The organism is Candidatus Bathyarchaeia archaeon (assembly GCA_041447175.1).
GTDB lineage: Archaea > Thermoproteota > Bathyarchaeia > Bathyarchaeales > Bathycorpusculaceae > JADGNF01.
The window spans coordinates 53,528-284,213 of the sequence record CP166960.1; the positions used below are offsets into that span (position 1 = coordinate 53,528).

The following is a 230,686-nucleotide window of genomic DNA, read 5'->3' on the forward strand; positions in this document are numbered from 1 at the left end:
TATGCGTATGGTTCTGGTTTCTTTCAGTTTATCAAGCGATATTTTGAAGATGTTGTCGGGGTCATCTATTTCTCCAAACATTCTGGCGGTGTCTTCTAAAAGCACCATCCTTTGCCAGTCGCTCTTGGGCAATGGAAGCTCGATTATGATTTCCTTCTCCAAGGGCTTAATTGTTTGTTCTCCCGTTTTTGCGAACCACTTCCCGTCATGGCTCTCGATTTTTCCCATCAGTTGCAAACTGGTAAGATATTTGTGAACGGTTGACCTGTGCTTGTCCAGTTTCTTCCCGATTTCAATGGCGCTTATTCCTCCTTTCGCGCTACTTTGTTGCACCAAACTGAAGCATTTGTCTAAGTTGTCCATTCTTTCATGGTCTTTTTTCATTGACATTGTCGCGACACAACCGCAAAATGGTGTTGTAGCTACTTATCTTTTGTGTTACAAATGCAAACGGTAGAAAATCAAGGCAGTTACCGAGAAACGCTTGGAGATTATGACTTTAGTTCGGATGATGGAGTTCACGAAATTGACCTTCACAACGAGTTCTGGAGTCATGGCGAGTTTGAGCTTGTAGGGCATGGCGAGCGAACTAACAACCAATGCGGCAAGTTCAAGAAGTTTATGGGCTGCCTAAACATTGAGGGGCATAATCAAGCTAGGCATTTTCTGGGTAACTTGCCTAAAGACTCAGTTTTCGTTAAGCCAATTTATCACTCGTGCGATAAGCCAACTTGCCCAATCTGCTTCAAATTTGGATGGGCGGTCAGAGAAGCCACGCGGATGGAGGCACGTTTACGGGAATCCTCCCATAGATACGGCTTAATCGAACATATTGTGGCGTCAGTTCCAGCGAAGCTATACGGACTGAACCTTGACCAGTTGCGGAAGGCAGCCGTCAAGGTCTTAGATAGTCGCGGAATCATCGGTGGTTCCATGATATTTCATGGCTTCAGATATGCCAACCGTAGGGAAGCTAAACGCAAAGGCGTTCCTTTCGGTTGGCGCTGGAACCCGCACTTTCACGTCTTGGGCTTTGTTGGCGGGGAAGGCTATGGTAAATGCCGAAAATGTAAAGGTGCAGATTGCTACACTTGCAAAGGTTTCGAAGGAATCACCAGAATTGAGAACAAGAAAGACGGGTGGGTCGTCAAAGTTTTAGAAAAACGCAAAACTGTGGGTGGAACATGCTGGTACCAGCTTAACCACTGCTCAATCCGTCGAGGTAAAAAGAAGTCTCATGCGGCAACTTGGTTTGGCGTTTGTAGCTACGGCAAACTCAAGCCGATTAACACTGAGGATGTTGGTATCCATACGTGTCCAATTTGCAACTCTAAGCTCGTTCAAATTCGATACTTGGGCAACTTTGCCGAGTTAGGACCAGTTTCTCGACGCGGCGAGGTGCTGAGCATGTTTGGCGCTGATGGCAAGCCCCTATGGGAGGTTGTGAAGGAAACAAAGTTTAGGAGGTATAGCGGAAGCTATGAATCGCCAATTTAGACGCAGAGTTGAGCGGGAATGGAACAAAATTAAACTGGGTGCTTCCTGTACAAAATTCATTGAGCAAAATAACCTGTTCACTATTCCCTACGTGATTTACTTTCAAGTGGTCAAAGTCAGTGACGATTTGATGTGCGTTTACAACGTGGGGTTGTTTCAGTTTAGAGACGGTTCCGGTTTTGCTAAACGTGTTACCATTTGTCACTACGTTAATAATCTCTTTAGAAGTTTGGGTTCTGTCGAACTTGGTTTTACTCCTGAAAATGAGCTTGAAGAAGGGGACGAACTTGACGCTTAGTTTGTGCATCGTTTGGCTCTTGCGGAACATTCGGCAAACAAGGGAGCGACACGCGAGGCGGAAGCGAAGCGACGCCGAGCGTTTGCGAGGAATTACTGGGCTGAACGTTGGCTTGTGAAACTTGATAAAGCCAGCTCAAATATTATTAGGTGAAGGAGGGAAGGGTTTTCCATTCTAAAGGAGAGTCGATGTACAGCAAACTGTTAAAAGAGTATGGGGTTAGCAAGCGTGTAAGTGACGTTTTGTTTTTTGTTTTTCTTGATGATGAATTAGAAAAGTACCTTCCGCTCTTCAGACAAGCTGTTAAACAACCTATTAGCTTGAAGCCGTTTATTTCCGAGTTGCAGAAAGAACTTAACACTGGTGCCTTTAGTCACACGACAAGTGCAATGTACCATTTCCTTGCAACCGATGACAATTTTGGAATTTTTACAAGAGACTACGTGAGGCGCTGCTGTGACATGGTGGAATATATTACTAAGCGTAAAGTTGCGCCTAAGTTACGGCTTGAGTCTGAGGTTGAAAAAAAGCCTCTTGGACGCGTCATTGGCTTATTTAATAGACAAAACGCTAGACACTTTCCTAATGGCTTGCTTGAAGCACTGGCTCAATTCAACGAAGTGATTTACTGTCCAGCTAAGCATGAACATGTTACTAGCGAGGAGAGTCGAATGTTTAGCGTTGCCGATGCGATTGCTGTTACTTTTATAACCGTGCGTTTATGCCAACAGTTAGACGATTTTCAACGGAAGTATTGAAGTTGATACCAGAAAAATCGCTGAAAGTGTGGGGGTTATGCTGGTTTTTTGAAGTATGTTATTCCATCTGCTTGGCACACGAGTATGCAGTCGTCTTTGATGGCTTGTTCAATTTCTTCTTTCGTTCTGCAAACAACTGGAATCCATGTGCTTGATGCTTCATCAAATAGGCTGATGTAGTGTTCGGTCTGGTTGGCATGTTTGTGCCCTAGCATTTGCTTAACAAATAGTAGGCTCTTTGTTTGGTGGTAAGCCTTAGAACCACTAAACCGTCTAAAGTCGTACAATTGAATCTGCTTCAGTTCTGGTTTATCGTACTTTTTAGCTATGAGGTTTCTGCAATGGCGATAATTATTTCCAAAGTTCTCGCTTGTTGTCTTAAAGAGGCTGTCATTAGCGCCTAGACGCTTGTTAATGATGTAGGTTTTTAAAAGCTCTAACGATTTAGTTCTAAGCTTTCCTTCACGCCCGATTGTATGTTTCGCGCCTGTGATTGATACAATTCCTGTTGCTAAATCGATGTCTCTAAGCTTTAGCCACGTTAGCTCAATTGGTCGTGTTCCTAAATCCTTACTCATCGAAAGTTTAACACTCATTTCAATTCTTGCATGATTAATCAAAAAATCAACTAATTCTTCTTTGGGGGCTTTACGTTTCTTGCTGTAGCGTGGATAAAATGGCTGTTGCCATTTTGCGTCAACTGATTTGACAAAGCAAGTATAAGCTTCGATAAGGTTCTGTTTGTGACCGTTGGAGACTTTGCGTTTTCCTATGTGAAGTTTTACTGCTTCGGGGTCTGAAGTGTCACAGCTTCTTTCCAAATTTCTCAGGAGCTTGGCTACTTTTCTAACTGTGGTTTCCTCGTAGCCATTTTTTGTCATCCATAACATGACGTTTGTTATGTTCATCTTTCCGAGTTGAGTAGGGCTTTTTTGGGTTTGTTCAAGTTTTTGTTTCATTGTTTTATTTCCTCCTTTTTCGCAGAGCCCTTTTATTCAACTGGGACGACTGTTACCCTTGGGGGATGATGTTGCCGTCCCAGTCTGATTGGGAAAGATGACGAACAACAGGCGCAGACCCCAAATATTAAATTTAAAACACTTCCCATTATTTGGAATTAATGGGAGGACGCGTATCTGGGACCCAGTAGCGAATACCAATGTGAAAAATGCCGCAAAGTATTCTCAAGTACCGATTTGGGGTCAAACAAATTTTGTCCTACTTGTAAAAGTAATCTTACACCGCATCTTCCATCGAAATACTGGATGTTCCAATTCAACCCTGAAACTTACGATTGGTTTGGCTGGATTCGCTCAAAGCCAGAAACCGAGCAGTGGTTAACAAGTCGGTATATTAGATTTATCTGCAAAGATGACAAGGCAGTTATTTGGTGCTCAGGTGAAAATGGGGGAATACTTGCGATGGGTCTGGTAACAACATATCCACAAAAGAGCGCTCTTGCTCCAGAACAAGCATTACATTACCGAAAAAAAGATGATGTGATGAAATTTTTGAAAAAGCCCAGTGTCATCATAAAATACACAAAATTATTCGTTGACAGACCAATTCTTCAAGATAAATGTCGAAAGGACAAAATTCTTTCATCTATGGATGTATTCAAGAATCCTGAAGGAACTAACTTTAAAATAGCAAAAAAACATTGGAATAGAATTATAGATTTAAATGATGTTTGATGCCTACTTAACGTTCGTTAAAACCCTAAATACACCAGTGTGATGTAAGCCTTGATGGAAAGCCAGAGCAAAAAGTTCCATTTTCAAGAACTCAACTGGGTCATCAGTTTCCCCGCCAGCGGTAACTGCGGCAAGTACCGAGACTATGCTGTTGTGCTTTTGGAGCAGCAAAACGGCAGCCCCCAAAGCGTGCAGCGCCTTACGTTGGGTGAAGTTTTGGACCGTGTCGAACTTGACCTGCATTACCCTCACACCGTTGGCTACTACAAAACCTGCATTGGGCAAGACGCTGATTTTAAGCCCGACTACCTTGAGCTCCGCGAAATCCGCACGGTCGAGGAGTTTTGGGCGTTTCTTAACGCCGCCAACCTCTAACATCTGGCTGCACGGCGGTTTTGGGGCAAAAAGAAAAATAGGCAGGAACGCACAGTTAAACTGAAGGAATGTTGATTATGAAGCAATGCAGTTTTTGTGGCTGCGACCTTACAGATGAGGAAGCCATAGAGTCCGGCGGCAAAATCCTATGCGAGGAATGCTACATGGAGGCATCCAACCCGCCCAAAGCCTGCGACCCCCTCGCTGTTGCCTCAGCAGTTTCGCTACGCAAGCAAATGGGGCAAAAAGGCGCTGAAGGGTTAACTGAGCAGCAGAAAAAAATCTACCTTCTCATCATGGAACGACGCCAAATCACCCGCGACGAAATCCAGCAAACCATCAACCTCACACCTGACGTTCTCGAATCCGAATTTGCCACCCTACGCCACTGTGAACTCATACGCGCCCACAAAGAAGGCAGCAACGTCTATCTTACCCTCTGGTAAACCCGCGGAGTAGCCATGAGCAGCCAAAGTCAAACTTTCACCCTGCCCGACGGCAGACAACTTGGATACGCCCAAGAAGGCACAGGTACCCCAGTCATCTACTTTCACGGCACCGCAAGCAGCCGCCTAGAAATCCAGCTCCTCAAACAACTCACAACCCACGGCAACCTACGCCTAATCGGCATCGACCGACCCGGATACGGCTTATCCACGTTCAACGACCGCACCCAACTCCGAGACTTCTGCCCCGACGTTACCGCCCTTGCAGACCACCTTGGCATAGACGAGTTTGCGGTGCTCAGCTGGTCAGGAGGCGGACCCTTCGCCCTCACCTACACAGCACTAAACCCGCAGCGGGTAACACGCCTCGTAGCCGTCGGCTGCCCCTCACTACCATTTGACCCCGCAACAGCCCACAACGGAAACCCACTGGTAAAATTCGCCATGAAAAGCCCCTTGATTGCAAAATTCGGGTTAAGCATGTTTCGGCGGTCAGTTTTTAATGCTAACCACGACCTCGAAGGCTACTTGGCTTCACGCAGTGGAAAAAACATGGTTGCCGACTGGCCGAAACCTGACGCCTGCTTTTTTTCAGACTTGGCATGGCTCAAAGTTATGTACGGTGCAATGGAGGAAGGGTTTAGGCAAGACGGCTGCAGCGTAAAAGCGGTTTACCAGGAGCATATGCTTTTCATGAAACCCTGGAATGAACCCCTCAAACAGATTCCCAACGGCAAAGTGACGCTTTGGCAGGGCGCCCAAGACAAAACCTGCCCCGTGGACAACGCCCAAAAAATCGCCGAAATCCTCCAAGGCGCCAAAGTGGAGGTTTTCCCCGACGAAGGTCACTGCCTCATGTTTGCCAAACCCGCCCAGCTTAGCAAAGCCTTGGTTTCATAGCAAAAATTCACGCGCACCACGCACGGTTTAATCCCCTTAATTTTTGGGTATAACTTTTTCTGTACTCTAAACTTGCTTGTTTTCAGGAAAACTTGCTCATAAAGGAACTGTTGGGGAACATTTGAGAAGAGCGGAACGGAACATCATGGCTTCTTTGATGATGTCATAGAAAATCAGCTATCAAACATGTAGTAACCTCAGAGCCCCAGTAAAAATGAACGTGCAATAGTTGTAAATAAGGGTTAACTGCATATTTTGCTGTATTTGAAATGCATTTCACGTAACCCATTAGGGTTGTTTCAGGTATTGTGAGCTTACCGAAAAAATTGGTGAAGAAAAATGGAAAAAACAAAAAGGTTAGCTCTGTTGGGTCTCCTGCTCTTGGTGTCCATTGGCTCTGCTGTTGTAGCGCAGGCAACACATGTTTTTCAGAGTTTTGGCGCCGTTGACGAGGCCGAAATCAGTATCCAAACTGCATCAGTTACTCTTATCCTCTCTGCCGAGGAACGTCAAGCGGCTATTAACCTTGCATTGGCAGTTCCCCAGATACAGCAACTGATAAACGCCACCACCAACTACACCGCCACCGCCTCCGAAATCTTTGACATACACGAAGTCAACGGCGACATCACACTTACCCCCAAAGAAGGCTTTGCAGTAGTCACTATACAACTTACCACGGACTACGGCGACGAGTTTGGCGTCCAAACAGCCAAAGCCACCGTGGACCTAACCCACAACCAAGTCACCAACACCGACATCCAACCCGAGGCTCGCAAACCAAAAATCCAAACCAACACGATGCTTCCCCAAGAACTCATCCAAAACGCCTCCGAATACGACGGCGTAGTCGTAACGGTCACGGGTAAAGTAAGTGTTTTGGGCGAAGTTTTCGGCTCCCTGTTCGTGCTGGACAACACCGTAACCGTATTCTACAGCCACCAAGACGCAACCGTTGACGTATCCAACATCAGCAACGGCGACACAGTCACTGTCACAGGAAAATTCACCGCACCTGACACCCTCTACGCCCTATCAATCGAGAAAACCTAAGAGGGAAAAAGACGTGAAAACCAACCGCAACCTAAACCTCCCTTTCTTTCTAAACCGGAGGCGCCGCAAATGAAAACGATGCAAAAAACCGTGCTCATGGCGGTGTTGTTTGCAGTTTCAGCCTTCACTTTCGCCCTCAAAGTCCTCATGCCTACCTCCACCCGCATAATCATACCCGGAGAAGACCCCATAATCGTTGGCGAAATCCTCCGATACACCCAGCTTGACGTAGCCATAATCAGCGTCGCAACCATAATCCTAGCCGCAAGCAGCTTCTATCTCCTGTTCGCAAACTCCTTTGACACAAAACACACCACCCTCTCATCTAACCCGAACCCCGAAGCCTCAGAAATTGACTTAGCCTTTGCCCTCCACCTGCTAGACGGCGACCGACGCAAAGTCCTCAACGAAATAGTCCAAGCTAACGGCGAAATTCTGCAAAGCGACCTACACATAAAAACGGGGTTCCCCAAAACGAAGATAACCCGAATCCTCGATTACCTTGAACTTAAAGGGCTGATAACCCGGAAAAGCTACGGTATGACCAACAAAATAATCCTGAACAGGGAAAAACCTGCCACCTTAAAACAGACCCAATGACGACGTTGACCACAGAAACCCGTTTCCTTCTTTGATGGTGTGTGGTGGGCCGTACCGGATTTGAACCGGTGATCTTCGCCGCGTGAGGGCGACGTCCTAGCCAACTAGACTAACGGCCCAATTGCCCAGCGGTAGATGAAAACTACATATTCGCCCTTCATAAAACCTTTCCCCTCCAACGCCCACACCAAAGGCAGGTGCAACACAGAAATGAAGAAACCCAGCTTCGAATTAGCAAAAGACCATGAGCAATTCCTGATTTTTCTCTGCTTTACCGCCAGCGGACTGGCAGGCTACATCCTAACCCACTTGGTGTACCTCTAAAACCCACGAACATGAACACTGCAGATTCGGGGCGGGCAGAAAACTTTAAAACGGTTCTCCTCATTCTTGGATGTGGTCACTCCCAATGCTGCGTGCCGAGGTAGCTCAGCCTGGGAGAGCGCTCGGCTGAAGACCGAGTTGTCGCATGTTCAAACCCTGCCCTCGGCACCAACAAATTCTCCAAAAATCTTTTTTCTCAAAATATGCGCTTGTAACTTTTGAATTAAACCGCCCGCCAATCTGTATATTCAATCTTGGTATTCAAATCAAACACATGTTGTTTCCTGCACAAAATATGTATGGGTATTTTTCAGAAGCACTTAAACGCATCTATAATTGAGGAGAATATGTATGAGGGCTGAGAAATTTAATAAACTTTTGTTTGTTACAGCAGCTTTTGTAATACTTCTTGGAACTACAGGTTTGGCGAGTTGCCAAAGCTACCCTGTAGATGTCAGTGATGGTGAATTCACTGGATACCCTGGGGTCAATGAATGGGCTGGCTATGAATACAGCAGGGCCAACCCCACTGATTTGGGTTCTTATGGATATTACATTTACCAAAACGACTACATTTATATGATGCATGACATCGCTATCGATGTTTCACCTAACGCGGGCGACTTCAACTACTTTAAGATAACATTTGCAGATGGTGCCGTTATGATAATTACGGTCAATGTTGATGGAACAGCATCCCTGCTTCTTGATGGCTCTGATGTGACAACTGACCCCGAATATGACTTCGCGGCTGGTTCCTCTTTTGGTCCTTCACCTAACTCTGATATCCCACATCGAATGTATGAAATCCGTGTACGTTACACTTCTGCACCCGTAAACCTAATTGGAGTATTTGACAAGATTGAGGACGATGGCGATGTCCTTGACTTTTTTTGAACTTCCCGAGTCGCCTTCTGGAACGTTGGCAGCTTTTTCAGCGGGCATCGTAGCGCTCGCCTCGTTGAAGATTGTGTCAAAACGAAAACAAAGCAAACCCGCCAAACTGTAACAGGCTAACAAGCAGCTAAGAACTGCTTGCACGCATCCTTTTTTTGTTGACGCTTTTCAAATGTAGTTGTCAGTTTCTCTAATCTCCCTGCCGTTAGCACCTGCAAATCAACTTTGTGTACTCGCTGACTTCTCTTTTCCGTTGACACGAACCGAGAACCGTGTTCATGTTGCTTTGGGGGCGTTTGGGTGTTCTGTGGGTTTTATTTGCCCTGCCCACGTTTTAGGGAGACGGCTTTAGGCATTCGGGTTTCGTTTTTCATAAGCCATCAAAAGCGTATCTGCCTCCTCATATTGCCTTGGTAGACTTTTCCGAGGCACCTTCACTTCAGTTAAATCAAACATTTATTTGGCTTTCTTTAAGCTACCTTTTCTTTGGAACCAAACCTCTTCAACGGATAATCAAGTAGCAGGAATTGAGAAGACCCTTTCTATGTGCACCAAACGGTGTGTACGAAATTAGCATCAACCTGTCAATCATGTAACAACGGTTCAAGGACGGCTTATGCTATCCCTTGGCATCACACAACTTTTCAAAATCCACAATATCCCACACGCTGCCTCCCCAAACAAAAATCAGCGGTTGAACTTTTTCCCAAAAAACTCTAATTAAACGAGCACGTAATAACGCCATTATGAACGACTGCGATGGCAAAGGCTTCGTTTGCTGGTTGGCTCTAGATATACTTCTTCGGGGATGCTTGTGACTCAAGTCTCTAACGAATATATTGATGCCGCCATCGAAGAACTGACCGCTTTGCTTGGAGTTAAAGAAAGTATTTCTCCAAAAGCAATGCTGGAACCTTTGCATGCAGGAAAAATCCAAGAATGCATAACCGCAATCGCGAATTACCTTGGGTTGCCGGTTTCAATAATTCTAACCGTGACTCCACAGAACTTGTACGGCGACAAAAATAGGGTGAACGGGGTTCCAACTTATTCCTCGCAGCCAACCCAAACTGTGGCTGCCCAAGTCTTCCTTCCCGACCGTCTCCCCCTTTATGGCTCGTCTGCCTTAACTGGGCTCCCCATCAAAGTGCAAGTAAGTGAGGAATGCACAAAAAACCCTGACACCTTCGTGGCAGTTATGGCACATGAACTCTCCCATGTGGTTATGCATTCACTTTGGCATCCTCAAAAACACAACGAAATTTACACTGACCTTGCTGCTATGCTCTTAGGTTTCTCTGAAATCGTCCAGATAGGACGCAAAACAACAGACGCTACACAACACTACTCCACAACAACCACAACGACCACAACCTACGGCTATTTATCAGACGAATCATTCGCCTATGCCTTCCACAAGGTTCAACAATCCCTCACAGAAAAAAGAAATCTTGAAAATGACCTGCGAAACCAGATCATGCAACAGCTTAGCTCTTACCAGGAACAAATTCGTGATTTCAAAGAAAAAATCGTTGAACTGGAAAAGTTAGCTGACTACTTGGATAAACATCCAAACAAGAGACTCGCAGAAAAAGATGCCCAAACAATTGTAGAACTGCACCGAGTAGACCGAATGGACCTTTTGGAAGCAGTCAAAAATAAGAACCTATCCAAAATGGAAGAAATGACTGAAGCGTCTGTAATTTGGCTCCGCGTAACAGGGCATTACACTGCCCAAAACGCAGACCGCTTACGTGATGCCCTTAGAAACATAGAGTACTTGATTTGGGCTTTAGACAAAGATTTGGAAAAAGTAGAAACCGAAATTGGCCTTCTGAAGAAGTATGTCGGGTTTTGGGGTAGGTTCGGGGTAAATCGGTAACTGAAAAGCAATTAGCTTTTTTTTGAACCATCACCCTTTTTCCACAAGTTTATACTCTTTGGCGCAATTTTTGGTCAGAGAACAATTTGTATTGACAAGCACAACCAAAAAATATATGAACCCCCGAAAAATCTAGTGCCCTTTATGGATGAAAGGCAAGGGCATGCTTTAGTTCTCTTATCAATTTTAGCCCTGTCCTTTTTCGGCATTTCTTCTTTTAGCTTCCCAGTAACTGCTCAAACTCAACCCTTCACAGTTTCTGATGCTGTCTCAGCGGGGCATGTTGACTACTGGTGGATTTCAGACGTTTCCAAAGGCGATTTAGTATTGTTAACAATTGTTGGGGACGTTGAATTCCAACTTTCGTACCCAAATTTCACTGTCATTGACCTATCCGACAAAGCCGTTCAGTTCATTGCTAACACAACCTCTGACCTCCTGTTGAGAATCACAGCAAATCCTGGAAAAAGTTACACAGTTCAGAGTACCCACCAACTTTCTAGGCAACCGATGCCATACGCGGGAAGTGGTCTTGTTAAAAATGGGGGATTTGATTACTGGACGATTTCCAATGTTCACGCTGGCGATTTGTTTTTGTTGGTTGTTTCTGGTGAAGATTTCTGGGATTGGGAAAGTCAACTTATGTATACAGATTTGTCAGTCATTGATACGATTGGGGGAACGACTACGGATACACCCAGAAATCCGAATCACATCTTCCAGTTTTACGCCAAAACTACAAACGATTTGTTGTTGAGAATTTCGCCCCCCTGGCATGGTGATATGACTTACACTGTTCAGTGTACTCATCCAATTCCCATGCATAATGTTGCAGTCACAGCGGTTTCCCCAGATAAAACTTCAGCCTTTCCCGGAGATGTCCTCAATATCTCCGCTGAAGTATCTAACCTTGGAGACTACGCTGAAACGTTTAATGTAACTGCCTCTTACGGTTCAAACCTAATAGATACAATTGTTGTCAACAATCTTACCTCTCAGGAAAAAAAGAACTTGAATTTTCAATGGGACACCACAAAAATTGCTTTCGGCAAATATACCATCTCTGTAACGGCAAAAGCGGTTCCATTCGAAGCAATGACGACAGATAACAAAATGACCAGTACTGAGATAACAATTAGAGACCCCACCGCCACGCCGTCACCTACACCTACACCAACGCCTGGACCCACATCAACACCAACTCCGACGCCCACTCCCACATCAGAACCTACGCCTACACCCACCCTTCCGCCTTCAGCCGATTTCATGGTCACAGCGTCTGCGGGACCCGGAGGCACAATTGACCCGTCGGGCGCTATGTTCACAACCTTTGGTGAATCCTTCACGTTTACTATAACCCCTGACTTTGGGTACCACATCTTGGACGTTACGGTAGATGGCGTGTCACAAGGGAACCTGTCAACTTACAAGTTAACCGATATCCGAAACAACCACGAAATATCCGTGACCTTTTCCCCAACACAAACTCCTCCACCTACGTCTACTTCCTCAGCTAGCCCAAAAGTCACCCCTACCCAGTCCGCAGTGGTTTCTCCTACGGTGCCAACGAATTCGCCTTCCCCCTCCCCTGCGCCTTCCCTCTTCAACAGCCCCTTAGTCTTGGGGGTAATAGCCTTGATAGTTCCCATTGGTGCTGTCGCAGCAGTCGCAACGGTCCTGCAGCAGAGAAAGAAAAAACATAACGGAAGCAAAAGACAAACTGAGGAAGCGTTTGCACGCGGCGAGCGTGAAAAAGCTGAACGAGAAAGAAACGAACGCGCAAGAGCCCAACGTGAGAAGGCGGAGCAGGAAAAGGCCCAGCGTGAAAGAAGCGAAAGACAAAGAGCGGAGCGAGAAAGCCGGCAAGGTAGCGCAAATTTGAATGGTTACTTCGCAACGTTGGGAGTGCCAAAGAATGCAACAAAAGAGCAGGTTAAGAAAGCATATTATGATCTTGTGCAGATTTGGCATCCTGACAAAGTTGCTCACGTTAAAAATCCCGAGTTTACTAAAATGGCTCATGACCGCTTCATCAAAATTCAACAGGCATATGAGGAAATCATGAAAGCAAAAGGCTGGACTTGAATTCTAGAATCGTAGCTTCAAGAGGGCAACTAGCCTTTTGTGCAACCTTGCTCTCGCCGTTGTTCTTTCAAGTTTTGCTATCTCTGTTTTAGTATCCGCAGATTTCTTTTGGCGGGTCCTTTGTGAAAAGCAAGTAAATAACGGCTGATACCGCACAGATTCCTCCAAACGCCCAGCCCACCGCTTGATACGAAAACAGCACCAGCAGTGTTCCTCCTACGGCGGCGCCTATGGCGCTTCCTATGCTTCCGCTGACGCTTTTGAGCGACAACATTGTGCCCCGTGACTGCGGGACCTGGTCTAAAACCAAACAGCTAAACGCTGTCCCGGCAAAGGAGAAAAACCATGCTTGGAACATGTTAAACGTCAGAGCCGTTTCAAGGGTGGGCGCCAAGAAAAAGGCTATCCCAAAAACGCTCGTTAGTAGCATGCCTATGACGCTTATTTTTTTGGCTCCAATTCTGTTAACGATGTGGCCTACAAACAAGGCTGAAACTATGAATAAACCTGAAACCGCCAGCATGATAAGGACCGTGGCGTCTCTGGAAACCAAAAAATATTCTCTATAGTATGCTATGGCGAACACTCCAAAGCTTCCGTTTCCTGCTGCTGCAAAGATGAAGCCTAGTAGGCAGGCTGATGCTGAACGGTTTGAGAGTACTTGTTTGAAGCTTTTTATGTAGTCTACTGGTTGGATAGAGCCTTTGTTTTTTGTGATAAATGATGGGAGGCTTATTATTGACAAGAGGAGCCCTATCGTTGAGATTGGGAGGACCAGAAACATGAATACTGACCTCCAGCCGCCAACGTTGGTTACGCCTACAATTAGTGGGTTGCCCACTAGTGCCGCTAAGTTTATGATTGCCATGATGTAGCTTACGGCTTTTGCTTTTCTTTGTGCAGGCATAAACTCTCCAATGAGTGTAAATGACATCACGTTCACCATCACTGTTCCGCCTCCTTCCAATGCAAACGCAAGCTGAAGGATCGTTAGTGTAGGTGCAAAAAATCCAACAATGGCGGAAACAATCACTAAAAGCGTTCCGATTAGCAAGAGTGATTTGTGTCTAAACCGTATGGTTAAGGCGCCCATCAAAAGAGCGAAAATTACTTCAGCGGCGTTGTTGACGGTGCTGAGTTGTGCAGCGACGCCGACGGGAACGTTAAAGGAGGCTGCAATGTCAACGGTTAGCAGCGACAGCATGGGTGCAGAAATGGCCACTGCAAACCCTGCCACTGCTAAGGACGGAATAACCATTCGATTATCCTCGGCTTTTTCGGACGCGTTAGCCGAAATGCCATCGTCCTGCGTAGCCATGTCTACTTTCTCTCCCCGGACATCATCTTGCTCTTTTAACGCGTTAATGGAACTTGTTCTGTTAAAAACGTTTGCTAAGTACGCATCATTTTCCGCTTCTGTGGGCAGTTACATCGTTAAAATAAACTAGAAACGTGTATTGTTGGAGAAGTAGCTCATTCGGCGGGTGACTCAGGTTCAGGCTGTGTTGAGGGCAGCTGTTCCTCTTCATCGGTTTCGCTTCTGGCATTGCGCATAGTGACTGCTGCTACTACAAATGAGAGAACTGCAAAAAGTAAAAATGGCAACATTGAGTCCAAGACGTAAACTTGAAGGTAATCTGATGGAAGGATGGAGCGCTGAATTTCTGCTTGGATGTTGATGGCTTGGAAGTTTATGAATGCAGTGAGTGCCGCGAAGGCAACAAAGACTATTCCGAACCCCGACGCAATTTGGCTGACGATTTTCCAGTTATTCATCTTTTTCTCACAGTGACTGTTGTTATGCAGCGGTTACCTTTTAAAGCATTGCCCAAATTCTTCATTTGATGACCCGAAAAGCATTAACGTAAAGAAACAAATGTTACAAAAGGAAGTGCTGTTTTGTCTACCTCTCCAAAAAACAACACCACTTGGGTTTACCGAATTTTTGACCGCCGAACTGTTTCCGTTAAAGCCAAAAACGATGGCGTCCGCAAAATTGCCGCTGTCGACCTGCAAACAAATTTTCCAATAGCCATAGACGTTCCTGAAGCCGTTTCCTTGCAGAGCATTGAGTTGGGTAACGCGTATGTTGCATCGTTAAAGGTGTACACTGCCCGAGACGTGGAGGGTGTTCCTCCAGAAAACGTGGCGTTCTTTAAGGTTTTGGACGTAGACCAATCAATCGAGGACTTCATCAAGGCATATTGGATTTACCCAAAACTGATAAAGTTTGAACTCGTGGAAGTAGAATCCATGTAGCTGAAGTATTGGGAAAAGAAGATTTATTGGATTTTGGCTAGAATTTGGGCTATTTCGTCGTAGTTGGGCTCCACTGTTGGGTCTTCTGTTGTCCATTTATAACGCACTATGCCTTCCCTGTCAAGAACAAAAATGCTGCGTTTCGCCGCGACGTAGCCTTTGAGCCCTGCGAAGTCGGGCATTTGTAGGTTGTAGGCTTGTATGGTGGCTCGGTTGTAGTCGCTTAAAATCGGAAAGGCGAGAAGGTTTTTTTCTGCAAAGCCTTTGTTTGAAAAGGGGTCATTGACGCTGATGCCTAGCACCTGTGCTTTTAGGTCAATTAAACGTGCCATGCTGTCTCGAAAAGTGCACATTTCTTTAGTGCAGACGCTGGTGAAGGCACTTACAAAAAATGCGAGAACCACTTTTTGCCCCTTAAATTCGCTTAGGCTTCGTGGTTTCATGTCTGTGTCTGGTAAGGTGAAGTCGGGGGCTTTTTCGCCCACTTGTGGCGTTTTCCCTAATTGGGCTGTGTTGGACATTAAGAAACCTCTCAGGTACATAGGGGGATGGTTGATGTATAAATCCGTTGTTATAGTTAGCCAAATGTGAAGGCGGAGGGGCAAATCTTGTTGAGTACGCACCCTGTGCAGTTGGGTTTTTTGGCGTCACATACGCGTCTGCCGTGGAATATCAGCAGGTCTGTTAAGTGCATCCACTGCTCTTTGGGCAGCAACTGCATGAGGTCTTGCTCGATTTTGTCTTGGTCCTTTTTGTCGGACAGTCCTAAACGTTGGGCAAGCCTGCGTACATGGGTATCCACTGCGATTCCCGCCGTGATGTCGTAAGCGTTGAAAAGAACGATGTTGGCTGTTTTTCTTGCTACGCCTGGGAGCTCCAGCATTTCTTCCATGGTTTTAGGGATTTGGCTGTGAAATTTCTCAACTAAGAGTTGCCCAGTTTTTTGCAGGTTCTTGGCTTTGTTGTGGTAGAATCCTGTGGAGCGTATGTCTTCTTCAAGTTCCGAAAGGCGGGCGTTGGCGTAGTCTTCGGGTTTGGTGTATTTTTTGAATAAGGCTTTAGTGACGAGGTTGACCCGCACGTCGGTGGTTTGGGCTGAGAGCATGGTTGCTACTAGCAGTTCAAGGGGGTTGGAGAAGTTTAGGGCGATTTTGGCGTCGGGGTGTTCTTTTTCGAGGAGTTGGATTATTTTTGTGGTTCGCGCTTTGGGTTCAAGGTCTTCTTCGGGTTTTTTCAAAATTGGTCCCTTCCGGTGGGTGCTGCTTTTGCGTGGTTGTTGTTGCGGAGTTATGGTTGTGCCACTATTTAAGTTGTGTATGCTTGCATAGAATGGTGTTGCTGTTGTGCAGTGAATTCCTGTTTTGATGAAAACCTATCCAGTGTTTCATAAAAGTTATGAATAAATCTCAAATTGGTTTATATTATTCCAAACATATGTGTGTGTATGGAAGCAAGGTGAAAAAAATGAAAAATAACTTAAATAAACATCTCGAAGAAAACGCCGCAAGGTACCTCACAACCCCCGCTCACTTAAGCCTTAAGGCTTGCACGTAGCCAAAAACAACAATGAGGTGACACATGAAAACAAACAAACCCAAAAGCAACGACTCAAACTTCCCCTTTTTTAGTTATAAGAACCCCCTTTTTCCACAGCCAACCACAAACATCTCAGCTTAATGTTTGAATGTTCGCAACCTCCCCCGTGTCAGCCCAAATTCCAACCGCAATTCGGTTAACCTGCTCTGGGTAAACCTTGTCCAGCGGCAACGTCACATACCAGTAAGGAATTAACTCCAGTGAGGCTTCGTCTCGGGGGTGGGGAACAAACTGTGCGGACGCTTCTGACTGAAGGATGGTGAAATTGGTGATTTCTGTTCCATTCACTGTCCAAGAATATTTTTCTGCGTAGTCTAAGGCAATTTGGATAGCTTGTTGCTGGTTGATGTTTATTTGGGTGCTTCCTACCGAAAGCAGAAACCAGCCGTCAGTGAACTCCGTTAAAAAGCCGTTTTGGTAGACGGCACGCAGGCTTTTAGCTGAGAAGTCAACCCCATCCTGCGAGTACATAAGCAAAACTTCTTGATTGTTAGGAAAACCCGAAATTCGCAGTTTAGTGTGGTCTAAGACTGTGCCATTGCTCTCCAACGTTGCCGACGCCATCAAGCTGCGCATATCTTGCAAGTACGCCTCGTTAGTGTAGTTCATGTATCTTTCAAGGAGTGCTTGTGTGGCGGCTATGGGGTTGTTGGGTTGAGGCTGAGAATAAATTGGTGAGCCTTCCTCAAGGTAGAGTTGGTAGCGGGAGAAGTGGTTGTTTCGGTAACGTAAAACAATGTCGATGCGGCTTTGGCTGCTGATGAGTGAATACTTGAGAACCTCCTCTAAAACTCCCCCTAAATCCGTGCGATATTGTACTGTATCGCTCAAGAGGGTTGCTTGGTATTTGGTTATGTCAATTTGAGCCACATCTTTCATGAAAACGACGGCTTTGTCGGTGCCTGACCCCCACGAGAGCAACTGCTGATTCTCCAAGTTTACTTGGTCCAAGCTGGCTTGCAGGTTGTTTTGGGTTTTGGACATTTCAGCCAACGAGGCATACTGTATGGCTGATAAGCTTGCTAAAAGCAATACGCAGATGGCGAGAATTGTGAACAGAGATTTCCATCGAAGAGGCAACGCTGACAAGCTTTTGGGCTGAGTTGCAGGGGCTTCCTCCACTTTCCGCATTGTGTTCACGGACACTTCGCCAAAGCTGGTCAGTCGGTATTTTCCATCCTCAGTTTTGGATACGAGTTCCCCTAAACTTTCCAGATGGTAAGTCAAATGCGAGCTGGATACGTCTAAGGCTTCAAGCATTTGTGAGAATGTGAGAGGTTTCTCAGAGAGCATGCGCAGAATTTTGCGGCGGGCAGGATGCTTAAGTGAACTGAACATAGTGGAGTAGATTTCATCCTCTGAAGACATTCTGCGCCCCAAGTGTTCTACGCTGTTTCCTTAGAAAAATCTTTGCCAAGCATTCTGTTCCAGAAACGAAACAGTTGGTCAAGAAACCTTGACTATCTTGTTCTGGTTTGTGAACAGCTTGAACGTTTTTTTTGTCAAGAAAACCTAACAAAAACCCATTTATCCAAACTTTTCCCTCCCACTTGTGGAGCATTTACGATGGGAGGACTTGACAACACTTGCCAGCTTCGCTCTAACCACGTTTCCTTGGTCATTGCTGTTGGCATTAACGCCACGGGTGGTTTTGGGCATGAGTGAAAAAGGCTACGAAAACGGATACGTGAAGTGTAGCGAATGCCGCAATTTAGAGAGTTATTGGAAAAACGGTGCACTGGTCTTTTACATGTGCCGCCTTAGACCGGTAGCGATGAAGAAACAGGATAACAGTTGGAGACGCTGCCGCTTCTTTATACACACCAACGATTCGCCGATTGAACGCCAAAACCAAATCAAATAGCGCCTAAAGAGTGTCCAAAAAACTTTTACACTTAAACGGGGCTCTCATCTTTTGAGGTGAAACTGTTGGGTTTAAAGTTAAAGGTGGATGGCAAAGATATTCCCCTTAACGAGTTTGTTTCCCGCTTCATTCAAGGAACCGTCGTGGGCGGCGTGTCCTCACTAAAGGGCATCCGAGATAACTGGGAAAAAATCGAAATCGAAGTCACAAAAGAGTAAAAGCCGCCGGGTTATCCGGTGAACTCAACTTTTACTTTTATCTCCGCAAACATTTCCCGTTTTGCTTTGCATATGGGGCACACGTAGGGTGGCTCTTCGCGGTAAACCACGTAGCCGCATTGTTTGCAGTACCATAGTTTGGGCATGATTTGAACGAATTCTTCAGTTTCTTCTTTGGTTTGTGTGGCTTGTGGTTGTTTGGGCATGCTGGCGGCTTGGAAGGCTTTTGCCTGTTTATCGATGGGGCGGCGTTCGGGTACACTGGGTAGTTCCTTTTTGCCTTCGTAAACTTCTTTGTTAACATAGAGGCGGCAGTAGCAGGAGCCGTATTGGGCGACGTCGGGGTCGCGGTAGTCACAGGGGCAGATGATGTCGCGGTCTAAGTCCAGGTTGCCTGAGGCGAGGCGGCAGGGGCAGCTGGGGTAGCTGTAGCGTTCCTCGTTGGTTTTAAGACCTTCCAGAAGTCCTTGCAGAAGTTGCGGGTCGTTGATTAGGTAGTACCCGAAGGTTTTGGCGTCGGATTCGGCGCGTTTGCGTGTTTGCTCCATGGTTATTGGGGTCATAGTTCCAGCGCCTCTTTAAGGAGGTCTTTGCGAAAGCCCGTGACGACTTTGTTGTCGTCGATGATGGTGGTTGGGTAGCTGAGGGCTCCACCGCGGTTTTGGATGTCTTGGCGGATTTTGGCTTTGTCATCTTCAGTGCATAAGTCCACATCAACGTATTGGTAGTCAATGTTGTTGTCTTTGAGGTACTGTTTGGTCATTTTGCACCAGACGCAGGTACTCAGAGCGTAAACGAAAACCTTGTGCTTACTATTACTTCCAGTAACTTTAACAACATCCATAATAAATCACACAACATCTAGAACTGTTGTTTGCAGGCGCATATAACTTTTTAGCTGACCCCCTATCAAGTTTGCAAGTATGCCCGACGCAAACTGTTGCTTCAGTTTTTGTCTGTTTTCCCAAAGCCAACCTTAATATTCCACGCTGAAACACAACCCAACGTGGCTTTCAGAAACAAAAAACGTCCATCCGGCTGCACTCTTGTAGTTTTTACAGTTGTCGCTTTGCTTCTTCTCTGCCCACTTTCCATCGTTGTTTACGCTGACTCTGCATCCCAAAACTGGACAATGTACCGCTTCAACGCTGCCCACACAGGATACACACCAGACCAAGCCCCAATCGCTGTCCCTTCCCAACTCTGGAACTTCACCATAAACCCTGACTCGTCATTTGTGCCTTCACCCGTTGTACTGGTTAATGACCGATTGTTTGTTGGTTCAGCAAACGGCGTTTACTGCTTCGACGCTGCCACAGGCGCGCAAAAGTGGCGCTCACTAAGTAGCGACTTTGCTGCTTCAACCCCCGCCGTTTCCAACTGGCGCATCTTTGCAGCAGCCACAGACGGTTACCTGTACTGTTTTGGTGCTGACAGCGGCGCAGAGCTTTGGCGCTTCTCAACCACCCCCCAGAGTGCGCCTGCTTCCTCCCCGACCGTTGTGGGCGACCACGTTTACATCCAATCTGGAAACGGCATCGTTTACTGTATTGATGTGGCAGACGGCGCCGAAGTCTGGCGTTTCTCCACAGGCTCAGCGGCGTTGGATTCTTCGCCTACAGTAGACGACGGCTTTGTCTATGTGGGCAGCGACGAGGGTATGGTCTACTGCCTGGCCGCTTCCGATGGCACCGAGGTGTGGACTTTTGCGACGGGTGGGCGGGTGCGTTCTCCCGCGGTCGAGGCGGGCTTTGTTTATGTTGGTTCCGCGGACGGCAACGCCTACTGCCTACGGGCATCAGACGGCGTGAAAGTGTGGAATTACACCACCCCATACAACAGTGCTGGCCCAGCCCACGGCTATCACTGGGGCAACACAGTTTCAGAACCCGCCGTCGCGGAAGGCACGGTCTACGTGGGCTCCTCCAACTTCCAAATCTACTGCTTAGACGCGGCGGACGGCGCCAAAATCTGGAACTACACCACAAACGCATCCGTCTACTCGGCACCCGCAGTCGCAGGCAGCGCGGTCTTGGTGGGCTCATACGACGGCAACCTTCACTGCCTCAACGCATCGGATGGCTCAGAAATGTGGCGTTACCCCGCGGGCGTCTTCTCCCCTGTTAACGCAGGCGGTAGCGCAGGCTCCCCCGCGGTTGCAGATGGCGTCGTTTACGTAGTCGGTAACGGTGTACTCTACGCTTTAGGCTCCCAGACGGTTCAGTCATCTTCAGTCCCCTTTGAACTCATTGTAGCCATTTTGGTGATAGCTGCAGTTATTGTGGCTGGCGCTTTGGTTTTTCTGCGTCGACGAAAAAAAGCGCCTAACAAAGAAAGCTGTTTAGGCGGGTTGTAGGTTTCCGAATGCGTTTTGCATTACTTCGTTCATGGCGGGGTGGATGTGCATGGACTGAATGATGGGTGCGTAGGTGCGGTCGGCGGTGTTCATGGCGTTAATGACTTCTTGAATCAGCACTGACGCTTCGGGTCCGATGATGTGGGCACCTAAGATTCTGCCCGTTTTCTGCTCCACAATTACCTTCACAAACCCATTTGGCTCACCCATCGCGGCGCCCATGGCTGTGTCCTTGTAGAGTGCGGTTCCCACCAAAATTTTGAATCCCTGCTGTTTGGCTTCGGCTTCTTTTAGCCCAACCGACGCCACTTGCGGCTCGCAGAAAACCGCATGCGGCACTGCCGAGTAATCAACTGCTGCCCTGTGACCGTGAACCGAGTTGTGCCACGCGATGCCCGCCTCGTAGTTGGCGACGTGCTTAAACATGTACTTGCCGATGGCGTCGCCTAACGCCCAAATGTTCTTCTTTCCCGTCTCAAGGTACTCGTTGACTTTGATAAAGCCCCGCTCATCCACTTTTACGCCCGTCCGTTCAGGTTTAAGCAGGTCCGAGTTGGGTGCCCTGCCAGTCGCAACCATCAACGCATCCGCCCTGAACTCTTTTTGGGAGCCGTCGGCGAGGTTCTTTGCCACCACGACCTTCTGGTCTGCTTCCTGCTTAACCTCCACAGCCTCGTGTCCTGTGTATATGTCGATGCGTTTTTGCAGTTCCAGTTTTAGCAGGTCGCTGACTTCGGGCTCCTCAGTTTTCAGCAGCGTTTGGGGGCGTTGGATGAGGGTGGTTTTGACGCCTATGCCTGAAAAGAAGTGCCCGTATTCGGCGCCGATGTAGCCTCCGCCCAGAATAATGATGCTTCTCGGGGGCTGCTTTAGCTCCAGCACGGTGTCGCTTGTGAGGTAGTCTACGGTGTCTAAGCCTTTGATGGGGGGGATTTTGACGCGGGTGCCGCTGACAATGAAGATCTTGTCGGCTCGTAGGTTTTCGCCGTTGACTTGGAACGTGTAGTCCCCTGTGAATTCGCCTGTTCCCTTGTACCATTTCATTTCGGGTGTAGCTTCCACAGCTTGGGCTTGCATGCCTGTGTCTTCTTTGACGAGTTTGTGCATGCGGCTCATGATGTTGCCAAAATCGATGCTGTTTATGGTGGCGTTTACGCCGATTTTGTTTGCTTGCCGAATTGTGGTTGCGACGTCGGCGGGGTAGATGAGCATTTTTGAGGGGACGCAGCCGCGGTTTATGCAGGTGCCTCCCATGGGACCGTTGTCGACGACGGCGACGCGAAAACCACTTTCTACCGCCACTGACGCGATGAGCATGCCACTGCCCGTGCCAACTACAAGTACATCAAAACGTTCCAATAACAACCCTCACAATGTTAATGATGCACCTTTGGGGTCAAATAAACCTTTCAACGCCGACTCATTCTTTGGCGATTTAATGCCCGTCATGGTGCGCATCAGTTTATGGGTTGACTTTCGAGAACCCAGCACTGCGGGGTATCTGCCTTCTTGTGGTTTCAGAAACCTTTTAATCCGCAACCCCAAAATCCTATTCTGTGGACAAAATGAACACACTGCTTAAAGCCCTCAGCATCGGAGCCATAGCCGCGGTAGCAACTTTTTTCGCCTTGCTTTTGTCGGGTCTGGGCACAACGGGGCTCGCAGACTCGCAGGGCAACTGGGTAAGCCTAACCACCGTTAACCTTGGCGTGCACGAGTTTGGAGTACTCATGATTGTGGTTGTTTTCGCTGTGGTTGCCGTCGCGGGCTACGCGTTAAATGCGGTAGACAAAAAATAACTCCCTGCAACGACCCCTTTTTCTCAGACCAATTTCTGTTTGCCGCCAAGCAGAAAGGCTTAATATGCTTCGGCTTCCAACTATGTGTGGTGAATTTTTTGCCGATAGATCCTGATTTTCAAACCAAACGCAAAGTTATAGGCGAACACAATGGGCATCAAGTTTGGAGCCCCAGCGAATCGGGTAAACTGGGTATCCACGGGACCAACGTGGCGGTGGATTGGGATGTCTGTGTCGGCGACGGCGTATGCGTCGATGTCTGCCCCGTATCCCTCTACGACTGGGCTCAAACTCCTGACGGACAGAAACGCTCCGACCCCGTAAGGCAACCTGACTGCATCCAATGCTTAGCCTGCGAAACCCAGTGTCCCACGCAAGCCATCAAAATAACGCCCCCATAAACCCCTGTTTTTGCACTCCTGCTCCTTTTTTCAATAACACCATAAAAGTAGCTGTCACAAACGCAATAAAAAATGGGAAAAGTGGAAATTATTTTATTAACGCGCAGATTTTGTTGGCGTAGTCCCAGTTAACAACATTCCAAAAGCCGTCAACGAATCGGGCGCGGTCGTTTTTGTAGTCCAAGTAGTAGGCGTGTTCCCAAACATCTAACGCCAACACAATACGGAACCCCGGGTACACATTGACATTGTGCTTCTCAACCTGCATAATTAGGGGCCTAGCGACGCATTCCTGCATGGCTAAAACTGCCCAGCCTGAACCCTCCACGCCGTTGGCTGCCTTTGAAAACTCCCTTTTGAAGCGCTCAAAGCCGCCAAACTCCTTGTCAATAAGGTCCGCGATTGTGCCGTTGGGTCTGCCGCCGCCTCTCCCAGCAGGCGCCATGCAATCCCAAAACGTGCTGTGCAGCATATGCCCGCCGATGTGGAACGAAAGCTCCTTGAGGGCGGCTTTTAAGTCAATTTCCACGTTGTCTTCTCGGGCTTCATCCAGCTTCTCAAAAAGAGCGTTGGCGCCGTTCACGTATGCTTGATGGTGTTTGCTGTGGTGAAGCTTCAGCTGCTCCTCGGACAGAAAAGGCGAGAGGGCGTTGTAGTCGTATTGCAGTTTGGGTAAACTAAACGACCTGACTCCTTCGGCTTTACTCATTAAAACGTGCTCCATGTTGCTCACCTGACTATTTTTCAAACGGTTTTGGGCTAATATTGCTTTGTTGTCTCACTCTGTTCAGCGTGCACCGTTTGGGAAGGTTCATTTTTGATTTTTGGGGGCTCAGTAGGCTTATAACTGAGCTTGAGGCTTACTATTTTCAGGAGACTTTTGTCATGACTAAAACAAACGAAAACCTCAAGTCTGCCTTCGCAGGCGAATCACAAGCCAACCGACGGTACTTAGCGTTTGCCCAGAAAGCTGAAGAAGAAGGTTTCGCGCAGGCAGCCAAGCTTTTCCGAGCCGCAGCTGAGGCAGAAACTATTCACGCACTTAATCACCTACGCATAACAGACGAAGTGCAGTCTACGCTGGACAACCTGAACGCGGCGGTGAGCGGCGAAACATTCGAGTTTACCAAAATGTACCCACAATACATTGAGGAAGCAAAGCGGGAGGAGAACAAGCAGGCCGCTTGGAGCTTTGACGTAGCCAACAAGGTGGAGCAGGTGCATGCTATGCTGTATCAGAAAGCAATTGATGCGTTGAAGGCGAAGCAGGAAATGCCCAAAGTCGACTACTATGTCTGTAGCGTTTGCGGAAACACTGTTGAAGGCGAAGCACCCGAAGTATGTCCTATCTGTGGGGCCCCGAAGTCAAAATTCTTCAAGACCGCCTAAACAGCGATTTCCTTTATTATTTCTCCTTTTTCGTTAATCGACGAAACTCTACTCTATTTGCTGCCTATTTGGATGCTATTAGAAATTCATTGCAGAAACTATAGAGGGAGGTAGCCGCCAACAAATCATGCGGTAAATAGTCGGTGGCGTATAACAAGGGTTTAGCAATTGATTTTTAATGAGTGTTTTTGACACAAGCACAAAATGAAGGCAATTAGTTTAATTCAATCATTGTTAAGTATGAGTGGGAAAATTTTGTAAATGAATTGTAACTCACCTTGTTATTCGTATTTAAAGATAAATCTAATAAGTGAAACGGTTTGATATTAACATAAGTTTGTTTGCCTGTTGGTGTACCTAAATGAGGGGATTGATGGTAGTAGTGGGCGTACTACTTTTAGTTATGTTGCTTACTTCAACGTTTGTAACTTCAATTCCTGCGCAAATTGGTGATGAGGAAAAAGTATCAATAACAGGAAATAAAATCTATTTGGATAGTGCTGATGTCTACTTTTCTGCGATGCCGCACACGCTTAAGGCTGATGGTTACTTGTACTTAAATTTCACCAGTAAAACATTCAGTGGCTCTGTTGATTTCTGTTTAGGGTTTGATGGTGACTCATCTATTCCAAGTTGCATAGAGGTTTATGACCCGTATAATGTGACAACTCAGCATGAGTTGAACTTGTCTTCATACTGGGAGAATCCTGCTTACAATGTTGCGTTTAACTACACTAAAAAAGCTGCCAATACGGTATATGATGGCGTTGTGTATGTTTGCCTTAATCAAAGTGCTTTGCCTTTTATTAATCAAACTAGTAATCAAACTTCAGTTAATGGGACTCAGAATATGGTTAACCAGAATACGCTTATAGATGCCGACAATGAGACATCAAGCAAAGTTTTGGATAGTGTTATGTTGCAACAGCATTTTGATTTTGCAGATTTAGATAGCAAGATGTTTTATTGGAACACCACTGAGACACTATACTGGCGAAGTATTTGTGGAAACTTGAGTAACACTGAACAAAACGTTAAAGTTTTAGACATGACTGCTTGGTACTTTGAATGTCTTCCTGTTGAAGAGGGTGGACAATGCTATCTTCGGATCTGGTTAACTTTTCCTGCTTGTCAGGCTTGCGAGCTTTTGGTCGGTTTTAAGTTGCACAATGAAAGCTTAGAGCACTCAAATCATGAACGGGGCTTTTCAGTATCTAACTGTAGAGTATGATCCTGCTTGGCAGGTAGATGGTGGGCGGTCATCGTCTTCTTGGGCGCCTTACAATTGGCTTTTTAGGAAGAGCCATGCGATATTAAACTTGACAAATGCTCAAAACGGTTATAGTACTAATTATCCTGTAAAGTTGAATGTATATTATTATGGCGGGACGGTACTGGAGACCAGGTTTACCTAGATGGTGAATGTAGGGGGGATTTTGGGGACATACGGTTTACAGGTGACGATGGTGTGACCTTACTGAACTATTGGGTGGATTCTGTCAGTGTTGGAAGTTTTGCTACTTTCTGGGTTAAGATTGCTGGTGACTTATCTTTGGCTAATCAAACGATATACATCTACTATGGCAACCCAAATGCTCTAACTACTAGTAATCAGTTTACTGCAGACGTCATGCAATTGCGAGAGCAGCAAGTTAATCCTAGTTATGCTCCTGACCTTTGGTTTTATGGTGGCACCACTGCATATCTGTTTTCGACTACTGAAGGTCTTGGTTTTGGGTGGGCATTCTTTTCAGTTCCTAAGTCATGGATTAACGGCAAGTATCTGCGTTGGTGCTGGGAGGGTTATTGGGATTATACAGATTATCAGTATGAGTGGTCGGTTAGAATTTATGATGGTGCTTACAAGAGAACTTCGTCGGCGGATTTTCCGGTTCAAGATAGTCCCGCCTTAAAGGGTGCGGGGCTTTTGCAGCATTATGACCGGACGGCTAACCGTTCTTTTGGTCCAGAGACTGCTGAGTTTTTGGTTAATGTGGACTCTGCTCAGTGTGATAGCGTTACGGTTTTCTTGTTGTTGCGAGATGGTTGGATTGCGCATTGGATGGTTGGTATGTGGGATTTTGTGGAGATTAATTCGGGGAGTGGGGGCTCTGGAAACATTGCCAGGGTAGATTTTACACAGTCTTTAGGATTGATAGAGTATTGGGGTTATGGCGATTATGGGTTAATGAGAAAATACGTATCTCCTGAACCTATCCATGGCAGTTGGGGTGCTGAGGAGAGAATGGTTGCGGCTGCTCCTGTGTATGTTTCTACTTATGATCAGGGCTATGAGTCGAATCTTGCTTCCGCAATAGCTGCTTCTAGCATTGCTGGTTCTTTCGGGCAGCAATCAACTGTATATGCCTATGCGCCAAACGAGTATGGAGGGAGCACCGCAAAGGCACGTGTTTATCAAAATGCCAGTTTTTATGAGGCAACTTGTGCCTATGTAACAGTATTCCATTATGGGCATTATAACTTCACTAGTTTACCTGACGTGCCTGGGGTGCCTCAAACAAAGCACTGGGGCTACTACGATAGTCTCGGTGACTCTGTTTGGGATACTGAGTTGTTTTGTTCGACTTCTTTAGGAAAGCATTATTTTGTTTTTCTTTGGACTTGTGTGTTGGCAGAAGAGTTGGGTTATTGGGATTCAGTTAGTGGTACTGGTGCGGTTGGGCTGCCTTATGCTTGGACGCATCATGGTGAAGAATATGGGTGGACCATTGATGGCTATGCCAATGATTCACCGAATGACTATTGTTTCATAAGCTTCCTCAACCACTCAAGATGGCTAAACGGAACAATCCCGGGAACAGCCTACACCTATACTGACTTCCTCATGAAATTCTACCAAGAAGCCCTACAAGAGGGCAGTTCAATAAATGATGCGCTTAACTTGGCATCAGCATATGTTTTAGGAAACCCAACGAAGAAATTCAGCGATATGGACCTCTATACAGGGTATGAAGTTTATGATCCTGAGCATCCACTTGAAGGTGGAGAGCTCTGGAAGTGTAAAATGCTTGTTTTAGGTAATGGAGATATGGTTTTGCCCCAAGGAGGATGAAAATATGAAATTTGAAACCAAAAAATTGTTTGTTTATGTACTTATGATCAGCATTGTTGCTTCTACTATTGTGATGACTCCCGAAATAAATGCTAAAGACTGGGATGCCCAACAAAATGCGTTAGTTTTCATGACGGATGTTATTGGTCTCGACTTATCAAAATATGATACAGATCTGATATCTAATCATGTTGAATACCCATCACAATGGGGGGGTCTAGCCGAAGAACGTGTTAGGTATAGCCTAACTTGCGGGAGTTTAAGTACCCTTGATATACTATTTACCTTTGTAAACAAAACATTGTATGGTGTTAATGTTTGGGTAGATGAAGGGGAGCCTATTCTGACTGATGAACCTCCACAAAGTGTAGTTTCACTGGCTGGAAACACTCTTCAGCGAAGCCAGAACTTCCTAACAAGTTCACTTACTCAGAGGATGCACGCCTTACTAGATGAAGCTAGTGACTCTTCATCTGTGGAGATAGTAAGTGAGGACATGAAGCTGGTAACTTCAGTTGATGGTAATCAAACAAGATTCGATTGGATTGAATCAGTAAATGGCATTGATTTCTCTAGAAAGTTTATTAGTTTCACTTTTACCGATGGGCTTTTAGATGGTTTTGGTAATAGTTGGGGTTTGTATTCGGTTGGTTGTTCTGATGTGAATGTTTCTAGGGAGGATGCGGTTGAGATTGCTAGAAAGCAGGCTGGTGAGTATGTGTTGCGGATTTTTCAGGGTGGTGAGTATGTGGCTATGAATTTTTCGTTGCGGGAGGAGCTGGTGGGTGTTGAGTTTTTTGATTTTGTGAGGGAGCCTTTGGTGTTGTATCCGTTTTGGAAGGTGCAGCTTTATTTTGATAGGCTTTATGGCACGGCAGACGGTATTGAAGTGGGTATTTGGGCGGATACTGGTGAGGTTAGTTTCTGTCAGGCAACGGGTTTCTCTGGAGTTCCTGATTATGAATCAAACTCTTCAAGTGCATTGACTCCACAACCATCAACTTCCGTGCACCCCTCCCAGACGCCGGCACCCGTTCCCTCTCAGACAACTCCTTCATTTTCTGCTTCGCCCTCCTTGTCTTCACAATCGCCTTTAACCGAACCGACTGCTACTGTCACACCTGAGCCTAAATCAAGCACCTCTTCCACAATTGAACCTTCTTTGTCGCCCTCTTTGCAGCCTCAAGACGAAAATTTGCCCTCTGTTGATGTTTTTACCCTTGGCTTATTGGCTGTTTTTGCGGCGGGCATTGTGGTTACTATTTGCTTTGTACATTTTATGCGCAAGAACTCTGTTTCAAAGAAAAGCTTGTAGTTTGAACTCACGGTCTTGTCTCAGAAACAGAAGTTAAAGCTGCAACATTTTACGCGCTTTGGTGTTGTGCAGTTTCTATATATAGAGGGAGGGGTAGGTCAGAGGTAGTCAAGCTATAGTGAAGCAACAAACAAAAATAACCATGGCTGAGGATTGATGTGCTGGAAAGGTTTATGTTTGGGCTTGAAGTTTTTACTTTCCGATTTGACGGACCGCAGTGTCCGTTGGGATGTGGTCCCCAAGTGGGACTGAACCGCAAACCGCAACATACCAAGGTGAAATCAGAATGTCCTACAAGTACATAGCCGAAGAATGGGCAAAACCCGAAAAAAGCTTCGTTGAAGAACTCATGCGCCAACGCCTCATCCAATGGCGCAAAGAACCCACCGTAAACCGCGTGGAACACCCCCTTAGACTGGACCGAGCACGTAAACTCGGCTACAAAGCCAAACAAGGCTTCATAGTGGCACGCGTCAAAGTCCGCAGAGGTAACCTGCGCAAACTCCGCCCAGTCAGCGGACGCAGACCCAAACGCATGGGTGTTAAACAATTCAAACCCGCCAAAAGCCTCCGCTTAATCGCCGAGGAACGTGCAGGAAGAAAATTCCCCAACACCGAAGTTCTTAACAGTTACTGGGTTGGCGAAGACGGACGCCACAAATGGTTCGAAGTCATCCTCGTTGATGTTAGCCACCCCGCCATCAAATCCGACAAAGACATAAAATGGATAACCGAAAACCAACACACCCGCCGCGCCTTCCGAGGTTTAACCAGCGCTGGCAAAAACGTCCGTGGACTGCACCACAAGGGCATAGGCTCTGAGAAGGCACGTCCAAGCCGCAGATACGGACACAAAGGAGTGCACCAGTAATGCACCACATCAAACCTATGGTTACCTGCCAAACAGGCAAAGAACGGCTTGGCAAAGGCTTTAGCCCCGACGAAGTGCGAGACGCAGGCTTAAACCCTGCCAGCGCACGCAAACTCGGCATACCCATCGATTGGAAACGCAAAAGCATCCACGAAGAAAACATCACTTGTCTCAAAGCCCACGCCGACAAACTGCCCGCAAAAACGCAAAAATCTAAAAACTAGAAGCCGCCATTAACCAATGTGCGGTGTTCCCCTTTTGTCTTCCTCTTCTTCTAAGTACCCTATCGCTTACGTGGAAATTCGAGTTTTCAGCCACGCCACCGAAGACCTTAAAAAAGTGGAAACTGCCGTGCGCAACACCCTGCCCGAAGCGTTGGCTGAAGCGGCTGTCTTGAATAAGACTAACTGTGTTGGGCACCATGGAAACCCCATTGTGATGGTGGAAACCAAACTTTCCAACCGGGAACTGCTCTTCTCCGCGATTCAAAAACTGGGCGCGTCGCTTTCTGCGCTGGACAAGGAACAGTTGGATGAGGAACTGAAAAGCCACATCGATAAACACAACCTTTTCTTGCGTTTAGATAAGCAAAACGCAGCTTTAGGCACCGTGAAGCTTTCCCCTAACGACCCTATTCATTTCAAGATTCACTTCAAAAACCGCACTCCAGACGAAATCACCAAAATCTGCCGCCAAGCAGGACTCCTGCCATGAGACGCGTCTTCTCTGACCTGCATCTGCGCATCAACTGCCGCGACGGCACCCAAACCCTTAAAGTTGCCCAAAAAGCCGCAGAGTTAGGATACAAACAAATCGCAACACCGCTTGCGCCTGAAACTCGACCGGAACAAATCCGCCAACTCCAAGCCACATTCGGTGAGACGGGTGTGGATTTTGTTTCACGAGTAGATTTGCGTCCACGGTCGCAAGCTGACTTGTTGAGTGCGTTGCGGAAGCTGCGGCGAAAATTCGAAGTTATCTGCGTTTTGTGCGAAAACAAGGAAGTGGCACGGCAAGCCGCCAAAGACCGCAGAGTGGACTTGCTGAATTTTCCGCTGTTAGATTTTAAGCGACGGTTCTTTGACTTTGCCGAAGCAGAACTGGCTAGCTCAGCACAGGCGGGGTTTGAGGTGGATGTGAAACCGCTGTTGGTTTTGGAAGGGCCAGCGCGCGTGCGGTTGTTGTCGTCTTTGCGCAGGGAAGTTGCAGTGGCATTAGAGTACCACGTGCCTGTTGTGGCTTGTAGTGGAGTTTCGGAGTTGCTGCTTATGCGTCGACCCCGCGAAGTGGCCTTGCTTTTGTCGCTGTTTGGCTTGCAAGGTGAACCGGCACTGAATACTGTTTCAGTGAATCCTGCCGCGTTAGTTTGTCGAAACCGCGAAAAACTTGCCGAGGGGTTTGTGGCTCCGGGCATTCGGGTGGTTAAGCAGGGGGCTGATTGTTGAAGCGGTTTAAGCGGCGTTACCTGGCATTGAAGTTGGAGGTGGATTCGATGCCCAGCGAACGAGAGTTTATGGATGCAGTTTGGGGCGCAGTAACAAGGCTATATGGAGAGTATGGCGCGAGCCTTGCAAATTTGGTGCTGATACATCTGGATTGCGAGGACAAGTTTGTGGTTTTGCGCGCGAACTTGAGCGCATTGGATAGTGTGCGGGCAGCATTGGCTACGGTGACGTCAATTTGTGGGCAGGATGCTGCGGTTCATGTTTTGGCGGTTTCGGGCACAATTAAGGCGCTGTGTTCAAATTTGAGGCAGTAAGATTTTTTGTTTTGTTGGATGCTTGTGGGTTTACGTTTGTCTTCTCTCTGCAGTTATGTAAAGTTTTTATTTACTTAATGTAAACTTTGCTTCATTGTATATCCAAGTGTTCTTGGACAAATTTATAGTAAAGTTGCAGAAACATTTATCAATGATTAGAATGCAGTAAAATTGCGATACAAAACAACAATCAAACCAAGTCTCAAAGTGGTCTACCCATGAAATTGACCGATTTTTTCTTCAAAATGCCCCAACTAAAAACAGAACCCATAATCGATGATACCACCCTACGAGACGGCATCCAAATGCCTGGCCTAGCCACCTCACCCAAAGACGCCGCAAAAATAGCCCAAATGCTCTGCGAAATCGGAGTGGAACGTCTCGAAGTTTTCCACTATCAACAACCCGACAAAGAAGCAGCCAAACTCATCCACAACCTAAACCTGCCCTGCCGCGTTGCCGCATGGTGCCGAGCAGTCCGCGAAGACATCGACAGCGCATTAGACCTTGGGTTTAGCGAAGTGGGCATTTCACATCCAGTTTCCCACATCCATTTCGCCGCAAAATGGCCCGACAAAACCGCCGACCAGCTTTTGGCAAATGTGGTGGATGTGGTGGAGTACGCAGCAAAAGACCATGGACTGCGAGTTTTCGTGCATGGAGAAGACAGTACACGTGCGGATTGGGCGTTTGAGAAAAAATGGGTTAACGCAGTTGCAGATGCTGGCGCGGAATGTTACCGAATTTGTGACACGGTGGGTATTGGGCTTTCTGACCCTGAAGCGCCCGTGATGAACGGGATTCCTGCCAAAGTGAAGGCACTCAAAAAAGAAACCCGTATCAAAGCATTGGAGATTCATGCACATGACGACTTTGGGAACGCAGTGGAAAACACGATGGCAGCGATTCGTGCAGCGTCAGGGGTGTGGGACAAAATCTACGCCAGCACAACCTACCTTGGCATTGGGGAACGCGCAGGAAACGCCGAAACCGAAAAAGTTCTACTCAACCTCTACCTGCAGAACGGCATACAAAAATACGCGGGAAAAACCGGGCTGTTTAAGCAAGCAGCGGATTTCATCGGCAAAGCCACAGGGTTTGTGATTCCACCCAACAAAGCCATCGTGGGAGACTACGGGTTTGCACACGAATCCGGCATACACATGCACGGTGTTCTGAACAACAGCTGGACCTATGAGCCTTATCCGCCTGAATTGGTCGGCAACACCCGACGCTTAACCATCGGCAAACAGTCAGGCAAAAGCGGCATAAAACACAAAATCGTCGAACTAACCGGCAATGAACCATCGGATGAGCAAGTGGCTACGGTTGTGGAGAAGGTGAAAGAGATTTACGCCAATGGCAGACGGGCATCACTCAACGAAAGCGAATTCAAGAAAATCCTCAAAGTGCAGAAGTTGATGCCCGAAAACGGAAACTGCAACCACCTCCATTAACCCCATTTTTCGTTTTCCTGGAGCTTTCTTCGGTACGCCTCGTTTTTAATGCGCCTCTTTTGGCTGCTTTTGTTACTTTTGCGTTGGGTTTATGCTGCCCCTTAAGTGGCTAGAACAGTTGAGCTTTGTCTTTAACTGGCTTGAGAGGCTGGTTGAGCTTTAAAGGTAGGATGTGAAGGACCGTGAACGTTGCGGCGTATGCGATTGCGGTGCTTATCCATCCTGCATAAGGAAATGCGTAAGTGACTTCGAGGGGTAGCGCCACGCTTAGAATGTTGCCGACTGCATGGAACGTGAATACGCTCCAAATGTCCCCTTTAGTCCTGTAGTATAAGTAGCCCATAAACAAGCCGCCTATTAGCGCGATGAAAAATTGTCCTTCAAAAAAGTTCTCAATCCAGGGCAACTGGAAAACGTGAATGTGTTGTAGAGCAAAAAAGACGGCTGACACGACTATACCAGCAAAAACTCCATACGTGGCTTGGATTCGAGACTGAATGTATCCTCTGTATGCAACTTCTTCGGCGAAGGCTCCGAATACGGAAAAAATAAGGTAGACGGCAAACGCAAGCGGCAAAAAGTAGTAACTGTAAAGTTCATATCCTCTCAACGAGGGAAATGTGATGAACCTTATCGATGCACCCAACGCCAGCGTGATGCTGTACCACAAAACTTGAAACAGACCCGCTAAAAATAAACTAACCAGAATTAGCCGTGAACCCTGAAAGCGGAAAAACGCTCTAAGTGACTTTTTTAAGTCAAGTTTTATGAGCAACAGCGCCAGTATAAAAACCGCAGAATATGACAATATTAGCATGGCAAAAATGGGTTCGATAGTCCAGCTCCAGATTGGGTATCTCACGAAGTATATTATGTAGCTTGTGAGCAGCAGAAGAGCGGCTCCTGTGAAGGTTTTGCTTGCGGATTTTGTCATGCTCTCATCCTTGTTGCTGCTGGTTGTTGAAGTGATGTTGGAAAATTAGGTTTCTGGTACGATTGCTTTCCGTCCTGTCTGTTGAGCGGTTTGTGGTACGCGTCTTGAGTGTCTTGTTTGGCCGAACTGTTTATGTTCTGCTTTTACTACAGGGTCTGTAGTACTACAGCCCCTGTAGTAATTTTTTTGTTTGTTGTGCGTTGATGGCTTGTGTTTTTCGTGTTTGTGTTTTCTATTTGAGGACATAAATAATTGCCAATAACGCTTGATACTAATCAATATCCTTATATCTGCATTGATGCGTATCGATGATGGGTAACAACTTGAAAGTCGCCCTAACCGTAAACGCAGACGAGTTAAAACTCGCTCAACTGCTATCCAAATTCGCCGAAAAATACAACATGTCCTACAAACTAAACCGCCACAACTCAGGCTTCCTTCTAGAGGCAAACTTGGGCAGCGACGATTTAGGCGAATTCATACGACGCATGAACCACCTCAAAGGCGCTGAATTTGCAATCCAAGAAATCCGAGGCGGCGGACCGTTAGATCAACTTAACGTTGCCTTAACGCGAACCAACGCTGACTCTCTTATCGGCAAAGAAGCAATCGCGAAAAGCGACCTAGACCCTCTCGACGGCGGAGCAGTCAAAATCGGTGGTGACGTTTGGCTCGCACGCCCCGTAGATGAGACCGCTATTAAGCTGGGCTCGATAGTGAGAGTGGTCCGCATCGAAGGCGTTACCTTAATCGTGGAAGGAGTAAACGAATAAATGTACGAACTTGAAATAGCAATTGCTCTCATAGCCGCCGCGATAGTTATCGCCATATCCATGTTAGCAGTCAAAAAAGTCAACCAATACGAAAAAGGCATAGTGGAAAGATTCAACGCATACGAAAAGATGGTGGAACCAGGACTAAGACTGATTGTACCGTTCGTGGAACGCATTTTCCGCGTCAACATGCGCGAACAAGTCATCGACGTGCCACCACAAGAAATCATCACCGAAGACAACGTAGTCGTAACAATAGACGCGGTCATATACTACCAAGTTATAGACGCCAAACGTGCCCTTTATGAAATTGAAGACTTCGAACTCGGCATCGTGAAACTCGCCCAAACTACTCTGCGAAACATCGTCGGCGAAATGTCCTTAGACGTCTGCCTCACCAGCAGAGAAAAAATTAACGTGGAACTCCGCAGCGTCCTTGACCAAGCAACCGACAAATGGGGCACCAAAGTTAACCGCATCGAACTCCAACGCATAGACCCCCCACTAGACATACAGACCGCTATGCACAAGCAAAAAACTGCCGAGCAGGAACGTCGCCAACTTCGACTGTTAGCCACTGGACGCAAAGAAGCCGCAGAACAAGAAAAAGCTGCCGCCATCCTTAAAGCACAAGGCGAAAAACAATCTGCTATCTTGCAAGCGGAAGGTGAAGCCAAATCGGTGGAGCTGGTCGCGGAAGCTCAAGCCAAAGCCATCAAGCTGGTGTCTGAATCTGCAAACCAGTACTTCAAAGAGAACGCGCAGCTAAACAAGAAACTTGATGTTGTTCGCGACACCTTTAGTCAGCAAACCAAGGTTGTGGTTCCCGCAAACTCTGATATCCTCAACGTCATCGGACTTGAAGGAGCGGTGCTGCCGGTTAAGAAGCAAACAAAACAGAGTAGTGATGGTTCAAGCAGCTAAACTTTGGGGATACCCATGGATACTTTCCTCATTTTCCCCATAATCTTTCTGCTGTTTGTCGGATTCATCTTCATAGTGACGACCATAGCCACAGTTTCAAAAAATCGGTCCACAAAAAAGTCCCAATACCAAAGCAAAGAAGGTGTACATTACAACCCCGCTGGATTTAGCCCCCAAATGGAACTCGACATCCGACTGCCCTACCGCCGATTCAAGCAAATCTATCCCCACAGCAACATCAGCTACGAACAGTACAAGCAACTTCAAAAACAGCGCGCGTTTAAGCGTTCAAGAAGCAACCAAGAAAACAGTCGAATGGTCAGATAAGGGCAATCAACCTTTTCCTCCTTTTTGGAGCAGTCTACTTCCTTTTGGTTCTCACATTTTTCCAACAAAAGAGACATCATTTTTACCTGTCATGAACCCATTTGCTGTCAAAAGCTAATTCTTCTTCTTCGCGGCAGCAATCACAGTACCCACATGAAAAAGGAAGGCTTGCTGAGCCGTCTTCTGCTTCAATTCGCTTCGCCATCGCGTCATCTCTTCGGACGTTGCCACTTTGGCTTTTGTAGCTTCAGACGTCAACCAGTCGCTGAAAGGAGTCTCCTCGAAGTCTCGAATAATTATCGACATAACCTTAACTTGTATATCCGTAAAGCCCCCTGACTGGACTATTCCGAGCAGTTGCCTTCCAGCCAACCCGTTTGGGCGCATGTGGCTGCTAAAGAAGCTGGTTAGGCGCCGCTCCAACTCAAGGTCACTAAAGTTCACCGAGACGCTTGTCCAGTCAGTGTCCACAAGGGAAAGGATTCCGCCCTGCTTTAGCACCCGCTTCATCTCACTAAACACCCGAGGCGCCGAAGCAGGAGGCAACACTTGAAACAAACGCTTAGCATAAACACGGTCAAACCTGTTGTCCTCAAATGGAAGCTCATGTGCATCCCCCACCAGTTGCCCAACGTTCGAGTGCTGTTTGGACACGGCTTGAGCTTGCTCTATCATTCTGGCGTCGCAGTCAATACCCACAACCAACCCACCTGAACCCGACGCCTCAGAAAATACAGGTGCAGCGGTGCCGGGACCGCAACCCAACTCCAAAACCCGCATTCCCCGCCCAATCTGCAACATGCGATAACTTTCTTGATTAACTGCGTCTTCGTCGTGAGCCCTCTTTTTGAGGAACTCGGCAGTTACGTAGCTTTTGTTTTCTTTGGCGGGATGCAACCTGAAGCCTCGGCTATAGGGTTAGTGGAATGTGCAATTAAAAAACTGTGCAACAAAAAATAAGAAGGGTTAGAGGAGGTGCCGTGCTATGCCTACCAGACGGGGCTTGCGCATGAGTACCTTCGCTAAAATCGAGAGTTTGGAGCCTCTTGCGAACTCTATGATGTCTTCGGGTTTTAGCACGTCGACAAGGTCGTTAAGGTCTTGGTCTGAAAGCTTCTCCAGCACTTCACGTAGCTTCTCTACGCGTTTGAGGTGGTTGCCCCGTTCTTCCCACCATGTTTCATTATATTTGCTTAGGGCGGTTTTGGAAACGTCGTTTTTCTTGATGCAGTCCATGATGACGTCGGCTGCCATTTGTCCTGAGATGACGGCTTCTTTGATGCCTCCGCCGTGAATCGGGTTTACGTGGTTGGCTGCTTCGCCGCAGAGCACGAAGCCGTTGGTGACCATGTCTTTGACTAAGCCGCCAACAGGGACGCAGCCTGCGTTAACTTCGATTATGCTGCCTTTGCTGATTTCAGGGTGCTCTTTGAAGAACTCCTGCATGTAGGCTGTGGGTTTTTTGTCTTGAGGTACTATGCCTAAGCCGACGTTGGCGCGGTGTTCGCCTTTGGGAAACACCCACACGTAACCTCTTGGCGCGAGAACGCTGGAGAGGTAAATGTGAATGAGGTCGGGAATCATGTCAACGTTGGTCATTTCATACTGGATACAGCTGTCAATCAAGTTGATTTTGGAAAACACGCCCAGCGCCTGATTGCGGATAGCAGTTTCGGCTCCGGCGGCGCAGACGACGACGCGGGCTTTCTCTTCAAACTCATTACCCATGAATTCGCCTTTAACGCCAGTGAAGTAGCCGCGGTCATCTTTGATTAAGCTGGAAATGTATGTGTTAGCCTGAATCGCTGCGCCTGCTTTGACTGCTTCTTCAGCGAGCCATTTGTCAAAGACCTTGCGCTCTAAAATGAAGCCGCCCTCAGTCAAAATGGCATCCAAGTACCTGCCGTCGGGGGCGTAGACTCTGGCGCCGCGCATTTTTTGGGCGATGCATCGGTCTGGGATTTTGCCCACGACGTTTTGGCTGGCTTCGCTTAAGCCTTCCCCGCAGCGTTTGGGGGAGCCGATTTCGGCGCGTTTTTCGAAGACTTTGACGGAGAAGCCGTTTTCGGCGAGTTTTTTGGCGCAGCATGTTCCTGCTGGGCCTGCGCCTATGATTACGACGTCTATCATGGTTTGGTCACCTTTATGGCTTCTACGGGGCAGGCTTTCTCGCAGACCCCGCAGAACTGGCAGAGTTTTTGGTCGTAGATTACTTTGTCTCTTAATTCTAGTGCGGCGGTTGGGCAAACAGAGACGCAGCCTCCGCATCTGAGGCATTTGTTGTTGTCTATATTCCAGGTCATGAGCTGTCACCCTCCACGTTCATGTGGTGTATTTTTTATACTATGTGGGATAAGTAAACCTTAAGGGTGTGTGTTCTTATAAATTAGCAAGTAAGCCCTTCCACACCAAGTGAGCAAACATGAGCACCAAAATCGCCCTCAGCTTCGAACTACGTCAACTCATCGAAACCCGCATGGAACAAACCCTCAAAGGCGTACAGGACACACTTGTCAAAATCATGGAAAAACAAGAACTCGACCCCCAAGCCCTACAAGACGAACTCAAAAGCTTGGAACAAACCTTCAATATGCTCTTTCAAAAATGGAACCTTGAAATCCTCTACTCACTTTTTCTCAAGACCTCCATCGGTTTTGGCGAATTCAAAAAAGTTTTAGGCGTAAACAGCCGCACCCTCTCTGACAAGCTAAAGCTGATGGCGGAAAGTGGCTACATCAACCGTAACGTAACCTCCGGTCCCCCACTGCGCGTTGAGTACACCTTAACGCCTAAAGGCAGAAACATCGTGCTGCTGGCAATTCCTCTGCTGTACTATTCTGCATCAATTTGACCTCCCCTGTAGACTTTCTTAAACGGCAAAGCTATAGCTGTCGTCTCTTTTATGGTCTCAAAAATCATGCATGTCAAAGTCTTCTCTATTCCGCTGATGAGGCGCAGCTTATCCACCACGAATTTGCCTACAACATCCACATTTTCTGCTCGCAGCTTCACCAGCAAATCCCAGTCACCCGTGATGATGTGCACTTCCTGCACCTCAGGGAATCGGGCGATTTCCTCCGCCACAGTTCGTTGTGAAACGGGTGAACCGTCAATTTTGGAGCGGTACGAGACCGAGGCTAAAATGAGTGCTGCGGTTCCTGAGCCCAGCTTGTCGGCTGCTACGATGGCGTGGTAGCCGCGTATGATGCCTTGTTCTTCCATGCGTTTGATTTTTGCAAAAACTGTGGTTAAGGGTGTGTCGATTTTTTTGGAGATTTGTTTGGCGGTGAGTTTGCTATCTCCTTGGATGAGTGCCAGTATGGCTAAGTCTTTTTCGTCAAGCTTAACAGACATACCTGTAATTATTACGGTCTTTTTCCTATAAACCTTCAGTTTTTTGGAATAATTACCACTTTTTATATAAAAAATTTATAATCCAGCCTGCTCTACTTGGAGAACAGAAAAAATTCGAGATGAATAATCTTGACTAAAATAACAACAATACCCTGCATGCCCTTAAGCGAAATGCCAAAACCTTTAGACCAACTCTCCGAAAATGAACTAAAACGAAAAGTGTGCATAGGCAAAATCATGACCCATACCCTGCAGTCCCTAACCTCCGCCTTCATCGCCGACGGCTACCAATGGCTACTGCCCATCGCCCTCTCCCAAAGCACCGACCCCCTATGGCCCGACCCAGGCGCCTCCATCGGCAAACGCATCGAAGTTGACATCTACGGAAAAGTCGTCCGCACCACCGCCAGCATGATTGTTCACAAACTAGTCGCCACGAGCTTAGCATACCCCAAACTGTTCATAGTTTCACCCAACATCAGGATCGAAAAAGCAGAACGCGCCAAAACAGGCAAACACATCTACGAATTCACCCAAATTGACTTTGAAGCCCAAGGCGCAACCACTAAAGACATCTACGCTTTCATGGAAAAAGCCATCATTAACCTTGTCACCAGCGTCAAAAAAGACCTCCAACCCGAACTAGAAACCCTCAGGTGCGACCCCGTAAAAGTTCCCGCCGCACCCTTCAAAATCTTAGACAAGGAAGACCTTGTCGCTGATTACGGTGCAGAATGGGAAGCATCCATTGCCGACGAAATCGAGGAGCCCGTGTGGGTAACTAACATTCCACGCGAGTTTTATGACTTCGAAGACTTCAAGACAGGCAAATGGGACAACTATGACCTTTTCATGCCCAAATTTGGGGAAGTTCTCAGCGGATCCAAACGTGAATGGGACTACAACAAAATGATCACGAAAATGGACCGCGACCAAGTCAAGCAGGAAAACTTTGCAGTCTTGCTTAAACTGGCTAAAGAAGGTAAAATCAAGCCCTCTGCAGGTGCAGGCATCGGCATGGAACGCATCGTAGGCTGGATAACTGGTGTTAAACACATAGCTGAAACGCAGCCGTTTCCAAGAATCCCTGGAACCGTCAACGAGCTTTAACCATGTGTAAAGAACTGCCATGTTAAACGGCACAATCATCAACTTTTTCTTTTTGTGCACAAAGTTTATCATTTACCTAAGCAACATGAAAAGGGAGAAAGTGCAACGTGCCTATCAACTGGTTGAAGGTTGAAACCCGTTTTTCTCCTGGCCACTCGGGGGCACATTACCGTAAAAATTTAATTAGGCGATCAACATGTACCTACTTAACCCATATCTAGAGGCATTAATGCCCAAACTAAGCCAGAAAGACTACGATAAACTGGCTGCCATAGACAACCCAAACGTCCACGAATTCATAGCCAAAGCAAGCGACCTTGGACACCCAGACCAAATCTTTGTCTGCAGTGATGCAGCTGAAGACATCGCCTATGTTAGGCGTCAAGCTGTCGCTACAGGCGAAGAACAAGCAACCTTAACACTGAAAGGGCACACTTTCCATTTCGACGGCGAATACGACCAAGGTCGAGACCGACCAAATACCAAATACTTGGTTCCCCGTGGAATCTCCCTGAGCAAAGCCCTCAACCAAATTGACAGGCAAGAGGGTCTAGCCGAAGTGAAAGGGCTACTTAAAGACTCCATGAAAGGCAAAACCATGATTGTCCGCTTCATCTCACTGGGCCCAACAAACTCTGTTTTCACAATACTCGGCTTGCAATGCACCGACTCATGGTACGTAGCCCACTCCGAAGACCTCCTCTACCGTTCTGGTTACGGCGAATTTGTCAAAGCAGGAACAAAAAGCGACTTTCTGCGGGTGCTACACTCGGCTGGAAAACTTAGCCCCGATATGGTTAGTCTTGAGCACCAGAAAAAACGCATCTACATCGACAACATGGACAACACCATCTACAGCGTGAACACCCAGTACGCGGGAAACTCTGTAGGATTCAAAAAACTTGCCTTCCGACTGGCTATACGCAAAGCAAACTACGAAGGCTGGCTTGCTGAACACATGCTCCTTATGGGTGTGCACGGACCTAATGGTCGCAAAACCTACTTTGCAGGTGCGTTCCCCAGTGCATGCGGCAAAACCTCAACTGCCATGCTGCCCGGAGAAACCATTCTTGGCGACGACATCGCTTACCTGCGACCCATAGACTCTGTGGCGCGAGCCGTAAACGTAGAGTCAGGCATTTTTGGCATCATCAAAGATGTCAACCCAAAAGACGACCAACTCATCTACAAAGTACTCACCACTCCTGGAGAAATAATATTCTCCAACGTACTCATCAAAGACGGCAAACCCTACTGGCTTGGCATGGGCAGTGAACTTCCTAAAGAAGGGACCAACTACACGGGTGCATGGTTTGAAGGTAAAAAAGACGAAAACGAAAACGACATTCCTGCTGCCCACAAAAACGCCCGCTACGCTGTTGCTTTGAAGGCGCTGGAGAACTGTGACCCCGAGTTGAACAACCCTGATGGTGTCGTTTTAGGCGGCATAATGTACGGTGGACGCGACGCCAAAGCTTACGTGCCCGTCCAACAAAGCTTCGATTGGGACCACGGCATCATCGCTTACGGTGCATCATTAGAAACTGAAACCACCTTTGCCACCATCGGAAAAGAGGGTGTACCCGAAATCAACATGATGAGCATCCAAGACTTCATATCTATCCCACTGGGACAAAACATCCGCAACAACTTAGAGTTTGGGAAAAAACTCAAACAAGCACCCATAGTATTCGGAGTTAACTACTTCCTCAAAGACAAAGACAACGGTGAATACCTCAACAGCCCACAGGACAAACACATCTGGGTCAAATGGATGGAAAAACGGGTTCACGGCGAAGTGGACGCAATCGAGACCCCCACCGGCTGGATTCCAAAATACGACGACCTCGTCCCCATCTTCAAGGAAGTGCTTGGCAAAGACTACTCCAAAGAAGACTACATCAAACAGTTCACAGTTCGGGTTCCAGAAAACTTGGCAAAAATCGAACGCGTGACCCATTTCTATCAGGAAAACGTCTCCGACATACCCTTAGAACTCTTCGGCATATTGTACATGCAGCGGCAACGCTTACTTAAAGCGCAGGAAACCTTTGGCGATTACATCTCACCCGAAAAGTTTGCCTAAAAAATTTACCCTGTTTGCTCCATCTTTTTTCCTTTTTTTGGCTCAAAGCTTAAATGCACCTGTTGTACAGAGTTTTAATTCATAATTTACTAATACCGTAAATCCCAACACAAATTAAGCCAAACGAATTGGTGAAACGATTATGAAGAAAACTGCTGCAAAGAAAGGAATGCTTCAAACATTAGATTTAGCTATACTGGATGGTGAAGGGTCATTTCCCTGCCCTACCTGTGGAACCCTCATCTCCCCCGATGACGAATCAGAAGACATTTATCAAATAGTCGACACCAAAATGGCTGGAGACGAGTTAGAGGAACTTATCATATGCTGTAACACTTGTAAGACCGATATACGCATTACAGGTTTCCAGCAAATGGCCGCTAACCTTCCCAACGAGTAAACACAATTTTTCTGCAAAACCAAATCAACGGCAAATCGCGTTTGAAGCCTCATAAAACATGCCTCAAGCGGGCACATATTCCGTAGTTTTCAAGGTAGGTGTGTTCATCTGTTCTGTTCTAATCTGTAGACAGCCTCTGTTCTAATTGTTAGTTTTCCGCTGTTCCGCAAAAGGAACACTGCAGTTCCACAAGCAGAGCTATAAAGAATCTCTCCATTACCTCTCTAAGAAACCTACTACAGGTGCCTGCCGCTTGGATGTCTCCAGTTTTCCTGAAGAGGGAGCGCTCGAGGGAACAACCCTTGCCGTCTACGTTTTCGCAGTCCGATTCAACCGACCCATAGGCACCAGAGATGTAGTGCGCGGTTTAAGCTTAAGCAGCTCAAGCGTGGCTTACAGGCACCTGCAAAAACTGGTTGCGACGGGACTGCTGACCCAAAACGAATCAGGCGAATACACGGTAAAAACAAAAAGGCGCATCCGCGGCTACCTCTGGTTAGGTCACCATCTTGTTCCCCAAGTTATTGTTTACAGTTTTCTTTTTATGGTCTTTTTAGTTGTTGAAGCAATCGTTTTCGTTATCCATTTCGGAGTCGAGAATTACGAGTTTAAAGTGTTCTTTTTTATTTTGATGCTTATTACTGCGGCAGTTATCGTGTTGCTCTTGGTGGAAGGCTTTTTACAGCTGAAACGGTTCAACCGAACTGAATACAAACCAAAAAAGAATAATAACAGCAATAACCAAGCCGTTTTTGGCTTTTCACTTACACCTTTAAAACAGTTTGTTGCTACATTTTGATACCCACATTGTTTTATAATCTCGCGAAACAGAAAAGTATTCACGCAATTGTAGGCAGTTGATTTTAATGCAGAAAAAATTTTGCGCGTTTGCCTTTGTATTTTTGCTAGTACTATCAGTTGTAGTTATCACCTTCCCTGCACCCATGACAAAAGCAGCCACAACCCCAGCTTGGGATTTCGAAGACCACGGTTACGGCCACATTTCATTCACCACTTTAACTGACGCTCAAATGATTTCAGAACTTACAATGATGACTACCCTCTTTCAGCAGCACGAGCTGCCTGAACCCAAACACTTCGCTTACCCAAATGGTGAGGTCAACGCAGCCGTAATTGATGTCCTTAGCCGATATCGTTTAAGCGGCAGAACAGGCAGTGCTGGCGCAATTTTCCCCGAAACCTACCCCGTTGCAGACTGGTTTGACATGTCCAGTTCCCTGATTGATGAAAGCACCACCTACGCTGACGTAAAAGGCTGGATTGACCAAGCAATAGCCGACAAAGGCTTGCTGAATCTGTTTACGCATGAAGTGGTTGTTTCTGGCGACCCATCCCTTCAAGGAACAACCCAGACAATACTCGGTCAAGTCCTAGATTACCTTGTTGAACAACAAAATGCCGACAACCTCAAAGTCATGACTATGCGGCAAGCATACGGAAGTTACGATGGACAAACAGCCGTCGTAGTTATGTCGTTTGATGACTGTTACGTTTCGGACTATTCCGTAGTATGGCCCATGTTCAAAGAACGCGGCTTGGTCGGAACCAGTTACTTGGTGGGCTCCGTAGTGGAGTCAACTGAAGACCGCTTGACCTGGTCAATGATTTCTGAAATGGCGCCTTCATCACCACCAGCGCCTTCCCCGCCTGCTATCGCTGCGTGGGGCGTAACCGTAAATGTGAGTCCCTCAGATGGTGGTACAACAACCTTCCCCCCAGGGTCTTTGGTAGCGCCACAATACATCCTTTCAGTTGAAGCATACCCTGCGTCTGGATATGCTTTTAGCCACTGGACCTTTGACAACCAAAACATAACTGACAACCCCATGCTTTTACCCCAGCAACAGCTAGGAACCTATCACGCTTTGGTCGCTGTTTTTATTAACGCCACCGAACCCATGCCCTCTACAGAGTGGATCTTGACAGCAAACAGTACGATGGGCGGAAGCGTGGTGCCTTCAGGCATTTTAAACGTGACCGATTCAATCACTTTGAATGCTACTGCGGATGTGAACTACACTTTTGGTTTTTGGCGGTTTGATGATTTGAATTTGACTTCTGCTGAGAACATGACTTTGTACAACGTGACTTCAACAAACGCAACCTCTTCAATTACTATTCCTCAACAGAACGCCAGCTCCAACCACACCTTAACAGCTTTCTTCACCAATGAAACCTCACCGCAACCCTCCCCGTGGACCTTAACCATCAACACCACAGGCAGCGGCTCCACAACTCCAACTGGGCTTGTCAATGTCACTGGAGAAATAACAGTTAATGCCACTGCCGACACCAATTCCACTTTCAGCTACTGGCAATTCGATGACCTCAATATAACCTCTGCCGAAAACATGACCCTCTATAACGTTACCTCAACCAACACAGCCTCAACCATAACCATACCCAGCCAAAATGCATCTTCAAACCACACCCTAACCGCTTTCTTCGCCAACGAAACAATCCCCTCCCCCCAGCCATGGGCTCTAACTGTTAACAGTTCAGAAGGCGGAACCACAACCCCCACAGGTCTTATGAACGTAACAGGGACAATACAAGTGAATGCTACTGCGGATGTGAACTACACTTTTGGTTTTTGGCGGTTTGATGATTTGAATTTGACTTCTGCTGAGAACATGACTTTGTACAACGTGACTTCAACAAACGCAACCTCTTCAATTACTATTCCTCAACAGAACGCCAGCTCCAACCACACCTTAACAGCTTTCTTCACAAACACAACGACTCCATCGCCTTCGCCTCAATGGTCCCTTTACATTAACATTTCAGTGGGCGGATTTACTACACCCTCCGGTTTTCTTAATGTCACTGGACCACTGACGGTGAACGCCTCAGCCCTTGAGAACTATACGTTCGGATACTGGCAGTTTGACAACATGAACATAACTTCTACTGCAGATTTAGCGTTATATCAAGTGACTTCTACAAATTCAACTTCAACCATTACTTTGCCCGCTCAAACCGATGGGTTAGACCACGCTTTGAAGGCATTTTTTATCGCCACAGAGACTAACCCCTAACCTGCACCTTTTTTCTTTTTAGTATATCTATAGCTGTTTTTAGTTAGTGACTTGCTTTGGCTTTTATGGTAGCCTTTCTAGATGGCAGATTAAGTTTGTGGCTGTCACGAGACTACTACAGTTTTATATTGGTGAATTTTAATAGGTTCACATAGCACAGTTGACTAATCGAGGGTAAATGTTTGGTTAACGGAAGGCGGAAGATGCTTGCCGCCAGAGATGACTTGGCGGACCGGATTGGCAAAATGGCTGAAAAACGCGGATTCACGCTTTTTGGCATGGTCAATGACCTGTTGGATTTAGCCATCAAAGCCGACAACATGGGCATAAGCCTAAAAGAAGCTGTAGACTCCTTTGAACTTGCCAAGGAGGTTCGAGATGCCAGTTTTACTCTCGTTTTGGAAAGTCTACTTTACGACACAGCTGAAATAGCCTTCCGAAGCGAGAAAGAAAAAACTCTCCAAACATGGTTTGACGCTGGCGTTTGGATTGCACAACGCTATATTGCCCGCGGAGTAGAAGACCCCTTGGGCGCTTACGAGAGAGAATTGAAGGTTTTCGGTTGGAACATCCCCGGCGTCACCATGGAGCGTTCTGACAAGGAGGTTTCTTTTCGGATTTTAAGTCCCCGCTTTTCCGAAACATACACGTTGCTTTTTAATCACTACTTGCAGGGAATTATTGACGGGTCAGGATACACTGTTACTTTCAATGAGGTTGGACGGGGAAACATCCGCTTGGAAGCCGTGAAGAGGGAAGATAATGGCGGCCACAGGTAAAGGTAAACGACTAGTTTACGTGTCTGAAGATTTGCTGGAAAAAGTGGCAAAGGTAACCCGCGATGAAGGCATTTCCTTAAGCAAGCTTGTGGAAGGTGCTTTAGCCGAAACCGTAAAAGTCAATGAGTTAGGCTACAGCTCCAGCCAGATGTCGGAGTTTTTCAACGTTTTGCAAACCAACCGCGTTTTAGGAGGGCTCTTTATCCCTTCCGGCGTCTTGGATTATATGGTGGAAAAATGCTGCCAAAAAGACACACCAAAATTACACGCGATTTGGTATGAGAGCGGGGTGTGGAGTGGTAAATACTTAAAGGAGAAATTCTCTGACCCCGTGGAAGCTTTTGGGCATTTTTTGGAACTCACGCGATGGGACCTAAATGAGGTGGATGTTCAGGAAAGAGCCGGCGTGATTAAGGTGCGTTGCATCTCAACAGTTATGAGCGTAGAGGGCACACGGTTGCTTTCTAAATTTATTGAAGGCGTGGTTACTGGTTTGGGTTACAAGACTCAACATGTGGATTGCCTTAAAGGTATGATAATTTTAGAATCCACAAAGTAGCTTTGCTGTTTAATATGCACATATATATGACGCTACGTGAGGGTGTATACAACTTCTTTTTTCGCAAACATTGCTGTGTACACAAGTAATAAATAGGCATCTCAGGATAGTAGGAACACCGAATATAAACTCAAAGGAGAAAAATAACAAATGCAAATAAACAAAAAAATATTATCAGTAGCTGTAACTGCTCTTCTGCTTCTCTCCATGGTCGCGGTCATAGCACCAGCATTTGCACTTAGCAATCCAACTCTTTCTGTTGCAACTGGGTCTGCCGGAACCAGCGTTACAGTCACCGGAACAGATGCTCAACCCTTCGGTTCTGTTACTGTATATTGGGATTCATTATCAGGCGCAGTTCTTGGTACTGGCGCAGTAGATGCCTCTGGCGCATATAGCGTCAAAGTGAAAATTCCCTCAGCTACTGCAACAGCTCCTGCCGCTACTCCTGCTGTTCATCACTATATCGTAGTCAACGACGGCACCGGTGCTAAAGGCACTGAATTCGTTGTTACTCCCCGTTTAGTTGCAAGTACAACTCCGGCCACAAATGACACATCATACGACGCAAAAGTTTTGCCTGGCGACGCCCTCACCTTAACCGGCGACGGTTTTAAGGGCAGCACCGGAACTTCAACCGTATCAGTGACTGTAACACTTGACAACGGCGTCCACGCACCCTTCACTATAACCACACCACCAATAGCCACAAATGGAACCGGTTCATTTGTAGCCACAATAACAGTTCCAAACACAATAACAGAAACTGATTACGGCGCTTTCACAGTAACAGCGACAGACGGAACTAACACTGCAACATCCGATGTTCTGGTTGGCTATTATGCTGCAGTTAACCCAGCAAGTGGTCCAGCGGGCGTCACAATCACCGTCTCAGGCAGAATTCCCCCTTCCAAAGCATACACCGTATCAATTTCTGGTCCAGGTGTTGCATCAACACAAATAGCCTCTGGTACCTCAAGCGGAACAGGTGCATACTCTAACGCATACACCATACCAACTCTTCTAGCATCCAACGACTACCAAATCAAAGTAGACTGGACAACTGACTTTGCAACAACCACACTCAAAGTTTTACCTGCACCTACCTTGACCTTGAGCCCAACGCAAGGTGTAGCTGGTAAAGAAATAACTGCTTCTGGCGCTAACTTCGTTGCATCGTCAAACGTAACCCTGTACTTCGGCAGCACAGTTGTCAACAGTACAGCACTAGATAAAAGATTCAAAGCAAGCGATTCCAATGGTGTAGTAAGTAACATATTCTCTGTACCTACCCTTGAACCAGGAACCTATACTGTCAGATTAGTTGACGACTATGGTGCATCCGCAACTGCACAATTCAAGATACTTCCTGCAGCAGTCACAACAATAACCACCGCAAGCTCATACGTCCAAGGTGATACAATCAGCTTCATCATAACCAGCACGGATGGTTCCTTCACTAACCCAGTGATTGCAATTAAAGATGGTTCTGACATTTACTGGTGGAAATCTCCAGTTCTAACAGTGACTGACATGCCTGACGGCAGTCGCCAAGTACTATTCCAAGACCAAATAATTAACGGCGTACCAATGACGCTGTCAGCTAATGCCCCAACAGGCGTATGGAACTGGACAATATCTTTCTCCGACTCTCTCGGCGCACACACTACTAGCGCAACTAACTGGCAGACTGGCACATTCACAGTTACTGCAGGCGGAATCAGCGGAATCAACACCCAACTCAACAACATGAATGCAATTCTGCTGCAAATCAACGGAACAGTCGCTACACTACAAACATCCAGCGGCGGCAACATGACCGTTGACCTGAGCTCACTTAACGCTAAACTCGACAGCATCTCAGGCAACATCGCAACACTCTCCACCAACGTTGGCGCAGTCAAAACCTCAGTCAGTTCACTTAGTGGCACCATCTCCAGCATAGACAGCGGCGTAGCAACCATCAAAACAAACTTAGGCTCAATCCAGACAAGCATCAGTAGCCTTGATGCAGTACTCGGTGCAGTTGCAGGCGACACAGCAACCCTCAAGACCAGCATCGGCGACGTAACAACCTCACTGTCTTCAATCGGCACAACAGTCACAGGCATCAACAACAACGTAGCAACCGTAAAGACTGACCTAGGCACACTATCAGGCACAGTCACCTCAATCAGCGGCAACGTAGCAACCATCCAGACCAGCATCGGTAGCATGCAAGCAGACATCAGCAACATGCAATCAGACGTCAGCAGCAGCAAGAGCTCAACTGACAGCCTTACACCTCTGATCATCGTCGCAATCGTGCTTGCCCTCGTAGCAGCAATCGCTGCAATTGCAAGCATCGTTTTGATGCGCCGAAAGATCGCAGGTTAAGAAACAAACCATAAACGAGCCAAAAGCTCTCCCTTTCTTTTCTTTGTATCAAAACTTCTCGATGGCTATTTTGTGTTTAACTTGTGTTCTTTATATAATGCGGTATGTGTTTTTCCCAGTTTTCTCTGCTTTAAATCCTTGCTTAAACCCGCGTGAATTCACTGAACGTTTCTATTTCCTTTCTTTAGCTATCGTAAAATTGACATAAACAAACTCAAAAAGTCCATATACCAAAAAATCAACACCTAACCCCTCGCTTGGGGAAGTAACATGAAAAGCATCAGAATTACACTTCAAGAAGAAAGAACCGAAGACGCATGGTTTGACCTTAGCCTAAGAGAACTGCGGGCAGGTGAAGTTCGCTTCTACAAAGCCAACGACCTTCAAACGGGGCAATGGCTTTTCAAAATCTGCTGCGACCAAGAAAACGGGCGAAGCATGGTCAAAGCCATAAAATGTCCTCCCGGAAGACTATTTAGCCAGCTAGAAGGGGCAACCATGCTTTTTCAGCAAAGCCTTGAACCTGACCTATACTACGACATCATTTCTTTGACTAAGGTTGATGGCGACGGGAAAGTTCACCGTGAACTCGTTAAATCACTGGATGACATACCTGCTGCCATACGGGACAATTTTCAGGTGAAAAACTATGATGAAGCTACCGGTAAAAAACTCCCTGGGACTCACCTTGTCACCTTAAGCAAAAAAAACAACGAAAAAGACATGATTACCCTTTTCATACTGGAACGTGCACGCACTTTACCCGTCGAAGAGCGAAAGAAAGCCCTTGACCTTTTGGCATTAATCAAAGAAATGCAGAAAACCAGCATAACCGAAGTCAGCAACATCACAAACGAAACCTTCAACATTGACCGAACCAACCTCGACCAGCTGTTAGCTGAACTTGAAGCGAAAGGAAAAATAAAACGGCTAGACGAGAACTTTGTCAAGTTAGCCTAAGCCTTTTTCTTATTTTTGCTAAACAAGTCTTTGAGAACTTCTTGAGGTTTAAATTCTTCTCTGGACCGAACCGACGCGTCTTCAACATAAAGCCTAACCGCCCTTTCCAGTGCATCGGCGCTAACTGGAATGTAATCTAGTTTGTCGTTGAAGTAGCTGAGCACTGACGCTGCACAGGCGAACTTGACTACGTTGTGCTCTAACCGGGCTGAGAACTTCATGCTTCCTGGGATATGTTTGAGGATTGCTTCTCGTGCGTTTCCGATGGTGTCGTACATTTCGGGGGTAATCATCACTGGTTTTTTGGGAAACCGTCCTTTAACCAGTGGATGACCTGTTTCGATGGCGTAGACCAAAGCAAGGTGGTCGCGTATTTTTTTTGCGTCTTTGTCTACGTTAACTTCGCCTAGCGCCAGTCGCATTTGGCTTCTGGCTATTTCGACGTATCTTTCTTTGGTCATGCGATGTAGGCGGCAAATCATGCGGTCTTCGATGGCGCTGAAGTTAGGGTCCCCTATGGTTACTGCGTAGCCTTGACCCATGACTGCAGTGTTGTAGTTCACCATGAAGAAACCGCTGAATCTGTAAGGACCGATGATTTCTCGGTGCAGTTCATGTTTGATTTCTCCGCGTTCCATGGCAATTTTAAGTACATCCACCATGCCGCTGTAGCGGAACCAATCATTAAATTCTGGAACAATGAAGTTGAAGGTTTTGTCCACATAAATCTGGCCTATCCTGATAAATCGCGCAGGTGTGATGCCGCCACAATAGCGGTTTCTGCCTGGGACACCATGAGGTTCCATTTTTCCTCCTGAGCTCCCCAAAACGAGGTCTCGGGTGGAGAAGCTTTTGCCTGTGCCTGGTTCGCCGAAAAGTGCGTAGCTCCAACCTGTTCGTAAGCCTGTTTTGCCTTGGGGATTCACGATTTCTACGTCACATAAACCGTATTGTTGAATTATGCTAAGGAAGCTGTCAAAGTAGAGCATGTCGCCAAACATCTGCTGTAGATATTCTGCGACGTAGTTTGCGCTGAAAGTTTTGCCGAATTTGATGGTTTGTTCAAGACGGTTTTTGAGTAAGTCGTTGATATATTGGTCAAGTTCGTTTTGCATGTTCATTATTCGTCGGCGTTCGTCTTCCAGTGGGTCTGGTGGCCCTTCTTCTTGTCCGGCAGCGTTGGGGGATGTTGTTGTTTGACTGGTTGTCGTTGGGAGTTTGCGTTCTGGAACTGCTAACCCTAACTCTTCCCTGACCATGGGTATGGTTTCTTCGGGCATTCGCCATTCCTGGTATTCTTCCCCCAAATAGGAGGGCACCACAATCTTGAGTTGTTCCAGCTTCTCCAAAACCTTGTACGCATCAACTTTCAGTTTTGAAGCTTCTTTCTGCTCTTGGGCTCCAAAGTTTCCACCTGCTTGCGCCATCAACTTCAACAGTGCATCTGCGGCTTGTCCATACTTCTTTTCGGTTTCTGCAATGCCTGTGTGGATTTTGTCTACAACGCCTTTTATGGTTAAATTGCCGTCTTCGTAGGTGTAGTATCTGCCTCGAAAAGACGTGTAGTCGCGTGCAGGGTACTTTTTGAAGGCCTCTTGAAGTTGCTTGTCGTTGAGGGCTTGGGCGATTTCCATAGCCGATTCGTCTGGGTCAGGTTCCCAAGCATTCACGTACTGGTCAAAGAACCCAATTTTCTGGTCTTTGCCAATTTGGTAAATGTCGGTTGCTGGGTAAGCTTGTTTGATGAGAAGTTTTTTTTCCAAGGTTTTGTCGTCTTCGCTCACGTTGTTTCCTCCAGAATGCGTTTGCAGAAAACTGCTGTTTCTTCTTTGGTCATCCAGCCTTTCTTTTCAATTTCGTCTAATCCTTCGTTAAGGATCTGTGCGTAGTCGTCAAGGTCAGCAAGGTTGCTGTCTTGACAAACCTCGTTAAGCTTGAGTTTGAAGTCTGCTTCTGTCTGTATTTTTCCTATAACCCACGTGTTTAGGGTTTCGTGGAATTTTTTGTTTGCAGGGCGTGTGAAGCTTTTTAGTTTTGGTTCGGGGTTACGGGAAAGCATGTTTTTGAGTTCCTTGATTACCCCTATGTTTCCTTCGAGTATGGCTGTGGGCGAGAGTATGTTGTATCTTTCTTGTTCATTTTTGGTGTACTTAATTAGGTACACAGGAACTTGGGCAAAAATGGGTTCGTCGAGGTCTTCCAGTTGCCATTCTGCTTCCACTTGGCTTCTGAGGGCATTACCGCTGTTTTTGAGGTCTTCGATTTTGTTTTCTAAGCTAGAAATTAATGCTGCCGATTGATTGGTGATTTCTTGAGTCTGTTTCTGTTTCTCTCTTATTTTGTTGGTGTATAAGTTGTTAAGTTGGATAAGCTTTTTTTCTTCTTGGGCTATGGCGTTTTGGTATTCGTCGTGTTTCTGCTTGATTTTGCTTTCGCCGTCTCTTTTTGTCTGTTCAATTTCGTTGGAGATTGTTTTGATTTCTTTTTTTGCGTTTTCGACTTCGCGTTCACACTTCTTTAACGCAAAAACCACGACTGATGACTTTGAGGCTTTCTTGTCCTTTTTGGCGATATTCGCTTTCTTTTGAGCAGCCTCTTTTTTTTGCTCTGCTGCTTGGAGTTTCCGCATGTGCCTTTCATGCTTCTTTTCCAGTGCCGCCATCTTTCTTTCTAAGCTTCTTTGAAGAACAGCGGTGGCTTTTTCTTCTTTTTGGGTTAATTTTTTGACTGTTTTATCAACTGCCGGTTTGAGAGATGTGGTTTCTTGTTCCAGTTTTTCTTTGAGCTTCTCGTTTTCGTTTGCAGAGGCACTGGTTTGAAATTCCAGTTCTGCTTTCAATTGTGCGATGGCATATTTTAGCCCTTTTGCATGAGCCTGCATGGTTCTTAAGCAGTTTAGGTATGCTGTGCTGGTTTCTTTGGCTTTTTGTTCGTCTATTTCTAAGGGAATGGTTGAGTTTTCTTGCTGTTTCTGGTCACGCAGCCTGCCAATTTTGAAGTATTGGGGTAGATAGCTTATGATTTCGGGGTCGTTGATGACTGCAGGAAATGCTTGATTGTTGGGGGCGGTGAATTCTTTGCTTCCGTTGACATGTTGGTTTAGTGTTTCCAAAAGTTTTTGGGGATTGGGCGAGTTTTTTTTGAGGTCTTCAATTAGAAGTGCGGTTTTGGTTGGTTCTTGGAACGTGAATTTGTGTTCCAAAATGTTTAATCCGTTCACGAATATGCAGGTGTTGCCTGTGGGGAGAATCCAGAGTGGATAGTAAACTTTGGCGATAAACGTGGTTTGTTCGGGGTCTCTTAACAAGTTTGGTTTTTTCCGTTCAGACTCTGCCATACAAACTACGCATGCAATCTCGGCTTGGTAGGAAACGTCCTCGTTTGGGTCTGGCGTTTGGGTGATAAATGGGAGCGCCAAGGTTTTTGTGCTCATGTCTTTTCCCCCGTTTTAGGCTTATAGCATTGAATCAGGACTTCTGTTGCTTGTGGCAAGGTTTGTGTGCCCCAATTCGTATTATAGAGTGGACGTTTTGTTTTTATTTGTTCTTCTTTTACTGGGGTCGTTTTCGCGTTGGTTTAGACTTGTTGAGCTTTAGTGGCGGTTTTTGCATAGCCCCTCTCTGTTTGCGGACTCAAGTGTAGCGGTGTTTCTGTGCTGTTTTTTTGTCTATATGCCTCTTTGGGCATTCATGGTTGAGTTCAGAGGCATGCCTGCATAACTGAATTGTAGTTTCGTGATGTTTTTGGTTTAAACGCTTTTATTTTAAGGGTGTCTATTTTTAGTTGAGGAATTTGTTGTGGACTCTGATTTACTTGATAAGCTTGCCCAGAAAACAATAACTAAGCAGCAACTTTGCCAGGCGGTGGCAGAAAATTTTGAGTTACTTCCGCAGCTTGTTAAGGGGGTTTCTTCGCCGAAAGCCTCAATCAGGTACGGATGCAGCAGTGTTCTGGTGGATTTATCTGCCCAGTATCCCAAGAAACTTTACCCCTGCCTGGATATCTTCATTGGGCTTTTGGACAGCAAATACCGCATCCTCACGTGGAACGCCACCGTAGCAATTGCTAACCTCTGCTGCGTGGATGTGAACCAAAAATTCGACGCTGTTTTTTGTAAATACTTTAATCTCATTAATAGTGGATACCTCATCACTGCAGCTAATGTTGTTGCTAACGCAGGCAAAATTGCGTTAGCCAAGCCTCATTTTATGCCTCAAATCACAAACGAACTTCTAAAAATTGATGCGCTGCCGACAACGCCACATTTAACTGACGAGTGCAAGAGAGTTCTGGCGGAACACGCAATTGCCTCGTTTGACATGTTTTTTGGCGGGCTAGATGCTGCGCAAAAGCAGATGGTTCTGGGTTTTGTTGCGGGGCATCAGGATAGTTCAAGAAAAACTTTGGGCTGCAAGGCTTCTGTCTTTCTCCAACGTTGGGGTGCATAGTTTTGAACTTCAAACATCAGACGCCTTTTTCGGCGACTGTTTTTTGAATTTCAAAAACAGTAATATATATGAACTTAGAATTCAATTAACATGCTAATGACTCAACCTGAGGCAGATAAAACCCGCAGCATAAAAAACGCCCTCTTGGTAGCCGCAGGCACAATATGTGTGTGCCTAGGCGCCATCGGCATAGTCCTACCTATCCTGCCTACCACCCCGTTTCTCCTACTCGCCGCCGCCTGCTACCTACGCGGCTCCGAACGCATGTATCACTGGCTTCTAACCAACCGCTGGTTTGGAACCTACATCAAAAACTACCACGAAGGCAAAGGCATGTCTGCCCGAGGCAAAATCTTCACCCTCACCCTGCTCTGGGTCACCATCCTCTACTCAGCGTTGTTTGTGGTCAATTCTTGGATTATTCAGGTAGTCCTCTTCTGCGTATGCATCGGCGTAACAGCACACCTGCTGAAAATCCCTACATACCGAGAAACCAAAACGTTAACCGCTTCAAACAACCACGAAATAATGAACCTTAAAAAGAAAAAGACAAAAAGGTCTAAAGAGGCTTCCAAACGCAACTTATAGCACCTTGGCTGCATGCCAAAACGCACGGTGTCTGGTTATCTTGAGGTCGGCATTGGGCGCAGGTGTAGCGGATTTTTTTCCGATGCTCTTCAGAGACGGCGGCGACGGTTTTGTCCTCCAAGTCGATGAATTCAGTGACCAATTCCAGCGCCTTTTGTGGGCATGCTTCCACGCATTTTTGGCATCCGCTGCATTTGTCAGAGTCAATGATGATGAAGTATTCGCCTGAGCCGTCAATGTAGCCATAATGCGTAATCACATGTGCCGCCTCAGTTGCCCTGCGCCTTCACGTACAAAGCTTTGCCCAGTAACGCCGCGCCCATGGCTCCAGCCAACATCGGGTCTAACTCTCCTTCCCGCCAGTTCGGCGACGGCAACGTCTTAACCCCCAAAATGTTTTCAATCCTCGAAACAATGCCCATGTTCTTGGATTGTCCACCTGTAACCACAAGCTCCTTCTCAAGACCCACACGGCTAATGAGGTTAGCCATACGCACCGCCATCGCCCGCGTGTATGCCGCCAGCACTTTTTCGCGGGACCAGCCCTTGCGCAACAACCCAACCGCTTCGGTTTTGGCGTATGCCACACAGGTGCAGCTAACGGGTTCGGGTTCCTCATCCAGCGACAAAGAAACCTTACCGATTTCTTCAATAGGTATCTTAAGCAGGTCTGCAAAGACCTCCATGCCCCTGCCTGTGCCTGCGGCACACTTGTCATTCATCAGAAATGAGGTAACTCTGCCTGTTTGGTCGCAGTGGATTGCTTTGATGTCTTGTCCACCTACATCAAGGATGGTTCGGACGCTTGGACCCCAAATGTAGTTAGCGCCTTTGGCGTGGCAGGCAATTTCGGTGATGGCTTTATTTGCCATTGGAACGTTGACTCGCCCGTAGCCAGTGCCGACGGTGTATTTGATGTCGTTTTGGGTTAGGTCCGTGTCCTTGAGCACCATGTTCATGACTTTTTTGGCGCTGTCGGGGCTGTTGGAGCCCGTTCGCGTGACTGCCCACGCGTAGATTTGGCCGTCAATCATAATCGCCGCTTTAGAACCCACCGAGCCCACATCCACACCTGCTGTGATAACGTCTTTGTGGTCCCAGCTTTTGTCAGAGCAGACCCTGCGGTATTCTTCCCAACGCCAGAACTCTTTTGTGTCTTTGGTTGGTTCGGTCATTTTGATGCACCCTTGGCTCGGCTTGTCGCCGTAAGCGCAGCGCCTAACGCACCCACAAACTCGGGGTATTCAGGCACTAGAATTTCTAGTCCAAGCTTCCTTTTTAGTGATGCGATGAACCCCACATCTTTGGCTACTCCGCCAACAAGTGCAACGTCAGGGTTAATCCCCAACCTGTGCACCATCGAGGAGATGCGGTCAGCCATCGCGTCGAAAACGGCGCGTGCAATTTCAGGTTTAGACTCCTGCCGGTGGATGAGTGAGACCACGTCGGATTCGCCGAAGATGACGCAGCTTGCATTAATGGGGCTGGCGCGCTCCGCCTTCAAGCTTAACGGACCCATTTCCTCCATCTTAACTTCAAGTGCTCTTGCCATGGCTTCAATGAAGGTTCCTGCGCCAGCTGCACATCGCTCGTTAACTACAAAGTCCATCATGATGCCGCGTTCGTCGCATTTGACTGCGCGTGCTTCCTCAGCGCCAACATCCACCACCGTTCTTGCGGTGGGAATCAGAAAGACTCCTGCGCGGGCGTCGGCGCCCATCATGCTTACTGTGCCGTTTGAGTATGGTGCCATGTCCATGCCTGAACCTGTTGATAGGACTAAGCTGACTTCTTCTCTGGCGACTTTCGCGGCGTCTAAGGCTTGGACAAAAACTTCCTCAGCAGCTTTGGTAGGTTCGAAACCTGAAAAGCCCTTTGCTCTCGCCACAACTTGCCTGTCTTTGAGGACAACAACCTTGACGGTCTGGATACCCATGTCAATTCCAACAGTTGTAACCATAGTCGTCGCCTCTAAAAGTCCACCCTTGCAGACAACATTTCAAGGAATGCTTCAACTCGTGTTTTCATTTGTCCAACATCTTCTCTGGTATATTCTGTGTCTAAATAGTAGACTGGGATGTCAACTTTGTCTAGCGCCTTTTTTACGCGAGAGTACTCCATGGCGTAGAGCATGCAGCCGCGGATGACATAGTAGATGACGCCCTGCGCTTTGGTATCTTTGACTTTGTTTAGTAGCCAGTTGACGCGGTCTTCGTTTCCGTCTTTGCTGGTAAAGCATGGGCAGGTGGAAGCCATCAGGTACCGTTCGGCTATGCCGTTAATCATGTCATCCATTGTCCATTCGTCGATGCCTACGGGGTCGTAGAGGACGCGGTCGCTACTACATAACTCGTCACCCACAAGTATCCCCTGCGGAGTCGCCTCCTCAATCAGCGTGGGCAACTTCCAGTTATCAGGCCAAAACATCGGCGTTCCCGTCACAATAACCCGCGGGGTATCAGGCGGACAAGCCCACTCATTCTTCTCTGCACGTTTCTCCAGCTCGTCACAGAGCGCCTCAGTCTTTTTCGTCCAACGTTTAATATCGTCCCACATACTCATCTGGTTAACCAGCATTGCGTCCCTGCCCATGATGACAGGGTTGCCTTTGCGCAGGTCCTGTAGCCGACGAAACGCTTTGGTGGCTTTCTGCATGGTTTCGATGGCTTCTTTAAGTTTTTTGGGCGTGATTTTGTTTCCCGTGAGTTTTTCAATTTGGGTTTTGATGGCTTTGATTTCTTCCTTCCATAAGTGCAGAGACTGCGCGCTGTCTTTGACGCGGGGTGGGGTCATTATCCACATTTGTTTGGCGTCGCTAAGGATTTCGCTTAGCTTGGTTTGGCCGTCACAGGTTAAGGTGCTTATGACGGCGTCGCTTAGCTCCAAGTAGGGTGAGAGGTCAATCATTTTTGCGCCGATGGTGGAGCGGATAACAGGGCAGACCTCCACGGGCACGATGCGGTCTCCCAATTTGGAGGTGTCATACCAGCCTGAGTTCACTCGGACGGGAATGGCGTCGGCGGCTAAAATCAGTTCGATGGGAGCAAACACACAGAGATACCCGATGACTTTTCTACCTTGAGCTTTGGCTTCTTGGATTTCTTTTTGGCGCATTCCAAAAAAGTTTGAAACTTCATCAAAGTACTGCATGGCTGCGGGGCGGTTAGGGTCGGTTTTCTTCATCCGCTCAATGTTGTCTGCCATGATTCTCTCTGAAGCTGCTTTCACGGAGGCGTTTAGCTCCTCAACTTCTTTTTGAGGCATGTCCGGCAGGTACTTTTTTTCTGCACTTTGGCTTTTCATCTTTCTTTCTCCTATTAAGGGTGTGACTATTCGATGTTTGAAGGTTCCAACCAGTTACGAGAGTGGAATACGGTTTTTCCACCCAGATTCACTTTGAGGCAGTCCTCGTAGGGACACATCTCCACGCAACGCATGCAGTTAAGGCACATGGAGGTTTTGATGTCGCCGCCCTTCTGCTCATACACCTCAGTGACTTGGACGGGGCAGACGCGTTTGCATATGCCGCATTTGGTGCATTTCTCTTCGGTCTTGTTGATGTGAAGCACGGGTGCCCATTTGAAGGCTTTGAAGCGGTTTGCGGCGGCAAGGGTTATGCCGGTGGGGCAGAAGCGGCACCAGAACCGTCGATACATGAAGGTGCTCACCAAAGTTAACCCGATAAAGATGTAGATGAGCACGGATGTGACGACGGGGATGTTGATGTAGTACACTATATCTCGGGTGTAGGGGTAACTGAAGCTCCAGTCAACAAAGCCGAGATTTGCCAAGGCACCTGTCCAAGGCACAATAAGCGGCTCAAGCGGACTCAAAAACAGGTTGAGAGAGTGGTAGGGACCCCGCAAAAACAGAAATTGGATTTGTGATGCAGGCGTGATGGTTAAAGCGCCCACCAGAAGCGGTGAAACCAAAATGGCGGCGGCGATGACGTATCGGAGCCTGTTGAGGGCGCCGTTGACTCGGTCGCTAAGCGTCCAGTAACGTATCCCCAGCTTTTTCCTAAGCATGGCAATGAGGTCCATGTAGAAACCGAAGGGGCATACCCAGCCGCAGAAAAACCTGCCACTGAAAAGGGTGACTGCAAAAATCACCAAAAAGAACGCCACCAGCCACAACGCCATGGTGAACGAGATGAATATGCCCACCAAAGAAACCACCTGAATGAACAGGCGGAGGTAGCTAAGTTTTCGGGTGCGGTCTTTTTTCCAGATTGTTATGATTAATACGCCTGCAAGTGCTAGACCTATAGCAACTATAGCTGCGAATATGGTCCCCAGTAGTGCTTCGTACATCGTATCCAGCCTTTATGATGAGTTTCTGTTAAATAATTATTGCGTCTAAAAGAGTTATCACGCCCAAAATTATCAAGGCAACAGCGCCCAACCTTGAAATCCACACGCGAAACAGAGGTGCCTTGTTGAGCAGCCACCCCGTAGCGCCTCCAATTAGGAGAATGGGCGAAAGAGATGTTCCTACTCCAAACAGGACAGCTAAGGCGAAACTGTCAAAGGGCGAGGCGAACGTTAGCGAGTACGCCAGAAGCGCCATTAACGGCGTGCACAGCACCAACCCTCGGGATAGCCCCAGTGTGTAGGCTCGAATGTCAAACCTGCTCCGCAGCTTACCTGAAGTTTCGTTGGGTGTTGCCTTGGCGGTGCAGTTGCTGCATCCTTGCGGTTTTTTCCTCAATAGCAACGTCACGCCGATACCGATTGTGATTATGCTAAATGCTGTTGAGGAGTAAGTTTGGAAGGAGGAGAGCAGCGAGTCGTTGACAAGCAGGTTTAAGGCGCCGATGGCTGCCCCGATTATGGCGTAGGCGGTTATGCGTCCCAAATTGAACATCACGGTAACTGAGATGCCTTTGCGAAACCCTGCATTTATGCCTGCAATGTAGCTTGCCACGTAGGGTAGGCAGGTTGAAGTGCAAAAAGCTACACCGTACAGTAATCCGCCAGCTAAGGCGGCTAAGTATGGGTTGGCAACTTCAGGCAGCAACGACATGGGCAAGGTCAACTTGGGTTTGAAGCATTAGTCGGAAACTGCTTTTAAAGTTTGCATAAAAACCCGAAATCAGCCCAGCCACCCGAATAGATGTTAGTTTTTAGTTTTTTCTTCGGTCGTGGGTGGGTTTAGCCAGTTTCGGGAGGCGAACAACGTTTTGCCTGCTGCCTTAACTTTGAGGCAGTCTTCGTAGGGGCACATCTCCACGCACCTTAAACAAAGCATGCACATAGAGGTGTCCACTCGTCCACCTTTCTGCTCATAAACGTCCGTGACCTGTACTGTACAGACCCGCTTGCATATGCCGCACTTAGTGCATATCTCTTGGTCCTTTTCCAAATGAACCAACGGCGCCCACCTAAAACCCCTCAACCTGTTGGCAACGGCAATTGAAACCCCTGTGGGGCAGAAACGGCACCAAAACCGCCTCACAAAAAACGAAGAAACCAACACAAACACCACAAAAGCAACCACGCAAATTAATGCATAGTCTGCGCTGGAGTAGTAGACAATCTGGTCAACGTAAGGAAAGTTAAGGTTAGACTCATAAAGGGTCTGCCAAGGAGCAACCACGGGCACCAGTGGACCCAGCAGAATGCGTAGTGGATTGAAGGGTCCTGAGATAAATATCAACGAAGAAGACGTGGGCAAAGACGCATAATCTATTAGAAAAAGCGGCGAAGCAGCAAGCACAACAAAAACGGCGTAACGCAGCTTGTGTAATCCTCTGTTTAGCCAGTCAGGCAGGTTGAAGTAACGCACTTTGAGAGCTTGACGAACCAAACTTACAAGGTCCATGTAAAAGCCCAACGGGCATATCCAGCCGCAGAAAAACCTGCCAAACACCAAAGTTGCAAGCAGAAGGCCCAGCACCACCAAACTGAGCCAGAGGGGGTAGGCGATTAAGTAAAACAGTGCCGCCTGTGAGGCTAATTGGATGAAAAGTCGAAGGTAGCTTGTTTTTCGGGACAGGTTCTTGGCTAAAATGTGAATGGTTAAGGCGCCTGCTATTGTCAGCCCTGCGAGTAGTGTTATTTTGAGGATTTCGATTAATAGAGCTTCCATGCTGGCTTTTTCTTCCTTGACTGCCGTTGGCTGGGCTTTTGGGTGTAAATGAAAATAGGGCTGCCTTAATTTAAACGTGCACAATTTTAGAAAAAGGGTAAAGGAGCCTTGTTTAAGGCTCATGGGGTACCGCAATAACTTCGCGGGTGTTGTACTGCTCCAGATAGTTTATGTGGTCTGCGTCGTAGGGGTAGCTTTCGGTTTGCAGCGGATAGGGGAATCCAGTCATGTTGTGGAACGGAATGGGCGTCACTGTGAAGCCGTCGTTTCCAGGTCCGAAGCCGTAGTTTGCGTATTGCACTTTGAACCAGCAAGCGACAAAGAAGTAGTAGCTTCTTTCCATGCCTGGTTCGGGGTCGGTGAGGTTGCTTGTTGGAAACTGCAGGGCAACTGAGTCGCCTTGTCTGCCGATTACAAACATGTTATCTTCGCTGAGTAGCAGTTCGGTTACGTTGCCGTATCTTGTGAAGTTGCCTGAGGAGCCTGCTGCTATGGGTACGAATTCTTGGGAAAGGTCTGCTTGGGCGTTGATTCTTTGTATGGTTGTGTTTTGGTCAGGCATTACATCTACTCCTACGTAGTCAAAGGTCACGTTCCAGAAGTTGCTTATCCGCAACGAGTAGTCTTCTGTGGGGAACAGCCCAGTTAGGTCCACCACGAATGTTCGGAGGATTCCATCAGGTGGAAGCGGGAACTGTCGGCTTTCTGGAACAGGTACCCAGTTTCCGTTGGCGTCTTTTACTTCCATGAAGGGTGTTGGTGTTGGCTCCGTTAAGTCTGGTACTTGCGTAGAGTAGAACTTGTTCATCCATAAAGTGTAGCTTTCTTCTGGACCCCAATCTACCATTGCGTTAACTACCAGCTTGATTTGTTTCTGTCCTGTCAGGTTGCCCAAGTCTAAGGTTAGTCGGTTCCAGGTTTGGTTGTCCCAGTTTTCGCTGTATTTACCGTTAAAGCCAGAGGTGGATAAGTCGTCTTTGTTTGAAATGGCTGCTAAGGCGTCTTCTTGGTTATATGACTTTACAACGGTGCCGTTGTATGCAATGACAAATTCGTTTGTGGCAGAGACGGGGCTTAACAGGTCTTGGCTCACTGTGTAGATTTTGCCCATGTACGCTGGGTCGATGTACTGTTCCACCATGGTCGAGTAGACATCTGTTCCAACTGGGTGGTCGATTGCAAGCAGGTACGCGGAGTCAATGAAGAAGATTTCATCCCATTTCTGGGTTAGGCTCAGCAAGTAACTGCCGTTAACAGCCTCCAGTTGGTCTTGCCCCAGCGGGAGGTAGTCCCATGGGTTGTTTCTCCAATACTCAAGGGAACCATCCGAGTTAACATATCGAGTGTAGCCCAGCCAGCCATGGTTGGAAACTTCGCCCACATAGTTGTATTGGGTGCCATTCCACATGTACAGTGAGGGGCATGATGAACCGCCAGTGTATGTTGCCGTAACTGACAACCTGTCCGTTAAGGTCACGGTGCGGAAAAGGCTGGTGCTTCCATCATCCCACTGTAGGAAAGTCACTCTGCCTGTTGGGTCCTGATTAGGCATCTCGATGGTGTAGGTGCCTTCGGGCAGCAGTGCCGTCCAGAAGGTGGTGTGCATTTCTCTGGCGCCGTTGGGCATGGTGATGTAGAAGTCTGCGTCACCGCGGGGTGAAATGTTTACGTTAAGCGTGTGGTAGCCGTCTTTGACAACCATGTAGCCGCCGGGTAACCCGTTCAAGTCGATGACGTAGGTTTGCGAGTCTCCGCCGGGTAGTGGTGGCGCGACTATGGTGAATTCCACGTTTTCTTCTGCGCCTGCTGGCAGGGTTATGGTTTTGGTTTCCACGGTTTCTAAGCTGTTTTGGCCGGTGCCCACTCTGAGTTTAACGGTTATGCTGCTTTGGGCTGACCCTTCATTGACGGCTTTTGCTGAAACGTGGACTGTTTCTCCAGCCCAAACTTCATAGGGCTTAACAATAAGGTTGCTAAGCTTTATTGTTGAAGGACCTTGAATGCTGAGCGTTCCAGTAGCGTCGCCTACGCTGATGGCGTAGTCGCCCTTTGCGGATTCTGTTACTGTAAACTCGACGGTTGTGGTTTCCCCTCCGGATAACTCCACGGTTTTGCTGCTTTGCACGGCACCGTTGACGGCGAAGTCAACTACGTAACTGCCACGGGTTTCGCCTACGTTTGTGACTTTGGCAGTTACGTCAACGGGTATTCCTGGCTCAGCAACCTCGGGGTCGATTATTAGGTTTGTAACTTGGAACTCGGCTGGTTTAGCAGGCGGCGCCGCAGGGTTAACCGTAAAGGTTCCCGTCAAGCCACCGATTTCAACTTGGTATGCTCCCTCAGTTTGTTCCACTACTTCAAAGAGAACACTTGTGAAGCCGTTTCCTTCTACTTCGCCTGTTCTGGTTTGGATTTCCTCGCCATTTACGAAGAGCGTGACCGCATAGCTGGTGCTTTCTGCTGCTTTGTTGGTGACTCTGACGGTGATGCCGATGGGTTCGCCTATGTTTGCAGTGGTGCGGTTGATGGCCAAATCAGATAACGCAACTGAACTGGTCAGCGTGAAAGAGACCTCTAAATTGCCAACGCTGACTATATGTGTTCCTTCTCCAGCGTTTGAGATTATAAATTCAATGATTTTAGTTTCGCTGGGTGCAATCTTGACTGTTTGTTCTTGGTTCTGTACGCCATCCAGCAACAAGTTTGCTGTGTAGGTTCCGCTTTCACCGCCCACGTTGGTGACGTTAACCGATACCTTTACGGTTTGCCCCACTAACCCCGTTGAGGGGGTCACTTGGAGTTCCATGAGTTGAATCTGGGAGGGTTGCAGTTCGGGTCCAGGTAACGAGGCTACATAGAAGTATCCTCCAGCTGCGGAGGCGACTATGATTAGGTCAATTATGAGGATTGCTTGAAGTTTGCTTATTGCAGTTTTGGCGCGCATGCTTTCTGCATTAGTTGGTTAGGCTTAATATAGCTAATGCAGAATTCGCAGGTTGGTGTTTGGTTGCTTAAGAATCTGCGGTTTGGTTTAGAATTATAGAATATTTCTAGGTTTTTTTGGGGGCTATTTTGCTTGTTTGCTGGTTGGGTTTGGTTTGGCGGGTTTGTTTTGCTTTGTTGTATGCTTCGTTGTTTTAAACGTATGTCGCGCATATTAGGTAATTAACTGCAAAAATGTGCACAACTATTCCATTTTTTTCCAGTAACGTTTATATTTTCCACAGTTACTTCAACAACTGTTAAATCAGCTAAATAAACAGTGTATCGCGTGAAACTTTGGAGGAATCTAAACTGGAAAATTTAGCCGGACCCATGGATTATGTCGATTTCCAGATACTATGTTTACTGCAACAAGATTCAAGGCTAAGCTTCAATAAAATAGCCAACAAACTCGACATCTCGGTCGGAACAGCATTCAACCGCATCAAAAACCTGGAAAAAAGCGGCATTCTCAAAGGATACACAATCGTTCTGGACTCCGAGAAAATAGGCTACGGTTTAACTGCCCTAATCCTGATTCAAACTGAAGGGGGACATTTAGCCGAAGTTGAAAAAGAAATCTCCAAATCCGCCAACGTCATCGCAATTTATGACATAACAGGAGACTACGACGCCGCTGTCATAACAAAATTCCAAGAAAGAGACCGCCTAAGCGTCTTCATAAAAAACCTCATGGCAGTTCCACATGTCAAAAGAACCGCAACCAGTGTCGCGCTGGAAGTAATCAAAGAGGAATTCCGAATAAACCTCCACGACGCCGACACCTCCGAAGTTCTAAATAAGAAAAAACAATGTCTACAACCTCATCGCGTAAAAAACACAGATAAAGAAAAAATCAATAAGGTCAAACTCCAAAAAAGCCGCTTAGAAACAAAAGCGTTTCAGCAAGAGATAGCTGAAGCTGCGAAAACAAGCTAATCGCCCTCACGACTTTGGATTGTTTCCTAAGGGTTTTTTGCCTTATAACTGTGTTTTTAGTAACCTTGTCTTCTGACTCGGCTTGATTTCTTTTAGAATTATCTACCAGGCTCGATTAATCTGCCATTTTTAACTCTATTAGAAAGATGTCAGCAGCGCTTGTTTTTAAAAAGAAAAAAGGAAGGTGCAGTTATGTTGAGTTTGGTTTTCTTCGTTTGGATGCGATGTATTTTCCGATTTCCAAAGCTGCGAACACTATTCCAGCAAAGAGAGCCGCGATAACCCAGTCGAAAGGTTCTGGAGCGTGAACACCAAAGATTTGTTGTATGCCTGGGGTGTAGAGTATGAATAGTTGTAGGGCGAAGGAGGAGAGTATTGCGTCGCAGATGTAGTTTGTTTTGAATAAGCCGTGACTTTTAAGACTGGTATTTGTAGGAACGTGAGGAAGTGCGATGGCGAGTTGATTAGGATCATGGCGGTTAGGAGTTGGGTGCGGGCTTCTAGGAGGTTGTATTCTCTGACCCAGGGTTGATGCAATAAAGTACACTAAGAGGAGTAGTGTTGAGAGAGTGCTGGGGATGCGACTAGAAGGTTAGATGTCGCGTGTGAAATGCTTCTTTGGTTTGCCGGGTTTGCGTTCCATGATGTCGGGGTCGCCGGGGTCTACGCCTAATGACGATTGAGGTGGGGTAAGCCGTCGGTGACTAGGTTCTCCAAAGCACTGCATCTGGCAGTAAACGCTATAGCGCACCTGCTGACTGTGGCAGGTCAGAGCCTGGAGTAACGTTGCGGCCAGGTTGGAACCAGGACGACGGCGATGAACATGACAAGTGTATATTCATGATGGTCACAGCAGCAAGTAAGTGATTATTTTTGATGTTATCATAAATTTTCCCTACTACCCTCCTTGACTGCTTTGACGATGCTAGCAAAATTATCATCCGCCAAAACCATGTCTGAGGCTTCTTTGGTGACTTCTGTGCCAGTGATGCCCATGGCTACGCCTATGTCTGCCATTTTCAGTGCTGGTGCATCGTTGACGCCGTCGCCAGTCATGGCTACAACTTGGTCTCTTTGCTTCCATGCTTGGACGATGCGCATTTTATGTTCAGGCGCAACTCGAGCATAGATGACTACGTTTTCTACGACTTGCTGGAGTTCTTGGTCGCTCATTTTTTCAAGTTCGGCGCCGGTGAGGACTTTGCTTTCAGTGTCGTTTTCGCCAACTAAGTTGAGTTCTTTGGCGACTGCTGTGGCGGTTAGTTTATGGTCGCCTGTTATCATGACTACTCGGATGCCTGCTTTTCTGCAGATGGCGATGGCGTCTTTGACTTCGTTGCGGGGCGGGTCAATCATACCCATAATCCCCACGAAAACAAAGCCCTCTTCGATTTCTTCGCCAAAGTTTGTGGTGTCAGGTGGGAGTTCTTTGTAGGCGAATCCTAGGTTTCTCAGCGCTTGTAGTGCCATGGCTTCCGTGATTTTGTGTAGGTCAGCGTTTTGCTCAGGCGTGATTTTTTGAACTTTCCCGTTTACTAGTATGTGTGTGCATTTCGATAGGATGATTTCTGGTGCGCCTTTCATGTATGCCATGCGTGTGTTGCCGACTTGGTGGATGGTGGTCATGCGTTTGCGTTCGCTGCTGAAGGGAATCTCTGCGATGCGGGGTTCTTGCTGGTCAAGCTCCTGCTTTTGTAGGTCGGCTTTGGCGGCTGCAACAATGAGGGCGCCTTCAGTGGGGTCCCCTTTCACGGTCCATTTCTGGGTTTGAGTGTCTCTCTCTAAAGCCGAATCGTTGCAGAGGGTGGCGATTTTTAGGAGTTTTTTGAGTTGTACGTCGGGGGTTACTTGTTTGTTTTCGTTTTCAAAAGTGCCCTCAGGCGCATATCCAATACCAGTAACTTTGACAGCAGTATTATTAGTGAAAATGCGCTGAACCGTCATTTCACCCTTAGTCATGGTACCGGTCTTGTCACTACAGATGACGCTGGTGCAGCCAAGCGTTTCAACCGCAGGAAGCCGCTTCACGACAGTGCTGACTTTCGCCATGCGGTACATTCCTATGGCTAGCGCGCCTGTGACAATCGCGGGCAAAGCTTCGGGCACTGCAGCAACCGCGAGGCTGACCGCCCACAAAACCATGTCCAACACAGGGCGTTGCTCAACAAGAATTCCAACAGACGCTACACCGATGCAGACTGTTATGCAAAGGATTCCTATCCATTTGCCTACTGATGCCATTCGTTTTTCGAGTGGTGTTGTTTCGGTTTCGGTGCTTTGGACCATTTGGGCAATTTTGCCAAACTCAGTGTTCATACCGGTTGTGGTGGCTAAGGCTTTGGCTCTACCATAAGCAACAATTGTTCCTGTATAAAGCATGTTTTTGCGGTCGTTAAGTTGGGTGTTTTCAGGGAGGGCATCAGTTTGCTTGTTGACTGGTGCTGATTCGCCTGTTAATGCAGCTTCATCTATTTTGAGGTTATGCGCTTCCAAAAGTCTTGCGTCCGCAGAGACTTTGTCCCCCGTGTAAACAAGAAGTATGTCTCCGGGAACAATTTGGCTAGCAGGAATCTTCGTTTCTTTTCCATCACGAAGAACAATGGCGCTTGGGGCCGTCATCTTTTTCAAGGCTTCAACGGCCTTTTCAGACCGGTATTCTTGTGTGAAGCCCAGAGTTGCGCTGGCTATGACTATGATTAAGATGATGATTGCGTCGACGGTTTCGCCGATGACTATTGAGAGCCCGGTGGCGACAAGCAGAATTATCATCAGCACATCGGTGAATTGGCCTAAGAACAGTTTGATTGGTGAAGTTTTTTTCTCTTTTGTCAACTCGTTGGGGCCGTAGGTAGCTAAACGTTTCGTTGCTTCTTCGGATGTTAAGCCGTTTTCTGTGACGTTGAGTTCTTGCATTGCCTCTTCTGTTTTTAGTGCATGCAGAGGTTTTGACACAGCATTATTTCACTCCAATGTCAGCTACCACTTGCGAAGACAGTTATAGGCTTTTCTGAATGTTTTTAAGAAATATGCACAGTGGTGTTGAAGATTTGTGGTCAATCACCGCAAAAACTGTGGGTTCTGTGGACATCGTGTGGCGAGAAAATATGTGTTGTCAAGCCGAGTTTTTGCCTCTTTTTTCTTGTAGTTTGGGTGGTTAGTTTGAGTGGTTGTGGTGGGTGTTTTCTTGGCAATTCGGATTTTCTTGGCTTTGTTGGGTTTTTGTGCTGGGTTTGTGTGGCGCTTAGGTATGATTGTTTAAAATTTCGACATTATTATGTGCATTTTTTCTTTTTTTCTTAAAAGTTATGAACAAATCATAACTAAGCTTATATTTCTCAAACACAGCATGACCGTCAATTGGTGAATAAGATGAATAAAGAGGGAATACTAAGAAAAGCATCTGGTATTGCAGAAAAAGTGATTTCTAATCATTCGACGCTATTCATGCAAAAGAAATGGTACTTGCTCGCAGGCATTCTCGCTACTTGCTTAGCTATGAGCGTAGGCAGAGCATTTGCGCAAACTGGTAACCCATTGGCAGACACTGGCACAGCAATAAGCATGGCTTGGACTCTTGCCATGGGCGCGTTAGTCTGGTTCATGCAGTTGGGCTTCGCGTTCCTTGGCGCTGGCTACATTAGACACAAGAACCAAGTCAACTACTGGTCAAAGAGTTACATTGACTTCAGCATCGGTGTTGTCTTATTTGCGTTGGTCGGCTTCGGTTTGATGTTCGGTGGTTCAGGGGCAGGTTTCCCAACAGGCTTTGACTCTGCTGGTGAAATAATTTTCACAACTCTTCCAGGACTAGACCACGGAAACGCCTTCATAGGTTATTCCGGGTTTGCTTTAGCAGGCGACGCATACAACGGTTTAACGTTAACCTACTTCTTCTGGCAAGCCGTGTTCGCAGCCACATCAGTTACTATCGTCGCTGGAATGGTTGCCGGAAGAATGAAGTTCAAGGCATACCTGATCTACACCTTGTTGATTAACATCCTTATCTACCCCGTATACGGCCACTGGGTCTGGGGAGGCGGATGGTTATCACAGCTAGGCGCGTTAGACTTCGCCGGTTCAGGTGTAGTCCACGCGGTCGGTGGCTTCACAGGTTTGGCAGGCGCATTGCTCATTGGTCCAAGAATAGGCAAATACACCAAAGACGGTAAACCTCGTTCGTTCGGCTACACAAACGTCCCCTACATTGTGATAGGTACCATGATTCTGTTCTTCGGCTGGTTTGGTTTCAACCCTGGAAGCACACTGACAACATTGGACTTTAGAACTCCCATAGTCGCTACAAACACGTACCTTGCAGGCGGTGCAGCCGCGGCATTGGCAGTCTTCATAACGTACTTTGACCGCAAGAACTTTAAGGGCGCAGACATTTCGGCCATTTGCTGTTCCGCTTTGGGCGGTCTAGTTGCAATCACGGCACCATGTGCATATGTACCTCCATGGGCAGCAATCATCATAGGCTTCATCGCAGCTCCAATCACAATCTACGGTAACTTCTTCGTAGAACGGAAACTGAAGATTGACGACCCAGTGGGCGCATTTGGTGTCCACGGACTCAACGGTATCTTTGGTCTGCTTGCAGTTGGTCTCTTTGCGGACGGAACATACGGCGTACAAGGTGTCTTGATAAACGGCGCGGCAGGTCTCGAACAGCTAACCGCACAGTTGATTTCCGCTGGTGTTTGCGCTGGTTACGCGTTCGGTATGGGTCTGCTGATATTCGGTCTGATCAAGTACACAGTTGGTCTGCGTGTTCCAGCCAAAGAAGAAATCGAGGGCTTGGATGCGACAGAACACGGATTCGTTGCCTACCCAGAAGTGGTCATGAAGCCAGAAGACCCTGCATGGTTGGGCAAAGAAGACGGCAAAACAAAGTAGTTCCAACCCAAAAACCCCTCTTCCTTTTTTTGTCTGAATTTTTCGAATGCAAATGAGCCTCTTTCTTTGTGTTTCTGAAGGGATTTAGGGTTTTGAAGATTTTTTAAAATGATTGTCGCTACCATGCCGCTTTTGGTGGTGCAGATATTTAGTTAAACTCTGTTTTTGTGTATGTATATCCATTTTTTCATAAAAGTTATGCACAAATCATAAATAGTTTTATATTGCTTGCAGTGCCTCCCAGATGGAAAATGTACACGGGGATAAGTGAACTTTGCCTATAGATGCTCAAATCCTGATTCTGCCGGTGTTCATAGCTTGCTATGCGCTTGCTTTAAGTCGAAAAGTAAAGCTTTCCTACGTTTCAGTAGGGGCATTGGGTATATTGATGATTCTGGGGCTCATCTCTTGGCAAGACACCCTCTTCAACGCCATACAGTGGGATGTGCTCGCGGTCATTTGGGGCTTTATGATGGTTTCCTTCATCTTCTCCGAAAGCAAAATGCCCGAACTCATCGCAAACAAGATTCTAACTCACATCAAAACTGAAAAGTACGCTCTACTGGCAATCTGTTCCGTTGCAGCTTTCCTTTCCGCTTTCATGGCAAACGTGGCCGTGCTTTTCCTCATGGCGCCCGTCGCTATCCACATGGCTAAAAAACTGGGTTCCCCCCTCTTTCCCTACATCGTTTCTGTGGGTGTATGCTCCAACATGGTGACCACAACCACTATGATTGCTGACCCCCCTGCACTTATCCTAGCCATCCAAACTGGGTTAAGACCCTTAGACTTCTACTGGTTCCAAGGCAACCTTGGATTAGGAGCGATAACCGTTGTCGGTGTCGTTGCTGCCCTGCTCACCCTTCTTGTGATGTTTAGAAAAATGAACAAGCGCATAGAAATTGAGCCAGAGGAAATCAAAGTTGCCAAGCTGCCCAGTGTGCTGTTCTTGGGCGGCGTCATTGTGTTGTCTTTGGCTCCTGAATTCGGACTTAGCTTAGGCGCAGTTGGGCTGGCAGTGGGCATAATTGCCCTCGTTATGGGCGGCAAGCAGGCACCCAAAATGATGAAGGAATTCGACTGGGATTCCCTCATATTCTTAGCCGCCATCTTCGGCGTAATCTATGCCGTAACCACTTCCGGGCTCTTAACCGATGCAGCCCAAGCTCTAATAACAAGCGGCGCCAATAGCCCGCCATTGTTGCTCGGCATCTTAACTTGGATGTCCGTTGGGCTATCCACATTCATCGATCCAAACGCGTACACCGTGCTCATGATTCCCATCGGTCAACAACTGGCTGCCATGGCCGGTATGAGTGCTTGGCCTCTGCTCTTTGGTGTCCTCATTGGAACGGGAAGCGGGGCAAACATTCTGCCTATGGGTGCAGCGACCAACGTGTTTGCTTGCGGCTTACTGGAGAAGCATAACTGCTTAGTGAGCACCAAGGAATACATGAAGATTGGGCTGCCGCTGTCAGTTGTTGCGGTGGGTGTGGCGTTTGTGCTCCTATGGATACTATGGTTGTGATGAAAAATGAGCCAAAATCCAACTTTTTTATCAGTTCATTTTTTATGGAAGGGTGATTAAATATGTCTGAAGACCACATGTCGTCAAAGAAAGGCAAAAACTTCAAAGATATAATCGAGGAAGAAAAAACCAAAGGGGAAACACGCAAAAAGGTAATGCATTTTCTCACGCAAATCAACACTGGAGTTCTGTACTGCGGTTCTTTCCTAGTGGTCTTTGTTGCCATTTCTGTCTTGGTTTACGCTTGGCTCTCGCCTGAGGTTTACCTTTGGGCTGTTGCGCTAATCATCGCTGCGGGGGTATCCTCAATTTTTGCCTCCCGTTTAACCAACGCCCTCAAAAAGCGGCAATGGAAATATGCTTCCAGCTAAACGTCTGAACATATTCTCTATTACGCATGTTTTGTTTTCTCCTTGATGGTTAGGCTCCCACTTTTTAGGGGGCTTTTTGGTGTTTTTGTTTTTTGGACATTTGTGACTTTTTGTTTTTCTTTTCTAGTTTTTGTTGAGTTTTGTGGTATTATAGATGCGGCTTTTTGAACAAGCTTTCAAGGTTGAATATTTTCGCCTTGCATGTGGATAGTTTTAAATATTTGTTTAACATAAATGCACAGAAAAGCCTGAACATTCAAAAACACGTGTCAAAAACGTTATCGGTGAACAGAATGAGTGCAGTAATACCAACAAACCCTGGGGACACAGCATGGGTAATCGTCGCAACCGCCTTGGTTATGCTAATGACACCCGCGCTGGGCTTTTTCTACGGCGGCTTAGTTCGCAGAAAAAACCTTGTCTCTACAATCGTCCAATGCTTCATCATATTCGCAGTCATCAGCATCGTCTGGGCCCTTTGGGGTTACAGCCTTGTGTTCAGCGAAAGCTACTATGGCTTAATAGGCAATCTGTCACTAGCAGGGTTAACCAGCATAGGCATCAACGACGTTAACCCCGCATTAGCCCCCAACATCTCCTCCCTGCTATACTTCGCATTCCAATTGAAATTTGCCGCCATCACACCCGCCCTAATCATCGGCGCATGCGCAGAACGAATCCGCTTCCGCTCCCTGCTAATCTTCATCGTCCTGTGGTCAACCTTCATCTACGTACCCATCGCCCACTGGGTCTGGAACCCAGACGGCTGGCTACGCGCCGTAGGCGCAATAGACTTCGCAGGCGGAATAGTTGTGCACGTTTCTGCAGGGCTATCCGCGTTAGCTGCAGCTTTAGTGGTGGGGCGAAGAAAAGTCTGCGATGTTCCATGGAAAGACCACATGAAAACCTTAGACACCCAACCTGAAAAACCCTCAAACATACCCTACGTCATTCTCGGCGCCGCCTTGCTATGGTTTGGCTGGTTTGGCTTCAACGGAGGAAGCGCTTTAGCCGCAAACAACTTGGCTGTTTCCGCTGTTGTAACAACCAACTTGGCAGCTTCAGGCGCGGCAGTAAGCTGGATGCTCACGGATTGGCTAATTAAAGGCAAACCATCAGCGGTTGGCATGGCAATCGGCGCCGTCGTTGGATTGGTCGCCATCACCCCCGCCGCTGGCTACGTCAACGTAACATCCGCGATAATCATCGGGCTATCTGCAGGTATAATATCAAACCTCGTTGCCAACTGGAGAGTGGGACGGTCACGAATCGACGATACACTCGATGTCTTTGCATGCCACGGCGTAGGCGGACTTTGGGGTTCAATCGCAACTGGACTCTTCGCTACAGCCGCTGTGAACGGAGTAAACGGGCTATTCTTTGGAAACCCCAGTCTATTAGTTTCACAGTTGATTGCGGTAGTAGTTGTAGCGTCCTTTTCGTTCTTCGGGTCCTTCTTGCTGCTCAAGTTCGTTAACCTCTTCAGTCCACTACGCGTGAGTCCCGAGGCAGAAGATGCAGGTTTAGATTTCAGCGAACACGGCGAAGAAGCCTACCATCTCGACTGATCAACTCAACCCAAACCCCATCTCTTTTTACATCCATCAAAGTTTAATTCTCAATCCTTTTTGTCGGAGCCTTGATAAGCCAAAAACTCTTTACCTAACAGCCTAAATCCATTGGCTGGCGACTTGACCCTTGAATTCCATTGTTATCTATTCGTCAAAGGGTGGCAACACAGAGAAAGTTGCGCATGAAATTGCCTCAGAGCTAGCTTGCCCCTGTGTAGCAATATCCAAAAAAATCTACCCCATCCAACGTGAATTTGCCAGAGTATGACATGGTTTTTGTCGGAACAGGTGTCTACGTTTCAAAACCAAACAGTGACCTGATGAATTTCTTAAAGAAAACCGACTTAAGCAGAACTCGAAAATTCGCGGGTTTTCATAACATGGCTGGGCGCGTCCAAAAGTGGGCAAGATGTTTTTGATAAACTAAACGCCGTGATAGACGATAAAGGGCAGGAGGTTCTAGATGGCTGCTTTAAATGTTATGGGGAAGGGCACTCTTTGATAATGCGCGGTTTAGCCCGAACTTTGCCTCATGAACTCTCAGGGCACCCCAATGCGGAGGACTTGAAGGCGGCACGAGAGTGGGCACGAAAAGTCACTAACCAAACTAAGCGGTCGTTTGCAAGCTTTCAATTGTTTTTAGATTCCTGCAATTAATACGCCAATTATGCCGCTCAGAAAAACGCCGTCAAAGGTTCCTGCCCCGCCGATGCTGGCAACAGGTGCCCCAAGTTTTGGAATAACCCGCAAATTCAGTAGGTCTGCCCCTATTAGTGTACCCAAAACCCCTGATGCATAGGCAGTTGTTAACGGTTGTGACGGCGACAAAACCAAAGCTACAGCTGCAGCGGCAACTGGGGGAATCAATGCGGGTGTCACGATGCCCACGCCTTTCACGGGACGGGATATTGCGCGGGTCACTAACGTAACGACCCCTATGCCTACAAGGCTATAAAGAACTGTCGAGGGGTCAGCTTTAAACAGTAAATAAACGCTGACGGCTGTAGGAATAAGGGCTCCTCCAACGTTAACCGCTATGGTGGTCACAGTCTGCCCATACTCCACGCGGGGAATCCGATAAGTCATGCCTAGAGCACTCACATAGTCCTCCCTAATCATAGGCACAGAGGTTCTGACTTTCCACAACGGAATGTTGACGGCGCTTCCAAGCAGAGATGCCGCCAGCAGCAACAATATGACTAAGGGCGTGAAACCGACGTTAGCAAACGCGAAGCCTACAACGCCAAAGAAAACCAATCCCACAACGGCGGCTGCCAAAAATATCAGGAGTAAAAAAACCAAGAGGCTATGATGGAAGTAAATTGTTTTTCGGCTCATCTATTCACCGTTTAAAGCACAGATGGTTCTTTACTTCCAAGTGCCTACCCTTTATGTGTTTTGACAAACCACCGACTGGCTGAAGCAATCAATCTCACTTCCGTTGGCAAGTCTTAAATATTCAAACCCGCACCGCAGGTTTATGGATGTCCAAGACTTAGTTCGCTAACCTTGCAGTTCGTTACTCCTATTTTGCAGCTTTAAAGCAGTTTCCGTGGGCAACGGTCGTTGAGCCACGCGGACGAAGTTTTGATTCCGCCCGAAACGTGTTTCTTCATTTAACTCTTGTAGAAGACCGCTGGATAAACTACACCTTGCAGAACCGTTTCTGCGACTGGAAAGACCCTGACTTTGAGGCATTCCAAAATTTTGATTCCATGGAAACGTACCTGTTGCAAGTGAAAGCCGCCACAGAAGCTTTTCTGGAAACCTTGAACCCTCCCGCTTTAGAACGCTTGATTGTTGTTCCTTGGGGCAAAACCCCCGAGGTATGCATTTCGGTTGAATCTGCGCTGTGTCATATGGTGGAAGACATGATTCACTACGGTGAGTTATCGGCTTTCCTTTGGCAGGCGAACGTGAACGCTCCTTATCTTCCCTTTTGGCGGTTCAAATATGAAGAAAACGGTTCCCCTAGAATGGCCAGCGGGATTTCCCAAACCGAAACATTCCATCTAACTCGGGCTTAATCGGTTCAATTACATCCTCAATTCGGTTAACCACTTCGCCTAACGTTTCATCGCCCTTGAAATGCACTCTTATTTGAACTTCACAGCAAAGACGTTTATGGGCAAGCTCCACATATCCGCATTCATCATCCCAAAAGTATTCGTCCACAAATTTTTCTACCTCTTTTTCGGTGATGAACTCTACGGCTTCAAATCGAGACTCAATTTCTTCGACAACTTTTCCGTTTCGTCTTTTAAGATTCTTCCGAGTAAACGCTTCCAGTTTTTCAAGCCGCTGGGCATACAGCTTTAATGCTTTGGCTGCCTCGGTGACGGTTGCCTGTTTGAGTTTTGGTGCAACCAAGCTTACATGAACTTCTGCGTGGCCTTCCCCAATAACGTCAGGGTGGTCTCTTACTATGGCGAACAAAAAGTCGCTGATTTGGTCATGCAGTTTTAGAGTGGAATCCTCTTTTGTGTTTTTCTTGATTTCTTTAACCTTCTCTTTCGGCACGTAAGCAGGGTAATACTTAGACAAGGCTCTCTTGTTAAGCCAGCCGTACCAGAAAAACACGTAACCAAAGTTTGTGGGCACCGCTTTCAGACAGCCTTTCCCGTTGTCATCTACCGTTATGTCAACTAAGTCAAGAAACAAATCCCGCATTGACCGGTTAAGTGATGCTGCAGGTATATTTTGAAGCTTAATTTTCTCCATCATAAGTACCTTAAGGAGTAGCCTTAAAGCATTTATCCTAATTGGTTTTTCACCTTAGAATTCTTCATAAAAGCCGACCGCACATCCTTAGACCACACGCTGATTTAACCCACCTTGTTCTTTAACCAACAAGCTTCTTGGGGCAAAACAAGCCTTCAACGGAAAACGTGAAACCTAGTTAATTATATATCTAAATAAGTTACACACTAAATTGGCAGTCAGGTTGGTTGGGGAGAAAATAACTTTAAAGTTAGCATTTGGGGCAATTCAAGCACTGCTTTCCTTTGTGGCGATAGTCCTCGCCTTAGTTCTGCAGTTTGACTTTTTCAACGCGCAAACCGCCCTAAACATAGCTCAAGAAACGTTAACCTTCAACGTCACAATCCTAGTGTTGGCTGGCATAATTTTCTCAATTGCAGGACTGTTTCTGGTTTATGACTGGTGGGAGGAGCACGCATGAAAACTAGTTTTCGGTTACCCAAAAAAAAGAAAGGGCTCTCCCTGTTTGACCTCGTCATCACAGGTTTTAGCGGCGCAATAGGCTTTGAAATCTTTGTCCTGCTTAACTACGCTTACTTCCATCTGGCCGGACCTGACATAGTTTACGCTTTGGTGCTGGGCGGCATCATTAATCTGCTAATAATTCTCAGCTACTGTGAACTCAGCGCAGCCATGCCCCTAGTCGGCGGCGAATACACCTACATCAAAACCGCCTACGGCGGCTACATCGGCTTCATAGCCGGATGCTTCAGGTGGCTCGCAAGCCTTTTCGCCGCAGCCCTCGCAGCCGTAGCCTTCGTGTTGCAGTTAGCTTTTCTTTTTTCACTATTTGCCCCCCAAATCCAAACCGCAATCCTAAACCAATCATGGCTAGTAGCCCTAATCGTTGTTGCCGTCATGGGCTTTGCAGAAGTGCGGGGGTCAAAAACCTTTGGAAGCTTTATCGTGATTGCCTTCATAATGCTTTTCGTGGGCTTCATTGTAGGCGGCCTCTTTCAAGGTGTTGGGCCAGCAAATCCAGCGGTGTCCGCCGCTTTGCCCTCTGGACTCGCTGGAGTTTTAGCTGCCACCGTCTATATGTTTCCAATGTTTATCGGCGCCAAAGCACTCATAGCTGGGGCTTCAAGTGCAGAAAAACCTGGACGCGACGTCCCCCGCGGGTTGATTCTAACGTCTGTTCTGATTATTCCCCTTTACCTGCTTATTGCTCTAGTTGCGGTGGGTAAGGTGACTCCCACAGAGGTGCTTCAACAGGTTCCCCTTCTTAACTTTGCCGCGGACCAAATCTTTGGAGGCTTTGGCGGGATAGTTTTCGCAGTGGCTGGAATGGTTGCATGCTTGTCCGCTCTGGGCACCTCCATGTCGGTTCAGTCAAGCATCGCGCGGGGCATGAGCCGAGACGGGTACTTCCCAAAAATCCTTCTGTCCGTCCATAAACGCTTTGGAACCTTCCACGTAGCCGCAATCGCTGGCGCAGCCATAATAATGGCGTTAAGTGTGTTTGGGGACGTTCCTTTTCTCGGCTACGCCGCCAGCTTTGGCTCCCTTTTAGTGTTTGCGTTAGTTAACCTTTCCCTCATCAAACTCAGAAAAACCAAACCTCACATGGACCGCCCATTCAAAACTCCCCTTTATCCGTTGACGCCTATTCTGGGTTTTGTTCTCTCTGTGGCTTTGCTTATTTTCCCCGTCGTTTTGGGGGACGGAAACGCTTCTGACGCTTTATCCTCCAGCCTCGGAATAACCGCCATTGTTTTGGCATCTTACTACCTGAGAATGGCTGGACGTTTTCGGCTGCAAATCGCCATAGGCGGCATAAGCATAGGCGCTGGCATCGCGCTTGTTGCGGCTTCTCTGGCGGGTTTAGCTGGGCTAATTAAGCCACTGTTGCCCTTCATACCCAGTTACATACAAATCCTCTTTGGCATCGTGCTTCTTGTCACTGGCTACTATAACCTGACGGCGCATGGAAAGAAAAATAACAACAAGAACTCAAACAACAAAATGTCCGCTTCTGGCATCAAGATTGAGGAAGCGTCTGGTTAAACGCTTCAAATTCGCTTTCAGACAACAAATCCGCGGCTCTTAACTCAAGTAAGCCGGCGCGAATGTGCTCAACTTTTTCTTTTGATGCCAATAAATTGGCTTTTCCACATGCGTCGTGAATTTCATGGCTGAAGGCGATGTATTCGTCTAGCAGCGTGAGAAAGCGGTTTAGGACGGAAACTATTTTTTGGGAGCGCGGCTGAAACAGGTACTCGATTTTCTTTTTTCCTAACCCCCTTAGTCTGGCGCCAAACCCATCATTCCCCTACAATTGAGGGTGCCACGTAATTGCATCGTTTTTTTGCTCCCGCCTGATAGCAAATCAGATAGAATGGCATGTAAACAAGCAGGTTGCTTTGCTGTTCATGGGGAACCCCAAAGTTGTCAAAATCGTTAATTGCGGCTTCACTGATTTTGGTCAAATGGTCAATCTTGCCAATAATGGTGGAGGTGTAATCCTCAATCCGCTCCATTTCGTCCTGGCATGTTTTAATTTCCGCATCTCGTGACGCTTCGACGTCTACCAACTCGTTTTCAGCTACCTTCAGGTTAGCCTCATTTTCCTCTTTAAGCTGATAGAGCGCGTTTTTCTTGTTTTCTTCAACTTCCTGCACTTTTGCTTCATTGTTCTTTATTTCCGAAAATAAATTGGGCAGTTGACGTTTCAGCTCGTTCTTCTTCTCTTTCAGCTTTTCTTCGGCGCCTTCATCTTTGTTAACTAAAGCATTTTTTATTTCATTTTCAACCTTTTCGATATCTGCTTCAGTTTGTTCTGACGTTTTTTGTAGCGTAAACGTCTCTTTGTGCAGCTTGATGAGTTCCTGCTCAAACTCGTCCGAAATTTGCGTCACTTTGTCAGAGTATTCTTTGTTTATCTGCGCCTTTTTTTCTTCAGCAACCCTTCTGACTTCTTCAATTTGGGTGGCGAATTTTTCTTCTGTGACTTTGATTTCTTCGCGGAGTCCCGTTAAGGCTTTTTGGGTTTGCTGGTTTACGACTTTGATTATCTCGTTTAAATCCTCAAGTTCTTTTTCAAGTTTGGAATGCAGCTTTTCGAGCGTTTCAAGTGTTTCCACAATCTGTTTTTCGTCCTGAGACGGCGTAACTAAAACCCCTTTAACCGTCGAGTCTGTCGTTTCGGCTTCTTTGACGTATTCTGTGACCTCATTTAAGAACTCTGTATCTGAAACCAACCCCTCCACGACTTGTGCTTGCTCACCATTGGAGCCTTGAAAATAATTCAAGTTATCCGAAAGGAAAGCGGCATATGCTTGACGTGATGAACTCCGTTGGGTCAGGTTATCCATGAATGTTTTCGTGTCCGGAAAAGAGTGATACATGATGGAGTGGGAGGAGAGGTCTAAGCCGTCAAAAAGTAATGTTAAATTCCTAAAAGGAACTACCCAAAACGGGTAATACGTTTCGGAGACGAACACTACTTTTTCTGGAGGCGTTTTCTTGAACACCCCGCCGCCTTTCTGACGGTCTAATTCGGCTAAACAGATAACTATGGCTTTTTCTGCGCCATCACTTATGCTGTTCTCCTCTGTTTGCTGTTTAGCTATAAAGGGCAATAGTGTTTTCTGAGAGTTGTTCAAAGCCACAAGCCTCAACCGCCAGATTTTTTCTAATGTCTACTGTGGATGCTGCATAAATTTATAACTTGCGACAAAACTTTTCGTTGCACCGCTGAAAAAGCAAAAATGTTTTAACAACGAAAGCTCCTTTTTTGTTGAGGTCATTTTGGGAGTGCTCCTTATGTCCGAAGCTGAAGGAAAAGAGGAGATAACTGTAAAGGCACCTTCCAGGTCAATTATTGCTCCTGAGAAAAAAGCTGAACAAGACACTGAAAGAGCTCTTGAAGAAGAACGATACGGTGTACTTGGAGTTCCGAAAAAAATCGGAAGATTCTTCGGAGGCATTTCTCTGGGCGCAGGGGTACTGCTTTTTGCACTTTTAGCGTATTCAAACGTTTCAGGGCAAACAAGTCTGGTTTTCTTATCTTCTGCTTCATCTTTGCCAATTATCGCTTTGTGGTTGTTTGTCGGCTTACTCAGCGTGGTTGTTGGTTTTCTTTTGATGGGAAGCGAATGACATCTTAATGTCTCTCTTTCTCAAAAGCAACATTGCCCCACACGCAACATCCAACGCCGCAACTGCGGAAACAACCGCCAGAGCTAACCCTTCCTGAAAAACAGCCTCGAGATTAACCGCCCCTGCAGCATCCAAAACAACCGAAACCACAATAATCAATCCTACAAAAGAAACAAATCCGCCTAGCGCTATTTTCAGCCGCTGAGCAGTCGAAAAGACTGGCATTTCAATCAACACCTATTTCCTTGCGTGGAACATAACTTTTTTGTCTACAACACGAAGCAGTTGTTTAACAAAAAAAGAAAAGAGGGCAAGTTTGTCTTGCTTGTTGTTTATTTGCGTCTTCGCAGGAGAAGCACTGCTGCTGCTACGATTATCACAATAACTACGCCTGCGATGGCTATGTATGTCGATGATGGCATTCCACTTGATGGTGGTGTGGGGGCTGTTGAAGGTGTTGGGCTTTGTGGTGCAGCTGAAACTGAGCCGACTCCTACGTATGTTGTTGCGTCTGAACTTCCATAAGCGCCAGAGCCTTCAAAGGTAGCAGTGATCTTGTAGGTTCCTTCTGCAGGTGGAGTCCATGTTAAGCCATAGTTTCCATTTGAGTCACTGCATGCTTCACCGATGTTGTGTGTGTTGCCGTTCTGGTCAAGCGCCATTAACTTTACAACGACACCAACAGCATCTGTTGGCTTTGTCTTCTGCTGGTAGAGGTACTCCATCCATGCTTGTTGGTCGGCGTCTGAAATTGCGGGTGTGCCCATTGCGCCTGCTGATTGGTCTGTGACTGTGCCTTGTATCATGACTGCGGCGCCGTTATCCACGACTGAGGGTGAGGCTGTGACAGTTGTTTCGCTTGGGCCTTTGCCGTAGCAGTAGATTTGATTGTCAAAGTTGTCTAATGCTACCAAGTAGCCGTCTGCAATTGCAGGGTTGTTGCCCCAACATTGGATCTTCCAGAGCAGTTGACCGTTGTTTAAGTCAACACACCACATGAATGCGTCTCTGCGTAGAGGCATTGATGGTGAGTGTTCACTTGAGTACAGGTAGATTTTGTCATCTGCAATGGCGCCCAACGATAATGGTGTGTTCTCGTAGTAGCCTTCAAAGCCAACTGTTCCGCTTTGCCACTTCCAGAGAACTTCGCCAGTTCGGATGTTGTAGGCGATTAGTTCTCCGCCATAGCCGTAGGACAGGAGTTTGTCTTTGTAGATGGATGTGCTCATGCCATAGAATTGCCATTGCGCTTCAGGTTGCTCGGTCATCCAAAGCTGCTGCATTGTGTCAAGGTCGTATGCCCATCTGTTGCGTGTCATAGATTCACTAAAGAGGAATACGCCGTTAGCGGCATTCACCTGTGGACCTGACATTTTTCCGTAACCGAAAGTACCACCGACAAAGTCATTGACTTCTGTTTTTGGTGGTGTGAATGTTTTGTTCCACAGTAGTTTTCCTTCTTCACCTGGTTTTAAGCTCAATGCCCAGAGGTTGCCCTCCATTGTGACCGTGTCGTTGTTCTTGCCTGAAGTTCCGCCGATGATTTGTTCACCTGGAACAATCTCATAAATGCTGCCTTGGACATCTGGAATGGATACGTTCAATGAGAATCCATAGTTGCCGTTAAAGGTAACATTTAGGTATGGTCTCCACATCCAGTATTGGTTGGTGTCGTATCTTGTTCGGTACCAAAGGGCGTGTGTAGTGTTCCAGACTGTTAAGTATTTGTTTGCGCCTGTGCCTGCAATGTTGTAGTAAAGTATACTTCCGTCGTTACCGACAACTTGTGTTCCTCTGGCTGAGACGTTTGCTATGCTGCAGATGTAGTTGCCTGTGAATGCGTCAAACATCTTCCATGTTGCTTCTGCGCCTGCTCCTCCGTAGACGCTGCCTGATTGTCCTGTGCTCCACAGGTATGCGAAGCCTCCGTGTTGGTTAGGTAGTTCTATGTCTAACACTTGTCCAAAGTTGAGTACGTCTTCTGTTAGGGCGCCTGTAAAGTCAAAGCCGGTGCCTGATTCTGGGTAGTTATGGCCTGTGCCTCTAATTGGGCCGGTGGTGTTGTGGAAGTACAGTTCTTCGCCTGTGCGTAGGTCAAGGCAGTACCAGCCGAACCGTGGGTTTACGTTGACGTTGTAGTAGAGTCGCCCGTTGAGAATTATCGGTGGGTTAAGACCGTAGGTTTCGTATGATAGTCCTGTGTAGTAGCCGATGTCACCGGTTTCTCCGCCCATGATGCCTCCATCCCAGTAGGGTCGTGTCCACATAACGTGTGCAGTTGATGGTCCTGTGCTGTACATGTTAATGCGGCCGTTATTTTGGCCTGGCACGTTAATGCCCCACCAGTTACCTGCAACTTGCCACCACTCTCTGTTGGCACCGTAAATTGGGCGCGTCCAGTAGCCGGATGGGAGGGGAGTTTCTTGGTAGCCTTGTATGGGTTCCTGTTGTGCTTCTACGTAAACAGGGTCGCTTTCGCTTGGCATGTAGTAGTCGCCGATGTACTGTTCGCCTGCGTAGTAGCCTTCAGGTGGAACAGGTTCGCCTGTCAATGTGTCGCCTGGGAATGTCATGTAGAATTCGTATGTTCCAATCTGGTCAGGGGCGTACAGTGTGTAGGCTGAGCCGACTGGGTCAGATGTGAATGGTCCTAAGGTTTCTTTGCTTCCGTCCGGTTTTGTGACGTGAATTTCCATTCCGTCCCAGCGGTCACCGTAAGCTCCGACTGCCGTGTAGGGATAGTCGTTAAGCCAAATGACTAAGGTGACGGGTTCATTTATTCCCACCTTTGATGGTGAGGCGCTGATGTATGACCAAGTTGGGATGTCTATTGGGGGGTCGTGAGCTGTAACGGCTGGCAGAACAGCAAACATTGAACTAGCAGCTAACATCAGTAACAGCGCGATAGCTATAACGCTCATTTTTTTATTTACAAATTTCACTTCGTTCTCTCCTTATCAGTAAAGGCTCTCTATGAAAAGAAAGTGTATATAAAATTTGTCCGACTTCATTGCGAAAAAATGAAGTCACTTATAAAGACTTCTGTTGTTTAAAGGGGTTTTGTTGGAGCAACAGCAAATTTTGGGCATCTCTTTCTGTGTCCTAATAATGTAGTTTGTTCCGCCTTGCCATGTCTTCCTTTTAATGCCCCACAAGGTTTTCAAAAATTTACCTTAAGCGAATCGTGACAAATCCTCCTCCAACTGTTTAAACCCAAAACGCTACTTTGATACCGGGGTGCAAATGCTCTTGTCAACTGAAATCTACTATTTTTCAATAACAGGCAATTCTCTTTCCGTGGCAAAAGCCATCGCCAAAAAAACCAACGGCAACTTGCTTCCCATTCCCTCAGTCATTAACCAAAAACGCATAGCCATCCACGCAGATGCATTTGGGGTCGTTTTTCCTTGTTATCTGGCTCAACTTTTCGGGGTACCTTTGATGGTAAAAAATTTTGTCACGAAACTAGAAAACGCAAGCACAAAGTACGTTTTTGCCGTTTGCACCTGCGGGGGAATTGAAACTGTTAATTCCCTTCCACCCTGAAAAATTTGGGTAAACTATTGAAATCTAATGCTGGCGAACTTGCGGCAGAGTTTTCCGTAGAGTTGCCCATGAATAACTTGGTATACCCCTCGCGGCTCATAGAGCAAAACCAAGAAAAGATGTTCAAAAAAGCAGAGGAACAAATTGAGTTTATTTGCCAATTTGTAAACCAAAGAAAAAAGAACAAACCTGCCTCGAAAGCGTTCTTCAATGGCTGCATGGTGCCTTTGTATTCCGTTTTAAAATATGCCTACCTCTTGCACCTTAAGAAGACATCTAATGAGCCAAATGATACCCAATTAACGTATTATGAGCTGATTCCGCTGACTGACAAGAGCATTTGTGTGGACGCCAACTGCTCTGGATGTGGTACATGTGCGGCGGTTTGTCCAGCAAAAAACATCAAAATGGCGCAGAATAAGCCCGTTTGGCAGCATCATTGTGAAATGTGCCTTGCCTGTGTCGAATGGTGCCCAACCAAAGCTATTCATCACTGGAACATAGCCGAAGGAAAAGCGTACCATCATCCAAGCATAACACTGCCTGATATGCTTACACAAGCAATCTAATTACGCAAGCACCTGTGGTTGCAATAAAATTTGAGTGATGGCGGCAGTCACCCGTTTTGTGGTGGGGCCGCTGGGATTTGAACCCAGGATCGCATGCGCCCCAGGCATGTATCCTAATCCAAGCTAGACGACGGCCCCACAGCGACTGACCTATTGTTTGGGTGGAGTAAAGTCATGAATTGACTGGCTAAACTTAAAGCTTCTGGATGGTGGGGTTTAGTTTGTTTGGTTTTGTTTTTGGAGTTTGGGTCAATATTCTAAGTTCATAAGGCTTTAACTTCCGCTTGGCTTACTGTTACGTGATCTAGGTGTATGGCTGCTGTGAAGTCATCGTCAGATTTGCCGCTTGCTTTGGTTTCGTCGTTGGATAAAGTATGCGTTGAGGCGGACCTGCTTGGCGCGCTGGGTCAAGCCGTAACAGCCACTGACATTTACGGTCAAATCGTTTACTGGAACGCCGCTGCTGAAGCCCTCTTTGGCTGGCCCGCTTCGGAAACACTCGGGCGCCAAGTAGCCGAGTTTTTTGACTCCTCCCTTCTAGAGCGTAACCCTGAAATTCTAAAACAAATACGCGCTGGCAAACCTTGGACGGGCGAAGTAACCGTTCGCCGCCGAGACGGAGACTTTTTGGCAACCATCCTCGCAGACCGACCCATTTTTGATGCTGACAAGAATTATTGCGGTGTGGTCGGCGTTTTTACAGATGTTTCAAATTTGAAGTGGATGCAGCGTGTGATGGAGGAAGCCGTCACGGCGGTTTCGGAGTTGAATGAAAAGCTGCGTGTCGTTGAAAGCCTGACTATGCATGATATCCGCAATAAACTTGCTGCGTTAAATGCCCGCACGTACCTCCTCAAAAAGCGGCTGCGCGGCAACAATGACGCGTTGGTTGAGCTGGCTGAAATTGAGTCTGCTTCTAATCAGATTCTGCGGATTTTGCAGTTTGAGCAAATTTACGTGCAAGTGGGTTCCGAAGAGCTGGTCGATGTGGATGTTGAGACGTTTGTGAATGAGGCAGCGGCGCTTTTCTCCGACTTGAAAGGCGCAAAACTAATCAACCATTGTCATGGGCTGGTGGTTCTCGCCGATTCCATGCTTAGGCAGCTGTTTTACAACTTGATGGACAACACGCTTAAATACGGCAAAACCGTCGAGACAATATCGGTGTGTTTTGAGGAAACTCCTTTCCAGCTTAAGCTTATTTACCAAGATGATGGCGCAGGAATCTCCAGCGAAGTCAAAAGTCATCTTTTCTCAGAGGGCTACGGGAAAGGAACTGGTTATGGGCTGTTTTTGATTAAGCGGATTTGTGAGGCATACGGATGGGCGATTGAAGAAAACGGTGTCCACGGAGAAGGTGCACGGTTTGTCATGACGGTCCCAAAAACAAGTACAGACGGCAAAGTACGCTATCACTTTTAGCGCTTTCCGCTGTTTTTGATGTTTGTGTTTTGGGTTGCTTTTGGTTTTCTGTGTTTAAAACGGTTTTTTCTTGCGTCTCTGAACGGCGCAGAAAGGTAGGTTCTGGCGGGTTTTGGTTGGTTTAGTGTGTGGGTTTGTGGTTGTTTGGTTGTAGGTTCTTATAGTTTGGCTGCAGAGTTGTTTGGCATTGGTGCTGCCTTTGGTTGGGTTGCTTGAGCCTTTAAGTGTTAATGGCTTAACTTTCAGGAACCGGATAGTTATGCCTCCGATGCAGTCGGGCAGAGCCTCCTTCGAAGGTGCCGTCACCAACCGTCTAATCAACTTCTACGTTTCCCGTTCTGCACTGGTGGGTTTGCCTATTGTGGAGCATGCTTACGTTTCCCTCACAGGCAGGCTCAGCCTCAAACAGTTAGGCATCTACAACGACACCTTAGTGCCTGGATTTGAAAAGTTGGCCTCAGCCATACACGGCGTCGGAGCCCCCGCTATACTGCAAATAACCCACGCAGGCGGGGTAGCCAACAAGAACGTCATCAACACCCAACCTGCCGGTCCTTCGGCGACTGGCAAAATGCGGGAACTGCAAAAACCTGAGTTGGAAGGCATCGCGGAAGAGTTTGCTTTGGCGGCAGAGCGGGCTTTAAAGGCAGGGTTTGACGGGGTAGAGTTGCATGGCGCTCATGGTTATCTGCTTTGCCAGTTCTTTTCACCCCTGCTTAACAAGCGCAACGACGAGTTTGGGGGCTCTTTGGAGAGGCGGATGCGGTTTCCGCTTTTGGTGGTTGAGAAGGTGCGGGAAGTGTTGGGAGGCAAGGTTTTGCTTTACCGGTTGGGCGCAGACGATTTAGCCCCAAACGGCATCCAAGTCTCGGATGCTGCAGCGTTTGCGGTGGAGCTTGAACGTGCAGGCGTGGGCATCATTGATGTGTCCGGTGGGATGTGTGGGGCGGAACCCAAACAATTCAAAAACACATATGGCTACTTTATTCCGCAGGCAGAAGAGGTCAAGAAGGCTGTTCAGGTTCCCGTTATCGGGGTGGGTGGCATCACGGAGGCCGCATACGCTGATAGCCTTGTGCGGGACGGCAAAGTGGATTTAGTTGCCGTTGGCCGGGCGCTGCTGAAGGATTCTGGGTGGGCAGAAAAAGCCGTTGAAGTACTGCAGTAACCCATAGGCATCGCCTGATAGAGCTATTGTTGTTTTCCTTTGTCCCAGTAGTAAAGAAACAGGTCTCTGACCCAACCCAAAAACGTGGGGTCACTGCCAAAGAAACCTGCATAATCCACCCTGCCATCAGCAAAGCGGAAACATACCACCGCCTCTTTTTCGGTCACCGCAAAAATCACGGGTGGGTCAAGCAAGGTTCTGTTTTCAAGGTTGCGCAGTTTAGTGGGTGGCTGGGGTGACAGGACTCTATATTCGACGCCTTTGGGGACTTGCTCGGACATGGTTTGGAAGTCTTTGGGAAGTGGTTCAGGCGAAACTCCCCACATGAACTTCTCGGCTTCTCCAATCAGTTGTGAGGATTTTACGGTGCTCTCCACCATCCCCATCTTCAAGGTTGCTCCCGAAAGCTCGCCAATTCTTTTCACAGACTGAGTGGGTAGCCGCCAGAGGTCGTGGGCTACAAAGTACTGTTTGTGTTTAAAGGCAAATTCTAACGAGGCAGAAAGCTCCAGCACCAGCCTGCCGTACTGCGTTATGGCGTAAGTGCCTTCTGGCTGTTTTTGAATAAGCAAGGCTTCAGAAAGTCGCTGTAGTTGCCTAAACGTTTCCGTGGCGGTTAAATCCAGTTTGCGCGCGACATCATTCATCTTCCAGTTCTTCTGGTTGAGCTCCCGCAGCAAGTCCAGTCGGCTTTCGCTGGCTAACTCAAAAAACAGTTTCTCGATTCCTTCAGGCGTCTCCATGTTCCTCACCGATGTTAATGCGTTCACACTGATGTGTACCACTTTACATTGATTGCAAATAAAAGTAATCAGCCTTCGCAGCCAAGTAGAAGTCAGGCTGAAACATCATGGAAAACAAAACAACCAAAACCGAACGGGTCTTCTCCATAGAACTCAACTCTCGACTTAACCTAAAAAACCTCACATTAACCAACGGTAACACTGACCGAGTCCTTGTTGAAGGCACCTTGGGCGAGCTTGTGCGCGCTGGGTTTGTGGAAGGTTTACTTCTGGAACTTTTAGGAACCAAGGGCACTTTGCGGATTAACCTGACCCCCGGGGAACTGAGAAAGGTGCCCCAAATGGCTGCCGTAGCAGATGAGGGGCGTCAATTTCCCAAAGTGGAACAAGAATCTGTGCAGGAGGTGGAACAGTGAAAAAACTAACAATCGCCTTAATTGTCGTGATTGCCCTATTGAGCATTGCAGCGGTTAAGACCGTCATACCCGACGCAAACGTTAGCAAGGTTTGCCTGCTGGGCTACAAAGCTGCTTGCTCCTTCACCCCAATAAGCGCTGTCATCTTGGCTTTGGGTGCCGCGGTTACGTTTGTGGTTGCAAAACGTACGGTTCTGGGTAAGCTATGAGTCAACATAAAAACCTCGAACCGCCTTTTCTATATGGCAGTCAAAGAAAGCAACCCGCGGATGGTAATTTGGGCATAGAAATCTTTTATTTTTCGGGAACTGGAAACTCGCTGGTTGTGGCAAGAGACCTCGCCAAAAAAACAAACGCAACCCTGACCCCCATAGTCTTAGTGATGGGGCAGCAAACTGTTGAATCTAATGCGGACGCCATAGGGGTCGTGTTTCCTGTTTTCTACGCCACCAACGACCGCGGCATACCCCTTATAATCCGCAGATTCTTAGACAAACTCAAAGGGCTTGAGTCAAAATACGTTTTTGCGGTCTGCACTAGCGGGTACATGCCAGGCTCCACCATTGAAAACCTGAGAAAAGACCTTGAAGCAAAAGGTGGAAAGTTGGCGGCGGGCTTTAATGTGCGGATGGGCAGCAAACGCGTTGCCCCTGCCAAGCAGCAAAAGATGCGTGCCAAACGCGAAAAGAAGCTAACCGCTATAGGCGACTATGTTGTTGCTCGGAAAACTGGCAGATTTGAGACGCGGGGTGCGGTTCAGAAAATTCTTTTGGCGCCGTTGCATGCGTTTGAACGCGTGGTTTTCCAGTACCGATACCGCAGGCTGGCTCAGGCATCAGATTTGTCTTTTATGGAGCTTGTGCCTTTAGCAGACCTGAGCTTTCGGGTTAACGAGAAGTGTGTTGGGTGCGGCGTCTGCGCCAGAGTCTGCCCTGTGAACAACATAAAGTTGGTTGATGGCAAACCCGTGTGGCTGCATCACTGTGAAACCTGTTATGCTTGTTATGCTTGGTGTCCTGAAGGCGCGATAGGCGGAGACATTGTTGCCTACAACGATTGGTATCGTAATCCGGAGGCAAAATTGTCCGATATGCTGGCTGCAAAACGGTCCAGCTGACTTTTTGAGGATTAGTGGCAGGAGTGGTTCTTGGCGTGGGTTTACTTGTACAAAGCAATCCTCTCTTGAATTCAAATTCGGTGATGTTCAGCCTAACCTGCAGAGAGTGGCTAAATGTAAAACAAAACAGGCTTATTTTAGACAATATTTTGCTCACCGCATTTTTTTCTGGTTTTTTGCCAAATCAGCCCCTCCAGTTTTTCGGGTGTTCCCCCTTTTCAGGGCAGAACGCGCCTTAACTCAAAGCAACAGATATTAACCTCAACCGTTTGGGCAAAAGTAGGGATGCCTATTAAGCTCATAACTGTAGCTGGACCCCCCTCGTCTGGCAAAACCTCCGTGATTCTTCAACTGGCAGCGTGTTTGAAAGAGAAAAACATGCGCCTTGGAGCGGTGAAGTTTGACTGCCTCACCTCCTTTGACCAAATCCGCTACCAAGAAGCAGGCATCCCCATACAGGTAGGCTTCTCAGGCAAAGTCTGCCCCGACCACTTCTTCATAAGCAACATTGAAGACGCCGTGGCTTGGGGACACCGACAAGAACTGGATATCCTCATAACTGAAAGCGCAGGGCTCTGCAACCGCTGCTCCCCCCACATCAGCCGCATCCTTGCCGTCTGCGTCATTGACAACCTCTCCGGCATCCAAACCCCTAGAAAAATTGGTCCAATGCTCAAACTCGCCGACGTAGTTGTCATCACCAAAGGCGACATCGTTTCACAGGCGGAGCGGGAAGTGTTCAGCTTCAATGTCCGCCAAGTCAACACCCGCGCAAACATCCTGTTTGTTAACGGCATCACGGGTCAGGGCGCCTTTATGCTCAGCAAACACGCCCTTGAAGCCCCTGACGTTACCACTCTTCGCGACATGCGCCTTCGCTTCACCACCCCTGCTTCCGTCTGCTCTTACTGCACTGGCGAAACCCGAATCGGCGAAGACTACCAAATGGGTATGCTCAAAAAACTTGAGTTCAGGTGAGGACCATAGATTTTCGACAACTCGTGGAAACCAAAGCCATCGGCGAAATTCTGGCGCAGTATCCAGTGGCAAGAGACTTCTTAGTCAACTTTAACTTGGCAGATTTGCCCCAAACCTTCCCTTTGGCAGCGGCGCTGGAACAAGTTGATGAGGTTCGCTTTGCCGACTTCGGCTTAACCCGCGCCGACGTGGTCGACCAGTTCATTCTGTTCCTTGAAACCCTCATCGAACGCAACCCCGTACACGACAAAATTGACTCCATAACCATCCTAGGCGGACAAGACAAACAAGGAAACCAAGAAAACGTCTGCCTCACCATACATGCCGGGCAAATCATAAGCATTGTGGGCTCCACGGGTTCGGGCAAAAGCCAACTCTTAAGCGACATCGAATGCATCGCCCAACGCGACACCCCCACCAAACGCCAAATCCTAGTCAACGGAAAAGCCCTCAATGATGAAGCCCGCTTCAAAATGGGTGGCAAACTCGTAGCGCAACTTTCACAAAACATGAACTTCGTGATGGATTTGAGTGTGGCAGAGTTTTTGGAGATGCACACCAAAAGCCGCATGTGCCAAAACTCCGCGCAGGTAATTCGCCAATGTTTTGCTTGTGCAAACGAGTTGGCGGGCGAAAAGTTCGCTGCAGAGACGAAGGTGACGCAGCTTTCAGGCGGGCAATCCCGCGCCTTGATGATTGCAAGTACTGCCCACATAAGTGCCTCCCCCATCGTGCTTATCGACGAAATCGAAAACGCAGGCGTAGACCGCAAACAGGCAATTCAGCTGCTGGCAAAAAAAGAAAAAATCGTCCTCATATCCACCCACGACCCCCTGCTGGCGTTAAACGCGGACAAACGCATCGTTATAAAAAACGGGGGCATATACAAAATCATTAAAACCTCCGCGCAGGAGCGGCAGTCCCTTTCACGGATTGAAGCCTTAGACAGCACGTTGCAGGCGGTTCGGCATCAACTCCGCATGGGCAACCTCATCGAACTAACCGACCTAAAGGAAGAAAAAACATGAACGAAAAAAACTTGTCAAGTGACGCATGGCAACTGTATGATGCATTAATTGAAGGTATCCCTGAAGACTGGGTCGTGGACGATGTGGTGTGTGGCGTTTATCACGCGTTTGTGCGTTCAGGCAACGGCGCAGGTTTCTGTATGGTCGCAGAGGATGACACCCGCCCCGTCATGCTCCACAATAAACTTCCGGGCATGAAACTCAAAGAGCTCGCCGCCGCAGTGAAGTCTTGGAATTTCATCGAAGCCAGCATCGGGCAAGCCGCCATAAACGCCTACTACAACACTCTGCCGGTTGCCCAAAAAAACGGTGTTGCCGTCTCTGATAGCCGCTTTGTAGAAGACCGCTCCAATGACCCCTTCATCTCCTACCAAAACGCCATTCGAAACAAAAAAGTTGCCGTCATCGAGCACTTCCCTTTCTTGGAGCAGTTGTTTGAACCCGTGTGTGACCTCTCGATTTTTGCTCGGCTACCTCAAGACTGCGAGTACCCGTACTCTGCAGCAGAATACCTCCTGCCCAGCTGTGACTACGTTTTCATAACGTGTGGTGCGTTTGTTGACAAGTCTCTGCCGCGTTTTCTCAAGCTTGCCTCAAAGGCGCATGTTGTCGTTGTTGGGCCGTCTACGCCGTTGGCTTCTGTGCTTTTCCAGTTTGGCGTCCACGATTTGTCTGGCTTTGTAATCAAAGACGTTGAAAAGGCGCGGCGTATCTGTCTGGGTCAAGAAAACTATTTGATTTATTCGACGGGGCAAAAAGTCAGCTTCAAGTCTGAACAGCAGTTGCCTTGACTAACTTTCACGGGCTTTACCCATGCCTTTTGTGGGTGGCCTTTGGCTGATGATGCGTAGAACTCTTATTAGCCACCAGCCAGTTACCCTTTGTAAGTGTTAGTTATGACGGGAAAAGCAGTCATCATAATGGGCTCCGAGCGGGACTTAGAGTTCTGCCGCGAAATCGCCAAACCCCTCAAAAAACTAACTGTGAACTACGAGTTCCGCGTAGCTTCCGCCCACAAAACCCCGCTGAAAGTGCTTGAAATCCTCAAAGAATTCGAGACGCAAACCGTGGTCTACGTGACCGTGGCGGGCAGGTCCAACGCGTTAAGCGCGTTTGTGGACGCAAACACCTCCAAACCCGTCATTGCATGCCCACCCTACTCCGACAAGTACGGCGGCGTGGATGTGTACTCTTCGCTGCGAGTGCCAAGCGGCATCGGCTCCGTTGTGACCATTGAGCCTGAAGGCGCCGCAATTGCCGCAGCGAAAATTCTGGCGGTTGCTGACTCCGCTTTGGAGTGCGCTGTTAAGGCGTATCAGTTGGAGAAGCAGCAGACGCTTGAGAAAGCCAACGAAACCATCAAAAACATGAAATAGGTAAACCGCGTTTTACACTCGGTTCTTTCCCGCTTATATTGGAGAATTGACTATGTCTGATGAAGTTGAAAGAAGAATTCCCCGCACCATGAGCACCCAGCACCCCGACAACGTGACGGTTCCAGCGTGGAGCTCTGACCCCGTTATTGACGGCAACGCTGAAGTCTACGAGGCATACTACGCTTACCAGACGTTGGGCTGCCAAGAGGTCATGTGGGACTCAGAGGGTAAAGACGTGGACACCCGCGTGGTGCGCAAACTGTTAAGCAGCCACTGGGACTTCTTTTCCCAAAACGTGCTTGGGGAAGACCTGCACCTGACTTACCGTATCCCCAACCCCTCCATTGAGGCAGTGGAGAAAAAGGTGGTTGTGGAAACTCTCCAAAACATCCCCGTAACCTACGATGTGGCTTCCTCCGTCTACAAAAAAGACGTAACGCCCATCTTTGAAGTAATTTTGCCTTTCACAACCAGCGGAAACGAACTTGTCTGGCTCTTTAACTACTACCGCCGCGCCATAGTCGCCGACGAAGACGCCATGCTTGACGACAAAACCGCAGCTAAGGACTGGATTGGCAGCTTCAAACCCAAAAAAGTGAACGTGATTCCACTGGTGGAAGACCAAGACAGCATCCTGCACATTGACCGCATCGTGAAACCCTACATCGAAGCCGCCAAACCTCGCTACCTCCGCGTTTTCATAGCTCGCAGCGACCCCGCTCTCAACTACGGGCTCATATCTGCCGTGTTGCTCTCTAAAATCGGCTTAGCCAAACTCAAGCAAACCGAAAAAGATACAGGCATACCAATCCACCCGATACTCGGCGTTGGCTCCAAACCGTTTCGTGGTCACTTGTCGCCTGAGAATTTGGGGAACTTTTTGCAGGAGTATCAAGGCTTGGCGACGGCAACGGTGCAGTCGGCGGCACGCTATGATTACCCACTGGAGCAGGTGAAGGATTTCGTGAAGTGCCTTAACGATAGCCTGCCAAACGGCGAACCCGTACCCGTTGACTCCACCGAGGAAGCGGTGTTGCTGGGTGTGCTCCAAAAGTGCAGAAAACAGTATGAGAGCGTGGCTGAGGTTTTGGCGCCGTTTCTCAACAGCGTCTCAGCATATGTGCCCCAGCGCCGCGCCCGAAAACTCCACATAGGCTTATTCGGTTACAGCCGAAACGTAGCAGGCGTGAGCCTTCCAAGGGCAATCACGTTTGCCGCCACTCTATACAGCATCGGTATCCCTCCAGAATTCATAGGCGCCCGCGTCATCGAGGATTTGAACGCCAAAGAATGGAAAGCTCTCCAGAAGTACTATGTTAACCTGAAAAAGGACTTCGCATCCGTCGGCGGCTACGTCTCTTGGCAGAACATCAACATGCTTATGGAGATGCATCTAAAAACCGCTAAACGCGCCGACATGAACGTGGATAATCTGCGGCTGGCGCTCACACGGATTCTGGCAGACCTCAAGACGGTGGAGGAGAAGCTGGACGTGAAGCTTGGACCCCGCACATCCACACAACGCAAACACGAAAACTTCACCAACAACTTCCTCATCAGCTACCTCGAGAGGGAAACCGACGAAGCCAAAATCGCTTTGGTGGAAGCAGCAAAGCTACGCAAATGCCTAGGCTAAGTTAAGCTGAACAGGATACTAAAACGTCCTTTTTTTAATTTTTGAGCCTCCCACCTATAAGAGCATAAATGTTTTAAAAGAAACCGCCAACTAGGATGCTAAGGTTCAGATGTCTATGACCGTAACGTCGCAGAGGTCGCTTAGCGAAATAAAGCAGCTTCTTGAAGCTTTGAAACCGACGCTTAGGAAACGGTTCAAAGTGCAAACTATAGCTATCTTTGGCTCATATGCGCATGGAGAACAAGATGAAAACAGCGACCTTGACCTTCTGGTCACGTTCTCACAGCCTTACAACCTTTGGGAGTTTTTGGATGTCAAAGAGTTTTTGACAAAGAAACTGCGCGTCAAGGTTGACTTAGTGCCCAAAGATTCCATAAAGAGTTTGATTAAGGAAAAAATTCTTCAAGAAGCTCTGCCCGTATAAAAAGAGACTTCAGGCTTTACCTTAAAGACATTTATGACGCCATTGATGAGATAGAAGAGTTCACCAAAGACTTCACCGAGAGCGATTTTATTAATAATAAAATGGCAATAAAAGCAACTATAACGGACCTGATAATAATTGGTGAAGCTGTGGATAAAATTCCTACAACCTTCAAGTACTCCTATAAGCAAATTCCATGGCGCACATGGAAACGTATGAGAGACACACGAAATGAACTTGCACATGAATACTACACTATTAAACCTGAAGTTTTATGGGCAATCGTGAAATACGAACTGCCTCCAATAAAACCTCATATCAAAAAGATTATCGAGAAAGAAACCATTGAAGAATAATATGGGTAACGTAACAATTTCATTGTTAACGGTTTATTCAACACTTGTCTGGAGCGAGAAACGTCAGATTTCTTGTGTCAGCCCCTGCCAGCAAAGCAAGCTGAGCCCTTTCAGCGGTGAAACTACAACATCTCGCTTGACTATCAGTTTTTTCGGGTAAATTGTTGGGTTGGGAAAAAGTTTTTGTTGATAAAAAGGCTTAAGAAGAAATATTTCCTTCTCCAACAAAGAATAATTAGGAGTGTATCTGCTGTGGGCAGTGTCAAAGACTTAGAAGTAATCCAGAAACCAACCAAAGACAAAATGGGGCTGGGACGGTTCCATTTCAGTGACCGATACAGCGTGTTTGACTGGGGCGAAATGCCTGACCTTATCGACAAGAAAGGTGAAGCACTCTGCCTCATGGGTGCCTACTGTTTTGAGCGCCTCGAAGTGAAAAGTGTGCTTACCCACTACAAAGGCTTAGTTGACAGCAACAAAAAAACCGTCAAACTGGCCCAAGCCAAAGAGCCCAGCAGCACCATGGAAGTCTCCTTAGTGAGCGTCTACAAACCCCCATCGAAAGTTGAAAACGGCAAACTTTTCTACGACTACAGCGCGTACAACCCAAGCCTGAAAAGCTGTCTTATCCCATTGGAGGTCATCTACCGCAACGGTTTGCCCGAAGGCAGCAGTGTGTTTAGGCGGCTGGAACAGGGCAAAGTGACGCTGCAGCAGCTTGGCTTAGACCACACCCCCAAACCAGGCGAAAGGCTGGCTAAACCGATTTTTGATGTCAGCACCAAACTGGAAGAAACTGACCGATACATTTCTTGGGAGGAAGCAGCCAAAATCGCGGGACTAACCGGCATTGAAGCAGCAGCCGTCAAAGTGGTTTTGTCCAAAGTGAACGAAACAATCAACGAAATCGCCGCCAAAGCAGGTTTAGTCAACGAGGACGGCAAAATCGAGTTAGCCTTTGACACACAAAGACGCCTCATGGTGGTTGATGTCATTGGGACGCTCGACGAGTGCCGCTTTACACTGGACGGGTTGCATGTGAGCAAGGAGGTGGCGCGGCAGTTCTACAAGAAAACCGACTGGTACAGTGAAGTGGAGCAAGCCAAGAAAACCGCCGACGCCCAAGGCATCCAAGACTGGAAGTCCCTTGTCAAGACGCCTGCGCCCAAGCTTGACCCCAAACTCAAAACCATCGTTGCGCAGATGTATATGGCGGCGGCTAATGAGATGACGGGTAGGAAGTTTTTTGAAACCCCCCCGCTAATTGATGTGGTGAAAGAGTACAAAGAGTGGACTGGCGAAAAACAGTGACTATGAAAGAACAAATCAAGCAAGTAATCGCGGATTACGACCCCAAAAAAGTCCGCATCGGAGTGTTAGGCAGTCACTCGGCGCTGGAGATTGCGGCGGGTGCCCGAGAGGAAGGCTTTGAAACCGTTGTGGTTTGCCAGAAAGGCAGAGAAAAAACCTACGCCCACTACTACAAAGCCCTGTTTAACAACTTCATTTTCCTTGACAAATTCTCCCAGATAACCGACCCTGAAACGGTTCAGCAGCTGACCGAGCTGAACACGGTGTTTGTGCCCAACCGCAGTTTTAGCGTGTACGCGGGCTATGAAGCCATTGAGCAGAAATTCGCCGTGCCCCTGATGGGTAACCGGGACATGCTGCGAACCGAAGAGCGCAACACGCCACGCAACCAGCTTTTCCTGCTTCAGAAGGCAGGCATCAAGACGCCCAAAACCTTCCAGTCCCCCGACGAAATCGACCGCCTCGCCATAGTAAAAGTGCCTGAAAAGGAACGCGCCATCGAACGCGCCTTCTTCTACGCCTCCTCACCCCAAGAGTACGAGCAAACCTCCCAGCAACGCATCAAACAAGGCATCATAACCGAGGAAGCCCTCAAACAAGCCGTCATTGAGGAGTATGTTTTGGGCGCCAAATTCAACGCAAACCTGTTCTGGTCCCCCTTAACAGATGAAATTGACTTGTTGGGTTTTGACAGGCGCATCCAGACTGACCTTGACGGCGTTTTGGATTTGCCCGCCGCGGAACAACTGGAACTAAAAATTGCCACCCAAAACATAGAAATCGGCCACATGGGAGCCACCATGAGGGAGAGCCAAATCGAGAAAATCTTTGATGCTGCTGAACGTTTCGTGCAGACCTGCCGTAGCGAGTTTCCGCCGGGTATGATTGGTTTGTTTGCGTTGCAGGGGGCGGTGACTAAGAATTTGGACTTTTACGTTTTTGACGTGAGCCCACGCGTTCCCGGGTGCCCCTGTGTGGAGCCAACCTCGCCCTACATGAAGTACAAGTACGGTGTCGAGGTGGGTCCGGGCAAACGGGTCGCTATGGAAATTAAACGTGCACTGCTGGAACGTCGGTTAGAGGATGTGGTTACATGATAACCTCCTCTGACATGGCACAAGTGCTTGAAAAGTATGACCAAAGCAAGCTGGCAATTGGCACTTTAGGTTCGCACAGTTCGCTTAACATTTTTAAGGGCGCCAAAGAGGAAGGCTTCCGCACGGTGTGCGTGTGCAAAGAAAAAGACGTCCTTATGTACCAAAAGTTTCCGCTGGTGGATGAACTCATCGTCGTCAAGGACTTCACTGAACTGCTTAACGAAGAGTTGCAGGAGAAACTGCGGCGCCTCAACGTTATCCTCATTCCCCACGGCTCCTTCACCGCCTACCTCAGCACCCAACAGCTCACCGACAGCCTTATGGTTCCGATGTTTGGCAACCGCGAACTGCTCCACTGGGAGGCAGACCGAAAAGAGCAAGAAGAATGGCTGCGCCAAGCAGGACTCCGACTGCCCGCCGTCTTCAAGACTCCAGAAGACATTGACCGCCTTGTCATAGCCAAACTGCCCGGAGCCAAGGGCGGCAGAGGCTACTTTTTGGCGAATTCCCCGCAGACTTTCTACAAGAAGTTCACTGAGATGGTTGCCCGCCGCTTGCTCCAAGAAGAAGACCTAGAAAAAGTGCATCTGCAGGAGTACGCTTTGGGCGTGAACGTGTACCCCAGCTACTTTAGCAGCATCATGAACGACGATGTGGAGCTTTTGGCAATGGACCGCCGCTATGAATCCGCCGTTGACAGCCTTGGCAAGGTTCCCGCAAGCCAGCAGCTAGAAATCGACTTGAACCCCACCTACACGGTGGTGGGTAACTTCCCCATTGTTCTGCGCGAATCCTTGTTGCCTGAAATTATGCGCATGGGCGATAGTGTTCACCGCAAAGCCCGCGAACTCGCCCCACCCGGCATCATCGGACCCTTCTGCCTTGAAACCGTTATCACGGACGATCTTAAAATTTTCACTTTTGAAATCTCGGCGCGTATCGTTGCAGGAACCAACGTCGGCATCGGCACCTCACCCTACGCGTACTTGCGTTACGGGGAGAACATGTACATGGGCAGACGTATCGCTATGGAAATTAAGCAGGCAGCGGCACAGAAGCGACTCGGCGAAATCGCCGTCTAAAACCCCCTTATTGTTTAATTTAAGCAAGCCTGCAGGACAAACTCAAAGTTTTGGTGGGTGCGGCTTCGGCTGTACCTTTTGAGTGCCTCCAAAGTTTTTTCTCTGTCAGGTTCCCCTAGTGTCTGGGCAAGGGCACGTGAGACTTCGTTGTTGCCCACAAAAAGGTAGCTGGAGAGGGCGGTGACGTTAGCGGTTTTTCGGGTGTCGCTGGCGGTTTCAAAATCCACAATAAACGGCTCATTTTCGCCGTCCACGAGGATGTGTTTGGGTGCTTTGCTGAGTTCCCCGTGGTCTAAACCCGCTTGGTCAAGCCGAAAACACTGCTCCAGCGCCGTCCGTAGAACCTTTTGAATTTCCGCTTTGTCTTTGTGGGTTTTGAGCCATTCTGGTAAAACATCGCCGTTGATAAGCTGCATCAACAGAAAATTTTTGCTTGCCTCAACAAGCTTAGGCGCCACCCCAACTGCATTAGCCTTCGAAAGCATTTCTGCCTCGTGAAGCAGGTCTGCACGGTCCGCGTCTAAGCGGCGGATTTTCAACGCAACCCTCTCGCCTTTCACGTGGGCGACTACGACGATGCCTACAAAGCCTTTGCCTATCACGGGAAGAGGCACGCCGAAAAGGGTGGTTTTTCCATCAAACTCCACCGTTTCCACTCCAAGGCTTTGCAGTTCGGCGATGCGGCTTTGCGCTTCGGCTTCATTCGGCTGGGGGAAGCACAGAACCGAAGCGTAGGGTTCTTGCCAAAGCTGAGCGGTAGGTATGACGGGGCGCTTCAAGGTTTTTCCTCTTTTGAGGTTACCATTGATTTTGTGGAGAAAAACCTTTTTGGCAAATCCAACTGCAGAGCTTTTGTAAACTGGCTTTGTCTGTGCGAAAAGTGACGTATCCAGCCAGTAATACCTCGTTGCACTCTGAAAAGTCAGATGTAAAGTGCCCAACGAAGTCAACGTTAAACTGTATTTTCAGCGTATTTTGCCTGCACTTTTGGGAATTGCAGCGGCGGCTGTCGGTATTTTCTCAGTTGGGGCCTTAGGCGACCACTTTGCGAGAAACCCGTTTTTTGCGTCAATCGAAGTTGCCTCGTCCGTGGGCATCGACTGGTTTGGTGCAATCGTGCCCTTGGCGATGAGTTTTGTATCTGTCGTTTTGTTCCTTGGATACTTCAATTTTTCAGCAAAAAAACTCTGTTTAGCTATTGTTTTGTCTGTTTTGTTGGCGTTTCCGCTTTCGCATTTAACTGAGAGAGGCGTTATGAGTTATCCTCTGCTTTTTGCTTTCGTATCTGGTACGGTTGCCTTCGCTGTGAACGTTTTGCCTAAACCGTTTGTGGAAACAAAGAAAAAGTATGTTGCTACGCTGCTTTTGGCGGTTTGCTGTGTGCCTGTGGCGCTTTTTGTGGTTGACCTGTTTTATCTGCCTTGTTTTGATGTTGCAGTTATAGGTGGAAATGGGTTGAGTGATGGCGTGTTGATTTCCACTTTGTATGCACCTTTAAGTGTAACCCTCCTGTTTTCTATTGCGGTTTATGTGTCGCGAACGGTTCTGCTTTTTGACACAAATATCCTTCATTCCAAGGCAGACGCCTCTGCTGCGCGTTCTTCTGGTGCAGCGGTTCAAGCAGACAATGCGGATGAACGCCTCAAGTTATAAAACTGTCTGTGCCCGCTGCTGTTGAAATACAAACGTAGTGTAGCACAGCTTGTTCCTGGCTCTGTTTGCTTGTTGTCTGACTGTATCGTTTTAGGCGTAGGCGAGAGTGGAAACGTGCCTTTTGATTGTGTTCTTTATGACATTTTCAGTTACCATATTTATTGTATTCACATGCTGTTTTTTTGGCGTTTGCATGAAATACTTTATATCTGCCGTTTGCACCAAGCTTTCAAGAAGCTACGGGGAATGAGTAGTTGACAAGTGTAAGAAAACGGTTGGACCATGTCCTGATTGAGTTGAACGCCATGGGCACCGAAACCAACGAGGAAGCTGCCCGAAACGTAATCGCCGAACTGGCAGTCATCAAAGGTGCCTACCGAGAAACCAAAAACGCGCCCATGTGCTGCTTCCAATATGCTGGCGAACAAAAAATTCTCTGTGACGTTACTGGACCATTGGAGCATGAACGGTTCATGGAGAAATGCCGACAGTGCCAAGCCCAAATTGGGCATCTGCTAAGAAGCCTCTAACTGCCGTAGCATGAAAAATGTAACAGGTATCCACGTTTGTCTTTTTGTATTAACTAAGTGTTGGGACAAGCTGTTCTTTTATGAGAACATATTGTTCTTAGAGGAGAGCTAATAGGCGCTTCTCCAGTTAAATAACTGATGAAAAACATGAAAAACATAGTTGCCTTAACCCTGATTACCATAAGCCTCACCGCGCTCTGCATAGGAGCCGCTCAATTCACGCAGGCAAACCCGCAAACGCTGATTGTCCCAGACGACTACCCCACAATAAATGCGGCTCTTGGATGCGCAGTCGAAGGGGACACCATTTTTGTTAGAAACGGTATATACAACGAAACAGTAACAGTCAACAAGGCGGTTTCGCTCATCGGCGAAAACAAAGAAACAACCATAATTAACGGGCAAATCACAGGAACCGTACTTGTAGTCCGACATGACAACGTGAACGTCACCGGCTTCACGGTAGTCTACGGTTTCTCGCCTCACACTCCACAGTCAATCTGGATGTGGAGCACCAGACTCGCAGGCATCCACATGTTAAGCGTAAAAGGCTGCAACATCAGCGGCAACAAGGTCTCGGATTGCGGCGCAGGCATCTGGCTCTACGACGCCCACCAAAACACCATTTCAGGCAACACCTTCGCTAACAACGACTACGGAATGCGGATTGAAAAGTCCACAAACAACAACCTCACAACCAACGTCGTAACGGGCAACTGGGGCGGCATCCGACTCCTCTTCACCTCAGGCAACAAGCTATCAGGCAACTACATGAACAACAACGCCCAAAACTTGGGCATCTCAAACGAGAACCTTGCCTTCGCCACCGACGAAGTTGACTCATCTAACCGTGTGGATGGCAAACCAGTGTACTACTGGGTTGGCGCCTCAGACATGGATGTGCCTGCGGATGCGGGGTATGTGGTTTTGGTGAACTGCACCAACATGAAGGTTCAAGGATTAAGCCTGTCCAAGAACCAAGAAGGCATGATTTTGTCAAACACTCAAAACGTAGCCGTCAGCGGCAACACCGTAACAGAATGCACAACGGGCATCATAATGCAAGACTCAGCTTTCGACGAAGTGTTTGGGAACAGCGTGAGGACATCAACGGGCATAAACGCCAATGGAACAGGAACAAAAATAATAAACAACACCATAACCGCGCAGAACGTTGGGATAGGCACAGGTGGCTCTTTCTTCACAGTTGTGAACAACACAGTAGACATTAGTGAATGGCAGGGTAACCTGATTAAGTGCTCAGGAACCTACACTAACATAACCGAAAACACATTAACGGGCACAAGCTACACCTACACGATTATAGAAGGCTCAGATAACCTGTTTTATGAAAACACGTTAATTAACAGCTACGGGTTACGGGTAACTTCCGACCGAAACCTAATTGCCCAAAACAACGTAACGGGCGGCAGCATCTCCGTCAGCGGCAACAACAACACCGTATGCGTAAACAGGATAACAAACGGGTTCGGCTTAACTGTCGCAGGACACTACAACCACTATTTCGCCAATCAAATCCACGACAATACTCAAGGAGCAGACACAGGCGGCTTAGAAGCATACTCCTCACACAACACGATATACCAGAATAATTTTGTAGGAAACCAGCAACAAATCAAAAATTACGACAATACAGGCAACTTGTGGGATAACGGCAAAACCGGCAACTTCTGGAGCGACTACAACGGCACCGACCAAAACAGCAACGGCATCGGCGACACCCCATATGCCATTATGGGCAACGCGTTCACTACCGGCGGGTTGGTTCCGATAGTTACGGGTCAAGACAACTATCCGCTTATGGCGCCCTTTGACATTTCCAGTGTAACAGTTGAGTTTCCTCAATGGGTGCTCACTACTCCAACTCCGCCACTAACCCCTACGCCTACACCAACACCTACGGCGAACCCATCGCCAACCCAAAACGTCACACCAACACCCGCCACTTCCCCAACAGACTCACCCAAACCCAGGGAATCACCACTGCAGTCGGCTACTATGCAACCTACACCTTCATCAACAAATCCTACACCCAGCCCAGCAGACAACAACCCCGGTTTGTTTAACGGCGGCTTCGTGTTTATTCTGGTGGCAGTTGCAGGAGTCACAGTTGCAGTTGGAGCAGAATTGCTGCGTAGAAAAAAGCGGACGCCAAATCTAAACGGCGTGCCCGAGGCAGATTCTATATAAGTCCGTTTATAATCTAAAGCAGCCAATGAGACTCGGGGTGCTGTTTTCAGGCGGCAAGGACTCCACGCTTGCCTTGCATAAAGCCGCGGAAAAAGAAGAAGTAGCCTGCTTAATCACGCTGCGGTCAAAGAACCCAGAAAGTTACATGTTTCACACCCCCAACATTGACATAACTACGCTTCAAGCGCAAGCCCTTAAACTGCCTCTGCTGGTGAAGGAAACTGAGGGCAAAAAAGAAGCCGAACTAGATGACTTAGAAAAAGCGCTCGTGGAAGCGGCGAAACGATTCCAAATTGAAGGCATAGTCACGGGCGCCGTGGAATCCGTCTACCAAGCTGAACGCGTCCAACGCATCTGTAGCCGCCTTGACCTTTGGTGTTTTAACCCGCTGTGGAAGAAGAACCAAAAAGACCTGCTGGAAGAGCTGCTGCAGCGGCGGTTCTGCACGGTCATCTCGGGCGTTTTTGCTTACCCGCTGGATGAGACGTGGCTGGGCAAAGAAATAGACGCCCAAATCATTGAGCGGTTGGTGCGTTTGCAGCAGGAGTATGGCATCAGCCCATCAGGGGAGGGCGGCGAAATAGAAACCACCGTGCTGGATGCGCCCTTGTTTAGGTGGAAAATCAAAATCGAAAACAGCACCTTCAAAGCGCGGGGCAACGCGGGCGTGTACCGTATACAACAGGCGAGGTTAGTGCCCAAATGATTCTGGTTGTGGACATGAATCAGAAGAAGGATTCACTGGGCTACTGCGAGTTCGTATTACCCATTTTGGAAATCGTTAAACATCAGGAACAATACAGGGTTAAGCACTATGCAGAGGTAACCGAGGAAGACCTAAACAGCTGTAGCAAAGTCATCCTCTCAGGCACGCCACTAAAAGATAACACCGCCGTGGGACACGCAGAAGAAAGGTTTGTGTGGCTAAGAACAGTGAACAAACCTGTTTTAGGTATCTGCGCGGGCATGCAAGCCATGGGTGCAGTGTTTGGTTTGTTGTTAACGCGGTGTCTGGAAATTGGCATGACACCCATGAGGACGCTTACCGCTAACCCTCTTTTCTCAGGTAAGTTCAGGGCTTATTCACTGCACAACTTTTGTGTTGAATCCTCCGACGAATTTGAGGTCCTAGCCGAATCGGAAAAATGTGTACAAGCCCTCAAGCATAAACAGAAACCTATCTACGGGGTCTTGTTCCATCCCGAAGTGAGAAACCCCGAAATCCTCATGCGGTTTCTCAGCTTAAAGACGATGGACTGCTAGCTGCTTATTCTTTTCTGGCTTGAACTTCTAACCGTTTAACTTTGACGCGCACTACACCTGAGTCATCCATGGGGAACGCGGCTAAGTAGCGGTCTGCGATTTCGGTTATGAAGGAATCCCGCAGGTTTTCTGGAACCCGCTCGGTGAAGGGGAGCCAAACGGACCTTATCCAGCCGATTAAGCCTTCTTTTCCTTGTAGCTCCATAACTTTAGGGTAAAGCTCGATGCGTTCGGCTTTGAATCCTGCATCTTTAAGCCACGGCAAATACTCTTCAGGTCCGTAGAAGCCGTAGGGGAAAGTGAAATTCTTAAAGTAAGGTTTGCAGTCTTCCTCGCTGATGAGTTCTTCAAGGACAGCGATCACGTCGTCAGCGTTGCCTTTTCCAGCCATCTGAAACAGGAATCTTCCACCCTTGTCCAGACTCGCGTACACGCCTTCAAGAACCGCTTGATGGTCAATGATCCAGTGTAACGTTGCGTTTGAGAAAACGACGTCAAATTGTTCTCGGAAAGTCAACTCTCGAGCATCCATCCGCAGAAAAGTTAAGTTGGGGTAATGGCAGTGGGGAAAGTTTTTCCGTGCACAGATTATCATCTCTTCGGAGCTGTCGACGCCTACCACTTGACCATTTGGCAGGTAGGAAGCTAAAAGGGCAGAGACTTTGCCGTCGCCGCAGCCTATGTCAAGCAAGCTTTCGTTGCCTTTTAGTTCAAGTTTTGGGATGAGTTCTGTTGCCCACTTATACTGATTTGAAGAATTCATTGCATATTCTTCGGCGTTCCAGCAATAATTTTTCGCAACGTTCACCATTTTGGTCGCCAAATCTTGAACAAAAGTTTTCAGGATATAAATGTTTAGAGCACGATTGGACAAATAATAGATTATAACACGCCTATTCGTAGACAAGGCTTGTTTTGCCAACCAACAACTTGCCTCAAAGATTCTTAAAGGAGAGAAGCATATCTGTTGAGCGCAACGAGGAAAACAAGTTGAGCTACAAAAGAAACATGCATCCCAAAGTGAGCAACGCCGAAATAGAAGTTTTCAAAGCCCTCAGCCAGCAGGGACTAACAAGCGGCATGGTCACCCAGCAACCCATCATCCTCAAATCAACCATCCCCGACTTCTGCTGGCTAAACAAACGCAAAATCGTTTTCCTCGACGGCAACCCTGTCCACACCAAAGACCGTGCACAACAGCGGGATGCTGAAATTGATGACCTTTTGGAACTTCAAGGCTGGGAGGTTCTGCGAATCCCCTATGACCCGCCGTTAACGACGCAGGCGCTGCAGGAAATCATGGAGACCATTAAAAAGTTCCTTGGCGCAAGCGATAATGAATAAGCTTGCTGCTGGGAGTCACAAATTTAATAGGGCAACGATACATCTGAAATGCTGTTTGTGTACCAAATGCCAAGGTTTAAGCAGCTAAACGAAATTCAGCAGCTCATGAGCCAAAAAGGGCAAATCCGCAATTTAGGCATAGTGGCACATATTGACCATGGAAAAACGACTCTGGCGGATGCACTTCTGGCTGGCGTGGGGTTGCTTTCGCCGCAGATGGCGGGTTCTGCACGAGTTTTAGACTACTTAGCTGAGGAACAGCGGCGGAAAATCACCATAAAAACCGCCAACATCAGCCTCCTCATCAAGCGCCAAAACACACCTTACTTGATTAACTTGGTGGACACGCCTGGACATGTGGATTTCACGGGCAAAGTCACAAGGGCACTCCGAGCCATTGACGGCGTGGTTGTGTTGGTTGATGCGGTAGAAGAGATTATGGCCCAGACGGAAATCGTGACGCGGCAAGCACTTGCAGAGCGGGTACAGCCAGTGCTTTTCATCAACAAAGTAGACCGCTTAATCACCGAAATGCAGCTGAGCGCGGAACAAATTGAACAGAAACTTTACCACATCATAGGCGGCTTTAACGACCTTATCGAGCTTTATGGCGAAAAACCCTTCAGCAACCAATGGAAAGTTAACCCCGCAAAAGGCAGCGTTGCGTTCGGCTCGGCTCTGCATGGGTGGGGCTTCACGTTGGGCATTGCCAAGGGTAAAGGGGCCAAATTCAACGACGTTATTGCTGCCTACAAAAACGCCTCGCAACAGCAGCTAAGTAAAACATTGCCCGTTTATAACGCAATCTTTGAAATGGCAGTCAGCAGTCTTCCTGACCCGAAAACCGCGCAGGCTTACCGTGTGGAGAAAATCTGGAGTGGCATGCAAAAGTCTGACGCGGGAGCAGCCATCGCTGGTTGTGATGACGAAGAAATGGCGGTTATGTGTGTGACACAGGTGGAACCTGACTTAACAGGGGGCAGCATCGTCACGGGCAGGCTGTTTTCGGGCACAATCAGGGAAGGGGATACGCTGCACTGCGTTAATGCCCTGCGGGAAACGGTTGTCAAAAAAGTCTATGTTTACATGGGCTCCTTTAAGGAAGTTGTGAGTCAAGTTTCTGCGGGGAACATTGCGGTTTTGGCGGTTTCTGAAGTTCTGCGGGCAGGCGAAACCCTCGTGGACGTAGCGCACAAGGTAGGCATGGTGCCGTTTGAGGGCATAAACTATGTTTCGGAGCCTGTGGTGACGGTTGCGGTGGAGCCTAAAGACCCCAAAGACATCTTTGACGTGCTTAAAGCGTTGCATAAGCTTGTCACTGAAGACCCAAACCTTGCAGTGAACGTTGACAAAGAAACAGGCGAATACCTGCTCAGTGTTATGGGGGAGCTGCATTTGGAGGTCGCATTAAACCAGCTCAAGGTTCTGAGCGGAGGATTGGAGGTTTCGGTTTCTGCACCCCGAATCGTGTACCGCGAAACAGCAACAAAGAAAGGGGCGGCTGCATCTGCTCTGAGCCCAAACAGGCAAAACAGGTTCACGGTGCAGGTGGAGCCTCAAGAGCAAGGGCAGCCAGAGCAGATTCAAGTATATGAGCAGGGCAGTGTGCTTTCGATTGATGAGTACAGAAATGTCCTAGTGAACTGCAACTTGGAGAAGGAGCCTGAAATTCAGGAAGTCTTAGAAGCCATCATTAGCGGCTTTGAGTTTGCCTGCAATGCAGGTCCCTTATGCGCTGAACCCATGCGGCATGTGAAGGTGAACCTGCTGGATGTGCAGCTTAGCGTGGATAAAGAGCAACAAAGCCCCACAGAGGTCATGCATGGCGTGGGAAAAGCCATCTTTGGCGCCTTTTTAAGCGCTCAACCTGTGCTGCTGGAACCAGTGTACAAAACAGTCATAACCGTCCCTACCGAGCTGGCAGGGGAATGCTCCCGAATCGTGGAAACTCGACGCGGAAAAATCTCCGCCTTCGAACAAAAAGGGCAACTAACAGTCATCACAGGGCACATCCCCGTTTCAGAAACGTTTGGGTTATCCAAAGAGTTACGGTCGGCAACCTCAGGAAGGGCGTTTTGGCAAAACATGCTGGAAAGCTGGTTGGAGGTGCCCAAAAAGGTGGCGCCAAAAGTAATCACGGCGGTAAGGCAGCGGAAGGGGTTGGCTTTGCAGGTTCCCGACGCGGAGAGGTTTTTGGAGGAGCATTAATGGGGCTTTGCGAGTTGCCGTTTTGGCTGGACGTGACGTTGTGTTGTGGGCAGGTTTTCCGCTGGGACAAACTGGGGGACTGGTGGTACGGCGTCGCTGGTGAACATGTTTTTAAGGTTCGGCAGATCAACGGCAAATTCGAGTACGTAAACGTTGACGAAGCGTTTGTGGAGCACTATTTCGGGTTGGATGATGACCTGCAGAAAATCGCCGACAGCATAAACAAAGACCCTCACATAGCCATGGCGCTTAAGGCGTATTGGGGTCTACGGTGCATAAGGCAGAACCCATGGGAATGCCTCATCTCCTACATCTGCGCCACCTACAAAAGCATACCCGCCATTAAACACATGCTCAACAACATAGCCGAAAAATTCGGCGAAAAAACCGTGCTGGATGATAAAACGTTCTACACGTTTCCAACATGCGAAAAACTCGCCGCCGCTTCAGAGCAGGATTTGAAGGCTTGCGGATTAGGTTACCGGGCGAAGTACGCGCTTGCAACAGCACAGCGAGTTCACAAAGGCACATTTGACCTCCAAGCAGTAAAGAAGTTGCCTTACGTGGAGGCAAAGAAGGCTTTGATGGAGCTTCCGGGCGTGGGTGCAAAAGTGGCGGACTGCGTCTTGTTTTTTTCGCTGGACAAAACCGAGGCGTTTCCGGTGGATGTCTGGGTGAAGCGGGTCATACTGAACCATTATGGTGACAAGTTGGAGCCAGTGGTTTTCCAGCGGCTGTCCCGCGGTGATTCGTTGAGCAGTGGCGATTATGAGCGGCTCTGCAGTTTTGGCAGAAGCTACTTTGGGAAATACGCAGGGTACGCACAGGAGTACCTGTACCATTTTGAACGCATGGCAATTTAAGCAGCCAGTTTATGCATTGCTGAGGTAGGTAGGTTAGCTACTTTTTTGATAGCCTCTATCCCGCTACGGTTTCTGGTTGGCTACTGCGTGTCGAGCAGGTGGTTTATCAGGCGCTGCTCGGCTTTTCTTAGATGCTCCACCAAAGTTGAGTCTCCAATGCCCAGCTTTTTTGCCAACTGCTGTGAGGTGATTTTTCTGGGGATGTCGTAGTAGCCAAGTTTGTGGGCTGCCACGAGAATCTCCCGTTGCTTTTCAGTGAGCTGATTTAGCGGCGAGTTGAGCGAGAAATCTGCATGCGTAAGGAGGATAACTTTGTAGCGGATGCCTTTCTTAGAGATTTTCTCTAAAAACGTGCCCACTTGCCGTTCGCTACCTATGAACGAAATTTTGATTTTGCCATCTCGAATTTCTAAAGGCGGGAACAGATATCCTTCCACGACACCCACGGATTCTAAAACAGTAGACAGGATGGGTCCACCCCGCATAAACACCGTGTAAACGCCGTTTTTTTCCTTCTCCAAAACTTGCGCTTCCACCAAGAAACCGTTTGCCAACAAGTCCTTCACCTTTGCGGAGGAGTCTTTGAATTCCACTTTCCAGATGGCGGCGAATTCTGTTTTGTCTTGCCTTAGAAAATGTTGCAGTTCAAGCGATTTTATCTGTTGAAAAACTGAGGTTTCAAAGCCAAGTTTGGCGAGTTCTTTTTCGGAAACTTCCAGAATCATCCGGCGCATGTTTGGTGCTACGCTTTTTCACCCTATATGTTTTGCGGAGAGCCGAGTATGCTCGGGTGAACGTTAATCCGAACGGCGCCTTTTCTCCTCTGGAAAACTTATTCACTCAATTGGGGGTTTCCCTATGCATGCAGAAAAGCAAAACAGTTTCACAAAAATTGGCAAGCTAATTACGAAACGCAAATACGCGGTTCTCGTTGCTTGGCTGCTGATTCTTGTCTTGGTACTTCCCTTTGTTTTAGACCTTAGCGGAGTCGTCTCACTGCAGATGGACACCGCCTCAGACAAAAACTTGGAGTCACAAAAGGCAAGCGACATGATCAGCGCCCAGTTCGCGTCAACCGTATCTAATGAAACCTTGATGATTGTGGTTTCCTCACAAAATGCCTCTTCCATGCAAACCCAAGACTTCATCAACCGCGTCATCAACGACATAAAAGCAAACCCAGACATTTCAAACTTGGAAAATGTAACCAGCATCTACACTGTACTGGTTCCAGTGCTTAACCAAACCAATGAAGCCACCTACACCGTATACGAGAACGCTAACTTAACCTTCAACCTGCTTTACGGGGTACCAACCGCGTATATGACCGTTTGGTCCACTGCATACAACCAGACCGTGGACACTTTGGTTTCGGGGCTTAACCAAACCAACGACGGGGTCTATCTTGTTTTCTACAACGCAAACATGACCTACAACCTACTCTACGGGGTCCCAACGGTCTACATGAACGTCTGGTCCACCGCGTACAATCAAACCCAAACCACTCTTACCTCAGGGTTAGGGCAGACCAATCAAGGCGTCTATGAAACCTTCGACAACGCAAACATGACCTACAACCTACTCTACGGAGTGCCCGCTACGTACATGAATGTGTGGTCCCAAGTCTACAACCAAACCCAAAGCATACCCATGTCCAACGAACTCGCTTACAGCCAAACAGCAGATATTCTTAGCCAAGCCGACCCCACTGCCTTCGCCATGTACACGTCGCATCTGCTTGACGTCTTTAACGCCTCATGGGCACTCAGCTTCCAAGACCCCTCCACCAGCCAGTACACGCCAATTCAGCGGGCATCCGTCGCAGCGGACCTGACCAACCAGCAATACATCAATAACTTTTTAGCCAACAACGAAACCGAAAAAGCCTTCGCCACTGCCTTAACCAGCGCCTTCTCACTGGAAGATTTCCTAACAAACACCCCAACCCAAAACGCCGCAGCACTGCAAGAGTTCTCAGCTCAATTCGTTGCGGCTGCATCGAACTCTTCCCTTGAATTCGTTAACGCAGCCTACAATCTGGGCAGAAACCCCAGCGCAGTAGCCTTAGCCGCACGTTCTGATGACATCATCTGGCATGCCCAAAGCTACAACCTGGGGCAAGACTTTCTGCAAATGTTTAACCAAGTCTCCTACGACCAAACTGCAGAGATTCTAAGGCAAGCTGACCCCGAATCCTTCGACCAATACGTCTCCCACCTGCTAGACATATTCAACGCCGTCTGGGCGCAAAGCCTCCAAAACCCCGCAACCCAGCAGTACACACCCACTCAGCGGGCTTCATTTGCATCAGAACAAACCAACAAGCAATACGTTGACAGCTTCTTTGCGGGCAACCAAACCGCTCAAGAATTTGCTAATGCCCTCACGGAAACCTTTTCTCTGCAGGATTTCCTGACAAACACGCAAGCCCAAAACAACGCCAAACTGGAAGACTTCGCGCTCCACTACATTGCTAACTCGTCGGATGCTTCAATCGAATTTGTCACTGGCGCCTACGACCTTGGCAAAGGTCCCGCTTCTGCTTCGCTGGATGCACTAGCGGAAAGCATCATCTGGAACCCCCAGACCTACAACATGGGTCAAGACTTCATCGGCACCTTCAACGAAGTCTCCTACAATCAAACAGCCACCATCCTAAGGGATGTTGACTCCGAATCCTTCGACCAGTACACAGCGCATCTGCTGGACCTGTTTGATGAGGCTTGGGTGCAAAGCTTCCAGACCCAGAACTGTACCCCCGAACAACGCGCCACCGCCGCCAGCGAACAAGCAAACGCCCAGTACGTGGATGCCTATTTGGGTGACAACAAAGACTTTGGCGTCGCCATCATGAGCACATTTTCCCTGCAGGATTTCTTGGCTAATGACACCGCACATATTGACCAGAAACTGTGCGACTTCTCGGTTGAGTACGTCTCTAACTCTTCGGGTTTGTCTCCGACTCTGATTAGCTCCACGAACGCGCTGGGCAAGGAATGCTCTGAAGCGTCCCTACAAATGCTGGCGGGCAACATAGTCTGCAACCCCAGCCGCTATGAGGTGAGCGAACAGTTGGCTTCAGGCATAAACTCGCTTGTTTCCCCCTCCAAAGACGTCACATTAATTTCGGTTGGCTTAACCTCAACCAGCGAAACCAGCCTCACCGCCTTAAGAGACATCATCAAAACCGAACTGAAAGCAGACGCAGGCGACGTAACCTCAGCCCTCGTCACTGGGCGCTCTGCCCTCAACTCTGACTTTGGCGCCTCCGCAACCCAAGACTTAGACTTCATTTTACCTGTCACCGTCGTTCTGCTGCTTGTCGCCACAGGATTATTCTTTAAATCCATCGTTACACCACTGGTTACTCTGGGCACAATCGGCGTCGGCTTAGGCATCTCCCAGATATTCGTGGTAGTCATCGGTACCTACGTTAACCAAGTGGACTTTATGATCCCAACCATCCTCCTTACCGTTCTTCTTGGCGTAGGTACCGACTACAGCATCTTCATCATCGCCCGCCACCGCGAAGAGCTAGTTCACGGATTATCGGTCAAAGACGCACTAGTGAAGTCGGTGACTTGGGCAGGGGAAAGCATAGCCACCAGCGGAACCACCGTCATCATCTCCTTCTTGGGACTTTCCGCAACAACCATGATTCTACTACAAACCTTAGGCATAATCGTAGGCGCAAGCGTAATTGTCGCGTTACTGGTTTCATTAACTTTGGTACCCGCATTAGCCGCAATCTTGGGCAACAAACTCTTCTGGCCCACCTCAGGTGCCCGATTCCAACGCTTCGCTGAAGCTCACCGCGAAAAATCACAGAAAAAAGACGGCTACTTCGCCCGAAGCGGAAAATTCTCCGTAAAACACGCCAAAGTCTTAGTTCTGGTAGCAATCCTCATTACGGTACCCACACTTTACATATGCGCAACCAGCACACCCACCTACGACTTCTTGGGCGGCGCATCCAAAAACTTGGAGGCCATCAGCGCCTCCGACACCCTCTCCTCGTCTTTTGGCGGCGGCAGCCTCTTCCCCACCTACATCGTGGTGACCTTCTCGCAGCCACTGATTGACGCAACCGGCGCCTTCAACACAGCAGAAATGTCTTCGGTGCAGGCAATCTCAGACCACCTCTTAGCCTACGAGGGCGTGGGGGAAATACTCAGCCCAACCATGCCCTACGGAGAACCAATCGCCTATTCCAGCTTAGCCGTCTCTGACAGCCCAACCAGCGACTACAACGCAGTGATACAAAACATAGGCGCAGACAACAAAACCGCTCTCATCACACTCAAATTCCAAATTGACCCCTACTCAAACCAAGCCCTTAGCGAAGCCCAAGACATACGAACAAACCTTCACAGCACCTACGACGACACCAACGGCATAACCGGCATCTACGTAGGCGGAACCACCGGAAGCATGCTGGACGTAAAACAAATCTTTGACAACCAATTCAACACTATCTTACCCATCGTCACAATAGGCGTAGGTCTCGTCCTGTTTGTAGTGCTCGGCTCACTTGTTCTTCCAGTGTTTGCCATCCTGTCAGTGCTTATGAGCATCGTTTGGACCTTAGCCGCAACAATACTGGTTTTCCAGTCCGCTTTCAACTACGGCTTACTGTTCATTACCCCGATGATTCTGCTGGTTCTGCTACTGGGCATAGGCATGGACTACAACATCTTCATCCTCACCCGCATCCGCGAAGAATCCGCCAAAGGACAAAAACTCAACGACGCCATCGTCCACGCCATCGAACAAACCGGGGGCATAATAACCGCCGCAGCCATCATACTCGCAGGTTCCTTAGGCGCCCTGATGCTGTCCAGCAACTTGCTCCTCAAAGAAATGGGCTTTGCCTTTGCATTCTCCATCCTCATCGACGCGTTGGTCGTGCGAACCTACTTGGTTCCCGCTGTGATGTCGGCGCTTGGAAAATGGAACTGGTACAACCCGTTGCCGTTCTTTAAACGGTCCAAAAAACTGTACGAAAAAGAAAACTAACACAACTGTTAGCCTTTCTTCTTTTTTTTGTTTACGTTTTGCTAGGTAGACTAGAAATCCTGAAAGAGTAAATAGTAGTACTGTTTTGTTATTCGACGGTGTTGTTTGTGAAGGCTTCTTTTGGCTTCGTCAAGGTGTTTGGACACAAGTTTGAGCACGACATAATTGTGCATGTGGATGGTCGTGTGACGAAAAGGAAGAAGAAAAAATCCAAACCCCTAAAACCCCTCTATGGACACACGCCGCTCTCAGAGAACGAACTGGATTTTCTGAAGGAAGAAAAACCCCAAGTCGTGTATGTAGGAACAGGATACGAGGCTGCCTTGCCCATCACGGATGCAGCCAAGAAAATCCTACGCAAATATGAAACGGTAATCAGACCCACTCCTGAAATCATTGACCGTATGGAGCTAGAGAAACGGGCTATGGCAGCTATAATCCACGTAACATGTTGACCCCCCGAGGTTTTGGGGTTTCAGCGGGTGTGTCACGCTTAAATACCGCTAAAGCGACTGTATTCTATAGATTTTACATAGGAGTTAGGAAAAATGCCCGCAGTTGAAGTCGGTAGAATATGCATGAAAAGTGCAGGACGCGAGATAGGCAAAAAATGCGTAATCATTGATGTCATGGATAAAAGCTTCGTCCTCGTAACAGGACCCAAAGCAGTCACGGGAGTTAAACGGAAACGTGCCAACATAAACCACATTGTTGCGCTTGAAGACAAGCTGGACCTTAAACGAGGCGCCTCCGACGAAGAAGTTACCCAGACCCTAACCGCCGCCGGTAAACTCGAAGAGATGAAGCAGACAGCCCAAACTGCCACCCAGTAACGTAAACTCTTATACTTCCTCGATACTCTTTTTCTACGTTTAACAGGAGAAACAGTAAGGTTATGCCAAAAACCGCCCCGCCATGGGAGACTAAACGTGAAGTCCACATAAAAAATGAGGGCCCAACCGACCCAAAATACGGTAGCCGCCCAGACAAAAGACCAGCTGAACAATACATACGCTACGGACTCATCAACCTTGACAAGCCCGCAGGTCCAACAAGCCATGAAGTCGCCGCTTGGACAAAACGATTGCTGAAAGTTCCATCCATCGGACACGGAGGAACCCTTGACCCCAAAGTCACAGGCGTTTTGCCCATCACATTAAACGACTCCACCAAAATCGTGCAGGCACTGCTCTACAGTGGCAAAGAATACATCTGTGTCATGAAACTCCACGGGGATGTACAGGCAAGCCACATCCGCAAAATTTTGGGAGAATTTGAAGATGAAATTTATCAACGTCCCCCGCTGAGGTCGTCAGTGAAACGGCAAATCCGCACCCGCAAAATCTACTATAACGAATTCATTGAAATGCAAGGACGAAACGTGCTGTTTCGGGTGGGATGCGAGGGCGGCACTTACATCCGTAAACTCTGCTACGACATCGGCGAAATCGCAGGTGTCGGCGCCCACATGCAGGAACTGCGAAGAACTCGGTCTGGCCCGTTAAGCGAAAACAGCAAGGGCTTTGTCACGTTACACGATGTGGCTTACTGGTTTGACGAATGGCAAAAAGACCAAGACCCCCAAACATTACACAAATTTATTCAACCCATGGAAACCGCGCTGGAACTGATTCCCAAGCTTACGGTAAGGGACTCCGCGGTTGATGCTCTCTGTCACGGCGCCAACCTTACCGCTCCGGGGGTTCTCTCGATAGAGGGCGAAGTAGCCAAAAACACCTTAGTGGCAATCTTTACCCTAAAAGGCGAAGCAATAGCTCTTGGAAAAGCTCAGCTGAACACATTTGAAATCCTTAACGCGAAACGGGGAACCGTAGCTAAACTGGAGCGGGTTCTCATGGAACGCGGCACTTACCCCAAAACATGGAAAACCGACAGTACCCAGAAATGAAGCCCCATAAACCTGAAGGCACAGACCACTACTTCTCTGAGAAACCCAAAAGCCCCGCCCACTTCGGGCTCATACACACCAGCCTTCGCGGGAGAAGCTTCGAGTTCACCACGGCAAGCAGCGTTTTCAGCACCAAACGTGTAGACTCAGGCACCCGTATTCTTATAGAAAACATGGTTCTACCCCAACAGGGATGGGTACATGATGTGGGGTGCGGTTACGGCGCTGTTGGCATTGCAGCAGCCAAATTCAACCCCGCCCTCCACTTGGTTCTTACGGACGTGAACCGCAGGGCAGTGCTTTTGGCAAGACAAAACGCCCAAAAAAACCGCGCCCTCAACGTGGAAGTTCACCAAGGCAGCCTCTACGAGCCTGTGCAAGAAATCAGGTTCAAGGCGGTGCTTTCGAACCCACCAGTAAGTGCAGGCATGCAGATTGTCCAAGCCATAATCCAAGGCGCGCCCACAGTTCTAGAATGCGGGGGCACGTTGCAGATGGTGGTGCGCAGCAAAATCGGCAAAAAAACCCTCCCCGAAAAGTTCATGGAAGCCTTTGGGAATGTGGAGGTTTTGGCGATAGAAAGCGGATACCGCGTTCTTATTGCCCAAAAACAATAGCTGCTACGGGTTAGTCTTTTTTTATTTCCTCCACAAGCTTAGCCACGTGTTCAATGACGTAGTCGTTCATGGTTTTGCCTTTCTCCTCGGAAGCAGAAGTGGGGTCGCCCATGACTCCGCTGGGGAAATACCGTTCAGGGTCAGGAACAACTTCGAATCGGGGCATACGCGGAAAACTCGTCACCCCTTCGCCCTTGATTAAGTCGGGTCGGATTGCCATAACGCGGCTGGTTTCCACCCCGCCAGCGTGCCCGTCCCCTTTGGGGAACCCTAACTCTTCGGTCAGTTCATCTGCGAAGTCGTAGTCAGACAAAACCATAATGCGGGTGCGTCGTTTTGCTTTGGAGTTCTCGGAGGCTTGGATGGCTTCTTGGGCGGCAAGCTTTAGCGCCGTCATATGTGTTGACCCGGCGTGTCCAGTTAAGACGATGATGCGGTTAAAGCCGTTGCGGACCAACTCGGAGAGCACGTCCCGCGCGAGGTAATACAGCGTTTCGAACTTGATTGTTATGGTGCCGGGGAAGTTTCGTCCGGCGTTGCATATGCCGTGCCTAAATGCGGGTGCAAGCAGGCACCCCGTTTTTTTGGCAACCTCAACGGCAATGAACTCCGATTGGATGCTGTCAGTGCATAGGGGAAGGTGGACGCCGTGTTCCTCAACACTGCCAACGGGGAAAATGACGACGGTTTTGTCGTCGGCGGCTTTGGCGGCTTCTTTGGTGCTGAGTTCATCAAGCCATATGTGAGGCAAGTTCTTCATAATCATAACTCCAAAATAAGTTAACTGAACGGACGCAATATAAGTGTTACAAACGTTAATTTGCTTCGATTAGAAGCCTTCACTTTTGTCGGAGACCAATCTGAGCAGATGCACAATTTTTTGTTGATCAATGTCTTTGGTTTGGGCAATTTCGATGTGCCGCATGGTTTTGCCGTTGCCCTCCAAACAGCCAATTTCCTCCTCCGAGAGACCTCTTAAGGAGAAACCTAGGTTAACATGGTCTTTTAGGGCGACAATGTAAAATTTTCCTCCTCCAAATGTTGGTACTCCCCACTTCATTTCCTCCTTGGTGTTGGGCAGCCTTTCGTGGATGAGGAGTCGAAGTTTTTGGCAAACCTCTTTTTGGGGCGGATTTTGTTTGGCTATGTAGGCGTCTACTTTTTTGTTTGTTTTCATAGGGGTCCATCCAAAGAATTCGGCTTAGTTACAAATTGAAGTCCCTGCTTATAAGAAGCCATGAACTTGTTTTCCAGTAAAGGTTTATGTGGCGGTTGCGAAACTATAATAAAACCGCATGCATCTCTAACAAGGAAATATGCGCCGGGGTCTCCTAGCCAGGTAGGGAGCAAGCCTGGAGATGCCTAAAATCAAACAAGCACCAATTAGCTTGTGGCCTCTTTGGCCGCGGGGGTTCAAATCCCTCTCCCGGCGCCATCCAACCTATAGAGCTAGACATAACGTGGTTTAGTCGAAGACTGTTTTCGTCTTTTTGTCGGCATTAAACTTGCAGCTATGGCAAGCACTGGACCAACAATTAGTCCAGCCCACGCAAATAAAGCGGCTACACCTAAAATGACAAAGTAGACGCGTTTCTTTACGGTGGCTTTGTCAATGTTTTTGAGGGCAACTCTCAAAGTAAGAAGCCCTAAAACAAACGGGATAATTACGAAGATGACTGTAAGAATGGCTTCAGCACCCAAAGCCACCTGCGTTGCGGCGGCGAGCATCTGGAACAGGGTTGTGGCAGCGGTGCCGATGAAGGTTATGCCCGCGACTGCGCCAACCCACGCCATGATGTTTGAAAGCGCTTCTTCTTTTCGAAGTTTCCATGTGAGCAGAATTATGCCAACAATTAATGTTGTAATCATTGGGGCAAAAATGACCGCTAAGCTTTGCCCTTCCCACTGGTAAATGCTGACAAGGTTAAAGGGGATAAGGACCCACTCTTCTAAGGTGTAGATTTCTCTTTTGCCTATAGCAACACCATAATTGCCACCTTGCGGCACCTCGGCATCTTCAAAAACAACCAGATAGTACTGTCCTGCGGTAGGGTTTGGGAGGGTTTCTTCAGCTAAAGCGATGAAGGTTCCAGGGGAAAAAGGCTCGTAGGTAAGTTCACCTTCCGTTTGGTTTACAAGCATGGCGTTGGAGCCCAAGGGAACGGTGATTTGTGGGGGTATGTTGCCTTGTGGGGGTATTTCGGGACCGATTAGGACCAGCCGTGGCGTAAAGTTTTTGTCTTCGGGGCGGGGGGACTTGTAGAGAGTGACCCATATTTCTTGCCCAGATGTTACGTTGAAGGTGTAGTATTGGGCGTCACCGTCACTACTAAGCTGCGCGTATATTGCCCAGGATTTGGTGGGGTCAGAGATAACCGTAGCGTCGTCGATGGATTCATTGTCTCCCGTTTCCAGAGGCGTATGAGCTACTGTGGCGGGGATAAGCGCGACGAAAAACAGAAGAGCTAACGTGGCAGTTGAGAGTAATTTGAAGTTCAAGCTCTCAGCCTCAACATAATTCTTCACTTGCCTTAATAAAAACTTGATTCTGATACGCCCCTGTCAATAAAAGTCAAATGTAAAGCAACCCTTCATTGCATGGGCGATTAAAAGTTGGAGGAAGAAAACGCAAAACCTAATTGCCTACTGTGGTCTGTACTGCGGCGACTGCCATGGGTTTAACGGCAAAATCCCCAATTGGCACGCGACCTCAGAGCCGAACTCAGAAAAGCCAACTACGACAAATTTGCAGCATTCATGGCGCAATAAGGGTTCGGCAAAGATTTCACAAATTACGAAGAATGCTGTAAAGTTGTAGGCGCCATGGTGAATGTTCCGCTGCAAAAGGGCTGCCTGAACGGAGGCGGCTCACTCTTCTGCAAAATCAGGAAATGCCCTCACAAAATAGGTCTATACGGCCTGCGGGCATCGCCCAGTCAAAAAAAAAACAACCTGAAAACGCTTTGAATTAGTTCCCGAATCACCGCTTTTTTATTGCCTTTGGTTTATGATTGCTACTTTGATTTGGTTTATTTGTTCGTTTTTTCTGAGGTTGTCTATGAATTTTTTAATTAGTGGTGCCTTTCCTTTCAGGATTATGACTTCGAGGCAGAAGCCTTCGTGAACGTGGGCGTGAAGGAATGTGGAGACTAAGCCGCCGTAGATGTGTTGGGCTTCGAGTAGGCGTCGGCGGTCGGCGTTTTCGCGGTATATGATGGTTATTGTGGCGGTGGTTTCGCCTTTGAGTTCTTCGATTTGTAGGTCTTCGGTTAGGTATAGGCGTAGGGCTTGGCGTATGATTTCGGAGCGGCTTATGAAGCCTCTTTCTTTTATGTTTTGGTCGACTTGTTCGAGGAGTGTGTCGGGTATGGATAGGCTAACTATGGTCACGTTGGTCCCTCTTTTATGGGTGGTTTTGTTGCTAATATGTTTTATTAATTTTCGTGGGAACACGCCATCAACATTATTAACTTAAGCAAAGTATTTAATAATGTCGAGGTTTCGCACATCCTTATGAACACAAAACAGAAAATGTTCCTCGCAGCAACCATCATAGTAATCATATGCATAAGCGCAGCCTCAGCGTTTCTGCTAATGCCGTCAGAATCTTCCAACCTCAAAATCGTAGCCACCTTCTACCCGCTTGCCTTTCTCAGTCAACAAATAGGCGGCGACCACATAGAAGTAACCCAGCTGGTACCCGACAACACCGAAATTCATTCATGGGAACCCTCTGCCTCACACATTGTTGCCACCCAAGAGGCAGACATCATAGTTTACAACGGCGGAGGAGCAGACCACTGGATGGAAGACGACATCCTGCCCGTTATCTCAAGCACAAAAACCCAAACCATCGTGCAAACAACTCAGGGACTAACCCTTCTGCCAAGTAGCGGAGATGAGCACGACCACGGCAGCTATGACCCCCACACTTGGCTAAGCCCCTATATGGCTAAGCAGCAAGCCGAAAAAATCTACAACGCCATCGTGCAAGCAGATCCCGAACACGAAAGCTACTACACTGAACGCTGGCTCAATCTCAAAAGCACGTTAGAACAGTTAGACGCCGACTACACCACAGGGCTCTCCACCAAACAGAAAGAAGATATTTTTGTGTCCCACGCCGCCTTCGGATACCTTGCCAGCAGATACGGCTTTGAACAGCACGGCGTAATCGGGCTCTCTGCAGATGAGCAACCAAGCGCCGCCGCCATCGCCAACATCGTGAACATGATGAAAGAACACCAAGTCTTCGTCGTTTATGTCGACCCCGTCTACTCCACCCAGTATGCCCAGACAATGAAAAGCGAGTTAGAGGCGCAGACAGGACAACAGGTCACAATTTTAGAGTTGCATTTGATGCTGGGTCCAACAAGCGAAAAAGATTATATTGAGCAAATGCAGACAAACTTGGCTAACCTTAAAATCGGCTTAGAAGCAACATCATAGCCACAAACGGCGAAACAAGAATGATTCAAACTCATCCAGCACCACCCCCTATTTTGGAGACAGAAAACGTCGACGTTTCCCGAACCGGCGAACCCATACTCCAAAACGTCAGCTTCTCCATAAACAAAGGCGACTACGTAGGCATAGTTGGCCCTAACGGCGGAGGCAAAACCACCCTCATCCTTACGTTGCTTAAATTTTTGCCCCGCACCAAAGGCTCCATCCGGCTGTTTGGGTCTGACATTGACAAGTTTTCATCATGGGAAAAAGTTGCTTATATTTCTCAGCAGGCAACCGCGTTTGACAAACAGTTTCCCTTAACTGTTAGGGAGCTTGTGTCGTTGGGTTGCATCCGAAAAGGAAACGTAGGGCGAAGGTTCACCTCTGAAGACTGGGCAGCAGTGGACGAGAGCATCCGCTTCATGGGGTTAACCGACGTCGCCGACAAACGCATTGGACAACTTTCTGGGGGACAGAAGCAGCGGGTTTTTGTTGCCAAAGCCTTAGCCAGAAACCCCGAAATCATTTTCCTAGACGAACCCGTGGTTGGCGTGGACTCCACCACTTTAGAAAAATTCTACAAAAAACTGGGTGACCTTAACACCCAAAAGCAAACCACCATCTTGATGGTCACCCACGATTTGACCTCGGTTTTCTGCCGCATGTCCAAGGTGCTGTGCGTTAACAAAAAAGTCGAAATCGCCAACATAACCAGCGACTTAGACCAAGAAGCGCTTCTGCAAAGAGCTTATGGTGACCACTTCCACTTTGTCTTCCACAAACATGACTGCACGGGAGTCTTTGAGAAGTGACGGCAGTTAACATTTTTGACCTGTTTGGTTACCAATTCTTCCAAAACGCCCTTTTAGGCGGATGCATAGCCGCAGTAGCCTGCGCCACTGTGGGGCTGTTTTTGATTTTGAAGAAGGAAGCCATGATAGGGGATGGCTTGTCGCATACGGCGTTTGGCGGCATCGCCATAGGGCTCCTGTTTGGCATTAATCCCCTGCTAACTGCTTTGGGGGTTAGCATATTGGCGGTGCTTGCGATTTCGTATATGCGCCGAAAAGGCATCGCGCCCTCGGACTCCGCCATAGCGGTCATGTTGGCGTTAGGTTTCTCCACAGGACTCATTGTTATAAGCATAGCAAACGGCTTTAATGTGGAGCTGTTTAGCTACCTCTTTGGCTCGATTTTGACCATTGACCATGCTGACTTGATGATGGTTGCATTGCTGGGGTTGGCAGTTTTGCTGTTTGTAGGCATCTTCCGAAGGGAACTGCTGTCTATGGTGTTTGACGAAGACGACTCCCGCGTCATGGGCATACCCACCAGAACACTTTCGGTAGCCTTCGATTTGCTGGTCGCAGTAACCATCGTGCTCTCCATCAAAGTAATCGGCACCATTTTGGTGGTTGCGCTTCTCGTGCTGCCTGGGCTTTCGGCGCTTAAGCTGGGGCTTTCGTTTAGAAAAACCGTTTTGGCGGCCATCGGGTTTAGCCTCGCAAGCACCGTGCTGGGCATTGTGCTTTCGGCTACGCTAGACATTGCTACTGGCGGATTGATTGTGTTTACGTCGGGGATGTTTTTTGTGTTCACGTTTGTGTACAAAAAACTGGGCTAACATAGGCAATCATAAAACGGCGCCCGTAGCCCTCTGCACATTTTTCAAGTGAAGCCAAACTGTGTTTTGAAATGAAATTTTAATTAAGGGATTGAGCATTATTTATGATGAGGCAGTTTTATGGGAGCATCAACTATAAACCTAAAAAAGGAGTTCCCAAGCATCCTCGACAGCGCATACGCACAATACAAACGTAATCTTTCGCGCTACAAAGAAGCCAAAGAAATCATGACCCGCCAAATCATCACCACCACACCTGAAGCCTCTATGGAGGAAGCCGCCAAAACCATGGGTCAACAACACATCGGAAGCCTAATTGTAACCAAATACGGCGCCCCAGTAGGCATAATCACCGAAAGAGACCTACTAACCAAGGTTTTAGCCAGCGGAAAAGACCCCGCCAAAGAAAACGTCGAAGACGTAATGAGTTACCCGCTTGTCAAAATCAGCGCCGCCGCCCAAATCAAAGCAGCCGCCCAAATGATGATACACCGAAAGGGCAGACTTACCGTTTTTGATGCAGGCGAACTAGTCGGAGTGATCACGGCGTCAGATTTAATTCGGAGCTTGCCCGAGGTTCCTGAAACCGCCGTGAACGTGGACGACTTCATGACGCGGCAGGTTGTCACGGCAGACGAGAAAACCCCTGTTATGGATGTTGCAAAGATTATGGGAAAAGAAAGAGTGGGCAGCGTCATAATCTCTCGCGATGGAGAACCGTTTGGCATCTTTACGGAACGAGACCTGTTGACTGAGTTTTTGGCAAAAGATAAGACATTACATTTGGAGGTTGGACATGCAGCCTCGACGCCGATAGTCACTATTCCGCAGGGTACCAGTGTTCACATTGCGGCTGCTGCTATGGCAATGAAACACATCAAACGGCTACCGGTCTCGACACTGGACAAAATCGTGGGCATAATTACAGCTCGTGACTTGGTTGAGGCATACGCAAAGTAACCAACGGTACAACAATATTGGCTGCATAAGGGGTCGAAAACATCGAGAGACTGCAAAAGGAAAAGGGATAGGTTAGGCTATTTTCGGCTTTTAAGAGTGCTGCAAGCCAGAAGGTGAATCCGCATTTAATCCAGCTTTTCGAAGGCTTCCAAAATCAGTTTCTTCAAGTTGTCTAACCCAACAGTTTTAGTTTCCAAAACTTCAAGACCCAACTGTAATTCTTCGATTTCAGCCTTACCTTTTTCTGCGTCACCCAAAGTGTCCAAAAGCACAATCCCTCTAATTCCGCTGAAAAAACCCTTCAACGCATCCTCAGCCATACCTTCCTGTTTGAGTTTCTCTTGGGCATCACGAAAAAACTCAATCATACCGGGGTCCATGAACATGAATTCGTGGTTTGGGTCTGCCTGCTCAATTTTGCTCTTCCCGCCAAGAAGGCAGTCGATGCAGTTTAAAGCATCAATTTTGACCAAGCCGTATTCTTGGGCGAGTTTTTTCATCTCGCCGTTTAAGCCAAGGCACAGGTCGCCATATACCAAAATCGGTTTATTAGCATAACGCGGCAAAGTGCGTTCAATCATCAGGCGCAGATTTTTCTCTAACAACTCAAAATCTACATGGAACGCTTTTGAAACAAACACAACATCCGCTTCGACCTCATGTTGCGCTCTGAGCTGCTGGATTTCTTTTTTGAGAACACTGCACGCAAGAATACATTTTTTGTGGCGGGGTTCGGGCATGAAATCAAGTCACCATTAATTGTGTTTAGGGGCTAATTTGTTTTTTGAAAAAGCTAACAAAAAAGATTGGGCACGAAGTGTTTAAAAAAGAAGAAGAGGGTTAGGGACGGTATTCTTTGATTGGGGTGGCAGGCATTGTGGTGGTTTCAACTACTCCATCAATTGAGCGGATTTTCTCGCCCACAAAATGGACAGCTTCATCGTTGCTGTTAGCTTCAAACCACACGGCAAAGTCCCATTCTCCAAAAACGTTGTAGGTTGCGTTGAGCCTCACGCCTTCGCTGGGTATCTCGGAGATTTTCATGAGTGAATTGTAGAAGGCTTCAGTTTTGGTGGGATTGAGCTTGACCAGCACAAGGTAGCGCTGTTTGGGTTCTATGGTTTTCTGCATGGTGTTTTCACCGCAAAACGGTAGCTTGCTGGGGGGTTTAAAGTTGTGTGGCTACTTTATGCGACCACAAGCCAAGTAGTCGGCGGGTTTCCTTGTTGCTCAAAAGCTCTGCTTTTTCTTTTAGTTTAGGGTTTATTTTGTGTTTTTCTGGGGCAAAAAAGGGTTTGAAGGCTAGAAACGCCAAAAACGAATTAATTTTGAAGAAGTTATGCGCCTGCCACGTTTTCTCCAGAACAGACCTGCAACCATCAAACTTGCACCTACAGCAACAACGGTAACACCCAGCCAAAACGGCTCAGGTGAACGTGAATTGCCGCTTGAGGACGCAGAGTCTGAGGGTGAAGCCTGCAGCGTATGTGTCGGCTCAGGAGGGGCGGTTAACTGCGAAGATTGCGGTTGCGCTATGTCAGGTGTTGGCGTGGTTGTAGTTGTCGGGTTCGCGGTTGAAGCCTGCGATGGCGTAGCGGAGGGTGCCACAGTGAACTGAATCAGCCCTGAGGTGCCCACAAGCCCTAACTCGTCCTCAGCAAACACCATCAAAGTGTGCTCTCCCGAAGCTAAATCCGCCAGAGAACTGTTGTGAGTAAGAGTCTGGTTTGCTTGCCCGTCTAAACTGTAGCTTGCTGATGCAAGGGGCTTGTTTGCCGTGAGGTTCACGGAGAGGTCGTCGGGTTCAACGCTGTTTTGAAGCAAATTAACCGTGACAAACAAGGGAACTGTGTCAACCACAAAATTCTCAAAGCAAACAGTCTGTGACCGCCCGCTGTTGTAGTCAGCGTCGGCAGCATACAAGGTGATGTTGTGGTTGCCGTCAGGCAAATCGGGGATTGTAGTGTTGCCAGTTATGGTTATGTTTAGGCCTGAATCGATTTGGTAGCCCATCCAGATGGCAGGCTTGTTGAGGGAGAAAAACAGTGGAACGCTACTGTTTGTGTAGATTTTGTTTTCAGGGGACAGAATCGAAATTTGAGGCGGCGTTAGGTCCTCAACTTGCTTTAAAGTTACGCGCCACATGCACGCGTCAAGTCCAGTGAGAAATTGCCCATAGCTTTGCTGGGTGCCCGCCATCAAAAACTGGCTGGAGTTCGGCTGGAGAATGCAGTAAGCACGCGTGAATTGCAAATTGTCCTCGGATAAGGCGTCATAAGTTTTGCTCCACAGAACATCACCCTCTGAATCGGTTATTATTAGGCACGCGCGGTCCCCACACATCGCGTAGCCGCCCTCATTTGTCTGTACAATGGAGTACACGCCCAAGATTCCGCCGTAATCTTTTTCCCACAGCATGTTTCCTTCAGCGTCGGTTTTGACAAGCCAAGGTGAAGAAGAATTGAAACCGCTCGTCACCAAACATCCAGCTAACGCGTAGCCGCCGTCAACCGTTTGAGTCACCGACTCCACATGAGCTTCTGCTCTTGGTCCAGAGTACGTTTGGTTCCACTGCGTTTGACCGTTGGTATCAATTTTGATGAGCCCAAATGCGTTTGGGTTGTCTGTGGCTATCACGTATCCGCCGTCGTCTGCGGGGCTGATTGCTTTGGTGCCTTGCCCAGGGTAGGTGGCGTTCCACTGCATATTGCCCTCGGAGTCAGTTTTTATCACCCAAGTGCTCTGGAAGGATACGTCGGAGTTGGTGTAGCCAGCTAAAAGGTATCCATCGTCAGATGCCAAAGCAATAGTGGTTAATGCGTCGTCTCCTACTCCGCCAAAGGTCACGTTCCACAGCAAAATGCCGTCTACATCAGTCTTCACCAGATAGGCGTCTGAGCCTCCTGCGCCAAATGATTTGGTGTAGCCCGCCAACACATATCCGCCGTCGCTGGCTACAACTATATCTTCTGCCACATCATCTTGGGCGCCACCAAAGGTTTTTCGCCACTCCACAGAATCCATGTAGTAGCTGCCCATTCCGGGAAAGACGTTTAGGTGTGATGCAGTTTTTATGAGCCACACATCCAAGTCGCCTGCGCCCAAAGAAGCTGTGTAGCCTGCAAGCACAGTGCTGTTATCGCTTTTTGATTCTGCAATAGCATGAACCACGTCGTCTTTGTCCCAGCTTACCCCGAATTCGCTACTCAGGTTCAGCATGCCTTGTGATTGACTCTTGTATTCAGCTTGGGCAGGTAACGACCAACAGAGAGTCAGAATTAAAGCTACCAGTAAGACACTGGCAAACGCCTTGCCTTTTGGCATTGGAAAATTGTGCAAGATTGGTTTTTGGCTTTTCACGCGCTACACCAGTTATAACTGTAGGGGGATGGCTTTTATTTCTCTCTGAGGAACAAAGTGTTCCTCTAAAAGAACAACGGTCGTCCCTGTTGTCTTTTAAGTCGTGTTCGCCGTTACTCCGATTCATCGCGGATTTGTCTGTTGGTTACTCCTTATATTGAACCCGACTGTTTTGTTTATTTAGCACAAAATTAATCTTTGATGAAGCGCATTTGTGACGTGTTTTCCTGTAGTGAATCCACAATGAGCCGCTTATTGATAGTTTCCAACAGATTGCCTGTTAACGTTTCTAAAGAGAAGGGGCAACTCCGCGTAGAACGCAGTGTAGGCGGGTTAGCTACAGGCGTCGGCTCAGTTTACAAATCCCAAGAAAGCCTCTGGGTTGGCTGGCCTGGCTACAACGTGCAGAAAATGCAGAAAGACGAGCGCCAACAAATCGTTGAGTTGCTTGCGCAGGAGCGTTGTCACCCTGTTTTCCTTACCTCCCACGAAGTTAAACTGTACTATGGGGGTTTCTGCAACAACATCGTTTGGCCGCTGTTCCACTACTTCAACCAGTACGCGAAATATGACCCAAACTATTGGAGTAGCTATAAGAAAGTTAACCAGAAATTTTGTGATGCCATCATGGAGGTAGCCCAACCTGACGATGTGTTCTGGGTTCATGACTATCACCTTATGCTACTGCCTAACCTGATTCGGGAACGTTTGCCTCAAGCAAAAATCGGTTACTTCTTCCACATTCCCTTCCCCTCCTACGAGCTTTTCAGGATGCTCCCGTGGAGAACCGAAATCTTGGAGGGCATTTTGGGCGCGGATCTTGTTGGGTTTCACACTTACGACTATGTACGGCACTTTCTTTCGAGTGTACGGCGAATTTTGGGCTGTGAGCACACCTTAAACGAGGTGCAAATTGGTACAAGACTTGCTCGCGTGGACATTTTTCCAATGGGCATTGACTATGAACACTTTGTCAACGCCGCCTCAAGCGACAAAGTCAAAAAAGAAGCCGAACGCATCCGGCGAAAAATCGGAGATGGTCAAAAAATAATTCTCTCCTCTGACCGTCTTGACTACACCAAGGGAATTTCGCCACGCCTTGAAGCCTTCGATGCATTGCTCAGTAAGAAAGCCGAATACCGTGGCAAAGTCTCGTTTGTTCTGATTGCGGTGCCCTCCCGAATAAACGTTTCACAGTATCAGACTTTAAAGAAACAGATTGACGAGTTGGTGGGGCGTATAAACGGTAAATACGGAACCACTGGCTGGATACCTGTGCGTTACTTTAACCGTTTTGTGCCCTTTGAGATGCTGGTTGCCTTCTATACGCTTGCAGATGTGGCTTTGGTTACGCCGTGGCGTGACGGCATGAATCTGATGGCAAAAGAATACGTGGCAAGTAAAGTCAACGGCTCAGGTATGTTAATTCTTTCAGAGATGGCTGGTGCGGCTCAGGAGCTTGGGGAAGCCCTCATTGTTAATCCTAATAACCAAGAAGAAATTGTGATGGCAATCGAAAAAGCACTTTCCACGCCTATAGAGGAACAGAAGCGACTTAACTGCGTGATGCAGAAGCGGTTGATGCGTTATGACATCAAACGTTGGGTTCAGGATTTTTTTAATCGGCTTGACGACGCGTGGATTGCTCAAGAACGCAACTCCCAGCATTTAATAACTGCCAAAATTCGAAAGGAACTGGTTGATAGTTATAAACGAGCCAAAAAACGGTTAATCATGCTTGACTACGATGGTACGCTTGTGGCTTTTGCTGATAAACCTGAAAAAGCTGTGCCCACCCCAGAAGTTACCGACGTTTTGAAAGCCCTCTCAGCGTCTTCTTCAAACGAGGTTGTAATCATCAGTGGACGTGACCGCAACACCCTCACAAGCTGGTTTAGTTCACTTGACCTCGCGTTAATTGCGGAACATGGGGCTTGGATGCGGGAACGTTCAGGAGAAATCCGTGCGCCTCAGTTGCTATCCAACGATTGGAAAAAAGAGATTTTGCCCCTTCTGGAGCTTTGGGCCGACCGAACGCCAGGCTCCTTTATCGAAGAGAAACCCTACTCCTTAGTTTGGCATTATCGTAACACTGAGCCGCTTTTGGGATCTTTGCGTGCAAACGAAATCAAAGACGACTTAGTGTATTTGACCTCCAACCTTGGTCTGGCGGTGGTGGAGGGCAACAAAGTGGTTGAAATCAAAAACGCGTCCGTAAACAAGGGTGTAGCGGCGCAGAACTGGCTCTCCAAACTGGCGGTGGTGGAGGGCAACAAAGTGGTTGAAATCAAAAACGCGTCCGTGAATAAGGGCAGGGCAGCCGAAAATTGGCTTTCGAAAGGTGGCTGGGATTTCGTTTTGGCTATAGGCGACGACAGAACGGACGAGGACCTTTTTGAGGCGTTGCCGTCTTCAGCTTACACCATCAAAGTGGGTCTTGTTGCGAGCAAGGCGCGGTATAACTTGGTTTCCCAGCGGGATGTGCTGCCTTTACTGCGTGAATTAACCAGCCCGTGAAAATTAAAAAGAAAAGGCAGGGCGACTACATTTTTGCGTCGCAAACATTGGGGCTTTTTCTCAGCGCCTCGATAATTTTCGGCTCCACCCGTTGATGCAGCACATAAACCGAAACCGCATAGCCACTTTTACCTATCTGTCTTGAATAGTTGGCGCGTATGTTGATGTCGTTTTCAGCCAAAATCTTGTCGATGTTTGCGAAAACTCCTGGGACGTCTCGGTGGTGGATGAATAACGTGTAGACGGGTTTATCTTCGAATTCTATGCTCTCGCCTGCGTTAACCGCGTTTGCAAAGTCTCCGCCAAAAAGGTACCCTGTCACAACTTTGGCGATTTCTATAGATGTCTCGCGCTGTGCCTCCACAGTTGATGCGCCTAAATGCGCCGTGAAGACTACGTTGTCAAGTTCTCTGAGTTTGTTTTGGAATTGTGAGCCTTCACCTTTGGGTTCCTGTTCGTAAACGTCAAGGGCGGCGCCTGCAATTCTTTTTTCTTTGAGGGCATTGTAGAGGGCTTCTTGGTCTATGTTTGCGCCGCGGCTGGTGTTAATTACGTAGGCGGTTGGCTTCATCAAGCTAAGCTCGTGTTCGCCGACTATGACGTTTTTTCCGCCCGTGTGAATGGTGATGTAGTCCGCTTTGGAAAGCACTTCTTCTTTGGGGACGTATTTTATTTTTGACTCTGCATATGGGCAGAGGTCGTAGCCCAAAACTTCCATTTCAAACCCACGTTTAGCTATGTCAGCTAATCTTTGTCCGATTCTGCCGCAGCCCAAAATGCCTAAGGTCTTGTAGGAAAGTTCAGTTCCTTTGAGTTTGCTTTTTTCCCAAACTCCACTTTTCAGGGTCATGTGTGCTTGGGGAATGTTTCGAGAAACACTGAGCAGTAAGCCTATTGCGAGTTCTGCTACTGCGTTGGTGTTTCCGTAGGGTGCAGATTTGACGACGACGCCATTTTCTGAAGCTGCTTCTACGTCTATGTTGTCATAGCCAACGCCTGCGCGGCCAATGATTTTGAGTTTTCCTTTGGCTCCTGCTTGGATGACTTCGCGTGTAACTTTGGTGGCGCTTCGCACAACTAAGGCATCAAAGTTTTCGATGTCTGTGATTAAGGTTTGGGGGTCTCTTTTTTTGGTGTCGACCTCTACTCCGGCTTGTTCGAATAACTGTACGCCTTCTTTTTCTAAGCCGTCATTAAGTAGTACCTTCACTTTTGGTGGCTCCTTGAAATGCTATTAACCCACTAGGATTTAAGTAAATAATCAAAGAACCCCCAAACACACCAGCAAAAGAAGCTTTTCTCCTACTGCTTGCTTTGGGGTTTTGTAGATTTTGTTTTGCTGATGCGGGTTTTGGCGATTTCAAAAGTTGAAAGCATGTTGCAGTAGGGACAGTGCAGGCGGCGTCTGTTGCCGTACCGAAGCGATGTGAGGGTGGCTCCTGGAACCCAGTGGAAGTTGAATTGTTTGCGGCAGTGGGGGCAGGTAAGTCTTGAGGTGTAATGCGGTCCGTATCGGGGTAATAGTATGAAAAACACTGCGAAGCCTACAATAACTATGGGAACAACCGCAGCAAGCAGCAAGTCAATCATGTAAACCAATCATCCAAGGGAAAAGTTTCCTTATTAACGTTCCCTGCACTCGCGGGGTCTTTTGATGCTTGGTTGCATAGGCGCTGGTTTGTGGATTTGTGTATGTTGCAAAAGGTTTATAGTGAAACTACCCCCTATTGAACATGCAATCGAGGGGACATCCAAGTGTCCTGTTGCTGCAGCAGGTTCTCTGGGGCTGAGGCATGAAAACTCTAAAACTTTCAAATATAATCGTCGTAATTGTATTGCTGGTTATGTTGGATGTAGCGTTTTTCGCTGGGTACGCACAGGGGCTTTCGCCTCAATCCAATGTTTCTGACCTCTCCGTCTCCTATGGTGACTTATCTCACTATGAATGGCCACAATTTACTGGTGATGACGCCTTTACCCATTACTCGGATGGTCCTGCTCCTGAAGCTCCCGACATAATGTGGACTGCTAACATAACTGGCATACAGCCCTACATTTCGGCTTTCAACAACAAAATCTACGTCTGCACTCACACCACCGTGTATGCTTTAGACGCCTCGTCAGGTGCTCTTGTCTGGAATTTTAACCTGTCCACTCCCTTAGAATGGCCTGCAGTCTACAAAATCGATGGACACCACATGGTCATAGGTAACACCTGTCTTGACCCCGATACAGGCGAAGTCCTGTGGACAAGCTCAATTTTCAACGCAGGACCCGTACCCCTGTTTAACTATAACGTTTACAGCCCTGAAGAAAAAATGTTCTACACCTTAGCCTACTCATACGTGCAGGGGTGGAACTTCTCTAACCCAAACATCCCGCCTAGATTGGTTTGGGAGACCTACGTTTCAGGCAGCGGACAAGAAGGCTCCGGCATCCAATACGGCGACGGCAAAGTCTTCCCTGGCTCCTTCCAGTCCCACCAGATGGCGTTGGATGCCAAAAACGGTTCAGTGCTGTGGGACACCAACACGAAGGCATCCATGATTTTCTCAGGAACCTACTACGACGGCAAATTCTTCCGCGGAGGCGCCCACGACAACACTTTCTACGCGTTTGACGCTGAAACAGGCGACATAATCTGGACCTACAGCGCGGACACCGAAGACGGCTACTTCTGTACGGGTGTTGCAGCAGCCTACGGCATGGTTTACGAGCCTAACCGTGACGGCAACATTTACGCGTTTGATGCAAACACTGGTATCTTAGTCTGGACGTATTCTGGTCCCGGGCCGATGATGTTTCCAGGTAACCCTACCATCGCCGACGGAAAGGTCTATGTGACGACTGGTCAAGCTGCGGCTTATGGAGATGTGAATAACACTGCTTCTGAGTTTGCGTGTCTTGACGCATACACTGGGCGGGTCCTCTGGAAGTTGCCTATTGAAGGGTTTGCGCCCCGTGAATCTGTGGCCATCGCCTACGGCAATTTGTACATGATTCCTGGCAACGTAACCACCGCTGTGGACACCATCTCTGGGGCGGAGTATTCAACGGCAAACCAAGTTTGGGCCATCGGCACGCAAGCGTGGCCTATGTTTCGCCATGACTCCGCGCACTCAGCTGCGGGTCAGTCCGGGCCAACCAGCCTAACCTTACGGTGGAACTTTGCCACCAAGGGCGCTGTGGTTTCTTCGCCAAGCATAGCTGATGGAGTTGCCTACTTTGGTTCCCAAGACAAATACATTTATGCTGTGAATGCTCGGGACGGGGTGCTTTTGTGGAAGTATCTTACACATGACCGTGTTTCTTCTTCTCCCGCGGTGGTTGACGGCAAAGTCTACACTGGTGCGGATGACGGGTTCGTTTACTGCCTGAACGCCGCAACTGGCGACCGTGTTTGGGCTGCGTATGCGGGTGGTGAACAGCAGGGCAACTTTAACGCGGCAGTCCAGTTGCGCTCCTCACCAACTGTCGTTGATAACCGCGTTTACGTTGGCTCCCTTGACAACTCCACCTACTGCTTGAACGCTTCCGACGGCTCAACTGTCTGGCAGTACCAGACGCAGGGCTACATAACCTCAACCCCCGCTGTTGTTGACGGCGCCGTTTATGTTGTTGCGCAGGAGCCCCTTTCAGGAGCCCTCTACAAACTGAACGCGGCTGACGGCTCCATAATTTGGAAGCACCTTATTCCCTACGAGCCGGTGTTCATCGGCGGCACCGATATGCATGCGTCGCCAACCGTTGCCGACGGCATGGTGTTTGTTGCTTCCGACGCTTCCGCCTATTACGGCATAAACGCAGTCACAGGCGAAACTGTGTGGAGCTACAAGGACCCCGAAGCAGCAGAATTCATTGTGTGCTCCCCCATATACGTGAACGGCAGGGTCTTCATTGTGGACAAATTCTCCATCGTTTGCCTTAACGCTTCGGATGGCAACATGGTCTGGAGCAGCTTCACTGGAGACGAGTTGTATGTCTCGCCTAGCTACGCGGACAACAAGCTTTATGTGGTGACGGATGAACGCCACGTTTGGGTCTTAAACGCCACAGACGGCCAAAAGCTTGGGTTATTCACGATGGACTCTAACAGTTGGTCTGCCCCCAGCATCTACGAAGGCCGCGTCTACGTGGGCAGCAACGACTGGAACGTCTACTGCCTTGCAGACTACCCCGCGTTAAGCAGCAACCTCACCGTTACTCTAGACAAAACCGAAGTGGAAACCGGCGAGTTAGTCACGGGGTGGGGTCAGTTCACGCCTTCAATGCCAAACACCACCGTAACGGTTATGATGGTTAACCCTGACGGTGAAGTGACAAACGTGGACGTTGACACCACCGCGACTGGAAGCTTCACCTTCACCTTAACGCCCGAGGTCGTTGGCAACTGGTCGATAGCGGCAGAGTGGATTTCTGACAAAAGCTTCTACCGCTCCACAGTCAGCGAGATGGCTATGTTACTGGTGAATGCTCCTCCAACCCCCACGCCGACCGAAACCCCCACCGAAACACCTACACCAACGCTTACGCCTTCTCCTGAGCCAACTCCTACACCCTTTGAGCAGCTCAAGTTCGCTGGGGTACCCATGCTATACGTCTATTTCGCAGTCATCGTGGTCCTGATTGTTATCGTCGTTGCCTTTGGGTACCTGTACATGAAAGGCAGCCGAAAATAGCCGTCCAACGAATGCATTAGCCTTCTGCGGCGTTTCTTTCAGGGAAACGTTTTATACAACAAACAACGGACATGAACCTAAACGCCAAGTGGTTCCTCCATGAGCAAACTTCGCCTCGCCGTGTTTAACACTCAACCGCCTCACCTGTACCTTGGCGGGGTTGAACGGCGAATTTTAGAGGTGGGCAAGCGGCTTAGCAGCGAGGTGGAATTCACCGTTTACAGCGGCACCAAAGCTGGCTTCCAAGAACCAACCACCGTTAACAGCGTTACAGTTGTGCCGTGCCGCAGCACCGACCGCGTTTTTCCACTGGACAACTGGACTTTTAACCGTACCCTCGCAAAAATGTCTCAAACCATAAACGCTGCCGTTTACGAATCCCACACCGTCAGCGGCTACGGCATCCAAAATGCCCTCAAAAAACGCGGTGCCCACGCGCCTTTTATCACCACGGTCCACGGGGTTTTGGCTGACGAGTACGCTCAAGCCCAAGCCCGAGGTGCCGAATCGGCAAGGGCTAAGGCGGTAAATTACTTCATGAAGCGCCTAGCCAAAATTGAAGAGGAATCTGCCAAGAACGCAACTTTGGTTGTGACCATCAGCGAGTATTCAAAGCAGAAAATCGTGGACCTCTACGGGGTGGATCTGCAGAAAATCCGAATTGCCCCTAACGGGGTAGACCCGCAGAGGTTTCAGCCCAACCCTGAAGGTCTCTCTGCTTTCAAGGCGCGCATTAGTGCGGGTGAGCGGCAGGTGGTTTTGTTTGTGGGCAGATTGATACCCCGCAAAGGGCTCTGCTACCTCATCAAAGCCGCAAAGCATGTGGTTAACGAACGCAGCCAAACCCTGTTTGTCGTAGTTGGTGATGGACCCCTCAGAAGCCGCTTGGAAGCGGAAGTGGCTCAAGCAAACCTTTCAAGAAACTTTGCCTTTCTGGGGGATATTTCCGAAGCTGACCTGCCCGCCGCCTATGCCTGTGCGGATGTTTTTGCTTTTCCCTCAATCCAAGAGGGGCAGGGCATCGCGTTGTTGGAGGCGCAAGCGTCGGGGAAGCCTGTGGTGGCTTTCAAAGTGAGCGGTGTCTCAGAAGCTGTCATAGACAGCGAAACGGGGCTGCTTGTGGCGCCCGCAGATTCCCACGCGTTGGCGGAGGCTCTTTTGCGGTTGCTATCCGATGATGCTTTGAGACAAAAAATGGGCATCCGCGGCAGGGAACACGTGTTGGGGGCGCTGACTTGGGATGTGTGCGCACAGAAAATGCTTCAAGTTTATCGGGAAGCACAAATGACGTTTTAAGTTGCCTGTAGGTTCGTTTGTGTTGTTCTGAATTTTGTGGGTGCACCAGATGCTTTTTAAAGTAAGTCTGCCCCTGAATTTGTCACGAACTCACTGCCCCAAGGAAATGTAACTGGTGAACAGCGAAACGTTAGCTGACCTTGTCTTACTTGACGGAAAAATCTACACCCTCAACGACGCCTTAGCGTGTGCGGAAGCCGTAGCAGTCAAAGGCGACCGCATAATGAAAGTTGGCACCACTGAGGAAGTCAGCTACCTCATCGGAAAAAACACCCAAATCGTTTACCTCGACGGAAGAACCGTGCTCCCCGGCTTTATTGACACTCACATTCACGTGGCAGATTTCGGTAGGTTTCTTATGTGGATGGATTTGGCGGCAAACTCCATCAGCCAAATGCAGGTTCAGCTGGGCAAACGACTCGAAAACGCCCAGCCGGGCAAATGGGTGGTGGGCAGAGGCTGGAACGAAACCCGCTTCACCGAAAAACGTTTGCCAACCCGCCGCGACCTCGACATAATCTCCCCCGATAATCCCGTGCTGTTTTACCATCAGAGCGGGCAAATCGCATTAGTTAACAGCAAAGCCTTAGAATTGGCGGGCATAACCAAAGCAACCGAGCCCCCCTTGGGTGGATTCATTGACCGAAACGGGGCGGGAGAGCCGACGGGGATTTTACGGGAAACCGCCACGGATTTGGTTTGGAAAATGGTTCCTGAACCCAGCTTGGAGGAGCTTGTGGAAGCTGCGGCTGTGGCTTGTGAAAAAATTGTGGCGGCAGGCATCACGAGCATTCATTGGTTGGCGGAGTCCGCGATGGATGTAAAGATTCTTAAGCGGCTACTGGAGACGGAGCAGATGCTGCTGCGGGTTTACATGGTTACTCCTGCGAGTCTGCTGGGCGAATCCGAGCTGATGGATGGATTAAGGAAGGGTAACGCACGAGTTGGTGCGGTTGAGGTTACTGTGGACGGCTATTTGGCATCGCGGACGGCAGCGTTGTCTAAGCCTTACTTAGAAGGCGCTGAGGGCAGCGGTAAACTATCCTGCTCCCAAGATGAGTTGGTTGCTTCTGCGCAGAACGTTGTGGAGCGGGGTTTCCAGTTGGTTATGCATGCAATGGGTGACAAAGCCGTCGACGTAGCATTAAACGTAATCGAATCCGCCGCTGGACAAGGCAGACACCGTATTGACCCCGCCGCACTTCTAAACCCCCTGTTGATTGAGCGACTTAAGAAAGCCAAGGTGGTGGTTTCGGTGCAGCCCTTGGTTGCGGTCTCTGAGTTTTCAATTTACGACGCGGTGGACCATTTAGGGAAAGAACGGGCGCGATGGCTTTACCCGCTCAAAACCCTTTTCGGTGCAGGGGTGTGTGTCTGTGGTGGTAGCGACTGTCCCATGGAGCCTTTAAACCCCCTTTTGAACATACAGTCTGCGGTAACGCGGCGGTTTTACCCTGAAGAGCAACTAAGCGTGGATGAGGCACTGCAGATGTACACCACCAAAGCCGCGTACGCTTCAGGCGAAGAAAAAGCCAAAGGCTCAATTGAAGAGGGTAAACTGGCGGACTTCACGGTGCTGGCTCAGGACCCGCATGAAGTTCCAGTCAGCAAAATTCAAGACATACCCATAGAGATGACGGTTATCGGCGGGAAAGTGGTTTTTACCCGCTCCAACTAACCCGCAGGATTCGAAGACGCAGACGGCGCCTTGGTTTATGTGTTTTATTTAGAAAATTTTGAAAGGGAAAGTGGTTTTCTATGCGTAGATTTCTGCCCATTTTTCCACTATGCGCTTCATCTCTGGCAGGTCATATTGGTTGAGCCAGTTTTGGAAACCGCTGTTCTGCACTGCGAATTTGGCAATCTGTCTTGCGTTTTCAGAGTCATGCACCAACAGCAGCACCCCCATCAAGTCATGCCTGCTCAGGTAAGCCACCGTCTTTAGCAGGGCATCGGTTTTTTCGTCAGTTAGCATTTCGCCGCTGAGCTCCACCACGACTGGTTTTTTGAGCAGTTTAATGAAGTCTCGGGTCAGCAGGTCTACCCAGTAGTTTGTCAGGTAATCCCTCGAGGACAAGGGCACATGAAAGTAGTCCACCATCGGCGCGATGGCTTCAAAGTCAATCCCAAAACGCTCCTTAGCCATGAGTGGGTCAGGGAACATTTCAACCGAGAAAGTGCCTTTGGTGCGGTCTTTGGCTTCTGCTAAAAACTCTGTGACCGTTTGAGCACGCCAGTCTATCCAGTCAAGTCCGCTTTTGCGCCAGAGTTCCATACATCGGGGGCAGATGCAGAATTCTTCGTCGGGGAAGTGGTACAGGTTCATGGTTACGCCTTCAATGCGTTCCCTGTTGAGGCTTTCCACGTAATCCAAAATTTTTGAGCGGTACTCGGGGTTAGTGGGGCAAACGTAGTCAAAAGGCAAATTGAACAGCCTGTTTTTCCGCAGCGCCGCCCCGTTCTTGGAAACCGCCGCGATGGAGGGGTCTTCACGGATGGCTTTGGCGTCGCAGAAGCATGTGGCATCGTTCTGCATGTCTTTGGCAGCTGGGAACGCTTGTCCGTCAGCCCATTTGGAGTAGTAAACGTGGAGGTCGTAGCCTTCTACTTTTTCGGGGGCATAGGTGACTAATCCAATTTTCATGTAGAGTTCGCCTGCGCGCAACAAATATATCTGTGTGGCTTAATAAGTTGTTGATTCCGATGGACACTCATAGGGCACATGTAACAATTGACCACGCTAAATGCATCTCTTGTGCAGAGCTACTTTGTGTTGGTGTCTGCCCCGTAGGCATCTTAGAGGAAGGAGAAAACGGCAAACCCGCAGTCTCCGACGAAACCGCCTGCACGCAATGCGGCATATGCGCAAACTTGTGCCCTGTTCAAGCCATCACAGTGAACAAGGAACCTAAACCCGATTCAGGTGACCCCTCTGAAGGAGTTTAATCTGGAAGCAAAAGGCACAAAAATGCTCCTAAACGAAAATGTTCTCGCTGTTCTTTCCGAGGAACCTCTCAACACCGTAAGCTCCGCCTTCTACAACGGCGGCGGCATAAAACAAGTCCGCGCAATCCTAAACGTTGAGGTTCCCAAAGGCTACGGCGACCACAACTTGCACTCGGAACCTGAGGCGTTAGTGGTTGAAACCTCCAAACGACTCGGCATCAACGGAGACTTCATCAGCATGGTCACGGCGGCGTGCGTGCACAACTTCGCTTTGGCTTCAAAACGCGCCGACGGTATAGGCGTCAGCGTAATTGCAACGGCGGCTGATGATGCGGGAAACACCTGCAACTTTGCCGAGTCTGCGGGAGAAGAGATGAACATACAGGTTATCGGTGGAACCATAAACATAATCGTACTTATCGACGGCAACCCCACCGAAAGCTGCCTTGTCAGCAGCATAATCACCGCGACCGAAGCCAAAAGCGCCGCTATGCTGGAGCTGGACATACGCAGTCGCTACACGGGCGACGCCGCCACTGGAACAATCACCGACGCCATTGTGGTGGCAGAAACGGGACGCGGTGAACCCATAGTTTATGGCGGACCTGCCAGCCCGTTGGGGCAGCTAGTGGGTTATTGTACCCGCAAAGCCGTTAAAGAAGCCATAACTAAAGGCGAAGAATGCAGTCCCTACAGGTCCCTGCTGGGGCGATTAGACGCACGGCATCTGCCGGTGAGAAAACTAGCTTATGAACTCTCCAAAGTCAAAAGCCTCAACGTGGACAAGCAGGATTTGGCGGTTTTGTTTTCCAAGCGGATTCGGGAAGACTCCGTGTTTGCTTCTGCTGTGTTGGCTGCGGTTAAGCTGAATGAAGATTTTGAGCGGGGACTTTTGCCTTCTCAGTTTACGGATTTAGCCGCGTTAGGCAGGAGTTTCGGGGAACTTTTATCAAAGAAAGGCTGCTCCTCGGCGCCTTTTGTGTTTTCTGATGCGGAAGTTAAAGCGGTGGCTTTGCCGCCTTTTCTAAAGTTTGCACTGCTTGAGTTGGCAAGAAATGCGCTTGCTGAGGGCGGAAACTGAAAACCTTAAATAACCTGCAAAATCAATTCGGTAGCATTAAGGACACATTGAATGGTGAAAAGTTTGAAATTTGGCACATTTCTTTATCAACCTGAACCTGCTCAAGGCGTTGAATACAACTTCTACCGTTTGAAGTCAGAGTCAGGCATTGTTGGCAAACCAAACCCCGAAATGTACACTAACATTGCATGCTTTGGCGACAACCACATGGCTGCTAAGCGTCCCGACTGGGTCTCCGTCAGCTCATGGGGGCCGTCACTGCGCACTAACAAACGCTTCAACCTCCGCTGGGATGTCGTCTGCATGACTAACCCAGAAGCCCGCGAATACAACCTGAAAATCATCGCGGAAAGCGCCAAAGTCACCCCCGGAATCAGCATCAGCAGCCAGCACTTCGCCGACCAATACTTCTGCACTTGCCCCCGATGCATCGAGCAGCAACGTAAAAGCGGTTTAAGCTGGGTTGAATGGCGCGCAAAAACCGTAACTGACTTCCTTGCGGAAGTAAAAGAAATCGTCTCCGGCAAACCCCTCTTTGTAAACCTGCTGCCTGATCCATTGCTTGGTAAACTGCGTTTCGGCTACGACTTTGACGCTTTGGCACAGTACGCTGACTACTTTGTCATTCCCATGTTCAGCAAATCCTACCCGACTCCATGGTACTGGGAAACCATCGCAAGAGGCTTCAAGAGCCAACTAAAGAAACCCTTCTTCGTGAACTTTTACGTCCGCGGACCAAACGAAACTTGGGACACTGTTGCGACAACCAAACAAATCATGACGGTTGCTACCCGTGTTGCAAGGCAGGGTGTTGACGGCATCCTTTTCCTAGCCGAGAAAGCTGAGTACATCGCAAAGTTCCAAAAAGAAGCTGCCGCTGACAAAGAAACCCGCGAGTTCCTCAAGGGTCACGGCGGCGACGAAGTCCTCGAATTGTTTGACCGCTGGGAAAAAATGCAATAAGCATAACCCCTTTTCTTTTTCTTTCATTTTCTTGCCCTGTTTTTGTTGCTTGTTGCTTCTGTGTGAATCCACATACTCCTATTAGGATTGTAAACCCAGTAGTTGTATGTGTTCCAGTATCATACTTGGAGGATTAGGCGTTAACAAAACCGTGGAAAACATGTCCCCCCATTCCCCAGTGAACTCCACTTTTAAGCTCCACGCCAAGTTAACCACCCCTAATCCCCCAAACACGTTTTAGAAAAAGTGCTGTAAGGAGAAAAATAGCATGTCTGTTCCTCTAAGTTTAAAGAAAACCGAACAAGAAATCGCCCGCGAACTCGCCCAGTCCAACATCAAAATCAACTTTAAAATCCTCAACTTCTGCCAAGAAAACCTTGACGTGCAGTATCGCCTTTTTAGTAATCAGATGCCGCTTCAAGGAACCGAAAAAGAAGCCCGAGCCATAGTGGATAAACATGTGAATGCATGGAAAGCAACATGCGCTCACCTTCCCGTTTTGTGCACCTAACGCTGAACGCGGCGCTGGACTTTCAAGAAACAAAGTTGGGTGGCTGTAGTTAGTGGTGCTTTGCTGCCCATTAAACTGTTTCTTTGGTTTTCTAAGAAAACGTTATATTCCCTCCATACGCTTCTATTCCCTGCAGAAGGGCACTTTCCAACATGAAAATTACCCTAGTTAATCCTCCCTACCCTCCCAGCGTCCACTCTCACCCGCCATTCATCCCCCTTGGACTTGCATACCTAAGTGCAGTTGCTGAACAAGCTGGACACGAAATTACCGTCATCGACTGCCAAGCCGAACACCTCGACTACACCGCCTTCAAAACTCGCCTCAGCAACGCACCCTCCGACGTCGTCGGCGTAACTGCCACCACCCTGCTCTACAAGTCCGCCATGCACCTCATCGACATCGCACGAGAAGTTCACCCCGACTGCGTTACCATGCTGGGTGGAAGCCACGGAACCTTCTGGGACGAAAACGCCCTTAACGAGTATCCCAGCCTAAACATCATCGTCCGACGCGAAGGCGAAACCACATTTGTCGAACTCCTTGAAAAGCTCAAAGAAAAAGCCAGCCTAAGCAAAGTTTTAGGCATAACCTACCGCAACAAGGATGGCAAAATCATCCGCACCCCCGACCGTCCCCTCATCGAAGACCTCGACGCCCTCCCCTTCCCCGCCCACCATCTTATGCCTCTGGAAAGCCTCAAGCGCATGGGCAAAATCCTCTTTCCCCTCATGACCAGCCGCGGATGCGTTTTCTGGTGCGATTTCTGCAGTACCGTCCGCATGTTTGGGCGAGGCTACCGATGGCGCAGCGCCAAAAACGTTGTTGACGAAATGCAGCTTGTTCATGACAAGTATGGCGTGGACCAAGTTACCTTCTACGATGACGCCTTCTCTGTGGACCGCAACCGCGTCCTAAAAATCTGCGAAGAACTGCACCGGCGCAAGCTGAACATGATTTGGGACTGCGGCACACGCGTGGACATGGTGGACCGGGAAATGCTTAAAACCATGAAGGATGCAGGCTGTATTGCGGTTTGGATGGGCGTTGAATCTGGCTCCGAAGCCATTTTGGGTGCTATGAACAAGAAAATCAAGCTAGACCAGACCCGTGCAGCTTGGAAAACCGCCCAAGACGTTGGCTTAATGACCATCGCAAACGTAGTGTTGGGTTTTCCGGGAGAAACCGAGCAAACCGCTAAAGAAACCATCAACTTTGTCAAGCAGCTTAACCCTGACGATGTTGGTTTCTATGTGGCTACGCCTTACCCGGGGACGCCATTGTATGACCAAGTCATCAAGAACGAGTGGCTGCGCATCACGGACTTTGACAAGTTCGACACTGCTGGACCCACGTTTGAGACGCCCTGGCTTTCGATGGAGCGGCTGGCGGAGCTTCGCTATAAAGCCTACCAGCAGTTTTATTTGCGTCCAGGCTACGTTTTGAAGATGATGCGCCGAGGCGGAACCTACGGAATTTCGGCAGTGAAAACCTCCGCAGCATACGCACTTAGGGCTATGCACATAAAACTCTCCTAACCTTCTAGGAAACTTTGGTTTTTTCTTGTTTTCTGTTTAGGTCAAGCTTTCTTGACTAACCCGTCCACGCTTTAGTCGCCTTTTGGTCAATGAACCTTTACAAAAACCCATTTATCCAAACCCGCCAGAGTTTTAGTTGGCTAAGGGAATACCTATGACAAAGTTCAACTCCGCAAAGCTACTGCTACTGGCAATCCTCCTATGCACGCTCATGTTCTCTCCAACGTTAATTTGCCTCAACGGCAGCGAAACTCCCCAACCCACCGCGTGGAACAAAACCTTCCCCAGCAAACAAGGCTCAGGAAACTGCGTTATTCAAGCAGCCGACGGCGGCTACGTGGTTGCAGGAACAAACAACAGCGAATCCTTGCTCCTCAAAACCGCCGCCACAGGCGAGCTTTTATGGAGCAGAACCTTCGGCGCAGGTACCGCCAACTGCGTAATTCAAACCAACGACGGCGGCTATCTTCTCGCGGGAAACAGCACCTCTGCAACTCTGGTGAAAACCGATGCCCAGGGCAATTTGGTCTGGAGCAACGTGTACTTGGAGCAGCAGGGGGTGCTTTGCACAAACGCGCTCATTTCAACCAGCGACGGCTGCTTTGCGTTTGTTGGTTCCCTTTCTAATAAAACTGGTTTTTTCATCAAAACTGACTCCGAGGGTAATGAGTTGTGGAGTCAAATCTACAGCATGCAAACTTTTGACATCCGCTCCCTGAAGAACCTTCAGGATGTGGTCCAGACCGATGATGGCGGCTACGCGTTAGCTGCTTCTGGTTGTATGGCTAAAACTGATTCCGCGGGGGACGTCCAATGGACCCGCGACGTAGGCGGCGACCCCGCGTTCCTGATTGCAACCCCTGACGGCGGGTACGTTTTGCCTGGAACCCAGAGCCTCTCCTATAATGACCTGCTGGTGAGGTCCAGTCTTCTGGTTAAGACTAATGCGGAAGGGGATTGGCAGTGGCGCAAAGACCTCTTTACCGGTCAACGCAACGAGTTACTTGCGGCAACCCGCACCGTTGACGGCAGCTACTTTGCTGCCGGTTCTGTACGTGAACCCCCCGAAGACTCCACTGATTATAGTGTTCCTTTTTTGCTGCTTGATAACTGCGTGGCAGGGGTTGTAAAAGTTGATGCAGACGGCAACCTAATCGGAAACCTGACTTACCCACCAAAAGCTGGTGGTAGCAATTACATTTTCTCAGTAATCCAAACAGAAGATGGCAACTGTGTTTTCACGGGTTCTTTGGGAACCGGAGAATCGGAATCAGACATCTGGCTTGTGAAAACCGAGATTCAGCCCTTTCCTGACCTTACTCCTCCCGATATCACAATTTTCTCGCCCAAGAACTTCACCTATTCAGGTAGTGCATACCTTACTTTCAAAGTCAACGAGCCCACTGCATGGATAACTTGCAGCTTGGACGGAAAACCTGCTGTGTCCATAGCTGAAAACCTCACTTTAACTGGTTTAACCAATGGCTCCCATACGATAGTAGTTTATGCTGGTGACCTGGCGGGAAACAATGGGGCCTCTGAGCCGGTTTTCTTCGCAAGCCAATCTAACGTGGACGCCCAGAATAGTACGCCCAATCCGTCAGTTTTGGATTTGCCCCCAGCAGACTTTCTTGACATTACAATCGTTTCACCCCAAAACCAGTCCACTTCAGAAACCGCAGATGTCCCCCTAACTTTTCTTCTCAACAAAACCGCCTCCTGGACGGGCTACAGCTTAGACGGACAAACCACCGTAACCATCCTCGGAAACGCCACAGTTCCCGCATTACCTAACGGCACCCACCGCCTAACCCTCTACGCCAACGCCTCCAACAGCAACGTTACCGCCTCTGAAACCGTCGAATTCGCTGTTGCTGCACCCGAAGCCCAGTTTCCCGGGAGCTCCCTGTCTTCACAACCCGACTATACAGCCTCAATTTTGGCTGCTGCCTTAATCGCGGCGGTTTTGACCATAACGGCGGGGTGTCTGCTGTTGAGGCGAAAACCTGCCCCAAAAACGAAACAACCCATTCGGTGAACAACATGACAAATAAAAAACCCCCCAAAGTCCTCGCACTGATGTTTCTTTTCTCCCTCTTGTTAGGTTTGTTTTTTGTAGGTTCTGTCCAAGCCAACTTTATGCCGATGCTGACCCCTACCCCCGCAGTAGTCATCGCGGATAACGGCGACATTTCTCCCGCGTCTTCTCCCATAACTCGAAATGGCAACGTTTACAGCTTAACAGGTGACCTTGTGGGGTACACTTTGGCTATCGAATGCGATGGCATTGTCCTTGACGGCGCAGGCTACAGCATTAGGGGCATCAACAACACTGCGGGGATTTTTATGCAAGAAGCCAACGACGTAACCCTGCAGAACCTAAACATTAGCGGCTTCACCAATGGCATCTTGGCTACTTGGCTGTATTATGGGCATTCTTCCGAGAACAGCAACACCATCATCAACTGCAGCTTCTCAAACAACACTTACGGCATCTACCTTAACGACTTCTCAACGGGCAACACGTTAACTGGAAACACTGCAACCAACAACACTTACGGTATCTGCTTGAGTTCCTGCAGTAATAACATACTTAGAAGCAACCAGATGGCTAACAACACCTACAACTTCTTTGTTTACGGCTCCTCTGGGAGTGGCAGCCTAAACGACGTCGACCAGTCCAACACGGTGGACGGTAAACCCATAATATACTGGGTAAACCAGCAGGGCAAAGAGGTCCCTGCAAACGCTGGTTACATTGCACTGGTTGGCTGCAAAGACCTCACTGTACAAGGCTTTAACCTGAAAGGTAATGGGCAAGCCATGCTTTTGGTTGAGGTTACAAACGTCACGGTCATTCACAATTCCATCGAGGGTAACGGGAACGGCATTTGGCTGTTAAACTCCCACAATAACACCATCGCCGAAAACACCTTTTCCCACAATGTGCATAATGCGCTTTACATTTCATCTTCAAACAACAACACCCTGAAACAAAACACGTTTCTAAACAATGGCCTTGAAGGAACGCAGTCATCGCAGGTTTTGGGCAGCGACGGACGCGCCGCCATTCGCCTTTCAATCTCCTCAAACAACCTCATCACCCAGAACACGTTGATAGGCAACGGTGAAGGCATTGACCTTCGAAGCTGCAGCTCCAACCTGATGTGCCAAAACAACCTTACCGCCACCAGCGGCGTAGGCATTGGCTTTTTTGAATGCTCCCTTAACAATGTAACCCAGAACCGAATCACCCAAAGCACTGATTGGGCAATCCGACTTTGGTACCATACAACCCAAAACGTCGTCAACGCCAACTACGTCGCCAACAACAGTAACGGTATCCTGCTCGATGAAGCCGAATACAACCACATCATACAAAACACCATCACAAACAACACGGGCTGGGGGATTCAGCTGAAAAGCGCCAGCGACACCTCAATGACTGCCTCAAACAACACCATAACCCACAATAACTTTGTCGGAAACCAACAAGAACACGGGTTGGATGTTTCTATACCTGGAATTTGGGTGTGGCATGGTGGCAACGTGGCAGGGGTCGGCAACTTTTGGGATGACGGCAAAGAAGGCAACTACTGGGGCGACTACCAAACCCGCTACCCCAACGTGTCCGAGGTGCCTGGGGCAGGCATCTGGGATGTCCCGTGGGAAATAAACGAAAACAACATCGACCACTGCCCCTTGACTTCTCCGTACACAGTTGGGTTGCCAATAAACTTCACCACACCCTCACCCAACCCAACGGCTACCCCAACACCAGACGTGTCCCAATCGCCAAAACCCACGGTTACCCTGCTGACCCCAGAAAACAAAACCTACCCCCAAAGCACCGTGGAGTTTTCTTTTGTTGTGGAGCAGCCTGTTCCGTGGATAGGCTACAGTTTAGATGGGCAAGCAAACGCGACGATTAACGGCAACGCCAGCCTCGTAGGCTTAACTGCGGGCGCACACAGTTTGGTGATTTACGTCCAGTCTTTAGATGGCGCCGTCGGAGGCTCTTCCGTGGTTAACTTTGCTGTTCAAGCGCCCGAAGCGGCGCAGACTGTTTTTCCTTGGGCAATCGCTGTGGGCGCGGTTTTGTTTGCAGTTGCGTTGTCGGCGGTTGGTTTGGTGTGGGTGAGTAAACGCAGAGGGACTGGCGGAGGGGCTGGTTGGTTTGTCAAGAAACTTTGACGTGCCGTTCTTTTTTCTGTACGGTTTTGGTCAAAGAACCTTTACAAAAACCCATTTAACTCCACATCGTTCGTTCTATGGTGAGGCTTCAGCATGAAAAAACTTGCCCCCACATTTGCCCTTCTGTCTCTCCTTCTACTTCCCTTGTTGCTTCTTGGCACCGCTGGTTTGGCGGGTGCGCGTCCTGAAGAAACAAACTTCATCCAAGCCGACGGCTCCGTCTCGGGAACAGCCAACATCCAGCGCAACGGCGATGTTTACACTTTTACGGGGAACATAACGGGCTCGTTGACCGTTGAGAGAGACAACGTTGTGGTTGATGGTGTAGGATACACGCTGGAAGGCGGAAACCGCGGTGTCGTCATCGCAGGCAGGCAGAATGTGACTGTGAAAAACGTGGTGGTGCTGCTTGAAGGCGGCTACGTAGTCGATGTGGGGGAAGCTCAAGACTGTGCCCTCATAAATAACACGTTAATTGGGACGCCTGAACCTCTTGTTATTCCAGGGTTTGAGGACATGCCTTCCACTCCCCTGCTGGGTCCCATAGCCGTTAACTTTCTGCATTCCCAAAACATATCTGTGGTAAACAACACGATGGTGAACTTTTTCTACGCCCTCTCACTTGAATGGTCGTATGGCAACACCATCGTCGGCAACAACTTGGTTGATGGTGTTTTAGGCATAACCATTCAGAACTCGACGGGCTGCGTTTTCAGGGACAACCACCTGAGCAATTGCACCTTCTCGACCTACACCTATCCCCTGTACCAGTACAATAACGATTTAGATTCGTCAAACACCGTGGACGGCAAACCGATTATCTACTGGCTTAACGAAAAAGACAAAATGGTGCCCTCGGATGCGGCGTACGTTGCGCTGGTAAACTGCACAGGCATAACTGTGCAGAACTGCAATCCCACAGGCATCGCGCTGGTTTCAACCTCAAATAGCACAGTCGCCGACGTGACCATGACGGGGCGCCGCGGCGACGGCATCAAACTGCTCGACTGCACGGGCATAACCATCGTTGGCTGCAACCTTACGGACGGCGCCATAGCAATAGGCATCGAAAACTCCAGCAACAACACCATACGCGACAACGAAATCTCCACCCAGTTAACCCGCGGCATTAACCTTGGCAACGCGAGCAACAACTTAATCGTGGGCAACCTCCTATTCAACAACAGCTACGCCCTTGCACCCTCCCAAGACGCCGTCTCGACGGGCAACGTGGTCGCGTCAAACAACTTTACAAATAACGGTTTTGCAGTTACCGTACGGGGTAACATGCAACTTGTCAACAACACGTTTATGGGTAACGAGCAGGCGGTTCTGTGTTACAGCGGCTCCAACAACATCACAGGCAACACGTTCACAGGCAACGGGCGAGGCGTCATTTTGCAGTCCACCGGCAATACCCTAAGGAGCAACTCTTTCGTAGGCAATAACGAAAGCTTGCCCATTAACAGCGCAAACTTTGACAACAACGTCGACCTCACCAACACGCTAAACGGCAAGCCTATGTGCTACTGGGTCAACCAGCACAACCAAACCGTGCCCCCCGACGCAGGCTTCTTGGCGCTTGTGAACTGCTCCGGCATCACTGCACAAGGACTCACACTCAACAACCAGTCAAACGGTGTCCTGCTTGCCTTCACCTCCGACTCCAACATCACAGGCAACGTCATCGCCGGTAACACAAACGGCATCTACCTCTACGGCGCCCCAAACAACACTTTCATAGGCAACAACGTCACGGACAACGGTTACGCGGTTTACGTAAGCGGCGGATTCATTTCCTTCCTCGGATACCCACCCATAACCTACACGCCATCCTCAGGCAACCTGTTCCTCCAAAACAACTTTGTAAACAACAGCCAGACGCTCTACGATTTAGCAGGTGCCTACCAAGTTAACTCGCCCCCATCCGAGAACATCTGGGACAACGGCACCGTGGGCAACTACTGGAGCACCTACTCAGGCTCAGACGAGAACGGTGACGGCGTGGGCGACAGCGGGTTTGTGGTTTACGCCAAAAACACCGACAACCACCCCCTCATGCAAGCCGTAACGGTGGAAACGATTCCCGAATTTCCAGCGTGGGCGATTCTGCCCCTGTTTGGCGCGGTAGCTTTAAGCGTTTTGGCGTTCAAGAAACGTTCCCTGTCTAAACTTAACGGAGGCACACAGCAATGAAGAAGCCCCGAATCGCCTTCATACTCATTTTGGCTTTGTTTTCCAGCTTACTTCTGCTTCCCGCGGTAGCAAACGCCCAGACCGCTTTGCCGACCCCCATTTACATACGCAGTGATGGAACCGTCGAAGGTGCAGGCTCCATCCTTCGTGACGGCGACCTTTACACTTTCACCGCAGATGTGGCTGGCTCCTTTGTGATTGAAAAAAGTAACGTGGTCATTGACGGCGGCGGATTTACACTTCGGGCAGACGCTGACGGCTTCACAATCGAAGACCAAACAAACGTTACAATACGCGACCTTTCAGTGAATGCCGATTCTGGAACTGGCATGCTGATTAACCGCGTCTCAGGCTTCAGGGCGCAAAGCGTGATTCTTTATGGGGAGAGGGCTGGCATCCGCGCCCGTAACCTAACAGATAGCGTAATTGTGGCCTGCAGAATCGAAGCAAACGTTGAATACGCCTTGGCGCTGGCGTTCTCCCCCGACAACACCGTAGTTAATAACACCATCATAAGTCACATGATAGATGCGGTGAACTGCGGTTACTCCTCAAACGTCCTCTGTGGCGGCAACACTATAATCTATGAGCCCTCCCAGTTCCCGCTGGCCGCTGGCATCCAGTTTGATGGCTCCACCAACTGCGTCATTACCGAAAATCACATCCGCGGATTCCCCATGGCAGGCATCAACCTGCAAGGCTACTCCAACAACAACACCATATCACAAAACGACGTGATGAACTGCAGCGACGGCATCCGCCTCAGCATAGGCAGTGACCAAAACAACCTGACCAGTAACTACGTGGGAAACTGTAGCGGTGCAGGCATAAGCCTTGACTCATCGCAGGGCAACCTGTTGCGGCGCAATCAACTCAACAGTAATGGTCAGAATCTGGAGGTGAGCTCTTACACGGCGGCGGGATGGATAAACGACATAGATGACTCCAACTGGGTGGACCTAAAGCCCGTGGTTTACTGGGTCAACGAGCAGGGCAAAACGGTGCCTTCCTACGCTGGCTGCATTTTCCTTGTGAACTGCACAAACATGACGATTGAAAACCAGGCTTTCACGGGCGGAGGCGATGCGGTTTTGATGGTTTACACAACAAACTCCACAATCACTAGCAACTTTGCTTCAGAAAACTCCACCATCCGCCTCTACGAATCCTCCGAAAACTGCATCACGGCAAACGTTTTTGCAAACAACAATGTGGGTTTACGGTTGGAGGCTTCTTGCTTTAACAACCTAATCAGCGGCAACAACTTCACCGCCAACAACAACGGCATTTCGCTTTCCAGCAGCTCAAGCAACACCATAACCCAGAACAACTTTACAGACAACCAAAACGCCCTCTTCTTTGCAAGCGCCAGCAGCAACAACATTTACCTCAACAACTTCCAAAACAACACGCAGCAAGTTTACGACAATGGCATGAGTAACCCCTACGCCACCGTCACAACCGCCCTTAACAACAAACTCGCCGTCGGGGCAGTCCAAACGCTCTCCAGCGTCGTCGTGGAACCCGCCAACTTTATCGGTCCTCCACCCCTGTCCGAGAACAACTGGGACGAAGGCAAAACCGGCAACTTCTGGAGCAACTACAACGGCACCGACCAAAACGGCGACGGCATAGGCGACACTGCGTTTTACCTGTATGGAAACAACCAAGACAACCACCCCCTGATGGTGCCTTACAGTATTGGGACGACTACGCCCTCCCCAAGTTCGTCAACAACACCTTCTTCTTCGCCTTCCCCAAGCCCATCCCAGAGCCCGCAGCCTTCCCCTTCCGTCCCAGAATTTCCAGTTTTACCCCTCCTCGTGCTGTTCATCGGAGCAGTTTGCGTCTCGTTTATTGTGAAACTGAGAGGTAAAACCAGATGAAGCGTTCGTAAGCAACATAGCCGCTCCTGCGCAGTTGTATCCTTTGCCAGCTTTGCATCTGCGAATTAGAGTTGGAGTGGCTGTGCTGTTTTTTAAAAAGAAGTTTGCGCTGATTAAGCGTTAACTTGCGCGGGAATGTTTGAGGTTAAACTTCTTGGTGGGCACTTTAATCAGCCCTGCTTTTCTCAAGAAAGCCAAAACTGCCAACGCGATGACTATGATGCCGAGGGACTGTGTGATTGAGGTGACGTTTATGCCAACGGGCGACAAGCCAAGGAACAATCCAGATATGCCTGCGATGCTGAAACTTAGCGCCACAGACAGGACGGTTTTTTCTCCAAAATCCAGTTTGCGTTCTTGAAACAGGAAACTGGTGAGGCAGTATCCGGGTACGAAGGCGACGAAGGTGAATCCGAAAAAGGTTCTAATCCCTGAAAATGTGGAGTCGCTGGGGATAAAGTAGACGCATAACAACGTTAAGGCTGTGTAAACGACGACGATTCCAAACCAAGTGGCTGGCTTCACCGTTTTAGCCTGCTAAAGTTTTAAAAAAATGAAAGAGGGTGGGTTTAAAGGAACAGTTTGAAGATTGGGTGCTCTTCGTTTAGTGGCCTTGTTTCGAGGTCTGCAGCTGCGGATGCAATGTAGGTGTCGACGACTGCGACTGCGGGGAACACGTATTCAGCTTGCTCAGCTGGGCCAATCATAAGCCAGTTGGCGCCCATGGTTTGCATGATAGCGTTGGTTGCTGTGCGGCAGCCATAGCGGAATTCTTTAGCGACGTGCGCCTTGACCCATCCCATAGTGGTGACGACGTTTCCGCTGCCTAAGCCCACTGGGTGACCATACTTCTCTTTCATGATGGGTATGGTTCTGACTGCTGTGCCCATGTCTGGTGCAAACGCAGGTATAGCGGTGTCAATTAGCGGTTGAGTGATTCCGCCTTTTTCTGCCAGCGCTAATGCTTCTTCGATGACTGTCATTTTGCCTTCTAGACTGTTGTCTTTTGGGTTGTCGGCAAGCACAATGGACATTTTGATGCCGCTTTCCTTGAGGGTTTCCAACTCAGCGTCGGTCACGCCTTTATAGACTGAGTTGTAGAAGCATCTGTTCTGTAGACCCATTTCTTTTGCCATTTTGGCTGCTGCCATACGAGTCTTGGGGCTCATTGCGTCAAGCATGATTGGGAAGTCGCCGTGTTTCGCGACGAAGTCAATGTATTTGCTGAATGCTTCTTCAGTTGTCCCGACAACGTCCAAAGCAAAATTTACGCCAGTTTGGTCACTTTGGGTCTGCATTGTGTTGATGATTTTCTCGGCTTCTGCAGCGTCAAAAATTCCCTTGTTTGCGTCTTGAACCATCTTCTGACCTAGCCAGAAAATTGAGCCAATCAGGAAAGTTGGCAGTTCACCTGGTTGACCGCCCACTTTAACGTTTGCGATTTCGTACACTTTTTGTTCAGTGTTGAATCTCTTCATACTGCGTCATATCCCGGTGAAAGTTTATGCGAGTGCTTTCTTTGCGATTTCTGGGGCTTCTTCTTTGTTTTTGCCGAAGAGTGCGCCGATTGCGTCTGCATCTTCTTTCTTAACGGCTGCTCCGCCCATGATGATTTTGACGCTGAGACCTGCAGCTTTGATTGCATCCATAAGTTTTGGAAGCTGGTTCTTTGCGGGTACAGTGTTAACAGAAAGTGCGAGAAGAGTTGCGTTGTTTTCTTTTATTTTCTGAACAAACGCATCAATTGGGGCGCTTTTGCCTACATCGATTGTTTTGAATCCTGCCCGTTTGAGTGACTTGCGGACTGCTTCTTTTGCTGTGTCGTGCATGTCGGGTTCAATGTTGCCGATAACGACAGTTGCGATTGGATTGGTTGGTTCTGGAGGTTCCTTTTCCATCATAGATTTAAGCCATGACATTTCAAACACACCTGATTTAAGATTTTAAGGTTTGTTTTACTGTCGGGTTTTATATTGGAATAGATATTTAAACTTTGACATCACTACCCATTGCTTAAACGAACGGAAACGCGATGGTCTAGGAAGGCAACCGAATGTTCAAAACGCCCAGAAATTACCTATTGTTGGTTCTAGTTCTGGTTTTCTCTTTTATTTATCGTGTTGTTTTGATGTTGCGTCAAACTTTTCCGCCTGGCGCCGACATTGGGCTTCACAACAGCATTGTTTACTCAATAACGCAGTCAGGCAGCACAAACTTTCTTTACAACTCCTACCATATGGGTGGTGGTTCCTCAGTTACTTTTCCAGGCTACCACATCTTTGTTTCCTACATAGTGCTGCTCACAGGTATGCCTGACTTTGTTGCACATGCCTTAGTGGTTTCCCTTTTTTCTTCCCTGATTGTTTTGGTTGCTTTCTTGATTACCCGCAAAATCTGGAATGTACCCGCCGCATTGATTGTGGCTTTTCTGGTTGCGGTCTCCCGTTTTGACATAGAAATGCTGATGTGGGGCGGCTACCCAAACGTAGTAACTTTGATGCTTATCCCTTTGGTTTTCTTTTTGTTTTTAGAGATGGACCGCTTTTCTATGGCGCCCTTCTTGGCAATCACTTCCCTGCTTTGTGGTGCCATATTTCTTACGCATTCGCTGAGTTCAGTGATTTTTATTGCAATAACATTTGCAGCAGTGTTTTTCGGTCTACTATTGTCGCGACGAATCGGCGAAAAACGCACCAACTTCATCGCGTGGCTTATGCCGGTGTTTTTAGGTGCCTTGTTCATTGCTCCTTTCTTGATTGAAGTTGCACCCGCGTACTTGGGTGCGGACGCCGCAGCCTTCACAGGGGGCACCGCAGATATTCGGCAAGCGTTAATTTCCACAAAGATTCTGCCCTTGGAAATTGTGGTGCCACTTTTTGTGTTTGTTTCGCTTTTCTTTTTGTTCTCCAAATACTACATGGGCAAATACTTGACTATGCCCACTATTCTGCTGGTTTTGTGGTGGCTAATTCCCGCTTGCCTTACTCAAGGGTACTTGGTGGGTTTATACACTGACTACAACCGTTTCCTGTACTTTGTCCTCTTCCCCGTTATAATGATGATTGGCCTGGGGCTCTATCACAGCGCACGGTTCTTTGCCCAAGCAACCCACTGGCTAATCTCCGCAGTCAAAGAGCTCCCCCAAGTCCGACTAAGCAACAGCAAAACCCTGCGACGCCTAATGCCTAAACTTGAACGCGGCAACTTCCTGCTATTGTTCATGCTCGTTTTCCTGCTGGTCGCCTTCTTAGCCGTACCCCTGTTTGCCACCCCCTCCGAAGGCATAACCGTGCAAAGTTACTACCAACTCATGAACCAACCCAAATACGACGCCATTCAATGGTCAAAAAACAACACCCCCACAAATGCCCTCTTCCTCACCGACGCCCAATACGGCTGGTGGTTTGGAGGCTTTGCCCAACGCCCCACCATAAGCGCCGTGGAACCCCAATACCTAACAAACAGCCGAGAGGTTGAACCCGCCAAAGTCGCCAGCGCCGTTTTAGACACTGACTTCCTTGTGGATAACGGCTTAATTCAGGTCCGAGAAGACGGCGGATACATCTCCCGCCACAACCCCGTGTTCTTGGCGAAACTCAACAACTCCTACTTCCCCTACGGCTTCTTCAACTTCAACAACAATGAAATCACCCTAACCTACCGCGACGCCGACAACAAAGTTTACATAACCGACCTCTCAACAGCCCCTGTGACTGACCAGCATCTGGAAAACGGCAGCGACTACGCCACCATATCCGTGACGCACGCCACCGCCGACTTCAACTTTACTCAGCAAACCACCATTTACCAAGGCAAAAACTTTGCAAACATGAACATATCACTCGCAGCTGTCAACCCCGACGTAACCTTTGACTCCCTTCGCCTGCTTTTGCACACCAAAGGCATTTGTGTGCAAGGCCAAAACCAAAGTAGCCTCGCGTTTTTTGATACTAACATGAAGGTTGCGGGGCAACTCATCTTTACGGACGGCCAACCTGCAACAAAAATTTTCACTATGGAGAACCCTAGCAGTCTTGAAATGGTCTACAACCTTAACGGCAACAGTCAGGGAGAAGTCGGTTTATACGCGGGTGTTTACCAGTACGCCGAAAACCCCGACCCCCACCTCTCCGCCGCAGATCAGACTGCGTATTATCAGGAGATGGTTGTGAACCACACCCAAACCTACCAAGACACGCTGTCCGATGCCCCCATAGAAGCCGTTGAGTACCGCCAAGCCTTAGCCCAGCAAAACATCTCCTACGTGGCAGTTCGCGACTCTGAACAATGGCCCCGCTTCGCCAAAGACCCCGCATTTAGCCTCGTCTTTATTAACAATGAGGTTGCCATATTCCAAGTGCACACAACAACATAGTAAAGTCAAGATGGGGACCACACTGGTTGGTTGGCTTGGGCACAAAACAAAAAAACTTAGAAGTAATCTTCACAGGCGTCTTTTCGGTGCTGGTCTTCGTACTGTTCTACTTCTTTGTGGGCGCCAACGGCTTAGTCTTGGGCAACGACCCCGCCGTGCACTTAGAAACCGCCAAGTACTTCCTATCCACCGGAAGCCTGCCTCTGACCAGTATTCTTTGGCTGCCCCCATTGTATCATCTTGCGCTCTCCACTTTCATCTCCTTCACCGGCGCCGTAACCGTGGACCAACAGCTTTTCGTCATAAAAGCCATAACCGCCCTCATGGACTGGCTGCTGGTCTTCTCCGTTTACCAGTTGGCAGCCAAATTCTTCAACAAAACCACTGGCGTCATCGCCGCTTCCCTGCTACTGCTTTGTTTCCCCCTTTACGAGCTCAACAGTTGGGGCGGCTACACCAGCATCCTTAGCTTGGCGTTCATGGCGTTGCTGTTTGTGTATTTAGCGTTGCCTTTGAAGAGTACGGCAAACGCGGTTGTGGCGTTTATTTTGGCGTTCTCAGTGGTGCTGTCCCATCAGCTTGCCACCTTCATCTCCGTGTTTATCTTGGCGCCTTTCCTTGTTGTGGTGCTGGTGAAGTCCCGCGGCAACTACTCCAAAGCCCTTATCGCAGCCGTCATAGGCGGCGGAATCGCTTTTGGCATCTACTACCTGCAGCCCATATTGCCCTACCTTGGCGATTTGGTGGAAATTGTGTTTTTCCAAATCCAATCCTACGCCTTCCAAATCCCTGCTGTTAGCTTCAACTCCTTCATGACCTATTTTGGTTTCATCGTGTTTTTCGCCTTCGGCGGGCTTGTTGTGGCGTATTTTAAGCTTAAAGCTAAGCGGCTGCTGGTCTTCTACTTGCTGCTGGTGTTGGCTTTTTTGATTCCCGTGGGCTTTTCGCAGTCGTACCTTGTGGGCATTTATTTGCCGTTTCAATGGTTTGTCTATTACATGCTGCCTGCGTTGGTGGTTTTGGCGGCGGTTACCTTCACTTTCCTGATGGATACGGCATTTGCGGCTTACTTCAATAACCGCGCTGGGTGGCGTCGGCGTGCCCTCAAAATTCTCAGCGTAGCCTTGGCGGCGGCGTTGGTGGCGGTGATGGTTTTGCATTTTGGCACGGTTAGCGGCAAGCTGGAGGAGGACGTTGTGTTTTACTCTACCTCGGACATGAACGCTTATCAGGCAGGCGGGTGGATACGGGAAAACTACCCTGATACGTCGGCGCAGGTTGTTGTTTCCAAGGAGCCTGGGCATTGGTTCTGGGTTTATTCAGGGTTGAATGTGACGGCGGAAACCGACCCCATCATTGATTGGAACACCAACGCCGAATGCGTACTGGACTTATCCTACGAGTTCACAAACCCGTTGACCATGACGCGGGTTTACACTGCCAAAACCGACATCTCGGACGAAAACTTTGTGCAGTTGAACATGGTTTGGCACCGCATCACCCAAACGCCCCTGGAGAACTCTTACCTTAGTTACCGCGACCAAAACGGAACCCTCCATGAATACACGTTGGGCAGCCTCAACCGCGCCATCTCCATGGACACCGTGCATTCGCCCCGTCGCATAAGCGTGGAGTACACCGCGCAGGATTTCCTGTTGACCCAAAATTTCCTCATGGAAAATAACTCGTACCCCGTGACGGTAACGTGGGAGTTGACGGCGTTAAATGACAACCTCAACTACGTCACCTTCTACCTAAGCCAATACTTTGACCCCACCATGTCTTTCACACAAGCCAACATCGCGGGTGCCTTGGAGTGGGAGAGCCCGCTGGATAACCCCACCAAAGTGGCGCCTAACCAGTGGGCAGTCACCAGCTTCACTCGCGAAAACCTGCAGCAAAACAGTTGCATCGACTTCTATGACCCCGACAACCAAACCGCCTACGCCGTCCGCTTCCTTGACTTGCCCGACTCAGGCAACGTGGGTGCCCTGTGGAACCGCAACGTCGACGCCCTACGCTGGCAGTACACCATGTTTAAAGTGGAAGCCAACTACACCATTTCACTTAGCTACCAGACACTGGCGTTTTCGCTCACGAGTTACCCTGCAATAAAAGACCCTCACGCCATGGATTCCCTGTTCACTCAAACCGTGGAGCCTTTCGAGGTGCAATGCCGCAACTTTGCCTCCATCATCCGCGACAACTACGTCGGCTTCATAGTCTACGACACAACCCGCTTTGACCCCAAAATTTTGGGTTCGGGGTGGGTGCAGCTGGTTTACTCCAACGACAAGTATTATGTGCTCAAAATAAAATCGGACCACCCCTACGCAAACGTGCTGGAGCCTGTTGGGTAAGGAAAATCTGCGTTTGCGGCGTTTGTTGGCTGAGTTTGATGCGTGTACGTATTGGGGAACAGTAAATCATAAAAGCAGCCACACTTCAATCTTGAAAGGCACAGGACAGTCAAGCTATGCCTACCCGCGGACTATATGTTGGACGATTTCAGCCTTTCCATATAGGTCACCTCGAAGCCATTAAACGGATTTTGGACGAAGTGGAGGAACTGGTCATAGTCATCGGCAGCGCCCAGTACAGCCACACCAAAGAAAACCCCTTCACCTCAGGCGAGCGGCTTGTCATGATACGCAGCGCCTTGGAGGGTGCAAAAGTGGATTTTAGCCGCGTCTGGGTGGTTCCCGTTCCAGACGTGCACCTACACATGATGTGGGTCTCCGCCGTCGAAGGCTACACGCCCAGCTTCGAAATCGTCTACAGCAACGAGCCCCTCACTAAACGGCTGTTTATGGAGGCAGGCTACAAAATCAAAAACATCCCCTTCATAGAGCGGCAACTTTACTCTTCAACCATGGTTAGGGAAAAGATGCTGCAAGGCGAAAGCTGGGCTGCACTGGTTCCCAAAGCCGTTGCCGCTCTCGTTGCGGAAATTGACGGCGTCAACCGACTCCGCGACCTCAACCAAACCGACAAGCCCGCCGCTGCGGAAGAGCCATGAAAGTCCTTGTGGTTCTCGCGCATCCTGACCCCGGCAGTTTTAATGCGGCTATTGCGAGAACAGCCGTCAACACCCTTACGCAGTTAGGGCACACAGTGGTTTTCCATGACCTTCACGCCGAAGGCTTTAACCCCCTTATAGAAACCCAAGAAATCCCCTCCGAAGCCCACCTAGAACCAGAAATTCAGCAGCACTGCAACGAGTTAGCGTCCGCCGACGGCATCGTGGTTGTGCATCCGAATTGGTGGGGGCAACCGCCTGCAGTTCTCAAAGGCTGGATTGACCGCGTTTTCCGTGAAGAGGTGGCGTACCGTTTCGTGGAGGGCGACGGCGGTGAAGGTGTGCCTGTGGGGTTGCTGAAAGCGAAAAAGGCTGTGGTTTTTAACACTTCAAACACCGCATCCGAGCGGGAGCAGCGTGTATTTGGCGACCCGTTGGAGACTCTTTGGAAAACCTGCATTTTCGACTTGTGCGGCGTCAAAGAGTTCCACCGCCATGTGTTCAGGGTGGTTATAACCAGTACCCAAACCCAACGCAGAACGTGGCTACAAGAAGTCACAGACATAATTAAAAAAGACTTTCCGCAACAAACCACACAGCAATCAACTCAACCTGACAATTAAGTAAGCTGTCCTTTACACGAAACGTAATTGAAGATAAAGCAAAAAAAGAGCCTGAAAAAGGGGGCTATTACGGTTCGTCTTCTTGCTTTTGCGGTGCCACTGGGGGCGTTTCGCTCATTTCTTGGCTGCTTGGCGGCTGAGTTGCGGCTGGGCTGTGCATTTCGCTGGGGACTCGTGTTCTGTATTCTCTTCCCATCTGCATCGCCAATGTGTCCGTTAGCACTTTTCGAGCGGCGGGAAAAACGTCACTTTCCTCTACGTTGATGTGGTGGTTCACAACGTCGTAGAGCAAGGAGACTTTTGCCATCCAACGCTCATCCGCCGCTGCATTGTTAATGTCTTTTATTGCCATCCGCGCAAAGTTGTGTTCTTCGCGGGATTTCACGGCGTAGGCGCGGGTGCTGTTGTTCTCTTCAAGCTTGGGGTATAGCAGTGCTTCCTCGCCTTTCATGTGAATCTCCAAGGCAGTTGCGGTTTGTGAGAAAACGTCCTGCATTATGCGTCCGCTGCCCAAGATTTCTTGGAGGCTTGCTTTGATTTGGCGGTGCTCCGCTCTGAGCATGTCATATATGCTGCCTTCTGGGGGCCCTCTGCCGAAAGCCGACCTTAACTGTTCCAAAATTTCACCTCCTTAAAAGCCTGTAGGGAGTTTGGCTCGGTGAGAATGTTAATCTAACTGGCTTAACGCTTGATGTTCTTATATGGATTTGTGGTTGCAACCTGAACGACCTTGGTTTTAGTATATAAGACACTTTTGGTGTTACACTTTTTGGGCGTCTTGTCTGCCTGCAGCTGAAGGTATAAATCTCAGTTATACTTTTGTATAACTTGTGGTGAGACTTTGCTTGAAGAGGAAATGAAAGTTGGACCAAAAGGGCAAGTGGTTATCCCTCGCGCGATGCGAAAAGCCCTAAAAATCGAACCCGGCTCTAAAGTTCTAATCAAGATGGACGATGACAAGCTCATTTTGGAGAAGCCCGATTTTGATGCCGTTGCCGTGTTCGAACGCATAGCCAAGGAAATTCACTGCAATACCAAAATAGATCCTCACGCATATGAAGAAGAACTTGAAGAGAGATACAAACGTGCTCTATCTGGACGCTAACGTGTTCATCTTTGCAGCTATAAATACAGAGGAGCTTGGAGAACAGGCGAGGTCTCTCTTAAGTAGAATTCAGCGTGGGGAAGAAAAAGCGGGAACCTCGGCATTGACTTTCGATGAAGTATTTTGGGTTATAAAAAAGCATAATTCAGACCTGGCTTTTGAAGCCTGCCATGCCCTTCTAAATTTTCCGAACTTGGAAATAATTGCAGCTAACAAGGAGTTGGCGTCTTCAGCTTTGCAGCTAATCCGAGACTGCCAGCTTCGCCCAAGGGACGCCTTACATGCAGCGACAGCTATCGCGGAGAAAGCTGACTACATTGTGTCTGAAGACCCCGACTTTGATAGGATAACCCAGCTAAAACGAAAAACGTTAGACACGAACCAAAATTCACCTGGCTAATCGATAGTTCTATTTTTCAAACTCGGTTACCCTACCCGGCTTTCTTGTCTTTTGTTGCCTCTTTTGAAAGTATTTTTCGTCCATTTTTTCCTTGCGGGCTGTGGTTGGTTAAGTTGTAGACATGTTTGTTTTGGTGGTCATTAGCTTATTAGCTTATAGCGGGCGGTTCCTTTTTGGTAGGTGAGTTTCTAATGCTGTTATTGGGGCGCTGAGTGTCAGGAGGAAAAGCGCTGTTTTGTAGGCTTTTCAGGGAAGGTGTCTCCCACAACTTGCAGACTGCGAACCTATTTGGATGCTATTAGTAATTGTATGCAGAAAACCGGGGAGGGGGGGGTCGAAGCAAAAAAGCCGAAAACCAACAGTCCACGTGAACCTATTTGCCGCCTAATATTGATTCATTGCACAAACCTATAGAGGGTAGGTCGAAGCCTCAAACTGGGAAAGTGTAGAGGGGGATAGGGGTAGGTCAAAACGTAGCCTACCTACCTCCAGCAAACCCTGCCCAAAAATCCGCCAAACCCAAACCAAAAAGCCGAACCCGCCACATTCAGCAAAGCATCGCCCTCAAATCCGAAATTTGCGTTGGTGAGCATAGCAGATATTAAGGAGTGCTACGTTAGGTTTTGCGTCATAGAGTTGAAGAGTCATGGCAGAAAGACAAGCAACTTCCCTTTCACTGGTTACCTGCACCAGCTGCGGAAAACCCATCGCCCCCGGCAGCGAAGCCACAAAGTTTCCATGCCCAAACTGCGGCGAAATCCAAATCAAACGCGACGGCAAATGCCGCAAATTCGGCAGACCCTACAAATGCCCCAAATGCGGCTTCACAGGACCCTAAGAGGCAAAGTATATGGGCAGCGTAATTGTAACCTACAAAATCTTCCCCGAAGACATCGTCAAAGACTTCACCCCCCTCAAAAACGAAATCCAAACCCGCACCCCCGAATACGCAGAAATCACCGGCTACGGCGAAGAACCAATCGCCTTCGGCTTAGTTGCCTTACTGGTGCAGCTAAAATTTCCTGAAGACCAACAAGGCATCGTCGACGAGCTCGAAACCAAACTCGCCGACATCCCTGGCATAAGCCAAGTTCAAACATTAATGGTGCGCAGAAGCAGCCGATAACCTTCTGCACAACACCAGACAATATTTTTTTCCACGCTCAAACCTTTATATAGTTTACAAAACCATCATTCAAACATCAATCACACTTACAGGAGCAAATTCTAAATGAGCGATACACACGAAGTTCAACTCCGCGCAGGCGACGCCCGACAACGCGACGTCGGCAGAGGCATCGCCCGCATTGACCAAAGAACCATGCAGAAACTTAACATAAGCGCTGGCGACGTTATTGAAATCATTGCAAAAAGAACAACCAGCGCCATCGCGTGGCCCGCCTACAGCGAAGACCAAAACCGCGACATCATCCGCATCGACGGTTTCACCCGCAAAAACGCTGGCGTCGCCATCAACGAATACGTCATTGTCCGCCCAGCCAAAGTCAAAACCGCGTTAAGCATCACTTTGGCGCCGGTGGATATGCGCCTTAATGTGGATGAAGATTTCACAAATTTTGTTAAAAACCGCCTCATGGAACGCACCCTCGTGGAGGGTGACACCACGCTGGTGATGATGTTGGGGCACGCAATTCCCTTCACCGTCAGCAAAACCCGCCCCCACGGCATCGTCAAAGTCACCGCTGAATCCCGCTTAACCATCCTAAATGAGCCCGCGCCTGAAGCTAAAGGGCTTCCCCGCACCACCTATGAGGACATCGGTGGCTTGCACGACGAGATTCAACGCGTTCGCGAAATGGTAGAATTGCCGCTTCGGCATCCTGAACTGTTCCAGCGACTGGGCATTGAACCCCCAAAAGGTGTGCTGCTTCATGGTCCGCCTGGCTGTGGCAAGACGTTGCTGGCTCGTGCGGTTGCCAACGAATCTGAAGCCAACTTTTACAGCATCAACGGTCCCGAAATCATGAGTAAATTCTACGGGGAATCTGAAGCGCGGCTGCGGGAGATTTTCCAGCAGGCTCAGCAAAACGCGCCCAGCATCATATTCATTGACGAGTTGGATGCCATTGCGCCTAAGCGTGAGGAAGTCACGGGTGAAGTGGAGCGTCGTGTGGTTGCGCAGTTGCTTGCTTTGATGGATGGGCTCTCGGGCAGAGGCAACGTCATTGTCATTGGTGCCACGAACCGTCCCAGCGCGTTGGATCAGGCGTTGCGTCGTCCTGGCAGGTTTGACCGCGAAATTGAGATTGGGGTGCCTGACAAGAAGGGTCGTTATGAGGTTTTGCAGATTCACACGCGGGGTATGCCTTTGGTGCCTTGTGTTGAGGGTGCCACGGGTGAGGAGGCTTCTAAGGGTGTGGATTTGAATCGTTTAGCGGAGATGACTCATGGTTACACGGGCGCTGACTTGTCGGCTTTAAGTCGGGAAACTGCCATGAAGGCGCTGCGTCGGTATTTGCCTCAGATTAACTTGGAAGAAGAGCGGATTCCGCCCGCCGTGCTCGAAAAGATGGAGGTTCAAATGGATGACTTCATCAACGCCTACAAAGAAGTCACCCCAACCGCGATGCGCGAGGTCTACATTGAGGTTGCGACTGTGCATTGGGGCGACATCGGCGGTTTGGAAGAAGTTAAACAGCACCTGAAGGAGTCAGTTGAGTGGCCCATCAAGTCGCCTGAAATCTTTGAGCGGTTAGGCATTAAGCCGCCAAAGGGCATTTTGCTGTATGGTCCGCCTGGTTGTGGCAAGACGTTGCTGGCTCGTGCGGTTGCCACCGAGTCTGAGGCTAACTTCATATCCATCAAGGGTCCTGAAGTGTTTAGCAAATGGGTGGGTGAATCCGAGAAAGCTATCCGTGAGGTTTTCCGCAAGGCAAGGATGGCTGCTCCTGCCGTGGTTTTCTTTGATGAGATGGATTCGCTTACGCCTCAGCGGGGCGGAACCAGCGACAGTGGCGTTTCAGAACGCGTTATCAGCCAGTTGCTAACCGAGATGGATGGCATCTTGTCTTTGCAGGATATTGTGGTTGTTGCGGCGACGAACCGCCCGAACCTTATTGACCCTGCGATTTTGCGTCCTGGCAGGTTTGACCGTTTGATTTATGTGCCTGAGCCGGATGAGCAGAGCCGCCTGCAGATTCTTAAGCTCTACAGCGCGAACATGCCCTTGGCTAAAGACGTGGACTTAAACCAAGTGGCTTTGCAGGCCAAGTTCTATTCTGGCGCTGACCTTGAGAACATTTGCCGTGAAGCTGCCATGCATGCACTGCGGCGAGACGTGAATTCGCGTGAAGTGACGATGCAGGACTTCTTGGACGCCATCAAAGAGGTTGGTCCCTCGGTCTCTCCTGACATGGAGAAATGGTACAAGAGCTTCATGAAGCAGGTCCGCCAAGTACAAAAACCATCCACACCAATCGCTTAGGAGGGAAAAAATAGAGTGCCATTGCCAACCAAAACTTGGAAAACCCGCCCCGCATACTTTGTGCTGCTAGAGACGCTGCGCAAGAAGGGCGATTTACCTGAAAACGACCTTTTCAACGCGTTGCAAGACGAGTTTGACGATTTAGGCTACAAGGACTTCATAGACTTGCTGCTTAGGCTTGAGGTTGCGGGGAAAATCCGCACCACCTCACTGTCGCGTGGAAAAAAACGCGTCGAACTAGTCCAATAGCGTGTGTGAACACTTTGAAGACTGTGCGGGACGCCATCGTTATCGGTGGTGGACCAGCAGGCTCTTTTTCTGCATATGAACTCGCCAAACGCGGTTTAGATGTAGCGGTTTTCGAGGAGCACTCCACAATAGGGCTTCCGTCGCATTGCGCGGGGCACTTGAGCATCCGCAGCTTGCGAGGGTTGGGTTTGTTTCCGCTTCCTCAAGGCGTTTTGGAGAACACGTTTTCGGCGGCTAACTTTTACTCACCCAACGGCACCAAATTCAGCGTCCACCTCTCCCAGCCCGTAACTTGCGCGGTTAATCGGGCGCGGTTTGACCAGTTGTTGGCGGAGAAGGCACAGCGTGCAGGGGCAGAGTTCCACTTGGATACACGGGTTGAGTCGCTTGCCTTGCGGGACGGTTTTGTGGAAGGCGTGAGCCTCACCAAAACGCGTGAGCAGGTTTCTGCACGGTTGGTTGTGGATGCGGAGGGGGTTTCTTCGCGGTTGCTGCGTCAGGCGGGTTTGCAGGCGCTTAACGGCAAAGAACTTGCTTACGCGGTGGAAGCCGAAGTTGAAGGTGTCTGCGATGTGGAGGAGCATGCGGTTGAGGTTTACGTGGGCAAGGATTTTGCGCCAAACTTTTACGGCTGGCTCATCCCCCGACCAGACGGAACCGCAAAAGTCGGGCTCGCAACCTGCAGGGGCAACCCCAAACAATACTTTGAACGGCTACAGCGCAAGCACCCCATTGCATCAAGGCAGCTAAAAACGGCTAAAATCAAAAGCATGGCATACCACGCCATCACACTGGGCGGACCCCTCCCACGCGCCTACACCAACGGATTCTTGGCAGTCGGCGACTGCGCCTCACAAGTTAAACCCACCACAGGCGGAGGCGTAATCTTCAGCCTAACCTGCGCAAAAATCGCCGCCCAAGTTGCCCAAGAAGCCCTCCAAAAAGGCGACCCATCCGCAGAAGCCCTACAACCCTACCAGAAGCGCCTTGATGCTGCGTTGGGCTTTGATGTTTCTGTCATGAAGCGGGCAAGAAAAGCCGTTTACACTTTTTCCGACGCGAAACTTGACCGCGCTTTTGGGTTCGTGCAGCGGGTCGGCTTGGGAAAGGCACTGCGGGATATAGACGAAATCGATTTTCAAGGGCGTATGTTTTTTTCTATGCTCACAAAGCCTGCTGCTTACGCTTCGTTGGCTTATTTATTGACGTTGTCTCTGCCCCTTTGAGCGTTGTGGCTTTTGGCTTTAAGGCTTCAAAAACTCTGTCTGCTTTCTCAAAAATTTCTATCTGCTTAAGGCTCAGAGGCTGCGCTAATCTGTAGGCAAATATTTTGCCACTCCTGCCTTTCAAAACTGGCAAATTTTCAGGAAGCATATGAAATCCCGTTAGTGCTATACCGCAGAGTAGTACTCAAGTTATACTTAAGGCTTGCAAAAATCTCCTGTCACCCGTGATAGGTACCCTACCTCTGACCTACCCCTATCCCCTCTCACTTTCCCCGTTTATGCTTCGACCTACCCCTCTATAGGTACTGCATCGATTTACTATTAGGATACTAATAGGCACAAAATAGCTTCTCTTTTTCCTGTTTCGTCTGACTTCTTTGTCGTAAGGTTGCTTGGTTTTACTAACATGCATTACCTGTTGGCTGACCGTTTTTTTATAGTAATAAACTAAAACGGTTTTTTAAGTCCTGCGCGCGCTATATTATATATAACGCGCGGTAAGCCCATTTTTTTTCTGTAAATGCTTGATTAGATTGTACATGAAGTTACCTATTGATAAAAATGCAGCAATTGCTGAAAGTACGTCGTAAATCAGCTCTGTCACTTAATAGGTCCCTGTATTATTAATTATATTTACGTCTTTAAGTGTTGTCAAAAGATTGAATATAAAAAACGTTATGGTTTCCCTGATTTCCCAATGGAAATAATGAAAGTGAACACCAATAGCTATTAAACTCAGGTTTCTTGCTTTTTGAGGTAAAACGCATCGCTCTTTAACATCATGTCTTTTATTCTCACAACGGTGATGATGAACATGCCTATAAAGACACAAAAAGCCGCAACCAAATTGTCATATTAAACATATCCATAACCCAAGACGACACACATTATCAGAGTAAAGAACAACAAGACAACATACAATATGGACAAATTGTTGTACTGACTTCTTGCGTTTTTATCCCGAATGGTATCTTGAAAGTGCTTCAGAGCAAAAAAGGCTAATCCAACAAGAATGCTGGTTGCGGTTACAAGTCCATTGACAATTGTTGGGCTATATTCTGGTTTGAGGATAGGCTATGTGGCAAAAGAACCTACAATGCAACAAGAACAACCACAGTGAAGAAGACGTTACAAATTCGCCTTACTTTCCTCGTTGCATTTGCCCTTTCTTCTTCATCGTCCATAGTTTTTATTGACTGATGTTTTGTTTTAAAGGTTTTACATTGTTGCTTTACACAGTATCAAGCTTGTGGTTTTTCTTTAAAAAACACTATTTTGTCCACTCTTCTAAATCGAATTTGACTAATTTACTCTCATACCAATGGTCAACAGCATCTTTGAAGAAGCCCTTTACCTCTATTATACCTGAGTATCCCTCTTTTTTTAATTCTTGAGCAAGCTCCTTTACCTCGCGCCAGTCGAAAATGTCTTTTCCTTCTGTAAGTTCAATCGGAAAAGGAAAGTAACTCTGGCGTACAAAATGCAAAATTTTGTTGTTTGGAAGAATTAGCCCTCTTGAACTCATCGTGACTGTTTTGCTACCTGTATTTTTAGCAGATAAAATAAACATAGCTTCTAATGGTCTACCTTGGTCAACGAATCCAAAAGATAGAGTAACTTTAACTTCTCTCTTGTGTTCCTTCTTTTGGCTAATGATTGTGAATGTGGAGAGTACCGCACCGTACAAAGCGATTAGCAAAGTAGTAAGTACGTCCCATCCGCCGAAATCCACGTTAATCCCTTCCAGATGAGGCTATTTACTGCCAAGCCGTTTTAAGTTTTTTTGCATCTCTTCTGTTAATAAAAAATTTAAAGTAAAAAATCGCTATAACAAAATTGAGTGTGGTAAAATGGTTCGCATATTCATTTCTCATAGTAGTAAAGATAAATGGCTTATTGACCCGATTGTGGCTAATTTGAAACTTATTTCCGTCGCAGAAAAAGGCGTTCGGGTTTCAACAGTGGTTGAGTACATAACAGTTTACGTAAACTTTGATCCTCTCGATTCTAAAACTCTGGATGAAATGATTCAGAAAGTCACGAGTAATGCTGTATTTATAAAGGAAAATAGCGCCAAAACGAAAGCGGCTTTAGCAATGGTTCTGTTGCTTTTTTGTGGTTTCCTTTTGTTGGCGTCTGGGGGTTCAAAATAGTGGGCAATGGGGTTTTTCTCCATGGAAAAGTCTACACACCACCCACAGCTCTCACTGTTTTTGTCTGCAAATGCTTAAAGCATGCACTTTACAATTTTGTTAGCGGTTAGTGAGTTTGATTTGGTATGCGTGAGTTTGCTTACAAGCAGGTGTTGGTTTTCCGCAAAGACCTCCAGCTTAGCAAAGGTAAAGTTGCTGCTCAGGCGGGGCATGCGGCGGTTTCTGCGGCTCAGGAGGCTCATATTCATCATAGGGCGTGGTGGGATGCGTGGATGTTTGAGGGGCAACGCAAAATCGCCGTCAAAGTCCCCACCGAAAAGGAACTGCACGAGCTGGAGGAAGCCGCCGAAGACCTCGGTTTGCCCCACGCGCTCATCGTGGATGCGGGGTTGACAGAGATTCCTGAGGGCACGGTGACTTGTCTGGGGATTGGTCCCGCCCCCGCCGACAGGATGGACCGCTTGACAGGAAAACTCCAGTTGTTGTAGAGGGGTTAATTTGGGGGTTCCTGAGCTTGAACGCCAAATGGGCATCAGCGCCTACCTCACCACGACAGCGGGGTTTGGTGGAGCAATCAGGGGAACAGTGGAGGATTTTGTGGTCGAAGAAACCCTCGTCGACGGCTCCACCGCAACCACAACCCAAACCGCAGCGACAAAACCTGCACTGGGAGCAACCGCGGAACGCCGAACCTACCTGCTTTGCGTGCTGGTCAAACGTAACTGGGACACTTTTATCGCCCTCAAAAACATCGCCCGCGAACTCGGCGTCGAACCCGCAAAAATCCAAATCGCAGGCATCAAAGACGCCAAAGCCGTCACCGCGCAGTACATAACCCTCAAAGGCGTCACCGCCCAGCAAGCCGCAGATGTCCAAGTCAAAGACATGCAGCTTCGCCCCTTAGGTTACTTTCGCGAGGCACTCTGCCCGTTTTACCTGTTGGGCAACAACTTTAAAATCGCCATCTCAAACATCCAAGCCGACGAGGCGGAGGTGGAGCAGCAAACCGCACAGGTCGCGGAGCAAGTTGCCGCGGCGGGGGGTATCCCAAACTTTTTTGGGCACCAACGCTTCGGAACCACCCGCGTCATCACCCACCTGGTCGGCAAAGCCATGGTTAACGGCGACTTCGCGGGGGCGGCTATGGTTTTTCTGGGCAACCCCAGCCCAAACGAGCACCCCCAATCCCAGAAAGCCCGCGCAGAACTCCAAGAAAGCGGAGACTTCAAACAGGCACTCGCAGAGTTCCCCGTACAACTGCGGTTTGAACGCGTCATGCTAAGACACCTCGCCGAAGACCCCGCGGATTTTGCGGGCGCCTTCCGACGGCTCCCCCTCAAACTGCGCACCCTGTTTGTGCAGGCATGGCAATCCTACCTGTTCAACCGCTTCCTGAGCGCGCGGCTCAACAGCGGACTCGGATTGGGCACGGCGGAGGCGGGGGACTTTGTGGTGGGTGTGGAACGCTCAGGACTCCCCCTCACACGCACAGGCAAATTTGTCGCGGAAGCAAACGTTGCGGAGGTCAATCGCCAAATTGCGGCAGGCAAACTTCGCGTCGCCCTACCCATCTTTGGTTCAAGGCAGCGGCTCTCCGAGGGCAAGACGGGGGAGATGCAGCGGCAAATTCTCCAAGAAGAAGGCGTGACCGACAGGGGCTTTTGGGTTCGCGAGCTGCCCGAAGTCAACTCCAAAGGCGAATTACGCGCGGCAGTCTGCCCCGTGTGCGGCTTCACCGCAGACAAAGCAGCCCCAGACCTTGGCGGGTTACGGTTGCCGCTGCAGTTTCGGCTGCTCCGAGGCGCCTACGCCACCGTACTCCTACGCGAACTCATAAAACCCAAAGACCTCATAGCCGCAGGATTCTAACGTGCCCAAAACGGTGGTGAGGTTTACTGGGGCTCCAGATGGAATCTAGGAGAGAAGGAGAAAACGAAACCCAACGAGCAAAGTTGGAAATCATCTCCGGAGTCCACTCAGCCCTCACCATTTCACTTCTTAAACCAAAAAGGGGGAAAAGGAGTTTATTTTCGTCTTCTCAGGACAAGAACCGCGACGGCAACGGCAACTATCACGACTGCTACGGCGACAGCTACGTAGGTTGTGGTTGGCATGCTGGCGGTGGGTTGCGGGGCTTGGCTTGGCGAAGGCGAAACAGGCGCTTGGGGTGTGGTGGTTGACGGCGCCAAGGTCGGCTCTGCGGGGTTTGGTGTGGCAGTGGCTTGAGCAACGGGGGCTGCGGCTTCTCCGACGACTATGTAGGTTGAGTCAGATGAGCTGCCGTAGGATTTGGAGCCTTCAAATTCAGCCATGATTAAGTATTCGCCTTCCACAGGCGGAGTCCAACTCATTCCATAGTTACCCCACATGTCACTGGTTACTTCGCCGATGACCTGCGTGTTGCAGTTGGGGTCAATGGCTGTCAGCTTCACCGTTACTCCTTTTGCGTCTTCGGGCATGGGGCGCTGCTGGAACAGGTACTCCATCCACGCTTCTTGGTCTTCATCAGCAATTGCGGGTGTGCCTGCTAAAGCAAAGTCTACTTCTCCGTTGGTGTTGAGCCTGCCTGACGGTGTTTGGTCTGTGACTGTGCCGGTGATCATTATTTGTTCTCCAGCTGAAATCACGTTGTCCTGCACTTCTACGGTGGTTGCGCTGGGTCCCTTGCCAAAGCAGTACATTGCGTTGTCAAACAGGTTGTAGCTTACAAGCCGTTCATCAGCAACCAATGTGCCAGTGGACCACGAAGACATCTTCCACATCAGTTCTCCAGTCTCAAGGTCTACGCACCAGATGTTGGCGTCGCGTCTAAGCGGCACTGACGGTGAGTGCTCCGAAGTGTACATGTACGCTTTGCCGTCTGCAATACATCCCAGCGAAAGGGGCGTCTTCTGATAGAAGGTTTCACCTAAGCCCTCGTCAGGCGCAGACCAAACCCAATCCACCGTTCCTGTTGGAATGTCGTAAGCGATGAGTTCGCCGCTGTAGCCATACGAGTAGAGTCTGCCGTTGTAAATGAAGTCGCTCATGCCATAGAAGTTAAACTGCGCTTCAGGTTCACTCTTCCACATCAGCTGCCCAGTGGTTAAACTGTAGCACCAGCGCTCTCTTGACAGAGGCATCTCAAAGAAGAACACGCCATCTTCAGGATCCACCAAACCCATGCTTACATCTCGGTAGCCAGGGGTGCGGATGATTTCTTGGTCATCAACAGTTTCAGGAGGCGTGAAAGTGGTTTCCCACAACAACTGCCCTTCATGGCCTTCTTCGAGGCTTAACGCCCACAAGTTGCCCTGCTCGGTGTAGGTGCTGTTCTTCTTGCCTGCATTTCCGCCGATGATGTATTGCCCTTCGCGAACGCTCATTATTGACCCTGAAACGTTGGGTACGGAAACGTTCAGCGAGAAGCCGTTGTTGCCATCAAACGTGGAGTTAAGGTCGGGGCGCCACATCCAGTAGTAGTTGCTGGTGAAAAACGGTTCATACCATATCGCTCGACTAGTGTTCCATACTGTCAACCGTTTATTGGCACCTGAACCTGCAATGTTGTAGTAGAGTATGCTGCCGTCCTTGCCGTAAACCGATGTGCCCGAAGACGAAACGTTGGCTATGCTGCAGATGTAGTTACCCGAGTATGCATCGTACATATCCCACGTTCGAGATTTGCCCGTGTCAGTAACCCAAAGGTAAGGGAAGCCTCCGTGCTGGTTGGGCGAATCGTAATTGTAGATTTGTCCAAACGCAAAGTCGCCATAGGGAATTTCTCCTGAATTATCAAAGCTTCCTGTTCCCGACGTATCCGTTACTGCACCTGTAGTGTTGCGGAACCATACCGTTTCTCCTGAGTAGAGGTCAACGCAATAGAAGCCTTCTCTTGGCGGTTGCTCAACGGTGTAGTAGATTTTTCCCTCCATGATTATGTTAGGTGCACCGTAGCTTTCGTATGAGAGTCCAGTGTAGTAGCTTATGCTGCCTGTTCGGGTGTCCATGATGCCTCCAGACCAGAATGGACGTGTCCAAAGAACGTGTGCGCTCTCAGGGGCTAAACCATAACCAAAGTTAGTGGTTGTCCCATTTGTCTGCGCGGCGCCTCCCAGCCAGTTCCCTGCAACGGTGTACCAGTTTCGGTTAGCTCCATATATGGGGCGCGTCCAGTAACCGTCAGGAAGCGGCGTCTCCTCGTAGCCTGCAACGGGGTCCTCTTGGACAGTAAATTGGACGGGGTCACTTTGACTGGCTAACGCAGTGTCGTTTACGAATTCAGGGCTGCGTATGGTGCTTGGCGTCGTATCGGGAAGCCCAGTATAGGTGTGCTCATCCATTTTGGCAACGACAGTGTATGTGCCGACTTGGGTTGGCGTGTACAATGTCCAGCTACCACCAACGGGGTCCGAGATGAATGGTCCCATGCGATCTATTTCGCCATTTGGCTTGGTGATTTCTATGTTCCATGTGAACCTGTCACCGTAAGCACCTTGAGCGGTGTAGGGGTATTCAGCTGGCCAAAAGACGATAAGCATCTCTTGATTGACACCTACATTCTCCGGAACAACTCCGACGTAGGACCAAGTTTCGATTGTCCACGGCGGGTCATGTGCCGTTGTCGCTGGTATGCTTACTGCAATGACTGGCAACGTGAGCAGCAGAATCAGCGTTACAGTGAATAGCTTTGTTGTGCCGTTTTTTTTCGATAAACTGTTTTGTTTATTTAAGAATTCCACTAAGTATTTCTCTCCTATTTGCGTGTTAGTTTATGAATTAAACTGTTTATAAAATCTAGTTAGTGGTGTATCAACCCACACTTTTTCATGATGTTAAAATCAAATTTTATAACATATTCCTTTTAGTTAATGGTTTCACTTCTTTATGTTCAGGTAAAATGTTTACCTGATACACATAATTAGCAAACCGATGTTTCGTCCAAGTTGACACGGGTAGAATCTCGCACCGTAATCGATATATGCCCTTTTCAACCGAATCTTCCCAAGCAACGCGCAAACGGCGGAGTGGCACATAATCCTCGAAGTAATCTCCCTTAGCATAATCGTCCTTCTCTTGGGTATCCTGCTAGACATTGCAATAGGTGACCCCTCCCCCAACAGCCCCTACGCTTCATACTACAAAATCCACCCCACCGTCCTAATGGGCAACTTCATCGCCGCCCTCAAACCCCACCTCAAAAACCCTAACCCCCAACGCGAAAAAATCAATGGTGTCCTCCTCGGGGTCGCTACGGTTTTAGCGTTTGCGGTGCCCACGTTTCTGGTGCTTTGGGCAATCTGGACATATCTGGGAGCAATCAACTTCTGGCTAGGCGTAATTGTCTACGCTGTGGTCGGCATCGTCCTAGTCAAGTTTGCCGTCTGCATCAAGCTGGAAACGGACTGGGCAAAAGCCGCAGCCAAAGCCATCCAAGCCAACGACCTCACCGAAGCACGCAAGTACGCACACTTTAGCCGCCGCGACAGCTCCAACCTCGGAGGTCCTCAAATTGCGTCTGCCGTCATCGAATCCATGGCAGAAAACATCATCGACTTCAAGTTTAGCCCCATCATATTCTACTCCCTATTTGGCGTCACTGGCGCCGTTGCTTTTCGTGCGATAAACACTCTTGACGGTATGGTGGGTTTCAAAGATAAAGAAAACATCAACCTTGGATGGTTTAGCGCCAACCTTGACCACGTCGTCAACTTCATCCCCTCACGCCTCACAGGCATCCTCATCATCGCCTCCGCCGCCCTGCTGAGAAAAGACCACAAAACCGCGTGGAAAATCGCCAAACGTGACCACAGCAAAACCCAAAGCCGCAACCACGGATGGCCCATGGCCGCCATGGCAGGCGCACTGCATGTGCAGTTTGAGAAGCCCGGCAAATACATCCTCGGCGACCCCACCGAACCTCTGAACGGAGACAAGATTCTGGAGGCACTGCGCATCAGGGACGTTTCAGTAGTTTTGTGCATTCTGATGTTTCTGCCTGTGCTGGTTTTGGTGAGGCTGTTTGTTTTTCCCTTCTAAGTCTGCGATTTTCCCTTGGTTTTTCTGAGCATCAGGTAGATGCCTACTGCCATGAGGGGAATCATCCAAAGCTCTCCAAACTCCGCCATCCACGCAGCATCAACGCTGACACAGTACGCCACAAAAATAATCAGATGCAAGCTCAAAAAGAAGCCCGCGGCTCCCCACAGTCGCATAGCCTTGTTCCAGCCGCCCTTCAGTGATTGTCGTGTTGCAAAAGCCGCAAAAACTACCGCTATGGTGAATGTGGTGGCGGTGTTTACGAAGGCAACCACCACCGGCAAAGACAGCAACCAGTGAAGACCCTCTAAGATGCTCATTTCAACCCATTTCGTCCAATACGTAACGTACAGCGCTACGATGTAGGTGAGGCATGCATAAACCGCCAGCTTCGTCACTGCTGCCCTGTCCAGTTGCGTGTCGGGTTTGCGCAGTTTTTGACTGAGTAGTATGAGGATAGGGGAAATCAGAACCATTTGAGTGGTTAAGGCTGTGGATAGGCAGATTCGGGACGTGAGTGGAAGGGACGAAAAGTCCATCAGATACGCTACTGAGGGGATAAGCGAAAAAAAGTACACGCCCTCCAGAATCAGTGCCCACGAGATTTTGCTGCGAACCCGCCAAGAAAGTACCCCGCAAGACCGCAAAATCTGCAGAGCCGCAACCAAAGCAAAAACAGCGCCCCCAAGACGGACTGTTAAGCCTGCAAACCCTGCGTACTCCATCAGGTACGATATGTCCCTGCTCAGTTGGTCGACATGTTGGAGCCCAGCGGCGGGACGGTAACCCTCTGGATTGACGGAGATTTCTATTATCCACGGAAAGGACTTAACTGACCAAAACAGGACGTAACCCAGAAACGCGCAAACCATAACCAACAGAAGCGCCTTTGCAACAGTTTGCCTCTTAGACATCTCTCTCCCCCGGTTGCTCCCGCAAACTCCTTGGGCATGCACAGATTATTTCTCGATGGCTTGTGCATTTAACACTTCGCCAAAAACCAGCGGTCACTTATCTTGCTTCTGCAACTGCTCAAGCATGTCCATAATCGGCAGCCTATAAGGGCATTTTGGCTCGCAACTGCCGCATTGGTTGCATCTGTCTGGCGAAACTTCAAGGGACGCTGCAAGTTTTCCAGCCCACCTCTCCAATCCGTAAACGTCAGCCAAAGCCTTAAACCTCAACTGGGCAGGGATGTCCACGTTTTGTGGGCATGGCAAGCATAAACTGCAGTCTCGGCAATAGTCGTCCAGCGTGACCGTGAAGCGTTGTTTCTCCTCAGCTGTGCGCTCCGTGAATTCGTTTCCCGCTTTGGCTGCTGCTTTTACCTCTGCTACGGATTTGACGCCCGCAATTGCAACCGCTACGTTCTGTGCCAGAACAAACCGTAACGCATTTTGTGCCATCGCATCCGCGTCAGGTCCCAGTAGTGTGTGCAGTTCGGGCTCGTCGCTGAGTAGCGAAAGTGAAGGCTGGTAGAAGCAGGTTATGAGTTTGCTGGTTTTGGCAAAAAACGGCTTCATCGTCATCACGCCGACATCGTGAGCCTTTGCAAAGGGCACAAGCTCTTCAAGTGCCTGCCGCGTGACCACGTTAAGTGGAACCAGCACAGTGTCAAACTCGCCTGTCTCAATAGCCTTCACCAACACGCGGGGTCGGTGGCTTGTGATGCCCACAAAATCCGCCAACCCTTCACGCCGCGCCAACTTGCATGTCTGCAGCGCGCCGTCTTCGCTCATGGCTTTTTGGAGTGTGCGTTCGTCGTCTATGCCGTGCAGTTGCAGGATGTCCAAGCGGTCCGTTTGCAGCCGTTGGAGGCTTTCTTTCACGTCTTGCAGCGATTCCCGTTTGGTTCGGGAACCCGTTTTGGTTGCTATGACGCATTTATCGCGTACCTCCTTGAGGGCGACGCCGATTTTTTCTTCGCTGTCCCCGTCCCACTTCGCCGTGTCGAAATACGTGATTCCCAAATCAAAAGCGGTTCGAACCACCTTCGCGGTTTCCTGGGCGTCAAGTTGGGCTATCCATGTGCCCCCAAACCCAACCTGTGAAACCTCCAACCCTGTTCTGCCCAGTCTTCTTTTCTGCAAGAATTTTGCTCCTCACAGTTTCGTGGAATAAACACCATATAAACGTGCTTGCCGACTGCTCTGCTGAGCTAACGAAAGAAAAAAGCTGGAGTTTGTGTGTTAGCTGGTTAGTTGCGCTACAAAGTCTGCTGCGCGGGCGTTGAGGTCTTCACCAGCGCCGATTTTCACCACAACAGCATTCGGCAAAGAGCCTTCAGGCGAGAGCGCTGTGACTGCGTCTTTTATCATGGCAATGTCGCTGGCTTCTTGGGGTCCTGAACCGCTTCCAAACACGCCGACTTTGGTGCCTTGGTCGGGGGTGAGGTTGTTGAGGAAGTCTTTGATGGAGCTTGTTGGTGCTCCGCCGTAGATGGGTCCCCCAGCAACAACGATGGCGTATCCTGTTGTGTCCTCCGTGGTGTTGCTTCGCACGCCAGCAAGGTCAACGGTGTAGCCGCTGGATAGCAGGTCGCTGGATACTTGGTCGGCAACGCCTTTGGCTGCGCCCGTCAAGCCGGGGTCGTAAACCACCAGTGCCCTTCCCGCGGAAGACCCAGAAGGCGTGAGAGTTTCGGACTGCGTTGCTCCTATGGCGGAGATATCCAGGAACATCACTGCGGCAAAGCCCACAAAGAAAACGATAAGTACGGCAAATATGGCTATGATTATTTTTAGGATTTTTCGCATTTGTCTCTCCTGTTTGCTCAGCAGTACCTCTGAAGTTTTCAGTATATAAAATCATCTAAATAGTAAGGAAAAATGTTTGTCGCGTTTCTTTTTTCTATACGCGATTTTAACTGGTTTGGATGTTTGGCTGTAGCGTTCTCATTTTCTGCCTCAACGCGTTAACCAGCCGCAAGTTATCCTCCGCCGACCTAACTGTTACTCGGAAGTAGGTGTTGTCTAAACCGACAAACGTGCAGCAATCCCTAATCAGCAAGCCTTCTTTGCCCAGTTGCTCTCGAAGTTCCGTGGATGTCAAGTTGGGTGCAGTGATTTTCACCAACAAAAAATTCGTTTCCGAGGGGAAAGCGTGAAGCCCGCCGATTTCCATAATTGCCTTCGCGAGAGCCGCTTTCTCTCGCACGATGGTGTTTTGGGTGTTTTCTATGAACGCTGTGTCTTGGAAGGCTGCTAGCGTGGCGTTGCCCGCCAGTCCGTTGATGCTCCAGGGCTGTCGCGTAGTTTGCAGCTTGTCGATGAGGCTTTTTGCCGCAATGGCATAGCCGAACCGTATGCCGGGCATGCCGTAGAACTTGGTGACGGAGCGAATAACAAAGAGGTTCTCGTATTGTTGGACGTAACCTGCGACGGTGGCTTCTTGCCCCTGAGGCGCAAACTCTATGTAATTCTCGTCCACGCTGACGATGATGCCTCTTGTCTGGCAATACGCCGCCAAATCCAAAATCGTGTCGCGGCTGTAGAGGGTACCTGAGGGGCTGTGGGGGTTGCAGATGTAAACGATTTTGGTGTCGTCGGTGATGGCTTTTTTGACGTTTTCGTTTTCCAGCATGAAGTTGAAGGGTAGCTGCACGAAAACTACGTCGCCGCCGACGCGCAGGACGGCTTTTTCGTATTCACTAAACGATGGTACGGGAATGACAGCTTTGAATTTGCCTTCGAAGGCTTCGGTTATCATGTAAATGAGTTCAATGGAGCCGTTGCCCACAATGACGTTTTCCGCACCCACACCATGCCCAACGTAATGGGCGATTTGCCGCTTCAAATCCACGGGGTCAGGGTCAGGATAGAACCTGATTAGGTTGGCATAGTCTTTGACTGCTTGGATGGCCTTCGGAGACGGCCCCATGAAGTTGATGGGTCCGCTGAAATCCAACACCTTCTCCAGAGGGATGTTGAATTTTCGGCTAAAGCCCCAGACGTCGCCGCCGTGGCTTACAAACCGTTTTTTGTTACATGGACTTTCCAGTTTTGTCTCCTCCATCAAACGCGCAATTTCTGGCTCCACTTTCCACTGTGCCTCGTAGTGAGCGTTGTAGAGGTTGGTGAGTTTGTAGAGCCAGTAGATGCCGCCTATGCCCAAGGTAACAATGGTGATGAGGACATATTTTTTTATCGGTATGGTTTGCGGCATAAACATCCGCTCGGGAAAAGCCTCAGCCAAGAAAGCGTCTTGATGCTTCTCATGAACCACCATGTCTCTTGAGAGCAGGTACAGCAGCACAAAGGCGGGCACGATAAGGATGATTGACGCTGCCCAAGCCGCCGCGTTTCTTTGCTTCCACGCACCCGTGGCTGCAGGGGGCTCTTTGCCTTGTTTTCGCATAAACTCTGAGATTTGTGCTTCCAGTTCGGCTTCCCGCTCGAAATGCTTGTTTCGGCTGTCCACTAAACGGTAAAACAAAGGGAAAAACGCGATGCCGAAGCTGGCTATAGCCGCCAAAAACCACATGGAGAACCATGTGACCTTTTCTTTTGCCATGGGGTTATAGGTGGCTCGCTGCATTGTTGGCTTCAACTTTCACGTCGCGGATGAAGGATAGACAGCCCGACAGACCTAATAAACCGTTGCATGCTATACTTTTGTCAGTCTTGCTCTGCCTTCAAAGAATTCGGCTTCTTTTCGCGTATGCACATGAATTTCGAAGGGCTCCTTTATTTTTGCCTTCCACAGCTGGGCATGAACCGTAGCGGGCTTTAAGTTTGTGATTACGAGAACGTCGATGTCGCTGGAGTAGCTATGCTTCTCCTCAGCAACTGAACCGAACAGGTAAATTTCTGCTTGGGCATCAAGCCTCTGGACGGTTGTTTTGATGGTTCGTAGATGTTCAGGGAGATTCCTAAAAGCTTCCTGCCTCTGCAAAGCATCTTCCACTAAAAGGTCACGGGACAATTCTCATTATCTCCGTAGCCGCTGAAGTTAATCTTTCTACTTCTTTTTTCGTGAATTCCCTCATAACATACCGTGACGTTATGTAGGCATCTTCAAGCATGCCCAACTCCAACAAGTACTTCTCCAAAACGCCCTCCACAACCTCTTTTTTATCTTCAGAAACCAACTTCACCAACGTTTCTAAAAGCTTTCGAAGACTATGCGTTCTTGGGTAATCGACGCCGTTTGCCAACATTTTTGCTTTCAAGAAAAGCTCCAAGGACTGCTCAAGACTGAACGTGGCAAGGTCAAAGAAGCCTTGGGTTGTTTGATACTTTGCGGTTTCAAAAAAATCTCCTGACCTTTTGAGCAGGCGTTGTTCCTCTTCTTTTCTGGTCAAGGTTCTGTTCTTCCTTGTTTACAGGTAACGGTTTTTTGTATATTTAAGCATAAAACGGTCTTTGATGCTTGCACAGCCAAAAAACGTCGTCCCTGTTTTTGGTGGTGGTTACGTTTTTGTCTTATCAGCCAAACTTTATATCCTGTTTTCGGGTGCTTGTATCCTAAGATGCAAACTGGTGGCACGCTGCTCTCCGTCGTAGTGCCCATGCGAAATGAGGCACCCACAGTAGGGGACATAATTTGCCGTCTTAAAGCCGTCCTTAAAGCAACCGGTTTGCAGCACGAAATAATTGTGGTTGACGATTACTCTAGCGACATGTCCGTGGAGATTGTGCTTCGACAAGGCGGCGTCCGAGTCATCAAATTAGCCCAGCACATGGGCAAAGGTTACGCCCTCAGGGCAGGCTTCGTTAAAGCCCGCGGAGACATTATTGCAACCATAGACTCCGACGGCTCCCACCTGCCCGAAGAGTTGCCCCGCCTGCTGCAGCCCATCCGCCAAGGCGCCGCAGACCTAGTCATCGGCTGCAGGTTCAACGGCAAAGCAACCTCAGCCACGCGGCGCATAAATCAGGCGGGCAATCGGCTGTTTAATCAGCTCATTAGGTTCCTCATCCATAACCCGATTTGTGATTCTCAGTCAGGCTACCGTGTCATGACCCGCCAAGTTCTGCAAAGCATGACGCTTATTTCAACTGAATACCAAATTGAATCCGAGATGCTGGTGAAAACCGCGCGCAGGCACTTCCGAATACGCGAAGTCCCCATAACCTTTGAGCAACGCACCTATGGCAGGTCAGGAGTTGACCCTTTGGTGGATGGCATAAAAATCTTGCTCTCCATTTTAGCAGCGTACTTAAGGAGCTGACCAAATGAACGCCCTGCCCAGTGTCTCGATAGTTGTGACCTGCCGCAACAACGCCCAAACAATCGGCGAATGCCTCCAAGCGCTGGTCAACCAAGACTACCCCGAAGACGCCCTTGAAATCCTCGTAGTCGACGCGTGCTCAACTGATGGCACCGCCGACATCGCGCGGCAATACACGCCCCACGTTTTCTGTGAGCCGTTGAATGCGGCGGCAGCCTACAACTACGCCCTCAGCCTCGCTCACCACGGCATTCTTGGCTTTGTGGACTCCGACGCCAAAGTCGAACCAAGCTGGCTAAAAACGCTGGTGCCCCACCTTGACGAGGCGCAAGTGGCGGGGGTCAGTGGCTCCATCGAAACCTGGAACCCCCAGAACCCTTGGGCGCGTAGCATTGGCTACGAAATCAAGAACCGCTACAGCCGCATTGGCAAATACACGGGACGCATAGCCACCATGAACCTGCTGCTTAAACGCAGTGTCATTGAGGAGGTGGGGGGCTGGGACGAAAACTTCCCCAGCCAATACGACACCGACTTTGGCTACCGCATGAGCCGTTTAGGCTACAAAATCGCCTACGAACCCAACGCTAAATGCTACCACTACAACCGCCCCACTGTGCATGCGTTCTGGCGCCAGCAGTTGCAGTACGGCAAAAACACCACCCGTTTGTACTTTAAGCATGGGCGTCTGGCGAGGGGCGACGAAATTACCGACGTAGGTATGAACCTGCAGCCTGCGTTGTATCTGGCGGTTTTTGCCTGTGCCCTTTTGGGTGTGGTTCCGCTGCTTAGACCGTTGTGGTATGTTTCGGGTGGGCTTTTGGCGGCAATCTTTGTTTACTACGTTTATTCGGCGTCAAAGCTCTCCATGAAATTCCACGATGCCACTGCCATGCGGATGGTGGTGCTTTATTATGTGCGGGTTTTCGCGTGGCTAACTGGCGCCGCAAAATTCTTATTCACTGACAGGAGGAAAAAGCGGACATGACCAAGGTGTGCTTCATCAGCCCCGAATACTGGCCCCTCACAGGTGGCACAGGCAGCTACGTCTACTACCTCTCCAACGAGCTACTCAAAAACGGCTACAAGATTTATGTAGTTACGGGCGCCAATCAAGCCCAAGACGTCCACGTTAACCCCCAGCTTGACGTGTCTTTCCTCAAGATTCCCAAAATGCCCATAGTTAAGTCATTTATGTTGGCAGGTAACAGCTACCGCAAACTGGGCAGCGTCAAAGACACCGCCAACGTGGATGTTACGCACCCGCAGTTGCCGCTAACACCAAACTTTGCCGTGCCCCCCCGATTCGGAAAATCCCTTGTCTGCACTGTGCATTCCACTTGGAAGGGCGAAGCCGAAGCGATTCGTCGTGAACCCTACAGCCGACTGAACGCGAATGAGAAGTTTTTGGTGAGTTTTAACTGGTTTTTGCGGTTCTTTGAAAACGGCATGCTTAAACGCGCCCAAAAAATCATAGCCGTTAGCCACTTCACCAAATGGGAACTCACACATTACTACAAAATCCCCGCAAACAAAATTCGCGTCATCCACAATGGGGTGGACACCAAAAAGTTCCATCCAGCAGCCGACAAACGCAAAATCAAGAAGGCCCTTGGCTTTAACCCTGACGCCCCTGCTATTGTCTCGGTTGGGCGCCTGTATGCACGCAAAGGTTTGTTCACGTTGATTGAAAGCATTCCCGCTGTGGTCAAGCGGTTCCCCAAAGCCAAATTCATCATAAGCGGCAAGGGGCAAAGTGACGAAATGAAAAAACTCCTCACACACGCCGAAAAGTTGGGCGTAAAAAACAACATGATATTCACAGGCTACACTCCTGACAAGGACTTGCCTAAGCTTTACCAAGCCGCCGACGTGTTCGCCTTCTCGACGTTTTATGAGCATCATCCGTTTGCGGTTTTGGAGGCGCTCGCGTCGGGGCTGCCGGTGGTGACTACCAATGTGGGTGGAATCCACGAAACTATCGTGGATGGCAAAAACGGCTTCATGTGTCAACCCTTTAATGCGGAACAATTCAGTAACCGCATTCTTTACCTGCTGGAGCACCCTGCGGCGGCGGGGGAAATGGGGGCTCAGGCGCGCAAAACAATCGAAGAACAACTGGACTGGCGCATAGTCGTCAAGGAGGCCATGAAGGTCTACGAGGAAGTTCTACAGGGAACCTAGCAATCGCGCTGGCAACCTTGCTATTGGGTTAGTTTGTTTGCGTCTTCAAAGTATTGAATGAATGGTGTGTAGTGTTCTTGCATGTTGTTGGATGGCGCAGATCGGTGGTATAACAGTCTCAATGCGTGGTCACCTGTTAAGTCCGAGGGAAAATAGATTTCGATTTTGGAGGGTGGGGGAAGCAAGGACCAGGAAGCTGTTCTGATAAGGCCTTGGCAGATTTCTTCGCCATTTATCTTAATAACATACACAGAACTATACAAATTGTCGCCCATCTGCGTCAACCGCTGGGACGCTTGGTCGGTGAGGATTATTTCTTGGCTTGTGGCGTTATACGATAAAACGTCTGCGTCAGAAACCACTACGCTGTTGTCTTCCAAAGAAGCCAGCCTAAATCCGCCTTCCGAAGAGGGCAGCCATGCGCCTCTAAAAACCCACAAACCCGCAAGCCCCACTAATACAACCAGCGCGATGCTAACCCAAAGCAGTTTCCTCATAATTGGTTCGCTCACGAAGCCCTATGGCTTGGTTCGTATTTAAGACTAAGCATTGGAACAGCAGCGTTTTTCAGAAAATCAGCTGATGGTTTTACTTTGCGCCGTCATGACTTTTGTTTTCTGTGCCAAATAGCAATCGCCGTGCCTAATATGACGCATGAGGCAGCAAGCGTTATGGCAAAGGTTAGGCTGTCTATTCCAAAGATGGTTGTGTTTTCTTTGGGTAAACTTATGGTGACTTGGTGTGTGCTGTGAGTGTAGTTGAAGAAAAGTTCCCAAGAGCCTTCATCGAAGGTGTGCATGTAATTGATTTGGTTGCCGTCCAGCAGCACCTTCACGTTTTTTTCTACGTCTTCATGCGGAATCAAATTTTCCGCGATTTTGCACCACACGTAACCTGATGTGCCTGCGGGACCCGTGACGGTGAAGGTTACTTCTGAGGTTGTGCGGTTTAGTATGGGTTCTGTGACGGTGCTGTTTGATTTTAATATGGTGAAGTCTTGATTTGACGCTGGGCTGTCTGCTGCAGTTTCCAATGGCGTGTCCGAATTTATTTCATCCATAAATGATGAACCGACCGCAGATGGGATGCATGAGAGGAGTAGTCCGCAAGTGATTAGGGCTACTGTGAAGGCATTTGACTTGTGTTTCATTTAAGCACACGTCCAACAAGACGTGCAACCAGAAGCACTTAACCTTTTTCCACCCTTAAGCACGTTTCGGTTGAAACGATGCGCCAATTAGGCAACTTGAACCGCTTCGCCTCGATATGCCTTGGTGACTTTTTGAAAGACCTTCACAATATCAAGTGAGCAGAAAAAAAATTTGGTGAGGTATTCATTCTGGTAAATAATCATCTGTGCCTTCACGGGCAAATCAATCCGCGGCGGCATGAACCTGCGTGCAACCTCCGAAACAGGCACGCCCTCCACGGTGATGTCGGTTTCTTTGAGTCCTGTCTGTTTGGCGGCGTAGTTGAGGTAGGTGTCTTTCCAGTTGAGCTTCATGACCTGCGTGGAGACAATGTCGGTGGCTAACGCGTCCTTGCCTGTTAACATGAGCCCCATCGGCACCGGCACGCCCTTGGTGGGTCCGTTGCCTTCTATGCCGACCCTTGCGTCCATGATGGTAAGGGCGGGTTTGAAGATGCAGTAAAGCCTGCAAAGCACCTCAGGCAAATACGGGTGCAGGTAGATGCGGCGGTTACTGGGCACACACCCAAACAGGTTCTTAAGGGCGCCGCTGTACCTCATGAACTCATGCGTCTTCATCAGGGGCAAGTCCACGACGGCGTCGGCGTCTAAAGCGGTTTTGGGAAGAAACAGATGCTTCAGTGGGCTGGTGCTGTCAGGGAACTTGACCTCAACCACCTTGTCCTCAGACAGGTTTATGACTGTTCCACCTGCCCGTTTAACGGCGTCCTCCATGCCCGTCTGCTGAAACGCCAAGCGGCAACTGTAGTTAAAGCCCTCTGATTCGCCCACGATGACTTCGGAGGCGCGGTCGCGTAACAGCCCGATGAGTTCGTAGGTTAATTCTGGGCTGGTGACAACGCCCGTGAGGTACTCGTAGTGGCTGAGGTTGGGTTTTATGAAAATCAGCTGTTTACCCCTCAAATCCGCGTCTGCTACGGCGTCCTTAAGAATTTGGCTGATGTTGTCGTTTTGGACTCGGTGGATTTTGACGGTTTTCTGTGGCATTTCAGGTGCTCCCTGTCTCGGCAGCTTTTGCCAAAACGCAGCCGGGGTCTGAAGCCAAGCAGTCGTCGTGGTAAGCGTTGGCTCGGGCTCGACAACCCCCACATATGTACTTGTATTTGCAGGATGCACAAGCGCCTTTTAGGTTGGAGCGGTCTCTAAACGCATTAAAAAGTGGGCTGTTAAGCCAAACATCAATGAATTTTTCTTTTTTAAGGTTGCCCACATTTGCGGGGAAGAACACGCAGGGATGCACATCGCCCTGTGGGGAGAGGGAACAGTAGAGCCTGCCTGCGCCGCATCCGCCGATGAAGTCCGCCAGCGGAACCGCCTTCTTAGTAACCTTCACCGTCTGCATGTGCGCCATCGACATCATCACCTCGCCCGTGCCTGAATCTCCCTGGCACTGGATACCTACACGAGCCAGCTGAGGCGTGGTGGTGAGGATGGTGGTTTTGCAGCCCTTAGACATCCTTGCAAGCAGGTACCGCATAAGCGTCTCACGTTCCTCAGCGGAGAGGTCTTGGTCAAAGTGCTCTTTTCCCCTGCCCGTTGGGACGAAGTTGAAGTTTGTGAAGCGCTCTGCCCCGATTTCCTCTGCCAAATCAATGATGGCAGGCATCTCGTCAAGGTTCTTCTTGGTTGCCGTGGTGGCTATACACACGCAAAGGTCCGCTTCTATGCAGTTTAACAACCCTGCCATGGCTTTGTCAAAGGCTCCTGGGACGCCGCGGAATTCGTCGTGAGTTTTGGCGGTGGCGCCGTCGATGCTGATGTCGACGTAGTTGACTTTGGCTTGTTTGAGTTTCTGCACGTTTTCCTTGTTGAGCAGCGTGCCGTTGCTGGCAAGCGACACGTAAAGCCCACGGTCAGCAGCGTGGCGAGCCACCTCAAAGAAGTCTTTCCGCGTTAATGGTTCGCCGCCTGAGAAAGCCAGCGCCGTGACGCCTGCATCGGCAAGCTGGTCTACCACATCCAAGGCTTCTTGGGTGGTGAGCTCTTCCTCTTGGACAGAGCCGCTTTTGCTGTAGCAGTGCTGGCAGCGCAGGTTGCATTTGTGAGTGAAGTCCCACACCACCAGAAATGGCGCGTAAATGCTCAGGGGCTTTTTGATGCCAAAATAGTTAAACGACTGCACTATGTCCAGTACGGCGCGGCGGGCGTAGGCGTCGGCGAGAAGCTTCTCCACTTTCTCCCGTTTGATGTTGAGGCTTTTTCGAAGGAACTCTATCCAGAACCCAATTATCCGCGAGTACGTTCCACTGCATTTTTTGCATTTTGCGTAGGATTTGCCCACGTAGTCATCTAAGGCGGCTTCCAAGACGGTTTTGCCGCAGGCGGGGCACTTTTTGAGCGACAACTGGAGCATCTTCTTGGTTGTAGGAAAACTGATGATGGCGTTCCAGAAGTGGTCGTGGCTAAGCAAACTCATGGCATGTCACCTAAGCGGGAGATACATCATATTAAATGGAGTACATGGGCATGTTAAAGATTTCTCTCAACATTAACCAACTGGTTGCAAAGACAAAAGCAGCGGGCTCTAAATTAGATCGGTTAACACGTTGTTGTTTGGCCATGGGTTAGGTATTTCATGCAAATAAAACTCTGCTGTTTTAATGTTCCTTATTTTTTGAACCTGTTTCTCACAGCTGAAGGCATCTCCAAAATCACGCAAGATAGTTGCCACTCTTAAGTCGTATGCGCCGCCAACAAATTTTGCACAGAAAATTGCGTTTGGTACTTGGAGCAGTTGTTTTTCAACTTCGGTCAGGGTGCCTCTGTTTTCTACCTTGATGTAGGTGTCCATTATGGCGTTGTAGCCTAACTTGAGAAGGTTCACTGAGATTGTGGAAAGGTTGATAACGTTTTTTTCTCTTAGACTCTGGTATCTTTGGATAACGTTGTTTATGGAGGTGTTGGTTTTTTCGGCGATTTCTTTGAAAGTTGTCCGCGAATTCTTCATAAGCATCCTTATGATCTGCTTGTCTGTTTCATCAAGGGGTGTGGTTGTGAATGCGGCAGGTGGTTTTTCGGGTTTTTGCATCTTTTTTTCGCGTTGGGATGGGTTGACGAGTAGGTTTTCGGGGTGCCACCTGCTTTTCCAAGGCTCATCAGAAATTAACACGTCCACTTCTTTAACGTAAGGTTTGAAGTCTATGTGTTGGATTGCTTCAGATAATTCGTTTAGTTTGTGTACAAACAGTAAGCCGTAAATGCTGTATTTGCCTAAGGCATCCCAGATTTTGACTGTGGGTTTGGCTCTTAACGTGTCTAAGACTTTGGCTTTGTCAGCTAAATCTGTAATTAGGCCTACTTCGGCTACGCATTCGTAACCTACACTGAGGGGGTTAAGATGCATCTGTTCCTGACAGATAATGCCCGCTTTCTTTAACCGTTCATACCTTCTAATAACTGCTGTCACTGAGACCCCGCATAGTTTAGCTAAATCGGTGAAGCTTGTGCGGGACTCAACTAAGAGGGCTTCTAGAATTTTGAAGTCAATCGCGTCATTTTTTTTCGTCTGCTGCCCCTCTTTATAGTTCTTGCTCAACTTTATACATTTTCAATCTCTTAATATCGCTTATGGGTTACTGTTTAATTTTTTCACCATCTTTCCGTTGCGCTCCTGAGAGTTGTTTTGATTTTGTTTTTATCAAATATTATGTGCATTAAATTTTAAACACTTATGGGTGTTAAGTTTGTGTTTTTTTCCTTAAACAGTGGGTTTTCAAATAATGTTTAAATGTATGTTGGTTGCTAGTAGTGCAGAACATATGGAGAGACGGAAAATTGAGTATAAATTTTAGACAATTTCCTAAAAAACATACCAGCGGTAAGATCGCTGGCATATCTGGACTTGCTTTTGCTTTGCTTATACTCTTCTCGCTGATTGCTGCGACGCCATCTGCTACTGCTCACACACCCACATGGGACATACCAACCTACGCCTACATTTCGGTTTCTCCCAATCCAGTGGGAGTTAACCAGCAAATGTTCGTTGTAATGTGGCTTGACAAAGTACTGCCCGGCGCAATGATAGACAACGACATTCGATTCTACGACTACAAGCTCACCATCACAAAACCTGATGGAACCACGGAAACACGACAGTTTCCAGTAGTTTCAGACACAACCTCATCGCAATTTGCACTTTTCACACCTACTGAAGTTGGAACATACACTTTCAAATTTGAATACCCCGGACAAACATTCACATGGACTGGTGACTACCAAAACGACAACTATTTACCAAGCAGTGCAGAAACAACCCTAACAGTACAACCAGACGAAGTTCAATCGGCACCAAACTATCCGCTTCCAACCACTTACTGGACCCGCCCAATTGAGGGTCAAAACACTGGTTGGGAATACATAGCCTCAAACTATCTTAAACCAAACGGAGCTGAATTCGGGAGCTTTGCAAATCGTTTACAACCCGATGGTTTAGCGCCAGACAGTGCTCACATTATGTGGACGCAACCCCTTCAAGATGGTGGAGTGGTTGGCGGCACCAATGTTGGCGTTAGCGGAGCAACATACTATACGGGGCTTTCTTATGAAGGACGATTCACATCCCCCATCATAATGCAAGGTCGACTATACTATGCTGAACCACTAAGCAACAGCGTTCTAGGCGGATTCAATGACTTAGTAGGCGGCAAATATTTCTGCGTAGACTTGCAAACAGGAGAGCAAATTTGGAGCAAGAATTTCGCTGTTAATCCCACCTTCGGTCAACTTTACGACTACGAATCACCTAACCAACACGGCGTTATTCCATACCTATGGGCAGTTAGCGGCACAACCTGGATTGCTTATGAACCATCAACAGGCGAGTGGCTATTCAATTTGACAAATGTTCCTTCAGGCACTAATGTCTACGGTCCAAACGGAGAAATAATGCGATACGTGTTCGACAACACTAATCATTGGCTGGCATGTTGGAACAACACTGCAGCATTCTATAACGGCACCTCCACAACCGTTCCTGGCCAAGTTGCCGAGGTCTCTGGAGCAGGCATCTACTACTGGCGACCCGTTGGAAAAGTAATCGACGCAAGCACAGCCTACTCTTTTAACGTAACAATACCTGCCTTGCCTGCAGGCTCATCCATCGCTGCTGTCGTAGACGATTTAGTGCTTGGCAATACTCCCACGACCGTCTCGGGACAAAGATGGGGCTCATTGGATTACACCTTCTGGGCTTTAAGTTTGAAACCTGAGACAAGAGGTCAACTATTGTGGCAGAAGGACTACAGCGCACCCGCAGGAAACCTCACTAGACAAATATATGCAGTAGACCCAACAACCCGCACTTTCCTGCTCAACGACAAAGAGACTATGCAATGGCTCGCCTACAGCATAGACGATGGACATTTGCTTTGGGGCCCAATTGGTGATACCCGCGACTTCAACTACTACGGCACTGTGGGCATGGGTAGCGCTGGTCAAGCAGGTTTTGCAGCCTACGGCAATCTTTACACAGCTGGATACGGTGGCGAACTCTTCTGCTACGACATCTCAACTGGTAGCTTGCTGTGGAAATATAACGAAACCTACAGCGGAACCGAAAACGCCTGGGGCATGTACCCGCTTTTCATAGGTGCAATTGCGGACGGCAAAGTCTACTGCTACACCGGTGAACACTCCCCCAACGCCCCCGAAAGCAAAGGATCCCTAGTACGCTGCATCAACGCAACCACAGGCGAAGAAATCTGGACCCTGATGAGCTGGGCTGCCATCGGCTCTTTCGGAGCAGAAGGCTTTCCAATCGCCGACGGCTACATGGTGTACCTTAACACCTACGACATGCAAGTCTACTGCATCGGCAAAGGACCCAGCGCAACCACTGTCACGGCTCCCCAACCAATAATTTCAGAAGGAACCAACATTCTGCTGACAGGCACCGTCATAGATCAGAGTGCAGGCGCCAAAGAACTTGTGGAAAGCGGCGAATTCAATGTAGCTGCAGCTATGTCTGACGAGAGCATGAGTGAATGGATGCAGTACCTATACATGCAAAAACCTGCCCCAACTGACCCAACCGGCGTTACTGTGAAATTAACCGCCACAGACCCCAACGGCAACTCCCAAGACATCGGCAACGCAGTCACCGACATAAACGGCAAATACGGCATAACTTGGACTCCACCAGTGGCAGGAACCTACCACGTGACCGCAACTTTCGAAAGCACGAACTCTTACTGGGGCTCACAGGACACAACATACTTTGTTGTCAGTCCCAGTGCCTCTCCACAGCCTACCTCAATAAACCCAACCGCCGCACCAACACAGACACCCCAATCCTCCCCAACCGTATCATCACCCGTTTCGCCTTCCCCCAGTGAAGCTCCACAACCCACCAGCGCAGGCACCCCAACAATGACCTACATTGCAATCGCCGCTGCATTCGTAATCATAGCCGTAGTTGCCGCCGCAGTGATTCTCCGCCGACGGAAATAGGCTTGTAAAAGCCTCCTTTCCTTTTTTCTTTAAAAAAGTAAGGCATTAATGAAAAATGCAGGGGCTGAGTGGGTTCTGGAATGATTTCCAACTTTGCTCGTTGGGTTCATTTTTTCTCTCCTAAGTTCCATCCAGCGCCCCAGCAAACCCTGTCTTTCTGCTAAATTCCACAATGTACTGCTTGATTATCCTTATGCATTAACCCCTGTTATGTGTGATGTGCTGTGAATTTAGAATTGGTGCAAAGACATTCGCGGGCCATTTTGGAAAAGCCTGCCACAGAAAGGTTTCTTCTTTTTCTACCTCGTTTATGGCGCGGATTTTATCTTTTATGCTAAAGAACTCGTTGAAATCTCTGATTGCGCTCAAGGTTAAGAAGTCGTAGGTTCCAAGGTACTTTATTGCAACAATCAAATTGGGTATTTCCAGCAGTTTTGCATGAACCTCACCAATCTTGCTCTTATTTGCTACTTTTATGAGGGTATGCATCATGGCGTTGTAGCCCAGTTTGTTTAAGTCAACTGTGATTGTGGAGAGCGTTAGCAAGTTTTTTCGGAGTTTTTTGTATCGCTGGATTACGCTTGCTGTGGAGAGGTCAAGCTTTTCCCCAATTTCGCTAAATGGCGTCCGCGAGTTCACGGAAAGGATTCTTGCGATGCTTAGGTCTTTCTCGTCAATGGGTGTGTTTTCGTGTGCCTTTTCGATAAGGCTGAAGTGTTCTTCTTGTGTAGCATGGGCTGTTAGGGGGCCAATGGATAAGTTTTCAGGGTGGTCCATATGCACTGGTTCTGTCCATATCAGTGTGTCCACTGTTTTTGTTCGGTAGTCTGCCTCTATGTCGTGAAGGATTCTTGGAAGCTGGTCTATTCTTCTTAAGGCAACAAGGAGTTTTATGTTAAATTTTCCCCAAGGTCCAATGACAGCGCCTATGCTGTAGGTGGTGTTGAGTTTTTGTATGATTTCTTTTTCGTTCTTGATTGATGCGGTGATTCCAATGTCGCAGACGCATTTGTAATCAAACGCATAGGGGTTTACTTGCATGATTTCGCCATTGATTATTCCTGCGTCCTTGAGGAGGTTGTACCGTTTTCTTACGGCGGAAACTGAAATTCCGCAGTGATTGGCGATTTCGGTGAAGCTTGTGCGTGATTCTACCAGCAAGGTTTTCAGAATTTTTGCGTCGATTTCGCTAATCTTCCCCGCTGTCATTTTTCTACCCTTATTCAGTTTAGTGTCGGATATGTATTTAAAAATTCTGAACCTTTCTTGTTGGTTCAGTGCATTTTTTTCATTTTTTCGTTCTATGTGTAGAAAATTATTTAACTGCAAAAGACAATCCATGGGCAGTTCGTAAGAGAGAGGGAAAATGAATGTATATACAAAAAAATCCAAAAACTAGGTATCTTTCCAAAAAATCAAAACTGATGGCTTTTACTTTTGCCCTGCTTATGATTCTCGCTGCCCTTGTTCCCGTTGCTTTCTGTCATGACCCGCCTTTAACCTTGACAACCTATGCGTACGTGGCTGCTTCACCTAACCCCGTTGGAGTCAATCAACAAGTATTCATCGTTATGTGGATTGACAAAGTTCCCCCTACCGCAGGAGGAATCGGTGGAGACCGCTGGACAGACTACACAGTTGAAATAACTAAACCCGATGGTACAACAGAAACCTTGGGTCCGTTTTACTCGGATTCAACCTCGTCAGCATACACCCTATACACACCTGACCAAATTGGCACATACAATTTGTTCTTCAACTATCCTGGACAAACCCTATCCCTGTACAACCCAACCAACGGCATTCCAGGCTTGCCTAGCGATTCTGTCGGCGACATCTACCTTGGCAGCAGCGCAACCGCGACCCTAACAGTGCAACAAGAACAAATTCAACCCGTCGAAGACTATCCCCTTCCAACAGGCTACTGGACACGTCCCATTGATGGAGCAAATTCCCAGTGGGCATGCATAGCCTCAAACTACCTTGGTTCTCCACAAATCTACAACGGTGCCGTCCAACCTGACGGTTCAGCGCCCAACAGCGCTCACGTAATGTGGGCTAAACCACTGCAGGATGGCGGTGTCGTTGGAGGAAGCAACACTGGCGTTTTTGGCGCAACCTACTATACGGGGCTTTCATATGAAGGAAAATTCACCAACCCCATAATCATGTACGGAAGACTCTACTACCCGCTCCCCCGCAGCAATGACCCCACTGGAAATGGCTATGCATGCGTTGATTTACGCACTGGCGAAGAGATTTTCATAAAGAATGCAACTAAACCGTGGTATGGACAACTCTACTGGTACGATTCAATGAACCAGCACGGCGTAATCTCGAACGGGTACCTGTGGACCAGTGAAGGCACAACATGGTCCGCGTATGACCCATCTAACGGCAACTGGCTTTTCAACGAAACTAATGTTCCTGCAAACGTAGCAACGTCCCCACTTGTAGGCACCTTAGGCGGGAAAATCGTGTACGGTCCAGATGGCAGCATCGACATTTATCAGCTGAACGTGGCTGGAAAATGGATGGCAATGTGGAACAACACCGCGGCGTTAGAGTTGGCTGGCGAATTAGGCACAGGCACAGGTGCATATCAGTGGAGACCCGTAGGCAAAGTCGTTGATGCAAGCAACGCGTACTCCTGGAACGTCACCATACCTGAATTGCCTCCTGGCTCAAATATCTGGTACGTTATCCCCGACGACTTAGTGCTGGGCAGCACCCAAACCTTCGGCGGTATGATGGGTACCACTGGCGCAATTTGGGCTCTAAGCCTAAAGCCTGAAACAAAAGGTCAATTGTTGTGGATGACCGATTACGTGCAGCCTGCAGGTGACCTCACGCGGTCAATGGGTCCAGTAGATACAGTCAACCGCGTATTCACCATGATGGACAAAGAAACAATGCAGTGGATAGGCTTCAATCTGGACACTGGCGCACGTCTATGGGGTCCAGTTGGAGACCCCGCAGCTTGGAACTATTATGGCTCTCCAGGCTTTAGCCCCTCTGGGCAATTAGGCTACACCGCTTATGGTCGCCTTTACACAGCGGGCTACGGCGGAGTTCTCTACTGCTACGACACCAACAACGGCAACCTTCTGTGGACGTACGGTAACGGCGGCGAAGGCAACAGCACAAACAGCGGGCTCGACACCCCATACGGCAACTACCCCTTGTTTATGGGTGCAATTGCGGACGGCAAAGTCTACTGCTACACTGGTGAGCACTCGCCTAACTCGCCTTTGTACAAAGGTGTGAAGGTACGTTGCATCGATGCATACACGGGCACAGAAAAGTGGGTCATACAAAGCTGGGGCGGTGTTGGCGCCTTTGGACAAATGAACTGGCCAGTCGCAGACGGCTACCTCATATACCTCAACAACTATGACGGGCGCATCTACTGTATCGGTAAAGGTCCAAGTGCAACAACTGTTGAAGCGCCAATGAGCGGTGCTGCAGCGGGCTCGGTGATAACCATAAGAGGCACAGTTACCGACCAGTCTTCAGGCGCAACAGGAACACCCTGCATTTCAGACGCTGACATGGGCGTATGGATGGAGTACTTGTATATGCAAAAACCAATGCCAAACACTGTTACTGGAGTCCCAGTGACTTTGACCGCGGTTGGCTCTGACGGCGCAAGATACCCAATTGGCACTGCAGTAAGCGATATGGGTGGAAGCTTTGGAATCAGTTGGACTCCACCATCGGCGGGAACGTATGAAATCATTGCGAACTTTACCGGAACTGAATCCTATGGCGGCTCATATGCGACAACTTTCGTAGCAGTTGGTTCAGCAGGTGCATTGCCCGCGGTTAGTGCACCTACTTTGGCGCCTACAATGGCGTCGCCTTCGGTTGCACCAAACCCGCAAAGTGGCGTTGGCACAGAAATCTACATTGTCATCTCCGCTGTAGTTGTCATCATCGCAGTAGCTGTTGCAGCAGTCCTCCTTAGACGACGAAAATAAACAATAAACCCCAACAATCTCTCTTCCCTTTTTTTAGCGAAGAAGAAACAACAGGCACTGTCAATAGAGGGCTGAGTGGGCTTGAATGCTGATGTCATCTTCATCAGTTTTCATTCTCCTCCTAAGTTTAAAAAGCCCCAGCAAACCTCTATTGTCCCCTGTTCTAAACCAATTGGCTTAACAGGCTGTGGCATCAGTTTATAAGGTCAGCTGGTTTGAAGCTAACAAGGTACTGCGCATGCAAACCCCCAAAGCAACACTGCACCTGATAATTGTCCTATTTGCCTTAACCTGTGCCTTCTCTACGGTTCAGGGCAGTCTACCCCTTGACTTGCCTTTGCCGTCGCAGACAAACCCGCCTCCAGATTCATGGAGCACCGCCGCCCCTATGCCTACTAACCGCTGGCAATTCGGAGTAACCGTTGTCAACCAAAAAATCTACGCTGTGGGCGGCATGGCAGACTCCCCGAGTGGGCCAGTCAGGCTTAACACCACGGAAGAATTTGACCCCGCCACCAACACTTGGACAACCAAGCAGCCGATGCCCTTTCCAACTGTGCCGCTCTCAAGATTTTCCTTTGGTGTAACAAGCGTTGGCGGCAAGGTTTACGCTTTTGGCGTGGATAACTACTCGGAGCCCGTGGCGGTGGAGGTTTTGGTGTATGACCCGGTGGTGGACCAGTGGGAAAACAAAGTAGCCCTGCCCCTAGATGCTTCCGCGGAAACAATTGTTATTGCAAATGCTGTAGGCGACAAAATCTATGTTATGGGCAACAGCGACAGCGGTTTATTTAACCAAGAATATGACCCCGCCACGCAAACTTGGGCAACCAAGGCGACTCCTCAGATTAGCCCCGTCGGCTGCTCCTCATGTGTTTCTGACGGCAAAATCTACCTTTTAGGCGAAGCGCTTAACCCTGAAGCAGACACCACTTCTCTGCAAGTCTACAACCCGCAAACGGACACTTGGTCCAGTCTGGCGCCTCTTTCCTCTCTGATGTCTCTGTCCTCTGGTTCCGCTGCGGCAACCTCAGGAGTTAACGCGCTACGGCGACTTTACTTCTTTGGCACATTTAACGGCTCAACAGGTGCAGGCTTCATGTATGATCCCGCAACAGACAGTTGGTCCGCCATCTCTTCTTTGTCTGAACGCCTCGAATTCTTTAGAGTTGCAAACGTGAATGACCAACTCTTCGCTATCGGCGGCTTCCTTTCGCCTGTCATTTCAGGCTACCCCGATCACACATTTGTCTACACACCATTTGGCTACGGCAACTCCCAGACGTCGACGCCTGAACCCTTTTTTGAAATCCCATCACTGCTGCCTGTTGTAGCCATAGCCGTCGCCGTAGTTTTTGTGGTCGGTTTTGTCTTAGTGGTGGTTATGAAAAGAAAACGGTAGTGTTGGCAAATCCAGTACACAATGTTCTCTGCAAATTGTTGCTATTTCTTCTTCTTTTTCTGCTGCAACATTAGGTTTTGGGCAATCTCCAAGTCCCTGACGGTGTTGATGTTAAGCAGGACTTCGGTGTCTTGGCTTATGATGGCGCTGGTTTCGATTTTGCCTTCTTCCTGCACCCGTATCCCATTGACTATGTTCACGCCTGAAACCGCATACCAAACGCCTTTGTATTCGTCGGTGGAGGAAATCGACAGCCCCAACTCCTCCCGTTTCTCAATGGGCACAAACACCGCCAAATAATCCTTGCCACACTTCTCGTAAGCCGTGACAATTTTATCCAAAGCTTCGCCCGTCAACGCAGGTACATCTGCGGGGACAGTCAACATAGGACAGCGTAGTCCCTCTTTTGCCACAGCCTGCTTAAGGTCCTCATGGTAGCCTTTGGCGTTAGTCATGATTATCGGCCAACCTTTCCTTTGGCAGTACGCCTGCGTTTTTGTCGTGTTTGGGCTTGTGACCACGTAAAACCGCGAAACCTTTTTCGCCGAAGTTGCCGCGTTGACAACCCAATCTAGCAGCGGCTTGCCCAAAAACGGCACCAATGGCTTCTCCACCGCTAATCCCATGCGGGTGCCTTTGCCGCCAGCCATAATTAAAGCGGGAATCTTCACAGCATCAAACCTCCCCAGAACAGTCCCGAAACAAACATAAAAATCAAAGCCACCACAACCAAAACCACCGCTCTGGCTGCCTCGTTGGTTGCGCCAATCATGTCGCCGCTGACTCCGCCAAACATGCCGTTAGCCACCTTCTCCATAAATAACCCAAACAAAGCCGCCACGGCAACAACCAAAACCCCCGCTACCCCCAACAGGGCAAAGCCAATCACGAATGCAACCGCAAAACCCGCGATGTTGAGGCTGCGTTTTGCGTTGCGGATAAATCGTGCACCTAAGCCTTCGTGGGATGCTTTGCCATGCCAAACGATGGTTAACATTGCAAGTTTAGCGCCGATTTCCGCAACAATTAGAGCTCGGACTGCAAAGTTCACGTTTAGCATGAACAGCCCCAGAAACGCTGCAAACTCCACCGCAAACGCCAGCAACGCGCCTTTGTAGGTGACTATCCAGCGGTGAGCTATTTCTCTGCGTTCCTGCAGTGTCTTAACTCCGAGTGCGTTGCCTAAATCCACTAGCCCGTCAAAATGCTGAAAACCTGTCAAAATCAGCAGAACCGCTAAAGTCATTGCTGCGGGCAAAACCCCTGCCAACCAACCTACCTGTATGTGTACCAAAAAGTTCACTGCGTCAACCAGAAAAGCCACAATTATGTTGCATCCTACAAAGTATCCTGCGGCGAGCAGCCCCAAAAACCCGCCGATTAACGGGAAAAGCCACATATTTCGTGCACTTGTCGAGATGAAATCCTCAGTTTTGCCTAAGGGGATAATTGTGAGGAACGCTAGCAAATCCCTAAAAGTATTTATAGCATTCATCTTCGACATATACCCTATTCACTGCTATACAATAGGATATAGCTTTATCGTGAGGCTGCATGACACAACTCAAAGGCAAAAGAATCCTGGTGACAGGTGGCGCAGGATTCATCGGGTTCCACCTGACCAAGAAACTGCTTGAATTAGGTGCAGACGTAACCATTTACGACAACCTCAGCAGCGGCAAAATCAAAAATCTTGAGGATAACCCTCAAGCAAATTTTGTCAAAGGCGACATCCTTGACTTACAACAGCTTTTGAGCTTACCCCGATTTGACTTAATTTACCATTTGGCAGCCCAAGTTGTGGTTCCTTACAGCATGGAAAACCCCACTTCGGACTTTGAGACAAACGCCCACGGAACTGTCAACGTGCTAGAGAAAGCCCGTAAGGATAATGCACAAATGGTTTTTGCTTCCAGCGCCGCAGTTTATGGTAATCCAACCTTATTCCCGACACCTGAATCCTATGGTTTTCATCCCTTCAGCTGCTACGGTTTAAGCAAAGTTGTCGGCGAGGAATATTGTCAAATTTACACAATGCAATACGGCTTAAAAATCACGGTCGCTCGTTTTGCCAATGTCTATGGCTCACGCTGTCATGGTGTCATCAATGACTTCTTAGATAAACTTCAGAAAAACCCTGAAAAGTTGGAAATCATTGGCACTGGTCAGCAAAGTCGCGATTTTGTGCATGTTTTTGACATCGCTAACGCTTTAGTGCTCTGCGCAGATGAAGCTGCCTTTGGGAAAACCTTTAACTTGGGTTTTGGCAAAACCACCAAGATTGTTGAGCTTGCTCAGATGATGCTAAACATCCTTGGGTTAACCGACAAAACAGTGGTCACTACAACAGGGCAATCATGGCAAGGAGACGTAACCGCCATTTGGTTTGATATTTCTAAAGCCCAAACAGAGCTCGGTTGGACCCCAAAGGTCCTCCTTGTGGATCACCTGCAAAACCTTATCGCTGAGAGGAAAATGATTTGAGCAAAACATCCGCCAAAGGGCTCCTCGCACTTCTGCGGTTACCCTACTGGCTCATGACCGGCGGGCTTGCGCTGCTGACAGCGTTCGCCATAACCAAAGGCGCTTTTCCCAGCCTACAGTTGATTCCGCTGATTTTCTTCTCGATGGCATTCATAGCTTCAGCGGGGTTTGCCATAAACGACTTTTTTGACAAAGAAAGCGACGCAGTCATCAAACCCAAACGCCCCCTTCCCTCAGGTTCCTTGTCGCTTAAACAGGTGCTTGCAGTTTCCGGGGTGCTGTTCGCGGCTGGTTTGCTTTTGGCGGCTCTAATCAACTGGCTAAGCTTCGCCATTTTGTTGGCTGATTCTGCTTTGCTGATGCTTTACTCTTGGCTGGTGAAGCGCAAATCGGGTTTTGCAGCTAATCTTTTGATGGGGCTCTTAACGGGTACCGCTTTCTTGTATGGCGAAGCCACAATATCTGGCACAGTGACTTTGATTTCACTTAGTTTGTATCCGATTGCGTTTGGCACCATCGGCGGCAACGTGCTCCGCGACATCCTCAGCCTTGAAGGCGACTCAAAAGTGGGGTACCCCACATTGCCCCAGAAAATCGGCAATCCTAAATCCGCCACAGTTGCAGCAGTGTTTTTTGTGGCTTGTGGGTTGCTTGCGCCTTTGCCTTACTGTATCGGCGAGTTCTCGGTGTATTATTTGCCGCTTATCCTGATTTGGAGTGCTCTGCTGCTTTACTCGTCAGTGCGTTTGGTAACCTCGCCTGCGACGGTTGCGAATGTGCGTAAATACGAGCGGTTAATTACCATGTCCATGATTCTTCTCCCGTTATCTCTCATACTTGAAGCTCTTTCCACGACAATTGGAGGCCTACTGTAACATGTCTAAGACCAAAAGTATCTGTCCTGAATGCCAAAAACAAATCGAAGCTGAACTAACCGTTAAAGACGGCAGAATACACATAACCAAAACCTGCCCCCAGCACGGAACCTTCACGGCTACGCACTGGCAAAGTCCAAAAGTTTACAACTTCACCGAAGAATACGACTACTTTAAGAACTTTGAAGAATCTCATGTTGCTAAAAAAGCTGTTGGCTGCCCTTATACCTGCGCTACCTGCGAGAACCATGTTTCTGACACCGTAATCGGCGTCATTGACGTGACCAAAGAGTGCGACCTTCGATGCGCTATCTGCTTCTCCACCTTCTCTGATCACATTGTTGATTACGAGCCAACAAAACAGGAACTCTTTGACATCTTGACCTTTCTGAGTAAACGTAATCCAAAGCCGCCCGCAATTCTGTTTTCAGGCGGTGAACCCCTTGAACGCAGAGACATGCACGAAATCATCGCCAAAGCCCACGAGCTTAAGTTCATGACGATTCTGGCTACCAACGGGATTCACATCGCTGAAGAGCCTGAACGTGCTGAGCAGCTGAAAAAAAGCGGTCTGAACATTGTTTACTTGCAGTTTGACAGCTTCAGTAACGAATTTTACCAGAAAGTGCGTGGACGAGAACTGCTGGAGCTTAAGTACAAAGCCATTGAGGTTTGCCGCAAACTGGACATGGAGGTCATTTTGGTTTGCACGTTGATGACTGGCTTTAACGACAATGATGTTGGCAACATCATAAAGTTCGCTGCCAAAAACAGCGACATTGTTCGCGGCGTCATTTTCCAGCCTATCGCCTTCACTGGGCGCGCAACAGACAACCCGTTTCAAGATGCATGGCGCGACTGGCGTTTCGCTGAGCAGGTCGAGTCACAAACGGACGGCGAAATCAAAACCGCCGATCTGTTTCCGATGGGCGTGATGAGTTCCCCCATAAAAATCATGCGCAAATTCATGAAGAAGCCTTGGCCGCTTTTCTCCTGCAGTCCACACTGCGGCATCGTGAACTGGATTTACGTTTCCAAAAAGGGTAAAATGATACCCATCAACCACTTCGTGAACTTTGACAAGTTCTTTGGGCAAATTTTGAAAACTGCCCAGCACGTGGAGAACAAAAGTAAGACGGCTTTGCTTTCGTCGCTGTTTATGGCTGCGATGCTGTCGTTGGACATGTTTTTGGTGACCAAGGAAGTGGGGCTTTTTACGCTGATGAAGGCGATTTTGAAGATGCATATTTCGCCCAGTTACCAGTCGCTTGGGCCAATTCGGCGGCGGATTTTCCTGTTAGGTTGCATGGCGTTTATGGATCCTTACACGTTTGACGTAAACCGTGTGCAACGCTGTGTGGTGCATTATGTCACCCCAAGTTTGAAGGTTATTCCGTTTTGCGCCTACAACAACATCCACCGAATTGACACTGAGGAAACCTACTCACAAAAGCAACAATAGCTGATGTGCATTTTTTTCTTCTTTTGTTTCCTTCAAATGTGTTGTCGGTGTTTGTTGGGTTTGAGCGCAGGATTTTGTGCATTATTTCATGTGTTGATTTGTCTATCTTATTTGTGTCCAAAGAATTGTTTGTTTCATGCAAAGTTGATGGTTGAACTGCAGGAAACACTTATATCTTCTGCCTATACCTTGCCTCCACTTGTTCCTTGGGGAGAAAGGATACATGAAAAACACACCTGAAGCCAAACCAAAAACCACCGTCAGACAGCGGCATCTGGGAGACCGTGGACTGATTGTTCTACTTGCGGTGCTCTCTGCCTTTGTTCCGCTCTCCACTGACCTTTACCTCCCCGCTCTTCCAAACATGGGTGACTTCTTTAATGTCTCAGGTGACCTCACCAACCTTACTCTCATTTTGTTTTTTCTTTTCTTTGCTTTAGGCATCCTTTTCTGGGGTCCTCTGAGCGACAAATACGGGCGTCGTCCCATCCTCCTTTTGGGCTTATCAATTTATATCGTGGCCAGTGTTTCTTGTGCCCTCTCCGCCAACATCACCCAGCTTATCATTTCCCGTATTTTGCAAGCATCAGGCGGCAGCGCGGCAACTGCAGTTGCAACCGCCATGGTTAAGGATGTTTATTCAGGGCGAAAACGGGAAGCCGTTCTCTCCCTTGTTCAGTCTATGGTCGTCATATCCCCCGCGGTTGCCCCCGTTTTAGGCGCGTTCATGCTTCCCTACACTTCGTGGCAGGGGTTATTCTGGGCACTAGCCCTCATCGGCGTCGCCTCCTTAGCTGGCTGTCTCATGATGGAAGAAACAATTTTGCAGCGACACACTGGAACGGTTCTGGGGTCAATGCGTCGGCTTGGAACCGTGCTGAAAAACCCCAGCTTTCTTGTGCTTCTGATTATTTTCTCGCTTGTAAGCACTGCTACGCTTGCCTTTATTTCCAGCTCTTCCTACATTTACCAGCGTGGCTTTGGGCTTTCAGCACAGTGGTACAGCTTCTACTTTGCTATAAACGCCGTGGGCTTAATCATGGGGCCGATGCTTTACCTTTGGCTCTCAAAATCCTTCAGCCGTAAACGAATCGTTATGCTTTGTTTTGTTTCTATGATTGCTGGTGGCGCATTAGTTTGCCTCGTGGGCAACTTTGGACCACTTGTTTTCACATTTGCACTTTTACCTGCGTCTATGATGGCAAGCTGTGCCCGGCCACCCGGTGTATGTTACATGCTTGAGCAGCAAAAAGAATACACAGGAGCCGCATCAGCCCTCATTAACAGCTTTAGTCTCTTATTTGCCAGCGGCGGCATGATTCTGGCTTCAATGGATGAAACTAATTTATCTCTCATCGGGGCGATTAACATGGGGGTTGGGTTTGTTTGCTTTTTAAGTTGGGTCTGGGTGAGTAGACGTAACTTGATTAAGCCCGAATAATTGTTTGTGGCTTATAACTGTGGCGCATCAGCCAGTATGCCGCTCGTATTCTTGTATTTAAAAAGTTTTTTTAGTTCCTCTGTTCATATGTATGCTGTCTCAATTGAGAAGGCGAAACACCGTGAGTTGGGACTACGGTTTCTTCCTCCCCACAAGCAAAATCTTTCGAAGCCAATCTGTAAGTGCTGAGCGTGAATTGCCAATGGAGACCGCCAAAGAGGCCCCTATTGTTTCTTGTTTTGCTTGCGGCGAACCACTTGGCGTCGTTTCCCGCTCGGTTTACGTGGTCGACGAGAAATCTTACTGCGTCAAATGTTATCAACAAATCCTACTCAGTGTGAGAACCGCGAGAGTTGGAATCAAAAGCTCTAATGCGCAAAATCTTCTGGTTGTTTAAGAGCCTCGCAGGTTTTGTTTCTTAGGTTGGTATGTTGGTTTCTGTGCTGACCAGTCCGTTGTCCATAAATGAGAGTAACCAAGCTGAAACTCCAAGGCAAACGGCAGAAACCAAAAACGTGATGTAAAATCCTCCGTAGAATGAAACAAACCCCGAAATAACTGAGCCTGCCATTGTTGCCACTCCTGCAAGGGCGCTGTACACGCCAAGAGCCGAGCCGTTGCGTCGGGGGCTGAGCGTGTTAAACACCATGGTGTTTGATGCAGTGTAGTAAACTGAGTAAGCTATGCCTGAAGCCAGCGGGTAGAAAATCAGCACGGGCAGCAGAAACCACAACCCCGTAAGGAAATAGGCAAACACACCCATCACCCCATAACTAACAGCCCTCAGCACCAACCCTCCGATGGCGCTTTTAACTGGCGATTTACGTTCAATGTAGGGTCCAGCATAACGAAATGAAGCTATCTGAACCACCATACCCAGCAAGATAACGGCGAAAATCATCAAGCTGGAAATTCCCGCGGCGTCCAAGGCTGGAATTAGCGACGTGTTAAAGATTCCTGCTGACAAAAAGAACCCAAAAATGGCAAAGTAAAGCAAGGGTGTGTGCCGCGTCAGTTCACTGTGCAAGCTTTTGAATACGCGTTTGAAATCGTTTCGGCTGGGGACCTTTAGGAATAGATACGGGGAGCGGCGCAGCCTGTAAAAGAAGCTCTGCTTATTCATGACGATGGCTTGCCGCTCAAAAACCACTTCTGGCTCCCGAATCAAGTAGGCAGCCATGCCCGCCGATATCAGGGAGAAGACAGCTAAGGGAATCATCAAGTACCTCAGCGGAAAAAAAGAAGACCCAACCATGCCCAAAACCAAACCCAACGTTTGCCCCACACTGGAAAACATCGAAAACCGCGCGAACGCCGATGCCCATTTTGTTTTCTTCTCCGTTTCCATGACCAGCAAGTTCAGCGGGGTTGTTGCCGCAGTGGTTACAAACGAAAACAAAGCGTAAAGTAGCGAAACGCCGTAGCTTGTTTGCACAAACATGAACAGCGTCAGAATCAGTGCTGCACTAAGAAAACTTGCAATGATTATCATTCGCCGTTTTTGGAAACGGTCAGTTATCCGTCCCCAGAACAGGGATGCGGGGATGCTGACTGCGTTAAACATGGTGAGTGCTAATCCTACTTCAAGCACGGTTCCGTTGAGGTTCAAAATCAGCAGCGGAACCAAAGTGGCTACGGGACCTAAAGCAATGTTGTAAGGAAGAACTGCGCTTACCCAACCTGACCCGCCTGTTGGCCCAAAAAACCGATGCCTGTTCTTGGTGACTGCAGCTGTTTTCTGGGCGGTGCCTGCTGACTCCCTGCTGGCCGCTGCATTTTGGTTTTTAACCATGGGTAGGTGTGTCCTCCGCTGGGCAAGGCGCCAAGACAGGCATCAAGCTGGCCTCAAGATTAGCTGAGACAAACCTGACCCCCATATAAGATTTATCGCCCAAAGAGGACACAAAAATGTGGCTTCCCCGCCTTCTCGGAATGGCGTTTCTGTGAAAATCAAGTTTTGAAATCGGTTAGGCTGCGGAGTTTTCGGCGGTAACCTGCACGTTTAATACACAAACTTTTTCCGAAAACTCAAACACACCCGTTTCCTTATTAGGAATCCACAACTCAAACGCAACCAAATAGTCTCCTGGCTGGTTTAGGCTCACAGTTGCGATTTCGCTGGTTGCCTCGCCATTTTGCAGGGCTTTGGTGGTTAACGTTTGGGTCACGTTGGCGTCCATGGGAAAGGTGGGGTTTGCGTTTTGGGCAACCTTCACCAAGACCTGCGTCTCGTTTAGGGGTTCGCCCAGATGGTTTTCTACGTTAACGTAAACGCTAAAGGTGCTGCTCACGTTGGCAACCAAAACCTCAGGGTAATCAACAGCTTTTTTGTTGCTGTCCAGCAGGTTCAACGTTATGTACTCGTCAGGTTCAGGTTGAAGCAAAACAACATACGTGACAAGTAAAACCGAAGCTAAAAGAAGGGCAATTGCCACTGCCACAGTGAAAGCGTTTTTGTTGTCTTGGATGTTAAAGTTGCGGCTTAGTTTTTGCATTGTGCTCGGGGCTCTATTCTCTTAGACCCTTAAGGATGGTGGTTAAAATTTCTATTCCCGAATTGAACGGCTTAAGCTTTGTTTTGCCGTAGCGGCGGTGCTTGTAGTTTGAGGGAACTTCCACCACTTTGAAGCCTTTACGCGAGAACTTGATGAGCATCTCCGTGGCAAAAGGCATGTCCGTCTCTTTGAACTCAACTTTTTCCAGCGCCGAATGCGAAATGGCTCGGAAGCCTGATTGGGTGTCGCTGAAGTTTTGTTTGTAGAGCATGTTGAAGCAGAACGTGATGAGTTTGTTGCCGACAAAGTTGAAGAGTCCCATGGCTTTATTGGGGTCATACATACGCGTCGCCAAACACATTTCTGCGTCGGTGTCCAGCATTCTTTGCACGAGGCGGTTGACGTGTTTGAATTCGTAGGTGCCGTCGCCGTCAACCATTACGATTACGTCGCCTTTGGCGGCTTTCATGCCGACCCGCAGCGCCAATCCGTAGCCTCGACGGGGCTCAATGATGAGCCGCGCGTTTGAATCTTTAACAATTTCTATGGTTCCGTCGGTGGAGTTGCCGTCAACAACAATAATCTCTTTGGGGAATGCCAATTCTTTGTCAAGAATATCCAACGCCTCACGGATGTTTCCAGCCTCGTTAAGAGTCGGAATGACAACTGAAACCATATCAACTTTCGATGTCATGGGAAACGCAATTCCTCACACGTGGGAGTTTTATATAATTTCCACAGGGTTTAAATAATTTCCTCATAAACCTTCATCAGCTTCTCCACATTAACATCCCAACTGTACTTTTCCGTCATGATTTGACGCAATTTGCCCTGAAGTGCTGCCTGATTCTTGTCGGCAAACTCCAAAAGCGCCTGCGCCACCGCTTTTGGCTGGTTGGGCGGCACAACCCTGCAAAAACCTTGAATCACGATTTCTTTGATTCCGCCCACGTCCGTTGCCACCAACGGCAACCCGCATGCCATGGCTTCAAGCGCAACCAAAGGCAACCCCTCCCCTGACTTGCTGGGCAACACAAAAAAGTCCGCCGCATTGTAGTACCGCGGCAAATCCTCGTCGGAAACAAAGCCTGCCAACACAAAGTTCTTCTCAATACCCATCTGCTCCACCTTAGCTTTCACATCCAGAAAGTCAGGACCTTTGCCTATGACTAAGTAAACCAGTTGAGGATTCTCCTTGACCGTGATTTTGGCGCTGTCCAGCAGGGTGTCAATGCCGTTTTTGTAAACCAGTCGACGGACGGTTGCGGCGACTATGGCTTCTTTGGGGATGCCCAGTTTGTGGCGCACCGCTTCCCCCTCGTGGGCGGCGGGTTTGAAGCGTTCCAAGTCAACGCCGTTATAAATCACCTGCACCTTCTCAGGGTCCACACCAAGCCGCAAGACATAGTTTTTGGTGGCGTTACTGATGACAATGACTTTCTTTGCCTCCTTAAGCGTCTGTTTCCCCACGGCTAAATCGTTGATTTTCTCCACATAATCCCATATTCCGTTGTATTCGATGAATGTGTTGTGCTGGGTGAGCAGGAAGGGTTTGTTGTAGCGTTTTGCAAGTTTCGCCGCCGCAAGCGAAGATAGGTAGGGGTGGCCGTGGGCGTGGATGAGGCTGCTGGTTTTGGCTGCTTCCAAAAAGGGTTTGTAGCTGTTTATGTTGGGGATGGGGTAGGGGATGCCAAGCCTAAACCCGATGTTGAGGGCGTCGTAGCATTGGACTTGGATGCCGTCGTAGCAGTATTGGTTGGGGGTGAAGTTTTTGTGGGTAAGCACCTTCAGGTTAATTTGCTTCTTGAGGAGGCGCTTGCTTTGCTCGTAGACCACCCTTTCGATGCCGCCGACATGCGGCAGGAACGTGTGGGTGACGATGCACAGGTTCATGGGTTCCATGATGTCCGCAGATAGCCCTCAACAAATGAACTATTAGAACCTTATGGTACACCCCAAAACCGCAAAAACTGCCACTAAACTTGTTCGAGGTAGACCCCTCTATAGGTTCTGCATACAATTGCTAATAGCATCCAAATAGGTTTGAGATTAAACAGAGCTTGACCCGTTGTTAAACAGGTTCTTTATTCTTGAACTCTCTTCATGCATTTCTTTTGAATCAAGTCCATATTCTACAAGCACGCTATAACGGGCCCCTGAGGCTCCAGTTGCATAATGTGCAGCCCACATTGGCATTTCCGCTTGTTTGGAAAAGAATGCTTCCATTTGGTCATCTTCGAGGCGGGCAATCTTTTCGATTTCAAAGGGGTCGCCCATTGATTCTATAAACGTGATTAAATCCCCGTCTAATTCCAATTCCGCATCTGCCCTCTGAACGAAATCCTTAGGCAAACCGAAAGTGTCAAAGCACAATTTGGTTTTGCTTAACCAAATGGGTGGTTCAACAAAAAACGTTACTTTATGTATTCGAGTATTGGTTTCGTTTTTTTTGTTTGTAGTATCGTTCACAACACAATACTCCTATCAATCTATAAATGCTATATTGCAAAGTGGGGTCCTTTTACATTTAAATTTTTATCGTTTTGAATTTTAGAGTGCTGCTTAGACCCAACGATGCTTGAGTAGTCCGACCGTGCTGTTTTGCGGGAAACCTTAATACCGTTCGAGTTGGATGAGCTATCCACGCTGAAGTTTCAGCAGGAACATGCAACGTTGGACATTATTGTTGGAGGCGGAAAATATGGTTGCCACGCCGTGGAATTGCTCAAGACCCAAAACAAAAGCTTCATTGTAGTGGATCCTGACCCAAACTGTCAAGCCGTCAAACGCTTCAACCTAAAAACCCCCACTGACCCAAGCGCCAAGGGGAAGCACTTTGTTGTGGGTGACCTTCCCAAAGCAATCGAACTCATCGACGCCCTCAAACCCGACTACGTCTTCCCCACTGCCCCCGTGCATATCGCGGCGGATATGGCGAAAATCAAGTTTTCCCTTGCCCCCTGGGTGGACGCCATAAATACCATTTTGCCCCGGCTGCCCGCCTCCGTTGTGTTGCTGGCTGGCAAAGGCAAACTCATCGTCAGCTTTAACCGCGACCACGAATGCCAAGAACTCTGCTCCATGCCCGAAACCTGCCCCACCTCCAAAATAACCAAACCCTGCACCATGACGCGGCTGATGCGTTACGCCAGCCCCGAAGCCTTCATCCTGATAAGCCACTCCATGGCTCCAGGTATGGGCGCGCTTAAGGGCACGGAGCTTTTGAAGTTTTTCCGCTGGGCAGAAACCAAACCCCAATTCATCGTGGGTACGGCTTGCGATTGCCACGGCGTCTTTTCGGCATTCAAAAAAGTCTAAAGAGTTTGGGAAAGAGGAGCGCCGCTATTTGAGGGAGCGGACGGCTTGGGTGTACATGTTTGAGGAGACGCCTGCAATGAGTCCGCCGATGGCGTCATTGCTTATTGGACCCAGTTTTTTCAGAATTCCCGGTTTTGCTTGGTCAAACCGCGTGAACTCAAACAGCCCCCGTGCACCTGCGATGTAGCCTGCAACTGCCATGCCGATGAGTTCGTCGGCTACTAGCCCTGGGCGCCCCAGAAACACTTCTTGTGTTAAACCTGGGATTTTCCCTGCCTCTGCAGCTTCCTGCGCCAAGTAGGCTGCTGTTATCAGTGTGGCTATGTTGGGGTCTGTTAATGCGTCAAGAAACTCTCTGGTTAATGTTTGGGTGGCTTTCTCTTTGGTTTCCACCCCTGGATGAGGAACATAAAACTCCAGTGCAGTATCGAGGAGGTCTTGAAGGGTTACGCCTTTTTCTTCCAGATACGTCAACATCGGCAGCTTGATTTCCGATTTCATTCTAATCACCCCAACAGACACAGAGCTTTTTCTTAAGCATTGCGTGCTGGCTGGAAGATTTCACCTTTTTGCAAGGGCAAAGTTGTTTGTTTTGTGTTTTTGGGAAAGTTTATATTCGCTATGGCGGTTGGATAATCCATCTTACGTTAAAAGAGTGTTTGAAAAAATGGTGAATACACGTTTAGCCGCAATCGTTGCAATTGTTATAATCGCGGTTGCTTCAATCGGCGTCTTCATGTACTATCAAGGATCCACAGGCAACGAGCCTACGCCCAGCAGTTCGCCTTCTCCCACATTTACTCCATCCCCCACCCCAACGGTTACAAGTACTCCAACAAGCACCCCTACCCCGACAGCGAATAGTCCGTCTCCCACCTCCTCACCGACAACCTCACCTTCCAACAGTCCCACCTCAACTGTAACTCCTTCTCCAACAGCCACCGCAACGGCTTCGCCCTCTCCTTCTGCTTCTCCTTCCCCCACAGCTACCCCTACGCCTTCACCGACTCCATCCCCTACACCTGTGTTTCCAGTGTCTGTAACTGACGACGAAGGTAACACCATTACCTTAAACCAGTACCCTCAACGGATTGTTTCGTTGGCTCCCGCTAACACGCAAATGATTTTCGCTGTTGGCGCAGGCAACGCTGTCGTGGGTGTCACAGACTACTGCAACTATCCCTACAACTTCTCCGCTTGGATAGCGGCAGGGAACATGTCCAGCATAGGCAACTATTACCAACCCGCAATCGAGCCCATCGTGGAATTGAACCCTGACTTGATTGTGGCAAGTTTAGGAAGTATTGACGCTGCTGACCAACTTCGAAGTTTAGGCTACAACGTTTTAACCCTAAACCCTGCAGACCTTGACGAAATTATGCAGGATATGCTCAAGTTAGGTCAAGCGACAGGACACGACACTGACGCCCAAAACGAAGTTGCAACCATGCAGCAAAGAATAGATGTTGTCGTTAACGGAGTGAAAACTGCAACTACCCGACCTCTGGTGTACCATGAAATCTGGAGCGACCCCTACATGAGCGTTGGCAGCACATCCTTTGTCACCGACATGATAAACATGGCTGGCGGACAAAACATCTTTGAAAACGCAACCGAAGCATACCCCGTTGTCAGCTCCGAAGCCATAATCGAAGAGAACCCCGACATCATGGTTTTCCCCACACAGATGGGTGTGGAAAGTTTCTGGGGCAACTACTCAACTGTAGCTGCTAGAGCTGGCTGGGGCTCAATAACTGCTGTTGTCAACAACAAAATGTACACTGTAAGCGGCGACATCATCGACGAGCCTGGACCCCGACAAGTCGAATCGCTGGAGCTTCTCGCAAAGATAATTCACCCCGAGATATTCGGCGAATACCACGATACATCATAAATACCACCTCTTTTTTTATTTGTAAGGCTGGAGCAACCATCCCTTGGACACTAACAAAAAACAAAATGCACCTATTCGCAAGTCACGCTGGAAAGCATATTTCCTCTTGCTTATACTAGTTTTTCTGGGAACCATCTTCTTGTCCCTAAACATGGGTTTCTCCCAGATTCCCCCTCTGGACACTCTTCAGATTCTTTTAAAAAACATCCCGTTCATCGGCGACTCCATAACTCTCACGCCCTTCCAAGCTGCCAAAGAACCCATAATAATGCTGGTACGCTTACCACGCATCGTCTGCGGAGCTCTGGTCGGCGCCGCACTGGCAACTTCAGGCATGATATTTCAAGGGCTGTTCCGAAACCCCATGGCTGACCCCTACACCACCAGCGCATCCTCTGGTGCTTCTCTGGGCGCAGCCTTAGCCATAGTGTTTAGCATCTCCATCTTCGGGCTTGGAACCATACCCATCTTTGCCTTTATAGGCTGCATGGTGTCCGTGCTTGTGGTTTACTCCATTTCTCGAGTCGGCTCCCGAGTCCCAATAACCACCCTGCTGCTGTCAGGTATCGCAGTAAGCATCTTTGAGTTAGCTATTGTGACGTACCTGCAAACCATCGCAGGCGACAAACTGGGGCCTTTGACTTTCTGGTTAATCGGCAGCTTAAGCTCCACCCGAACCACTTGGACAGGCGTTTCAACCATCTTGCCCTTTGTCCTGTTTGGTGTTATTGTCACTTTCCTCTATTCACGGGACCTCAACCTGCTCACTTTGGGCGAAGACCAAGCCCAACACTTAGGAATGAACATTGAACGAACCAAACTGATACTCATGTTGATTGGTGCCCTGCTGGCGGGTGCAGCGGTTTCCATAAGCGGCTTAATCGGCTTCATAGGCTTAATGGTGCCCCACCTTGCAAGGTTACTGGTTGGACCCGACCACAAAGTCCTGCTTCCCGCCTCCATATTCACAGGTGCCATATTCCTCGTCCTCTGCGACGGCTTAACGCGGTTCCTGACCTCCCCCACCTCCCCCAGCGAAGTGCCCGTGGGCGTCATCACCGCAGTGACAGGCGTGGTTTTCTTCCTGTTCCTCCTACGAAGAAAGAAAAGGATCGATGCACTTTGAGGCGTAAATCATGGTAAACTTGAAGATTGAAGGTGTCGACTGCTTCTACGAGTCAGTGAAGATTCTGGAAAACGTACATTTCACGGTTAAAACCGGCACGTTTCTGGGCATCTTAGGACCCAACGGCTCAGGCAAAACCACCCTACTCAAAAGCATAAGCCGCGTGCTTAAACCACGCAAAGGCGCCATCCTAATTGATAACTCTGATGTGTACAAGATGAAGATTGGTGAAGTTGCCCGAAGCATGGCGGTGGTTCCTCAGGACAGTTCTGTTGCCTTCAGCTTCACTGCCCTGCAAGTTGTCCTCATGGGGCGTGCACCTCACCTTTCTAGGCTTCAAAGCGAAAGCGAAAAAGACCTCAACATTGCCAAGCAAGCCATGGAATACACCTACACTTGGAATTTAGCTGACCGTCTGGTGACTGAATTGAGCGGAGGCGAACGGCAACGGGTAATAATCGCACGCGCCCTCACGCAGGAACCCAAGATTCTGCTGCTCGACGAGCCCACAAGCCACCTAGACATATGCAACCAACTGGAAATCATGGACCTTCTCAAACAGCTTTGCAACGAGAAAAAGCTGCTGATTGTGGGCGTCTTTCACGACTTCAACCTAGCCGCTCGATACTGCGACTCCCTTATCCTGCTGAAAGATGGCAAAATCGTTGCCGCGGGTGCAGCATCGGAAACCTTGACCAATGAAAACATTAAAGACGTTTTCGGAATCGACGTTATCGTAAACAAGCATCCCGTCACAGATTTACCCTTTGTCATTCCCGTTTCAAAACCCAAAGGTCAAAAACAAAAAGAACTGTCCGTACACGTCATTTGCGGCGCGGGCACAGGCAGCACGCTGATGCGCATCTTGACGGAATCAGGCTACAACGTCACCACAGGAGTGCTAAACCTGTTGGATACGGATTTCCAGACGGCACAATACCTTAAGGTTCCCGTAGCCTCTGAGGCGCCGTTTTCCCCTGTTACTGAGAAAGCGCAAAAAGCAAATTTTGACATGATTGCTCAGGCAAACATTGTAGTTTTGACTTCGGTGCCGTTTGGACTGGGCAACTTGGTGAATTTAGAGGCGGCAAAAGCTGCCCTCAAGAGAGGCACACCCACGTATGTTCTTGAAGAAGTCCCCATTGAAGTGCGAGACTTCACAGATGGCAAAGCAAAAGCAATGTATGAGGAGTTGAAACAGCTGGGTGCAATTATAGTGAAGTCGCAGGATGAGCTTTTGCATTTGCTTCACATTTCTGAGGAAAAAACTAAACCGGACCTGTTGGAACCTGCCTTGGTGGCGGACCACTTGAAGTCCAATTTGGCTTCCAAGGAAACTGATATAACAAACAAAACAAAAGCATAATTGAATGAGGAGGAAACGATTGTGAAAGTTGTTGCCGCGTGGAGTGGAGGAAAAGACAGCTGTTTTGCATACTATAAAGCGTTAAAGGAAGGTTTAGATGTTACGAGCCTTGTCACTTTTATGCGTGACGAGAATATGTCGAATTTTCACGGCATACGCTCTGACCTTCTGAATGCGCAGGTTAAGGCTTTGAATAAGCCGCTGGTTAAACGCATCACAACCCCAAGCACCTACGAGCAACTGTTCAAAGAAACCCTGCTTCAACTCAAAGACCACGGCGTCGAAGGCTTAGTCACCGGCGACATCTACGAGGTCGCAGGACACGAAGAACGCTGGCTAGAACGCGTCCTCAGCGAAGTCGGTTTAAAACCAATCAGGCCGCTGTGGCAGGGAAACACCACCGAAATCTTCAAAGAATTCATCGCCGCAGGCTTTAAAGCCACCGTGGTGCGAACCAAACTGCCCGTGTTAGGCGAAGAATGGCTAGGCAGGCAACTGAACGCAGAATTCCTCTCCGACATCCAAAAACATCCTAACGTGGATCCCTGCGGCGAAGGCGGCGAATACCACACCGTAGTCACTGACGGACCCATCTTTAACAGCAGCATCGAACTTACAAAAACCAGCAAGCTCTCAGTCGGCGGCTTTGGACGCTTAGAAATTCTGGACTTCAAAGTCAACCCAAAAAGTTAGAGGTAGCCGAGAAATCTCCGATGTGGAAAGAAGTCAAAAACCTCTTTGCGTTTCTTACGGTTATCCCTGTCCGTATGGATATGGATTGCCTGACGGATTCAGCTAAGCTCATGTGGTTTTTTCCGTTAGTGGGCGCCTTTTTGGGGCTGCTGGCGGGCTTGTTCGGCTGGGCAGTCAGCTTTGTTCTCCCAACGTTGGTCACTGGCGTGTTGGCTGTTGGCGTTTTGCTTTTGCTTACGGGGCTGCATCACGCCGATGGACTGCTGGATTTTGGCGACGCCGTCATGTATCAGGGCACGGCGGAACGAAAAATCGAAATCATGCACGACCAACTCACAGGCGCAGGCGCAATCGGCTTAGGCTTAATGACCTATCTTGTCACCGCCTTAGCAGTTGGCGCACTTGGGCAAACCGTTACCTACGGCGGCTTCGCGGTTCCTGTAATTCTGCCCGCCCTTATCGTGGTGGAAATGTCCGCCAAGCTATCCATGGTTGTATGCACTTGGGCAGGCAAAGCCGTCCACACAGGCATGAACTCCCCCTTCATGGAAGCCATGCACGGCAAACACGGCAGCTTACGATTGGCAGCGGCGTTGGCGGTGTCTTTGGCGGTTGCGGTGCCGCTTCTGTGGATTGCAGGGGCTGTTACGGTCATAACTGCGGTGGTTGCTGGGCTTGTGATGGTGGCGATTGCGCATCGGCATTTTGGGGGCGTAACAGGCGACGTTTTAGGCGCAACAAACGAACTTACCCGCATGGTCTGCGTGGTTGTCCTGCTGGCGGTGTTGCCATGAAAACCACCGCGCTGGTTATGGCGGGCGGTAAAGGCACCCGCATGGCGTTGACGCAGGAAAAGCCGCTGCTTGAGGTGGGCGGAAAACCCGTGGTCTCACTCGTTCTTGACGCGTTGGCAAACGCGGAGAAGCTGAATTCAGTGGTGGTGGCGGTAAGCGATTACACCCCAAAAACCGCCGCGTACCTCGCCGGCTTTTCCGTGAAAGTGGTCAAAACGCCAGGCAAAGAATACGTTTCCGACATGGGCTACGCAGTCAAAGTGCTAGGGCTGGAAACGGTGCTGGCAATTGCAGCTGACATGCCCCTGATTACAGGCGAAATCATCGACGATGTTCTAGAAAAGTACGTCTCATGTGGAAAGTCTGCGTTGGTGGTGGCTGTCCCCTTAGAAACTAAGCGTAAACTGGGCATGAGTTTGGGTTACGCTTTTGACCATGAGGGGCAACAAGTGGTTCCCGCAGGCATAAACATCAACGACGGTAGACGAATCGACGATGAAGAACTCGAACAGGATGTCTACGTGTTGGACAGGGTGGAGGTCGCCGTAAACATCAACACAGTGGACGAGTTGAAACGAGCACAGGAACTTTTTGCCCAGACGCATAAAACTTAGCAAAGCTCTAAAGTTGTGCGGTTCTGGTAGGTTTTTCTTTTGTCAATGCTTCTTTACAAACAACCTTTTAGGCTATACCTCATCAACAGGTATTGGCGACATAGGCATGTTTAAGCCGTTTATGGGGCTAATGATGTTCCTCATCCTTTTCGGCGGATTAACCTTCGCATTCCTCCCCCTTGCCTTCGGGCAGAACGGAACCCGCGTCGGTGGCGTAGTTTCCACAGACACCGCATGGACAGCGGCAAACAGCCCATACATGCTTACCCAAAACGTTACCGTCAGTTCAGATGCAACGTTAACAATTGAGCTTGGAACCACCATATTCTCATTAATGGATACGTCTGACTGGGTTCCCTACTCTATTATTGTGCAAGGCACCCTAGTCGCCAAAGGAACCCCCGCTAACCCCACCAACATCACCCTAACAAGTGGACAAATAATCTTTGAAAACACAAGCCAAAGCTACAACCCACAAACTGGAGCAGGCAGCACCTTAGACGGCGTGATTCTTCAAAAAACCGCCCTCTCCATCTCCAGCTCGCCCCGCATTCATAACGTAACCATGTCGGGTGCAGGAAAAGAAAACGTAATCACAATCTACACAGGTGCCCCAGAAATCTCCAACAGCTCCATAACCGCAGGCGTAGACAACATAAACCTCATAAACGTAAAATCTGGTTCACCCCAAATCCTAAACAACAATTTGACAGCCTTTGTGGACAATGGGCTGCTGGATTTGTTTGGCGTGGCTTCTTCGAATTTGAACAGGCACGGCACCGTCGATGCCGTGTTCGTGGGCGGCGGAAACCCATACATTTACGGCAACGTCATGTCCCGATGCAAAGACGCCGCTATCTATGTCAGGGCAGGCAACCCGACCATTGAAGCCAACCTCATAACAAACAATGCTGTTACGATAACCGCCAACTTCTTTGCAACACCACTCATCAAAGAAAACCAGTACATCGACAACGGTTCCCCAAGCCGACCCGAAGAAACCCCTAACTCAACACCCTTGCCCGCCGCGCTGAGCATTGATGTTTCGCCTTCAACCGTGCAGTTCGGTTCAACTGTAACCGTAAGCGGCGACTTCATGGTAAACGGCACCAGAGTTGACGTGGTGGCTGTTGACCAGTTTGGCAACAGGTTCGTGGGTGCAGTTGCGGTGCAGACTGGCGGAAACTTCCGTTTTACGTGGGTGCCTTCAGTGGCTGGAACCTACAACGTAATGGCGACTCTTCGAGCAATCGATTACAAGGGCGACTACTACAGAGTGGAGCCCACAGCCCTGACAACCCTGACCGTTTCCTCACCGCCACCGCCTGTGTCACCCAGCACAATGGACACCCCAACTATGACCATGCAACCAACTATCTATCCGACAGCCTCGCTGACTGCAGCATCGACCCAAAACCCAACAAACAACAATGGCATTCCCGCGTGGGTGCAGGGTATGCTCATAGTCACAGTGGCAGTCCTGATTGCTGTGGCTTTAATAGTGGCGTTCAGAGTTGTGCTTAGGCGAAAAAGCAAAAGTTAGCGTTTTAGCGAACTCCTATACTCCCGCAGCTTTTCCAAATCAAAATCCTTGGTCAGCACCGAATCCTCCAACGCGTCAGATACTTCTTGTTCTATGCCCCATGGGGTGATGAATGCGCTTCGTCCGCCCCGAGCGTTGCTGCTGACGTTGCCAATTTTGATGAGGTAAATGCCGTTTTCCATCGCCAACTTGAACGTTAACGGGTGCCCCTTCACTGGCGGGTGCGTGCCCATGGCGGCGACAGGCAGAAAAACCAGTTCCGCGCCCAAGTCCGCGACAGCTTTAATGGTTGGGGGGTCAAACATGTCCGCACAAACCAGCATCCCCACCTTGCAATGCTCTGTGTCAACGACGACGGGTTTGTCGCCTCGACTCACGCCCGCGTCAAGTTCAGCTTTAATGGGGTTCCGCTTGTGATACTTAACAACCAGGCTGCCACCATGCCAGAGGCTGCTGGTGTTGTAGAATTTGCCGTCTTCCTCCTCCAAAACCGTGCCACCCATCAAGTAAACGTCTGGGAATTCGCGGCTCATCCGCGCCAAAAACTCCCATGTGGCACGGTAGGTTTGGCGGCTTATGGCGGCTGCGTCGGTGAAGTGCTCCATGTTGTTAGGCACCGAAAAATACTCTGGCAACGCAATAAACGCGGGGTTCTGCTTGGCGGCTTGACGTATGCCTGCTTGCGCCGCGTCGAGGTTTTCTTGAAGGTCACTGCGGACTTTCATGTGAATTAGGCTTACTTTCAAGGCTTCAACCTTCACTGCTGCATCTCGTTAAAGAACTCCCATGCTACATTTACCCGCCAAGGGTCCCCTTTCTCGGTCAGGTAAATTTTTCCGTCCTGAGTCTGTACCAGCCCTTTCTGGTGAAGCATCTGCAGGGTAGCGGGGAATGCTTCTTCAGGTAACTTGCCAAACTGCGTCTTAAATTTCTCGCGGTCAACAGGCTCCCGAATGTACAAAAGCATCATGGCTCTAAGCATCTCCTGCTGAGGCGACGTGGTGGTTAAGCGGGCTATTGGAAGTTTACCTTCTTCAACAGCTGCGATGTAGCTTTTGATGTCTTCTAAGTCAGAGAAGATAAAGCCGCCCATGTTGCCCATGAAAAAGCCTGCGCCAGTGCCGACCACTTCTGAGGCTGCTTCTTTGAAGTCCTCTTTGATGCGGGAAAAACGGTTGTGGCAAGTTGGCAGATACCCGTGTGCCTTGAACAGTTGGTATGCTTCCATATACATCTCTAGTTCTTTTTCGTCGCCGCTTGGCTGCGGCACCTCTCCGGAGGCGATTTTTTTGGCAAGAACCGTTTCAGAATACAACTCCAAAGGGTAGCAGTCTACGCTTTCCACATCCAACTCTAAAGCCTGCTTAACGTCTTCGAGCCACTGGTTTGTGGTCTGCGAGGGCAAATTATACAGTAAATCAATGCTGACCCGTAATCCGTGTTTTTTGCAGCGCCGCAGCTTCTCTTTGGCGTCGTGGCTGCTGTCACGGAGCAGAAGCATCTGGCGCAGAGAATCATCAAACGTTTGGATACCTATGTCGAGTTGGTCGACTTTGTTGGCTGCTAAACTGCTGATTTTTGCTTCCGAAAGGTTGTTTGTGCAGGCGGTGAATTTGGTGGTACAATCGCTGGTTAAGTGAAAGTTTTTTCGGCAAAACTGTAGCATGTCCCCGATTTGGTCTTGGTTTAAGACGCTGGGGCTGCCTCCGCCAACGTAAATCTCGCCAAAAACGCTGCTCTGGACGTATCTGGTTTGGGCGTAGGTTGAAAGGGCTTTTTTCATTGCTTCCATGTATAGGGCGATGGTTTGTTTTTCGCAGTTTATGGGGAAATAGCAGAAGGCGCATCTGCCGTCGCAGAAGGGAATCCAGGGTTGTAGTTCTTTGTTTCCGCCTGTTTTGTTTTCTTGGCTGAGTAGCTGCGTGAAGTTGGCTAACTGTTCGGGGTTGGGGGTGGTGCAGTTTCTGTAGGTCATGGGGGGCCAGTGTTCGATTTTTGGGTAAGGCCATTTGGTTTGGTTGGGCAGCAAGTTTTTGGCATCCTTTGTTAAGAGCAACCCTTTAGGCATTTAAAGTTAACTAAACAAGGAATGTTTTGTCTTGGGTGAGGACAAGCGTTGGGGCTGCATGGCGGTTTATGGGGTGTTGTTCATTATTACTGCAACTTTTGATACATCTGTTTACTTTAAGCGCCGTTTTTGTATGCATATGGATAACCTTAAATAGTGCAAAAGTGTCAAAACAGGTAATTACGGGGAATAAAAATGGCACTTGACCAAAATGAATACGCGAAGTTTTTGCCCGAAGTTAAACCCTTGATAAACAAAGTCGTACAAAACAACATGGGCGACTCAATGCTCTTCTCCGCAGGAACCGACACCTCCATCATAGCTTATGAAGCCGTCAAGTACAAACCAGACCTCCCATGCCTAACCCTCGCCTTCAAACACGGAAACCCCAAAGACACCCAATACGTCGCAAAAATGGTTGACTTCCTCAAACTCAAACAAGAAACCCATGTCTTTGACCGCGAAGAAGTCCTCCAATTCTACCCCAAAGTTGTGGAAGCCCTCAAAAAATTTGACCCCATGGAAATCCGCAACAGCCTCCCAGTCTACATCGGCTTAACCCTGCTCAAACCAAAAGGCTACAAAGCCGTGTTCACCGGCGACGCATTGGATGAACTCTTCGGCTACCCTTGGCAATTTCACCTAACCCAAGAAGAATTCGCCAAAAAACAAGAAGAAATGTGGGCAGAAATGGGTTTCTCTAGCATACCCATGGCGGAGTCGCTGGGCATGAGCATCAAAGCACCATACCTTGACCCTGCATTCATGGAGTGGGCAAAGAAGCTACCCATTAAAGTGAAGATAAACTTGGGTGAAAACGGCGAACGCTACAGCAAATGGATACTGCGCAAAGCCTACGAAGATGTGCTGCCTAAAGAGGTTGTTTGGCGACCTAAAGCTCCCTTGGAGCAGGGCACCGGCACCGAAATTCTGCGGACCCACTTCAACGACATGATAACCGACGCAGAGTTTGCTGAGAAGAAGAAGCAAATTCTTGAAGCCGACGAAGTTGAAATCCAAGACAAAGAGCAGCTGCTTTACTATGAGCACTTCCGCAAGGTATTCGGCAAGCCCAAGGACATCTTCACTAAAGGTTCAGTAGAATGCCCCAAATGCCACAGCCGCATGGACACAAAAATCCAGTTCTGCAAAATCTGCGGAGCCTACCCAATCTAAACCTTCTCTTTTCTTTTTGTAGTTATGGCGGTTTGTTGCTTAGCAAAGCTCTTTTGGGCTTGACTTTAAGTTTTTACTGTTTTGAAATTTATTGTGTAGTGGGCTATTTTGGTGTTTTCAATGCATATCTTAAAAGGTAGATTTTTGAAATCCTTTTTTAAAAGTGAAATTGTTTAAAACTTCTAAATGTTTCTTGCTTGGCATGAACATCTTCGTTTGTACTTTGTGCCTTCAGGAGGTGAGTGTCTATGGCGGTAACTGAACTGGTCTGCCCCGCTTGCGGAACCTGTGTCGTCCAAAGTCGGTGCCAAGGCTGTCGCAAAAAGATTCACAGCTACAAATGTCAAAAATGCGGCACAAACATCCCCAACCCCGAATATGTGGAACCATGAGCACGTTTTGAAGCTTCACAATGGAGTGCCTTACGTTGATCCCTGCTTCTTTTTTCTTTTGCAACGTCAAATGAAAAACACACGTGTGTTCCATGTTTATTGTGATTATTTTGAGAATTCGATTTTTGGCAAGTTTTCTTATGTCAAGAAACTTTTACAAATAGGCTTTTAACGGAAACTATGGTCTGTTTTCATTGTTGATAGCTACAATGACGATGGCTAGACAAATCGCCCTCCTTATGGGTACAGTACTCCTTCTAACTTTATTCTGCTTATTGTCTTTGGGAAACAGTACTCACGTAGATCCTTCGGGGGACGATTGGCCTATGTTTCGCCATGACCCTGCGTACACAGGCTTCTCATCAAGTTCAGTAAATGCAACTCCAACTGTACTGTGGAATTCATCAAGTAGCGGTGCCCCCGTTATCGCTGACGGTTATTTAGCCACAGGCGGCGGAACTGTTACTTGTAGGAATGCTTCAAACGGAGAACAGTTGTGGCGGCAACGCGTGCACAATCCAGCTGGGAACGTAGCTATCTATAATGGCTATGTATACACATCATCTGGTGCCTTCAACGTTTCAACAGGGGAAATGAAGTTAAACTACACAAATAATTTTGGCTTTGCAACACCTAACATTGTTGAAGATGTCATATACTTTGGGTCCTACCTTCGAGGTGGCGTTTTTGCTTTAAACGCTACAACTGGCGCGTACCTATGGAATTTCACTTCAGGTCTAGTGTATTCTTCTCCTGCAGTTTCCCAAGGACTCGTCTATTTTAATTCTGTTGAGGGTATTCTTTATGCTTTAAATGCTTCGACGGGAGAACAACTATGGACCTACAGGGGGTTGAGTGGTTATGAATCTTCCTCACCATCCATCTCAGATGGGTATGTCTATATAGGCACGACTTATGGTTCCAATGGGAAAGTTATATGTTTGGATGCTATGAGTGGAACTGAAATCTGGACAGCCTCCATTCCTGCTGGAATGTCCTCCCCCGCAGTTGCCTATGGTTGCGTCTATATAGTATCAAATAGTACTGTTTATGCCCTTAACGCCTCCACCGGAGACCTACTGTGGAATGCAACCGGCGGCGGGGGGCAATCCCCAGCAGTCGCAGGCGGCACAGTTTACGTTAGCTGTTCCTACAACGTTTATGCTCTTAATGCTTCAACAGGCGCTAAAATATGGAACTATACTTTCCCCAAACAAGCCAACTCCATTTCTACGTATCCCGCTATCGCAAACGGCACAATCTACGTTGATACAGGGTACTCACTTTATGCCTTCGGCTCTCCCCCTTCATCTCCCACCTCAACGCCTTCGCCGTCACCGACTATTCCCGAGCTTTCACAATTTTCAGGAATTGTTCTTGCTGCGGTAGTGTTCATGACTATGTTATTTTCAGTCTGGAAAAAACAACTAAGAACGGTTAATAACTCAAATTGTAATGAAGAGTCGAGTATTCAAAAATGCTGTTAAAAACAAAAAACATCTTTCCTTTTTTAAAAGGAAGGCTGTTTCTGTTTCTTATTGATTGTTTGTTGTGCTGTTATAGAAAGTATATCTAGAATTACCTTTGTGAAGCTAAACATTCCTTAAATTTGTTGAGGTAATTTTTGTTTTTCATGAAGTTTCAAGCACAGTGTTGTTTATGCGGGGCGTGTATAGTTGGAGCTTAAGAAGGTGTTGGCTTCTTCTTTGCGGCAGAATATATTGAAAGAGCTTTCGTTAACGCGGGAGCTTCGCGTTATGGAGCTTGTGCGCCGAACTGGCAGTACTTATAATGAATTGAATCGGAATCTTGAAATTTTGGAGAAGGAAAACTTGATAATAACTGAGTATCGCGTGAAGGTTAGGCATGGAAAAGTCAGGGTTATATCGTTAAATCGGGATGACCGTCGAACAAAAATTCTGCTTGATGTACTAAAAGTGTTAGATCAAGAAAATGCATATTCCCCCTGCTAAAATGCTGAACTTTTTCTTAGGTTTATAGAGGGTTTGTTTCATTTTTCGGCAGTTTAAAATATGTTGTTTACACAATATGTTGTAGGTGATGAAGGTGACCAAGCATGTCCTTTCAGCATTGATTCTTGTTTTTCTATTCACATGGGCTGGACTTGTATCAACGCCGGTGAATGTTTGTTTTGCTTCAGAAGAGGATTGGTCCATGTTTCGTTGTAATGCTGCTCATGTGGGTGCGGTTGTTGGTGTTGGTCCGACAACGGTTCCTGTGGAAAGGTGGCGTTTTGATGCGGGTGGTTCGGTTCGTTCTTCTCCTGTGGTTGTTGACGGAGTTGTTTATGTGGGTTCAGAAAATGGTGTTTATGCGCTTAATGCTTCTACCGGAGAAGTTATAATGAAATACATTAACGGTTCCGCGATTTCTTCTCCTGCAGTCGCAAACGGAATAGTCCACTTCAGCTCTATGGAAGGGTGGGTTTACACCTTTAACGCGTCAACAGGCACAATAATAGGACGCTTCAGAATTGGCGGTGTCAGTACTGCTTCTTCTCCCACCGTAGTGGATGGGCTATTCTATGTAGGGGTTGGCTGGATGCTTGTCGTTGTTACTGCTTCTACTGGGTGGGATACGCCTGTGACTTTTGGCACTGATGGGTATATTGATGGTTCTCCCGCAGTTGTTGGTGGTGTTGTTTATTTTGGTTCTCAAGACAAAAATGTTTATGCTGTTAATGTTACTACTGGAGAAAAACTTTGGAATTATACAACAGAAAGCGAAGTTGCTTCTTCTCCTGCTGTGTCTGATGGTTACGTTTATGTAGGGTCAGGTGGTTCTGTAGGTGCGGGTAATTTTTATGCTTTTAATGCTTCGACGGGTGCAAGAATTTGGAATTTTTCAACTGGGGGTGGTGTGGTTTCTTCGCCTGCGGTGTTTGATGGTGAAGTTTATGTTGGGTCGTATGACGGCTACGTTTATGGCTTTGATGGTTTGAGTGGCAAGTTAGTTTGGAGTTATAGGACGGGTGGTGGTGTGTATTCTTCGCCTGCGGTTGCGGGTGGGGTTGTTTATGTTGGTTCGTATGATGGGAATGTTTATGCGTTTGATGCTTTTTCGGGGTCGTTGATGTGGAGTTATAAAACTGGTGCGGCTGTGTGGTCGTCACCCGCTATTGTCAACGGCACCCTCTATGTAGGCTCAGACGACGGATACGTTTACGCTTTGGGACAATCTCCTAATAGCAGTACTCCTTCACCTACAATACCCGAGTTTCCTATTCAGTTGGAAAGCATTCTTTTTTCCCTATCCTTAATGGCGGTGCTTTCAATAGTAGTTAGAAAACGGGAAAAAGAAAAAAATATGCCTTAACAAAGCTGCATTTAATTCTTAGGGGAGCGCTTTTCACTTTCTCTGAACAAAAACAATATTGTTTACATAATATTCTATTGCAGTAATGCCTGTGTGTTCTTAACATTTACTTTTGATTTTTTTGCGGAAACAACTGTTTTATGGTTTGTAGAACAGTTTTAAAATAAAGCAGCGAAAGAAAATCAATTAACTTGCAAACTCAACCGTGTGCAACCAAATAGGTTATGAAGCCCGAATCTTCCAACAGCCTAAAATAATCTGTCGCACAATGCAATATTCAGGGGGGCTAAATATAGCTAAACATAGAGGAGTGGCAGTTATCCTCAAGATGGTTCTCGTAAGTGCGTTTCACTTCCCTTCGGAAAACTTTTTTCACCCAATTGCCCGACTTAGTGATATACTCGGTCAGTCCAAACATAATAAAGTCTGCATAAAAGAAGGGAAAGATAAAATAAAAGACAAGTTAATCGTTTTTCTTGTTCTAATCAACATTATGGTTTTTCTTTGCGTAGCCCAAGCTTATACGGAGTCAACTTGGAACATACAAACCGTGGACCCACAGGGGTCGGGTGGTTCAATCGCTGTAGATTCCAACGGTAATCCACATATAAGCTATTTTATGAGCGCTACCTCCAATCAAACTCGGGCAGGCATAAACTATGCCGTCTGGAACGGAACAAACTGGACTACACAAAAAATAAGCCCTACTGGAAGCACCAACAACAAAATCGCGATAGACCCAAACAACAAACCACATATAGTCTACCAAGCATACGACGGCTTAAAACACATTTTTTGGAACGGAACAAACTGGATAACCCAGACTGTATACGTGCCGCCAGGGATGGGATGGGTTTATTTTTCGGTGGCTATAGATTCCAGCGGCAACCCGCACATAGTGTATGCCACTATTAACTTGCCAATTGACGAATTACGGTATACTGTGTGGACGGGCTCAAACTGGAACACAACAACCATAGATTCAGGGAGTTTTCCTTACTGGGCACCCTCAATCACTCTGGATTCTCATGACATCCCTCACATAACGTATTTTGACCAAACAAACATGGATCTAACGGAAAAAGGCACCCTAAAGTATGCTACACCGAAAGGTTCAAACTGGAGTATACAAACGGTGGACACGCCTTTTTATTCGCAATCCTCCCTTGCTCTGGATTCAAAAGGTTACCCACACATAAGCTACACTAACGCTAGCAATGATGGTCTGGAGTACACCAGTTGGGATGGCACGGCATGGATTAAGCAAACTGTAGACGCAGACTGGGACTTCCATGGAGACTGTTACCTCGGGTTGGATTCAGATGACAAACCGCAAATTGCATATTTTGTAGCGGTCGGAGAAGAGTGTGACTTGAAGTACGCTGTTTGGACGGGTGAAAACTGGAGCATTCAATTGGTGGACTCAAACACCGCAAGTGGCGCCATGGTTTTGGACTCATCAGGCAACCCGCACATAGCTTATAACAGACCCGTGATATGGGCATCGGGTAATGCATCACGCACATATGATTTAACGTATGCTACCCTTTCAGGGGGTCGTCCCAATTCATCGCATTCCTCTAACCCTTCTGCATCACCAACTATTCCAGAGCTTTCAGAACAAGTTTTGGGGACAACCCTATTTGTATTTGGGCTAACAGCCACCTTTGTTGTAGTTTCAAAAAAGAAAATGGCTAACAAGAGTCCTGTAAAAAAATCGCGATCGTAACGTGATTTGGAAATGAAATCTAAGGGAGGTTTCTACGTTTTTTTAGTAAAGCAAGTTTTGGATCTTAGCCTGGCAAAGTAACCTCTCTTTTGAAAAGCATTTAAAGCAAATTTAAAAACAACGCTTCAGTCCAACCAGAAATTTCAACTGAGTCAAAAGTTGGTGCTTCTAAACATAAGAGAACTCCGTTTTTGAGAAAGAGAAAGTACGCGTAGATTCAAATAAAAGGGAGGTTTCTGAAACATCCCGTTTTCCTAAAGTAAACCCACGCGAGTAGTTCTACAAGGGAAAAATATGTTTGAACAAAACCTAATCGGCAAAAAGACCTGCTGTGGTCTAAATAGTTCAATTTTTTACTTGGGCGGGAATCCCAAAGAAAAAATGCCTTCTCCCAGCACAATGTTGTGGCAGTCAAACAAGATTTTATTGTGTTTGAAAGCTACTTCCACAATTGAATCAGCCAAAAACGTCATGTTTTGTAGACAGAAGGCGAAATACTATGGTATGTAGTATGAACGGTGGTTGTGATAATAATTGTAACCCTACGGAAGGATTTAAAGGTGGGAAAGGAACCACAATTTGGGGTCCAATACGCTTCACTTTGGGTCCAAAGGGAAGTCAAACTGACACCAAAACGCTCCATTTCACAGCCACGCAACCTCAATGTTATCAAAATTCCTCTCCCCAAAAATGCAGCGCTTGCAACTTAAGTTACACAATCAGAACTACCCAAGATTCCGATAACCCTGTCGTATCGTTGTATCTATATCTGAATGGACACACATCAGCAAATGCAGACCCGGGAAAGCGATATCATAGTAGATTAGCTAATCATGACCTCTCGGAAGTTATTGACTTATCTCAATCAATAGATGGATTTGACGGAAGCGGTAACCCTGTTTACAGTTTAAACGATCCTGACCTCAACACACTTGAGTTTGTCAACGATGACGAATACGTCAGCGTTACGATCGAAGATTTAACAGTTGTTCGAATATACCCAATGTGCTATCTGCCATGTGACGGCAAAAATGCCTGCACTGATGGCATGTGCGATGGTTCTGGTCCATGCGGATCGGAACAGCCATATTCAAAGATCGAAAACGATCCCCTAGATTCCACACGACAAGATTACCCTTGCAACTACAAAGATTGCGGCAATATTAGTTATACCAAATTTGGTCCCGACAACCACGTTAAAGAAATCTCGCCCAGTCCCTATGTAAATGCAGTTTGGACTTGGACTAATCCTCCTGATCCATGCTATAATTACGTTAATAAGAAACATTGTTTTTTCAATTTAAACAATGTTGCTACTAGTGGTGTATCCGAAAATGATGACGTGACTTTTTGGCTCAGACTTAACTACGACCCCACTAACCATCCCGACAGCCCATGGGTGCAATTCTACCATCCTACAGGCAATTACCATATAGCTCATGGCGTTGATCTAGCAAACCACCCAACATTATCAGGGTTTTACGATGACAGCCCTAATGGCACAAACACTTTAGAGTTATACTACGATCCTAATGCCGACGTAGATCTTGTATTATGCGACGGATGTAGCGGTTCATGTCCACCGTATTGTCAGGAAGGAGGAAGCATCGATATCTACCGCACTTACCAGACAGAACCCGTTTATCTGACCATAGAAGCTTCAGTTGCAACAGGAGGAGGATCTATCTCACCGTCTGGCATAGTTCAAGTAGATTATGGAGGAAACAAAACCTTCAACATTACGCCGAATACAGGCTACCTCATATACCACGTTGATGTCATGAACGACGGCGAAAACTGGGTTTCACAAGGAGCAATTAGCAGTTACACATTTATCAACGTCACCAATCTCAAGCATAAAATCAGGGCATACTTCACAAGTTGTGGTACATGCCAAACAGTTTGCCAGACGGCATGCGTAGTGAGCTGTCAAGAAACATGTCAAATAAGCTGCCAGCCTTGTGAAACTTGCCAGCCATGTGTAACCTGCCAAGATACTTGTCAACTTACATGTCAAACGGGGTGCGAAGTAGCATGCCAGTTGCCGTGTGAGTTTTGTCAAATGACCTGTCAATGGACATGCATGGCTGCGTGTCAGCTTTCATGCCAAACCTGCAATACCTGCCAAACCACATGCGAACTAAGCTGTCAAACTGGATGTGAAGTGAGTTGTCAATCTGGTTGTGAGGTGTCTTGTCAGTCGCCTTGCATGGTCTGTCAGCTTCCTTGCCTGTGGAGTTGCCTAATGATACAGTAATGACTTAGCAGAAACATCAGGAGCCAGATAATATGAGTAAAAAATGCGTAAACAATCAATCAACTCCGGTCCGTAATCAACAGAACTCTTCGGTACGGACGTCACCTCCGTTTGGGCAGTCTCTGACTGAGCAGCGGGTCAAGGAAATTGTCATTGAGTCTTTGATTGCATTAGGCTTGGTTCCCCAACCGCAAAAGAGGAAGACTATCCATGCTTAATCTGCCTGCTAAAATCAAAGAAATGACCGTTTGGGTCACCGGCGAATGCAACCTCAGCTGCAAATACTGCTTCGTCTATAAACTCAACCAAAACCCGCCACACGGAAAAATGACCATGCAAACTGCAGATCAACTCATACGTTTCTGCACCCAAAACCTAGACCCAAACGGCGCCCTTTGGTTCTTCGGCGCAGAACCATTCTGCAACTTCGACACCCTCAAGTACATAGTTGAAAAAAGCCACACAGACGGACACAAATGGAACTTTGGAGTAACCACCAACTGCACCTTAGTAACCGAAGACATAGCCTTGTGGATGAAGAAATACAACTTCGGCGCAACCGTCTCCATTGATGGATCAAAAAACAGCCACGACACCAACCGAGTCTACCCCAACGGGAAAGGCAGCTGGGAAGACGCGTGGCGCGGCTTCTTGCTACTAAAGAAACATTTCACAAACACGCCGCAACTGCGGTGGACCGTAACCCCGTCCACCGTGAAGGGACTAGCAGACGCCATCAAGTCTTTCGTTGAAGAATTTAACCTCACAAGCCTTGCCGTGGACATGGTCTACGAAGCGGAGTGGGCACCTCAAGACTTGGCAAACCTCAGACAGGAACTAGAAATCTTTCGCGGATACTACAAAAATTGGATGGAACGGGGGGTTCCAGTGTTTAGCATGTGGGTTCGAGACGCAAACGCCGCAATCACCCAAACAAGAAGGGTCTGGGATTCACGGTGCGGATTAGGACAAGGCGGAATATCAGTTGACTACGACGGCTCAATTTACCCCTGCCATAGATTCGTCGACTCACATGAAATAAAGATAGGCGACATATACAGCGGCTTTGCACAAAGTCGCTTAGACTGGATTAAACATTGGCAAAATATAGCACCCTACTGTGAGGTCCCCACGAAATGCTTAAGTTGTAACTACAAAAACAACTGTATAGGCGGATGTATAGCCCAAAACTACGACGTCTTCGGTTTGCCACATGTTAACCCCGAAACTTTCTGCACAATTAAACAACTGATAACAGACGTTTTCAGTGAACTATGCAAATCTATGCAAACCAACAAAACCTTCCAGAAACTATACGCAAAACCTCCTTTCGAGCAAAAACCAAAACTGCCTCAAACATCCACAAACTCAACACAGCTTGCGCAAAAGAATTGACCAAAACTGCCCTTCTTTTTTCTTTGTTTTATTTGTTGCCAAATGTGATTATGCTATATTGAACCTGATGGGTTTTGGGAAAAGCTTAATTCTGTAGTTGTTTCTGTCACTTTACCTATACAGAGTGATTAGCGATGGCTAAGTTGTCCGACCTTAAATTCGCGATGGGCGCCAGCATACTTGCAGCCACCTTCATATTTGGCGCCTTCCTCATCGGCGTCATATTCCTCATCCAATACTACTACACAGGTTTTGATGTTGTGACTGGGCTGCTTTTCGCCGTCGGCGGCACCGCCATTTTTGTCCTCTTCGAATACGCGATTGGCCCCACCATCGTTAGCGCCACTACCCATCTGCATTTTCTTAAGCCCGGCGAGAACCCCTGGCTGGAAAACATGGTCAAAGACTTGGTAGCCAAAAGCGGCATACCCATGCCCAAACTCGCCACCGTCCCCAACAACACACCCAACGCCTTCACGTACGGACGAAGCCAAAGCAGCGCCGTTTTAGCGGTGCATGAAGGGCTCCTGCGGCAGCTGAACGAGGACGAAATCCGTGGCGTTATCGCTCATGAATTGGGGCACATCAAACACAAAGACTACATCGTCATGACCGTGCTTTCCGCCTTGCCCATGCTGGCTTACTGGATATCCCAAGTCACACTCACTGCAAGCTGGTTTGGCGGCGGCTCCAGACGAGGAAACAAAGACCAAAACAACACCGGCGCCATCCTTGTAGCCATCGGCATTATTTCGTTTGTGGTTTACATTGTGTCGTTTTTGGCGGTTATGCGGCTAAGCAGGCTACGCGAGCACTACGCAGACTCCTACAGCGCTTACTTAACCAAAAAGCCCCACAGTCTGCAAAGTGCCTTATCCAAAATCAGCTACGGCTTATCCATCGCGCCTAAAGTTCCCACGGATGCACGCAGCTTCTACATTGAGGATCCCACACAGGCAAAACGGGAGGTTGCACAGATAATGTCTAACAAAAGCCAGTACGACTTGGACAACGACGGCGTCTTGGACGAACATGAACTGGAGCATGCCATGGAGCGGGAAGCTAAATCGACGTGGGCGCAGATGAATAGCTTGTTTGCGACGCATCCCCCCACGTTCAAGCGGATTTTGCTGCTGCGGGAAATCGAGAACGAAATGAACACGGGCAAGTACAGCGACGACCGCATGTACGCCCACGTCTAAACCTGTTCCGCCAGACATGGGAACCCTCTTAAGCTTCAACGGCTGTTGGATAACTGAAAACCATGGGCGCCCCCACAAAACCGTCGCTTGCAGAAGATTTTATTTATCCACGCTACGAGCGGGGCTGCATTTCAAACCTGCCAAACGCAATCCTTAACCTGTTTGGCGTCAAAACTCCTAAGCCACAATTGCCCCTCCGAGAGCATGTCGAAAAACTTGGTGCCGACAAAGCAAGCAAAGTGGTGCTCCTGCTTCTGGACGGATTTGGGTTTGACCAGTTTCAGCGAAACCAAAACAACTTCAGTTTCCTCTCAAATTTATCCCGCAACGGCTCTGTTTTCCCTTTGACAAGTGTTTTTCCTTCGCAAACAACCAACGCTTTGGCAACTTTGAATACGGGTTTGATGCCTCAAGAGCACGGGCTGTTTGAATACTTCATTTACCTTAAAGAGGCTGGGCAAGTTGTCAATACCTTATCGTTTGAACCCGTAGGTTCCGCCTATGGTTCTGGTGCCCAAACAGAGTTTGACCCGCACCTTGCGTTCAACGGCAAAACCATCCACACCACACTCAAAGCGGAGGGCATAGAAACATTCGTCCACGCCTACAAGTACTACGCCTTCAGCCCTTGCTCTCAACTGCTCTTTGACGGCAGTACGGTGGTTCCCTCTTGGAAAACCTCCGACATGGTGGTCAATCTGCGACGCAACCTCCAAGACACTCAGGGACCCGCATACTTTTTTGTACATTTTGATACGCTTGACACCATCGCACACGAGTATGGACCTAACAGCGAGCAGTACGCCGCTGAATTATCCGCCATTAGCTACCTGCTCAGCAAAGAATTAGTCGAAAAAGTTGATGCACAAACCGCAAAAGAAACCCTGATTTTGGTTACTGCAGACCACGGCGAAGCAGCCATCAACCCCCAAGACACCCTCTACCTTAACAACTTTCCCCAAGTAATCAGTAACCTGAAAACAGAAAAAAAGCTGCCGATTTTGCCCGCGGGCGGTCCCCGAGACGTATTTCTGCACATCCAAGAAGAAAAACTCGCACAAACCAAGGAGTTTCTTACAAAGGAACTCGGCAAAAAAGCCGCAATCATCGAAACCCAAGAAGCAATTGAGCAAGGCTTATTTGGCATCGGCGAGGCGGCTGAGGTGTTTTGTGAGCGGGCAGGAAACTTGATGGTTTTGCCTTTTGCGAATCAGACGGTGTGGTTTGAGTTTTCGCAGGGGCGTAAACTGGAGCTTTGGGGTCACCATGGCGGGCTAAGCCGCGAAGAAATGGTGGTTCCTTTCGGGTTAGCTAAGCTTAGCAGCTTAAAGTAGCCGTTTGCTCCTTTGGGGAACGGGTTTTTTGGGCGAAGACTAATATCTGCGTAGCACCGTTTAATGTAAAAATAAGGGGACATAGAAAAATGCCTTATTGCCCTGAATGCGGCGGCGAAATGGTCTACAACATCTCAAACAAGCACTTCACGTGCAAAAGCTGCGGTTTAACGGTTACTCAGCAGGAACTGATGGATCTTCGAGAACGCAATCGTCCACCTGAAGAAACCGAAGATGAGATTCGTCAGAACCGCAGAAAAGAGTACTTGAAGTGGTACCTGAGCAGCAAGAAGTAGTGGTCTTGCCGCCAGACGGTTTGAGCGATTTGTTAGCAAACAGTATAAAAGTCAAACCTCTTTCTTATCAAGCTACATTGTGAATGGGCGATGCTTGATGACGGTTGAAATGGAGCTTGTTTGTGTCGGCAACGAACTGCTTATCGGAAAAGTCGTAAACACCAACGCCAGCTGGATGGGTAAACGCGCCACTTCCTTGGGCGTGGCGGTGAAACGAATAACCG

218 protein-coding genes, 4 tRNA genes and 1 pseudogene (2 of these 223 cut by a window edge) are annotated in these 230,686 nt (G+C 48.5%); 146 read left to right on the forward strand and 77 right to left on the reverse strand.

What is annotated here, in order from left to right; translation table 11 throughout:
• Window positions 1-390, reverse strand: the 5' portion of a protein-coding gene (locus tag ACBZ72_00360; GenBank protein ID XES77350.1) for an HTH domain-containing protein. 153 nt of this gene lie to the left of the window's left edge; the window shows 390 of its 543 coding nt (coding positions 1-390); it begins with the start codon at window positions 388-390; the stop codon falls past the left edge of the window.
• A 54-nt stretch (window positions 391-444) separates the two neighbouring features.
• On the opposite strand from ACBZ72_00360, the gene ACBZ72_00365 reads away from it, so the two are divergent.
• The 3 genes from ACBZ72_00365 (at window position 445) to ACBZ72_00375 (ending at window position 2,553) form a co-directional block, all read left to right on the forward strand.
• Complete coding sequence (locus ACBZ72_00365) at window positions 445-1,497, forward strand: hypothetical protein (protein XES77351.1); 1,053 nt, start codon at window positions 445-447, stop codon at window positions 1,495-1,497.
• The gene (locus ACBZ72_00370) at window positions 1,481-1,795 is read left to right on the forward strand and encodes a hypothetical protein (protein XES77352.1); all 315 of its coding nucleotides are present in this window, start codon (window positions 1,481-1,483) and stop codon (window positions 1,793-1,795) included. Before ACBZ72_00365 ends, ACBZ72_00370 begins: the two co-directional genes overlap by 17 nt.
• Before the next feature lie 188 nt (window positions 1,796-1,983).
• The gene (locus ACBZ72_00375) at window positions 1,984-2,553 is read left to right on the forward strand and encodes a hypothetical protein (GenBank protein ID XES77353.1); all 570 of its coding nucleotides are present in this window, start codon (window positions 1,984-1,986) and stop codon (window positions 2,551-2,553) included.
• A gap of 35 nt (window positions 2,554-2,588) precedes the next feature.
• On the opposite strand, the gene ACBZ72_00380 is transcribed toward ACBZ72_00375, so the two are convergent.
• Window positions 2,589-3,512 carry a site-specific integrase gene (locus tag ACBZ72_00380; protein XES77354.1) on the reverse strand — a complete coding sequence of 308 codons (924 nt, stop codon included), beginning with the start codon at window positions 3,510-3,512 and terminating at the stop codon, window positions 2,589-2,591.
• 306 nt (window positions 3,513-3,818) lie between these two features.
• Between ACBZ72_00380 and ACBZ72_00385 the strand changes: the two genes are divergently transcribed.
• The 6 genes from ACBZ72_00385 (at window position 3,819) to ACBZ72_00410 (ending at window position 7,621) form a co-directional block, all read left to right on the forward strand.
• Window positions 3,819-4,247: an EVE domain-containing protein gene (locus ACBZ72_00385; protein XES77355.1), complete on the forward strand. Its 429-nt coding sequence runs from the start codon at window positions 3,819-3,821 to the stop codon at window positions 4,245-4,247.
• A 51-nt stretch (window positions 4,248-4,298) separates the two neighbouring features.
• Window positions 4,299-4,622: a hypothetical protein gene (locus ACBZ72_00390; GenBank protein XES77356.1), complete on the forward strand. Its 324-nt coding sequence runs from the start codon at window positions 4,299-4,301 to the stop codon at window positions 4,620-4,622.
• Between the two features lie 77 nt (window positions 4,623-4,699).
• Window positions 4,700-5,068 (forward strand): hypothetical protein, encoded by a 369-nt coding sequence (locus ACBZ72_00395; GenBank protein ID XES77357.1) that lies wholly within the window; start codon window positions 4,700-4,702, stop codon window positions 5,066-5,068.
• 15 nt (window positions 5,069-5,083) lie between these two features.
• Entirely contained in the window at window positions 5,084-5,968 is an 885-nt protein-coding gene (locus ACBZ72_00400; protein XES77358.1) for an alpha/beta fold hydrolase, read from the forward strand.
• Window positions 5,969-6,307: 339 nt separating this feature from the next.
• Window positions 6,308-7,021, forward strand: coding sequence for a hypothetical protein (locus ACBZ72_00405; GenBank protein XES77359.1), 714 nt, complete (start codon window positions 6,308-6,310; stop codon window positions 7,019-7,021).
• 69 nt (window positions 7,022-7,090) lie between these two features.
• Entirely contained in the window at window positions 7,091-7,621 is a 531-nt protein-coding gene (locus ACBZ72_00410; GenBank protein ID XES77360.1) for a helix-turn-helix transcriptional regulator, read from the forward strand.
• A 42-nt stretch (window positions 7,622-7,663) separates the two neighbouring features.
• Here the strand turns inward: ACBZ72_00410 and ACBZ72_00415 are convergent.
• A tRNA-Val gene (locus ACBZ72_00415) sits at window positions 7,664-7,740 on the reverse strand.
• Between the two features lie 16 nt (window positions 7,741-7,756).
• Here ACBZ72_00415 and ACBZ72_00420 point away from each other — a divergent pair.
• The 6 genes from ACBZ72_00420 to ACBZ72_00445 all read left to right on the forward strand — a co-directional run bounded on the left by ACBZ72_00420 (window position 7,757) and on the right by ACBZ72_00445 (window position 12,809).
• A complete protein-coding gene (locus tag ACBZ72_00420) occupies window positions 7,757-7,945 on the forward strand; it encodes a hypothetical protein (protein ID XES77361.1) in 189 nt (62 codons plus the stop codon).
• A gap of 94 nt (window positions 7,946-8,039) precedes the next feature.
• Window positions 8,040-8,116 (forward strand) — tRNA-Phe (locus ACBZ72_00425).
• A 180-nt stretch (window positions 8,117-8,296) separates the two neighbouring features.
• Window positions 8,297-8,842, forward strand: a complete 546-nt coding sequence (locus ACBZ72_00430; GenBank protein ID XES77362.1) for a hypothetical protein — start codon at window positions 8,297-8,299, stop codon at window positions 8,840-8,842.
• On the forward strand, window positions 8,829-8,954 hold the full coding sequence (locus tag ACBZ72_00435) for a hypothetical protein (GenBank protein ID XES77363.1): 126 nt from the start codon (window positions 8,829-8,831) through the stop codon (window positions 8,952-8,954). The genes ACBZ72_00430 and ACBZ72_00435 overlap by 14 nt, the downstream gene beginning before the upstream one ends.
• Window positions 8,955-9,656: 702 nt before the next feature.
• Window positions 9,657-10,724, forward strand: a complete 1,068-nt coding sequence (locus tag ACBZ72_00440; GenBank protein XES77364.1) for a hypothetical protein — start codon at window positions 9,657-9,659, stop codon at window positions 10,722-10,724.
• A 144-nt stretch (window positions 10,725-10,868) separates the two neighbouring features.
• Window positions 10,869-12,809 carry a DnaJ domain-containing protein gene (locus ACBZ72_00445; protein ID XES77365.1) on the forward strand — a complete coding sequence of 647 codons (1,941 nt, stop codon included), beginning with the start codon at window positions 10,869-10,871 and terminating at the stop codon, window positions 12,807-12,809.
• A gap of 88 nt (window positions 12,810-12,897) precedes the next feature.
• Here ACBZ72_00445 and ACBZ72_00450 read toward each other — a convergent pair whose 3' ends face one another.
• Both ACBZ72_00450 and ACBZ72_00455 read right to left on the reverse strand, forming a co-directional pair.
• Window positions 12,898-14,127 carry an MFS transporter gene (locus ACBZ72_00450; GenBank protein XES77366.1) on the reverse strand — a complete coding sequence of 410 codons (1,230 nt, stop codon included), beginning with the start codon at window positions 14,125-14,127 and terminating at the stop codon, window positions 12,898-12,900.
• 155 nt (window positions 14,128-14,282) lie between these two features.
• A complete protein-coding gene (locus ACBZ72_00455) occupies window positions 14,283-14,585 on the reverse strand; it encodes a hypothetical protein (GenBank protein ID XES77367.1) in 303 nt (100 codons plus the stop codon).
• Between the two features lie 123 nt (window positions 14,586-14,708).
• Here ACBZ72_00455 and ACBZ72_00460 point away from each other — a divergent pair, with 123 nt between their 5' ends.
• Complete coding sequence (locus ACBZ72_00460) at window positions 14,709-15,068, forward strand: hypothetical protein (GenBank protein XES77368.1); 360 nt, start codon at window positions 14,709-14,711, stop codon at window positions 15,066-15,068.
• Window positions 15,069-15,091: 23 nt separating this feature from the next.
• Here the strand turns inward: ACBZ72_00460 and ACBZ72_00465 are convergent, their stop codons facing one another.
• The 3 genes from ACBZ72_00465 to ACBZ72_00475 all read right to left on the reverse strand — a co-directional run bounded on the left by ACBZ72_00465 (window position 15,092) and on the right by ACBZ72_00475 (window position 18,032).
• Entirely contained in the window at window positions 15,092-15,589 is a 498-nt protein-coding gene (locus ACBZ72_00465) for a peroxiredoxin (GenBank protein XES77369.1), read from the reverse strand.
• A 56-nt stretch (window positions 15,590-15,645) separates the two neighbouring features.
• Window positions 15,646-16,305: an endonuclease III gene (gene nth, locus ACBZ72_00470; GenBank protein XES77370.1), complete on the reverse strand. Its 660-nt coding sequence runs from the start codon at window positions 16,303-16,305 to the stop codon at window positions 15,646-15,648.
• Between the two features lie 431 nt (window positions 16,306-16,736).
• Window positions 16,737-18,032, reverse strand: coding sequence for a winged helix-turn-helix domain-containing protein (locus tag ACBZ72_00475; GenBank protein XES77371.1), 1,296 nt, complete (start codon window positions 18,030-18,032; stop codon window positions 16,737-16,739).
• Window positions 18,033-18,240: 208 nt separating this feature from the next.
• Between ACBZ72_00475 and ACBZ72_00480 the strand changes: the two genes are divergently transcribed.
• Together ACBZ72_00480 and ACBZ72_00485 are read left to right on the forward strand one after the other, a co-directional pair.
• Window positions 18,241-18,528 carry a hypothetical protein gene (locus ACBZ72_00480; GenBank protein XES77372.1) on the forward strand — a complete coding sequence of 96 codons (288 nt, stop codon included), beginning with the start codon at window positions 18,241-18,243 and terminating at the stop codon, window positions 18,526-18,528.
• A gap of 65 nt (window positions 18,529-18,593) precedes the next feature.
• The gene (locus tag ACBZ72_00485) at window positions 18,594-18,746 is read left to right on the forward strand and encodes a hypothetical protein (protein XES77373.1); all 153 of its coding nucleotides are present in this window, start codon (window positions 18,594-18,596) and stop codon (window positions 18,744-18,746) included.
• Between the two features lie 11 nt (window positions 18,747-18,757).
• Here ACBZ72_00485 and ACBZ72_00490 read toward each other — a convergent pair whose 3' ends face one another.
• Both ACBZ72_00490 and ACBZ72_00495 read right to left on the reverse strand, forming a co-directional pair.
• Window positions 18,758-19,309 (reverse strand): ferredoxin-thioredoxin reductase catalytic domain-containing protein, encoded by a 552-nt coding sequence (locus ACBZ72_00490; GenBank protein ID XES77374.1) that lies wholly within the window; start codon window positions 19,307-19,309, stop codon window positions 18,758-18,760.
• Window positions 19,306-19,590: a glutaredoxin family protein gene (locus ACBZ72_00495; GenBank protein ID XES77375.1), complete on the reverse strand. Its 285-nt coding sequence runs from the start codon at window positions 19,588-19,590 to the stop codon at window positions 19,306-19,308. The genes ACBZ72_00490 and ACBZ72_00495 overlap by 4 nt, the downstream gene beginning before the upstream one ends.
• Window positions 19,591-19,698: 108 nt before the next feature.
• Here ACBZ72_00495 and ACBZ72_00500 point away from each other — a divergent pair, with 108 nt between their 5' ends.
• Window positions 19,699-21,102 (forward strand): PQQ-binding-like beta-propeller repeat protein, encoded by a 1,404-nt coding sequence (locus ACBZ72_00500; GenBank protein ID XES77376.1) that lies wholly within the window; start codon window positions 19,699-19,701, stop codon window positions 21,100-21,102.
• Here the strand turns inward: ACBZ72_00500 and ACBZ72_00505 are convergent.
• Window positions 21,088-22,461, reverse strand: a complete 1,374-nt coding sequence (locus ACBZ72_00505) for a dihydrolipoyl dehydrogenase (GenBank protein ID XES77377.1) — start codon at window positions 22,459-22,461, stop codon at window positions 21,088-21,090. The genes ACBZ72_00500 and ACBZ72_00505 overlap by 15 nt on opposite strands.
• Before the next feature lie 206 nt (window positions 22,462-22,667).
• Here ACBZ72_00505 and ACBZ72_00510 point away from each other — a divergent pair, with 206 nt between their 5' ends.
• Both ACBZ72_00510 and ACBZ72_00515 read left to right on the forward strand, forming a co-directional pair.
• Entirely contained in the window at window positions 22,668-22,901 is a 234-nt protein-coding gene (locus ACBZ72_00510) for a hypothetical protein (GenBank protein ID XES77378.1), read from the forward strand.
• Window positions 22,902-22,999: 98 nt separating this feature from the next.
• Window positions 23,000-23,302, forward strand: a complete 303-nt coding sequence (locus tag ACBZ72_00515) for a ferredoxin family protein (protein XES77379.1) — start codon at window positions 23,000-23,002, stop codon at window positions 23,300-23,302.
• 88 nt (window positions 23,303-23,390) lie between these two features.
• Here the strand turns inward: ACBZ72_00515 and ACBZ72_00520 are convergent, their stop codons facing one another.
• Complete coding sequence (locus ACBZ72_00520) at window positions 23,391-24,011, reverse strand: superoxide dismutase (GenBank protein XES77380.1); 621 nt, start codon at window positions 24,009-24,011, stop codon at window positions 23,391-23,393.
• 176 nt (window positions 24,012-24,187) lie between these two features.
• Here ACBZ72_00520 and ACBZ72_00525 point away from each other — a divergent pair, with 176 nt between their 5' ends.
• From ACBZ72_00525 to ACBZ72_00570, 10 genes are all read left to right on the forward strand, one after another.
• Window positions 24,188-24,691: a rubrerythrin family protein gene (locus ACBZ72_00525; GenBank protein ID XES77381.1), complete on the forward strand. Its 504-nt coding sequence runs from the start codon at window positions 24,188-24,190 to the stop codon at window positions 24,689-24,691.
• A gap of 361 nt (window positions 24,692-25,052) precedes the next feature.
• On the forward strand, window positions 25,053-25,922 hold the full coding sequence (locus tag ACBZ72_00530) for a hypothetical protein (protein XES77382.1): 870 nt from the start codon (window positions 25,053-25,055) through the stop codon (window positions 25,920-25,922).
• A 213-nt stretch (window positions 25,923-26,135) separates the two neighbouring features.
• Window positions 26,136-27,764, forward strand: a complete 1,629-nt coding sequence (locus ACBZ72_00535; GenBank protein ID XES78702.1) for a DUF2341 domain-containing protein — start codon at window positions 26,136-26,138, stop codon at window positions 27,762-27,764.
• A gap of 4 nt (window positions 27,765-27,768) precedes the next feature.
• A complete protein-coding gene (locus ACBZ72_00540; protein XES77383.1) occupies window positions 27,769-29,079 on the forward strand; it encodes a hypothetical protein in 1,311 nt (436 codons plus the stop codon).
• Between the two features lie 286 nt (window positions 29,080-29,365).
• Entirely contained in the window at window positions 29,366-29,950 is a 585-nt protein-coding gene (locus tag ACBZ72_00545; protein XES77384.1) for a 50S ribosomal protein L15e, read from the forward strand.
• On the forward strand, window positions 29,950-30,174 hold the full coding sequence (locus ACBZ72_00550; protein XES77385.1) for a ribosomal protein L13e: 225 nt from the start codon (window positions 29,950-29,952) through the stop codon (window positions 30,172-30,174). The genes ACBZ72_00545 and ACBZ72_00550 overlap by 1 nt, the downstream gene beginning before the upstream one ends.
• Before the next feature lie 34 nt (window positions 30,175-30,208).
• Entirely contained in the window at window positions 30,209-30,664 is a 456-nt protein-coding gene (locus ACBZ72_00555; GenBank protein XES77386.1) for an RNA-binding domain-containing protein, read from the forward strand.
• The gene (locus ACBZ72_00560; protein XES77387.1) at window positions 30,661-31,395 is read left to right on the forward strand and encodes an RNase P subunit p30 family protein; all 735 of its coding nucleotides are present in this window, start codon (window positions 30,661-30,663) and stop codon (window positions 31,393-31,395) included. Before ACBZ72_00555 ends, ACBZ72_00560 begins: the two co-directional genes overlap by 4 nt.
• Window positions 31,396-31,421: 26 nt before the next feature.
• Window positions 31,422-31,709, forward strand: a complete 288-nt coding sequence (locus ACBZ72_00565; protein ID XES78703.1) for an Rpp14/Pop5 family protein — start codon at window positions 31,422-31,424, stop codon at window positions 31,707-31,709.
• Between the two features lie 218 nt (window positions 31,710-31,927).
• A complete protein-coding gene (locus tag ACBZ72_00570; protein ID XES77388.1) occupies window positions 31,928-33,166 on the forward strand; it encodes a LeuA family protein in 1,239 nt (412 codons plus the stop codon).
• A gap of 109 nt (window positions 33,167-33,275) precedes the next feature.
• Here the strand turns inward: ACBZ72_00570 and ACBZ72_00575 are convergent, their stop codons facing one another.
• Window positions 33,276-34,100 (reverse strand): lysostaphin resistance A-like protein, encoded by an 825-nt coding sequence (locus ACBZ72_00575; protein XES77389.1) that lies wholly within the window; start codon window positions 34,098-34,100, stop codon window positions 33,276-33,278.
• A gap of 311 nt (window positions 34,101-34,411) precedes the next feature.
• On the opposite strand from ACBZ72_00575, the gene ACBZ72_00580 reads away from it, so the two are divergent.
• The 3 genes from ACBZ72_00580 to ACBZ72_00590 are packed head-to-tail and all read left to right on the forward strand — an operon-like array spanning window position 34,412 to window position 36,124.
• On the forward strand, window positions 34,412-34,873 hold the full coding sequence (locus ACBZ72_00580; GenBank protein XES77390.1) for an NfeD family protein: 462 nt from the start codon (window positions 34,412-34,414) through the stop codon (window positions 34,871-34,873).
• Window positions 34,874-35,797, forward strand: a complete 924-nt coding sequence (locus tag ACBZ72_00585; protein XES77391.1) for an SPFH domain-containing protein — start codon at window positions 34,874-34,876, stop codon at window positions 35,795-35,797.
• 15 nt (window positions 35,798-35,812) lie between these two features.
• Entirely contained in the window at window positions 35,813-36,124 is a 312-nt protein-coding gene (locus tag ACBZ72_00590) for a hypothetical protein (GenBank protein ID XES77392.1), read from the forward strand.
• A 114-nt stretch (window positions 36,125-36,238) separates the two neighbouring features.
• Here the strand turns inward: ACBZ72_00590 and ACBZ72_00595 are convergent, their stop codons facing one another.
• The 3 genes from ACBZ72_00595 to ACBZ72_00605 all read right to left on the reverse strand — a co-directional run bounded on the left by ACBZ72_00595 (window position 36,239) and on the right by ACBZ72_00605 (window position 38,427).
• Window positions 36,239-37,021 (reverse strand): methyltransferase domain-containing protein, encoded by a 783-nt coding sequence (locus tag ACBZ72_00595; GenBank protein ID XES77393.1) that lies wholly within the window; start codon window positions 37,019-37,021, stop codon window positions 36,239-36,241.
• Window positions 37,022-37,090: 69 nt separating this feature from the next.
• On the reverse strand, window positions 37,091-38,254 hold the full coding sequence (locus ACBZ72_00600; protein ID XES77394.1) for a geranylgeranyl reductase family protein: 1,164 nt from the start codon (window positions 38,252-38,254) through the stop codon (window positions 37,091-37,093).
• The gene (locus ACBZ72_00605; GenBank protein XES77395.1) at window positions 38,251-38,427 is read right to left on the reverse strand and encodes an indolepyruvate ferredoxin oxidoreductase subunit alpha; all 177 of its coding nucleotides are present in this window, start codon (window positions 38,425-38,427) and stop codon (window positions 38,251-38,253) included. The genes ACBZ72_00600 and ACBZ72_00605 overlap by 4 nt, the downstream gene beginning before the upstream one ends.
• Before the next feature lie 119 nt (window positions 38,428-38,546).
• Between ACBZ72_00605 and ACBZ72_00610 the strand changes: the two genes are divergently transcribed.
• Window positions 38,547-38,975: a winged helix-turn-helix transcriptional regulator gene (locus ACBZ72_00610; protein ID XES77396.1), complete on the forward strand. Its 429-nt coding sequence runs from the start codon at window positions 38,547-38,549 to the stop codon at window positions 38,973-38,975.
• Here the strand turns inward: ACBZ72_00610 and ACBZ72_00615 are convergent.
• A complete protein-coding gene (locus ACBZ72_00615) occupies window positions 38,957-39,478 on the reverse strand; it encodes an Lrp/AsnC family transcriptional regulator (GenBank protein XES77397.1) in 522 nt (173 codons plus the stop codon). The two genes, ACBZ72_00610 and ACBZ72_00615, sit on opposite strands and share 19 nt — an antisense overlap.
• Window positions 39,479-39,607: 129 nt before the next feature.
• On the opposite strand from ACBZ72_00615, the gene ACBZ72_00620 reads away from it, so the two are divergent.
• From ACBZ72_00620 to ACBZ72_00660, 9 genes are all read left to right on the forward strand, one after another.
• Complete coding sequence (locus tag ACBZ72_00620) at window positions 39,608-40,588, forward strand: asparagine synthetase A (protein XES77398.1); 981 nt, start codon at window positions 39,608-39,610, stop codon at window positions 40,586-40,588.
• 229 nt (window positions 40,589-40,817) lie between these two features.
• A complete protein-coding gene (locus ACBZ72_00625; protein XES77399.1) occupies window positions 40,818-42,674 on the forward strand; it encodes a phosphoenolpyruvate carboxykinase (GTP) in 1,857 nt (618 codons plus the stop codon).
• Window positions 42,675-42,816: 142 nt separating this feature from the next.
• Window positions 42,817-43,074 carry a hypothetical protein gene (locus ACBZ72_00630; GenBank protein ID XES77400.1) on the forward strand — a complete coding sequence of 86 codons (258 nt, stop codon included), beginning with the start codon at window positions 42,817-42,819 and terminating at the stop codon, window positions 43,072-43,074.
• 253 nt (window positions 43,075-43,327) lie between these two features.
• On the forward strand, window positions 43,328-43,873 hold the full coding sequence (locus tag ACBZ72_00635; GenBank protein ID XES77401.1) for a hypothetical protein: 546 nt from the start codon (window positions 43,328-43,330) through the stop codon (window positions 43,871-43,873).
• A gap of 67 nt (window positions 43,874-43,940) precedes the next feature.
• The gene (locus ACBZ72_00640; GenBank protein XES77402.1) at window positions 43,941-46,133 is read left to right on the forward strand and encodes a polysaccharide deacetylase family protein; all 2,193 of its coding nucleotides are present in this window, start codon (window positions 43,941-43,943) and stop codon (window positions 46,131-46,133) included.
• Between the two features lie 203 nt (window positions 46,134-46,336).
• Window positions 46,337-46,912 carry a hypothetical protein gene (locus ACBZ72_00645; protein ID XES77403.1) on the forward strand — a complete coding sequence of 192 codons (576 nt, stop codon included), beginning with the start codon at window positions 46,337-46,339 and terminating at the stop codon, window positions 46,910-46,912.
• Window positions 46,896-47,471 (forward strand): hypothetical protein, encoded by a 576-nt coding sequence (locus tag ACBZ72_00650; protein XES77404.1) that lies wholly within the window; start codon window positions 46,896-46,898, stop codon window positions 47,469-47,471. Before ACBZ72_00645 ends, ACBZ72_00650 begins: the two co-directional genes overlap by 17 nt.
• Window positions 47,472-47,621: 150 nt before the next feature.
• The gene (locus ACBZ72_00655) at window positions 47,622-49,847 is read left to right on the forward strand and encodes a beta strand repeat-containing protein (protein XES77405.1); all 2,226 of its coding nucleotides are present in this window, start codon (window positions 47,622-47,624) and stop codon (window positions 49,845-49,847) included.
• A gap of 270 nt (window positions 49,848-50,117) precedes the next feature.
• The gene (locus ACBZ72_00660) at window positions 50,118-50,807 is read left to right on the forward strand and encodes a hypothetical protein (protein ID XES77406.1); all 690 of its coding nucleotides are present in this window, start codon (window positions 50,118-50,120) and stop codon (window positions 50,805-50,807) included.
• On the opposite strand, the gene ACBZ72_00665 is transcribed toward ACBZ72_00660, so the two are convergent.
• Together ACBZ72_00665 and ACBZ72_00670 are read right to left on the reverse strand one after the other, a co-directional pair.
• Window positions 50,804-52,591, reverse strand: a complete 1,788-nt coding sequence (locus tag ACBZ72_00665; protein XES77407.1) for a hypothetical protein — start codon at window positions 52,589-52,591, stop codon at window positions 50,804-50,806. The two genes, ACBZ72_00660 and ACBZ72_00665, sit on opposite strands and share 4 nt — an antisense overlap.
• Window positions 52,588-54,240 (reverse strand): hypothetical protein, encoded by a 1,653-nt coding sequence (locus ACBZ72_00670; GenBank protein XES77408.1) that lies wholly within the window; start codon window positions 54,238-54,240, stop codon window positions 52,588-52,590. The genes ACBZ72_00665 and ACBZ72_00670 overlap by 4 nt, the downstream gene beginning before the upstream one ends.
• A 364-nt stretch (window positions 54,241-54,604) precedes the next feature.
• Here ACBZ72_00670 and ACBZ72_00675 point away from each other — a divergent pair, with 364 nt between their 5' ends.
• Entirely contained in the window at window positions 54,605-55,255 is a 651-nt protein-coding gene (locus tag ACBZ72_00675) for a hypothetical protein (GenBank protein ID XES77409.1), read from the forward strand.
• Window positions 55,256-55,351: 96 nt separating this feature from the next.
• Window positions 55,352-55,843 carry a YbaN family protein gene (locus tag ACBZ72_00680; GenBank protein ID XES77410.1) on the forward strand — a complete coding sequence of 164 codons (492 nt, stop codon included), beginning with the start codon at window positions 55,352-55,354 and terminating at the stop codon, window positions 55,841-55,843.
• On the opposite strand, the gene ACBZ72_00685 is transcribed toward ACBZ72_00680, so the two are convergent.
• From ACBZ72_00685 to ACBZ72_00720, 8 genes are all read right to left on the reverse strand, one after another.
• Window positions 55,815-56,102, reverse strand: coding sequence for a 4Fe-4S dicluster domain-containing protein (locus ACBZ72_00685; protein ID XES77411.1), 288 nt, complete (start codon window positions 56,100-56,102; stop codon window positions 55,815-55,817). The genes ACBZ72_00680 and ACBZ72_00685 overlap by 29 nt on opposite strands.
• 10 nt (window positions 56,103-56,112) lie before the next feature.
• Window positions 56,113-57,018, reverse strand: a complete 906-nt coding sequence (locus tag ACBZ72_00690; protein ID XES77412.1) for an acyl-CoA dehydratase activase — start codon at window positions 57,016-57,018, stop codon at window positions 56,113-56,115.
• Window positions 57,015-57,803, reverse strand: a complete 789-nt coding sequence (locus tag ACBZ72_00695; GenBank protein ID XES77413.1) for an acyl-CoA dehydratase activase — start codon at window positions 57,801-57,803, stop codon at window positions 57,015-57,017. Before ACBZ72_00695 ends, ACBZ72_00690 begins: the two co-directional genes overlap by 4 nt.
• An 11-nt stretch (window positions 57,804-57,814) precedes the next feature.
• A complete protein-coding gene (locus ACBZ72_00700; GenBank protein ID XES77414.1) occupies window positions 57,815-59,146 on the reverse strand; it encodes a 2-hydroxyacyl-CoA dehydratase subunit D in 1,332 nt (443 codons plus the stop codon).
• A 26-nt stretch (window positions 59,147-59,172) separates the two neighbouring features.
• Complete coding sequence (locus tag ACBZ72_00705) at window positions 59,173-60,156, reverse strand: 4Fe-4S binding protein (protein ID XES77415.1); 984 nt, start codon at window positions 60,154-60,156, stop codon at window positions 59,173-59,175.
• A 28-nt stretch (window positions 60,157-60,184) separates the two neighbouring features.
• The gene (locus tag ACBZ72_00710) at window positions 60,185-60,868 is read right to left on the reverse strand and encodes a sulfite exporter TauE/SafE family protein (GenBank protein ID XES77416.1); all 684 of its coding nucleotides are present in this window, start codon (window positions 60,866-60,868) and stop codon (window positions 60,185-60,187) included.
• A 93-nt stretch (window positions 60,869-60,961) separates the two neighbouring features.
• Entirely contained in the window at window positions 60,962-61,933 is a 972-nt protein-coding gene (locus ACBZ72_00715; GenBank protein ID XES77417.1) for a 4Fe-4S binding protein, read from the reverse strand.
• A 112-nt stretch (window positions 61,934-62,045) separates the two neighbouring features.
• Window positions 62,046-64,877 carry a CARDB domain-containing protein gene (locus ACBZ72_00720; protein XES77418.1) on the reverse strand — a complete coding sequence of 944 codons (2,832 nt, stop codon included), beginning with the start codon at window positions 64,875-64,877 and terminating at the stop codon, window positions 62,046-62,048.
• Between the two features lie 335 nt (window positions 64,878-65,212).
• Between ACBZ72_00720 and ACBZ72_00725 the strand changes: the two genes are divergently transcribed.
• Window positions 65,213-65,854: an Lrp/AsnC family transcriptional regulator gene (locus ACBZ72_00725; protein ID XES77419.1), complete on the forward strand. Its 642-nt coding sequence runs from the start codon at window positions 65,213-65,215 to the stop codon at window positions 65,852-65,854.
• Between the two features lie 190 nt (window positions 65,855-66,044).
• Here ACBZ72_00725 and ACBZ72_00730 read toward each other — a convergent pair whose 3' ends face one another.
• From ACBZ72_00730 to ACBZ72_00740, 3 genes are all read right to left on the reverse strand, one after another.
• Window positions 66,045-66,401: a cation transporting ATPase C-terminal domain-containing protein gene (locus tag ACBZ72_00730; protein XES77420.1), complete on the reverse strand. Its 357-nt coding sequence runs from the start codon at window positions 66,399-66,401 to the stop codon at window positions 66,045-66,047.
• 45 nt (window positions 66,402-66,446) lie between these two features.
• On the reverse strand, window positions 66,447-66,581 hold the full coding sequence (locus ACBZ72_00735) for a hypothetical protein (protein ID XES77421.1): 135 nt from the start codon (window positions 66,579-66,581) through the stop codon (window positions 66,447-66,449).
• A gap of 155 nt (window positions 66,582-66,736) precedes the next feature.
• Window positions 66,737-68,806: a cation-translocating P-type ATPase gene (locus tag ACBZ72_00740; protein XES77422.1), complete on the reverse strand. Its 2,070-nt coding sequence runs from the start codon at window positions 68,804-68,806 to the stop codon at window positions 66,737-66,739.
• Between the two features lie 417 nt (window positions 68,807-69,223).
• Here ACBZ72_00740 and ACBZ72_00745 point away from each other — a divergent pair, with 417 nt between their 5' ends.
• From ACBZ72_00745 to ACBZ72_00760, 4 genes are all read left to right on the forward strand, one after another.
• The gene (locus tag ACBZ72_00745; protein ID XES77423.1) at window positions 69,224-70,750 is read left to right on the forward strand and encodes an ammonium transporter; all 1,527 of its coding nucleotides are present in this window, start codon (window positions 69,224-69,226) and stop codon (window positions 70,748-70,750) included.
• 274 nt (window positions 70,751-71,024) lie between these two features.
• Window positions 71,025-72,278 (forward strand): SLC13 family permease, encoded by a 1,254-nt coding sequence (locus ACBZ72_00750; GenBank protein ID XES77424.1) that lies wholly within the window; start codon window positions 71,025-71,027, stop codon window positions 72,276-72,278.
• A gap of 62 nt (window positions 72,279-72,340) precedes the next feature.
• Entirely contained in the window at window positions 72,341-72,649 is a 309-nt protein-coding gene (locus tag ACBZ72_00755; protein XES77425.1) for a hypothetical protein, read from the forward strand.
• A gap of 293 nt (window positions 72,650-72,942) precedes the next feature.
• A complete protein-coding gene (locus ACBZ72_00760) occupies window positions 72,943-74,217 on the forward strand; it encodes an ammonium transporter (protein XES77426.1) in 1,275 nt (424 codons plus the stop codon).
• 642 nt (window positions 74,218-74,859) lie between these two features.
• Here the strand turns inward: ACBZ72_00760 and ACBZ72_00765 are convergent.
• Window positions 74,860-75,558 (reverse strand): DUF1614 domain-containing protein, encoded by a 699-nt coding sequence (locus ACBZ72_00765; protein ID XES77427.1) that lies wholly within the window; start codon window positions 75,556-75,558, stop codon window positions 74,860-74,862.
• 197 nt (window positions 75,559-75,755) lie between these two features.
• On the opposite strand from ACBZ72_00765, the pseudogene ACBZ72_00770 reads away from it, so the two are divergent.
• Window positions 75,756-76,247 (forward strand): annotated as a pseudogene (locus ACBZ72_00770) (DinB family protein).
• Here the strand turns inward: ACBZ72_00770 and ACBZ72_00775 are convergent.
• On the reverse strand, window positions 76,192-76,941 hold the full coding sequence (locus ACBZ72_00775) for a hypothetical protein (GenBank protein XES77428.1): 750 nt from the start codon (window positions 76,939-76,941) through the stop codon (window positions 76,192-76,194). The pseudogene ACBZ72_00770 and the gene ACBZ72_00775 sit on opposite strands and share 56 nt — an antisense overlap.
• Before the next feature lie 211 nt (window positions 76,942-77,152).
• Here ACBZ72_00775 and ACBZ72_00780 point away from each other — a divergent pair, with 211 nt between their 5' ends.
• Entirely contained in the window at window positions 77,153-77,401 is a 249-nt protein-coding gene (locus tag ACBZ72_00780) for a hypothetical protein (protein ID XES77429.1), read from the forward strand.
• Window positions 77,398-78,987 carry an APC family permease gene (locus ACBZ72_00785; GenBank protein XES77430.1) on the forward strand — a complete coding sequence of 530 codons (1,590 nt, stop codon included), beginning with the start codon at window positions 77,398-77,400 and terminating at the stop codon, window positions 78,985-78,987. The genes ACBZ72_00780 and ACBZ72_00785 overlap by 4 nt, the downstream gene beginning before the upstream one ends.
• 257 nt (window positions 78,988-79,244) lie before the next feature.
• On the opposite strand, the gene ACBZ72_00790 is transcribed toward ACBZ72_00785, so the two are convergent.
• On the reverse strand, window positions 79,245-80,591 hold the full coding sequence (locus ACBZ72_00790) for a hypothetical protein (GenBank protein XES77431.1): 1,347 nt from the start codon (window positions 80,589-80,591) through the stop codon (window positions 79,245-79,247).
• A 154-nt stretch (window positions 80,592-80,745) separates the two neighbouring features.
• Here ACBZ72_00790 and ACBZ72_00795 point away from each other — a divergent pair, with 154 nt between their 5' ends.
• On the forward strand, window positions 80,746-81,081 hold the full coding sequence (locus ACBZ72_00795) for a hypothetical protein (protein XES77432.1): 336 nt from the start codon (window positions 80,746-80,748) through the stop codon (window positions 81,079-81,081).
• A gap of 332 nt (window positions 81,082-81,413) precedes the next feature.
• Here the strand turns inward: ACBZ72_00795 and ACBZ72_00800 are convergent, their stop codons facing one another.
• Window positions 81,414-84,023, reverse strand: a complete 2,610-nt coding sequence (locus ACBZ72_00800) for a PQQ-binding-like beta-propeller repeat protein (GenBank protein XES77433.1) — start codon at window positions 84,021-84,023, stop codon at window positions 81,414-81,416.
• A gap of 307 nt (window positions 84,024-84,330) precedes the next feature.
• Here ACBZ72_00800 and ACBZ72_00805 point away from each other — a divergent pair, with 307 nt between their 5' ends.
• A complete protein-coding gene (locus ACBZ72_00805) occupies window positions 84,331-84,627 on the forward strand; it encodes an EFR1 family ferrodoxin (GenBank protein ID XES77434.1) in 297 nt (98 codons plus the stop codon).
• Between the two features lie 17 nt (window positions 84,628-84,644).
• Complete coding sequence (locus ACBZ72_00810) at window positions 84,645-85,196, forward strand: EFR1 family ferrodoxin (GenBank protein ID XES77435.1); 552 nt, start codon at window positions 84,645-84,647, stop codon at window positions 85,194-85,196.
• 59 nt (window positions 85,197-85,255) lie between these two features.
• Here ACBZ72_00810 and ACBZ72_00815 read toward each other — a convergent pair.
• Window positions 85,256-85,334: transfer RNA gene (locus ACBZ72_00815), tRNA-Pro, on the reverse strand.
• 183 nt (window positions 85,335-85,517) lie between these two features.
• On the opposite strand from ACBZ72_00815, the gene ACBZ72_00820 reads away from it, so the two are divergent.
• Together ACBZ72_00820 and ACBZ72_00825 are read left to right on the forward strand one after the other, a co-directional pair.
• Entirely contained in the window at window positions 85,518-86,618 is a 1,101-nt protein-coding gene (locus tag ACBZ72_00820) for a PAS domain S-box protein (protein XES77436.1), read from the forward strand.
• A 190-nt stretch (window positions 86,619-86,808) separates the two neighbouring features.
• The gene (locus ACBZ72_00825) at window positions 86,809-87,786 is read left to right on the forward strand and encodes an NADH:flavin oxidoreductase (GenBank protein ID XES78704.1); all 978 of its coding nucleotides are present in this window, start codon (window positions 86,809-86,811) and stop codon (window positions 87,784-87,786) included.
• Window positions 87,787-87,809: 23 nt separating this feature from the next.
• Here ACBZ72_00825 and ACBZ72_00830 read toward each other — a convergent pair whose 3' ends face one another.
• Window positions 87,810-88,529, reverse strand: a complete 720-nt coding sequence (locus ACBZ72_00830; GenBank protein ID XES77437.1) for a helix-turn-helix transcriptional regulator — start codon at window positions 88,527-88,529, stop codon at window positions 87,810-87,812.
• Window positions 88,530-88,636: 107 nt separating this feature from the next.
• Between ACBZ72_00830 and ACBZ72_00835 the strand changes: the two genes are divergently transcribed.
• The 13 genes from ACBZ72_00835 (at window position 88,637) to ACBZ72_00895 (ending at window position 99,350) form a co-directional block, all read left to right on the forward strand.
• A complete protein-coding gene (locus tag ACBZ72_00835) occupies window positions 88,637-88,945 on the forward strand; it encodes a hypothetical protein (protein XES77438.1) in 309 nt (102 codons plus the stop codon).
• Window positions 88,942-89,154 carry a hypothetical protein gene (locus ACBZ72_00840; protein ID XES77439.1) on the forward strand — a complete coding sequence of 71 codons (213 nt, stop codon included), beginning with the start codon at window positions 88,942-88,944 and terminating at the stop codon, window positions 89,152-89,154. The genes ACBZ72_00835 and ACBZ72_00840 overlap by 4 nt, the downstream gene beginning before the upstream one ends.
• On the forward strand, window positions 89,151-90,062 hold the full coding sequence (locus ACBZ72_00845; GenBank protein XES77440.1) for an EFR1 family ferrodoxin: 912 nt from the start codon (window positions 89,151-89,153) through the stop codon (window positions 90,060-90,062). Before ACBZ72_00840 ends, ACBZ72_00845 begins: the two co-directional genes overlap by 4 nt.
• A 291-nt stretch (window positions 90,063-90,353) precedes the next feature.
• On the forward strand, window positions 90,354-91,040 hold the full coding sequence (locus tag ACBZ72_00850; protein ID XES78705.1) for a GTP-binding protein: 687 nt from the start codon (window positions 90,354-90,356) through the stop codon (window positions 91,038-91,040).
• Window positions 91,037-92,068 carry an ATP-binding cassette domain-containing protein gene (locus tag ACBZ72_00855; protein XES77441.1) on the forward strand — a complete coding sequence of 344 codons (1,032 nt, stop codon included), beginning with the start codon at window positions 91,037-91,039 and terminating at the stop codon, window positions 92,066-92,068. Before ACBZ72_00850 ends, ACBZ72_00855 begins: the two co-directional genes overlap by 4 nt.
• Window positions 92,065-92,859: a Rossmann-like domain-containing protein gene (locus ACBZ72_00860; protein XES77442.1), complete on the forward strand. Its 795-nt coding sequence runs from the start codon at window positions 92,065-92,067 to the stop codon at window positions 92,857-92,859. Before ACBZ72_00855 ends, ACBZ72_00860 begins: the two co-directional genes overlap by 4 nt.
• 105 nt (window positions 92,860-92,964) lie before the next feature.
• Entirely contained in the window at window positions 92,965-93,444 is a 480-nt protein-coding gene (locus tag ACBZ72_00865) for an AIR carboxylase family protein (protein XES77443.1), read from the forward strand.
• 52 nt (window positions 93,445-93,496) lie between these two features.
• Window positions 93,497-95,080 (forward strand): phosphoenolpyruvate carboxylase, encoded by a 1,584-nt coding sequence (gene ppcA / locus ACBZ72_00870; protein XES77444.1) that lies wholly within the window; start codon window positions 93,497-93,499, stop codon window positions 95,078-95,080.
• Between the two features lie 109 nt (window positions 95,081-95,189).
• Window positions 95,190-95,504 (forward strand): nucleotidyltransferase family protein, encoded by a 315-nt coding sequence (locus tag ACBZ72_00875; GenBank protein ID XES77445.1) that lies wholly within the window; start codon window positions 95,190-95,192, stop codon window positions 95,502-95,504.
• Between the two features lie 41 nt (window positions 95,505-95,545).
• Window positions 95,546-95,860 carry a DUF86 domain-containing protein gene (locus ACBZ72_00880; protein ID XES78706.1) on the forward strand — a complete coding sequence of 105 codons (315 nt, stop codon included), beginning with the start codon at window positions 95,546-95,548 and terminating at the stop codon, window positions 95,858-95,860.
• A 252-nt stretch (window positions 95,861-96,112) separates the two neighbouring features.
• Window positions 96,113-97,171 carry a phosphoribosylaminoimidazolesuccinocarboxamide synthase gene (gene purC / locus ACBZ72_00885; GenBank protein XES77446.1) on the forward strand — a complete coding sequence of 353 codons (1,059 nt, stop codon included), beginning with the start codon at window positions 96,113-96,115 and terminating at the stop codon, window positions 97,169-97,171.
• A gap of 2 nt (window positions 97,172-97,173) precedes the next feature.
• Window positions 97,174-98,268, forward strand: coding sequence for a formate--phosphoribosylaminoimidazolecarboxamide ligase family protein (locus ACBZ72_00890; protein XES78707.1), 1,095 nt, complete (start codon window positions 97,174-97,176; stop codon window positions 98,266-98,268).
• Window positions 98,265-99,350, forward strand: coding sequence for a formate--phosphoribosylaminoimidazolecarboxamide ligase (locus ACBZ72_00895; GenBank protein XES77447.1), 1,086 nt, complete (start codon window positions 98,265-98,267; stop codon window positions 99,348-99,350). The genes ACBZ72_00890 and ACBZ72_00895 overlap by 4 nt, the downstream gene beginning before the upstream one ends.
• A 14-nt stretch (window positions 99,351-99,364) precedes the next feature.
• Here the strand turns inward: ACBZ72_00895 and ACBZ72_00900 are convergent, their stop codons facing one another.
• Complete coding sequence (locus ACBZ72_00900) at window positions 99,365-100,129, reverse strand: RIO1 family regulatory kinase/ATPase (GenBank protein ID XES77448.1); 765 nt, start codon at window positions 100,127-100,129, stop codon at window positions 99,365-99,367.
• Window positions 100,130-100,283: 154 nt separating this feature from the next.
• Between ACBZ72_00900 and ACBZ72_00905 the strand changes: the two genes are divergently transcribed.
• From ACBZ72_00905 to ACBZ72_00925, 5 genes are all read left to right on the forward strand, one after another.
• Entirely contained in the window at window positions 100,284-101,003 is a 720-nt protein-coding gene (locus ACBZ72_00905) for a hypothetical protein (protein XES77449.1), read from the forward strand.
• A 254-nt stretch (window positions 101,004-101,257) separates the two neighbouring features.
• Window positions 101,258-101,533 (forward strand): hypothetical protein, encoded by a 276-nt coding sequence (locus ACBZ72_00910; protein ID XES77450.1) that lies wholly within the window; start codon window positions 101,258-101,260, stop codon window positions 101,531-101,533.
• 147 nt (window positions 101,534-101,680) lie between these two features.
• On the forward strand, window positions 101,681-103,744 hold the full coding sequence (locus tag ACBZ72_00915; GenBank protein XES77451.1) for a NosD domain-containing protein: 2,064 nt from the start codon (window positions 101,681-101,683) through the stop codon (window positions 103,742-103,744).
• A gap of 25 nt (window positions 103,745-103,769) precedes the next feature.
• Entirely contained in the window at window positions 103,770-104,450 is a 681-nt protein-coding gene (locus ACBZ72_00920) for a diphthine--ammonia ligase (protein ID XES77452.1), read from the forward strand.
• Window positions 104,447-105,007, forward strand: coding sequence for a hypothetical protein (locus tag ACBZ72_00925; protein ID XES77453.1), 561 nt, complete (start codon window positions 104,447-104,449; stop codon window positions 105,005-105,007). The genes ACBZ72_00920 and ACBZ72_00925 overlap by 4 nt, the downstream gene beginning before the upstream one ends.
• 4 nt (window positions 105,008-105,011) lie before the next feature.
• Here the strand turns inward: ACBZ72_00925 and ACBZ72_00930 are convergent, their stop codons facing one another.
• Complete coding sequence (locus ACBZ72_00930) at window positions 105,012-105,818, reverse strand: methyltransferase domain-containing protein (GenBank protein ID XES77454.1); 807 nt, start codon at window positions 105,816-105,818, stop codon at window positions 105,012-105,014.
• A 179-nt stretch (window positions 105,819-105,997) separates the two neighbouring features.
• Between ACBZ72_00930 and ACBZ72_00935 the strand changes: the two genes are divergently transcribed.
• The 3 genes from ACBZ72_00935 (at window position 105,998) to ACBZ72_00945 (ending at window position 109,422) form a co-directional block, all read left to right on the forward strand.
• Complete coding sequence (locus tag ACBZ72_00935) at window positions 105,998-106,351, forward strand: DUF559 domain-containing protein (GenBank protein ID XES77455.1); 354 nt, start codon at window positions 105,998-106,000, stop codon at window positions 106,349-106,351.
• Window positions 106,352-106,417: 66 nt separating this feature from the next.
• Window positions 106,418-108,559, forward strand: a complete 2,142-nt coding sequence (locus ACBZ72_00940; protein XES77456.1) for a GTP-binding protein — start codon at window positions 106,418-106,420, stop codon at window positions 108,557-108,559.
• On the forward strand, window positions 108,559-109,422 hold the full coding sequence (locus tag ACBZ72_00945; GenBank protein XES77457.1) for a DNA-3-methyladenine glycosylase: 864 nt from the start codon (window positions 108,559-108,561) through the stop codon (window positions 109,420-109,422). The genes ACBZ72_00940 and ACBZ72_00945 overlap by 1 nt, the downstream gene beginning before the upstream one ends.
• Window positions 109,423-109,502: 80 nt before the next feature.
• On the opposite strand, the gene ACBZ72_00950 is transcribed toward ACBZ72_00945, so the two are convergent.
• Window positions 109,503-110,147, reverse strand: coding sequence for a helix-turn-helix domain-containing protein (locus tag ACBZ72_00950; GenBank protein ID XES77458.1), 645 nt, complete (start codon window positions 110,145-110,147; stop codon window positions 109,503-109,505).
• Window positions 110,148-110,280: 133 nt separating this feature from the next.
• On the opposite strand from ACBZ72_00950, the gene ACBZ72_00955 reads away from it, so the two are divergent.
• The 5 genes from ACBZ72_00955 (at window position 110,281) to ACBZ72_00975 (ending at window position 116,964) form a co-directional block, all read left to right on the forward strand.
• Window positions 110,281-114,438: an MMPL family transporter gene (locus ACBZ72_00955; GenBank protein XES77459.1), complete on the forward strand. Its 4,158-nt coding sequence runs from the start codon at window positions 110,281-110,283 to the stop codon at window positions 114,436-114,438.
• Window positions 114,439-114,545: 107 nt separating this feature from the next.
• Window positions 114,546-114,893: a hypothetical protein gene (locus ACBZ72_00960; protein XES77460.1), complete on the forward strand. Its 348-nt coding sequence runs from the start codon at window positions 114,546-114,548 to the stop codon at window positions 114,891-114,893.
• 93 nt (window positions 114,894-114,986) lie between these two features.
• The gene (locus ACBZ72_00965) at window positions 114,987-115,271 is read left to right on the forward strand and encodes a 50S ribosomal protein L14e (protein XES77461.1); all 285 of its coding nucleotides are present in this window, start codon (window positions 114,987-114,989) and stop codon (window positions 115,269-115,271) included.
• Window positions 115,272-115,333: 62 nt separating this feature from the next.
• Window positions 115,334-116,347, forward strand: a complete 1,014-nt coding sequence (locus ACBZ72_00970) for an RNA-guided pseudouridylation complex pseudouridine synthase subunit Cbf5 (GenBank protein XES77462.1) — start codon at window positions 115,334-115,336, stop codon at window positions 116,345-116,347.
• Window positions 116,344-116,964 carry a class I SAM-dependent methyltransferase gene (locus tag ACBZ72_00975; GenBank protein XES77463.1) on the forward strand — a complete coding sequence of 207 codons (621 nt, stop codon included), beginning with the start codon at window positions 116,344-116,346 and terminating at the stop codon, window positions 116,962-116,964. The genes ACBZ72_00970 and ACBZ72_00975 overlap by 4 nt, the downstream gene beginning before the upstream one ends.
• A gap of 10 nt (window positions 116,965-116,974) precedes the next feature.
• Here ACBZ72_00975 and ACBZ72_00980 read toward each other — a convergent pair whose 3' ends face one another.
• Entirely contained in the window at window positions 116,975-117,724 is a 750-nt protein-coding gene (locus ACBZ72_00980; GenBank protein XES77464.1) for a creatininase family protein, read from the reverse strand.
• 69 nt (window positions 117,725-117,793) lie between these two features.
• Window positions 117,794-118,141 carry a DUF1801 domain-containing protein gene (locus tag ACBZ72_00985; GenBank protein ID XES77465.1) on the reverse strand — a complete coding sequence of 116 codons (348 nt, stop codon included), beginning with the start codon at window positions 118,139-118,141 and terminating at the stop codon, window positions 117,794-117,796.
• 143 nt (window positions 118,142-118,284) lie between these two features.
• Between ACBZ72_00985 and ACBZ72_00990 the strand changes: the two genes are divergently transcribed.
• A tRNA-Ser gene (locus ACBZ72_00990) sits at window positions 118,285-118,399 on the forward strand.
• A 14-nt stretch (window positions 118,400-118,413) separates the two neighbouring features.
• Here the strand turns inward: ACBZ72_00990 and ACBZ72_00995 are convergent.
• Together ACBZ72_00995 and ACBZ72_01000 are read right to left on the reverse strand one after the other, a co-directional pair.
• Window positions 118,414-119,463 (reverse strand): hypothetical protein, encoded by a 1,050-nt coding sequence (locus ACBZ72_00995; protein XES77466.1) that lies wholly within the window; start codon window positions 119,461-119,463, stop codon window positions 118,414-118,416.
• Between the two features lie 492 nt (window positions 119,464-119,955).
• Window positions 119,956-120,354 carry a CopG family ribbon-helix-helix protein gene (locus tag ACBZ72_01000; GenBank protein ID XES77467.1) on the reverse strand — a complete coding sequence of 133 codons (399 nt, stop codon included), beginning with the start codon at window positions 120,352-120,354 and terminating at the stop codon, window positions 119,956-119,958.
• A gap of 123 nt (window positions 120,355-120,477) precedes the next feature.
• On the opposite strand from ACBZ72_01000, the gene ACBZ72_01005 reads away from it, so the two are divergent.
• The 4 genes from ACBZ72_01005 (at window position 120,478) to ACBZ72_01020 (ending at window position 123,997) form a co-directional block, all read left to right on the forward strand.
• Window positions 120,478-121,413 carry a metal ABC transporter substrate-binding protein gene (locus ACBZ72_01005; protein XES77468.1) on the forward strand — a complete coding sequence of 312 codons (936 nt, stop codon included), beginning with the start codon at window positions 120,478-120,480 and terminating at the stop codon, window positions 121,411-121,413.
• A gap of 20 nt (window positions 121,414-121,433) precedes the next feature.
• The gene (locus ACBZ72_01010; protein ID XES77469.1) at window positions 121,434-122,225 is read left to right on the forward strand and encodes a metal ABC transporter ATP-binding protein; all 792 of its coding nucleotides are present in this window, start codon (window positions 121,434-121,436) and stop codon (window positions 122,223-122,225) included.
• Window positions 122,222-123,037, forward strand: coding sequence for a metal ABC transporter permease (locus ACBZ72_01015; GenBank protein ID XES77470.1), 816 nt, complete (start codon window positions 122,222-122,224; stop codon window positions 123,035-123,037). Before ACBZ72_01010 ends, ACBZ72_01015 begins: the two co-directional genes overlap by 4 nt.
• 120 nt (window positions 123,038-123,157) lie before the next feature.
• Complete coding sequence (locus ACBZ72_01020; protein ID XES77471.1) at window positions 123,158-123,997, forward strand: cyclic nucleotide-binding/CBS domain-containing protein; 840 nt, start codon at window positions 123,158-123,160, stop codon at window positions 123,995-123,997.
• Between the two features lie 125 nt (window positions 123,998-124,122).
• On the opposite strand, the gene ACBZ72_01025 is transcribed toward ACBZ72_01020, so the two are convergent.
• From ACBZ72_01025 to ACBZ72_01035, 3 genes are all read right to left on the reverse strand, one after another.
• Complete coding sequence (locus ACBZ72_01025; GenBank protein ID XES77472.1) at window positions 124,123-124,737, reverse strand: DUF1638 domain-containing protein; 615 nt, start codon at window positions 124,735-124,737, stop codon at window positions 124,123-124,125.
• 100 nt (window positions 124,738-124,837) lie between these two features.
• Entirely contained in the window at window positions 124,838-125,128 is a 291-nt protein-coding gene (locus tag ACBZ72_01030; protein XES77473.1) for an Lrp/AsnC ligand binding domain-containing protein, read from the reverse strand.
• A 171-nt stretch (window positions 125,129-125,299) separates the two neighbouring features.
• Window positions 125,300-127,357: a PQQ-binding-like beta-propeller repeat protein gene (locus ACBZ72_01035; protein ID XES77474.1), complete on the reverse strand. Its 2,058-nt coding sequence runs from the start codon at window positions 127,355-127,357 to the stop codon at window positions 125,300-125,302.
• Between the two features lie 243 nt (window positions 127,358-127,600).
• Here ACBZ72_01035 and ACBZ72_01040 point away from each other — a divergent pair, with 243 nt between their 5' ends.
• Window positions 127,601-129,874: a bifunctional alpha,alpha-trehalose-phosphate synthase (UDP-forming)/trehalose-phosphatase gene (locus tag ACBZ72_01040; protein XES77475.1), complete on the forward strand. Its 2,274-nt coding sequence runs from the start codon at window positions 127,601-127,603 to the stop codon at window positions 129,872-129,874.
• 25 nt (window positions 129,875-129,899) lie between these two features.
• Here the strand turns inward: ACBZ72_01040 and ACBZ72_01045 are convergent, their stop codons facing one another.
• Together ACBZ72_01045 and ACBZ72_01050 are read right to left on the reverse strand one after the other, a co-directional pair.
• Window positions 129,900-131,084, reverse strand: a complete 1,185-nt coding sequence (locus ACBZ72_01045; GenBank protein ID XES77476.1) for an NAD(P)-dependent oxidoreductase — start codon at window positions 131,082-131,084, stop codon at window positions 129,900-129,902.
• A gap of 92 nt (window positions 131,085-131,176) precedes the next feature.
• On the reverse strand, window positions 131,177-131,464 hold the full coding sequence (locus ACBZ72_01050; GenBank protein ID XES77477.1) for a hypothetical protein: 288 nt from the start codon (window positions 131,462-131,464) through the stop codon (window positions 131,177-131,179).
• Between the two features lie 203 nt (window positions 131,465-131,667).
• On the opposite strand from ACBZ72_01050, the gene ACBZ72_01055 reads away from it, so the two are divergent.
• The 3 genes from ACBZ72_01055 to ACBZ72_01065 all read left to right on the forward strand — a co-directional run bounded on the left by ACBZ72_01055 (window position 131,668) and on the right by ACBZ72_01065 (window position 137,527).
• Window positions 131,668-134,553, forward strand: coding sequence for a PQQ-binding-like beta-propeller repeat protein (locus ACBZ72_01055; GenBank protein XES77478.1), 2,886 nt, complete (start codon window positions 131,668-131,670; stop codon window positions 134,551-134,553).
• 99 nt (window positions 134,554-134,652) lie between these two features.
• Window positions 134,653-135,849 carry a glycosyltransferase family 4 protein gene (locus tag ACBZ72_01060; GenBank protein ID XES77479.1) on the forward strand — a complete coding sequence of 399 codons (1,197 nt, stop codon included), beginning with the start codon at window positions 134,653-134,655 and terminating at the stop codon, window positions 135,847-135,849.
• A 115-nt stretch (window positions 135,850-135,964) separates the two neighbouring features.
• Window positions 135,965-137,527, forward strand: coding sequence for an amidohydrolase (locus ACBZ72_01065; protein ID XES77480.1), 1,563 nt, complete (start codon window positions 135,965-135,967; stop codon window positions 137,525-137,527).
• A 78-nt stretch (window positions 137,528-137,605) separates the two neighbouring features.
• Here the strand turns inward: ACBZ72_01065 and ACBZ72_01070 are convergent, their stop codons facing one another.
• The gene (locus ACBZ72_01070) at window positions 137,606-138,493 is read right to left on the reverse strand and encodes a hypothetical protein (protein ID XES77481.1); all 888 of its coding nucleotides are present in this window, start codon (window positions 138,491-138,493) and stop codon (window positions 137,606-137,608) included.
• Between the two features lie 59 nt (window positions 138,494-138,552).
• Between ACBZ72_01070 and ACBZ72_01075 the strand changes: the two genes are divergently transcribed.
• The 9 genes from ACBZ72_01075 to ACBZ72_01115 all read left to right on the forward strand — a co-directional run bounded on the left by ACBZ72_01075 (window position 138,553) and on the right by ACBZ72_01115 (window position 151,164).
• The gene (locus ACBZ72_01075) at window positions 138,553-138,795 is read left to right on the forward strand and encodes a ferredoxin family protein (protein ID XES77482.1); all 243 of its coding nucleotides are present in this window, start codon (window positions 138,553-138,555) and stop codon (window positions 138,793-138,795) included.
• A complete protein-coding gene (locus ACBZ72_01080) occupies window positions 138,773-139,876 on the forward strand; it encodes an adenosylcobinamide amidohydrolase (GenBank protein XES77483.1) in 1,104 nt (367 codons plus the stop codon). The genes ACBZ72_01075 and ACBZ72_01080 overlap by 23 nt, the downstream gene beginning before the upstream one ends.
• Window positions 139,877-139,939: 63 nt before the next feature.
• Window positions 139,940-140,839 carry a hypothetical protein gene (locus ACBZ72_01085; GenBank protein XES77484.1) on the forward strand — a complete coding sequence of 300 codons (900 nt, stop codon included), beginning with the start codon at window positions 139,940-139,942 and terminating at the stop codon, window positions 140,837-140,839.
• A 268-nt stretch (window positions 140,840-141,107) separates the two neighbouring features.
• A complete protein-coding gene (locus ACBZ72_01090; GenBank protein XES77485.1) occupies window positions 141,108-141,350 on the forward strand; it encodes a hypothetical protein in 243 nt (80 codons plus the stop codon).
• 152 nt (window positions 141,351-141,502) lie between these two features.
• Entirely contained in the window at window positions 141,503-142,888 is a 1,386-nt protein-coding gene (locus ACBZ72_01095) for a radical SAM protein (GenBank protein XES77486.1), read from the forward strand.
• A gap of 154 nt (window positions 142,889-143,042) precedes the next feature.
• Window positions 143,043-144,926 (forward strand): PQQ-binding-like beta-propeller repeat protein, encoded by a 1,884-nt coding sequence (locus tag ACBZ72_01100; protein ID XES77487.1) that lies wholly within the window; start codon window positions 143,043-143,045, stop codon window positions 144,924-144,926.
• Window positions 144,927-144,931: 5 nt separating this feature from the next.
• Window positions 144,932-147,082 carry a nitrous oxide reductase family maturation protein NosD gene (locus tag ACBZ72_01105; protein XES77488.1) on the forward strand — a complete coding sequence of 717 codons (2,151 nt, stop codon included), beginning with the start codon at window positions 144,932-144,934 and terminating at the stop codon, window positions 147,080-147,082.
• Between the two features lie 93 nt (window positions 147,083-147,175).
• Window positions 147,176-149,278 (forward strand): NosD domain-containing protein, encoded by a 2,103-nt coding sequence (locus ACBZ72_01110; GenBank protein ID XES77489.1) that lies wholly within the window; start codon window positions 147,176-147,178, stop codon window positions 149,276-149,278.
• A complete protein-coding gene (locus ACBZ72_01115) occupies window positions 149,275-151,164 on the forward strand; it encodes a NosD domain-containing protein (protein ID XES77490.1) in 1,890 nt (629 codons plus the stop codon). The genes ACBZ72_01110 and ACBZ72_01115 overlap by 4 nt, the downstream gene beginning before the upstream one ends.
• A 120-nt stretch (window positions 151,165-151,284) precedes the next feature.
• On the opposite strand, the gene ACBZ72_01120 is transcribed toward ACBZ72_01115, so the two are convergent.
• The 3 genes from ACBZ72_01120 to ACBZ72_01130 are packed head-to-tail and all read right to left on the reverse strand — an operon-like array spanning window position 151,285 to window position 153,083.
• Complete coding sequence (locus tag ACBZ72_01120) at window positions 151,285-151,689, reverse strand: DUF1616 domain-containing protein (GenBank protein XES77491.1); 405 nt, start codon at window positions 151,687-151,689, stop codon at window positions 151,285-151,287.
• A 44-nt stretch (window positions 151,690-151,733) separates the two neighbouring features.
• Complete coding sequence (gene mtrH / locus ACBZ72_01125; GenBank protein ID XES77492.1) at window positions 151,734-152,642, reverse strand: tetrahydromethanopterin S-methyltransferase subunit H; 909 nt, start codon at window positions 152,640-152,642, stop codon at window positions 151,734-151,736.
• Between the two features lie 24 nt (window positions 152,643-152,666).
• Window positions 152,667-153,083, reverse strand: a complete 417-nt coding sequence (locus tag ACBZ72_01130) for a B12-binding domain-containing protein (GenBank protein ID XES77493.1) — start codon at window positions 153,081-153,083, stop codon at window positions 152,667-152,669.
• A gap of 209 nt (window positions 153,084-153,292) precedes the next feature.
• Between ACBZ72_01130 and ACBZ72_01135 the strand changes: the two genes are divergently transcribed.
• From ACBZ72_01135 to ACBZ72_01150, 4 genes are all read left to right on the forward strand, one after another.
• Window positions 153,293-155,539, forward strand: a complete 2,247-nt coding sequence (locus ACBZ72_01135; protein XES77494.1) for a hypothetical protein — start codon at window positions 153,293-153,295, stop codon at window positions 155,537-155,539.
• A 35-nt stretch (window positions 155,540-155,574) separates the two neighbouring features.
• Window positions 155,575-157,899: an ArnT family glycosyltransferase gene (locus ACBZ72_01140; GenBank protein ID XES77495.1), complete on the forward strand. Its 2,325-nt coding sequence runs from the start codon at window positions 155,575-155,577 to the stop codon at window positions 157,897-157,899.
• Between the two features lie 116 nt (window positions 157,900-158,015).
• On the forward strand, window positions 158,016-158,558 hold the full coding sequence (locus ACBZ72_01145) for a nicotinamide-nucleotide adenylyltransferase (GenBank protein XES77496.1): 543 nt from the start codon (window positions 158,016-158,018) through the stop codon (window positions 158,556-158,558).
• The gene (locus ACBZ72_01150; GenBank protein ID XES77497.1) at window positions 158,555-159,181 is read left to right on the forward strand and encodes an NAD(P)H-dependent oxidoreductase; all 627 of its coding nucleotides are present in this window, start codon (window positions 158,555-158,557) and stop codon (window positions 159,179-159,181) included. The genes ACBZ72_01145 and ACBZ72_01150 overlap by 4 nt, the downstream gene beginning before the upstream one ends.
• A gap of 67 nt (window positions 159,182-159,248) precedes the next feature.
• Here ACBZ72_01150 and ACBZ72_01155 read toward each other — a convergent pair whose 3' ends face one another.
• Window positions 159,249-159,800 carry a hemerythrin domain-containing protein gene (locus ACBZ72_01155; GenBank protein ID XES77498.1) on the reverse strand — a complete coding sequence of 184 codons (552 nt, stop codon included), beginning with the start codon at window positions 159,798-159,800 and terminating at the stop codon, window positions 159,249-159,251.
• 222 nt (window positions 159,801-160,022) lie between these two features.
• Between ACBZ72_01155 and ACBZ72_01160 the strand changes: the two genes are divergently transcribed.
• The 7 genes from ACBZ72_01160 (at window position 160,023) to ACBZ72_01190 (ending at window position 165,606) form a co-directional block, all read left to right on the forward strand.
• Window positions 160,023-160,286 carry an AbrB/MazE/SpoVT family DNA-binding domain-containing protein gene (locus tag ACBZ72_01160; protein ID XES77499.1) on the forward strand — a complete coding sequence of 88 codons (264 nt, stop codon included), beginning with the start codon at window positions 160,023-160,025 and terminating at the stop codon, window positions 160,284-160,286.
• The gene (locus ACBZ72_01165; GenBank protein XES77500.1) at window positions 160,249-160,686 is read left to right on the forward strand and encodes a type II toxin-antitoxin system VapC family toxin; all 438 of its coding nucleotides are present in this window, start codon (window positions 160,249-160,251) and stop codon (window positions 160,684-160,686) included. Before ACBZ72_01160 ends, ACBZ72_01165 begins: the two co-directional genes overlap by 38 nt.
• A 646-nt stretch (window positions 160,687-161,332) precedes the next feature.
• Window positions 161,333-161,524 (forward strand): zinc finger domain-containing protein, encoded by a 192-nt coding sequence (locus tag ACBZ72_01170; GenBank protein ID XES77501.1) that lies wholly within the window; start codon window positions 161,333-161,335, stop codon window positions 161,522-161,524.
• Between the two features lie 12 nt (window positions 161,525-161,536).
• Window positions 161,537-161,812: an elongation factor 1-beta gene (locus ACBZ72_01175; GenBank protein ID XES77502.1), complete on the forward strand. Its 276-nt coding sequence runs from the start codon at window positions 161,537-161,539 to the stop codon at window positions 161,810-161,812.
• Between the two features lie 105 nt (window positions 161,813-161,917).
• Complete coding sequence (locus ACBZ72_01180; GenBank protein ID XES77503.1) at window positions 161,918-164,131, forward strand: CDC48 family AAA ATPase; 2,214 nt, start codon at window positions 161,918-161,920, stop codon at window positions 164,129-164,131.
• Window positions 164,132-164,146: 15 nt separating this feature from the next.
• Window positions 164,147-164,380, forward strand: a complete 234-nt coding sequence (locus tag ACBZ72_01185) for a hypothetical protein (GenBank protein XES77504.1) — start codon at window positions 164,147-164,149, stop codon at window positions 164,378-164,380.
• Between the two features lie 23 nt (window positions 164,381-164,403).
• On the forward strand, window positions 164,404-165,606 hold the full coding sequence (locus ACBZ72_01190; GenBank protein XES78708.1) for an NAD(P)/FAD-dependent oxidoreductase: 1,203 nt from the start codon (window positions 164,404-164,406) through the stop codon (window positions 165,604-165,606).
• A gap of 1,270 nt (window positions 165,607-166,876) precedes the next feature.
• On the opposite strand, the gene ACBZ72_01195 is transcribed toward ACBZ72_01190, so the two are convergent.
• Window positions 166,877-167,338 (reverse strand): hypothetical protein, encoded by a 462-nt coding sequence (locus ACBZ72_01195; GenBank protein XES77505.1) that lies wholly within the window; start codon window positions 167,336-167,338, stop codon window positions 166,877-166,879.
• Window positions 167,339-167,456: 118 nt separating this feature from the next.
• On the opposite strand from ACBZ72_01195, the gene ACBZ72_01200 reads away from it, so the two are divergent.
• The 3 genes from ACBZ72_01200 (at window position 167,457) to truD (ending at window position 169,628) form a co-directional block, all read left to right on the forward strand.
• On the forward strand, window positions 167,457-167,759 hold the full coding sequence (locus tag ACBZ72_01200; protein ID XES77506.1) for a hypothetical protein: 303 nt from the start codon (window positions 167,457-167,459) through the stop codon (window positions 167,757-167,759).
• A gap of 125 nt (window positions 167,760-167,884) precedes the next feature.
• Window positions 167,885-168,247 (forward strand): peptidyl-tRNA hydrolase Pth2, encoded by a 363-nt coding sequence (gene pth2, locus ACBZ72_01205; GenBank protein ID XES77507.1) that lies wholly within the window; start codon window positions 167,885-167,887, stop codon window positions 168,245-168,247.
• 10 nt (window positions 168,248-168,257) lie between these two features.
• Window positions 168,258-169,628: a tRNA pseudouridine(13) synthase TruD gene (truD, locus tag ACBZ72_01210; GenBank protein ID XES77508.1), complete on the forward strand. Its 1,371-nt coding sequence runs from the start codon at window positions 168,258-168,260 to the stop codon at window positions 169,626-169,628.
• A 155-nt stretch (window positions 169,629-169,783) separates the two neighbouring features.
• Here the strand turns inward: truD and ACBZ72_01215 are convergent, their stop codons facing one another.
• Window positions 169,784-172,480 (reverse strand): PQQ-binding-like beta-propeller repeat protein, encoded by a 2,697-nt coding sequence (locus ACBZ72_01215; protein XES77509.1) that lies wholly within the window; start codon window positions 172,478-172,480, stop codon window positions 169,784-169,786.
• 322 nt (window positions 172,481-172,802) lie between these two features.
• On the opposite strand from ACBZ72_01215, the gene ACBZ72_01220 reads away from it, so the two are divergent.
• Window positions 172,803-173,777: a cobalamin biosynthesis protein gene (locus ACBZ72_01220; protein XES78709.1), complete on the forward strand. Its 975-nt coding sequence runs from the start codon at window positions 172,803-172,805 to the stop codon at window positions 173,775-173,777.
• Here ACBZ72_01220 and ACBZ72_01225 read toward each other — a convergent pair.
• From ACBZ72_01225 to ACBZ72_01250, 6 genes are all read right to left on the reverse strand, one after another.
• Window positions 173,774-174,691, reverse strand: a complete 918-nt coding sequence (locus ACBZ72_01225) for a hypothetical protein (protein ID XES77510.1) — start codon at window positions 174,689-174,691, stop codon at window positions 173,774-173,776. The two genes, ACBZ72_01220 and ACBZ72_01225, sit on opposite strands and share 4 nt — an antisense overlap.
• A gap of 93 nt (window positions 174,692-174,784) precedes the next feature.
• Window positions 174,785-175,867 carry an aldo/keto reductase gene (locus ACBZ72_01230; GenBank protein ID XES77511.1) on the reverse strand — a complete coding sequence of 361 codons (1,083 nt, stop codon included), beginning with the start codon at window positions 175,865-175,867 and terminating at the stop codon, window positions 174,785-174,787.
• Window positions 175,868-175,966: 99 nt separating this feature from the next.
• Window positions 175,967-176,533, reverse strand: a complete 567-nt coding sequence (locus ACBZ72_01235; GenBank protein ID XES77512.1) for a flavodoxin family protein — start codon at window positions 176,531-176,533, stop codon at window positions 175,967-175,969.
• 106 nt (window positions 176,534-176,639) lie between these two features.
• Complete coding sequence (locus ACBZ72_01240; protein XES77513.1) at window positions 176,640-178,313, reverse strand: aminotransferase class I/II-fold pyridoxal phosphate-dependent enzyme; 1,674 nt, start codon at window positions 178,311-178,313, stop codon at window positions 176,640-176,642.
• A gap of 69 nt (window positions 178,314-178,382) precedes the next feature.
• Window positions 178,383-178,700: a nucleotidyltransferase domain-containing protein gene (locus tag ACBZ72_01245; GenBank protein XES77514.1), complete on the reverse strand. Its 318-nt coding sequence runs from the start codon at window positions 178,698-178,700 to the stop codon at window positions 178,383-178,385.
• Window positions 178,690-179,079: a HEPN domain-containing protein gene (locus ACBZ72_01250; GenBank protein XES77515.1), complete on the reverse strand. Its 390-nt coding sequence runs from the start codon at window positions 179,077-179,079 to the stop codon at window positions 178,690-178,692. The genes ACBZ72_01245 and ACBZ72_01250 overlap by 11 nt, the downstream gene beginning before the upstream one ends.
• Window positions 179,080-179,247: 168 nt before the next feature.
• Between ACBZ72_01250 and ACBZ72_01255 the strand changes: the two genes are divergently transcribed.
• The 3 genes from ACBZ72_01255 to ACBZ72_01265 are packed head-to-tail and all read left to right on the forward strand — an operon-like array spanning window position 179,248 to window position 182,133.
• Window positions 179,248-179,949, forward strand: coding sequence for a glycosyltransferase family 2 protein (locus tag ACBZ72_01255; GenBank protein XES77516.1), 702 nt, complete (start codon window positions 179,248-179,250; stop codon window positions 179,947-179,949).
• 4 nt (window positions 179,950-179,953) lie between these two features.
• Window positions 179,954-180,937 (forward strand): glycosyltransferase family 2 protein, encoded by a 984-nt coding sequence (locus tag ACBZ72_01260; GenBank protein XES77517.1) that lies wholly within the window; start codon window positions 179,954-179,956, stop codon window positions 180,935-180,937.
• On the forward strand, window positions 180,934-182,133 hold the full coding sequence (locus ACBZ72_01265) for a glycosyltransferase family 4 protein (protein ID XES77518.1): 1,200 nt from the start codon (window positions 180,934-180,936) through the stop codon (window positions 182,131-182,133). The genes ACBZ72_01260 and ACBZ72_01265 overlap by 4 nt, the downstream gene beginning before the upstream one ends.
• Before the next feature lie 20 nt (window positions 182,134-182,153).
• Here ACBZ72_01265 and ACBZ72_01270 read toward each other — a convergent pair whose 3' ends face one another.
• The 5 genes from ACBZ72_01270 to ACBZ72_01290 all read right to left on the reverse strand — a co-directional run bounded on the left by ACBZ72_01270 (window position 182,154) and on the right by ACBZ72_01290 (window position 186,878).
• Complete coding sequence (locus tag ACBZ72_01270; protein XES77519.1) at window positions 182,154-182,630, reverse strand: hypothetical protein; 477 nt, start codon at window positions 182,628-182,630, stop codon at window positions 182,154-182,156.
• 104 nt (window positions 182,631-182,734) lie between these two features.
• Window positions 182,735-183,283: a hypothetical protein gene (locus tag ACBZ72_01275; GenBank protein XES77520.1), complete on the reverse strand. Its 549-nt coding sequence runs from the start codon at window positions 183,281-183,283 to the stop codon at window positions 182,735-182,737.
• A gap of 87 nt (window positions 183,284-183,370) precedes the next feature.
• The gene (locus ACBZ72_01280; GenBank protein XES77521.1) at window positions 183,371-184,330 is read right to left on the reverse strand and encodes a DUF362 domain-containing protein; all 960 of its coding nucleotides are present in this window, start codon (window positions 184,328-184,330) and stop codon (window positions 183,371-183,373) included.
• A 1-nt stretch (window position 184,331) separates the two neighbouring features.
• Window positions 184,332-185,759 carry a radical SAM protein gene (locus ACBZ72_01285; protein ID XES77522.1) on the reverse strand — a complete coding sequence of 476 codons (1,428 nt, stop codon included), beginning with the start codon at window positions 185,757-185,759 and terminating at the stop codon, window positions 184,332-184,334.
• 108 nt (window positions 185,760-185,867) lie between these two features.
• Window positions 185,868-186,878: an Lrp/AsnC family transcriptional regulator gene (locus ACBZ72_01290; protein XES77523.1), complete on the reverse strand. Its 1,011-nt coding sequence runs from the start codon at window positions 186,876-186,878 to the stop codon at window positions 185,868-185,870.
• 239 nt (window positions 186,879-187,117) lie between these two features.
• On the opposite strand from ACBZ72_01290, the gene ACBZ72_01295 reads away from it, so the two are divergent.
• Complete coding sequence (locus ACBZ72_01295; protein XES77524.1) at window positions 187,118-189,790, forward strand: PQQ-binding-like beta-propeller repeat protein; 2,673 nt, start codon at window positions 187,118-187,120, stop codon at window positions 189,788-189,790.
• A gap of 198 nt (window positions 189,791-189,988) precedes the next feature.
• On the opposite strand, the gene ACBZ72_01300 is transcribed toward ACBZ72_01295, so the two are convergent.
• Window positions 189,989-190,999, reverse strand: a complete 1,011-nt coding sequence (locus ACBZ72_01300; protein ID XES77525.1) for an Lrp/AsnC family transcriptional regulator — start codon at window positions 190,997-190,999, stop codon at window positions 189,989-189,991.
• 215 nt (window positions 191,000-191,214) lie between these two features.
• Between ACBZ72_01300 and ACBZ72_01305 the strand changes: the two genes are divergently transcribed.
• Window positions 191,215-193,770: a PQQ-binding-like beta-propeller repeat protein gene (locus ACBZ72_01305; GenBank protein ID XES77526.1), complete on the forward strand. Its 2,556-nt coding sequence runs from the start codon at window positions 191,215-191,217 to the stop codon at window positions 193,768-193,770.
• Window positions 193,771-193,957: 187 nt separating this feature from the next.
• The gene (locus ACBZ72_01310; protein ID XES77527.1) at window positions 193,958-195,172 is read left to right on the forward strand and encodes a Kelch repeat-containing protein; all 1,215 of its coding nucleotides are present in this window, start codon (window positions 193,958-193,960) and stop codon (window positions 195,170-195,172) included.
• 41 nt (window positions 195,173-195,213) lie between these two features.
• On the opposite strand, the gene ACBZ72_01315 is transcribed toward ACBZ72_01310, so the two are convergent.
• Window positions 195,214-195,843, reverse strand: a complete 630-nt coding sequence (locus ACBZ72_01315) for an NTP transferase domain-containing protein (GenBank protein ID XES77528.1) — start codon at window positions 195,841-195,843, stop codon at window positions 195,214-195,216.
• The gene (locus tag ACBZ72_01320) at window positions 195,840-196,676 is read right to left on the reverse strand and encodes an adenosylcobinamide-GDP ribazoletransferase (GenBank protein ID XES77529.1); all 837 of its coding nucleotides are present in this window, start codon (window positions 196,674-196,676) and stop codon (window positions 195,840-195,842) included. Before ACBZ72_01320 ends, ACBZ72_01315 begins: the two co-directional genes overlap by 4 nt.
• Before the next feature lie 50 nt (window positions 196,677-196,726).
• Between ACBZ72_01320 and ACBZ72_01325 the strand changes: the two genes are divergently transcribed.
• The 4 genes from ACBZ72_01325 (at window position 196,727) to ACBZ72_01340 (ending at window position 201,434) form a co-directional block, all read left to right on the forward strand.
• Window positions 196,727-197,656, forward strand: coding sequence for an NAD-dependent epimerase/dehydratase family protein (locus tag ACBZ72_01325; GenBank protein XES77530.1), 930 nt, complete (start codon window positions 196,727-196,729; stop codon window positions 197,654-197,656).
• Entirely contained in the window at window positions 197,653-198,531 is an 879-nt protein-coding gene (locus ACBZ72_01330) for a UbiA family prenyltransferase (GenBank protein ID XES77531.1), read from the forward strand. The genes ACBZ72_01325 and ACBZ72_01330 overlap by 4 nt, the downstream gene beginning before the upstream one ends.
• A 1-nt stretch (window position 198,532) precedes the next feature.
• Complete coding sequence (tes, locus tag ACBZ72_01335; GenBank protein ID XES77532.1) at window positions 198,533-199,993, forward strand: tetraether lipid synthase Tes; 1,461 nt, start codon at window positions 198,533-198,535, stop codon at window positions 199,991-199,993.
• A 223-nt stretch (window positions 199,994-200,216) separates the two neighbouring features.
• A complete protein-coding gene (locus ACBZ72_01340; protein ID XES77533.1) occupies window positions 200,217-201,434 on the forward strand; it encodes a multidrug effflux MFS transporter in 1,218 nt (405 codons plus the stop codon).
• Between the two features lie 418 nt (window positions 201,435-201,852).
• Here the strand turns inward: ACBZ72_01340 and ACBZ72_01345 are convergent, their stop codons facing one another.
• The 5 genes from ACBZ72_01345 to ACBZ72_01365 form a co-directional block, all read right to left on the reverse strand.
• On the reverse strand, window positions 201,853-203,226 hold the full coding sequence (locus tag ACBZ72_01345) for an MFS transporter (GenBank protein ID XES77534.1): 1,374 nt from the start codon (window positions 203,224-203,226) through the stop codon (window positions 201,853-201,855).
• A gap of 175 nt (window positions 203,227-203,401) precedes the next feature.
• Entirely contained in the window at window positions 203,402-203,929 is a 528-nt protein-coding gene (locus ACBZ72_01350) for a DUF1616 domain-containing protein (GenBank protein XES77535.1), read from the reverse strand.
• A 13-nt stretch (window positions 203,930-203,942) separates the two neighbouring features.
• Window positions 203,943-204,623, reverse strand: coding sequence for a glycosyltransferase family 2 protein (locus tag ACBZ72_01355; GenBank protein ID XES77536.1), 681 nt, complete (start codon window positions 204,621-204,623; stop codon window positions 203,943-203,945).
• Between the two features lie 50 nt (window positions 204,624-204,673).
• Entirely contained in the window at window positions 204,674-205,831 is a 1,158-nt protein-coding gene (locus ACBZ72_01360; protein XES77537.1) for a glycosyltransferase family 4 protein, read from the reverse strand.
• A gap of 147 nt (window positions 205,832-205,978) precedes the next feature.
• Window positions 205,979-206,398 carry a hypothetical protein gene (locus ACBZ72_01365; protein ID XES77538.1) on the reverse strand — a complete coding sequence of 140 codons (420 nt, stop codon included), beginning with the start codon at window positions 206,396-206,398 and terminating at the stop codon, window positions 205,979-205,981.
• 132 nt (window positions 206,399-206,530) lie between these two features.
• Between ACBZ72_01365 and ACBZ72_01370 the strand changes: the two genes are divergently transcribed.
• On the forward strand, window positions 206,531-207,247 hold the full coding sequence (locus ACBZ72_01370; GenBank protein XES77539.1) for a hypothetical protein: 717 nt from the start codon (window positions 206,531-206,533) through the stop codon (window positions 207,245-207,247).
• Between the two features lie 24 nt (window positions 207,248-207,271).
• On the opposite strand, the gene ACBZ72_01375 is transcribed toward ACBZ72_01370, so the two are convergent.
• A complete protein-coding gene (locus ACBZ72_01375) occupies window positions 207,272-207,748 on the reverse strand; it encodes a phosphatidylglycerophosphatase A (GenBank protein ID XES77540.1) in 477 nt (158 codons plus the stop codon).
• A gap of 166 nt (window positions 207,749-207,914) precedes the next feature.
• On the opposite strand from ACBZ72_01375, the gene ACBZ72_01380 reads away from it, so the two are divergent.
• The 7 genes from ACBZ72_01380 (at window position 207,915) to ACBZ72_01410 (ending at window position 215,277) form a co-directional block, all read left to right on the forward strand.
• Complete coding sequence (locus ACBZ72_01380) at window positions 207,915-209,141, forward strand: ABC transporter substrate-binding protein (GenBank protein XES77541.1); 1,227 nt, start codon at window positions 207,915-207,917, stop codon at window positions 209,139-209,141.
• A gap of 43 nt (window positions 209,142-209,184) precedes the next feature.
• On the forward strand, window positions 209,185-210,267 hold the full coding sequence (locus ACBZ72_01385; protein XES77542.1) for a FecCD family ABC transporter permease: 1,083 nt from the start codon (window positions 209,185-209,187) through the stop codon (window positions 210,265-210,267).
• A 10-nt stretch (window positions 210,268-210,277) separates the two neighbouring features.
• Window positions 210,278-211,633, forward strand: a complete 1,356-nt coding sequence (locus tag ACBZ72_01390; GenBank protein ID XES77543.1) for an ABC transporter ATP-binding protein — start codon at window positions 210,278-210,280, stop codon at window positions 211,631-211,633.
• A gap of 21 nt (window positions 211,634-211,654) precedes the next feature.
• Entirely contained in the window at window positions 211,655-212,326 is a 672-nt protein-coding gene (locus ACBZ72_01395; protein ID XES77544.1) for a diphthine--ammonia ligase, read from the forward strand.
• A 20-nt stretch (window positions 212,327-212,346) separates the two neighbouring features.
• A complete protein-coding gene (gene cobS / locus ACBZ72_01400) occupies window positions 212,347-213,120 on the forward strand; it encodes an adenosylcobinamide-GDP ribazoletransferase (protein ID XES77545.1) in 774 nt (257 codons plus the stop codon).
• The gene (locus ACBZ72_01405; GenBank protein ID XES77546.1) at window positions 213,117-213,734 is read left to right on the forward strand and encodes an NTP transferase domain-containing protein; all 618 of its coding nucleotides are present in this window, start codon (window positions 213,117-213,119) and stop codon (window positions 213,732-213,734) included. Before cobS ends, ACBZ72_01405 begins: the two co-directional genes overlap by 4 nt.
• A 106-nt stretch (window positions 213,735-213,840) precedes the next feature.
• Entirely contained in the window at window positions 213,841-215,277 is a 1,437-nt protein-coding gene (locus ACBZ72_01410; protein XES77547.1) for a hypothetical protein, read from the forward strand.
• On the opposite strand, the gene ACBZ72_01415 is transcribed toward ACBZ72_01410, so the two are convergent.
• The gene (locus ACBZ72_01415; GenBank protein XES77548.1) at window positions 215,274-216,038 is read right to left on the reverse strand and encodes a carbon-nitrogen hydrolase family protein; all 765 of its coding nucleotides are present in this window, start codon (window positions 216,036-216,038) and stop codon (window positions 215,274-215,276) included. The genes ACBZ72_01410 and ACBZ72_01415 overlap by 4 nt on opposite strands.
• Window positions 216,035-217,345 (reverse strand): coproporphyrinogen-III oxidase family protein, encoded by a 1,311-nt coding sequence (locus tag ACBZ72_01420; protein ID XES77549.1) that lies wholly within the window; start codon window positions 217,343-217,345, stop codon window positions 216,035-216,037. Before ACBZ72_01420 ends, ACBZ72_01415 begins: the two co-directional genes overlap by 4 nt.
• A gap of 195 nt (window positions 217,346-217,540) precedes the next feature.
• On the opposite strand from ACBZ72_01420, the gene ACBZ72_01425 reads away from it, so the two are divergent.
• From ACBZ72_01425 to ACBZ72_01470, 10 genes are all read left to right on the forward strand, one after another.
• Complete coding sequence (locus tag ACBZ72_01425; GenBank protein XES77550.1) at window positions 217,541-218,521, forward strand: asparagine synthase C-terminal domain-containing protein; 981 nt, start codon at window positions 217,541-217,543, stop codon at window positions 218,519-218,521.
• 248 nt (window positions 218,522-218,769) lie between these two features.
• Window positions 218,770-218,913 carry a hypothetical protein gene (locus ACBZ72_01430; GenBank protein ID XES77551.1) on the forward strand — a complete coding sequence of 48 codons (144 nt, stop codon included), beginning with the start codon at window positions 218,770-218,772 and terminating at the stop codon, window positions 218,911-218,913.
• Window positions 218,914-219,239: 326 nt separating this feature from the next.
• On the forward strand, window positions 219,240-220,400 hold the full coding sequence (locus tag ACBZ72_01435) for a PQQ-binding-like beta-propeller repeat protein (GenBank protein XES77552.1): 1,161 nt from the start codon (window positions 219,240-219,242) through the stop codon (window positions 220,398-220,400).
• Between the two features lie 580 nt (window positions 220,401-220,980).
• Window positions 220,981-222,249: a PQQ-binding-like beta-propeller repeat protein gene (locus tag ACBZ72_01440; GenBank protein XES77553.1), complete on the forward strand. Its 1,269-nt coding sequence runs from the start codon at window positions 220,981-220,983 to the stop codon at window positions 222,247-222,249.
• A gap of 619 nt (window positions 222,250-222,868) precedes the next feature.
• A complete protein-coding gene (locus tag ACBZ72_01445) occupies window positions 222,869-223,978 on the forward strand; it encodes a hypothetical protein (protein ID XES77554.1) in 1,110 nt (369 codons plus the stop codon).
• A 2,467-nt stretch (window positions 223,979-226,445) separates the two neighbouring features.
• Window positions 226,446-227,630, forward strand: a complete 1,185-nt coding sequence (locus ACBZ72_01450; GenBank protein XES77555.1) for a radical SAM protein — start codon at window positions 226,446-226,448, stop codon at window positions 227,628-227,630.
• Window positions 227,631-227,764: 134 nt separating this feature from the next.
• Complete coding sequence (locus ACBZ72_01455) at window positions 227,765-228,832, forward strand: zinc metalloprotease HtpX (GenBank protein XES77556.1); 1,068 nt, start codon at window positions 227,765-227,767, stop codon at window positions 228,830-228,832.
• Window positions 228,833-228,894: 62 nt separating this feature from the next.
• On the forward strand, window positions 228,895-230,166 hold the full coding sequence (locus tag ACBZ72_01460) for an alkaline phosphatase family protein (GenBank protein ID XES77557.1): 1,272 nt from the start codon (window positions 228,895-228,897) through the stop codon (window positions 230,164-230,166).
• An 89-nt stretch (window positions 230,167-230,255) separates the two neighbouring features.
• A complete protein-coding gene (locus ACBZ72_01465) occupies window positions 230,256-230,462 on the forward strand; it encodes a TFIIB-type zinc ribbon-containing protein (GenBank protein XES77558.1) in 207 nt (68 codons plus the stop codon).
• Between the two features lie 97 nt (window positions 230,463-230,559).
• Window positions 230,560-230,686, forward strand: partial view of a molybdopterin-binding protein gene (locus ACBZ72_01470; protein XES77559.1) — the beginning only. 704 nt of this gene lie beyond the right edge of the window; 127 of the gene's 831 nt are visible here — the first part of the coding sequence; it begins with the start codon at window positions 230,560-230,562; its stop codon lies off the right edge, out of view.

What these genes read in the sequence shown, in the direction of transcription:
- ACBZ72_00365 (XES77351.1), top strand. Translation starts at nt 445, where the DNA reads ATGCAAACGGTAGAAAATCAAGGCAGTTACCGAGAAACGCTTGGAGAT.
- ACBZ72_00370 (XES77352.1), top strand. Translation starts at nt 1,481, where the DNA reads ATGAATCGCCAATTTAGACGCAGAGTTGAGCGGGAATGGAACAAAATT.
- ACBZ72_00375 (XES77353.1), top strand. Translation starts at nt 1,984, where the DNA reads ATGTACAGCAAACTGTTAAAAGAGTATGGGGTTAGCAAGCGTGTAAGT.
- ACBZ72_00380 (XES77354.1), bottom strand. Translation starts at nt 3,512, where the DNA reads ATGAAACAAAAACTTGAACAAACCCAAAAAAGCCCTACTCAACTCGGA.
- ACBZ72_00385 (XES77355.1), top strand. Translation starts at nt 3,819, where the DNA reads ATGTTCCAATTCAACCCTGAAACTTACGATTGGTTTGGCTGGATTCGC.
- ACBZ72_00395 (XES77357.1), top strand. Translation starts at nt 4,700, where the DNA reads ATGAAGCAATGCAGTTTTTGTGGCTGCGACCTTACAGATGAGGAAGCC.
- ACBZ72_00400 (XES77358.1), top strand. Translation starts at nt 5,084, where the DNA reads ATGAGCAGCCAAAGTCAAACTTTCACCCTGCCCGACGGCAGACAACTT.
- ACBZ72_00405 (XES77359.1), top strand. Translation starts at nt 6,308, where the DNA reads ATGGAAAAAACAAAAAGGTTAGCTCTGTTGGGTCTCCTGCTCTTGGTG.
- ACBZ72_00410 (XES77360.1), top strand. Translation starts at nt 7,091, where the DNA reads ATGAAAACGATGCAAAAAACCGTGCTCATGGCGGTGTTGTTTGCAGTT.
- ACBZ72_00420 (XES77361.1), top strand. Translation starts at nt 7,757, where the DNA reads ATGAAAACTACATATTCGCCCTTCATAAAACCTTTCCCCTCCAACGCC.
- ACBZ72_00430 (XES77362.1), top strand. Translation starts at nt 8,297, where the DNA reads ATGAGGGCTGAGAAATTTAATAAACTTTTGTTTGTTACAGCAGCTTTT.
- ACBZ72_00445 (XES77365.1), top strand. Translation starts at nt 10,869, where the DNA reads ATGGATGAAAGGCAAGGGCATGCTTTAGTTCTCTTATCAATTTTAGCC.
- ACBZ72_00450 (XES77366.1), bottom strand. Translation starts at nt 14,127, where the DNA reads ATGGCTACGCAGGACGATGGCATTTCGGCTAACGCGTCCGAAAAAGCC.
- ACBZ72_00455 (XES77367.1), bottom strand. Translation starts at nt 14,585, where the DNA reads ATGAATAACTGGAAAATCGTCAGCCAAATTGCGTCGGGGTTCGGAATA.
- ACBZ72_00465 (XES77369.1), bottom strand. Translation starts at nt 15,589, where the DNA reads ATGTCCAACACAGCCCAATTAGGGAAAACGCCACAAGTGGGCGAAAAA.
- ACBZ72_00475 (XES77371.1), bottom strand. Translation starts at nt 18,032, where the DNA reads ATGTCTTCAGAGGATGAAATCTACTCCACTATGTTCAGTTCACTTAAG.
- ACBZ72_00490 (XES77374.1), bottom strand. Translation starts at nt 19,309, where the DNA reads ATGACCCCAATAACCATGGAGCAAACACGCAAACGCGCCGAATCCGAC.
- ACBZ72_00495 (XES77375.1), bottom strand. Translation starts at nt 19,590, where the DNA reads ATGGATGTTGTTAAAGTTACTGGAAGTAATAGTAAGCACAAGGTTTTC.
- ACBZ72_00510 (XES77378.1), top strand. Translation starts at nt 22,668, where the DNA reads ATGAACACACTGCTTAAAGCCCTCAGCATCGGAGCCATAGCCGCGGTA.
- ACBZ72_00520 (XES77380.1), bottom strand. Translation starts at nt 24,011, where the DNA reads ATGAGTAAAGCCGAAGGAGTCAGGTCGTTTAGTTTACCCAAACTGCAA.
- ACBZ72_00525 (XES77381.1), top strand. Translation starts at nt 24,188, where the DNA reads ATGACTAAAACAAACGAAAACCTCAAGTCTGCCTTCGCAGGCGAATCA.
- ACBZ72_00530 (XES77382.1), top strand. Translation starts at nt 25,053, where the DNA reads ATGAGGGGATTGATGGTAGTAGTGGGCGTACTACTTTTAGTTATGTTG.
- ACBZ72_00540 (XES77383.1), top strand. Translation starts at nt 27,769, where the DNA reads ATGAAATTTGAAACCAAAAAATTGTTTGTTTATGTACTTATGATCAGC.
- ACBZ72_00545 (XES77384.1), top strand. Translation starts at nt 29,366, where the DNA reads ATGTCCTACAAGTACATAGCCGAAGAATGGGCAAAACCCGAAAAAAGC.
- ACBZ72_00550 (XES77385.1), top strand. Translation starts at nt 29,950, where the DNA reads ATGCACCACATCAAACCTATGGTTACCTGCCAAACAGGCAAAGAACGG.
- ACBZ72_00560 (XES77387.1), top strand. Translation starts at nt 30,661, where the DNA reads ATGAGACGCGTCTTCTCTGACCTGCATCTGCGCATCAACTGCCGCGAC.
- ACBZ72_00570 (XES77388.1), top strand. Translation starts at nt 31,928, where the DNA reads ATGAAATTGACCGATTTTTTCTTCAAAATGCCCCAACTAAAAACAGAA.
- ACBZ72_00575 (XES77389.1), bottom strand. Translation starts at nt 34,100, where the DNA reads ATGACAAAATCCGCAAGCAAAACCTTCACAGGAGCCGCTCTTCTGCTG.
- ACBZ72_00580 (XES77390.1), top strand. Translation starts at nt 34,412, where the DNA reads ATGGGTAACAACTTGAAAGTCGCCCTAACCGTAAACGCAGACGAGTTA.
- ACBZ72_00585 (XES77391.1), top strand. Translation starts at nt 34,874, where the DNA reads ATGTACGAACTTGAAATAGCAATTGCTCTCATAGCCGCCGCGATAGTT.
- ACBZ72_00590 (XES77392.1), top strand. Translation starts at nt 35,813, where the DNA reads ATGGATACTTTCCTCATTTTCCCCATAATCTTTCTGCTGTTTGTCGGA.
- ACBZ72_00600 (XES77394.1), bottom strand. Translation starts at nt 38,254, where the DNA reads ATGATAGACGTCGTAATCATAGGCGCAGGCCCAGCAGGAACATGCTGC.
- ACBZ72_00605 (XES77395.1), bottom strand. Translation starts at nt 38,427, where the DNA reads ATGACCTGGAATATAGACAACAACAAATGCCTCAGATGCGGAGGCTGC.
- ACBZ72_00610 (XES77396.1), top strand. Translation starts at nt 38,547, where the DNA reads ATGAGCACCAAAATCGCCCTCAGCTTCGAACTACGTCAACTCATCGAA.
- ACBZ72_00615 (XES77397.1), bottom strand. Translation starts at nt 39,478, where the DNA reads ATGTCTGTTAAGCTTGACGAAAAAGACTTAGCCATACTGGCACTCATC.
- ACBZ72_00625 (XES77399.1), top strand. Translation starts at nt 40,818, where the DNA reads ATGCCCAAACTAAGCCAGAAAGACTACGATAAACTGGCTGCCATAGAC.
- ACBZ72_00630 (XES77400.1), top strand. Translation starts at nt 42,817, where the DNA reads ATGAAGAAAACTGCTGCAAAGAAAGGAATGCTTCAAACATTAGATTTA.
- ACBZ72_00640 (XES77402.1), top strand. Translation starts at nt 43,941, where the DNA reads ATGCAGAAAAAATTTTGCGCGTTTGCCTTTGTATTTTTGCTAGTACTA.
- ACBZ72_00645 (XES77403.1), top strand. Translation starts at nt 46,337, where the DNA reads ATGCTTGCCGCCAGAGATGACTTGGCGGACCGGATTGGCAAAATGGCT.
- ACBZ72_00650 (XES77404.1), top strand. Translation starts at nt 46,896, where the DNA reads ATGGCGGCCACAGGTAAAGGTAAACGACTAGTTTACGTGTCTGAAGAT.
- ACBZ72_00655 (XES77405.1), top strand. Translation starts at nt 47,622, where the DNA reads ATGCAAATAAACAAAAAAATATTATCAGTAGCTGTAACTGCTCTTCTG.
- ACBZ72_00660 (XES77406.1), top strand. Translation starts at nt 50,118, where the DNA reads ATGAAAAGCATCAGAATTACACTTCAAGAAGAAAGAACCGAAGACGCA.
- ACBZ72_00670 (XES77408.1), bottom strand. Translation starts at nt 54,240, where the DNA reads ATGAGCACAAAAACCTTGGCGCTCCCATTTATCACCCAAACGCCAGAC.
- ACBZ72_00680 (XES77410.1), top strand. Translation starts at nt 55,352, where the DNA reads ATGACTCAACCTGAGGCAGATAAAACCCGCAGCATAAAAAACGCCCTC.
- ACBZ72_00690 (XES77412.1), bottom strand. Translation starts at nt 57,018, where the DNA reads ATGACCGAACCAACCAAAGACACAAAAGAGTTCTGGCGTTGGGAAGAA.
- ACBZ72_00695 (XES77413.1), bottom strand. Translation starts at nt 57,803, where the DNA reads ATGGTTACAACTGTTGGAATTGACATGGGTATCCAGACCGTCAAGGTT.
- ACBZ72_00700 (XES77414.1), bottom strand. Translation starts at nt 59,146, where the DNA reads ATGAAAAGCCAAAGTGCAGAAAAAAAGTACCTGCCGGACATGCCTCAA.
- ACBZ72_00705 (XES77415.1), bottom strand. Translation starts at nt 60,156, where the DNA reads ATGTACGAAGCACTACTGGGGACCATATTCGCAGCTATAGTTGCTATA.
- ACBZ72_00710 (XES77416.1), bottom strand. Translation starts at nt 60,868, where the DNA reads ATGTCGTTGCTGCCTGAAGTTGCCAACCCATACTTAGCCGCCTTAGCT.
- ACBZ72_00715 (XES77417.1), bottom strand. Translation starts at nt 61,933, where the DNA reads ATGGAAGCTCTATTAATCGAAATCCTCAAAATAACACTACTCGCAGGG.
- ACBZ72_00720 (XES77418.1), bottom strand. Translation starts at nt 64,877, where the DNA reads ATGCGCGCCAAAACTGCAATAAGCAAACTTCAAGCAATCCTCATAATT.
- ACBZ72_00735 (XES77421.1), bottom strand. Translation starts at nt 66,581, where the DNA reads ATGCAGTGCTTTGGAGAACCTAGTCACCGACGGCTTACCCCACCTCAA.
- ACBZ72_00745 (XES77423.1), top strand. Translation starts at nt 69,224, where the DNA reads ATGAATAAAGAGGGAATACTAAGAAAAGCATCTGGTATTGCAGAAAAA.
- ACBZ72_00755 (XES77425.1), top strand. Translation starts at nt 72,341, where the DNA reads ATGTCTGAAGACCACATGTCGTCAAAGAAAGGCAAAAACTTCAAAGAT.
- ACBZ72_00760 (XES77426.1), top strand. Translation starts at nt 72,943, where the DNA reads ATGAGTGCAGTAATACCAACAAACCCTGGGGACACAGCATGGGTAATC.
- ACBZ72_00765 (XES77427.1), bottom strand. Translation starts at nt 75,558, where the DNA reads ATGAGCCGAAAAACAATTTACTTCCATCATAGCCTCTTGGTTTTTTTA.
- ACBZ72_00775 (XES77428.1), bottom strand. Translation starts at nt 76,941, where the DNA reads ATGGAGAAAATTAAGCTTCAAAATATACCTGCAGCATCACTTAACCGG.
- ACBZ72_00785 (XES77430.1), top strand. Translation starts at nt 77,398, where the DNA reads ATGAAAACTAGTTTTCGGTTACCCAAAAAAAAGAAAGGGCTCTCCCTG.
- ACBZ72_00795 (XES77432.1), top strand. Translation starts at nt 80,746, where the DNA reads ATGTCCGAAGCTGAAGGAAAAGAGGAGATAACTGTAAAGGCACCTTCC.
- ACBZ72_00830 (XES77437.1), bottom strand. Translation starts at nt 88,529, where the DNA reads ATGGAGACGCCTGAAGGAATCGAGAAACTGTTTTTTGAGTTAGCCAGC.
- ACBZ72_00835 (XES77438.1), top strand. Translation starts at nt 88,637, where the DNA reads ATGGAAAACAAAACAACCAAAACCGAACGGGTCTTCTCCATAGAACTC.
- ACBZ72_00845 (XES77440.1), top strand. Translation starts at nt 89,151, where the DNA reads ATGAGTCAACATAAAAACCTCGAACCGCCTTTTCTATATGGCAGTCAA.
- ACBZ72_00860 (XES77442.1), top strand. Translation starts at nt 92,065, where the DNA reads ATGAACGAAAAAAACTTGTCAAGTGACGCATGGCAACTGTATGATGCA.
- ACBZ72_00865 (XES77443.1), top strand. Translation starts at nt 92,965, where the DNA reads ATGACGGGAAAAGCAGTCATCATAATGGGCTCCGAGCGGGACTTAGAG.
- ppcA (XES77444.1), top strand. Translation starts at nt 93,497, where the DNA reads ATGTCTGATGAAGTTGAAAGAAGAATTCCCCGCACCATGAGCACCCAG.
- ACBZ72_00875 (XES77445.1), top strand. Translation starts at nt 95,190, where the DNA reads ATGTCTATGACCGTAACGTCGCAGAGGTCGCTTAGCGAAATAAAGCAG.
- ACBZ72_00890 (XES78707.1), top strand. Translation starts at nt 97,174, where the DNA reads ATGAAAGAACAAATCAAGCAAGTAATCGCGGATTACGACCCCAAAAAA.
- ACBZ72_00895 (XES77447.1), top strand. Translation starts at nt 98,265, where the DNA reads ATGATAACCTCCTCTGACATGGCACAAGTGCTTGAAAAGTATGACCAA.
- ACBZ72_00915 (XES77451.1), top strand. Translation starts at nt 101,681, where the DNA reads ATGAAAAACATAGTTGCCTTAACCCTGATTACCATAAGCCTCACCGCG.
- ACBZ72_00920 (XES77452.1), top strand. Translation starts at nt 103,770, where the DNA reads ATGAGACTCGGGGTGCTGTTTTCAGGCGGCAAGGACTCCACGCTTGCC.
- ACBZ72_00925 (XES77453.1), top strand. Translation starts at nt 104,447, where the DNA reads ATGATTCTGGTTGTGGACATGAATCAGAAGAAGGATTCACTGGGCTAC.
- ACBZ72_00930 (XES77454.1), bottom strand. Translation starts at nt 105,818, where the DNA reads ATGGTGAACGTTGCGAAAAATTATTGCTGGAACGCCGAAGAATATGCA.
- ACBZ72_00940 (XES77456.1), top strand. Translation starts at nt 106,418, where the DNA reads ATGCCAAGGTTTAAGCAGCTAAACGAAATTCAGCAGCTCATGAGCCAA.
- ACBZ72_00945 (XES77457.1), top strand. Translation starts at nt 108,559, where the DNA reads ATGGGGCTTTGCGAGTTGCCGTTTTGGCTGGACGTGACGTTGTGTTGT.
- ACBZ72_00950 (XES77458.1), bottom strand. Translation starts at nt 110,147, where the DNA reads ATGATTCTGGAAGTTTCCGAAAAAGAACTCGCCAAACTTGGCTTTGAA.
- ACBZ72_00955 (XES77459.1), top strand. Translation starts at nt 110,281, where the DNA reads ATGCATGCAGAAAAGCAAAACAGTTTCACAAAAATTGGCAAGCTAATT.
- ACBZ72_00965 (XES77461.1), top strand. Translation starts at nt 114,987, where the DNA reads ATGCCCGCAGTTGAAGTCGGTAGAATATGCATGAAAAGTGCAGGACGC.
- ACBZ72_00970 (XES77462.1), top strand. Translation starts at nt 115,334, where the DNA reads ATGCCAAAAACCGCCCCGCCATGGGAGACTAAACGTGAAGTCCACATA.
- ACBZ72_00975 (XES77463.1), top strand. Translation starts at nt 116,344, where the DNA reads ATGAAGCCCCATAAACCTGAAGGCACAGACCACTACTTCTCTGAGAAA.
- ACBZ72_00980 (XES77464.1), bottom strand. Translation starts at nt 117,724, where the DNA reads ATGAAGAACTTGCCTCACATATGGCTTGATGAACTCAGCACCAAAGAA.
- ACBZ72_00985 (XES77465.1), bottom strand. Translation starts at nt 118,141, where the DNA reads ATGAAAACAAACAAAAAAGTAGACGCCTACATAGCCAAACAAAATCCG.
- ACBZ72_01005 (XES77468.1), top strand. Translation starts at nt 120,478, where the DNA reads ATGAACACAAAACAGAAAATGTTCCTCGCAGCAACCATCATAGTAATC.
- ACBZ72_01010 (XES77469.1), top strand. Translation starts at nt 121,434, where the DNA reads ATGATTCAAACTCATCCAGCACCACCCCCTATTTTGGAGACAGAAAAC.
- ACBZ72_01020 (XES77471.1), top strand. Translation starts at nt 123,158, where the DNA reads ATGGGAGCATCAACTATAAACCTAAAAAAGGAGTTCCCAAGCATCCTC.
- ACBZ72_01025 (XES77472.1), bottom strand. Translation starts at nt 124,737, where the DNA reads ATGCCCGAACCCCGCCACAAAAAATGTATTCTTGCGTGCAGTGTTCTC.
- ACBZ72_01030 (XES77473.1), bottom strand. Translation starts at nt 125,128, where the DNA reads ATGCAGAAAACCATAGAACCCAAACAGCGCTACCTTGTGCTGGTCAAG.
- ACBZ72_01040 (XES77475.1), top strand. Translation starts at nt 127,601, where the DNA reads ATGAGCCGCTTATTGATAGTTTCCAACAGATTGCCTGTTAACGTTTCT.
- ACBZ72_01050 (XES77477.1), bottom strand. Translation starts at nt 131,464, where the DNA reads ATGATTGACTTGCTGCTTGCTGCGGTTGTTCCCATAGTTATTGTAGGC.
- ACBZ72_01055 (XES77478.1), top strand. Translation starts at nt 131,668, where the DNA reads ATGAAAACTCTAAAACTTTCAAATATAATCGTCGTAATTGTATTGCTG.
- ACBZ72_01060 (XES77479.1), top strand. Translation starts at nt 134,653, where the DNA reads ATGAGCAAACTTCGCCTCGCCGTGTTTAACACTCAACCGCCTCACCTG.
- ACBZ72_01070 (XES77481.1), bottom strand. Translation starts at nt 138,493, where the DNA reads ATGAAAATTGGATTAGTCACCTATGCCCCCGAAAAAGTAGAAGGCTAC.
- ACBZ72_01075 (XES77482.1), top strand. Translation starts at nt 138,553, where the DNA reads ATGGACACTCATAGGGCACATGTAACAATTGACCACGCTAAATGCATC.
- ACBZ72_01090 (XES77485.1), top strand. Translation starts at nt 141,108, where the DNA reads ATGTCTGTTCCTCTAAGTTTAAAGAAAACCGAACAAGAAATCGCCCGC.
- ACBZ72_01095 (XES77486.1), top strand. Translation starts at nt 141,503, where the DNA reads ATGAAAATTACCCTAGTTAATCCTCCCTACCCTCCCAGCGTCCACTCT.
- ACBZ72_01100 (XES77487.1), top strand. Translation starts at nt 143,043, where the DNA reads ATGACAAAGTTCAACTCCGCAAAGCTACTGCTACTGGCAATCCTCCTA.
- ACBZ72_01105 (XES77488.1), top strand. Translation starts at nt 144,932, where the DNA reads ATGACAAATAAAAAACCCCCCAAAGTCCTCGCACTGATGTTTCTTTTC.
- ACBZ72_01110 (XES77489.1), top strand. Translation starts at nt 147,176, where the DNA reads ATGAAAAAACTTGCCCCCACATTTGCCCTTCTGTCTCTCCTTCTACTT.
- ACBZ72_01115 (XES77490.1), top strand. Translation starts at nt 149,275, where the DNA reads ATGAAGAAGCCCCGAATCGCCTTCATACTCATTTTGGCTTTGTTTTCC.
- mtrH (XES77492.1), bottom strand. Translation starts at nt 152,642, where the DNA reads ATGAAGAGATTCAACACTGAACAAAAAGTGTACGAAATCGCAAACGTT.
- ACBZ72_01130 (XES77493.1), bottom strand. Translation starts at nt 153,083, where the DNA reads ATGTCATGGCTTAAATCTATGATGGAAAAGGAACCTCCAGAACCAACC.
- ACBZ72_01135 (XES77494.1), top strand. Translation starts at nt 153,293, where the DNA reads ATGTTGCGTCAAACTTTTCCGCCTGGCGCCGACATTGGGCTTCACAAC.
- ACBZ72_01145 (XES77496.1), top strand. Translation starts at nt 158,016, where the DNA reads ATGCCTACCCGCGGACTATATGTTGGACGATTTCAGCCTTTCCATATA.
- ACBZ72_01150 (XES77497.1), top strand. Translation starts at nt 158,555, where the DNA reads ATGAAAGTCCTTGTGGTTCTCGCGCATCCTGACCCCGGCAGTTTTAAT.
- ACBZ72_01170 (XES77501.1), top strand. Translation starts at nt 161,333, where the DNA reads ATGGCAGAAAGACAAGCAACTTCCCTTTCACTGGTTACCTGCACCAGC.
- ACBZ72_01175 (XES77502.1), top strand. Translation starts at nt 161,537, where the DNA reads ATGGGCAGCGTAATTGTAACCTACAAAATCTTCCCCGAAGACATCGTC.
- ACBZ72_01180 (XES77503.1), top strand. Translation starts at nt 161,918, where the DNA reads ATGAGCGATACACACGAAGTTCAACTCCGCGCAGGCGACGCCCGACAA.
- ACBZ72_01200 (XES77506.1), top strand. Translation starts at nt 167,457, where the DNA reads ATGGTTCGCATATTCATTTCTCATAGTAGTAAAGATAAATGGCTTATT.
- pth2 (XES77507.1), top strand. Translation starts at nt 167,885, where the DNA reads ATGCGTGAGTTTGCTTACAAGCAGGTGTTGGTTTTCCGCAAAGACCTC.
- ACBZ72_01225 (XES77510.1), bottom strand. Translation starts at nt 174,691, where the DNA reads ATGTCTAAGAGGCAAACTGTTGCAAAGGCGCTTCTGTTGGTTATGGTT.
- ACBZ72_01235 (XES77512.1), bottom strand. Translation starts at nt 176,533, where the DNA reads ATGCGAAAAATCCTAAAAATAATCATAGCCATATTTGCCGTACTTATC.
- ACBZ72_01240 (XES77513.1), bottom strand. Translation starts at nt 178,313, where the DNA reads ATGCAGCGAGCCACCTATAACCCCATGGCAAAAGAAAAGGTCACATGG.
- ACBZ72_01255 (XES77516.1), top strand. Translation starts at nt 179,248, where the DNA reads ATGCAAACTGGTGGCACGCTGCTCTCCGTCGTAGTGCCCATGCGAAAT.
- ACBZ72_01260 (XES77517.1), top strand. Translation starts at nt 179,954, where the DNA reads ATGAACGCCCTGCCCAGTGTCTCGATAGTTGTGACCTGCCGCAACAAC.
- ACBZ72_01265 (XES77518.1), top strand. Translation starts at nt 180,934, where the DNA reads ATGACCAAGGTGTGCTTCATCAGCCCCGAATACTGGCCCCTCACAGGT.
- ACBZ72_01270 (XES77519.1), bottom strand. Translation starts at nt 182,630, where the DNA reads ATGAGGAAACTGCTTTGGGTTAGCATCGCGCTGGTTGTATTAGTGGGG.
- ACBZ72_01275 (XES77520.1), bottom strand. Translation starts at nt 183,283, where the DNA reads ATGAAACACAAGTCAAATGCCTTCACAGTAGCCCTAATCACTTGCGGA.
- ACBZ72_01280 (XES77521.1), bottom strand. Translation starts at nt 184,330, where the DNA reads ATGCCACAGAAAACCGTCAAAATCCACCGAGTCCAAAACGACAACATC.
- ACBZ72_01285 (XES77522.1), bottom strand. Translation starts at nt 185,759, where the DNA reads ATGAGTTTGCTTAGCCACGACCACTTCTGGAACGCCATCATCAGTTTT.
- ACBZ72_01300 (XES77525.1), bottom strand. Translation starts at nt 190,999, where the DNA reads ATGACAGCGGGGAAGATTAGCGAAATCGACGCAAAAATTCTGAAAACC.
- ACBZ72_01305 (XES77526.1), top strand. Translation starts at nt 191,215, where the DNA reads ATGGCTTTTACTTTTGCCCTGCTTATGATTCTCGCTGCCCTTGTTCCC.
- ACBZ72_01320 (XES77529.1), bottom strand. Translation starts at nt 196,676, where the DNA reads ATGTCGAAGATGAATGCTATAAATACTTTTAGGGATTTGCTAGCGTTC.
- ACBZ72_01325 (XES77530.1), top strand. Translation starts at nt 196,727, where the DNA reads ATGACACAACTCAAAGGCAAAAGAATCCTGGTGACAGGTGGCGCAGGA.
- tes (XES77532.1), top strand. Translation starts at nt 198,533, where the DNA reads ATGTCTAAGACCAAAAGTATCTGTCCTGAATGCCAAAAACAAATCGAA.
- ACBZ72_01340 (XES77533.1), top strand. Translation starts at nt 200,217, where the DNA reads ATGAAAAACACACCTGAAGCCAAACCAAAAACCACCGTCAGACAGCGG.
- ACBZ72_01345 (XES77534.1), bottom strand. Translation starts at nt 203,226, where the DNA reads ATGGTTAAAAACCAAAATGCAGCGGCCAGCAGGGAGTCAGCAGGCACC.
- ACBZ72_01350 (XES77535.1), bottom strand. Translation starts at nt 203,929, where the DNA reads ATGCAAAAACTAAGCCGCAACTTTAACATCCAAGACAACAAAAACGCT.
- ACBZ72_01355 (XES77536.1), bottom strand. Translation starts at nt 204,623, where the DNA reads ATGACATCGAAAGTTGATATGGTTTCAGTTGTCATTCCGACTCTTAAC.
- ACBZ72_01360 (XES77537.1), bottom strand. Translation starts at nt 205,831, where the DNA reads ATGGAACCCATGAACCTGTGCATCGTCACCCACACGTTCCTGCCGCAT.
- ACBZ72_01375 (XES77540.1), bottom strand. Translation starts at nt 207,748, where the DNA reads ATGAAATCGGAAATCAAGCTGCCGATGTTGACGTATCTGGAAGAAAAA.
- ACBZ72_01380 (XES77541.1), top strand. Translation starts at nt 207,915, where the DNA reads ATGGTGAATACACGTTTAGCCGCAATCGTTGCAATTGTTATAATCGCG.
- ACBZ72_01390 (XES77543.1), top strand. Translation starts at nt 210,278, where the DNA reads ATGGTAAACTTGAAGATTGAAGGTGTCGACTGCTTCTACGAGTCAGTG.
- cobS (XES77545.1), top strand. Translation starts at nt 212,347, where the DNA reads ATGTGGAAAGAAGTCAAAAACCTCTTTGCGTTTCTTACGGTTATCCCT.
- ACBZ72_01405 (XES77546.1), top strand. Translation starts at nt 213,117, where the DNA reads ATGAAAACCACCGCGCTGGTTATGGCGGGCGGTAAAGGCACCCGCATG.
- ACBZ72_01410 (XES77547.1), top strand. Translation starts at nt 213,841, where the DNA reads ATGTTTAAGCCGTTTATGGGGCTAATGATGTTCCTCATCCTTTTCGGC.
- ACBZ72_01420 (XES77549.1), bottom strand. Translation starts at nt 217,345, where the DNA reads ATGCCTAAAGGGTTGCTCTTAACAAAGGATGCCAAAAACTTGCTGCCC.
- ACBZ72_01425 (XES77550.1), top strand. Translation starts at nt 217,541, where the DNA reads ATGGCACTTGACCAAAATGAATACGCGAAGTTTTTGCCCGAAGTTAAA.
- ACBZ72_01430 (XES77551.1), top strand. Translation starts at nt 218,770, where the DNA reads ATGGCGGTAACTGAACTGGTCTGCCCCGCTTGCGGAACCTGTGTCGTC.
- ACBZ72_01435 (XES77552.1), top strand. Translation starts at nt 219,240, where the DNA reads ATGTTTCGCCATGACCCTGCGTACACAGGCTTCTCATCAAGTTCAGTA.
- ACBZ72_01445 (XES77554.1), top strand. Translation starts at nt 222,869, where the DNA reads ATGAGCGCTACCTCCAATCAAACTCGGGCAGGCATAAACTATGCCGTC.
- ACBZ72_01450 (XES77555.1), top strand. Translation starts at nt 226,446, where the DNA reads ATGCTTAATCTGCCTGCTAAAATCAAAGAAATGACCGTTTGGGTCACC.
- ACBZ72_01455 (XES77556.1), top strand. Translation starts at nt 227,765, where the DNA reads ATGGCTAAGTTGTCCGACCTTAAATTCGCGATGGGCGCCAGCATACTT.
- ACBZ72_01460 (XES77557.1), top strand. Translation starts at nt 228,895, where the DNA reads ATGGGCGCCCCCACAAAACCGTCGCTTGCAGAAGATTTTATTTATCCA.
- ACBZ72_01465 (XES77558.1), top strand. Translation starts at nt 230,256, where the DNA reads ATGCCTTATTGCCCTGAATGCGGCGGCGAAATGGTCTACAACATCTCA.